A 198,675-nucleotide genomic window follows, 5' to 3' on the forward strand; every position below is an offset into this window, starting at 1 on the left:
GTCGCCACGTTTTTCAACCGTATTTATCGTCAGCCTGTCGGTCGCCACGTCATCCTTATTTGTGATTCAGTGGCTTGTTACTTGACAGGTTACGAAGCGCTGTCAGCTGAGATTAGATCGCAGCTGGGTATTGAGTATGGCCAGACAACTGCTGATGGTCGTTTTACACTATTGCCAATTTGCTGCTTAGGTAACTGTGATAAGGGGCCTGCGGTGCTGATAGACGAAGACACTTACGGCCCTGTTCAGCCCTCCGAGGTCGCGCAATTATTGGAGCTATACGCATGAGATTAACTCTTTCAGAGCAGATCGCTCAACGTAGCCAAGGCAAAGCGCCAAGCCAGCTTAATGAGCAGCGCATTCCAATTTATGGTGATAAAGCCACAGCGACTAGCGAAACCAAGCCGTTAACATGGCGTTTAGCGCATCATGATGCAGTGCTTGATTTGGCCACCTACGAATCTCTAAAAGGTTTCACTGGTTTAAAGCAAGCTTTGAGTCAATCGCCTAAAGAAGTCGGGAATATGATCAAAGCTGCCAACGTCAGAGGTCGCGGTGGTGCAGGTTTTAATGCTGGTTTGAAGTGGACATTTATGTCGCCGCCAGACGGTTTGCCGCGTTATCTTATCTGTAATGCTGATGAGATGGAGCCGGGTACCTTTAAAGACCGTCTATTAATGGAGCGTCTACCACTTCAGCTTATCGAAGGTATGTTGATTACTGCTCATGCTATCGGTGCAACTGACGGTTATATCTTTATCCGCGGTGAGTACATTTTAGCTGCTCAGCGCTTGGTTACTGCTATCGAAGAATGCTTGGCCAATAATCTAATGGGCAAGAATATTTTAGGCTCAGACTTTAGTTTTAATCTGCATGTACATACGGGCGCTGGCCGTTATATATGTGGTGAAGAAACGGCACTGATTAATTGCTTGGAAGGTCGCCGTGCTAACCCACGTACCAAACCACCTTTCCCGCAAATCTCTGGTGCATGGGGTCGTCCAACGGTTGTTAACAACGTTGAGACCTTGTGCAATATGCCAGCCATCCTAAATCATGGCGTCGAATGGTATCAGTCGTTGTCTGACGTTAAAGGCAAAAGTAAAACGCCAGGCACAAAACTGTTTGGTTGTTCAGGCTTGGTCAATGACCCCGGTTTGTGGGAGCTACCATTTGGTTATACCGCTCGTGAAATCATCGAAGATTTGGCGGGTGGTATGAAAGACGGCAAAAAGCTTAAAGCATGGTTGCCGGGCGGCGCATCGACTGACTTTTTAACGGCTGATCATTTAGATGTGGTTGTAGACTTTGACACCATTCAAGAAGCGGGTAGCCGTATGGGTACGGGGCTAATTATGGTCGTCGACGAAGCGCAAGATATGGTGCCGCTATTACGTAATCTCGAGATTTTCTTTCAGCGCGAATCCTGCGGTTGGTGTACACCGTGCCGTGACGGCCTACCGTGGGGCGTCAAACTACTTACTGCTATCAACGATGGCGAAGGGCAAGTAGGCGATGTGGAAAAACTAGAAGGCCTCACGCGTGATTTATGGATTGGTAAAACATTCTGTGCGCATGCGCCAGGTGCGATGGAGCCACTAATGAGTGCGATTAAATATTTCCGTCCAGAGTTTGATCAAAAAATCACTCAGGCGGTTGGTGTCGATGTCATTGATGCTGCAGCCAATCAACAGCCAGTAGTGAAATAAGGAGAGCGGCATGGCAGTCATACATATTGATGGAACCACTGTCGAAGTAGATAGCGCGGATAACTTGCTACAGGCTTGTCTATCCCTCGGCATTGATGTGCCGTATTTTTGTTATCATCCAGCCCTTGGCTCAGTAGGCTCTTGCCGTCAGTGCGCGGTCAAGCAATTTCAAAACAAAGAAGATATGGAAGCAGGTCGCGGTCGTCTCGTGATGTCATGTATGGTCGCCCCTGGCGATGACATGTACATTTCAGTCACTGACGATGAAGCCAAAGCGTTTCGCAAGTCGATGGTTGAGTTACTTATGACCAACCATCCACATGATTGTCCAACCTGTGAAGAGGGCGGACATTGCCATTTGCAAGACATGACGTATATGTCAGGTCATAGCCGTCGTCGCTACCGCTTTACCAAACGCACGCATCACAATCAAGAGCTTGGCCCATTCATAGCACATGAGATGAATCGCTGTATCGCTTGCTATCGCTGTGTACGTTTTTATAAAGACTATGCAGGCGGTGAAGATTTGGGCGTTTATGGCTCAAACAATCGCGTCTATTTTGGTCGTGATAAAGATGGTCAGTTTGAAAGCGAATTCTCAGGCAACTTAACAGAAGTATGCCCAACCGGTGTATTTACTGACAAAACACATTCTGAACGTTATAACCGTAAATGGGACATGCAGTATGCGCCAAGCATCTGTCATGGCTGCTCGGCTGGCTGTAATATCTCACCAGGTGAGCGCTATGGTGAATTGCGCCGTATCGAAAACCGCTATAACGGCGAAGTAAACCGCTATTTCTTGTGTGACCGTGGTCGCTTTGGTTATGGCTATGTCAATCGTGATGATCGTCCAACGCAAGCGCTTGAACGTATCAATGATAAGCATGTCAAAATCAATATCGATTATGCATTAGATGAAACCATCAAACGTATCAAAGATAAAAAAGTCATCGGTATTGGCTCACCACGTGCCAGTTTAGAGACCAACTTTGCGCTAAAAAATCTCGTGGGCTTTGATAACTTCTCAACAGGTTTGAACCATCAGCAGCAAGCACTGGTTAATAAATGCATCGAAGTATTAAGTACCGATGGCATTTATAACCCAAGTATGACGGATATTGAAAGTCATGATGCGGTATTGGTGTTGGGTGAAGATATCACGCAAACTTCATCGCGTGTCGCGCTGTCAGTACGTCAAGCCGCAAAAAATGAAGGCCTGAAAATGGCAGCGGCGCTACAAACGCAACCTTGGCTTGCAGAACCTGTTAAGCGTATTGCTCAAGATGCGCTAAGCCCAGTCTATGTTATTGATGTGACGCAGACTAAGCTAGAAGATATCAGTAAAGTGAGTGTGGTGGCGACACCTGAAGACATCACTAAACTTGGCTTTAAAGTCGCTGACGAAATTGCTAACTTCGCTAATGATTTAGCAGAAATAGCAGATCCACAAGCGGCTGATGCCAGTACTGAGACTGATGGTATGCAAGCATTAGCGAAGCAAATCGCTTATGACTTGATTCAAGCAGATAAGCCACTGGTTATCTCGGGTAGTAGCTTATCGTCTACCGCATTGATAGAAGCAGCGGCGCAGATTACTCAAGCATTAACGCAAAAACGCTTGTCTATCAAAGCGACTGAGCAACAGCAAGTTGAAACTCATAATGCCAAAGTACAGGCAGTCCAAGCAAAAGCTGCCAATGATCAGCCTGAAGAAGACCAAGATTTATCTGCTAAGCCAAATAAACCAGAAACAGGTGTAAATACAGAAACGCAAGATGATGTAGAACGCCCCCCTGCCGAACCGCTCGAATTAAAAGAAGTGAACAACCGCTATCAGGCACAAGCAGGCATCTACTTAACGGTTACCGATGCTAATAGCATGGGTGTTTGCATGCTGGGCGGACAGTCAGTTGAAGAGCTGCTAGCCACTGATTTCGATGTGGTTATCGTCGCTGAAAATCAGCTGACTGATGCCATCGATGCCAATAAATTGACGCAGTTATTATCTGATAAAACCGTCATTGCACTGGATCATCAGCTACTTGATTGGCACAAAGACGTCGATATCGTATTGCCAGCGGCTAGTTTTGCAGAAGCAGACGGCACATTGATATCTGCTGAAGGCCGTGCGCAGCGTTTCTTCCAAGTCTATGATAACGAATATTACCATCCGATGAGTAGTATCAAAGAAGGCTGGCGCTGGTTGCATGCAGTGCATAGCAGCATCGAGGGCCGTGATGTCGATTGGACGCAGCTAGATGATGTCATCAATGCACTGATCGCCACGCATCCTAAGCTTGCTGGGATTAAAGGCGCTGCACCTGATGCTGCTTACCGTATGACTGGTCTGAAAATTGCTCGTCAGCCGCGCCGTTATTCAGGTCGTACCGCCATGCGTGCACCGATATCAGTGCATGAACCGATGCAGCCAAAAGATTTGGACACTGGTTTAACCTTCTCAATGGAAGGCTATAGTGGTAAAGAAACGCCAAGCTCGATGATTCCTTTTGCCAATGCGGCAGGTTGGAACTCACCGCAAGCATGGAACAAATACCAAGACAAAGTCGGTGGTCATCTGAAAAATGGCGATCCAGGTGTACGCTTATTTGATCAGCTAGCACGTTTAGAAACACGCCAATATATTGCGCCAGAAGCGATTTCTGCGACGACGACTGATATGCAGCAAGGGCAAGCGAAGCTAGTGCCTATCTATAATATTTATGCCAGTTCAATGATGGCATCTCGTAGTCCAATCGTCGCTGAGCAACTACCTGTTGCCGCATGGCGTATCGGTATGGATGATGCCAAAGACTGGAATATTGCTGCTGGTGATTACTTGGCGATAGAGATTGATAAGCAACAAATCACTTTGCCAGTACAGATTGTCGGTTACTTAGCAGAAGGTTGTATCGGTTACCCAGTTGGGCAGGTGAGTATCATTCACCCATCGATGCCAGCATCGGTACGTAAAGTAGATGCACCAGTGACGATGATGGGCAGTATGGCTAACGATAGTACTTTGATTAATAATGATGCTGCGCACGTAAATGCAGCGCCGATCACCACACAGGAGGTGTAATATGCAAGTTACCCGTATTATCCCTGATGTGCCAAGCTTTTTGACTGGTAGCCTGAGCTTTGATGCTTGGTCTATCTTATTTCTGGTTGGGCAGTCACTGGTTATCTTCTTAGTCGTGGTATTGGTTGCGGCAATGATGATTATCTATGAGCGCCGTATGTTGGCCTTATGGCAAGATCGTTATGGTCCAAACCGTGTGGGTCCATTTGGTTCACTACAGCTGGTTGCTGATATGCTCAAAATCTTCTTCAAAGAAGATTGGACACCGAACTTTACCGATAAGTTTATGTTTACATTGGCACCTGCGGTCGCGATGTTTACTGCATTGGCCTCATTTGCCATTATTCCTATTTCTCCAACGCTAGGCGTGGTTGATTGGGATATTGGTATTTTGTTCTTCTTTGCCATGGCTGGTATTGCTGTTTATGCAGTAATGTTCGGTGGTTGGGCCTCTGCTAATAAATTCTCGTTACTTGGTGGTTTGCGCTCTGCTGCGCAGACTATTAGTTATGAAGTGTTTTTAGGTTTGTCGCTGATGGGCGTGGTCGCACTGACAGGTTCGTTTAATTTGCGCGCCATTGTCGAAGCGCAAGCGGACGGCTGGTATATCATCCCGCAGTTTTTTGGGTTTTTGACCTTTGTAGTGGCTGGTGTAGCCGTTACGCATAGGCATCCATTTGACCAACCAGAAGCAGAGCAAGAGCTGGCTGAAGGCTATCATGTCGAATATTCTGGTATGAAGTTTGGTATGTTCTTTATCGGCGAGTATGTCAATGTTGTCTTGATTTCTGCGTTGATGACTTGCTTGTTCTTTGGCGGTTGGTTGGCACCTTTTAATTTAGATATTCCATTTATTCCACCAGCTTTTTGGTTCATGATTAAAACGCTGTTCTTTATGACCATGTTTGTTTTGGCTCGAGGCTCACTCATGCGTCCGCGTTATGATCAGGTGATGAATTTTGGCTGGAAAGTATGTCTGCCTGTAACGCTAATCAATTTATTGATTACTGCTGCGGTCATTTTGATCTTTTCCCCAACGTTGTAATCATCACTAGCCATCACTGATGAACTAGGGTAAAGCTGATAAGGATAAGAATCCCATGTTTACTACCATAAAAAAGACCGTCATTGGTATATTTACCATTGTCCGCAGCATGTGGATGGTCAACAGTCATGCACTCAGGCCACGCGACACCATCCTTTATCCTGAAGAGCCGGTACCTGTACCGCCGCGTTTTCGTGGACGTATTGTCCTAACGCGTGATCCCGATGGAGACGAGCGCTGTGTCGCTTGTAACTTGTGTGCGGTGGCATGTCCGGTAGGGTGTATCTCATTACAAAAAGCCGAGCGTGAAGATGGACGCTGGTATCCAGAGTTTTTCCGTATCAATTTCTCACGCTGTATTTTTTGTGGACTGTGTGAAGAAGCCTGTCCAACGACAGCCATTCAAATGACCCCAGATTTTGAGCTGGGTGAATATAAGCGCCAAGATTTGGTCTATGAAAAAGAGCATTTGCTCATTTCAGGACCAGGTAAATACCCTGATTATAACTATTATCGTGTGACAGGTATGGCGGTAGCGGACAAACCAAAAGGCGCAGCACAAAACGAGTCTGCACCTATTGATCTAAGGAGCTTGCTACCATGATGAATATTTTGAACCATCCTGAACTGGCTGGGTTTTATTCACTTGCTGCAGTGGCAATATTTGCCAGTTTGCGCGTAGTGACTCAGGCCAATCCAGTGCATGCTATCTTATCGATGATTGTGTCATTATTGGCAATCGCAGGGATATTTTTTGTACTAGGTGCGCCATTTGCTGGTGCGCTAGAGATCGTTGTCTATGCAGGTGCCATTATGGTGCTATTTGTCTTTGTCATTATGATGCTTAATTTGGGCATGAGTAATGACGAGCGCGAAGAGCGTTGGCTGGATGCAGGCACTTGGGCGATACCGACAGGGTTGACGATAATCATTGCAGTTGTGCTATACGCGATGATTGGTCTCAACCATGATGAAGCGGTTATGATGGGTGGCACGACTATCTCTGCCAAAGCAGTAGGTACGGTGTTATTTACCAAATACATTATGCTGGTCGAAGTAGCAGCGTTGCTATTACTAGCAGCTTTAGTTGCTGCCTATCATCTGGGTAAAGAGTCGATTGATGAAGAGGTCGTCAGTCACGCGAGCCAAGACTTTCAACCAAGCGTGGGTAGTATCAAGCAATACGATAACGATAGCGTCCATACAGAGTATGACGCCGTAAAAATGGCTAAGCCCTACGAATATAAAGATGTTGACCCGCATGACTATGTAGGTATGAAAACAGGTGCGAACCAAGTCACGCGCAAGGAGTCAGACTAATGGTACTAGCAGCAAGCGTGGCACAAGATGTGTCAAACGTGCCGTTTGCCCACGAGGTGGCAGGCTTAGTACAGCCAGTTGCTGAGGCGCAAAATGTACTGGGTATGATACCCATGAGCCATGGACTGATTTTGGCAGGTATTTTATTTGCTATCGGTCTGTGCGGCGTCATGGTACGACGTAACTTCTTATTTATGCTAATGAGTCTTGAGATCATGATGAACGCGGCAGCACTAGCATTTGTAGTGGCAGGTAGTCGTTGGGTCGATCCAGACGGACAGATTATGTTTATCTTTATTTTGACGTTGGCTGCGGCTGAAGCGTCAATTGGTCTGGCAATATTATTGCGGTTTTATCATCAGCGTGGGCATCTCGATGTCGATAGCGCCAATGAGATGAAAGGATGATGTCATGAGTTTATTACCATTAACCTTTATATTCCCGCTCATTGGCTTTTTGATTTTAGCCTTTATGCGCGACAAATTATCAGAGACGGTCGCAGCGATTGTTGGCGTTGGTAGCATGCTGTTATCAGCACTATGCACGCTAGTCGTTAGCTATACTTTTTTGACCACCAATCCAGCAGGGACGGTAGTAGAGATTCCGCTGTGGACATGGTTCCAAGTTGGTGACTTTGCTCCACACTTCGGCTTGAGCTTTGATGGTCTAGCATTGACCATGACTGGTGTCATCACTGGGATTGGCTTTTTGATTCATCTGTTTGCCGCTTGGTACATGAAGGGTGACACTGGCTTTGCCCGTTTCTTTAGCTATATGAACTTGTTCGTGGCCAGTATGTTGTTACTGGTGCTAGCAGATGACTTATTTCTGCTATATCTCGGCTGGGAAGGCGTTGGTATCTGTTCGTATTTATTGATTGGTTATTATTACCATGATAGAGCCAATGGTCGCGCTGCTATGAAAGCCTTTACCGTCACACGTGTCGGTGATGTGTTCTTAGCTTTTGGTTTGTTTTTATTATTCCGCGAATTCGGTACGCTTAATATTCAAGAAATTATTACGCGTGCGCCAGAAGTGTTTGATATCAACAATCCAACGATGATGCTGACGACGATGATGTTGGTCGGCGGCGCGATGGGTAAATCAGCGCAGTTGCCACTACACACATGGCTCGCTGATGCGATGGCAGGTCCAACACCAGTATCAGCCCTTATTCACGCAGCAACGATGGTCACGGCAGGCGTTTATTTGATTGCCCGTTTACATCCATTGTTTGAGCTAACGCCAGGTATCTTATTGTATTGGGTAGGGGGTGTAGGGGCATTGACGTTAGTCGTTGCTGGGTTCTGTGCGCTGGCGCAAACTGATATTAAACGTATTCTTGCCTATTCAACCATGAGCCAAATTGGCTATATGTTCTTAGCGCTCGGCGTGGGTGCTTGGCAAGGGGCGATCTTCCATCTGATGACGCATGCTTTCTTTAAAGCGCTACTGTTCTTATCATCAGGTGCGGTCATCCTTGCAGTACACCATGAGCAAGATATCTTTAAGATGGGCGGCTTACGTAAAAAGATACCATTGGTATTTTGGTGTTATATCGTTGGTGGCGGTGCACTTGCAGCGATACCTTGGGTCACCGTTGGTTTTTATTCTAAAGAAGCGATTCTTTGGGAGACCTATGCAACTGGTCACATGGTCTTATTTTATATGGGTGTATTCGGTGCTTTCTTAACGGCACTTTATACGTTCCGTATGATTTGGATTGTGTTTTTTGGCGAAGAAAAAACGCCTGCGCACAAGTTGTCAGGGATATCTTATTGGTTGCCGCTGACTGTATTGCTGGTGCTATCAACTGCGGTTGGCGCATTGATTACGCCACCATTGCAAGGGGTGCTGCCAGAGAGCGTTGGTCATTTATTAGAAGTTGCTGGTCAAGCGCATGCCAAGCACACCGCAGAGTATATCGCGATGGGTGCAATGGCGGCAGGTTTGATATTGGCGGCACTATTATATGTCGTGGATAAAGGTCGTCTACTCACCAGCTTTAAGCGCTCACGTATTGGTGGGGCGCTATATCACTGGTGCTATCACGGTCTAGGCTTTGACGCGCTATACGATATAATTTTTGTAAAACCCTTTTTGTTCATCGGCCGCTTATTTAAAGCCGATCCTGTTGATAAAACGTGGCTTTTATTACCTAAGCTGGCTTCAGCAGGTAATAAGATATTGTCTGCGACGCAAACAGGGTCACTTCGAGGCTACGCTACAAGCTTTGGCTTGGGTATTGCTGTATTGCTGGTGCTGGTAATGATGACGGTGGTATAAGATGATAGAGTTACAACAAACGTGGATGCTACCAGCATTGATTGCGATTCCGTTTATTGCAGGATTGCTATGTTGGTTGGTAGAGCGAGTTAATAAACGTCTGCCGCGCTGGATTGCTTTAATCGGTATGACGTTGACCTTTGTATTGTCACTGGTACTGTGGCAATACGGTGATTTTGGCGGTATGAGCAAGCAGGTGATTGCACCAGATTCGGCTGTGCCTTGGGTCGCTGAATTTAGTGTGCCGTGGATACCGACTTTTGGTATTAGCTTTCATTTAGCCTTAGATGGCTTGTCGCTCATGATGGTGGCCTTAACTGGTCTACTGGGTATTGCAGCGGTTGCCTGTTCGTGGAATGAGATTCAACGTCGTGTTGGTTTCTTCCATCTGAACTTGCTATGGAGCTTGGGCGGTGTCATCGGTGTTTTCTTAGCCATTGATCTGTTTTTGTTCTTCTTCTTTTGGGAGATGATGCTGGTTCCTATCTATTTCTTGATCGCCATTTGGGGTCATGATGTGGTCGGTGGCAAGACCAAAGAATACGCGGCAACCAAGTTCTTTATCTATACCCAAGCGTCTGGGCTTATCATGCTCATTGGCATATTGGTATTGGTCATTATCAGCTATGCGCAAAAAGGTGTGGTCAGCTTTAATTACAATGATTTGCTCGGTACGTCGCTCGGCGGTTGGGAATACCCCATCATGCTATGCTTCTTTATTGGCTTTGCGGTCAAGCTGCCGATTGTTCCTTTTCACGGCTGGCTACCTGACGCGCATGCGCAGGCACCAACGGCTGGTTCGGTTGATTTGGCAGGGGTACTGATTAAGACGGCTGCTTATGGTTTGATTCGTTTTGTCTTACCGTTATTCCCAGCAGCATCACAAGATTTTGCGCCGATTGCGATGACTTTAGGTACGATTGGCATCTTCTATGGTGCTTGGTTGGCCTTTATGCAAACCGATATGAAGCGTTTGCTGGCTTATACCAGTATCTCGCACATGGGTTTTGTGGTCTTGGCAATCTATGCTGGCAGCTTACTCAGCTTGCAAGGTTTGATGATTCAGATGTTAGCGCACGGCTTAAGTTCGGCAGCATTGTTCATCATGGCAGGGCAGTTATACGAGCGTCTGCATACTCGTGATTTAACCTTGATGGGCGGCATGTGGGGACAATTCCGCTACTATGCACCCATACTGATGTTCTTCTGTGCCGCCTTATTGGGTATACCAGGTACAGGGAACTTCATCGGTGAGTTCATGATTTTATTAGGTGCATTTGCCCAGTATCCCGTGTTTGTGGTATTAGCCACTTTCAGCTTGGTATTGGCAGGATTGTACTCGCTGATCTTGATCCATCGTGCATTATTTGGTACCAATAATATTGAAGCATTGGCCATGCGCGAGACCAAGTCACACGGTTTGCCGAACCGCAAATTAAAAGATTTAGGCAAACGTGAGCTGTCGTTATTACTGATGTTGGCCGCTGGTTTGGTCTGGCTCGGACTGTATCCACAGCCGTTCCTTGATACCTCAAGCCACGCTATGCAGTGGATCAATAATGCTTATATATATAGTCAAGTGACACAAGTAGATGCATCACAGCTGCTTGATGCAATGGAGGCACGTTAAGTCATGAATGAATTTACGATGAATGATTTGATGGGACTGATGCCTTATGCACCGATCATTGCCGTCGTCATTACGGTATTGCTGGTAATGATCGCCATCACCATTAAACGCTCACATATTGTGACGGGTACTATTACGGTCGTCGGCCTAAACATTGCTCTGTTTACTTTAATTGGGCAAATGGCAGGCATAATCACCAGTGGCTCGGAGTTACCAATCGCTGAACAGCTTTTTGTGATTGATAACTTCGCGCAGTTCAATATGGTGGTAATACTGATCTGTGCGCTGGCTTGTTGTACTTTATCTTACGCCTATTTGGCCGATTTTAAAGACAATAAAGATGAGTTGTACTTGCTGATGCTGCTATCGACCACGGGCGCGCTGCTCATGGTGTGTGCTCAGCATATGGCATCGTTCTTTATGAGCTTAGAGCTGCTCTCAGTACCATTGTACGGTCTGCTGTCTTATACTTACATGCGCAACCGCTCGCTGGAGTCAGGACTTAAATATCTGGTACTGTCAGCGACGGCATCGGCCACCTTGCTGATGGGCATGGCTTTTATCTATGCACAAGTTGGCTCATTGGCTTTCAAGCCGATTAGCATCATGCTGGTCGATGTATTTGAGTCGCCATTATTAATACTTGGCGCGGCAATGATGATGTTCGGCATTGCCTTTAAACTGTCAGCAGCACCATTTCATATGTGGACACCCGATGTTTACGAAGGCGCACCTGCACCTATCGCGACTTTTTTAGCCTCAGTATCCAAAGTTGCTATGATGGCATTGGCGGTTCGATTCTTAATCGATACCTCTTTATTGGCGCTGCCGTCGGTGCAAATGCTATTGATGGTCATGGCGACCTTATCGATTTTGGCAGGTAACTTGTTGGCGGTTCGTCAAACCAGCCTCAAACGTCTATTGGGTTATTCTTCAATTGCGCATATGGGTTATGTGCTGATCGTGATCGTCAGTATTGGTTCAGCCGCAGATAGTATCTCTAGCATGTATATGGCGGTTTATGCCTTTACCTCTATCGGTGCCTTTGGTGTCGTGACCTTGATGTCGAGCCCTTATCGCTTGGCTGGTGAAGCGGATGAGCTGACCCACTATCAAGGACTGTTTTGGCGTCGTCCAGTGTTGACTGCTGTCATGACCATTATGATGTTGTCATTGGCTGGTATTCCACTAACGGCAGGCTTTATCACTAAGTTATTTGCCATATTAGCTGCTGTACAAGGAGCCAATTGGTTCTTAGCAGCGATGATTATCTTAGGTAGTGCGATTGGCTTATTCTATTACTTACGTGTCTTACTTACGCTTTTCAAACGTCCTAAGCAATTCATTGAGTTTGATGTTTCTGGACAATGGGGTATTCGCACCGGTGGTATTATGGTGATTGCAGTGACTGCGATGATAGTCTTCTTTGGTATCTTGCCGAACACGCTGATTGAATGGGCAAGTCTGGCGCGTATATGGTAATACCATTATAAATATAAGATAAGTCGCCGTATTTGTATGGTGCTGCTTATCTGCTGTTACGGTTAGAAAACCCAGATGCGCCAGCTTTATGATAAGCTTGGCGCATCTTTTTTTATTGTTTAAATTCTTATAAAAATAAATTTAATAAAGTATAAGTGACGAATGATTATGAGTGACAATATCCAAACCGTAACTGTTCTGAGTAAGACTACTTGGACACCAAATCTGTTTAGCTTTACGGTCAGCCGTCCTGCCAGCTTTAAATTTACAGCGGGGCAATTTGTACGTTTGGGTGTCAACCCGAGTCAATTACATTATTATCAGCAGCAAGATGAGGCCTCTAGCGACGTATCTGATGCTGCATTGAATGAAGATATCTTTCGTGCTTATTCGATTATCTCCTCTCCCTTTGACGAGGTGTTAGAGTTTTTCTCTATCGTCATTCCTGATGGTGCGTTTACTTCGCAGCTGCAACATTTACAAGTGGGCGATGAGCTATTGCTCAATACGATGCCGTTTGGTTTTTTAACCTTAGCGCGTTATCAAAAACCATTGCCCAAAGATTTATGGCTGCTCGCAACAGGTACTGGCCTCGCACCGTTTTTATCCATGCTACAAGACTTGCAAACATGGCAGGATTACGAGCACATTGTATTAGCCTATAGCGCGCGGTCGATAGAAGAGCTGGCTTATGTGGATAAGATAGAAAGTCTACAAGAAGACTTTGGCACGTTAGTAGATAATCCAGCCAAATTAATCTTCATTCCTATTGTTACTCGTGAGCCAGTTGAGGGCGCACTGGCAGAGCGTCTACCAAAACTGCTATTAGACGGTACGTTACAAGAACGGGCAGGTATAGCGTTAGACACTGATAGCACGCATGTCATGCTGTGCGGCAATCCAGACATGGTAGAGGATACCAAAGAGACGCTAAAGTCATTAGGGTTGGTGATGAATCGTCGCGGTGAGGGTAATATTGCGGTAGAAAACTACTGGTAGTCGTCTTATCTCTTTACGCTAATGACAATTGGCTCGATAAAAACAAAAACGCTGACTCTTAAAAGACCTTAGTCTCCAAGAATCAGCGTTTTTTATGAGCTAAAAGTATAGTCAGTGAAAAGTAATATCGATACATCATGCACTGCTGATGTCAATTTTTCTTGCTTGCTGTGCCTGTACAGACAGAGGCGACAAAAAATTGATATCAGCAATACCGTCGCGTTGTTAGGATATTTTGACTATAGTGGGTTCTAAACTTGACTCGGTTCGGTAGCATCATCAATCGGGTTGATTGGACCTTGCATGAGTTCAGGCTCATCATCGTCGCCAATGATGTCCTCGTTGCTGCTTGCTGCCAATAGATCGCGATAATTGATTTGCGTTTTCAAAATCATTTGCTCTTCTTCAATTTCGCCATAATTCACTTGTACCTTATGCAAAGCACTCATGATTTTTTTGTTCTTTTTTAGCCAGCGATTGATATCAAGATAAATAACTTCATCTTTTGCGCGCGCGATATTGATATAAGACAAAATAAAACCTAAAGGATCTTTTTTTAGGATGCGATGGTAGAACCAAATGAACAGCTTGACGCCTTGACGTTTGATAAATGACTCACAGCGTAAGTTAAGCACATCGGTATAAGTTTGTTGCCCAAATACAAAGCGCTGTACATTACGATCAAGTTGCACATGAACCAAACTGAAATTACTGGCGATTTCTACATAAATACCGGCTACGTTGATGGTGCAGTATAAGCGAAACCAATCATCATGCATCTCAACACGCAGCTCTAAAATAGCTTTGACATTGTCGGTCACGAACTTTTGCAGAGCATCATTGACATAGCTCTGAGCGACTGGCAGAGACAGCTCATCTTCAAGTTTATCAGTCGTTCTATCATATAGGTTCTTGATGGTTTGGGTTATGCGATCCCAACCATCGCTGAATGACTCGTCAAAACGATAGCCGATACTATCGAAAAAGTCATCAAAACTGTCTGAATTATTCACGTTATCAAAATCACTCAAACTTATTATCCTTATAAATATAGGGCAGCAACATCAAAGGCGACGCAAAGAATCGTTTATGAAGTATGGATGGTCAATGATGGTTTTTTAGTTGTCAGGCATACTAATAGTAATCAAAAAACACGACGCCATGGAACTTGCTTGGTTACAGCATTTTTTACTAAGCTCGCCGAGTGCTAGGTATTGCCTTAGCAAACACAAATGAAAAAGTCATGCTTGATAGGGTAATATCTAATAGTTGATAATGTTGTCATTAGAAACAGTATATAACAAAACAGAAGCATGCAAAATGAACACATGCGTTTTGTCGGTATTCATTTGATAAGCATACTTAACATCAATGAACCAATCACATAATCTTGTGAGGTTATTTTTGCTATGCGACTAGGGTGTGTTGATAACCTTAGTACCGCGAAATGATGCATAGGTGGCATAAGGTTGGTCAGCCACGGTTATGCTAGCGACATAATTATATGTCATGTTATGATAGCGCCGACATGTGCCACAGATAACGCGCCTTAATTTTATTCAGCGTATTGTCTGCTGCTTTTACACTTATAAGCTCATATCCAGAAGCTGAGACCAATTGTGGCCTATATTAAAGACTCACAAAGCTACCACTTTTCAGCGCAAGCACCCAAGCGTGATATTAGTTTGCCTGTTGCTATTGCCATCGCGGTAGCCGTGCATGCGTTGATTATTTTTGGTATTAGCTTTTCTATGGGCAAAGATCCTGCAGCGATGATGCAAGATGTGGCTAAGGCGCTAGCCGATAATATGCAGCCAAATGAAGATGCCCATTTTATTGCCAATGCTTCACAAGAGGGTGGTGGTACGGTACGTGAGCTTTTGAGGCAAGAGACCGATCAGAGCAGTCCATTGTCTGCTGAGCAAATGAGCGAAACCCAAGACGTGATCAGTTTGCAGCGTCAAGTTCGCCAGCAACGCTATCAAGAGAGCTATCTGCGTACCACGCTAAGCTGGCGACAGGCTACGGTAGAGTCTGATAATGACAGTAAGCAAGTAAAAGATGATCTGATGGCGCAAGAAGAGCGACTGCGTAAGCAAATTGCCACCCTAGAGGCGCAACTGTCTCAGCGTCAGCAGCTCTATGCAACCAAGTCGAAAGTAGTGACGGTCGATAGTAATTCAACGACGCGTGGTGCAGCCGCTGACTATATCAATACTTTTCGTGAACACGTCGAGCGCGTTGGTAATTTACAATATCCTGCTCAAGCGCGTGCGCAAGGTATCACGGGTGAAGTGCGCCTCATGGTCATTATCAGTCATGATGGTAATATTAAAGCCATTCGCCTGCTTGAAAGCTCAGATTCTACGATATTGGACGAAGCTGCTAAGCAGTCAGTACGGCAAGCAGCGCCCTTTGGTAAGTTCACTAAAGACATGCATGATATAGTCGAGTTGCGTTTGATACGTACCTACCGTTATAGTGACAAAGTAGATGTGACTTATTAGGATAACAAGTTAAGATAACAAGAATCAGTTCGAATCCCTAATAGCAGACACCCAAATTCGTAAAATACAGCGATAGAATAAAGAGTCATTATGGAATTTTTAGGTTTTACAATAGATGTGGCCACGCTAACCAGCACTGCAATAGAGTTAGTCATCAAAGTGGCTTTGGCAATACTCATATTCATCATCGGACGCTGGCTGGCCAAAAAGGCGGTCGCTTTCTCTAATCGTCTTATGATGCGTAGCCATCTAGACGAGACAGTCGCCGGCTTTTTGAGCCGTCTGTTGTATGGAGTATTACTGGTCGTGATTACCTTGGCTGCGCTAAGCAAAGTTGGCGTGCAAACCACATCAGTTGTCGCTATCTTGGGTGGTGCCGCCGTTGCCATTGGTCTGTCACTAAAGGATCAGCTATCGAACTTTGCCGCTGGTATTATGATTGTGACTTTTCGCCCGTTTGTACGCGGTGACTATGTCCAGATCAGCAGTTATACCGGCACGGTGACTGAGATTAGCTTGGTCAATACCCATTTAACGACCATTAACAATCACGATATCATCATTCCTAATAGCGATATCACAACGTCAGCCGTTGTCAACTATACCGCGCTACCCAATCGCCGCGTCGATATTACGGTTGGTATTGGCTACGATGCCGATATAAAAACTGCCAAAGAGGTGATGCTAAGCCTCGCAAGAAACAATGCATTGGCGTTTACTGATCCTGAGCCTATCGTACGAGTGACCAATTTGGGTGATAATTCAGTGGATTTAACCTTAAACGTTTGGACGACCAATGCTGACTGGTGGTCGATGCAATGCGAGCTACTAGAGCAGTTCAAACATGCGCTCGATGACGAAAAAATTGAGATTCCATTCCCGCAGCGCAGTGTCCATGTTAAAGGCTTAGATCACATGATTAATCAGATGGGGCAAGCGCAGAAACTGCCATTGGCTAAAGACTAGTTCATAAAGCTCTAGTGAGTAAAAGCGCATACATTTAAATATAGGGATTTGGTAGGTTCAAGCCTGCCAAAATCTCAATCTCAAAGCTTTCCATCTCATCTTGCTCGGCTTGCCCAAGCTCATGATCAAACCCTAATAAGTGCAGTACACCATGTATCAATAGGTGACTAATATGCTGCGCGACGGTTTTGTCTTGCTCGGCGGCCTCACGTACCATGACCTCATGACAAATGATTAACTCACCCAGTGGCAGCATTGGCATCAGCTCAATAATGGCAGCTGGCATATCGCTTGGGTAGGATAAAATATTAGTCGCATAATCTTTGCCACGCGCTTCCAAATTCAATTCGCGTCCTTCTGTCTCATCCGTAATATATATATCGAGTGCTTTTGGCTTCTCTTGCCATTGCTCAGAGTCAATATCTGCAAAGTAAGGCAGAGTCATACCAGTGTTAATACGTTCATCGATATAATTCAAAGTTGCCATTATGACTGGTAACAGATTATCTGCACTATAAAATCGATCAATCAAATTATCATCAATACTGTCAATCGCGCTGACATTGAGATCTACGCTGGTCAGATTATTTGCAGCTGTTTCAGTCATACTATTATCATTAGCTTGGTTCATTTTTCTATCCTTTAAAAAACAACACGCCCTAATAAAAAACCGAACTACTGTCTTTAGTAATTCGGTTTTCATTGTTTTGAAAGCTAATGTTTTGAAACCTAATGTTTTAAAGCTCAACGTTTTAAAGCTTAACGTTTTAAAGCTTAACGTTTTAAAGCTTAACGTTTTAAAGCTTAACGTTTTAAAGCTTAACGTTTCATTACGGCTACAATTTATCAGCTATAGCTTCTCACTTATAACTTAGCAGCCGCGTTGCTGATCGCTTGTCTACGCTCTTGCTCAGCTAAGCGTTCTTGTTTGCGCTTTTCTTCTAGGATCAATTGCTCAGTGTCAAATACTTCATAAGCTTCAACGATTTGTTGTACCAATTGATGGCGTACCACATCTTTTGAATCGAATTTAGTGATATGAATCTCTTCGATACCGCTTAAAATTTCGAGTGCTTGGGTCAGTCCTGATTTGGTACCGCGTGGCAAATCGACCTGAGTAATGTCACCAGTGATGACCGCACGTGAGCCAAAGCCTAAGCGTGTCAAAAACATTTTCATCTGCTCAGGTGTGGTGTTCTGTGCTTCATCCAAAATAACAAACGAGTTGTTCAAGGTACGACCACGCATATAAGCAAGTGGTGCAACTTCAATGATTTGCTTTTCAATCATTTTGCCAACTTTTTCAAAGCCAAGCATCTCGTATAACGCATCGTATAACGGGCGTAAGTAGGGATCGATTTTTTGTGACAAGTCACCCGGTAAAAAGCCTAGCTTTTCGCCTGCTTCTACCGCAGGGCGCACCAATAAAATACGCTCAATCTCATTACGCTCTATCATATCGACCGCACAGGCAACAGCAAGATACGTCTTACCCGTACCCGCAGGCCCAATACCAAACGAGACATCAGAGCTTAAGACGTTTTTCACATAACTTTGTTGATTGCCACCGCGCGGAATGATTTTACCTTTGCGCGTGCGCAAGCTGATCGGGGTAAACTCACTAGCGGTTTCTGAATTTTTCTCATTTTCTTCAGCAGTAGCTTGCTCATCTGCCTCGTTATCTTGATCGCGCGCGATGCTTGACTGGATAATGAGGTGCAGCTCTTCTGCGCTAATATCTTTTGAGTTTTGAGCTTCATCGACCATTTTATAAATGATACGTTCGCCACGCTCAACGCCAGTGATATCACCACTCAAGCAAAAATCCCCTTGGCGTTGGCTGATTTTGATATCGAGGCGTTCTTGGATATATTTCATGTGGTTGTTATATTCACCAAGCACGGTCTTGAGCTGTGCTGGGGTCAATGATTCGAACTTTATACGGCGGCTCATGGAATCAGTCAATCGATTATCCTTATATTGGTAGCCCGATGCTATTGCTATTTATTGATAGAAGCATGGGTGTAATAGATAAAATAGTCAGTAACACTTTTAGAGAGTAGAGACAACAATGACGGTAAAATTATTATGTAGTTTATCGATAGTAACAAGTGAATGGCCTTCCTTTATTATGGTAGATAGATTTTAAAATTCAAGCCATAGATGGCATGGACAGCCTTGTTTTTGTATGGCGATTGCAACCGCTGTGCCAATATTTTGCAAGCACTGCCGTTTAAGCTGATTAACTTTGTGCCTCAAGTAAGCTGGCACTGTTATTTTAGATATTCGATGCTTTTTGTACACGCTGTCTATACCGTCAAGAGCACTGAATGACGGACAATTTGTGGTAATCTATCAGCCATATCATCACTATTTACATCGCTGTCTAAATAGCAAACTTAATACTGAGCTTCACCTCTTAATAGAACGATGGCGTTTGTATATAGAATAATACAACTTCTATAATAATAAAATTTTTGAGAGTTTATCAATAACTCGTTTTTGCTGATGACGGATAGCCAGCCAGCATACCAAACAGATCACAATAGGAATAATCATGATGCAAAATACGGATTCAAACTTATCGAATGCCAAAAACAAATTTGGCAATAAAAAGGCAGTCACTGACCAGAACGTTCTTATCGTTGGCGGTGGGCACGTGGGTTTGTCTTTTGCGTTGCTACTAGCGCATCATGGTATCGCCAGTACTTTGCTCGAAAAGATGGGCTATCCAACCATTAGTCCAAATGATGACAGTAATCGAAGCCATTATTTAGACAGCCGCAATACGGCACTATCACGGCGTACGGTACAGATTTACCAAGAGATAGGTCTATGGGATGAGCTGCAAAGTCATGCTTGTCGCATTGATGCAGTTCAAATCAGTGAACAAGGGAGTTTTGGACGCGCGCAGCTGAATAAAGACGAAGAAAAAGTAGAGTCATTTGGTCAAGTCATGGAAAATGCTTGGCTGGGACGTAAGCTATTGCTTGCCGCTCAGCAAGAGCCGCTCATTGCCTTAATTGATCATGCGAATGTCACGGCAGTTGCGCAGCAAAACGACATGGTGACGTTGAGCTTTAGCTACTATGGTAAAGAGGAGCATGAGCAGCAGTTGCAAGCTAGCGTCTTGGTCGCTTGTGATGGTCGCGACTCTACGGTGCGTCAGCTATTGAATATCGGCACGACGACTTATGATTATCAGCAAACCGCTATCGTCGGCGTGGTAGAGACTGACAAACCACACGGGCATGTCGCGATTGAGCGTTTTAGCCCAGCAGGGCCACTGGCGGTATTACCATTGACAGATCCAGACGGCGATGGCAATGATGAGTATCAAACAGGTTATAGACGCTCGGTGGTTTGGGTCTGCCCAACAGGTGAAGAAACCAAGTATCTAGAGGATGATGCACACTTTTTACAGACCCTACAGCAAGCCTTTGGTGAGCGTGCTGGCACGTTTGTCACGGCTGGTCGTCGCGGTGCTTATCCACTAACACGAGTATTGGCAGACAAACAAGTCGATGGTCGCTGTGTGGTTATGGGCAATGCGGCACATACGTTGCATCCTGTCGCCGGTCAAGGATTTAATCTCTGTATGCGTGATGCCCATGTGCTGGCGCAGATGATGAGTACGCAAGTGCTAAAAGGCGCAGACATTGGCGATACGCAACTGTTAAAACGCTATGAAAAGGCACGTCAAACCGATCAAAAACGCGTCATTCGCTTCTGTGATGCCGTGGTACATGGCTTTACGCATCCTAACCCCGCCATTAAGCTGGCACGCAATGTGGCCTTGGTTGCCTTTGATAAACTGCCCAATATTAAGCCACTAATCGCCAATTATGCGATGGGACTAAAGTCGTAGTTTGTCACATTGCGTTATATCAATGGTCTATACCAATGTTCTATACGATGGCACTTAAATGTAGGAATAACTTATGAAAAATAATCATACGCTGATTATCGGTAGCGGTATTGTTGGGGCGACATTAGCGTTAAAGCTGGCGCAAGCAAAAATGCCCGTGACGTTGATTGATGCACGTCCTGAACGTGATGAGTCAGAGTGGCAAGACATATTGAAGCAACGCGACGCTCGCGTTTATGCACTGAGCGTGGCCAGTATTAACTTGCTCAACGATGTCGGCGCGTGGCAAAAAATTGCTGCCTCTGAGCGTAAAGCGGACTACTCACAAATGCAGGTGTGGCAACTGAACGGTATGGGCGAGCTATTATTTGGCGATAGTGGTGATAATCATTCTAATACTACGCTACCGCAAATGCTTGGCAGCATGGTCGAGCCTGCCGTCATTGAACATGCGTTATGGCAGCGTTTATCTGAGGATGATGTCAGTGACTATCTAACCGTTATCGCTGGACATAAAGTTATCAATATGGATTGGCTGGGTACGCAGCAAGGCTACCGTGTGACGTTAGACGATCATACTGCTATAGCAGCGGCTCTGCTGGTTGGTGCTGATGGTCGTGGCTCATTTGTGCGTCAGCAAGCGGCGATTGGGCTGGATACACTCGATTATAATCAAACCGCGATTTGCTGTGCGATTCACACCGAAAAGCCGCATCAAGCAACCGCCCGTCAGGCGATGCTGCCCACAGGTACGCTGGCACTATTGCCGTTAGCGGATATCACTGATGCAGATAAAGCCAAGCCGCAACACTGGCAGTCGATCGTGTGGACATTGCCGCGCAATCAAGCATTGGCATTGATAGAGGAAGATGCGCGCGTTATTGCTGATAAATTGGCCGCTGCTAGTAACTATGAGCTAGGTGCTATCAGTCAGATTGAGTCAATTGCCAGTTTTCCATTGACTGCGCAACAAGCTAAAAGCTACGTCGCGGACAATTTAGTCTTGATCGGTGATGCCGCACATGGCGTGCATCCGCTGGCAGGTCAAGGGTTGAATTTAGGCATGCTCGATGTACAGACTTTAAGCGAGCAATTGTCACACGACTTTGCCCGTAGTGGTGGAACCAGTTGGGGCGGTAATCAAACGTTGCGTAGCTACGAGCGTTTGCGTCGTCCACATAATAGTTTAATGATGCATAGCTTTTCCGCGCTTAATTGGCTATTCGCAGGGTCGCTTGCACAGATGCGTCCTATTCAACAAATACGTAGCGAAGGTATGTATCGAGTCGGCAAAATTAAGCCGTTGATGAGACTGTTTGCTAAGCAGGCGAGTGGGGTTTGAGGTTTTGACTAAAATTATTAATTGAACTTTTTAACTAAACTAAGGATGGCGTATGAAGACTCAGTCATGGATGGCGATAGCCGTCGTAATAGCTAGTTTTATTTTAGCCTCCTGCCAATCTACACCTAAAAATAATACAATAGATAAAAATGTAGACAACACACCTAAAGTATTGATAGAGCCACTTGCAGATACAGACAATGACAGCGTGCCCGATGAACTTGATAACTGTCCTAATACTGCTGAAGGGGTCAAGGTTGATCCCTATGGTTGTCCAGTGGCGGTCAATTTGATTGGGTCACTAGTAATGGATATTCGAGTCTATTTCACCTCAGATAGCCCTACACTAACCAACGAAGCTTATTTAACTGAAGTACAAAAAGTCGCTGAAAAAACGCGTAACAACCCTAATTTAGTTACCATTTTATCAGGTCATATCTCCAAAGCTGAAAACCGTCAAGCCACTAACGCCACGCCTAATAATAGGCGCTTAGCGAGTAATCGTGTGAAATTAGTCAAAGATTATTTAGTAGAGCAAGGGATTGTTGCTGATAAAATTTTGGCGTTTGATTGCAGGGATAAAATTCAGCTTGGTATTAATAATGAAGGTGCTAATATTGAAACTGAAAAGCATGCTGCTGAAATGTCATTGTTGAATCAAAGAGTTTTTGGGGCGGTAATAGAAGCTGATAAAGCATACTCTAGGAATTACCCTGATGAGCAGCATTCTTTGAAGCATTATAAAGAAGTCTGTCAGCAGCTTTAGAAGAAATAATTTATGAATACGCTATTAAGAAGTACGTTTGTTGTTTTGATCAGCGCTTTAACACTATCCGCGTGTCAAACGGCTTATTTTTCTAAGCAAACAAGTCAAACTATCAACATGCCAACGGTTGTGGTTAATTTGGATAGTGATAGTGATAGTGACAGTGACAGTGATGGCGTGCATGATGATTTAGATCAATGTCCAAATACGACAGAAAACGTAGTAATAGACGAAAGAGGCTGTCCTGAGGTTATAAGTCTTATTGGTATGCCTCCAATGATGGAGTATCGTGCTTTTTTTACCAAGGACAGCAGTGAATTATTGCCACAGTATCATGATGAGCTTGATAGAGTAGCAGAACAGATGAATAACTATGATACAGCTACTATAAAAATTGAAGCTCATGTTTCAGAGGATGAGGTCAGTAAAGCTTCTACCTCAATTTTGCAATCGAACTCGCTGGCTAAGAGTCGAGCGCTCGTTGTTAAAAATTACCTAATTTTAAATCACAAAATTGAGCCTAGTCGTCTGACTACTCTCGATTGCGGTATTAAAGGTTCTATTGCACCTTCTGATACTGAGGAAAACAGATCTATGAATCGTAGAGTTTATAGCTTAGTAACCGATTCAAAAAACCACAAAGCTGATTATTATCAAAATGACCTAGGCTCAAACAGATGTATCGAGTTTTAAAGGTAAAATACAATGAAAATTAAATTAAGAAATACAATTCTAGTTTGGGTAAGCGCTTTGGTATTAACAGGCTGTCAAACCGCGGACTTGTCTAATCAAGCAACTCAAATTATTGATATACCAGTTGTTGAAGCTATTTTAGATAGCGATGGCGACGGATATTCTGATGATATAGACATGTGTCCGGGTACACCAATGAACATAGTAACAGATGAAAGGGGTTGTCCCTTTACTGGCATGGGGATAGGTCTAAAAATGGAATATCGTGCCTTTTTTGCCAAGGGTAGCAGTGAGCTATCGCCAGAGTATCAGCTTGAGCTTGATAAAGTAGCAGCAAAGCTGCAAGAGTACTATACGGCAACTATGCGTATTGAGGGGCATGCTTCAGCAGATGAAGTGGATGAAAAATCAGCTACAGTCTTACAACCAGATTCTTTATCAAGAAATAGGGCGCTTATTGTCAAAAACTATCTGATAATGCAGCATCAAATTGATCCTGATCGCTTGAGCACCGCTAGTTATGGTGCTGAACAACCTATCGCACCCTCTGACACTGAAGAAGGTAAGTCTATGAACCGCCGTGTTTATGGGGTAGCTATTGCAAACTTTGATACCGAAGAAGAGAGATCCATGAATCGCCGCGTTACTGGTATAGCTACGGAACCTCAAGAGTAATTATTTAATGGTCAATCAGCAGATTTTAGTTTAAAACAACTATCCAAAGGCAAACCCCATGCTCATTCCTAAATACTGGGCGCAATACAAACAGCGCTTTGAGTTATCAGAAACGGCTGATAACACGTCTGATACTTTTAATTCTAAACAAGCCACTATTAAACGTTATGGTTGGTCAGATGTCAGTCAAGCAGAAGCGCTAAGCCATGCTAAATCTCGCGTGAGTGAGGCGCATAACTGCTGGCTGGCAGGTGAAGATATCTTACGTCGTGAGCGCAGAGAAGAATATAACGCAAGCAACGGCATTCCCATTCGTGAAGAAATTATTTCAGAGCATGGTTTTTCGGAGAATGGCTTAATAGAAGGCAATTTAGAGAATAGATTGTCTGATACTCAGCTCATTGTGACGCGTAACAGTTACGGCGCACAGGTTGCTAACGTCGATAACATCGCAATCATTGATGTCGATAATAAAGACTTATTAGGTCATTTATATCCCGAACATTACAGCCCTAATGGTTTTATGCCTACTATACCCACTTATCAAAGTAAACCATCAAGCAAATTAAAAATTTGGGTTTTTATCCTTGTGTTTATTCTTATCGCCAGTGTCATCGCTTGGCTAGGATTATCTTGGTTGTGGCTATTGGCAGTTATGTTTGGCGTGACTGCTTATCTATGGCAACAGGCCAGCCAAAGAGACAAAGCCCGCGCACAAAAATATACCGATGATATCGCCTCATTACTGCCTTACATGACGGATTTAATCAAAAAACGTGTTGTCAATCATCCTACCGAACGCTTTCGTTTATATCAAACGCCAGCAGGATTTCGCATTATTGCCACACACGATACTATCGCGCCAAGTGATGAGTTGGTCGCGGAGTGGTTTGAGTATTTCCATGCGGATACCAATTATGTGCGTCTGAGTCAAATACAGCAGTGCTTTCGAGCGCGGCTCACTGCTAAGCCGTGGCGTATGAGTGAGGTTGAGGGTAAAAAACTGACTAAAGATATCCCTGCTAAAAACTTTTGGTTTGGCTCTGACAATATCGATGTAGATAGTAGCATTGAGCAACGTCAAGATGAGTTAAAAGCGCGTAAACAGTGGATTGTTGACTATGATCGTTTTGCCCAAGGCTATCGTGCTTGTCATTATGTCGAGAGTTTTGCTGGCAAGGAAGCCAGTCATCAATTAGAGTCTGTAGCGATAAAGGCTTTTGTCGATTGGCATGATAGAGCTTGTCGAGTGGATAAAGCGTTACCGATGGCTTGATTGAAAATTATGTTTGCCTTTTATAGCTAGACTATCTATTGTTATCTACTTTATTGATTCAGAGTACCTTTCTAAAAACACCTAATAAGCCATCTAACGAGTTATACCATGAGTTCAGAAGTGACTACAGAAAAAACCAATATTTCTCAACTTGAGCAACAGTTTTTAAATGAACTGGACAGCAAGCTATGGAAAGCAGCAGATAAACTACGCAGCAGCCTTGATGCTGCAAACTACAAGCATATCGTGCTAGGCCTTATCTTTATTAAGTACGTTTCAGATGCCTTTGAGATGCGCCGAGATGAGCTAAAAGCGCTATTTGATAATAATGATGAAGATAATATCTATTACCTCGATCCTGAGTTTTATGACAGTGACGCTGAGTATCAGCAGGCGTTAGTCGATGAACTAGAAATTAGAGATTATTATAGTGAGAAAAATGTCTTTTGGGTGCCAAAGATGGCACGTTGGGATTTCATTAAGGAGACTGCTGCACTATCAATAGGCACAGTCCTAAAGTATGAATATCAAGGCGAAGCGGTTACTGAGGAGCAGGCGCAGATAATTCGAACACAACATCAAGCGCAAGCAGCAGATAGCAATGACAAAGATCCTATCAAAGTTATTAAACTAACCTCTGTTACATGGATTATTGACAATGCGATGGATGAGATCGAAAAAGCCAATAAAACACTTAAAAACGTATTAAATCGTATTGATAGATATCAGTTGCATAATGATAAGTTAAAGGGACTGATTGATAGTTTCTCTGATACCAGCTTTAACCAAACTGAGTATCAAGGACATACGCTAAATATCAATAGCAAAGATATATTAGGGCATATCTATGAGTATTTCTTAGGGCAGTTTGCTTTAGCAGAAGGTAAGCAAGGCGGACAGTATTATACGCCCAAAAGCATCGTCACTCTCATCGTTGAGATGCTCCAGCCCTATCAAGGACGTATATACGATCCGGCAATGGGTAGTGGCGGATTTTTTATCTCCAGTGATAAGTTCATCGCTCGTCATGCTGGTGAGAAGCAGTATAACGCCAGTGAGCAGCGCCGTCAGGTGTCCATCTATGGGCAGGAGAGTAATCCGACCACATGGAAGCTAGCAGCGATGAATTTGGCGATTCGCGGTATGGATTATGAGTTTGGTGAGCATGCTGATAGTTTCCTCAATGATCAGCATCCGGATCTGCGTGCGGATTTTGTTATGGCCAATCCACCGTTCAATATCAAGGACTGGTGGCATGAGAAGCTCGCTGATGATGCACGCTGGCAATATGGCACACCGCCTGAAGGCAATGCCAACTTTGCTTGGATTCAGCATATGCTTTATCACCTCGCACCGTCTGGTAGTATGGCGCTGCTATTAGCCAATGGCTCGATGAGTAGCCAAACTAGCGGTGAGGGCGATATTCGTCAAGCGCTCATTGAGGCGGACTTGGTCGAGTGTATCGTGGCGCTGCCGGGTCAGCTGTTTACCAATACTCAAATCCCAGCTTGTATCTGGTTCTTGAGTAAAGATAAAGCCAACGGCTTTGCCTATGACGTTCGTAAGCGTGATCGCCAAGGTGAGGTGCTATTTATCGATGCGCGTGACATCGGCTATATGAAAGATCGGGTATTGCGTGATTTCACCGATGAGGATATTGAGCGTATTACGAGCACTTTTCATAATTGGCAAGAAGGCAAAGCTGCCAAAGATGCTGATAAGGCTACAGACAGTAAAGGCTATAAAGATATCGCTGGATTTTGCTATAGCGCCAACCTTGAGGACATGCAAAAGCACGACTATGTGCTGACGCCGGGGCGTTATGTTGGTTCGCCTGAGGTTGAGGAAGATAGTGAACCGTTTGCGGATAAGATGACGCGCTTAACGGCAACATTGTCAGAGCAATTCGCGCAAAGTAGCGAGCTGGAGCAAGAGATCAAAAAGAATTTGGCGGGGTTGGGTTATGGGGTTTGATTGGACAGATTATACTTTATCCGAATTAGTAGAAATTTCATCAAGCAAAAGAATTAAGAGAGCTGAATATATTGACAAGGGTATTCCTTTTTTCCGTTCTAAAGAGATTATTGAAAGAAGTAAAGGCAATAACATATCAACTGAAATTTTCATAAGTAATGAAAGATTTAAGGAAATCAAAGCTAGACATGGCGCTCCAAACAAAGGTGATATACTTTTAACCTCTGTAGGAACCTTAGGGGTCGCTTATCAGGTAAAGGATAACGAAGTTTTTTACTTCAAAGACGGAAATTTGACTTGGTTTAGACATTTCAAAGATATGCTAAATCAGAACTATTTATATTGGTGGCTAACATCCCCTTTGACTCAACAAAAATTATATGAAGTGTCTATCGGATCTACTCAGAGAGCCTTGACAATATCAGCCTTACAGAAACTAAAAATTAACCTGCCTGATTTAAGCGTGCAGAGAGAAATTGTTAATCATTTGGAGAAAATCCATAACAAAATTCAACTCAACAACCAAATTAATCAAACCCTAGAAGCGATGGCGCAAGCAATCTTTAAAAGTTGGTTTGTGGATTTTGATCTGGTGCGTGCTAAACGTGAGATATTAAACAGCGGGGGCAGTATTGATGATGCCGAACGCGCAGCAATGTGTGTTATCAGTAGTAAAACTGATGAGCAATTAGATGAAATGGTAAAGTCTGAGTTTGCTGAGCTTCAACAAACGGCAAATTTATTTCCTAGTAAGTTAGTCGATAGTGAATTAGGAGAGATTCCAGAGGGGTGGGAAGTTAGTGTCTTATCCGAGATGATTAATATTACTGGTGGTGGTACGCCTAAACGTTCTGAAGAAGGTTATTGGGGTGGCGATATTCCTTGGTTTTCAATCAAAGACATTCCTAAAGAGAGTGATATATTTGTTACGAACACTGAAGAGTGTATTACTGAATTGGGATTAAAAAAGTCTTCTACTAAATTACTTGAGAAAGGTACGACCATTATTACTGCTAGAGGAACTGTAGGTAAGCTAGCCCTAACATCTCGTAAAATGTGTATCAACCAATCTTGTTATGGTATCACTGGAAAAGAAGTAGGAAAATTTTATAACTATTATAATCTAAAACTTGCTACCGATACCTTAAAGAAAAATGTACACGGTGCAGTATTTGATACGATTACCACCAAGACTTTTGATAGTTATAAGACTGTTAATCCTGATAAAGATATAAGCTCAAAATTTGAGATTCAAGTCGAACCGTTAATGCAAAAAATAGAAAGCAATCTTATTAAAAACCAAACTCTCGCTGAACTTCGCGATACGTTATTACCGAAGTTACTATTAGGGGAATTGGATGTGAGTGAGTTTCTGGAGGAGAATGAATGAGTGCAAATGACTTAGAATTCAAATATGCAGAAATTCCATTATGGAAACCTGATGATATTAAACAAAGCTTTGATGTTTTACCAAGTCATAATAGTGGAAGAATACCTGTCACTCGATTGGAGCATTGGCGGGAGTTCGATAAATTACTTGAACACGAATTTTTTAATAGGGCTGATATCGACTTAGTCTATAGAGGACACAGACGCTGTGATTGGAGCTTAATACCTACATTAGCAAGATTTGCCAAAGATGAGATCATCACTGAAGAGCTTGCTACTGCACAGTTATCACTATTTCGGAAAACAATCAGAGGTCGAATAATCGATCATTCATTATTTAACCCTGAAGACCAGTCTGAAATAGATGAGCTATGGTCAATTGGACAACATCATGAACTAATGACACCATTATTGGATTGGAGTTATTCACCTTATGTAGCTCTATTTTTTGCTTTTGCAGAACAGGATCGAAATGATGAAACAGACAACCCCTATAGAGCTATATATGTCCTAAACAAATCGTTTATAGACTATAACTCTGAAACAGATTTGAGAGTGATGGAACCTAGGAAGGATGATCATGGAAGACTGGTGAACCAAGCAGGTCTTTTTACTTTTTCTCCTTACGGTACAACTATAGAGAACAAGCTTACTGAAATTTTAAATAGTGAAGAATTTACAGAAAGTGAGTTGAAAGATGCCAGTACTGAAGAAGAGGCTTGTATCATTGCAAAATATATTTGTAAGATTTATGTCAAAAATGAAGATCAGCAATCGTGTTTGAAGCATCTAAGAAGAATGAATATCCATCATGCTAGTCTTTTCCCTGATCTGATTGGCGCAGCTAAATATTGTAATATAAATACAGCTGAAAAAGAATCTAATAAAAACAGAGTGTCTAAAGAGAGAGTAAACTATACGAATAATGTAGAAATAGAGTCATCAAATACTATTAAAAAAACAACCATTAGTGCTAAGAACGAGATAAGTATCAGTAATGAGCAAACTAAGAGTATCCATGATTTACTTGTGAAGCATTCGGTACGGGAGTTATCTGAAGAAAATATAGAAACACTATCTTTAAAGTTGACACATATACTAAAAGATAACTGGGTTGTAGATTGGCAAGAAAGACAAAGCATTATGGCTAGAATTAGAAATAATGTAAGAGTAGTGCTTCGGCAAAATCAATATAAAGAAACAGTTTCAGATGAGTTCTTAGATGACTTTATAGGTTATGCGCAAGCTTTAAAAGAATAATATCTCTTCTGTATTGTTATTAATTTAAAATTATGGACTTAAAATGACCGAAGACGACCTAGAATCAACCTGTTTAGACTGGTTTGCTGATGTAGGCTGGCAAGTCTTCTATGGCCCTGAGTTGAGTCCTGAATCAAAGCAAAGCCATGCTCGTACCAGTCATAACGAAGTGCTGCTAGTCGATAACTTACAAGCCGCCGCCAAGCGTATCAATGCCCATATACCAGCGAGTGCCTTTGAAGAGTGCTTTGAGCAAGCCTTGCGCCAGTTACGTCAGCAGATGAGCATGGATTTGACGAGTCGCAACCGTAGTATTCATCAGCTATTCTTAGCCGGTATCCCTGTTCAGTATAAAGATGGTGATGATCGTCAGCAGCAGGATAGACTGTTCGTTCTCGACTTTGAAACTGTCAATAACAACCAATTCACTGCGGTCAATCAGCTAACCATCAAAACCGCAAAAGAGGGGCGACTGCGTCGTCCAGATATCATCTGCTATGTTAATGGCTTGCCACTGGCGGTCATTGAGCTAAAAAGCCCTAGCGATGAGATGGTAGATATCACCGACGCTTTTAATCAGTTGCAGACTTATAAGACTGAGCTGCCTGAGCTGTTTATTTATAATGAAGCACTCATTATTAGTGATGGTTACAGTGCTAAGATAGGTTCATTGACTGCTAATGAAGAGCGCTTTATGCCGTGGCGTACCATTGCCAATGAAAACGATAAGCCCGTAGTAGAGTGGCAACTTGAGACCGTGATTAAAGGATTTTTTCGCCGTGACCTGTTTATGGACTATGTTCGCTATTTTGTGATTTTTGAAGACGAGGGCGGGCAGCTGATTAAGAAGCAAGCCGCTTATCATCAATTCCATGCCGTAAGAGAAGCGGTCAAAGCCACAGTAATTGCGTCTAAGGATATCAGTGCAGAGAATTCAGACAAAGTAGCAGAGCCAAGAGCGACTTACGGGAGTGAAGTTGAATCTGGTAGCAAAAAAGCAGGCGTGGTCTGGCATACTCAAGGCAGTGGCAAAAGCATTTCAATGTGTTGCTATGCCAGTAAGCTGTCACAGCATTCCAAGATGGGCAATCCGACTATTGTAGTAGTGACGGATCGTAACGACTTGGACGGTCAGCTATTTGCTACTTTTAGTAGCGCCCATGAGTTACTGCGGCAAAACCCCATTCAAGCAGATGATAGAGACAGTTTGCGCGCGCGTCTAAGTGAGCGTGAGTCAGGCGGTATAATCTTTACCACCGTACAGAAATTTGCGCTACTGGCTGATGAAGAGACGCATCCTATTTTAAATGAGCGCCATAATCTAGTAGTCATCTCTGATGAAGCGCACCGTAGCCAGTATGGTCTTAATGCTCGCTATAATCAAAAGACAGGTCAGTATCAGCACGGCTATGCCAAGCATCTGCGTGATGCGCTACCTAATGCCACCTTTATTGGCTTTACTGGTACGCCTATTGCCACAGAAGACAAAGATACACGGGCAGTATTCGGTGATTATGTTTCGATCTATGATATTCAAGATGCGGTCGATGATGGTGCAACCGTACCAATATATTATGAGTCACGTCTAGCTAAGTTAGATCTCAATCATGCTGATATTGCTGCTCTGTCTGATGAGGTCGAGGAGCTAATCGAAGATGATGAAGACAGTCATCGTGAACAAACCAAAGGGGAATGGACACGTCTTGAGAAGCTAGTGGGTAGTGCGCCGAGGCTTGAGCTGGTTGCCGCTGATTTAGTCAACCATTTTGAGCTACGCAGTGCAGAAATAGACGGTAAAGCGATGATCGTCGGTATGAGCCGTGATATTTGCGTACAGTTGTATCAGGCTATCGTGGAATTACGCCCTGAATGGCACGATGATGATCCAAGCAAAGGGGCGATAAAAGTAGTCATGACAGGCTCTGCATCTGACAAGCCATTATTACAGCCGCATATTCATAGCAAAAAAACTAAGAAAATGCTGGAAACCCGTTTTAAAAATCCAGATGATGCACTAAAGCTGGTGATTGTACGCGATATGTGGTTGACGGGTTTTGATGCGCCTTGTTGCCATACTATGTATATTGACAAACCCATGCGTGGACACAATCTCATGCAAGCGATTGCACGTGTCAATCGCGTCTTTAAAGACAAGCCTGGTGGATTGGTAGTTGATTATATAGGCATTGCTAGTGAGCTTAAACACGCTCTAAAGACCTATACCGAGTCTAAAGGGCGTGGGCAACCAACGCACAATACAGCAGAGGCTCTGCAAATATTCTTAGCCAGAATGAATGCTATCCAAGGTATGTTTGCTAAGACGCCACAGCATGGTGTATTAGATATATCAGAGTTTGAGACCCAAACGACGCAATTATTGCCTATCGCTGCCAACCATATTCTAGGAATTGAAGATGGCAAAAAACGCTTTGCTGATCTGGTACTCCAAGCCAGTAAGGCTTATGCCTTATGTTCGACTTTGGACGCAGCCCAGCCTTATCAGAACCAACTAGCATTTTTTACGGCTATCAAAGCGGCTTTAATCAAATTTGAGCGTAGCCAAAAGCCAGATAGCAACTATAGAAAAAACTCAGCACTTAAGCGTATTGTAGATAATGCAGTGGTCGCAGAAGGAGTTGACGATGTCTTTAAGCTCTGCGGATTAGATAAGCCAAATATTGGTTTGTTATCTGATGAGTTCTTAGATGATGTGCGTAAAATGCCAGAGCAAAACTTAGCGGTCGAGCTATTACAAAAGCTGTTAAAAGATGATATTCATGCTAAGACACGTAATAATATTTTGCAAGAAAAAAAGTTTTCAGAACGCTTGCAAGCTACTTTAACCCGCTATAACAACCGCTCCATTGAGACTGCGCAAGTCATTGAAGAGCTGATTACGATGGCGAAGAGTTTTCAAGAGGAAATGGCTCGGCTTGATGATTTAGGGCTTAACACTGATGAGATCGCCTTCTATGATGCCCTAGCTAACAACGAAAGTGCGGTACGCCGATTAGGTGATGAAACACTCAAAAAGATCGCCATTGAAATTACTGAGCGTTTGCGCAAATCGACGACGGTAGACTGGCAGAAGCGTGAAAGCGTACGTTCGCAGCTACGTATACTCGTAAGGCGTACCTTGCAAAAGTGGAAGTATCCACCTGATAAGGCTGCCGAAGCTATCGCACTGGTTATGCAGCAAGCAGAAGTTCTGGCAGATGGTTGGAGTCAGTCAAGTTAGTTTAACTTGTTCAATCCAGCCTTACCCCAACGACGAAAACACTACCATCAACACAGGCGAGACAATATTAATAATAAAGCCAAAGCTAATCGCTAAAGGCACAACTTTTAGACCGCCAGACTGCTGAATAATTGGTAAGGTAAAGTCCAAGCTCGTCGCGCCGCCAAGTCCAACTGCTGCTGAGGGATATTTACGCATAAACACAGGGATAAATATCAGCGCAAAAAACTCACGTACCAAGTCATTGAATAGCGCGACACTGCCCCACACCGCGCCATAAGCATCGGTCATAACGATTGCTGATAGCGAGTACCAGCCAAATCCTGAGGCCAGTGCCAAGCCCTTCGTCCACGATACCTCACTGAACATCAGCGCAAATAATAAGCCACCAACCAATACCGCTAGCGTGAAAATAATGCTCATCTCAACGCCGCGTTTATTCAGCAGCACTTCTTTTAAAGTAATGCCCGAGCCTTTCAATCCAATACCGACCAGCAAAATTAATATCATCAGCATCACCGTCATGGTGTTTTCAGGCGGCATATAATTGTCTGGCAGGAAGTATCCAATCACCATACCAATCACCACACAAATCACTTGTGCCAAGCTACCACGGATGCTGACGCGATGCTCTTTAGATTTTACGCTGGGTTTTTTGGCATGCCATGGGCGCAAATGATCGAACAACATCAGGGAAAATAAGCCCGTACCAATCGTCAGTATCGATAATATAGTCACATACAGCGCAATCTCGCCTATCTGACTGCCAAGCCCTTCCACTTGCGACAGCTCAATACCAATCAGCGCTAAGATGATAAACACCAAATAAGACAAGCCTTTATCCGCAAGCTTGGTCATTTTAGGATTAGAAGGAATGGCAAAACCAATAAACATTGGCATTAATACCAGAACAAGGGTAATCAGGCTTTGCATGGTGGCAGGCTCGTAGCATTTTTGAAGGTGTTTTTGAGAAGGTATTTCTAAGAAGCTGAGGATTGTAGCATATCAAGCGATTAATACTGACATGAGCGACTAAGATTCCTTATGAAAACTGACTGTTTAACCATTAAATGTTGGCTTATAAGGCAAGCGCCTTTGTAGCGAGACGGTAGGATAGGGTTTTATGCATGATAATCCGGCTAACAGCCATACTTAAGTATTTACCTAATCAACTTTTGTTGCTACATTAAAGGACTGAATATATTTGGCTCGCCTTATGTCGCTCTATCAGCTCAAATCTCAGTTTCAAGATCAATTGCGCCCAATTAGCGATGCGTTGGTCGAGCAAAAGGTTACTGCTAACCAAGTGACGGTATCAGCCATCTTATTGAGCCTTGGTACGGCTTATGTGATTGCCAAGCCCGCAACTGAGAAGCAGGAATTATGGCTTTTATTGCCTTCATCATTGTTTGTACGCATGGCGCTCAATGCTATCGATGGCATGATGGCGCGCGAGCACGGGCAAGCATCAAGGCTTGGTGAAGTGCTCAATGAAGTGGGCGATATCGTGGCTGATACGGCGCTTATCGCAAGTCTTGCTCCGCATGTTGCTAATGGTAATTTGCAAGATTCGGCAGTCAATTTACCCAACAATATATCAATCCATCAGCAACGTATTGTCGGTCTAATCGTGCTCAGTATCGGCACCGAGTTACTAGGTGTCACCAGTAATACGATGTTAGACATTAGAGCGAATCAAGGGCCTTTGGGCAAAAGTGATCGCGCTTTTTTACTGGGTATATTTGGCACTTTTATGGCAATTAAAGCGCCGATCGTGCTATCTCATACCAGAGTAGGACAATTATTTATACTGACAGAGGCGCTTCTACTAAAAACTTGTCTCAATCGACTGCGTTATATGGCAGACTTATATTTGATGCGTAAACCACCTGTGCTGCGCTCAAACCGCTTAGACCGTCTTGAGTCAATAGCAGACGCATTGTATCAACCTATTTCATCTATCGATTGCCAAGCGATTATTGGTCAACCTGATACGCTATTTCCTAATACCCTTTCATCGAACTCTCTCTTATTAAATGCTCCTTCATCAAATTTTCCTTCATTAAATGCCTCTTTATCGAACTCTGCTGCTAAAACGTCCCTTTTGGAGTCCCAGACAATGCCCGCTATTTCTAAAAATTCCCAGTCTACCAATGCCAAAGCTGCCCCAAGGCAGATTAGCGATGACCTTCATCTATCATCGTCTGAAGTTGTTAGCGGTGAAAGTTGCTACAACGCGTATGATGGCACGGCAATCTATTATCGCTATTGGTTGACGATGCCTTTACAGGGTATAAAAAAAGCCGGTCAGCAACACACACAACAGCGCCAAGTCATTCTGCTACACCGTGGTCACGAGCATTCAGGACGCTTAGCAGAACTTGGGGAACAATTTGCAAAAGCTGGCTATCAAGTATTTGCTTGGGATGCGCGTGGTAATGGGCGCTCAGGTGGTATCAAGGATCATGCCGAAAGCGTCACCGAGCTAGAGCGCGATTTAGACGGTTTTGTGCAACTGGTTATCGGGCAAACGGGCATTGCTATTGAGGATACATTAATCGTCGCCAGCAGTATCGGCGCAGTACTCGCAGCAGCATGGGTACATGATTACGCACCCAACATTCGCGGAATGATATTGGGTACGCCAGCGTTGAGTATTCGCTTGTACATGCCGTTTGCTATACCGTCGTTAAAGGTGGCTCGCGCGCTTGGACTGATGTCACGCGTGAGCAGCTACGTCAAAGCGCAAGTCTTAACGCATGATAAAGACGCACAGCAAGCTTATAATGCCGATCCGCTGATATCGAATAGCATCTCGACCGACTTGCTCATCGATACGCACGCCACGGGTCAACGCTTGCTCGATGATGCTAGCGCTATTACTGTACCGACGTTTGTATTATGTGCGGGTAAGGATTACGTGGTCGATAAGCGGGCCGAACGCGATTTTTATGAGGCGATTAATACTACCGATAAACGCTGGCAATTATATCCAGATAGCTATCATGCGATCTTTCATGAGACCAATAAGGCAGACGTCTTCGCAGATTGTATCGAGTTCGCTGAGCAGGTATTCAGTAAGGACGTTAAAGCCCCTGATTTAAGCGCTGCTCATCTCAATAGTGCCAGTAAAGATAAGGTTGACCGTTTAGCCATCAAACCCTTTAACCCAAGCTTTGCCATTACTCGATTTGCCATGCAAAAATTTGGTCATGTCAGCGACGCAATTGCCACAGGACTGGAGCATGGATTTGATTCGGGTCATTCGCTCGATCACGTGTATTATAATCAGCCTAGTGGTCAGAATAAATTTGGTCAGGCGGTTGATAAATTTTACTTAAGCAATATTGGTTGGCAAGGGATTCGTATTCGCCGTGAGCATATATTAGAGCTGGCACGTGAAGCTTTAGCAGATATAAAGTCTGGCAAGCAAAACCAAGCTAGTCAAAACCAAGCTAGTCAAAACCAAGCTAAGCAAAACAGCACTGAGTCATTCCAGCCGAAACTACTCGATATCGCTAGTGGCCACGGCTTTTATGCCTTTGATTTATTGACAGAGTTTGAAAACTTAAATGCTGAGCTACGCGATTATGAGCAGCATAATATCCAAGCATTACAGGCAAAGGCGGCGCAGTTAGAGATTGCTGATCGTGTCCTTACTTGTCAAAAAGATGCGTTTGACCCTGCCAGTTATTCTCATGTACAGAAGGGAAGTGACAATGCTAAAGGTCTTGATGATAAAAAGTTCGATATCGCCATTGCCTCTGGCGTGTTTGAATTGTTTTCTGATAATACGCTACCAGCGACGGCATTGGCGGGTATTTATGACAGTTTAAAATCTGATGGTTATCTACTTTATACCAATCAGCCGTGGCATCCTGAGCAAGAATTTATTAGTAAAACCTTAAACAATCATCGCGGTAGTAGTTGGGTGATGCGCTGTCGCTCGCAAGCAGAAATGGATCAATTGGTTGAGAATGCTGGCTTTAAGAAAGTCGCCATGCGCATCGACCGTTTTGGTATCTTTACCGTGTCATTAGCAATTAAAACAGCACCAAATGCTGAAAAGTCATAGATGAATAATAAAAGCGTCAAGCCTTTGAATAGAAAAAGCAGCAAACCTTATGAGCGCGTCCAGCTTTTCTCCGGAGGTGGCTCGCGTTTTGGTTATTATTTGGGCAGTTATGCGGCATTGGTTGCCCATGATTTGACACCAGATATCATCGTCGGCACTTGCGGTGGTAGTCTGTCGGCTTATTTAGTCAATCTAGCGCCTGATCCAAAGGATTTGCAGGATCTCATGTGCAGTCGTGAGTTGTACCGTGCCATCACTGCAATCAGACATGTCGCGCCAGACGAAGCCAATAGGCGACTAAAAATACGTTATATGACTCAGGCGCTTAAACGCTGGCGCTTGTCACGGCAGCTGTCCAACCGCCAAAAACAGCAACAAGCAGATAACTACGAACGACTATTAGATGAGTTGCAGCAGTTGGCAATGTTTCGGATAGATAACGAGGGGCAATGGCTCGATGAATTGTCTCGTTTTTCTCCCAAGCAGAATAATAATTCGTTTAATACCGCCGTGCCAGAGATAGCCATTATCGCTAGCCGACTGTATCAAACGCCTACTGCTGATAATTCTGTTTACGATGAGTTTAAACTACAAGAGTTGTTATTTGCGCCACCGCGTTTGGCAGTATCAGAGTACTTTGAGCAAATGCTTAGCTCACCTGTGCATACGTTTGCCGATAGGCGTATTCATCGGTTAGTAAATGTCGTAAAGCAGTGGGAATTTCATTCAGCGGTTCGGGCATCCATGGCAGATATGTATTATCTACCGCCAACGCCTATAGACGATTTGGGGTGGTGCTTAGGCGGGGTGATTAATCTCACGCCCGTTGAGCTGGCGTGTCAGTTAGGACAGACTGTATTTGCAGAGACCAAGGCAGGTTATGATTCATGGCTGGCGGCACCAGCGATTCAGCGCGTTTTTGGTTTTGACCCCAATGAGCGTTTGGCACAGGTGCATGGTTATCAGCCAATGGAAACGTCATCACTTGTGAAGTCAGAAAGAAATAGCCATCAATTGCATTGGTTATCCTTTGCAGATAATGGCCAACAGTTGGCAGGACAGCATGTACAAAAGCGTTTTAATATCAGACACATGACTGTTGAGCTCATTCACAGTGACTATGACGGTTTTGTGCAGCAAATGCAGGCGCAATGGCAGTATGGCTATCAGCGTACGACTGACTATATACAGCAGCATGGTCTATGAACTCACAAATGAAAAATATTACACAATCTACTTCAGCTCATAAGCCATCGCATCTTATCGTTTTTGGCGGTACGAGTGGACTTGGCTTGGCGTTGGCGCTGCATCATCAGGCGCTTGACTGGCAAGTGAGCGTGGTTGGTTATAGTATGGAGAAGATAGATAATATCAATAGTCAGTATCCTAATATTGTCACTTATTGCTGCGATTTGACTGATAGTGTGCAAACACAAAGTTTGTTAGAGAGCTTGTCAGATATCAGCTTTCAAAGATTGATTTATAGCGCGGGCAGTTACACCAATGAGCGTGTCCATCGTCTCAATCAAGCGGACAGCGATAAAATGCTCGCGATTAATTTGCAAGCATTTGAGCAGGTTTTTAGGTGGGCAAGTGAGCAGTTAAAGCGCCAAAGTTGTTCATCAGATTTCAACGAAAATAACAGACTAAGTTTGATTTGTATCGCGTCTATCGCCGGTACTATGGATTATCCTTATGCCAGTCTTTACGCCAAAAGCAAACGTGCCATGATTGCGACTGCTAGCGCTTATCGAGCAGCACTTGCGCCTTATAATATCCAAGTCAACTGCATCGCTTCAGGCTATATCGATACCCAAGCCTTACGCGATTTGAATGACGGCGATGCTAGCCATAAGCCCTTTATAATGACGACTCAAACAGCAATTGACCATATCATGCAAGCGATTGATGATGATATTGAGCTGGCAATCTTTCCACGCTCCATGCGCTATATCACTCGCGCGCTCAATCATTTACCAAAGCCTTTGCTTATTTGGATATTGCGCAGTAGATTGGATAAATCTACTGGATATACTAAATAAAAGAAATACAACTATTATAACGTGCTACTGGTATCAATTTTTCTTGCTTGCTGTGCTTACGCCGACAGAGGCTGCGAATAATTCATCCCAGTAGCACTGTATCTTTTAAAAGTGGATCGACTATAGTCATTCCACTATAAAAGTATTACAGCGTTAACCTCGCTTGAAGTATCACATATACATCTACACTCGGTTGCCTTGTACTACTTTTAAATTGAATCGACTATATAACAACTTAGCCGAGCAGCCAATAAAACAAGGTAAATAGCGGCACGCCAATCAGCAAACTATCCACTCTATCTAATACGCCGCCATGTCCAGCGAGCATAGTACCCGTGTCTTTTACCCCGTGCTGACGTTTAAAGGCGGATTCTAATAAATCTCCAGCGATACCACTGACCGCTAAGCCATAAGCAGCTAATAAGCAAATCCACCAACTAAAAGGCGTGAGCCAAATGCCCAATAGCGTTGCCAATAGTGCCGCAAGCATACTACCGAAAAGAGCGCCTTCGATACTTTTATTAGGGCTAATGGTGGGAGCAAGACCACGCTTAAACAGCTTGTGACCAAGCAATCGTCCACATAAATACTGGGCAATATCATTAAATTGACTGGCAAATAAAACAAAAAATAAAACGCCATACTGTTCGCGCTGCCAGATTAATTGTTGTAAGGCAATGAGACTGATAATCAGGGTGATAAAAGCAAAACTAAAGACTAGGTCTAACAGGTTTAAACGTGTGTAAGCTTGAGGAGAATGAGGAAGGGTTTGGCTAAAAGGCTGAGTATTCGCTTGTAAACCGCGCGCTTGGAGCTTGTGAATCAGCACAGCTTTGTTGCGCAGACACCATAAGCGTTTGATCTCATAGCTACCACGCAAACCAATTAAGACGAAAAAGGCGATGAGTAGCCACTGGTATGGGTAGGTAGGAGGCTGTGAGGGCTGGCTATTATCAGTTATCTTAGCGATAACATAACACGCGCAAAGCGCCGCTAACATCAGCCACCACGAGCGTGCAATCAGATAAATTTTTGGCAGGTGCTTACGCAAGCGAGGTAGGGCAAGCATGCCCCACGTCAAACTGACGACCATCATAAGTCCGATCACAAACAGCGTATCAGTAGCCATATTTTTAGCATTTTGAGGTCAATAAAAAACGGTAACTTACCGTTTTGTGATGGTTAGAGTGGCAACCTTCAATCGTTGTTAAACGTTAGCAACGGTATGTGCTGATCCAACCTCTGTGCCATCGATTATAGGCTGAACCAACCAATCAATGCCACCCTCTTTATTACCTGTTTTGTCACCTTCTCTCAGCTTCGATAAGGGCGCAATCACACTGGTTCGAGGTGTGGTTGCTAGATGTGGATAGTCTTGACGATAGTGACCACCGCGACTCTCATAACGCTGATAAGCCGACTGAATAATCAATGTCGCTAATTGTAATTGTCGTGCTAATTGAAAGTGTGCCAATTGAAAGTATGCCAATCCATCATAGGGAATGGTATTGCTCTGACTATTTATATCGAGAGAATCAGACTTTAGGCATCCAAGCTGCTGCTGCCAATTTTCTATTTGTAGCAATGCTTGTGCTAATTGCTCAGCGCTGCGGGTGATACCCATATGAGCAGTCATCAAAACTTTTAGTTTGGCGGTTATCCCAGCTATGTCCGCATCTATATTGACGTTATGATGAGTATTGCTTTCATGGTCAGTAGACGGTGGCAGAGTAATGGGCTGAGTATCTTTAAGCGTTGGGGGCGTCCAAATGCCAAGGGCTGATAAATTTGAGTTATCATAAATGGCAACGGTATCTATATTTTCTAATGCTTTTAAATAGCGCGGTAAGTCAGCAGCAATATTACGTCCAACCACCACACATTCCAAAAGTGAATTACTCGCCAAACGATTAGCCCCATGCAAACCTGTATAGGCAACTTCGCCAGCGGCATAGAGACCTGCCACATCGGTCATACCATTGACAGATGTGACTACACCGCCGCAGCTATAATGAGCGGTAGGCGCGACCGGAATTGGGTCAGTAGTCATATCGATGCCAAGCTCTAATAATGTTTGATAAATTTGCGGGAAGTGCTCTCGTAAAAACTGTTCTGGCAGGTGACTGACATCAAGATTCACGTAGCCAAGTCCATTCGTACTAATCTGCTCAGCAATGGCACGAGCGACGATATCGCGTGGTGCTAGTTCTGCACGCTCGTCAATGTCCAACATAAAGCGCGCACCGGTTTGTGGACAGGTCAGACGGCCACCTTCACCGCGTAGGGCTTCCGATATCAAAAAACTACTGTCATCTAATGCCAAACCAGTCGGATGGAATTGAATGAATTCTAAGTTTGCTAAGCGGCAGCCTGCTTGCCATGCCATCATTACGCCATCACCGACACAGACGTTGGGCGCACTGGCACGCTTAAATAACTGACCCAAGCCACCACTAGCCAGTACGACTGCGCGACTATAAAAAGTCAGTTGTTGTTGACTACTATGATCAAAAACTTGCGCCCCTTGGCACTGATTATCACTGCTTGTTAAAAGGCTCAGCGCTTCATAATAAGGCAAAACAGTGATATTGGCAGCAGATTGAGCCTTTATGGTCAAGGCTTCCATAATGTGTCGACCAGTCGCATCATCCGCATGAGCCACACGGCGACAGCCATGACCACCTTCTTTGGTTAAATGTAAGTTAGCAGTCTGTAGTTCAGTGAAAGATTTTGCATTATCATCTTGCTGTATCTGGGTAAAAGGCACACCTTGCTCGCATAACCATTGCACGGCCTGCTGTCCGGCACTTAAAATGCTACTGGTATTGTCGGCTTCGCATAAGCCTGCGCCTGCGATTAGGGTATCAGCGATATGGTCAGCGACAGAGTCATTTTTATCTAGGCTGGCAGCAATACCACCTTGTGCATAATGGCTTGAGCAAACTTCCAAGTCGGCTTTGCTCAATACGGTAATATTCAGCGATGTTGGTAACGCTAGAGCCGTGCTTAGCCCTGCCAATCCTGCACCGATGATAAGGACATCGGTTTGTACCGCTCCATCAAAATTATCAGCATTTAGTGCTTCCGCTGTAGACACCGCATTCATATTAGGCTGCTCCGACATTGGCGAACAGCTCGCGGTCTTTAACGATGTCACCGCTTGCTGCCACTCGCTGTTTTTGTAATTCAGCAAAATCAAGCATACGTTGCAAGGGCTTTTTAGCCGCAACTGCCAGATCAGGCGTCATCAAAACTTCACCGCTCTGATTGGTTAGGCATTGCTCGATACCTTTTAAGCCGTTCATCGCCATCCATGGACAAAAGGCACAGCTCTTACAGCTTGCGCTTTCACCAGCAGTAGGCGCTGCTAAGAAACGCTTATTTGGCGAGCGCTTTTGCATTTCATGCAAGATACCCAAATCGGTGGCGACGATAAAGGTGTCGGCATCCATCTCATAAGTTGATTGCAACAATTTGCTAGTAGAGCCGACCACATCGGCGAGCGCCACCACGCTATCAGGCGATTCAGGATGCACCAATACTTTGGCGTTTGGATGCTCCTCTTTTAATTGCAGCAGTTCGGTCGCTTTAAATTCATTATGTACGAGGCACGAGCCTTGCCAAAGCAGCATATCTGCGTCAGTCTCTTTGGCGATATATTTACCCAAATGGCGATCAGGGCCCCAAATGATTTTTTCACCATTATTATGCAAATGGCGAATGATATCGATGCCAACGGATGACGTCACCACCCAGTCAGCACGGGCTTTGACGGCAGCGCTAGTATTGGCATAAACCACGACGGTACGCTCAGGATGAGCATCACAAAATGCGGAAAACTCGTCAGCAGGGCAGCCCAAATCAAGCGAACACTCGGCTTCTAGGTCTGGCATCAGTACTGTCTTCTCCATACTCAGTATCTTTGCCGACTCGCCCATAAAGCGTACGCCAGCGACCACCAATGTCTGTGCACTGTGTGCTTGCCCAAAGCGTGCCATTTCTAGTGAATCGCCCACGCAGCCACCAGTCGCTAATGCCAAATCCTGAATAAAAGGGTCGACATAATAATGGGCGACCAATACCGCATTATGCTCTTTTAATAGCTTCTTGATGTTTTCTTCAACCACGATGCGTTCAGCGCGCGGCAAGTCTGCTGGCATTTTAGCTTTGGCATATTCGATGTTCATTTGAGTGGCGATGCGATTGTCCGTACTCATGATAGGTGCGTCGTAAGGATAAGTTTTCATAGAGGCAAACCTTTTATACAGTAGCGACAAGCAATATGCCGCTAAAAATAAGTCAATTGAATATTGCTAATGAATAAGATGTTTTAATTATGCTCATTTTGAGCATAAATACAAGTGTTTTTTTATAACTGTCTCAATGAAAGTACTTATTTTTTTAACTCATCAGACCGTAAAGTCGTTGAATAAACCGCAGTTTTAGTTTTGTAGAATTACAACCGCAGGCTATGATAGTCTGGGATTCACGTTATACTCATCTACAGTATCAAAGCCGCATTTTATGAACTTATTATTCAATGACTACATTTAAAGGATTGTCGCCAAAACTATGACTTTGTCTTATTCACATGCGCATCAACAGGGAAGTGGCACCACTGAAGTGGTCGCGGTGCTAGTCGCCATCACTGACCACACAGCCCGTGTATTAACAGTGGATCAAGGCAAGCTGCTGCCCAATGGTCCTTTGATGCCGTTGCATCGCTCTTTGCAAGCAGGCGTGCGTCAATGGGTGGAGGAGCAAACGCAACAGCCGCTTGGTTATCTAGAGCAGTTATATACCTTTGTTGATACCAATAGACGTAATATCGATGGTCATGCGCTGGTTTATGTGAGCTATTTGGGTTTGGTGCAAGAGACACAGATGCAAGAGCTACAAAGCGAGGCACTGTGGCGAGATTGGTATGATTATTTCCCGTGGGAAAATCATTTAGATGGTATGCCTAGTATCATCACAGACTTTATCGTACCTGTACTATTGGAATGGGCAACTACTGCCGAAGACTTGATTGTGCAACAGCGTCGACGCCAACGTATTGGGTTGTGTTGGGGACTGAGTGAAGCGTTTTTAGCAGGTGGCGAACTGACAGATACAGAATTGGTTGGCGACCATGCTCATGAAAGTAGGGAGTGGATCGCAGAGCACGTACTGCTCCGCTATGAGATGCTGTATGAAGGGGGGCTGATACCCGAAGCGCCCAATTATCCGCCAACTTATCAAGCCGTTGTCTTGCCAGATGACTGGTCACAACGTATAGGCGTACCGATGTATTACGATCATCGACGCGTGATTGCGACGGCTATTTCGAGGCTGCGTGCTAAGATTGAATATCGACCGCTTATTTTTGGTTTAATGCCAGATGTTTTTACTTTGTCGCAGTTGCAGCAAAGCGTCGAGGCCTTATCAGGGGTGCGTCTGCATAAGCAGAATTTTCGCCGTTTGCTTGATTCACAAAACTTAGTGATGGAAACCGGAGAGAGTAGTAGCGCTCAGCGCGGTCGACCTGCCAAGCTCTATCGCTTCCGTCACGATATTGAGCTACAAAGCTTGCTAATGGACAGCAAATTGCCCAAACGAAATAAATAGCTGTCAGATTATTCCTACGATATTTCTGTCATATGCTGTGTTTATAAACGTTGACTAGACACATAAAATACCGACCTATCCTTGCGGGAAGGCTAACTTTACGCTATATTTATGCTCATTTTGAGTTTAAATCAATCGAATTTATATTCATAGCATACTTATATAAGGGTTAAAGATGACAGTTGAACGAGAGCCAGCGTTGGATGAAGTATTGCTTAAGCCCTTGGTTGAGGCTGCCCTCACCGAAGACTTGGGTCGACGCGGAGATGTGACTTCGCAAGCCACCATTCCCGCCGATATGCAGGCGCAGCTCCAGATTAAGGCGCGCCAAGCAGGCGTGGTTTGCGGTATGGATTTGGCGCGTCTGTCTTTTGCTTTGGTTGATGCGCAGATAGAGTTTATCGCTCAGGTCATCGATGGTGAGAAGGTTGATGCAGATACAGTATTGGCTATCGTACGCGGTAATGCACGTCATCTATTAACGGCAGAGCGTACGGCACTGAATTTCATGACGCATTTGAGTGGTATTGCGACGGCGACACAGCAGATTGTCGATACTGTGGCGGATTATCCCGCGCAAATTACCTGTACGCGCAAGACCATTCCCGGTTTACGTATCGTGCAAAAATACGCGGTGCGCTGCGGCGGTGGTCGCAATCATCGTTTGGGTTTAGATGATGCAATTTTGATCAAAGACAATCATATTGCTATTGCAGGTGATATTAAAACAGCTATCAAGCAAGCACAAAATTTCGCGGGTCATCTCATTCCGATTGAAGTGGAAGTCGATACGCTAGCGCAATTAGAGCAGGCTTTGGACGCTGGTGTGAGCTTGGTACTATTAGACAACATGGTGCCTGAAATATTGTTGCAGGCGGTAGCCATGTGTAAAGGTCGCGCCAAGACAGAAGCCTCTGGTGGTATTACCCCTGAGACTGTGCAAGCGGTCGCAAAAACGGGTGTTGATTTTATTGCGATGGGTTATTTGACGCATAGTACCACTGCGCTAGATATCGGTCTGGATTTTAGTGCGTAACGTTTGGCTTTATTATAGTCAGTTCAATATAAAAAAGAGACAGTGTGACTGATATAAATTTTTTGTAGCCTCTGTCTGCGTAGGCACAGCAGGCAAGAAAAATTTGTACCAGTCACGCATTATAATGTCGTGTATCTATTTATTTAGTATCGACTATAACGGGGTAACGAGCCGTTTTTATTGGAATACAACTATTTATCCGTTAAAAGTTGCTGAGCGACCCATGGCAGTCAGCTATTGCCGCTAATGCGCTTATATGAGAATGTTAAGCAAAGTTAATGATTTAATTAGCTTATCTGCCTATGCTACAATGTCACTGCTAACCGCCTATTGGTCATCGTTGCACTCGCACGATGGCCTTATCTTTTTGCCCAAGTTTTACCGATAGATAAGCGAGCGCTCAGTGGATACTGAAATTATTAAAATCATCTTGGCCTTTGTGGTTTTGATTAATCCTTTTGCAGCTTTGACGCTGTTCTTGGACTTGACGCGCGGCTACTCGATGATTGATCGACGTAAAGTAGCACGTATTGCCTGCTTGACTATTTTTATCACCATCAGCTTTTTTACTGTAGCAGGCGAGGTGCTTTTGAAGGCACTTGGTATCTCTATTGGCTCATTCCAGCTGGCAGGCGGTATATTGGTGTTTTTGATTGCCTTGAACATGATGAATGGCGATGGTAACCCAGCTAAGCCTGATCAAGAAAATTTCGATGTTGAATACGATAAGCATGCACTACCAAGTACCGCCTCAGCAGTAGTACCACTGGCTATTCCTATGATGATTGGGCCGGGTGGTATCTCTACGGTTATTATTTATTCTTCTCAAGTTTCAGGCATGTTGCGTGTTTCTGCGGTTATCGTTGCAGGCTTTTTAATCAGTCTTTTTTGCTATTTGGCATTGATGGCAGCAGGTCGTATTAGCCGTTTATTGGGTGATACTGGGCTTAATATCATGAGCCGAATCATGGGTATGTTATTGGCTGCGGTTTCTATTGAAATTATCGTCAATGGATTGCGTACGTTATTTCCTAACTTAATATAGGGCTTGTCCAACAGACCCTAATAGCCTTTCTGAACATAGTTTTTGTGGAGCCTAAAAAAACCCAAACACGTTTATAGAATGTGTGTGGGTTTTTTGATTTTGACTGTACATTTATATGAGTTTGACTGTAGTCGGTTCAATTTAAAAGTGGTACAAGGCAATCAAGTGTAGATGTGTATTTAATACCTCAAGCGAGGTTAACGCTGTAACGCTTTTATAGTGGATTGACTATATAGCTGTTTTCTAACTTTGGTATAGATGCCAAGCCAAATAAAACATCAATATACCTACCAAGGCATCAAGTATATTCCACGCTTTTGGCTTGGCAAACAGAGGTCTGAGCAATCGTGCTCCATAGCCTAGCGCAAAGAAGAAAAAGAATGAGGCACTGACAGCCCCAACTGCAAAGGCTAGCTTGCTACTAGCTCCAGTTGAAACCATGCCAACGAGCACCAAGGTATCTAGATAGACGTGTGGATTGAGCCAAGTAAAGCCAAAGCAGAGCAATAGTGCCTTTTTTAAACTGGTCACAACTTGTCCGTCGACAGTCAGCGCATGGGATAGGCGTACACTGGCATACAAGCTTTGAATGCCATAGCCCAGCAAAAATATGACGCCTGCAATTTTGGCAATGTTGACGACTTGCGGATACTGAGCAGTCACCGCGCCAAAGCCCGCGACGCCTGCGGAGATTAAAAACGCATCGCTGACCGCACAGAAGAGACAGATGAAAAAGATGTGCTCGCGTTTGAGTCCTTGTTTAAGCACAAAGGCATTCTGTGAACCAATCGCGATAATGAGCGATAATCCCAGCAAAAAACCAGAAATATAATCGGGTGTATTCATAACCATTTACTCAATGTTAAAGACCAAAACGTTGACGTTTGCTTACTGGCAGCGTGATAAAAAACTGTTAAGATAAGGGATTGAGTGGTCGAATGCAATCAGTAAATAGGCGAGGGGCAGAGTAGAACATGGTCGTAAGTTTGACAAGAATGTTACAGTCATTTGGGCAAGCTCAAGATGATTTGCCAACGCGAGCTGCCAAACATGTTCAGCAAGGCGCTATCGCTCCTAATGCAGAAGATGATGCCAGCCCTGCTGATAATATTATTCACAATGAAGACAGTGCTGGTGATGAAAACGCCATTAGTGAACGCCTGCCATTGACTCCTCCTGAGCGTGCCGATCGTATTCGTGATGCATTAGCACAAGTGAGTGACATTCGAACACCGACGCCCTTGACCGATCGCTATTTGTCCAATCGTGCGGCAATGCGCCCGACCAACAGACCGCCTTTCGACCCTGATACCCTATGGTATCTCAAACATGGACGCTGTCCGATTATGACTGAGCTTATTGATGTGGTTGATGAGGCCACCCTAAATGCTATGCCTATAGAAGCTGTTGCGATACTAGATCGAATTAACGGCAAACTCAAGCGTTACCGTGAGTGGAGCAGTGAGCTCAACGAGCAGCAACAGCAGCAACATAACGAGCGCCAGTTTGTCATCGACAAGCTGGTGTCAGAGAGCATTCCAGAAGCGCTACATCATTATGAGCAATTGCAACGTTTTAGTCCGCATCGCACCAAAAACACGATGATGCAGGGAAAGATGACCGCAGGCGACATGCTGACTGATTTGTTTTTAGAAGTTGATTATGAGCTTGATGAGTTATTGGACGAGTTGCATCAAACGGTTATGAATCGTCTTGCCTCAACGCACCGTTATGTCAAAAGCCGTACGAAAAGCTAATGGCTGTTAATTATCATCATCAAATTAACATAAGGCAGTGCTGTGATTGAATTGAGGACACGGCTTGAGCACAAGCGACGCAATGCATAACAATATAGGGCTTTAATAAAGCCTTATTTTTTTGTTTAATCTTATAGAGTTAAGCGTTTTAATATTATCTATAACAATAATAACTACGATGAATAATGAGGACAATCCCATGACCCAAGTAACGGCGATGTTAGTGATGTTTGTTTTATACGGGATGCTACCAGCAGCTGGGTTATATCTAGGATATCGTGGTATCAAAAAAGTGACCGCGCCCAAAATGCTTGAATATAAAGCAATGCCGCAGTTAGGTTATATTCCTGAAAAAAGCTTACCCGTCGAAGTCAAAACAGCCCTTGACCAAATTAATCAGAAAGGTGAAAAGCTACGTGTCATTTATGGCGATACCAATAATGATGGCAAGATAGATGATAAAGATACAGTCAACGAAACCTATATTATGATTCAAAACTTGATGGACAGACACATTCCGCTAGCCGTGGCTGACTATCGTCGTCTGCATGACCTAGATATGGGGGGTGGTGCGCTTGCTGATACTACTAAGATTAAGCATTCTAATGTCACCGGAAAAGAGGCGTTGCTAGATGTACTGAGTACCATTAATACTCAGTTTGATGATTTGCTCAATGCCTCATATCACCAAGATGGACAAAAATTGCTCGCAACCAATCGCTATTTGCAACAGCGTTTTGATAATCCAATAGCCAGTACTCAAATTGAGCACTCTAGCAGTCAAGAGATAGGCAATCGCGACAGTGGTGATGCTACCAGCAGTGCGATAGAAAACCCGAGCAATAAAGCTCCTAAAGCTGAAGACATTAAGTTATAAAATATCAAACGATCGATAAAGAACGATCAATGCCAAACCGTCAGCCAGATGATTGAGCGACAAAAAGTAAGTAACAAAGAGTAAATATATATGAGCATACTGATCGGTATTGGGGTTGTAACGACCGTCACGGTCGTTTATTTGGGTAAAAAAGGCTGGCAAGCTTTGCATAAAGCCGTTGGGATTACGCCAGGTGTGCTCATTTATCGGGATTATGATGCGCCGCTATCACTATCTACGTTGTCACTATCTACTATAAAGTGGCAACAGCTTGATCTAAACAACAAGCATCTTCAAAGCTTATCAGAACAACACTTGCGCCAATTAAAACGTATCGATGAAAAAGTAAATCACTATCAACGCTATCAAAAGGCCCTACAAGCGCAACATAAAATGCCCGAACTCACAGAAGCGCAGTTTGTGTTGCATAAAATGCTGCATACGCGTTTGCCCGAAATGCTTGCCAGTCATTACCACCTAGCGAATGTGAATATAAATGCTCACAATGTGAGTAATGACAAGAAAGCAGAAGCGAGTGCGTTATTACAGAGTGTTTTAAATAATATTGAGCAGCGTTTAGATAATCTGTTAGCGCAAATGGACACGCAGCAGTTGCAAGATTTGCGAGTCATGAAAAACTATATTAATAGTCATGATAGCTAAATATTGGGTTAGTAAAATTATTATAAAAAACCCATAAAAAAGCTGCCCATAAATATTCATTATGGGCAGCTTTTTTATGGTCTAATTTAAATCTATTGCAGGTTTAAATTAACGCTTGTCGTTGCGGTCACGGGTATTGCGTGTACCACGACTGGCAGGGCTAGCGCTGCTTTTAGGCTTCGCGCTGCTGTTGCGATTGTCGCTACCACTGCGGCTATCGCTACGACTATCAGTAGTACGACGTGCTTTAAGTGGTTTGTTTCTGATACGCTCTTGCTTCTCTTTCGCCGCGCCATGTAGACCCGTACCATAACGTGGACGTAAGCTCACTAGGTCTGTTAAGGTATTGATGTCTTTTCTGTCAAGCTCTAAGAAACGACCGGTACGCAACTCTTTTGGTAGGGCAATCGTGCCATAGCGCGTACGCAGTAGACGACTCACTTTTAGGCCTTGCGACTCAAATAAGCGACGTACTTCGCGGTTACGACCTTCTTTTAGCTGGACGTGATACCATTTATTGACGCCTTCACCGCCGCCTTCTTTGATATCTTCAAACTTTGCCGTACCATCTTCTAACATCACGCCAGCTGTTAACGCACGCGCGATATCAGACGTCACTTCACCCAATACACGTACTGCGTATTCACGAGTGACTTCACCAGAGGGGTGCATCAAGCGATGCGCCATTTCACCATCATTGGTAAACAATAACAGGCCTGTTGAGTTAATATCCAAGCGTCCGACCATGACCCAGCGGTCATGGGTCAGCTTCGGCAGACGTTCAAAAACCGTTGGACGACCTTCTGGATCATTGGCAGAGCACACTTCACCTTCAGGTTTATAGTAAGCCAATACGCGGCGACGCTTCTCATTCTCAGCAGTATATTTAATCTGACGACCATCAACACGAATCTCATCGCCTGGTTCGACGCGATCACCGATGGTTGCTGGGCCGTTATTGACTGTTACGCGTCCAGATTTAATAACTTCTTCCATTTGACGACGTGAGCCAAGCCCCATGCGGGCGAGGGCTTTCTGTAATTTTTCATCTTTCATAATCATGTCCTTGAGTCGGTGGGTTTACATTTCTCAATGTAAAAAAATTAGACTGACTATTCTACGCTATTTGCGATGGCTATACAGCCCCTAGTCGTTATTAATTATAATAGCTTCTAAATCGTGACGCTTGTTAGTGATGAATGCTTCAAGTGTATTATCAGCAAGGCTATCCATTTGGGCATGCGTTAGGCGGCGATGCTGAGAGTATTGCGGCTGGTGGTTGATTGTGGCTAAATGAGCGTATGACTGTCGACTGAATTGAGGACATGCCCCAATACAGGCTAGGATTTTTAGACGTAGGCAGGTACAATATCAGTATAAATCACACCTTGATTAAGGATAAGACAGGCATGCAAAGTATTTGCGCGCGCTGTCTTTATTTTTTTATATCGTACCCTCTATTGGAGTTCCTATGTCTATCGCGTCTACTGCCCAAGAGTCCGCCACCGTTTTAGATGGCAAAGTACTTGCCAAACAAATAGAACAGCAATTACGCGTACGCGTGGATACGATCAAGGATAAGACGGGACGCATCCCAAGCCTTGCGACGATATTGGTCGGTGATGATCCAGCTTCTGCCACTTATGTCCGTATGAAAGGTAATGCCTGTAAGCGTGTTGGTATGGATTCTATACGTGTTGAGATGCCGAGTATTACAACCACTGAGCAGCTCTTGGCTAAGATAGATGAGCTCAATAATAATCCTGACGTCCACGGCATCTTGCTACAGCATCCAGTTCCTGAGCATATCGATGAGCGTGCTTGCTTTGAGCAGATCGACTTGGCAAAAGACGTCGATGGCGTGACTTGTCTTGGTTTTGGTCGGATGGCGATGCAGCAGTCCGCTTATGGCTCGTGCACACCGCAGGGCATCATGCATTTATTAGAGCATCATGGTATCGAGCTGGCAGGTTTGGAGGCCGTGGTTGTAGGGCGTAGTGCTATCTTAGGTAAGCCAATGGCGATGATGCTATTAAATGCCAACTGTACTGTGACTATCTGCCATTCAAGAACCCAGGACTTAGCAGCACATATCAAACGTGCAGATATCGTTGTTGGTGCTGTAGGTGTGCCTGAATTGATTAAAGCAGAGTGGATCAAAGCTGGCGCAGTAGTTATTGATGCAGGCTTCCATCCAACAGCTGATGGCGGTGTCGGTGATATTGAAATGCAAGGTGTGGAAAATATTGCCAGTGCGTATACGCCAGTGCCAGGCGGCGTTGGCCCAATGACCATCAATACGCTGATTCGCCAAACGGTCGATGCAGCTGAAAAATCAGCCGGATTGAATGTTGGCTAAAAAGATAGTCATACGAATACTGATTGCCGATAGATAAGGGGTCTGAGTCTCCACAGTACAAAGACTCAGGCTAAATCAACCACATCTCAGTTGATAGGACTTAAACATGGCTAAAAAAAACGTAGGTATTCACGAGCGACTGCAAGGTATTGGTAGAGAGTTTGTCGATATCTGTCATTACGTTATTTTATTTTTAATCAGTGTGGTTGTCGTTTGGACCGCCGGTAAAGAGTTCGTTGGTATTATTCAAAAAGGCTCAGCAGATCTAAAAGATATCTTGATGTTATTTATCTATCTTGAGCTGCTCGCTATGATAGGTATTTATTTTAAAACCCATCGTCTGCCAGTACAGTTTTTGATATTTATTGCTATCACCGCTTTATCACGACATTTGGTCGTCGATGTACAGGCCGTCTCAGACTACTTTCATTTGTGGCTACTAGCGACGATTTCTGTCGCCATCATGCTATTGAGTGGCTCTATCGTGGTACTAACGTGGACGGCAAAAACATTCGGTCGTCCAGAGGACAATCTCGATAAACAGCATGCCAATCTAACGGTTAAAGCACTATTGCCTGATAATGCCCAAGCGCCTGATAGTCATACCAAGCACCGCCGTGAATAATTAGATAGCAATATAAAAAAAGAGCGACCAGTGGTTGCTCTTTTTTTTACGGATGGCGTTTGGCATTACAGCCATTTCAATCTTTTGAAATTGTAGTACAAGTAGCTACACAAAGCGATAATAACAGTCATGATAACAAGGTACGAGTACTTCCAATGCAGCTCGGGCATAAAGTCAAAGTTCATCCCATAAATACCAGCGATCGCTGTGGGTACGGCTAAGATACCTGCCCATGCCGCAAGCTTACGTACGACTTCGTTCTGCCCCATATTGACCATGGCCATATAGGTATTCATCACCACACTGAGCATTTCATTGAGACCATTGATGGCATCTAGCGAGTGTAAAAGGTGATCGTTGACATCGCGAAAGTAAGGTTTTGCCGCTTGAGAAAACCCTGAGACCAGCTCACTTTTTTTGTGATTAATAAAAAAGCTACAGATGTCTTGCACGGGCAAAATAATGGCGCGCATATGTACTAGCTGAGATTTGAGCTCGTAAAGATTTTTTAGAGTGCCTTTGTCAAACTCATAGGTAAAGACATAGCGCTCTTGTTCGCGCAAATATCGACCCAACCGATCGGTAATCGGCATATAGTTATCCACGATAAAATCGAGTATGGCATGCAGTACAAATATCGGGCCCATACGCAGCTTTTCAGGGCGACGGTGACAATGCTCGCGGACAGGCGCGTAGGAGTTTGACGGACCATTACGGATGGTAATCAGGTAGTTTTTACCCATGAATATCGCGGTGGTGCCATAACGAATGACATTGTCCTCTAACTTCGCCGTACGCAGTACCACAAACACCATGTCATTGTCGTAGTTTTCAACTTTGGCACGTTGATGATCGGCAAAAGCATCTTCAATCGCCAATTCATGTAGACCAAAGGCTTCTTTTACTTTGACCATGGTCTCTAGACTGGGATCGTAGAGACCGAGCCAAATAAACTGACCATTATTGTTTAGCGCCCGACTGACATCATTGAGCGCTACTGTATCGAGATTTTCCCCAGTTTTACGGGAGTAGGCATAGCAGCTGACCACTTCATCTCCACTTGAGGAGTCAATATCCTCATAGCGTTCAGAGTCGGGATCGTAGACTGTCATGGTCTCAATGGTGTCCTCAGTCGTGGCAGCAGCATCACCATAGATATAGCTATCATCATCGTCTAGATAGAGATGCTTGTCATTCATACTGGCATAGATATGATCCATATTGGAGTCAGGTGCAATATGAGCCGTTTTTTTAATCAATTGATTATTATCATTTTCCATATACTTTCCTGTCATATAATAAAAAACTTCAATAATCCAAATTTGTCGTAAACGCTGCTATCGTTTGCTCACCTTAGCTATAGGGCATAGCTTTTTAGGGTTTCAATATCGACTAAGCTTAATAAGCTTTCGTGACAAGCTTCTAGCTTTATTTGTGGGGCGATATCGAAATCTAACGCTTCGACCCAGCGCAGCGCACAGATACACCAGTAATCACCAGGCTGTAAACCAGCAAAATTGTACTCAGGTAGCGGAGTGATAAGATCGTTGCCACGGCTGGCTGAAAAGTTTAAAAACTCACTGGTCATCTTGGCACAAACGGTATGTTGACCGACATCGTGATTGCCAGTGTGACAAAAGCCATTGCGATAAAAGCCGGTAATAGGATCAAAGCAACAGCTGGCAAGGGCAGTGCCTAAGACGTTGCTTTGGTTAATGGCTGGGTTTGGGTGGTAATCAGATGACATAAGGCTTCCGAGATAAAAATATAGGGTAGTGTACCATGAGTCTGAGTCGAAAACGTGGTTCTAACCATACTGATGACAGTCTTCATTATACCAAGGCGATATTAATATTTTTAGTTGAACCACAACGTATCTAACACGATTATAATCGCCGTGTCTTTGACAGTAATGACCAGCAATTAGATAGTGATTGTGGCGAATTGTCACTAGGCGAACCTTAACTGCTATGCTAAACTAAAGCATTAAAGTGCCTTGGTGATTTATTAAGGTTTACTAGCGCATAAAGATACTCGTCTTATCGTCCTAACTTATACTTATTACTCACCCTTTTGCGGTTACCTAGTTTGTTCATAAATAATTGGGTCAATGATGTTGCGCGTTAAAAATAAAAATGCACAGTGTCAATGCAATTGTAAAGATAACCTTTAAGTACTGCATAAGTACCGCATCAGTACCGCGTTTTTGGTAAGCGATACGCCAAACAAGGATTTATTGTGTCTGTCAGTTCTGATTCTGCAAAACTTGCCCAGTTAAATACGACAAATGAAGCGGTGGCTCAGCCTGCCGAAAACACGGCTACCTCCACTAGCATGCCATATTTGAATAACTTTGCCAGCGACGTTGCCAATAGTTGGTTGTTGCCTGATGGGGTGGTGGATGTGCTGTTTGAAGATGCCCAAAAGCAAGAAGTGCTCAGGCACAAGCTTACGCAGCAGCTGATTACTCACGGCTATCAGTTGGTCAATCCACCAATGATTGAATTCACCGAGTCGCTGCTGAGTGATGCCTCAGAAGATCTAAAGCGCCAAACTTTCAAAATTATCGATCAGCTAACTGGTCGCTTGATGGGCGTGCGCGCTGATATTACCCCGCAGATTTTACGTATCGATGCGCATCACGGTGGCACGGGTATTGCTCGTTATTGCTATGCAGGTGATGTGATTCATACCTTGCCGTCAGGGCTTTTTGGCTCACGGACGCCATTGCAATTGGGTGCTGAGATTTTTGGTTGCGGCGAACTGGCTGCCGATATCGAACTGATAGATGTGTTGTTTAGCATGGTGAATAGCTTGGATATGAGCGCCACCTTGCACATCGATTTGGGTCACGTAGCGATATTTAAGCGTTTGGCCGAATTGGCTGAATTGCCAGCGCACGATACTCAGCAGTTGATGAACTTGTATGCCAATAAGAATTTGCCAGAACTAAAGCGGGTTTGCCAAACACTACCAATGGGTGATGACTTTTATGCATTGGCGCGCTTTGGTCATGATATGGCGCATTTATTGGCAAAACTGTCAGCGACAGCACAGCAGGATACCCAAATCGCAACTGCTGTAGACGAACTACAACGACTAAAGTCTTACTTAGAAGAACAATGGCAGTGCCCAGTAAGTATCGATGTGACAGAGCTATCAGGCTATCATTATCATACAGGTATTGTATTTAACGGTTATATCAATAGCGAAACCCAGCCGTTGGTACGGGGTGGACGTTTTGACGGTATGCAGAGCTATACCCAGCAGCCGCGTGAAGCCACCGGCTTTAGTATGGACGTCAGCCGTTTACTCGCGCATACGCAGCTTGATGCACCAAGCATTGTGCTGGTGGATTATACCGCATTGCACAATGCCGATAAGACCCAGAAGCAGACGTTGCTACAACAAGTGGAAAGTCTACGTCAGCAGGGCTATCGCGTTACCATGCCATTAGATACTCAAGACCATCCAGCAGATGTCACGCATCGCTTAAGTTTCGCAGACAATGAGTGGCAGTTACAGAGCGTGTAAATATAGCTTTGTTAAGCCATACTTAATGTTGCTATCGTGACTGTTATTTTTTGACATTATCAAAATCATTTTAGTTTTTTAAACCGTTATTGCACACACCTCAATACATAAAGGTAAGGATTGATCATGGGTAAGAATGTCGTAGTTTTGGGTAGCCAATGGGGCGATGAAGGTAAAGGTAAGATTGTTGATTTACTAACCGAAAAAGCCTCAGCAGTTGCTCGCTTTCAAGGCGGTCACAACGCAGGTCACACGTTAGTTGTCGATGGCAAAACCACCGTCTTGCATTTAATCCCATCAGGTATCCTGCGTGAAGGCGTCACCTGCTTCATCGGTAACGGCGTGGTGTTAGCACCTGACGCATTGCTAAAAGAGATGAAAGAGCTAGAAGACAATAACGTACCAGTACGTGAGCGTCTGCGCATTTCACCGAACTGCCCACTTATCATGCCTTACCATGTCGCACTTGACCAAGCACGCGAAGCCAAGCGTGGTACTGGTAAAATCGGTACGACGGGTCGCGGTATCGGTCCTGCGTACGAAGACAAAGTTGCGCGCCGTGCCATCAAGCTTGCTGATTTATTCCGTGATGATTTAGAAGAAAAATTACGCAACTTAATCGAATATCATAACTTCCAACTGACGCAGTATTACAAAGTCGAAGCGATTGATTTTGATGAGACATTGAAGCTTTGTAAAGAATGGAAAGAAGAGATTAAAGGCATGGTTACTGATGTGACTGAAGACCTTAATCAATTGCGCCTTGCTGGCAAGAACCTGATGTTTGAAGGTGCGCAGGGTACATTACTTGATATCGATCATGGTACTTATCCGTTTGTGACCAGCTCAAGCGTCACTGCTGGTGGCGTATCGACTGGTACTGGTATCGGTCCATTGTATTTAGACTATGTACTTGGTATTACCAAAGCTTACACCACGCGTGTTGGTAGTGGCCCGTTCCCAACTGAATTGTTTGACGATGTTGGCGCGCATTTAGCCAAAGTCGGTCATGAGTTCGGTGCGACAACTGGTCGTGCGCGTCGCTGTGGTTGGTTCGATGCCGAAGCCTTACGCCGTGCAGTGGTATTGAACTCCCTATCAGGTATTTGCTTGACTAAGCTTGACGTGTTGGATGGCTTAGAAGAGCTGCTTATCGGTGTGGGTTACGACTTGCCTGAGACTGAATGTAAAGGCGCGCACGATGCTGAATTCTATGAGTCAGTTACGCCAAAATACGAAACCTTACAAGGGTGGAGTGAGTCAACCGTTGGTATCACCAATTATGACGACTTGCCAGAAAATGCGAAAAAATACATCAAGCGTATCGAAGCATTGATCGATTGCCCTATCGATATCATCTCAACTGGTCCTGACCGCGAAGAGACCATCGTATTGCGTGATCCGTATGATGCTTAATTCGTAACAGATTTATTGAGCGCAAAAAACCTCCATGACTTCAAAGTCAATGGAGGTTTTTTTTATGATAGTTTATTAGGGCGTGTCCTCATTTTTAGCCCATTTATAGTCAGAGCACTTTTAAACCGCTACGGTGTTACCCGCCCTAGATTTACTCAGTGTACTATCTGCGGCCGGTTGCCTTGTAGCGATTCTAAAATTCCTTGACTATAGATACAATCGCTTGAATTGAGGACACGCCCTAAATATAGTTATAAACTATTATTTAGTTTCTAATTATATTTAACAAAGTTAAACTGTTCAAAAGAGACCTGAAATAATAGGAGCAAAGATATTATTATCTTTGTAAGGTGCCATTTAACATGGTAAAAGGGAATTTTAATAACAGCCAAATAAAAAAGGGAAGTGTTATGAACATTAATATCGTTAAAAATACTATGAGTAAAACATCCTTAGCACTATTAACATCCGCTGCCTTTATGTTTCCCATGATGTCATGGGGTGCTCAAAATTGTGACAAGCCAATCAATGATTTTGACGGTTTATATTGCTTAACCAAAGTATATTTGGAGGCAGATAAAGAGCTTAATAGTTCTTATGCGCAGTTGGCTAAACGCTTAAATACCTCGCAAAAAACCAAATTAAAGCGCGGCCAACTTGCTTGGATGCGTGAGCGTAATGATCAGTGCAGTTATAGCGATGATGAAAATAGTTTTTATGTCAATATGGACTGTGCGACTCGGGTGACGACTGAGCGAGTGAACTTCTTAAACGAGCGTGTGCGTGAATGTAGCGCGGGTAGTTGTCGAGACAGCCGCTTAGCCGAGTAGTTGTTTTTAGTATTGCTTGGAAGCAATCATCTTCATAGTTTCATATTAGCGAAAAAACCCTCAACATATAAGGCTAAGGGTTTTTTCGCTAATAATATTTATATAGCAGTTTTGCTCAGCCAGTCCCATGCTTATAAATGACAAGGCTGGTTAGCGATTAGATAAGTAAGGTAAGTACCTGCTATTGACAAATACTTGCTTTCTCTTAGGATAGACCGCCTTTATAAATTTACTTTTATGCAAGGTACGGTCATAAATTAACCCTATCATTTATAGTCTTAATCATTATAATAGGCAGCAATCCTATGTTGGCGCTCATATTATCGTATTGATAGACAATGAGTTATTTAAGTTTGCCCAAGTCAACATTGTGGCCAAAGATAAAACAAAGCATTGACCATTTTATTTTTATCCAATTTATCATTTATTAGGAGCTTTTCATGGCTAACGAACGTACTTTATCTATCATCAAACCTGACGCAGTTGCTGGCAACCACATCGGTGCTATCTATAGCCGCTTCGAGCAAGCTGGTCTAAAAATTGTTGCAGCAAAAATGATGCAACTTGATGACGAAAAAGCAGGCGGTTTTTACGCTGAGCACGCTGAGCGTCCATTTTACAACGATCTAAAATCTTTCATGATGTCAGGTCCAGTATTGGTATCAGTACTAGAAGGCGAAAACGCTATCGCTCAGCATCGTGAAATCATGGGCGCTACTAACCCAAAAGATGCTGCTGAAGGTACTATCCGTGCTGATTTCGCTAGCAGCATCGATGAAAACGCGGTTCATGGTTCAGATTCAGCTGAATCAGCCGCACGTGAAATCAGCTACTTCTTCAATGAAGAAGAAGTTTGTGCACGTACGCGCTAGTAGCAGCAATTATTAATATCCGTTTATAGTGTTGGTTATTAATAATTAGTTTTGCAAGACGGCTTATATCTTATGGGTATAAGCCGTTTTAGCTATTATAATAATCCTATTATTCATTGAAATCTTTAACGACTTGCCTCATTATTGGTTTTACGTAGCGTTATCAATCCCTTATCAGCATGTTTTTATCAAATGCGCTCATAACGGATTGCTCATGCACTCATATAATATGTATGTATGACAACATTCATATAAACAATTGCAGCGCTTATTTAAGCTTATGCAAAAAGGTTATCTATTATGTCCACTGTTCAATCACCGATCCAACATATCCCTACTAAGCTAACAGATAGTATCAAGCTAGTAGATGAAGCGCAGGCAAAAACCAACCTGCTAGGAATGACGCAAGCCCAACTTGCAGAGTATTTTAAGAGCATTGGCGAAAAGCCATTTCGCTCAACGCAGGTGGTTAGGTGGATATATCAGCAGGGCGTGACCGATTTTGAGCAAATGACCAATTTAAGCAAATCACTGCGCGATAAATTGTCAGCCAATGCTTGCGTCGTTCCGCCAAAAGTCATTCATCGTCAATACAGTGATGACGGCACGCGGAAATGGGTGTTCGAAGTGACTGGTGGCTCACTGGTTGAGACGGTACTGATTCCAGCAGATGACAGTAAGATAAATGGCCGTAAGACTTTATGCGTGTCTTCACAAGTTGGCTGCGCGCTGGATTGTAGTTTCTGTAGTACTGGTAAACAAGGCTTTGAGCGCGATTTAACGGCGGCTGAAATCATCGGACAATTATGGGTAGCTAATGCTTCTTATATGACTGACGAAAATGACAGCTTAGAAAACGTTGATCATAGCTTATGGGAAAATAACGTCACTAATGTGGTGATGATGGGCATGGGTGAGCCACTACTAAACTACAAGCCAGTGGTTGGTTCGATGGAGCTAATGCTTAGCGATCACGCTTATGGTTTGTCAAAACGTCGGGTGACATTATCAACCTCAGGTGTCGTGCCAAAAATGTATCAGTTGGCGCAAGATATCGATGTGGCGTTAGCGATTTCACTGCACGCACCTAATGATGAGCTACGCAACGAGCTAGTGCCTATTAATAAAAAGTATCCGCTAGAAGAGTTGATGGCAGCCGCTCGCAATTATGTTTATGACGTCAATCCGCGCCATAAAAAGCATGTGACGATTGAATATGTGATGCTAGATGGTGTCAATGATAGCAATGAGCATGCTCATCAATTGGTTGCTTTATTGGGTGATTTGCCAAGCAAAATTAATCTTATTCCGTTTAACCCGTTCCCGCATGCAAACTATGACAAATCAAGCAACAATCGCATTCACGCTTTTAGCAATATTTTAAGTGAAGCAGGATTTGTGTGTACGATTCGCCAAACCCGTGGTGATGATATCGATGCGGCCTGTGGTCAATTAGTCGGACAAGTTGCTGATCGTACTAGACGTTCGGCAGCGTGGCAGCAAAGCATCAAAGATCGTGAAAACGTGTAGGATGATGTCGTTTGTGATATTGATGGTTTAGGGCAGCGTTGATAAAAGTGATAAACAACCTATAAAGGTTGGACAATTAGCTGTCTTTTATCCATCACAACGGTAATAAAATTGTAGTCATAACCGCTAATAACCATGAAGGCAGCAATTAATAGTAACTAAATTGTACTTATGGGGGCTAAATCTATTAAACTGATGCTTCTTTGATCCCCTGTACTGAACCACAGTTTTATGATGGCGGCTATGATGACTTCTAAAGATTCTTGTCAGTTCAAATATCAAAAACCATTTCTTTCAGCGTTCAAGCCGTTGATATCAGCGATTGAGTCACTGGCTACGCCAAAGCGTATGCTGCTGGCAAGTGCATTGGCAGGCTTGCTAGTGAGCGGCTGTCAAAGTACAACAACCAACGATCTAACGGGTAGCACCCCTTATCAAACGTCCACGCGACCGACTAGCGATCGCAACTTGGATCAACAAGAGATTGCTCGTGTGCGCACCTCACTTGCCGCGCAATATATCCGCAAAAACGAGCTTGATACCGCGCAGCGTCAGCTAGAAAAAGCCTTTGCTGCGGATAGCCGTTACGCGCCAGCCTATGATATGATGGGCGTTTTGTTGCAGCAAGAAGGCAGCCGCATCAATCTTGAAAAAGCCGACCAGTATTTTAAAAAAGCCATCGCGCTTGATAAAGATTTTGAGCAGGCGCACAATAATTACGGCGTTTATTTGTCGCAGATGAAGCGTTACAAAGAAGCAGCGGCGCAGTTTGAAATCGCCGGTGCAGCATTAGGCTATGAAGGCCGTATTGGGGCGTTAGAAAACTTGGGTCGCACTTACCTGCAACTCGACGATCATCCGGCAGCTGCCAAAGCATTCTTGCGGGCGTTAGATGGCAATCGCAACAGTATTATTGCCCATATTGAATTGGTAGATTTATTGCTTGAGCAGCAGCGTGTGCAACAAGCACAGCGGCTCTATGATGAGACTTTGATACTGGTACAAGGGCAGGGCATTAGCCCGCGCTTACTATTGCAAGGCATCAAAATTGCCGCTGCACAAAATAACAAAACAACGCGCCAGCAATTGGCACAGCAGCTTTTATCCGCTTATCCGTTAAGCGATGAGGCAAAACAACTTAAGACTTGGCTTAATAATCCAGAGGCACCATGGAAATGACCACCCCATCATCAAACACTCAATCTAACCAGCAGGGATCATTTGGTGCTGTATTGCAACAAGCCCGAAAAAATAAGCAAGTCAGCTTAGAAGAGGTGGCAGCTGAGCTATTTATTTTAAAACGACATTTACAAGCGCTAGAGAGTGAGAATTTCTCTGAGCTACCGCAAGCCGCTTTTGCTCGTGGTTTTGCGATTAATTATGCCAAGTTTTTGGGTTTGGATCCGGTAAAAATTGCAAGCAGCTTTGATGCCGCTTATCCCAAAGAGCTCAAAGCTCAATTAGCAAACAATACCGATACGCCTTTGCGTCCAATGGGTACATTGCAGCGTGATACGCATAACCGTATTCGCTTTAACCCTTTGTTAATCATAGGTGTTATCGGGCTAATCATCTTAGCGATATTTCTATTTCGTATGGTGAGCAATGCGAGCAAAGAAAATAACCAAGAACCAACCGTCGCTGTCGAGGACATATCAGCCGTCGAGCAAGCACAAGGTGCAGCGATTAATACGAATGCCAATGGGGTCGGCGCGTCTGGCTCTGCGCTCAATTTAGGCGGTGATGCCAATACCGATGTGGCAGTTTTAGACGTCAAACTGACAGATAACGCCATCATCAGCATTACTGACGCTTCTGGCAGCAACTTGATGAATGGTGCGCAGACCACTGGTGACCATAAATTATCAGGCATGCCACCATTTAATGTACAGATTGATAATGTCGATAATGTTAGCTTAATGCTGAATCAAGAAGCCGTCGCTCTAGATACTTATGCTACGGATAAGCAGGCCAGTTTTGAGTTGGCTCCTTAGTCTTTCTGTTTTTTCGCCTATTGTTTTTTAGTTCTGATTAAAGGATTTATGTATGTCAATGCCATCGCCTATTAACCGTCGTTTGACCAAAAAAATCTATGTCGGTGATGTCGCGATTGGTGGCGATGCACCGATAAGTGTGCAAAGCATGACCAACACGGACACCTGTGATGTGGCCGCAACCGTGGCTCAAATCGAACGCTGCGTCGAAGCTGGTGCCGATCTGATGCGCGTATCAACGCCAACGATGGACACGGTCAAAGCCTTTGGTGAGATTCGAAAGCTGGTTAGCGTACCATTGATTGCCGACGTACATTTTGACCATAAGATTGCGCTAGCGGTTGCCGAAGCGGGTGCAGATTGTCTACGTATCAATCCAGGTAATATCGGTAGCGATGCCAAAGTACGTGAAGTCGTCGCTTGTGCCAAATATCATAACATTCCTATTCGTATCGGCGTCAATGCTGGCTCATTAGAAAAAGACATTCAGCGTAAGTATACAGAGCCGAATGGCGCGGCGATGCTGGAATCGGCGATGCGTCATATCGATATTTTAGAGCGCCTGAACTTTGATCAATACAAAGTCTCGGTCAAAGCCAGTAATGTGTTTTTGACTATGGATGCCTACCGTCTTATCTCTGCCCAAATCGACAATCCGCTGCATTTAGGTGTCACCGAAGCTGGCGTTTATCGTACCGGTTCGGTCAAGTCCGCCATTGCTCTCGGTGGCTTATTATTGGACGGCATTGGCGATACCATTCGTATCTCGTTGGCAGCAGAGCCAGAAGAAGAAATTAAAATTGGCTTTGATATTTTAAAATCGCTCAATATTCGTTCTAATGGCGTGAACTTTATTGCTTGTCCGAGCTGCTCTCGTCAAGAGTTTGATGTGATTAGAGTGATGACCGCATTAGAGTCACGCTTAGAAGATGTGCGCGAACCGATGAATTTGTCAGTGATTGGCTGTAAAGTGAACGGCCCAGGTGAGGCGAAGGAATCTGATATAGGTATTGTTGGCGCTGCACGTAAGTCATTGGTCTATCGTATGGGCGAAAAAAGCCATCTTATCGACACCAATAACTTGGTTGATGAAATAGAAAGTATGGTTCGCGCGCATGCAGAAGAGCTGGCCAAGAAACGTGAGAATGAAATTATTCGGGTAAAATAAGCTGCCGTATTTCAGATTCCGATAGCGCTCGTTGAAGCGTCACAACAATAATAGAATACTTGTTAAAATTTTTAAGGATATGACCGTACCATGATTAAAGCTATTAAAGGGTTTAATGATATTTTGCCTGACCAATCCGCAAAATGGCTGCATCTAGAGGCGATATTGGCTGATGTGCTGGGTAGATACGGTTATGAACATATTCGTCTACCAATTGTAGAACAAACTGATTTGTTTGCCCGTGCTATTGGCGGAGCAACCGACATTGTCGAAAAAGAGATGTATAGCTTTACCGATAAGTCTGAGCCACCAACGCCCTTAGCATTGCGTCCTGAAGGCACAGCTGGCGCGGTACGGGCAGTGATTGAACACAATCTACTGCGCGGCGATACACCAAAATTATGGTATATCGGACCGATGTTCCGCTATGAGCGTCCACAAAAAGGTCGCTATCGCCAGTTTCATCAATTGGGTGTCGAGAGCTTTGGTAGTGCGCTACCGGATGCCGATGCTGAACTGATTGCCATGACGCATCTGATGTGGCAAGAGCTGGGTCTAAAAGATGAGATGCATTTGCAGTTGAATAGCTTGGGCGAGCTGGATGAGCGTCATGCTTATCGCGAGGCGCTAGTTGCTTATTTAACCGACAAACAAGATCAGCTAGACGATGATAGCAAACGCCGCTTGACGACCAATCCATTGCGCATTTTAGACAGTAAAGAGGCGAGCACCCAAGCGGTATTGGCAGACGCGCCAAAGCTTGCTGACTTTTTAGGGGCAGACAGCGTCGCGCATTTTGAACAAGTGCAAGCGTATTTGACCGACCTTGGCATCAGTTTTGAAATTAACCCGCATTTAGTACGTGGTCTTGATTACTATAACAAAACTGTCTTTGAGTGGGTAACCGACAAGCTGGGTAGTCAAGCGACGGTTTGTGCTGGCGGGCGTTACGATGGTTTGATTGGACAGCTAAAGTCTATCGGCGGACGTGATGATAAAGACGACAAAAAACCAGTAAAGTCTGAGCCTGCGGTTGGTTTTGCTATGGGACTTGAGCGTTTATTATTGCTCATGGAAGCTGTCGCTCCGATTGCTGATGTGCCAGCTTGTGATGTCTTTGTCGTGGCTCACCCAGATGTTTATAGCGCGGGTATTGGCTATGCGCAAAACTTACGCTATAGCCGCGCAGACTTACGAGTAAAAATGGCCAGTGCGACGAGTCTGAAAGCGCAAATGAAAAAAGCGGATAAATCTGGTGCAGCGCTGACCGTTATTATTGCGCAGCAAGAGCTGGACGATCATACCATTAGCATCAAAGACATGCAGACAGGCGAGCAAAAGACCGTCATGCAAGACTGGTTGTTAAGTAAAGATAATTTTTCTCGAAAATAATCAGTTTTGGCTTTTTTGGTTTTCAATATCAGTAATTTAATAACAATTATATCAGGTAACTACCTATGGCTCTGACACCCAATTCGCCGAATGCAGACAACTCAATGCAAGCCCTAAAACAGTACGGCAGTTATATTGTCACTGCGATTCTGTTGGCACTGGCTGCTTATTTTGGCTGGACGTATTGGCAGGACAATCATGCCCGTGTGGATACGGTTGCTGCTGATCATTATGCGGACATCCAGCGGTTGAATGAAGAAGTCAGTCTGGCATCACAGAACCCAGATTTAGAAGCAGAGGCGAAAACGGCACTGGCAGAGAGCCGTACGCAGTTAGATAAAGATATTGATACTTTGGTGAGCACGCATGGTGAGTCAGTTTATGCGTGGCAAGCACTGATGATTAAAGCGCGCCAGCAAGTTGATAGTGATGACTTTACAGGGGCAAGCGAGACGCTAAAAAAAGCACTGGCAATCGATTTGGGTGATGCAGGTTTAACAGCAATTACTCGTCTGCGTTATGCCAAAACGCTCTTGGCTGCTGGTGATGCAGATGCAGCCTTAGCCGAAGCCAACAACGATATGCCAAGCTCATTTGAAGCCAGTCAGCAAGAGCTATTGGGCGATGTGTATTTGGCACAAGACAATAAAGACTCAGCGATTAAGTCTTATAACAATGCTTGGGAATTATTACGCAGTCGTCAAGAAACACGTGCGGTATTGGCTTTAAAAATGGAAAGTCTTGGTATCGTGCCTGAGCCTATCGAGTCGCAAGCTAGCCTAATTCAAGAGTCTGCCACTGCTGAGCAGCCATTAGTGATTGAAAATACGACAGCTGCTACTGAGCAACCCTCTTAGTTTTAATGATTTATCTGATAACTCAATTATCGAATGACTAAAACCGTTCTACAAACTAAGTAGCGCAGCAAGTCAGCAGGGTAGTATTCAAAGTTAAGGTCAATATACCGAACTTTTTTATTACGGATCAATTGCTTATTTACTGATGACTAATTTATTAATTGTTAATTTATTTGTAGTGAGAACTTATAATGACTCAATCTATTTGCTCTAGCAACACGTTAAAGGCTAAAACCATCAAGATGACGATCATGCATGTGGCTGTCATCGCAGCGATGGCAACAGCTGTCGCTGGCTGTAATCGCGGTATCAAACCTGTCGTCAACGATCCTGTTAAACTGGTGCAAATTGCGCAGCCTATTAGCGTGCTACAGCCCGTGTTTAGCACTGATGTCGGTAACAAAAAAGCCAGCAAAAAAGATCCACTTGATTTGCAAGTGGGTTACGCCAACTCGCAAATTGTTACTGCTTCGCGCGGTGGTGATTTGACTGGTTTTAATAATGCCGGTCAAGAGCTGTGGTCAGTGAATGTAGGTGATCAAATCACAGGTGGTGTTGCAATAGATGCCTTGAGTCAAACTGCGATTGTCAGTACGCGTGGCGGTCAAATTATGGCCTTTGATAGCACTACTGGCGCAAAACGCTGGCAGCAGCAGTTATCAGGATCGGTATTGTCACCAGCACTTATTACTAATAATCGGGTGATTTTGTCAGCTAATGATGGTTTCTTGCACGGCTTATCACTACAGACTGGCCAGTCAGTATGGCAATTTGCTACCCAAGTACCCGCTATCAGCGTACGTGGTAGTGCGGCACCAACTTTGTTAGATGATAAAACAGCATTATTGGCTACGGCTGATGGGCGTTTACATGCTGTGACTACCGATAGCGGTTTACCGCAGTGGTCAAGACGTGTTGGTGTTGGTGCGGGCAGTAGCGAAGTTGAGCGTATGAGCGATGTCGATGGCAAGCCTGTCGTCAGTAACAATCAGCTGTTTGCCATTAGCTATAGTGGGCAATTATTAGGCATTGATTTAGCGTCACGTCAAGTCATGTTCATTAATGATCTTGCTAGCCTAAAAGCGCTTACAGTAAACAACCAGCAAGTCATTGCCACCAGCTTAGACGGAAAAGTGGTTGCTTATGATCGCAACAGTGGTGAGATGTTGTGGGAAAGTGAAGAGTTGGCTTATCGCCACTTAACCAACCCTGTTATGATTGGAAACTATATTGCAGTGGGTGATTATGATGGGGTCGTGCATTTATTTGACCCTGCCAGCGGAAAAATCGTCAGCCGTGTAGAGACCAAAGGCGCGCTCACCAACTTGCAAGCAGAAGGTAGCCGTTTGCTGACCCAAAGTACCTCTGGTCAAGTGGCTATTTGGCAATTGGCTCGCTAAGATTTTATGGGCAGGCGCTTTATTAATAAGGTTTTTTAAGCCTGTGATTAAGCGTACTGCTCAATGTCGATGCTATGATGAGGCTATGCCGACGTTACGAGGAATAAACGCTGCTTCGTCGGCGTTTCGTGCCTTTTGCAAATGGCTTGTTTAACGCTGAGGTTTCGCGTACTCTATGCGACCGATGCGCTGCCAACATTATCTCTATATAATAGTGGTATGTAGTGTCTGTATAGAATACCTATAAACAGTATTCATAAATAATACTACTAGCTAGGTATGCCCACTATTCACTGTAAAATAGCCAATAATTCATTTTTATTGCTATAGTCAGTTCAATATAATTTAGAGACAAGAAAGGCGAGTGAAAGTACTACAAATAGTAGACTAAGCGAGCCTGACATCGTATTTTATTTATAGAGTATTGACTATATCGTTTTATATTTATCATTCATTTTAGTTTACGGTCAAGCGCAGTATATTTACTCATATCATTAAACGAGTAGCTGTCTTATCCGTCATTGTACCCTTCACTGAGAGTAACCCATGAGTATCAAGCCTGTGGTCGCCTTAATTGGTCGTCCAAACGTCGGTAAATCTACCTTATTTAATCAGTTCACTAAAAGTCGGCAGGCACTGGTTGCTGATTTGTCAGGGCTGACTCGTGACCGTCAATACGGCGATGCGGTATATGAAGGCAAAGCCTTTATTGTCGTCGATACGGGCGGTATTGGTGAAGCTGATGATGGTAGCGGCAACATCGATGATTATATGTCTGAGCAGTCGCATACTGCTATTCACGAAGCGGATATCATCGTATTTGTGGTTGATGCTCGTGCTGGTATGATTGGCGCTGATGCCGAAATCGGTAAGTTCTTGCATACCCTTGGTAAACCCGTTTATGTGGTTGCCAATAAAGTCGATGGTGTACATGACTCCGCGCCTGCAGAGTTTTATGCTTTAGGCTTGGGCGAGCCGTATCCAATGGCTGCCAGTCATGGTCGCGGTGTCGGTAATTTACTAGAAATACTGACCGCCGATATGCCTGAACAAGATGCGATGGTAGAACCAAGAGGCTTAAAGCTTGCCATTATCGGTCGTCCAAACGTTGGTAAATCTACCTTGGTAAACCGCTTATTGGGTGAAGATCGCGTCGTGGTGTTTGACATGCCTGGCACCACACGTGACAGCATTTATATCCCTTATAAGCGCGATGGCAAAGACTACGTATTGATTGATACCGCTGGTGTTCGTCGCCGCGGAAAAATCGATGAAAAAGTAGAGAAATTCTCGGTTATCAAAACCTTGCAAGCGATTGAAGACTCTAACGTCACGGTTATTGTCATCGATGCCCACGAAGGTATCGTTGATCAAGATTTGCATATGATAGGCTATGCACTCGATGCAGGTCGTGCCTTAGTGGTAGCGATCAATAAATGGGATGGTCTGACACAAGATCAAAGAGACTATATCAAAATTGAGATGGATCGCCGTTTTAACTTCATTCCGTATGTAAAAGTGCATCTAATCTCAGCATTACATGGTACTGGTGTGGGTAATTTATATCCATCTATCCTACGCGCTTATCAATCTTCTATGTTTGAAGTGTCAACCAACCGTTTGACCCAAATTTTACAAGATGCAGTGACCGCTAATCCGCCACCGACGGTTGCTGGTCGTCGTATCAAGCTACGTTATGCCCATATTGGTGGTCACAATCCACCCGTGATAGTTATCCATGGTAACCAAACTGGCTCGCTGCCTAAAAGCTATCAGCGCTACCTAGAAAACCAATTCCGTCAGGTGTTCAAGCTCGAAGGCACACCGCTTAACGTAGTCTTTAAGCTGAACGAAAACCCATACGCCAACAAAAGCGATACGCCGACCAAAGCGAAGGCGCAGCAGTTGCGTCAGCGTGAACGCAATCGAGCGCAAAAGTTCACCACCAAAGATAAAAAACCTCGTTAACGCGGTAGACTTATTACCTTTTAGCTCTTTATAAAGCACCAAGGTAGACTCTGCTGCAGCTTTGTTATAACAAGGCTGCAACAGAGTCTACTAATGTTGCTCTTATCATATCTTGCAAATACCTGTAATATAAATAACCAGTCGTCTTAACTCAGTTGAGTGACATGAACAACCAACCGTTGCAAATCCTTCCTAAGTTTATCTGGCGCTCTGTCGTGCAAGCCATCATTTTGGCTGTGCTGGTAGGTATTCTATTGTCTTTTGTCTATGGCTTTGTGCATCACTATCAGCAACAGCATCGCCATATTCAGCAGTTGGCTGCCTTATTGACGAGCAGTGCATCGACGATAGACGGTGCAGATACTGTTGCCAGACAAGTCAGTATTGTGTTGGCGGCAGAACCAAATATCCAAAGTATTTTATTTTATTCAACACCGCAGCCTATTGCAGATATAGATAGGTTCACAGCCTACCAGTCACACGATGATTGGCAAAACGCTTTGTTCGCTGATACGGTCAGCTTCAATTATCCGGTTGTCAGTGACGATATCACTACCGATAGCGCTGCAACGATAGCCGCTACTGAGCAAACAGACAAGTCTTTATCAGATAACATGATCGATCCGCCAGACCTTGAGGCGTTAACTGATGATAGTACCTTGGTTGGCTATATTAATATAACTTTAGACGTAGATAAACTGCGTGCCAACTGGTTGCGCAGTAACTTACTATTATGGCTTATCACCACTATATTGGCTGTCATTTGGATGCTATATATTCTGCGCAAACTCAGCTGGCCTGTCAAAGATATTGCAGCGCTAACCGACGTATGTGAAATCGTTAGCAAGCACCCAGAGCTTGAACAGCTGCCCGTTATTTCGCAGCAGTTTGAGTTTCAAGAACTGCTGCAAATTAAGCAGACTTTTACGGTCTTGTTTGATCGCTTGCAAAAGGCACAACAAGACTATGAGTCACTTGCTGTTTTTGAGCAGCAGTTACATCATAAGGATTTGTCTTTAAATGTACAGTTGCATAATTTTCAAAGCATGATTACCCATGAGTTAAAAACCTCGCTGAATGCTATTGTGGGCGGCTTACAGATATTAGATGATGAGCGACTAAGTGATGAGCAAAAAGACGCGTTAGATATCATTCGTAATGGCAGTGAAAAATTGGTATTGTCACTTGACCAAATCATTCAGTTGAATCAAATACAAAAAGGTCAGATTAGCATCCATTCGAGCGAGTTTAATCCGCTTCAGTTAATTGCTGATCTGTTGGTGGATTTTGAGTCTATTGCTAAACAAAAAGGCTTGACGTTACTCAGCCATGTCTATCATATAGACTATACTCTTGAAGGCGATGTCGACAAAATAAAACAGGTATTATCGATACTCCTTAGTAATGCGATTAAGTTTACCCCAGTAGGGCAAGTGAGTATTACCTCGCAATTGACCCACTTTGACAACAGTAACCGTTGGCAAATCACTATTAAAGATACCGGTATTGGGATCGATAGTGATTATATCGAGGATATTTTCAACCCATTTTTTCAGGTGGATTCATCACAAACCCGTCAATATGAGGGGACGGGTATCGGCTTGCCAGTGGTCAAACAAATCGCTCAGCTAATGAGCGCGACTATCGAGGTTGAGAGTACCTTAGGCGTCGGTACACAGTTCATGTTCACTATTCCTTTGCCCAATAAACACCAAGTTCATCAGCAAAACCTGTTGGCTGGTTTGGTTGTGGTTTATTATTATATTCATGAAACAGGGTTTTTGGTGGATGAGCTACAGCGTTTGGGAGCGGTGGTCATCTGTCATCAGCAGGGGCATCTCGTTATCGATGAGCTAAATACGAGAAAAGTCGATATGGTGATGTTTGCAGAAGACGTACCCTCCAGTAATGCTGAAGTCATAGCCAAGCGTATACGCCAGTTTGAAAGCTACCAGAGTGAGTACCGTGCTTTATTAGTGTATTGGTTCGCCCCAGATCAGTCGCAATATTTAGACAGTTTTGAGCATGGGCTAAAAGCGGCAGGTGTCGATTATTGCCATAGCGCCGCCTATGATGATAAAGCCTTAAGTGATCTGCTAAAAAGTTGGCTAATATGGGCTTAACTCATTATAAAACTTTCTTATTTTAAAGGGATGGCTTTTAAATAAATTATTCTGAAAGTGATTAGCCTAGACAGACTAAGTTTAGAGATAACCTTACATCAAATGAACTGGTTTCAATATAAATTAGCGTAAACCTCAACACGCCTTAACATAGCAATAAAAAAGACGCCCATATTTAAGGCGTCTTTTTTATTAATTGATACTTTTAAAAAGTATTTGTGTTATTACTAGGGCGTGTCCTCATTTTAAAAATGGTGATAAAAATGAGATAAATCGCAGTCAAACAAGGAAAATAGCGCAGATAATATCGAGATATTAGTCAGCTATTTGACGCCATTTGACAAGATTTAGCCATTTTTAACCCATTTAGATAACTATCGATTGAATTGAGGACACGCTCTAAAGCACCAATTTAAAATAAGTTTTGTACCCAGCGTACCGCATGTTGCCACATACGACTCATAAAGCCTGATTGCTCGACATCATTGGTCGCGATGATAGGCACTGATGCGACTGCTTTACCATCAATGACAGCCATCAATTTTCCAACTTCTTGACCCTTTTTGATAGGTGCTTCTAGGCTTTCAGGGATATCAACCACGGTCGTGATTTTATTTTTCTGCGTTTTGCTGGTCAAAATTTGCAGGTTGTCACCAGTGGTTAGCTCTACTTCCTCAGCTTCTCCAAACCATACAGGTATCTTGCTTACGAATTGGCCAGCAGGTGCCTTGGTTACGGTAGTAAAATGACCAAAGCCCCAGTTGAGCAGCTCACGTGATTGATCGGCACGTGCTTGCTGGCTCTCTGTTCCCATAATCACAGAAATCAAGCGCATGCCATCACGATTGCTTGAAGCCGCTAAGCAATAGCCTGCTGCATCAGTGTGGCCAGTTTTTAGACCATCAACGGTTGGATCGGTTGCAAGTAGAGCATTACGGTTACCTTGAGTAATACCGTTATAGGTGAACTCTTTTTCGGCATAAATACCATAATAGTCACCGCTATTTTTGACGATAGCGCGCGCCAACTTGGCCAAATCCAATGCAGAGGCTTCATGACCTTCGTCAGGCATGCCCGTAGAGTTAACGAAGTGGGTGTTCTCCATACCAAGCTTTTGCGCTTGCTCATTCATTAAAATAGCAAATGAGTCTTCGCTGCCAGCAATATGCTCTGCCATCGCTTTTGAGGCATCATTACCTGATTGAATGATAATACCGCGCAGCATATCGATAACGCTGGCCGTCTTGTTCACCGGCACATACATGCAAGATTGACTGCTACTACCGCGACACCAAGCATTTTTGCTCATCAATACTTGTTCGTCTTCTTTGAGATCACCTGATGCTAAGCGCTGCTCAATGATGTAACTGGTCATCATTTTCGTCAGAGACGCTGGTGGAAGAGCTTGATTGGCATTTTTTTGTGCCAAAATTTCACCAGTATTGTAGTCCATTAGCACATAGGCTGTATTTTCCATTTCAGGTGGCTGAATGGCGGCGCTCGCCATCACTGCACTCATAGAAATACTCATGCCAACTACCAGCTGCACCAGCTGTTTTTTTACACGCTTTACTGTCATAGATTGTTACACCGCATCATGGAACCAAATGTATCTGTCGCATCATAGCTGGTAATAAACCTCACACCTTCTATCAAACCGTATGTGCTAAATATAAGGTTTTAAAAGAGTATGTGAATGAGGAAAACCATGCCTGAGCGACGGACATAAAATTAACGCCTTATCTTAGCAAAATGCCAACCGATGGGGAATCGATAAATACAAAAAATAGGACGCAACTAAAAAAGAGAGACAACGCTTATAAAGCGTTTCGATATATCAGGATTTATGCATATTTTTCACGTACCACAAAAAAGCTTGCCGCACCAACTGCAATTGAACAGTCAGGTGACAGCAAGCTTCTTCTAAGAGTAATGAGCTTATTCATTAAGCCCGTTACGCTATCATTCCAGTTATTGAATTTGGTAAGGAAAAAGCAGCAATATCTGTGCTTTTTATGGTTGTTTGTTGCTGATTCAATTCGATTGAATAATAGAGCTGGTTATATAGAGTACTATTCTTAGGTTTAATAATGTCTGCGTTTTAGTGATATAACTAAAAGCATCGTAATTAATATTCAGCATTTGCCAAATCTTCACACAAGGCTTTGTTCTCTTGCTTGGAGAAGCCCATGGTCCAGCTACGGATGCCTTGTAGTATTTGGCGATAATCCTGCTGTGTTGATAGATATTGAATCGCCGCTTTCGGATCTTCTAAAGACGGCATCAATTCATGCAACTGAACAGTATAAGACTTATAAAAACGCTGTTTCTGTTTGCCATTTAGCATCGGTGGACAAATCTCAGACAATACTTGCATCACGGCAATTTCATGCTTGGTGATATTCATACCAGACATATCCAATGGGATAGTGGTTGCTGGATTGGGTGCAGCATTGGTCGCTTGAGACAGCATGGCAACAGACGTTATCAGTCCTGCAAAACCAATTTTTGAGGCGGTCTTTGCTATCACAGAAGCTATAGATAATATCGATTGATTATTCATTCAGTATCACACTCGCTTATCTTTATTTAATGGTCATATGTTAATGGGTAAAAAAACAAAAGTCACATAAAATATTGATTTATGTGTAGATATATTGTGAGCCAAAGGCATTTTGCAGCAACATATCAGTAGCATCAGCTTATAAGTTACGTCAGCATAAAAGTATAAGTTTATATTGTTGTGCGTTGTTGTCTATTGTAACGTGTTACCGACCAGTTTTACTTTCAGATTGCGATTTGACTGCCATGAAAGATCAAGGATGATGTCAAGCAACAGGCAAATTCAGCGCAAAGAGTGGGTTCGTGTCTCTCCACGATTAAGGTATAATCGCCCACAATGTCGTTGCACCTAACACCGTTATAAGGGTAAGGTGCTACCTAATGATGACCATTGCTATAAGAAAACCAAGTGATAACAATCGTTTTTAGCCGTCCGTCAGTGTGAGTTGCGCTAAGCAATAAACCGTCAAATAACGGGTTGAGTATAACAATTTTATCCTTTTAAAGTAGACAAGCAGACAGACGGTCAAACCTAAATATATTGAGTACAAATGAAATTTTTAGTTAGTAATGATGATGGGGTACATGCGCCAGGATTGTTAGCGCTGGCGCAAGCCTTATCAAAGGTTGGCGAGGTGATGGTAGTCGCCCCAAACAATGAGCAGAGCGGCTGTGGTAGCGCCTTGAGCATCTCCCAGCCGTTATATACTCATCACTTACCCTCGGGGTTTATCGCGGTTAATGGATCGCCTGCGGACTGTGTTTATTTGGCGTTACACGAGCTATATCAAGACACGCACTTTGACTGCGTCATTACTGGTATTAATTCAGGAGCCAATTTGGGGCAAGATGTCTTATTTTCGGGCACTTTTGGCGCAGCATTGACCGCACAGCTCTTTGGTTTACCTGCAATTGCAACTTCTCTAGTCGGTGCAAGGATGACAGGCGATGGACAAGATCAAACGAGCCGCTATCAAATGGCCGCCGATGAAATCGTCAAACTGCTAACCGAAACATCTATAGTAGAGGCATTCAAAAGTTTGCCCTATCATGTATTAAACGTTAATATCCCCGATGTAAATGATGCCGATGATATCAAAGGCCGAAAAATTACCTGTCTGGGACATAGCCAAATAGCACGGCCTGTGCACCATATGGTGGATCCGCGCGGGCGAGATGCCTATTGGCTATCGCTACGTAAGCAGCAATACAAGTCGCCATCAGAAATTGAAGACACTCAGTCATCGGCAACTAATATGACGGACGACCAAGCGGTGGCAGCGGGTTATATTAGTCTATCGCCAGTACGCTTGCATCATACGCCAGCAGACACTCTCAATAGGCTGTCGGCGTTAATGCTATAATTTAGCGCTGCCAAAGATTAGAAAAATCATTTATTATCGAGTTGTTGATGATGGTATTTGACAAAAATTAAACGGTATAAAAGTTAGCAAAATGCTTGTGATTAGCACAAGGAGTTTGTGAGTAACATAAAGAATAGGAAATCTTGTATGAAGAAGCTTATTGCTGGATCGCGCTTGGCAACGGTAGCATTGATAGGAACGTTGACAGCAGCATCGTTAGCGATAGTCGGCTGTGCGACGAAGCCTACTTACCAATCAGCTAACCAAGCGGGACCTAAGATTATTACCAATGCTAAAGGCGTTCCTAACTATCATCGCGTGCAGCGTGGCGATACGGTCAGTCAAATCGCTGAGCGCTATCGCTTGAGCTATCGTCAAATTGGGGCGATGAACGGTTTGGATAGTAAATATACCATCTATAGCGGTCAATGGCTGAAGCTATGGGAAGGAGCGCCAGTAACGGCAGCTAGCAACAATCGCTATAACACTTATAATGGTGCTAATACTTCTGCTCCGTCACAGCCGACTTATACCCCTCCTGTCACCAGCATGCCAACGCCAGCATATGAAGTAACGGCCAACGCGACATCAGGCTATGACTATCCAAGTCGTAACCAAGTGGTTCGCAACTTTGATGCGGCAGCGGGTAACATGGGCATGTGGTTTGCTGGTAACGAAGGTGATCCTGTGCTTGCCAGCCAATCTGGTACCGTGCTGTATTCGGGCAGTGGTCTACTAGAGTATGGCAACCTCATCATGATTCGCCACAGCGATAATTACATCACCGCCTATGCTCACAATAGTCAATTACTGGTCAAAGAAGGCGAGCAAGTACAACTTGGCCAGCGTATTGCCAGTATGGGTAGCAGTGGTCAAACCAACCAAGTCGGCCTAGAGTTTCAAGTACGCTTGAATGGCAATCCTATCGATCCACGGGCTGTACTTGGACGTTAAATGCCTTGACGTTAAATGCTTAGACGTTAAATACCTTGACGTTAAATTTGATGAACTGCTGCTAATTGTTGCCGCTAATCGCTAAGTCACTTATTCATAATTGAGAGTTTTTATGATGTTAAAAAAACAGTATATTGCCCTTCTTCCTGCCTTAGTGATGGTAGGTTGTACCAGTCAACAGGCGATGCAAAAGCCTAGCAAGCCTGTGCGTCAAGGTAATGTACAGATTACCCAGACCCAAACCATCCAAGTAAAGCCAACACCAGCACCGGTCATCAAGCCGCAGCCAGTGGCAAAACCAAGCTACAACAGCTTTTCTGATTGGAAGTCTGACTTCTCCATGCGTGCGCTGTCATCAGGCTATGATGCCTCAACGGTTCGACGTCTGATGGATTCTGCTTACTTAAATCAGCAGGTCATCTCGCTTGACTCAGGACAGCCGGAGTTTTCAAAGATGCCGTGGGAATATGTTGATTCTGCGGTATCAGATGGGCGTGTGAGTACGGGTAAGCGTAAGTTTGCTGAGCAACGGGCATTTTTGTCACAATTAGAATCGCAGTATGGGGTAAGTGCCGAAACCATCGCCGCGATTTGGGGCATGGAGTCGTCATACGGTGTGGTGACTGGCAATAGCGATTTGCCAAGCGCACTCTCTAGCCTTGCTTATGATGGTCGTCGCCAAGAGTTCGCCGAAACGCAGTTACTATCATTAGCGACGCTATTACAGCGTGGTGATGTGTCTTGGTCGCAGTTAGAAGGCTCTTGGGCTGGCGGTATGGGACAGACGCAGTTCATCCCAGGTACTTGGTTAGAGCATGGTGTCGATGGCGATAGTAATGGTCATCGCAACCCATGGTCAACGGGTGATGCCTTGGCTTCTACTGCCAATTATCTCAGCAATTCAGGCTGGGTTCGCGGTCTGGCGCCTTTTTATGAAGTAACGGTTCCGGCTTCATTTGATTACTCGGTTGTCGGTAGCAAGCAACCTGCGGCCAGATGGGCAGCGCTTGGCGTTGATACCATAGATGATATTTATCTTGATGCCAATACGCAAATGGAGCTATGGCTACCAGCGGGTAAAGATGGCCCAGTGCTATTGTTAAGCCCAAATTTTGATGTGATCAAAGTCTATAACAACTCATCGAGCTATGCGCTGGGTGTGAGCTTGCTCGGTAAAGCACTGGCTGGGCAAAGTGGTCTACGAAAATCATGGCCGCGCTACGAAAACCCATTATCGACTTCTCAAGTGACCAGATTGCAGCAGCGCTTAACCAGTGCAGGTTATGACACCAAAGGTACAGATGGTATTATCGGTACCAATACCCGCAAAGCATTCCAGCGCTGGCAAGCCGATAATAGCCAAACGCCAGACGGTTTTATCAGTCAGCGTAGTGCTTCTTCATTGACATCATGGTGAAGTTGGTTGCTGGCGTTATTATGCAATAATCAACGCCACCGTTTTTGACGACTGTGTTCATGATTATAAATAATTATGAACACAAAAAAGCACCTTAACCTAGGTGCTTTTTTATGCCCTATCTAAAGGCATTGATTTACAAGTAGCAGCTTACTTGAAATTAAATACTCATTATTCGGGCATGTCATCATTTTAAAAATGGCGATAAAAACGAGATAAAATGAGATAAACGGTAGCCAAACAAGAAAAATAGCGTAGATAATATCGAGATATTGACCAGCTATTTGACACAGTTTGGTAGTATTTAGCCTGTTTAGTCTCTTCCGTTCAGATTGAGGACATGCCCTAATGTCGATTATCTGTTAGTGTTTAACGAGCAGGGCGCTATAGAGACCTATGTTTGTGGTGCTACCGAAAACGTAAGTATGCCTACATTGACGTTATATAAAACCGGCTACAACAAATAGAAAGGATGCAATTGTAGAAGAGATGCAATTAACGCTGATAGCAAAAAATACGGGCTGCAAATGATAAACTGTCAGCAATGCCTCACTATAATGAATAATTATAATGTAATACTAGGGTCTGTTGAACATTCAAATATTAGGACTGCTGATCGCTAAAATCGCATCAAACTAGGCGTAAACCGACGATAATGTCGAGACCTTAGCTAGGTTTATAACAACGTTTGGGGTGATTTTAGCATCAGCCCTTCGGGGCGGGACTATTTTTTGCCAATACATGGCGAAATTGTCTAACCTAGAATGACTAGGCGTCAAAAATTTCACTGCGTATTGTCTAAAAAATAGCCACCGCCAATGCCACATTTGAATGTTCAACAGACCCTAATAACAACCGACAAACTGAGTGTGCCACTATGATTACGATGGAAGCGTTACAGACAGCGATAAAGCTGCGCGTAGATACTTATAATAATAATGACTTTCCACTACCAACAAGGGTGCTCAACACCTGTGAGCTGCTAGACAGTCGTAACCAAATACTGGCGCAAGATATCACCGCAACATTCGATATACCAAGGCAGAATCTATCAGCGATGGATGGTTATGCCATTGCTCATGGCAGCGATATATCAGATACGAGCAACATTCAAATCATTGGCGAATCACAAGCAGGCAGTGCTTATACTGGCGACTTAACAGCAGGACAAGGTGTACGTATCTTTACTGGCGCTGTCGTTCCAGATAGCTGTGACACGGTCATCATGCAAGAGAATACTAACTTTGCTGCTATTAGAGACACAATCGATAAATCAAAACCTTACACGGTGACGCTGTCGCAAACGGCTCAGATCGATAGCAATATTCGCAAACAAGGTGAAGAAATCGAATCGGGCGAGGCCGTATTGAAGGTAGGTAAACGCCTGAATGCCGCTGATATTAGCTTATTGGCTAATTTGGGAGTCAGCCAAGTCAAGGTGTTTCAGCCATTGACCATAGGCCTGTTAGCAACTGGTGATGAGCTGGTCGCTATTGGCAATGAGCTGACAAGCTTGGCGCAAATATATAATTCCAATACGCCTACACTCAAAACCATGCTGGCTGATCTGCCAGTGACCATTCGTGATTACGGCATTATCCCTGACAATCTAGAGCAGACGACTGCCGCTGTTCATAAAGCAATGCAAGACTGCGATGTCCTGATATCAACGGCTGGCGTCTCGGTTGGTGATTATGATTTTTTGACCACCGTGATTGAACAGCTGGGTCAGATTAACCACTATAAAGTCGCGATGAAGCCGGGTAAGCCGTTTGTGTTTGGTGAATTAAATAAAGATATAGCTAAACCCGTGTTATATTTTGGTCTGCCGGGCAATCCATTATCGACGGTCGTTGGGGCACTACAGTTTGTGATACCAGCATTATGGCAAATGTCAGGCGCTGGTCTAACAGAGCGACCTATGCAACTGAGTGTCAAAGCAACGCTCACAAACGATATCAGAAAATCAGCCGGTCGTAAGGACTTTCAGCGCGGCGTTCTCACACAAAACGATGCTGGCAGTTATCAAGTTGAGTGCTTCTCAGGTCAGCAATCACATAGAATCAAACAGCTTAGCCGAGCGAATTGCTTTGTTGTTTTGGACAAAGACAGTGGTAATGTGGCATCAGGTGATAGCGTCATTGTGCAGCCGTTCCCTTGGCTACATGCGTAGTGACAATTTTCTAAATCTCTATAAGATGAATACAAAAAAACTGAAAATAAATCATACAATGGTAGGCCAAACACGAATAATAAAGTAATGCTACCCACAAGCACTACTGATGGTAGGAAAATATGAGTGATGACAACATTAAGATAGGCCATGCACAACTGTATTCGCCTAGTATGTCTACATTAACAGCCACTACGGCTTTTGATAATTATCAAGCCCCGTCTGTAGCAGCACCTACCGAGCAAGATATTGAGCACTCTCAACCGTTAACTGATGGTTTTGCTCGACGTCTCACTTATCTGCGTTTGTCTATTACTGACTTCTGTAACTTTCGCTGTGAATACTGCTTACCCAACGGCTATCAAGGCAAACGCCCTGATGATGAGCTCAGTGTCCCTGAGATTGCCACACTGATACGCGGCTTTGCTCAAGTCGGCACCAAAAAAGTTAGAATCACTGGCGGTGAGCCCTCTATCCGTCGCGATGTCGTCGAGATTATTGAAACCATCAAACAAACTGATGGCATTGAAACGGTGGCGATGACCAGTAATGGTTATAAGCTGGGTAAGCATTTAGCCAGTTGGCAAGCAGCTGGGCTCGACCAGTTAAATATCAGCATGGACAGTTTTGATGCCGCTACTTTTCACAAGATGACAGGCTTTGATAGCTTACCGCAACTACTTGCTGACATGGATACGTTGCTACAAACCACGAATATCAAGCTCAAAATCAACAGTGTATTGATGGCAGAGACCGCCTTTGAAAATCTGATAGATGCCATCGACTACGTCAAAGATAGGCGAGTGACTTATCGATTTATTGAATTCATGCAGACCAGCGACAATAGCGATCTGTTTTTTGCTCAGCATGCCCAGTCCGATATTATCACCGATTATTTATTAGAGCATGGCTGGCAGCCGCATGAGCGTGGCAGTAGCGATGGTCCTGCGGTAGAGTACAGCCATCCTGATTATCTGGGGCGCATTGGTATGATTGCCCCTTATGCTGCACATTTCTGTGACACCTGTAATCGTCTGCGGGTGAGCAGTCAAGGCAAAGTGCATCTGTGCTTATTCGATCAAGGCAACTATGATATTCGTCAGCATTTACAGAACAATAATGTGCAGGGTTTGGTCAATGATCTACATAGTTTTATGCCGATTAAACCTGAGCATCATCATTTGCATGATGCCAATAGTGGCATTATGCACAATCTGTCAATCATTGGCGGTTAAATTAATGAGCACGTTACGCTTTTTCAACCATTAACATCACCTTCTCTAGGAAACTCTATGAGCAAACCCGCTGCAGCATTTACACCGCTTAGTATTGCCGTATTAACCGTCTCCGACAGTCGCACACTCGCAGAAGATACTTCAGGACAATACTTGGCAGACAGCTTAACCGAAGCAGGGCATCACTTGGCAGATCGGCAGCTGATCTCTGATGATATCTATCAGATAAGAGCGGTTATCAGTGGCTGGATTGCAGATCCAAAGGTTCATGCGGTGATTACAACGGGCGGTACAGGATTTTTTATCAGAGACAGTATGCCAGAAGCGGTAAAAGTACTGTTTGATAAGTCGATCGATGGCTTTGGTGAAATGTTTCGTCTCATCTCAAAAGATGAAATTGGCATGTCTACGGTACAATCAAGAGCAGTCGCTGGCATGGCAAATGGCACAGGTATATTTTGCTTACCGGGCTCATCAGGCGCGTGTCGTACTGGCTGGGAAAATATCTTAAAAGAGCAGTTCGATAGTCGTACTCGTCCGTGCAATTTTGTGCCGCACTTTTTGGCACAAAATCCTAGCCATGACTGATATTCAATGATGGCTAATACTGCACCACATCTAAATAGCTTAGCAGGCGTAGTCATCTTAGCGGGTGGCGCGTCCAAGCGTATGGGCGCGCCCAAAGCGGAGCTCATTCTGCCGACAGGTGAGCGGCTGTTAGACTATCATGTGCGTCATGCCCTTGAACTAACAGCGGCTGATTCAAATACCGCTGGTTTCAATATACCGATTATGATTGCAGACAATGAGCGCGGTTTTACGGTTGATTTAGATTTAAGTATTGGTAATCCACAATCTCCAATTATGCATATTACTGATTATAATCCTGTCAATGATGACGAGCAGAGCGATAATGGCGGGGCTTTGGTTGCTATTGAATCAGCTTTGCAGACATTAGCCAAGCTCACTGATGCAACGCCAAACCAAAACTCCGGCTCTTCATGGTTACTCGTTATTAGCTGCGATAGCTTAATACCTGCAACTAATTTGTGGCAAAAATTGCAAGCGGCGATGAGCCAAGCGGCTGATAAAAAAGTTATTTGTCTAACCGATGATAGTCATCTATATCCGTTGTTAGGGCTGTATCAATTAAGTATTGAGGCTGATTTGAAGGCTTATATTGATAGCGGTCAACGCCGTGTCATGTCATTTATTAAGCCTCTGACGCAAGCTGTGCCTTTGACAGGAAATTGGCAGCATTTGACCAACTTTAATACTCCTGAAGATTTCCAACGCGCCTGCGCAGCGTTAAGCGATTTATAAAAAAAGTTTATCAAGAGAAATTAGCAATGAATAGTAATAGTCAAGAAAGCAAGCAATCTAGCTTATCGCATCTAGACGGCAATGGTGATATTACCATGGTCGATGTCAGTGGCAAGATGGCAACGACGCGAGAAGCCAACGCGGTTGGACAAGTGTGTTTTCCAAGCGAGATTTATGCGCAAATCAAAGCTGCTGATGGCATGACCAAAAAGGGCAGTATTACTCAGACGGCGCATATCGCCGGTATCATGGCCGCCAAGCGCACGCACGACTTGATTCCATTGTGTCACCCATTGCCGCTAGACAAGATTGGTCTAGCCTTTGCCTACGATGATGCGCTGCATGCCATTATCGTCAGCGGCACTGTCAAAGTCACGCATAAAACTGGGGTGGAGATGGAAGCCTTAACTGCCGTTAGCATTGCTTGTCTGACGATCTATGATATGACCAAAGCACTATCGCATGATATCGTTATTGATAATATTCATTTGGTGACAAAAACAGGCGGCAAATCAGATTATAGTCATGCTTAAAATCAGGCTTAGATTGATGGGATTTTTTCACGATGAGCATTATTAAATAAGCAGTAATATCAGTATAACGCTCGACAGCTTACACAGAATGGAAGGTTTTTATGAGTACTATTGACGTAGCACCAAACACTGAAGCAAGGATGACTATCAACGTGCTATATTTCGCCAGCTTAGCGGATGAAGCCAACTGCCAAGAGGAAGCGGTCAGCGTTGAGCAATCGACCTCATTAACTGAGCTGTACGAACAACTCAGTCAAAAGCATCGCTTTAGTCGCCCGCAGGCAGAGCTACGCGTGGCGGTAAATGATTACTTTGCTAAATGGACAGACCAGATCCATGATGGTGACAGTGTGGTATTTATCACGCCAGTCGCGGGTGGTTAAATTTTAGTAGACCGCTTCCTATTTAAAAAGACAGCAAATAGAGATATCACATGACAGATAACGTCCATAGCCACTCAATGACCATCAAGCGTAGCATCGACGAAGCCTACCTAATCGCTGAGCGTGATGGCTTTGCGTTATTGGATGTGGTGATTGATGACGGCCGACTCAAAAACACCCTCGACGATGATAGCTGCGGTGCTTTCGTTTGCTTTGAGGGCAGAGTACGCAATCACAATAATGCCACCAGCGTTGAGCGCTTAACCTATTATGGCTATGAAGACTTGGCACTGAATCAAGGTCGCGCAATTATCGAAGAAGCCAAAAAGCGTTTTGAAATCACTCATGCTATTGCCATCCATCGTATCGGTGCTTTAGAGATAGGTGATGTCGCTGTATGGGTTGGTGTGGTTTCTGCCCATCGTTATCCTGCTTTTGATGCTTGCCGCTGGATACTAGATACGATTAAGGCAGACATTCCGGTGTGGAAACAAGAGTATTACGACAATGATGTTTCGAAGTGGCTTAGCAATAACGGTTAAGAACGAGGATGGTTAGTAATGGCTAAGTTGATGGCAGTGACACCTATCTTTGCATTTTTACTACTAGCGTTAAGCGCTTGTACAGCAGAAAATACGGTTGACACGGATTCTGCTAGCCAGACACCTGAGCAAACTCAAACCCTGCGTATCGCTGCTGCTGCCAATTTATCGGATGTGTTGCCTCAAATTATTGACGGTTATCAAACAGATAAAAACTTAGCGGCACAGGATATTGACGTCACTTATGCCTCGTCAGGCAAGTTGTACGCGCAAATAAAAGCAGGGGCACCTTACGATATATTTTTATCTGCCAATCAAGAATTCCCTGCCAAATTGGCGGCTGAAAGAGTCGTAGATAACGCTAAAAATAATGAGAGCTATACACCATTTACTTATACGCAAGGCCAGTTGGCACTATATAGCGTCACTAAGTCATTGGATGGTCTGGAGCCAGCAACGCTGAGTGATTTACTCATAAATGACGCTCATAGTAAGATAGCCATCGCTAATCCTGAGCTTGCTCCTTATGGCGCATCGGCACAAGCCTATCTACAATCGCAAAATTTATATAACACTTTAAATAAGCAAAAACGCCTGATACAAGCAGAAAATATCGGCCAAGCATTTCAATACGCGCATACGGGTAGTGTGGATTATGGTTTTGTTGCACAGTCACAAATCATCGCTATCAAAGCCAAACCTGAACAATTCATCACGTTAGCACCAACCTCTTATCCAGCGATTTTGCAAGATGGTATCGTCATTAGTGATGCACCCATCGCCGCAGATTTCACAGATTATTTGCGCTCAAAAGCAGGACAACACTATTTCTCACAAGCGGGCTATTTAATGGTTAAATAACCAAGCATTATCCTTATACTAAACCCAAAAATACGATTAGCTGTGTCAAAATTGCTTGGCCTACAATGCGTAGTACTTGTACTCTTTTTCCTTGCTTGCTGTGCCTGCGCAGACAGAGGAGACAAAAAACTGATATCAGCAATAGCGTCGCGTTTTTAGGATATTTTGACTATATTACTTGTTACGATCATTAATGGCTAGCAACGACCAAGAAAGAGCAATGACGTTATGATAGCCCAATCTCTTATGACAGACATGCTCAGTCCATTGTGGGTGAGTATTAAGCTCGCTAGTGTTACGACCTTATGCTTATTACTGTTTGCCACGCCTATTGCTTATTGGCTCGCCAAACCCAGCCGTGGCCGAGTACTTAGCCGTTTTAAGGTCTTACTAATGGGCGTTATCGCGTTGCCGTTAGTATTACCGCCTACCGTGATTGGCTTTTATTTATTACTGCTATTAAGCCCCAACGTGGGTATCGGTAGATGGCTCGCTGAGCATGATATTAGCCCATTCATCTTTACCTTTGAAGGGCTTGTCATCGGCTCTATTATTTACTCGTTGCCCTTTTATATTCAGCCTGTCTACGCTCAGTTTTTACGCATTCCAGCCAGCGTCATCGAAGTGGCGCATTTATTGGAGCCAAGTCGTCTGAGGCGCTTTATGAAAGTGGCATTGCCACAAGCGCGCGTTGGTATTATTCTTGGCAGCTTAATTAGCTTTGCCCATACTATTGGCGAGTTTGGAGTGGTATTGATGATAGGTGGGAGTATCTCTGGTGAGACCAAGGTCGTCTCGATTGCTATCTATGAGCAAGTGGAGGCACTGAATTATGAAGCGGCCCATATGATGTCCGGCATTCTTATTATCATTGGTATCATCATGGTCGCCTTGATTGCGACTGTCAATAAGCTAAATCAACGCTGATGCTCAATTAACACCGATAGAAGCGACGCAAACAGCCTTTTTAAAACACTATAATTTCTAGCGATTCTCGTTTGAGCGCTTAATACTGTCTGGACTTGCTTGATAAATAGCATCCAGCTTATCCTCTGTTAGATACTTTTCCACAATAGGATACAGTTCGCGCTCCTCAAAACGAATATGGTCGTATAGTAACGTGGCAAGCTCTCTTATTTGTTTTACCGTTATAGACTGTCTCGCCGTTTTTTGTCCCGCATCTATCAGAGTCTGCAAGCGTTTATGCTGATCAGCAAGCGCCACTAATACCGATTCTACTTCAGGTTGAGACGCTCGATAAGGCTCTAGGGCGTTGGCAATTAAACTGTCTTCAATCTGAAAATGATCTTCAATCTGAAAGTGATATTGCATATCGTCGATATAAGCGGTGAGATTATGCCAGTGCTGGGCAATCTCTGTAGCCGTGTCAGTGCATTCTTTCGCATGACGAGACAAGTTGAGACCAAGGTGATGCTGGCGAGATAATGGCTGTAATTGATTGGCACGTTTCATATTTAAATATAGTCATTCCACTATAAAAGTATTACAGCGTTAACCTCGCTTGAAGTATCAAATATACATCTACACTCGGTTACCTTGTACTACTTTTAAATTGAATCGACTATACCTTGATGAGTCAGGGCGTGTCCTCAATCTGAACGAAAGTGACTAAATGGGTTAAAAACGGCTAAATTTTGCCAAACAGCTAGGGCGTGTCATCAATTAGCACATTGATACATTTAGTGGTCTTAAAATGGCTAAATTTTGCCAAACATCGTCAGCAATCTTGTCAATATGTTCATATTTACGGCAATTTCTTCCTTGTTTGGCTGCAATTTTTCTCATTTTAAGCCTCACAATCTAAATGATGACACGCCCTAGTTAATATCCTGATATTCTCTGCGCTGTCTCTGTCTTGTATTAACCTGATTATAATCATGCTCTAACCACCAAGCATGCTTTTTGACATCCCACTCACTTTTTTAATGTGGGGGTCAAAGTATCAAAATATATAAGCCTTATTTATGGCCTTTTCTATTGATTGGTTTAGACGTCAGGATGGCTATCAAATTCAGCCAGCATAGCGCTAATACGCTGATCTTTTTGATGCCACATTTCCTCTATCCAAGCAAACATTTGCGCCTTGATGGCCTCGTCATTCTCATAACCACCGTTTTTGACCGCATCAAATAGTGCATCAGGTATCTCGACATGTCGCACGTCGACGCCCAAACGCTTAATGTTACCCTTCCACAGATCACTATACGTCGGCACCCCATCAGGATAAACGATGGTCATATCCAAGATGCCATCCATCTCTTTACCCAACGCATTGATCGCCAATGAGAGACCACCCGCGCGAGGCTTAAGCAGATGCTTATAAGGTGACTGCTGTTTGTCATGCTTGTCTTGGGTAAAGCGCGTCCCTTCTAAATAGTTCAATAAGGTAAAGGGTTTGTCTTTGAGGAGGGCGCACGCGCGTTTTGCTTCCTCAATATCCTTACCTTGTAAGGCTGGGTTTTTAGCAATCGCTTCTTTAGAGTGCCGACGCATCATAGGAAAGTCTAAAAAGTAAAAAGCTTGACCAATAACAGGAATATATATCAGCTCAAACTTGGTGAAAAAGCGCGTCAATGGTAAGCGATTTTCACTAATATATTGCACGATACTGGTATCTACCCATGATTGATGATTACTCATCAGTAGGTACTTGCCTTGCATATTGACGTCATCGGGTAGGCTGATACGCCAGTCTTTCTCCGGCAAGATATTATCGATTAAGGCGTTATTACTGTTTATCCAATAATTGGTCACCTTGATCATCGTGTCATCAGCGATCGCCGCACCAGTCACGACTTTGGTGGCACCCATCAGCCATACGGGTAGCGCAACGATTAAACTATTACCAGCAAGCACACCTGTTGCCGTTGCAAGCGAGGCGACTTTGCCCAGTTTAGGGTTGCGTTTGTGCATTTTTTGCATGAATGATGACAGTCGCATGTTAAATCCTTTTATTCTACTAACTGATAATGACTCCAGTTCACTGAACGCCCGTTAACCATAGTCGGTTCAATATAGTTTGGATACAAGGAAGGCAAGTGAAAGTACTACAAATAGTAGACTAAGTGAGCCTGATACCGTATCTGATTTATAGAGGACTGACTATATTTGGTTTTTGTGAGCGTATAAACTGGAATTGAGAAGATTTGACCTATCATTATCCACTTGTTGGCGGTGTTTTCTAGCGTTTTTGAGTAATTTCTAACGCCATTGACTCAGTAAATAAAGCGTAAGTACCATCTGCGTTCTAAAATGCGATGTAAATTTCTATTGCCCTGCCATTTGATGCCGTTCAGAATATAAAAGTGCCATAAGGTGCTGCTAATTTTCGCTTATCTATGCCCTTATCCACGCGCTGAGCTGATAGAAAAAGTATTGTGCTTGTTCTGAGCTATTGTGTCATTAAAGTTTAGGGCGTGTTTGAACATTCGACTATGGCACTGACCGTGCCTATCTATGAATATTCAACACGTCCTAATATTCAATTCGTAATTGGGTACTGCCATTTAGCAGTGTTTCCGACCTCTATTCTGTCCATAATATTATTAGCTATGACACTGACATTAGATTGTAAGTTGTTTTAGATCATAAATGAGTCAGGATAATGCTCAAGGCATCTTTCAGTCAGCCACCACTCAAAGCTCCGGCGCTAGTGCTTACGTCCTGTAAAGTACTTTAACCACATGCCAGCCAAATTTAGTCTTCACTAAATGTGGGGTGAAAAGTTCACCGCTGAAGCAGACTTTGTCAAATGGCGGTACCATGTCACCTTTTTCAAACTCACCTAAGCTGCCGCCTTTTTTACCTGATGGGCAGGTTGAGTGTTTTTTAGCCAGTACATCAAACTTGGCGCCTTTTTTGAGCTTGGCAATAATGTCTTCAGCCTGCTCTTTGTGTTTTACTAAAATATGTAATGCGCTAGCTGTACGAGCCATAATGTAAACCTTTCATAAAATATCGATAATTGGGGCATTATATCACTACTTACCTTGGTTGCTAACCACACTTGTATGCCCTGCATCATCAAAAATCATTGCCTACACAGGCGTGACTATTTAGATGAGAATCTGTGCCTCCTGAATATCGCTGTCAGTACATCACTATAAGATCGTACGCTTGCAACTGTACTTTTAAAAAAAGAAGATACGAGTCTTTATTGGGTTGCCAGTAATGAAACATAGTTTAAATAGTCAGCGGTGAATCGCCACGATCATTGAAGAGTAGGAGTTTTAGAGGTCTATACTTTAATGATTACCTAGGGTCTGTTGAACATTCAAATGTGGCACTGGCAGTGGCTATTTTTTAGACAATATGCAGTGAAATTTTTGACGCCTAGTCATTCTAGGGTAGACAATTTCGCCATGTATTGGCAAAAAATAGTCCCGCCCCGAAGGGCTGATGCTAAAATCGCACCAAACGTTGTTATAAACCTAGCTAAGGTCTCGACATTATCATCAGTTTACGCCTAGTTTGGTGCGATTTTAGCGATCAGCAGTCCGAATATTTGAATGTTCAACAGACCCTAATAACCTAGCCAAAAAACCATCAAGCCCAGCTCATTGAGTATATTCAGATGTACACTAACTCAATATAAAAGCCTATACCCATTGGAATTACGTGGGCTACAGCCAGACATTCAATTCCTCATTAGGGAATTACATTCTTAGAGCGCGCCTGACACCGTATCCAGTTTATAGAGGATTGACTATATTACAAACTCGAAAGCAAAACACTGGTTTCGCTATTCAGAATGCCATCAATTTCTCTTACTTGACGTAGCACTTCATCAAATTCTCTCAAGCTTGTAGTGTGTATCTCTGCGACCAAGTCCCACGCTCCATTGGTCGTATGTAGCTTAATCAGTTGCGGGATACCACGTAACTTCCTAATCACTTGTGATGTAGACTTTCCTGTTACTTCAATCATCATCATCGCTTTGACGGTTTCTTTATCTAGTGCCTCATGCACTCGAATCGTAAATCCTAAAATAGCGCCGTTATGCATCAGTCTATCCAGTCTGTTTTGGACAGTGGCACGAGAGACTTTGAGTTTTTTAGCAAGGTTTGAGATGGTTGCTCGGCCATCTTGTCGAAGTTCAGATATCAGTTCGCTATCTAAAGAGTCATAAGTGTAATACGCCATAAAAACGCTTCCTTCATTGAGTTTTGACATTATGATAAGTAACACTTAACAATATGTCAAAAATATGTCCATATTTAATAACTTATTAACATTTTAACTGACAGTTATAGTTGGTAGGATATTAATTGTCGGTTCAACAAACAATATTCATGAAAAGGAATAGAATTAATGTCGAAATTTATCGTACCACCCAAGGAAGGCGTTCCATTCGTTAGTGTACAAGCGATGGCTAAAATGATTCATGATTATGGCGTTGAGCAATGTATTACAGATCTGGTGGATGCTTTAGAGCAAGATTTTCTTCGTTGGGATCAATTTGAAAAATCTTCTCGCTTTGCTTCGCATTCCAAAGACGGTGTCATCGAGTTGATGCCAGTCAGCGATGGAGAGATGTTTGCTTGCAAATATGTCAATGGCCATCCAATCAATACCAAACGAAATCTACAGACCGTAGCGGCGATGGGTATCTTGTCTGACGTCGAAAATGGCTATCCTATTTTGCTGACAGAGATGTGTATCCTGACGGCATTACGTACGGCTGCCACATCAGCTATGTTGGCCAAACATTGTGCCCCAAAAGGCGTTACAAAACTGGCGTTAATAGGAAACGGCGCTCAGTCTGAATTTCAAGCATTGGGTATGAAAGCCATAATGGGCATCTCAGAAGTTCGTTTGTATGATGTTGATCCAGCGGCCTCGCAAAAAACGGCTGACAACCTTTCAGACTCAGGTTTGAAAGTGATTATTTGTCGCACGTTAGAGGAAGCTGTTTTGGGTGCAGAGATCATTACTACCTGTACGGCTGACAAAACCAATGCCACTATCTTACGCGACGATATAATCACAAAAGGTGTCTATATTAATGCGATTGGTGGTGATTGTCCTGGTAAAACAGAGCTGGATAGCAATATATTAATGCGAGCAGATCATGTGATTGTAGAGTTTGAGCCTCAGACACGCATTGAGGGAGAGATCCAAAATCTATCAAGCGATTTCCCTGTTACTGAATTTCATCGCATCCTCAAAGGTGAAGTGCAAGCTCGCACGTCAGCTGATGATCTAGTCGTGTTTGATGGTGTTGGTTTCGCATCCGAAGATTTTACGGCATTGGTATTTTTACGCGACTTGATCAGAAAGCAGGGAGGGTATGAGATTTTAGATATGATACCTCAGCAAGCTGACCCTAAAAATCTATATTCGGTAGTGAAAGAACATAGCAAAGATCGCAGCATAGTGACGAATGAAGCTGAATCGGTGGCTGCGGCTATGTCGTAAGTGATTAATACAATCGCTATTGATACAACAGTAATTAGTACAAAAAAATGATAAGCACTTCTCATTTTGTGTAGCGTTTAAAATCTGCATCATTTTTTTAAATTTTATCTATGTTTAGCAAGGCTCTTGGACAGTTATAGATATGTTTATTGTTTTAAATCTATCTGCTAATTTTCAAGAGCTTTAATATATAAAAATGAATTTAATTTAAATGATGTAAAAATTATTTTATTTAATAGAGACAAAATCATGACTGATATGATGAAAAATATAAGAATAGTCGAAGTTTATTCAGATATCGCAGGATATAAAAAAGGCGCCTCTTTAGGCATTGATGCACTAAAAGCATCATCGAAAGAGCTTAATGCAGATTATTTTGAAAAATTGCAATTCGACAGTATTGAGGATGATAGCAACAGTGAAGGGGAATCACAATTTGCGCATGCAAAATATGCTGATGTGATTGAACCGATTATCTCTAAGTTAGCACATAAAATAAAAGATATCAGAAATGAGAATAAATTCCCCATCGTTTTAGCTGGAGACCACTCTAGCTGCGCAGGAACGATGCATGGCCTAAAAATGGCGCATCCTGATGCTGAAATTGGTGTGGTCTATATAGACGCACACGCTGATTTTCATTCACCCTATACCAGTGGATCAGGAAACATGCATGGCATGCCTTTGGCGATGGCTTGTGCCATTGACAATCTAGAATGCCAGCGCAATGAGCTTTCTGAAAAAGAAAAAGAGTATTGGGAAAAATTGAAATTTATGGCATCTGATGAACCCTCAATCAAGCCAGAAAATGTGGTTTTTTGTGCCGTTAGAGACTATCAAGAAGAAGAGATGGATTTAATTAGAAGACATAAAATCCCTTTGTATAGCGTTGCTGAAATCACTCAAAAAGGCATCAGCTCCACAGTAGAGGAAATCTTTAAGAAACTAGAATACTGTGATCATATCTATGTCTCATTTGATGTTGATAGCGTTGACCCTTTGTATGTGCCAGGAACCGGTACGCCTGCAATGAATGGCCTGTCATACGAACAAGCCATGCAACTTAACATAGAGTTAATCAAGAATAAGAAAGTATGCTGCTGGGAGATGGCAGAAATTAATCCTTTGTATAACAATTCAAAAGATGACTCAACCAGAATATTTAAAATATTAGAAAAAGTGACGCAGTCCCTTTTAAAGAATTACTAATATTAAATATTAAAATGAGTTAAAGCATCTAGCCTACATATATTTATTACAAATATTTTTTAGGCTAGTTAAAAAATGGACTGCGGGTAACAATAATATGGACGTTATTAAATCTAGTTCTTCAAGTCAAGATGTCAGCAGTATCAGTATCAGACAATTTTTAAAATTCTTCATACCCTCTATAATAGGTTTGATGCTCTTCGTATTTCCAATTCCGTATGTAGATGGTAAATTCGTATCATATGCAGAAGGATTTACCATTCCTATCTCTGTGTTTAAGGATTATATACAAGGTTACATGGGTGACCTTTTGCCATTGTTTGTTGTAATCTCCATTATGATTACACTGTGTTGTACGTTATATACTAAAATCATGAAACCTTCAGTGATTTTAAATAATGCGTTTTTAAATAATTTACTGAACGTGACGACACCTTGGCTTATTATCAGAATGCTTGGTGCATTTTTCGTCGTAGTCACTTATTTTAAATTTGGGTTTGAGGCAATATATTCAGATAATATCGGGGGATTGATATTATATGAATTAATGCCAATACTTTTTATCGTGTTTTTCTTAGCTGGATTATTGCTACCACTACTGCTTGATTTTGGCTTATTAGAGTTTTTTGGTGTTTTATTAAGTAAAGTAATGAGACCTCTATTTGGTTTGCCCGGTAGGTCCTCTGTAGATTGTCTAACATCATGGTTGGGTGATGGCACTATCGGCGTATTATTAACTGATAAACAATTGGAAGGTGGGTTTTATACCAAAAAAGAAGCGGCCGTTATTGCTACCAGCTTTTCAGCAGTTTCGATTACCTTCTGTTTGGTTGTCATCTCTCAAGTTAAACTAGAAACTTACTTTCTCAATATGATTGGGGTGGTTGCTTTATGCGGGATCGTTTGTGCTTTAATAGTACCAAGATTACTGCCTTTATCTAGAATTGAAGATACGTATGTAGTAGAAAATAGTGATAGAGATCATGAAACCATTCCTGAAGGGAAAACGTTATTTACCCATAGTTTACATAAAGCCGTTTACAAAGCAGAAAAGAGTCCAAGCTTTTTTACTTTCTTAAAGGATGGGTTAAAAAACATTTTGGATATGTGGATCGGAATACTGCCGGTCGTTATGGCAATCGGGACGATGGGCTTAATCGTTGCAGAAGAAACGCCTGTATTTGATTATTTAGGTATGCCGTTTATTCCCTTCTTAGAATTATTGAACATACCTTTTGCAGCAGAAATGTCAAAAACCATTATGGTAGGTTTTGCGGATATGTTTTTGCCTGCTATTATCGGTTCTTCAATAGAATCAGAATTAACTCGGTTTGTCATCGCTTGCTTGTCAGTTTCTCAATTGATCTATATGTCGGAAGTAGGCGGATTGATTTTAGGAACAAAGATTCCAGTTAGTTTCTTACAGTTATTAGTGATTTTCCTATTAAGAACCATTATCTCATTACCGATTATTGCACTATGTGCTCATATGATTTTTTAATATGTCTCGTTCTAAAATAGATTGATGGTTTTCAATGAGCCAGATGCCTTATGCATCTGGCTTTTTTGTATAGTCAAGTCTATATAAATCCGCTACATCGTCATCCTCGCTAAGCATACTAATGTATAACTTGCACTCGGTTTCCTTGTATCGAAATTATATTGAACTGACTATATTAAGCTGAACATGAGTAACTCTAATGTATTTCAGCAGGTGTTCTCATATTCAAATTTAAGTACGGTCTTACCTTATTATACGTAGACTCATCAACACTCTTGACCCCTGCCGTCAAATCCGTACAGTTAAACTTGGGAGATTTTAGTTACGCAGCTTGACGATAAAAGTCAAACCACACCTGTCTTGGCGATCGATAGCCCAAACCCTTTTGAATCCTCGTCTCACTGCGAGCACAGCTCTTACCTTGCGTCAGGGCGAAGCAGTGCTTCGCTTTATCCCTCCTCATTTAGTATCTCTCGTTCCTCTTCAGCAACTTTGAGCTGTCGTTTAAGACGCTCGTTTTCTTCGATCACCGCTATGAGTTCAGGATCATATTGAGCTGTTCCTGCAAGTTTGCCTTGATTGGCTTTATTGTGCCAATTAGATAAGGTCTGCATGGCGATACCAAGCTGCTTCGCAGTCGCTGAAATATTGCCATTGTTGTCAGCGATCTTTTTAACGGCTTCAGCCTTAAATTCGTCACTGTAGGTTCTTACTTTCTTGGTCATGATAAACTCCTCATCAAGTCGTTAGTTTACCAAGTTTATCTCTACGGTTTCTTCAGCATAGCTCAATAACGTCAATGACGAACACCCAACCTTATTTATACTCTGCAATTATCTTCTATTATTACTGACATGTAAAAGTCATTTGATTCTAATGCTGGTTATCATTTCTCATAAACAATGTAAAGTAGGCGTTATAGATCAGGTAGTAAGTAACGAGCTGAATCTATAGTGCTAAAAAAACATATGATTTACAGATACTGATCTTTCAGTCAACCTTATTAGGACTAAAATAATGACTCTTTCCGTAAACAAAAACAATGTAGCCTCACTTGCTCAAGAGTCTGGTATCCAACTTATTAAAGCAGGTACTTATAAGCTAAACCAACTCGCTGGCTTACTTGAAGTTAATAACCTAAAAAGTCAAATGGCAGAAGTTAATGTCACCGATAATGCCAATGGCTTAACGGTTGGTTTTTTTGCGATGCAACCTGGTGTTGATTTTGAGTTTACTTATGAATTTGTAGAATACAAAGTAATCACTAAAGGTAAGATTGTGATGCGAGACTTACAAGGCAACAAGTATGTGGCAGAAGTAGGTGATATCTTACTATTCACACCTAACGTGACGGTTATATTTGATGGCGAAAGTGATGGTGAGGCAGTTTATACCGCACATCGCAGTGCTGATAACATGTTTGCACCTAAGTAAAATTTCAGGCTTATTATGAAAAATACATGATGAGCCTGTTAACTGATTTCATGGTTGTTAATAACGATTTGAACAAGTCATCTGCCTTTGATCTATTGAGGAGGGCAGATACATCAAGTACTCACGATTAAGCTTCTAATATTCATGATTGTGATGGCCATAAGCTCACCATTTCCTGCCACACAAAAGCCTGATTGATGATTTTAGCTTTCATGAATCTCACCTCATAATGACAGCAGTCTATTAGTTACTCTGGTTTTCATAACCTACCTTGCGACTAGACTGTCAGTTATTTGAATATGTTATTGTCTAGGACAACGTTATGAACATAATCACACCTAAAATTGTCGTTATTGGCGGCGGTGCTGGTGGTTTAGAGCTTGTAACCCAATTAGGACACAAGTTGGGAAAGAAAAAGCAAGCCGATATATTATTAATAGATAAAAACCGTACCCATATTTGGAAACCGTTACTGCATGAAGTCGCGACAGGCTCTATTGATTCTGATTTAGATGGTGTGGTGTACTCGGCGCATGCTGCTCAGCATAATTACCACTTTCAGCTGGGGGAATTTGATAATATTGATCAAAAAACTAAAACCATCACTCTTGCTGCACTGTATGATGAATCAGGTCATACTATCTTGCCGGAACGCCACGTGCACTACGATCATCTTGTTATTGCCATTGGCAGCATAAGTAACGACTTCAATACCCCTGGGGTGAAGGAAAACTGCTACTTCTTGGATTCAACTCAGCAAGCTCAACGTTTTCAGCATTCATTGCTTGATGGTTTTACGCGTCTTCATCAAGATGATAACCAGCAGCAAGCGCTTAATATCGCCATTGTTGGTGGCGGTGCAACGGGAGTAGAACTTTCAGCTGAGCTGTACCATGTGTCTAATCTATTAAAGCTATACGGCTTGACAAATATGTCGCCGAAACGTTTACACATCCATTTAATTGAAGCGGGACCACGCATTTTACCTGCCTTGCCTGAGCGTATTGCGTCGAGTGCTAAGCGCGAATTATTGAAACTAGGTGTTCATGTGCGTGAACATACACAGGTGAAAGAGGCGACGAAGTACGGCTTTGTTACGAAAGATGATGAGCAGATTGAGGCTGATATCATGGTATGGGCGGCAGGCGTAAAAGCCCCCGATTTTATTAAAGATTTGGGGGTTTTTGAGCTTACTTCTAATAATCAAATTCGGGTAAATAAATTTTTACAAAGCACGGTTGATGACAGTATCTTTGTATTAGGCGATTGCTGCGCCTTCACCCAAACCGATGGTAAACAAGTGCCACCGCGCGCGCAATCTGCACATCAAATGGCAAAATGTGTTGAAAAAAATATAATTGCAACGCTAAGAAAGCAGCCACTACGAGGTTTTACCTATAACGATTATGGGTCACTGGTTAATCTATCACGTTACGGTACTGTGGGAAACTTAATGGGTAATCTCACCAATAACAGCTTTTTCATTGAAGGAAAGATTGCCCGTTTTATGTACATATCGCTCTATTGCATGCATCAAATATCTATTCATGGTGCCTTCAAGACATTTGCTTTATGGATCAGCGAAAAAATACTACGCATAGGTCGTCCAAAGATCAAATTACATTAAGCAAAACGACAGCGATAAACTGATTATCGCTGTCGTTTTTTGCACTGTCATAAGAGGTTTGCGACGGGCACTAGAAGCGCATGAAAGGTGCAGTTCGGCTGGTCTTCGACTCAGCGACTGTTTCAGGTAATCCTTGCGCCACGATAAGGCCACCTGCATCACCTGCACCAGGGCCAATATCAATTACCCAATCACTATTACTAGCAACCTGCATGTCGTGTTCGACCATGATAACGCTGTTACCGGCATCAACAAGTCCATTCAATTGCGCCATCAACATCGAGACATCTTTTGGGTGCAAACCCGTTGTTGGCTCATCTAGGATATACAGCGTATCGCCGCGCTGCGTTCGCTGCAATTCAGTGGCAAGTTTAATACGTTGGGCTTCACCGCCAGATAGCTCAGTTGCTGGTTGGCCAAGTCGTAAGTAGCCAAGCCCGACTTGTAGCAAGGCACTTAATGCTCGCAAGATAGCAGGGTCGTCTGCAAAGAATTCATAAGCTGATTCAACCGTGAGCGCCAGCACATCGGCGATGTTTTTGTCACGATAAGTGATTTCTAGCGTGTCCTCATTGTAGCGCTGTCCGTGACAGGCTTGGCAAGGCGAATAGACGCTAGGAAGAAACAGTAGCTCGACACTCACAAAGCCTAAGCCTTCACAATTAGGACAACGACCTTTAGTCGTGTTGAATGAAAAACGCCCTGCGTTGTAACGACGAGATTTTGCCTCGCTCGTTGACGCGAATAGCTTACGGACATGATCAAACAGTCCGGTATAGGTAGCAAGGTTTGAGCGCGGCGTACGCCCAATAGCTTTTTGATCGACGGTTACCAGTCGTTTGACATCATCCATACCCTCAATGATTTGTCCACCGGTTGGCGTCTCCAACTCTTGCTCAAGTAGATCGGCTTCGCCAGTTGGAGCTTCAACCGTTTGTTTTTGTCCTAGAGCCTCATAAACGAGCTCTACCAAAGCTTGACTCACTAGACTCGACTTGCCTGAACCTGATACACCCGTGACAGTAGTCATCACACCCAATGGAAAACCGACATCCAGCTCTTGTAAGTTATTACGCGTAATCCCTGTAAGTTTAAGCCACGCTGTCGGCTCTCTTGGTGTGCGTTTTACGATAGCGTCAGTGCTGAACAGATAGCGGCTGGTATGCGAGTGAGTCACGTCGCGCAATCCCTCTACAGGACCACTATAAATCACCTCGCCGCCATGAGTACCCGCATTGGGGCCAACGTCTATGATCCAATCAGCGTGTCTGATGACGCTCACATCATGCTCGACGACAAACACTGAGTTACCAGCGGCAATGAGCTCATCTAAGGCACTTAGTAATGCTTGGGTATCTGCCGGATGAAGACCAGCGGAGGGTTCATCTAGTACATAAACCACCCCAAAAAGTTGTGAGCGAATTTGAGTGGCTAGGCGTAAGCGTTGTAGCTCACCAGGAGATAGTGTCGGTGTGGTGCGCTCAAGTGATAAGTACCCCAAACCCAATAGGGTCAGTGCTTTTACCCGAGATAAAATATCACTGGCAATGCGCTGAGCGACGATAGCCTTTTCACGATTTGCCATATTGTCAGTTGGGACTTTATTGGCCGCAGTCTCAAGCTTGCGCGCCAGTTCGATAAAGGTCAGTTGCGACAGCTCCCCAATATCGAGTCCTGCGAACGTAACGGATAGTGATTCTTTTTTCAGTTTTTTACCATCACATTCCGGACATACAGAGATTTGCATAAACTGAGAAACGCGCTTTTTTGTCAATGGGCTCTGAGTAGTGGCAAAAGAATGCAGTATGAAGCGCTTTGCACTCGAAAACGTGCCCATATAGTTGGGCTTTTCGCCGCTCTCAATCGCTTTTCTTACTTGCTCAAGGCTGTATTCAGGGTAGACAGGAACGGTTGGGGTTTCATCTGTAAACAAGATCCAATCGCGGGTTTCTTTTGGCAGTTTATGCCAAGGCGTGTCAATATCGTAGCCGAGTGACACCAGTATGCGGCTTAGGTTTTTGCCTTGCCACGCTGGTGGCCATGCTGCGATAGCACGCTCTCGAATGGTTTTGGTGTTATCAGGTACTAGTAACTCTTCGGTGACTTCAAACACGCGGCCAATACCAGAACAAGTAGGACAGGCACCCTCAGGTGTATTTGGCGAAAACGCATCGCCATACAATATCTCTTGACCGGTAGGATAATCTCCAGCTCGTGAATAGAGCATGCGTAGCCCGTTTGAGATAGAAGTAACACTGCCTACTGATGAGCGCACTGAGGGCGTACCTCGTTGTTGTTGTAGAGCAACTGCTGGCGGCAGACCTTCTACCATATCAACATCAGGCTCATCAACCTGATCTATCAATCGACGCGCATAAGGGGATACTGAATCTAAATAACGACGTTGTGACTCAGCAAATAAAGTGCCAAAAGCAAGTGATGACTTACCTGATCCTGATATACCGGTAAAAACAACCAGTGCATCACGAGGTAAATCTACATCGATATTCTTTAAGTTGTGAACGCGAGCTCCCCTGACTCGAACACTGTGGTCAGTGTCACAGAGAATGTCTTTATTGATATGTTTATTGTTATTGGTGGCCATAAACAGGCGACTCCTATTGAATTGTATTTCTTGATTTTAAATATATTTGGATTTTGCTCATTGACGTTTGCAGTCATGGATAAGTGTTATTTATCTATTGATATTCTTTATAAAAGGTTGAAGGTAATAAGAAAGATCTTAATGTTTTTTTGCTATTGCAGAGCCTATGTTTAACGTACACAGTACGCGGACTCACATAAATAAACAAAATATCAAGTGTCACAAAATTGATTTTAATGACAAAAGGGTCCTGCAAAATTTGCAGGACCCTTTTTACGGTAGTATTGATACTAATATTAGTGGGTACGAACGAGTGGTCCGTAATACTACTATAGTCAATCCACTATAAAAGCGTTACAGCGTTAACCTCGCTTGAGGTATTAAATATACATCTACACTCGGTTGCCTTGTACCACTTTTAAATTGAACCGACTATATTATGCTTCTTTGAAGCAATAAACGGCAAGCTTATTACCATCCAGGTCACGAACATAAGCCGCGTAAGCGTTAGGTGCCCAATCGCGTGTACCAGGTTGGCCTTCATCTTGAGCACCAGCGCTCAATGCTGCTGCATGAAATGCGTCAATAGCAGCGCGACTTGGTGCTTCAAAGCTCACCATATTGCCATTACCAACACTAGCTGGCTTACCGTTATTAGGTTTCATAACAAATAACGATGGTGCGTCTACGCCCCATATTGAACCATTATCACCTAGGTCAGCAATGCGTTTAAGCCCTAGAATCTCTAAAACGTTGTCATAGAATGTACGTGCTTGATTAACATCGTTAGTGCCAAGGGTAACGTGAGTAAAAATGCTCATGTGTTGTTCTCCAGTTGTGGATGATTTTTTATCAATAGTTTTTCTATCGAGTTGCAACAAGTTTGCCGCGTTGTCTGTCGATGGAAACCATCATACGTTATTCCATATAAAAGATAATGGGTCTAAAAAGAAAATAACTTTTACCATAAGGTAATAATTATTTTCTTTTTAGAAGCGCGTATATCCACTCATGTTTGAGCAATGCCATTATTTGTTCTGTCACCATCAATACTGTTTATATAACTACTCAGCCAGAGACTTAAGGCTAACTGCTTACGCAAAATAATTTACTGTAAGTAGCCATTTTTAGGTTGTATATCAGGTGGCAGCTCAGTTTCTTCCAGAGCTTCTAATAGATTTATCTCTACGGTACGCGACATGGCACTCAGTGGTAGATTGTTAGCGGCTAAGCCAAAAGGCGATTCCAACTCCTCACTAAGAGCATCTAGACCAAAAAAAGTATAGGCGATCACTGCACAGACAAACGGGGTAGCCCATCCTAGAGAAGAGACCAAACCAAAAGGCAACATAAAGCAATATAAATAGGTCGTACGATGCACCAACAGGGTATAGGCAAATGGTAATGGCGTATTCTGAATGCGTTCACAGGCAGACAATACCACAGTCATAGATGTCAGCCTTTCGTCCATGCTTTGCACTAAAAACTCTGATAATAATCGCTCACGACGACTGTAACCGACCTTTTTACCCATCAGCCGCAGCAGGTACTCGGGCAGGTTTTTTGCCTGACGCATGCTGACGTGGTGCTCAGGTTCTACAAAGCGATCAACGTCCTGCCAAGGTACAGTGTCACGCAGTCGATGGCGCAGAGCATGAGTAAAGGCGATGGTTAGGTGAATCATACGGCGCTGGGTTTGCCGTCCAGTCTCCGTTTCCTCATCCATAAACGAAATCACTTGGCGGGCTAAGCTGCGAGCATCCACTATCAATTGACCCCATTGGCCCCTAGCTTCCCACCAGCGTTGATAGCTGGCATTGTTACGAAAGCCGAGGAACAATGATAAAGCAACCCCTAGCAAGGTGAAGGGAGCTGTACTATAAGAAGAGAAGAAGCCTGGAAACCAGTACTGGACGCCTGCTATCAAAGTGCTAAGCAAGGTGGTGAGAAAAATCTGAGGATAAATTTTTGGTAGGATAGAGCCGCGCAAGGTAAAAAACAGCTTGAGTGCGTTCGGTTTTTGCTTGACGATCATGTCAGCCTCCTAATGATCGAGTTGGTTAGAGTAGTGTGCAAGACCTACAAGTAATTAGATGATTTATCTTTCGAGGTGCGAGGCCTTAAAGTATGGGTAGTTCTTACTATCACCCAGTTAGGGTTTAGATAAATGTGCTGCTAAATAATCTAGTAGCAGCCTAATTTTTGGCGACAAATGGCGATTATGAGGATAAACGGCCCAAATACCTTCTTCAGGTTCTCTAAAGTTATCCAATAAGCTGACAAGCTCCCCCGACTCTAAGTGCTTTTGTACGTAATAATCAGGTAGCTGCACAATACCCAAGCCCTTTATAGCCGCATCGACTAAACTATAACCGCTGTTATAGCGCACTCTACCTGCCACTCGAATATTTTTCTCTTTACCCGATTCTTTAAAGTGCCAGTAGTCTAGCGTACCCAACAAACAGTTATGTTGACCAAGCTCGGTTAGAGAATGCGGTATGCCGTATTTTTCAATATAAGAGGGCGACGCGCAGACAAAATTAGTGCGACTACTGAGCTTTTTTGCCATCATGGTCGAATCACGAAGCTTTCCGATGCGAATGGCCAAATCATAGCTGTCTTCAACCAAATCAAGCTGTTGATTACTCAGAAGGGCAGTTACTTCAATATCATCATATTGCACCATAAAGTCATTCACCAATGGTATTAATTGTCGCTCTCCATAAGTGACAGGAGCTGTCAGTTTAATCATGCCTTGCGGTTTTGATTGCAAGTGAGTCACTGCTTGCTCCGCGGCATCCAGACCATCAAGTACCCCACGGCAGTGCTGATAAAAAACATTACCTTCTTCTGTTAATGAGACCTTACGAGTCGTTCGATAGAGCAATTTAATATTGAGACGTTGCTCTAAGGCGCTTACCTGTCGACTCACTTGGGCGGTCGAGATGCCTATTTTTTTTGCAGCTTTCGTAAAACTCTCGTATTCAGCCACGTAAACGAACTCACTGATACCATCCCATTTCATCATTATTACCTATATGTAAAAGATACTTTCGAATATAGCATATTATCATCTAATCAGAAATAGATATAATACAAGCACAAATTCAAAAGAGCTCCAGTTCATTGTAACTAAGCTTGCTAATATAAGAGGTGAAAGATGAGTTGGATGTTTCTTTTTTTTGGAGTAGTCGCAGAAGCTTTGTCTCATGTTGCATTAAAGGAGACAGATGGCTTCACTAAGCCGTTAGCAAGTATGTTAGTTCTATTAGGACATCTGGCTGCCTTTGTTTTTTTAGGACAGGCAATGAAAGGAATGCCGGTTGGTATTGTTCATGCATTGTGGGCAGGACTTGCAATAGTGACAGTAACGGCATTATCGTCTGTTATCTACCGACAACATCTCGATTTGAGCACTTGGATCGGCATGGGGTTGGTTGCAGTAGGCGTTGCTACCATTAGCCTATCACAAGGGCATAGCCATTGATTTAGAGTGGCAACGCGTGGCCCTAAATCTTTCTAATTAGCTCTATTAGCTGAGGCTAGAAGATAATAGAAAGTCAGTAGAATACCCTTATCACAAAGTGATAAAGTAAATAGAGATCAAATTTTTCGCTCAGCTCAACATGGTGTTCTAGAAATATGTCTGAGTTGAACAGGGACAACAATCAACTAACCAAAAAGAGAGACTCTTATGTCAGATAAATTTATTAAATCGAAAGCCGCCATTGCTTGGGGGCCAAATCAGCCGCTATCTATCGAAGAAGTGGATGTCATGCTGCCGCGCAAAGGCGAAGTATTGGTAAAAATCATCGCTAGCGGCGTTTGTCATACCGATGCCTTTACCTTATCTGGTGAAGACCCAGAAGGCGTATTCCCAGCGATTTTGGGTCATGAAGGTGGTGGTATCGTTGAGCAAATTGGTGAAGGCGTGACCAGCGTCCAAGTTGGTGACCATGTTATTCCGCTATACACCGCAGAATGTGGTGAATGTAAAATGTGTACCTCAGGCAAAACCAATTTGTGTTCAGCCGTGCGCGAGACCCAAGGTAAAGGTCTGATGCCAGACGGTACCACGCGTTTTTATAAAGATGGTCAGCCAATTTACCATTATATGGGTTGCTCAACTTTTTCTGAATATACTGTCTTGCCAGAGATTTCATTGGCTAAAGTCAATAAAGAAGCCCCATTAGAAGAAGTTTGCTTGCTAGGTTGTGGCGTCACGACTGGTATGGGTGCGGTCATGAACACTGCAAAAGTCGAAGAAGGTGCTACGGTCGCTATCTTTGGCATGGGCGGTATTGGGCTGTCAGCGGTCATTGGTGCTGCAATGGCAAAAGCCAGCCGCATCATTGTGATTGATATCAATGAAAGCAAGTTTGAGTTAGCCAAAAAACTGGGCGCAACTGACTGCATTAATCCAAAAGATTATGACAAACCAATTCAGGAAGTCATCGTTGAGCTAACCGATGGCGGCGTTGATTATTCGTTTGAATGTATCGGTAACGTCGATGTGATGCGTTCGGCGCTAGAGTGCTGCCATAAAGGCTGGGGCGAGTCGGTTATTATCGGCGTGGCTGGTGCAGGTAAAGAAATCTCAACCCGTCCATTCCAGTTAGTGACTGGTCGTGTCTGGAAAGGTTCAGCATTTGGCGGCGTGAAAGGTCGTACGGAATTGCCAGGTTATGTTGAGCGCTATCTAGCGGGCGAAATCCCATTACAGGATTTCATTACTCATACGATGGGTCTTGATGACATCAACGAAGCCTTTGACTTGATGCATAAAGGCGAAAGTATTCGTACGGTTATTCATTTTTAAGAATGAATCATCATGATCTTTTTTAACAAATGATCGGTCATTTATAGGTGATTAACATTAAGTAGTTATGTTGTCATGATAACAGTGCTGTCTCTTTGCGGGGGCAGCATTTAATGTTTTAACAGAGGTGTTTTAGTATGTCCATAGAGAATATTAGTGTCAATAAAAGTTTTGGTGGCTGGCATAAGCAGTATAGCCATCATTCAAAATCATTAAATTGTAGTATGCAGTTTGCTATTTACTTGCCGCCTCAGATGGGCAGTGGTACAAAAGTCCCTGTCCTTTATTGGTTGTCAGGCTTGACCTGCACAGATGAGAACGTCATGCAGAAGTCTGGGATACAGCGTATTGCTGCAGAATTGGGTATCGCTATTGTCGCCCCAGATACTAGCCCTCGTGGTGAAGATGTTGCTGATGATGCAGCCTACGATTTAGGTCAAGGGGCAGGATTCTACATTAACGCCACTGAGATGCCTTGGAGCAAGCATTATCAGATGTACGATTATGTAGTCAACGAGTTGCCTGAATTGATTGAAGCGTCGTTCCCTGTATCAGACAGGAGAGCGATTGCCGGTCATTCAATGGGCGGTCTTGGTGCGTTAAACATTGGCATGCTGAATCCAGAGCGCTATAGTTCAATATCCGCTTTTAGTCCTATCAGTAACCCTGTGAATTCTCCATGGGGACAAAAAGCCTTTACTGCTTACCTAGGTAAAGAGAAAGCCAGTTGGCTGAAATATGATCCTAGTGAGCTCATAAAAAAAGCAACCCACTGTATCCCTATTAAAGTGGATCAAGGTGCGTCTGATAACTTCCTTGTAGAGCAGCTCAAGCCAAAAGTTCTACTGGCGGCGGCAGAATCAAATGATTACCCTTTAATGTATCAATTGCATGAAGGCTATGACCATAGTTACTACTTTATCGCCAGCTTTATTGAAGAACATTTGCGCTTTCATGCCAAGCATTTGAATCAGTAAATTGCAAAACTGATTAAATATTTTTAGCTAACCGTAACACTATTACTGATAGTGTTACGGGACTTATTTCGAGTATGGTAGCTATACCATTACACCGTATAGGCAAGGCATATTGTTTTCAAAGGGTTTGCGTTATAACTGTAGATCATATGCCTTCAAAGGAAACTCTAATCATCATGCATTTACTCCAAAACAAGATTAAAATTTTTAGCACACTAGGGCGTGTCCTCAATTCAATTGATCCTATCTAAACGGGCTAAAAATGGCTAAATTTTGCCAAACATCGTTAAATAGCTGGTTAATATCCTGATATTATCTGCGCTATTTTCCTCGTCTGACTGCAATTTATCTCATTTTTATCTTCATTTTTAAAATGAGGACATGTCGTTATTTATTTCGCTCGATTAGACAAAATGACACCAATTGTGCTTAACACTATGCCACATATCATTGTGATTGACAGAAGTTCATTGAGGATTAACGCTGCGAGTAATGCGGTTAATCCGGGAGAAAGCGAGCCAAGCAATAAAGAGCGAATAGAACCAAGTTTATTGACCGCATAAGAAAATCCAATGGTTGAGATAACACCGACGCCAACGCCTTGTACTAAGATAAAAGGTAGAGCGTCGTCAAAAGAAATCACCCCTAGATTTGTCTTCAAAATACCAGATAGTACCATCACCAATGTCACAAAAAATGACGTATAAGAAAGTACGATAGCAACAGCTATTGGACTCAATTTCGTGTTTTTTAAGCCTAAGGTGTAACCCGCCCAAACCAGACTCGCTATCAGTAAAAAGGCTGCACCATGTAGAAGACTGTCAGGTATTGACCTTGCATTCCCGACAATCATAGTGGCTATGCCAAAGAGAATAAGAAGAAATGCCAAAAATTTACTTAACGAGATCCGTTGGCGATAAAAAATAAAGGACAAGAGTGCGGCAAAGAATACTGGCGTCCCTGTCAAAATAGTGCCAACGTAAGCTGCAGGAGCAGTGCTCGCGCCAAAAGTGGCTAGCAAGAGAAAAGGAACACCGCCAAGCATAATAAACGTGATATCAGACCATCTAATATTTTTGATTTCATTCAAACTAGACAATACCCATGGCGTCAATAAAAGTAGGGGCACGCTAAATCGAATTAACATGACATCAGCAATGCTTAACGACGACGCACCAACAGCTCGAACAGTTAATGCAAAGCCTGACCAGATAAATAACACAATAATCATAGCCACATAGCCTTTCATTAGCGGCGACATTATGAATAAGGGTTTTTTACGTGGTGAGGACTGAAATACTGTATTCATATTGATTACTTATGCTTATATTTAAAAACCAATTATCAACCAAAAGCCACGCCTTTATCTCTGTTTATTGATTGCAATTTCACAGTTATTTGATGGATAATGCTAAATAACTGTGAAATTTTGGCTGAAAACGCTAGAGAGATAATCTATGGATAAAATTGATCGTCATATTTTGGAAGTGCTTCAAAAAGAAGGCCGCTTATCAACGGCTGAATTAGCTGAGCGAATAGGGTTGTCACCCTCACCTTGTGCCAGACGCTTGAAACGTTTAGAAGATGAGTTTTATATAGAGGGCTATCAGGCGAACGTAAACAAAGCTAAAGTTGGTATTACGATGAGCTTTTTTGTAGAAGTTAGTCTGAGTAACCATCAAGAAGAATCAATTACAGCCTTTGAAAAAGCGTTATCTGAGATGGATGAGGTGATTAATGGACATGTTGTTTCGGGCTCTTACGATTATTTATTAGAGGTGGTAAGCCCAGACCTCAACGGTTATGAAGAATTTACTCGTAAGTTACATAAGCTTACTAGCGTTAAAGACATACATACCCACTTATCAGTTAGACAAGTGATCCATAAAACGACATTGCCTACTTTTATGTGATTTTTTTTGAGTGCAATCCAGTTCGCTAAACTATATGTCAATTGAGCTATTCTGAAGAAATTGTAGAAACTAACATGGGAGGTTTTAATCAGACAGCTCGATCATAATGACCCATGCTGTCGATGAACGAATATACCACTTTGAAAATGGGTTTAGAGACTGAATGGAGATCAGTCCTAAAAAGGCAGCAGCCTGAGACGCTTTAGTAAAGTTTTTATCGTGCATGAGAGACAACATCTGTCTTGAGACAATAATACCGATGCCGTTACTCGTTTGTAGCAGATCTTGGTCTTGCTTATTCTTGGATACGCAACATGGCATGACTAATGTGTCCTTGATCCGTTGAACGAAGACCTTGATCCGCAGGGTGAAGAACGTGAAGAGCGCGAAACCGATTGAGCAAGACCACTGCCGCACCCCTCCTGTTATGGCGGCGGTCAGTGTCTTAATCGCAGGCCCTCATGCCTAGGGTCAGGATCCTAAGCTTGTCTGCTCACGGATACCGATTGGCTGACCAATTCTATGGATCCGAACGAGGTTAAGAACGCGACGCTGGATGCATCAGATCCAACACCGATGCGGGCCATCGTATCGGCATCTGCCATGCCCGTCGGATCAATGAGGTGCCAGCTTCCCCCGAGATAGACTTCGGCCACGGCATGGAAGTCCTGTGGCGTCACATCAGGCGCATAAACACTCGCGAACCTAGCTGGTATCGACGACGCACGCGCTAGTGTCACGAGAACATGCGCGAAGTCACGGCAGACGCCCTGACGTTGAACAAAGCTGTCGAGCGCGGTGGTTTGTGCGTGGCTCGATCCGGGCACATAGCTAAACGCCGACTCGATCCAATCGCGCATCGCGGCAATCCGTGCGCCGCTGGCGAGATCGCCAAACTCGGCGTCCACGAAGGCTTGGAACTCGTCTGACGGGCAATAGCGAGATGGCATCAAATGTTTGATCGTCTCTCCGGGCAAAAGGTGGAGTGGCGTTTGGGGCAGTGCCGATATGTCCAAGATAGGACGGTCAACGGCAATTTCTGCGATGTAAGTGCAGCTAAAATCCCCTTCGGCGCGGATCCAAATCCGCTCTCCTATGCCATCATCGGCGGCGACCCGTGAAAAATGCGCAACGTCTGATGTCCAAATCTCGGTCGAACGCACCCGCTGATCCGCAAGATCGGCGGCTTCGATCTGAAGTAAAAGGTCCATTGGCGCGGAGAGTCGATAATGGAGTTTGACGTTAAGTTTCAGGATCATGTTCGAACTCCCTAAGGGTGGTGATCTGGCGGACTATATTAGAGACTGGTTTACTTAAGTCAATCAGCAATGCCTGACAGGGTTAAATTATCATAATACCGCTTTTCAAACTCAAAAGGCGAAACATAATCAACTGCACTATGCAGTCGGGCTTTATTAGACCTGAGAAACGTTAAAAATAGATTAGTTATCGATTTAGCTTTGCAAGACGAGAGCTATGCTCGAAGTACTATCCATTCAAGGGCTGCCAGTTCAACATCGTTCACCGCATGTTACTGTTCTTTTAGGTACTTAATCACCTCAGACTTATATAGCCCGTTGATGATTTCAGCCAAGGCATTGTCGTATGAATCGCCTATTGTGCCACTTGAGAGTGTTTTAAATAATTTAGGGTAGAGGTCGAAAGTGCTACTCTGAAAGATAGGCGAAATAGAAAGCAGGCACAACTTAGGCACACCTGTTTTTTAATGACGTTCGATGAGAGTGCCGAAAAAGAAAATTTGAATCTACGTATAGTTTCCTTTCCCGCTACAGCCCATATTTCACGGACAAAAAAAGCCCCAATCGTTAGACTGGGGCTTTCTAAATTTGGTAGGCATAAGCAGACTCGAACTGCTGACATCCTCTACCATGTCAAGGTAGCTCGACCAACTGACTTCAACAGACCCTAATGTAAATTAATATTTAACTCGTAATTAGGCACTGCCATTTGGCAGTATTTTTGACTGCTACTCTGTCCATAATATCTTAGGTGATAGTTGGTTTTTAGCCATTTATAACGGTCAACTATCTTATTTTAAGGCAAAAGTATTTTTTGCTAGTCGTATATTATTGTCTAATTCATATTTATGTAACGCCGCTAAAAACCAAGTTAACCAGATTGGATGCTGAGCTTGAACAATTGCGAGATCCTGCTCAAGTTTTGCAAGAGAAGCATCTGATGGCACTGACAGAAGGGGAAGTTCAAAGTTAAATCTTAGATACCGTTAGAAACATACAGCGGTATCTTCTATATCTCTACCAAGTTGTTCTGTTTATCTTTCATAAATCATATAGCCTCACATGGTTCAATATGCGCTTCTATAACGCTACTTCTCATAGCGGCCAAGAATTCAATATATCAAGATTACAATCCACGCTCCAGTATGTACTTCCACTTCTCTGTGTCCATCTTCTTAACCTTTATCTTTTCTAGTCCTTTTATCAATAATTGAGAGCATCTATCTTATGAAGCCACATTAGATTCAAGATGTTGATATTTGGCATAAAAATACAATAAAAAAACTATACACTTATGTAAACAATTGTTAGTATAAGTTGCTGATTATCTCTGAAATACTACCGTTTATGCGAAAATTAATTAATTTCTCAAATAAAAAACTAGTCATGAGTTCACTAATGAAGATTGTTATATCGATTTTACCTACCTGTGGTAAGTCTCTTTAATCTATGCAGGTATTGCTGAACTTGGATTACAAGGGTAAGGGTTGAAAACCAAACCAAAATCATGCAAACATTTTTAGATGCTGTAAAAACACAAGAGAGTTTGGGCAAAGACGCCTTAATTACCACTACAGGACATAGTCTAGAAAATTAACAGCTGTTTTGTACCGTAACCAATATTCACTTCTCAATTTATTCAGGTATTCAATGTTTATTCAAAAATTAAGTAAGGTAATCATTATGGTCATGGCTTCTACACTCGCTACCTCCTGTAGCGATGTGTTTTCTGCAAACTATGTTGGTGATTTAGGCGGTGTCCCCGTTGATTTACCCAAAAATATCGTAAGTCTGGTTGAGTATGACGGCGATCCTGCATGGGGTAAAAAACGAGAAGGTTCAAAACCCACACGCAGCTATGACTCAAAGATCAATAGCTTTGTCTTTTACGTGCGCTATACCGATAATGCCATACTCAATAAAGGTAATAACGAACTTAAACAAGCTTATAAAAAAGAACAGTATTTACCGAATGATCCTTGGGTCTCAGTCAATGTCTCCTCTGGAAATAAATATCATGGAGTAGGTGCTATTCACCGTATCGGTGATGGAACGCTTAATCCTAGTAAGGAAGCAGGGCCTGTACATGAATATGAACAGCTTGATAATGAGCAATTTGGATTGGAAGTTTACGCACCGCCGGGTATAGACCCGAAAACTGATAGCCCCTATCGTGAAAACCGATACGCAGAAGATGTGTTTATCCAGAGAGATGAAACGGGGCAGATTACAACCTATATAAAGTGCAGTAATAGAGATGTGCCAAGGCCACCTTGTAGTCACCAATTCGATCTAGAGCCACAGATGGGTTTATATGTCAATGTGCAATATTCTCGCCATAATCTGGCTGATTGGCAACAGATTGAGCAGGTAGTCAGACAACAGATTTTAAACTTTCGTAAGACGTCGTAAGTGTTGCTATAAAACTTAACTTAGGAGCTCATCATGACTACCACTCGCACATCGTCAGGTTCACCAACCGCTTATACCACCCAGCAGCTTGAATCCATGCGTAATGCAGTAGAAGCTGGCGGTGTCGATGCCGCCGTTGCTGCTTATACAGAGCTGCAAGACAACGGATATACCTACGCAGGTTGGGCAAAAGGTGTTGCCACCAATCAAACCGCGACTGGTCAAGCGGCTAATGGTTTTATGGATAACACATCAGCTCAAAATTTTTCAGCTGAGCAAGTGAATCAGATTAAAACGGATATGGCAGTAAATTATTTAAACACACTGATAGAGAATTCAGGAGAGACCGGTGGCATAATTACAACAGATGTCGATTTTGCAGATACCAGAGATTTTCATGAAAAGACTTTTGAAGCACATGGCTTGACGTTAGATAATTGGACGTTAAAGACCCCAATGGACATCGTGGGCGAAGCATTCGGCCCCTATGGAGCCCAAGTACAGGAAGCGGTATGGGAGCAGATTAGAGATACTGAAGGTGAAGGATTTGATGCATTGACTGCCAGTATGATGTTGACGGCACTGGTGGCTAGTGAGGCAAAACCTGATGTATACGATCTCTTAACCGGAGATACGAGAGCACTAGAGTGGTTATTAGCGACGGGACAATCGTTACCTGAAGTTGTACCAACAGCCGCAAATGAGCTCTTGATGGAAGCTGCAGAAGCAGCATTAGCACTTACAAAAGCTCTAGATATACAACCGATGAAACCACCAAGCGATAACACTTACAAAATTGAATACTATGACCCTATTGCCCTTGACTTAGATGGTGATGGAGTCATAGAGACCATTACTGATAATGATTACGACGGGGCAATGTTCGACCATAATAGTGATGGCTTCCGCACAGCGACAGGTTGGATATCTGCTGATGATGGCTTGCTCGTACGTGATATTAATGATAATGGCATCATTGATACAGGAGCAGAGTTGTTTGGTGACAACACACTACTAGCAGATGGTACAACTGCTAATAGTGGTATGCAAGCCTTAGCTGACTTAGACAGTGATGGCAATGGAATTATTAACAGTCAAGATGAGCACTTTAACGAATTGAAAGTCTGGCAAGACAAGAATACCGATGGAATCAGTGATGCTAGCGAACTATTTAGTCTTACAGATATTGGTATTAGTAGTATTGACTTGACAGAAAAACAAACGGTTAACCAACGTGTTGAAGGCGGCTTTATTAAAGAATCTGCTATTTTTACCAAAGCCGATGGTTCGACTGGTGATATCGCTGACATTAATTTTAATAGTGATGCCGTCTACTCTGATTATAAAAATACTGTCACAGTGAGTGACGATATTGCAGACTTACCCTATATCAGTGGCATGGGACGCTTGGCAGATATTCATCAAGCAGCAATGAAATCTGAAGTACTGGCGCAGTTACTCAATGATTATAGTCAGTTGACATCTCGTGACGCTCAAAAGAACATCATTGATGACATCATGATGGCATGGGCATTGACTGATCCACGGTATATTGATAATGATATAGAGATTGTCACTCTACAGACTCAACCTTGGGTACAGTCTGATGATTCTGATAATGTCATTCGGGTACGTCGAGGAGAGCCAGTTCCAGAATATTTAATTACACCAAATCCAAAAGAATATGCTGATGATGAGGTGGAAGCCCAAATTAAGTTTTCTGAAGCATTTTTAGGTGTTAATGTTAGAACGATATATCATCAACTTGGTAATTTTGACGACGTCACGCCAATGATTATCAACTATAGCAATATCAAAAAAATTATTTATGAATCTTTCCTAACACAAACCACTCTCAAACCTTATATAGATGAACTGAATGCATCAACTGGTGAATTTAGCGAATTAAATAGCTTGTTTGAAAGCCACTATGAGCAAGACATGCTGGGTACACTCGAAGACCTAAAGGACTTGTTGCAAATACATTCTATCAAGATAAATGCTGTCGGCTGGGAGCACGGGTTTATTCTATTACAGACATGGCGAGATGAATTATCGACGATGTCAGATGAAATGAAAACGGCTGTTGATGATATATTTTTGGACATTGATGCGCTAACACTAAATGGTACGGCAAAAAATGATTTTGTCATATTGGATAATAATGAGTTAGCAAGTTACTCTGCTCAAGCTGGTAATGACACTATTATTATTCATACTGATTCAAGTCAAACTGTCGAAGCGGGACTAGGTAATGATATTATTGTGTCAGGTAAAGGGAATGATTATCTTAGCGGTGGTGAGGGCATCAATACCTATATCTTTTCTAAAGGATCTGGCGAAGATTTTGTAAGTTACGATAATAAAAGTTTTTTCTTTGATAAATTAGTTTTTGATAGAGTTGCTATTGAAGAAGTAATATTTTACCAGCAAGGTAAAAATTTAGTTATTAGTTTTGGTGAGGATAAAGTTACTGTTCTTGGTGCATTGGATGAAGCTTCTATCAAAGGCTTGATGTTTGAATTTGCAAATACTACAGTGCCTCTCAAGGAACTGCTTGCAATGCCGCTAGAGAACCTAACTATTACTGCCACTGATGAATACATCAATGGTTGGCGTGGTATAGATATATTAAGTGGTAATGAGACTGACAACCAAATATATGCGTATGCTGGTGATGACGAAATTATAGGTGGTAAAGGTAATGACATATTAATAGGTGGCGTAGGACAAGATACTTATCACTTCTCATCAGGTGATGGTATAGATACGATTCAAGAAAGTAATTATGCTAGTGAAGCAAGTTATATTAAGTTCACTGATATCAACGCATCAGATGTCCAATCAATAACTTTTGACGGTGATGATCTTCTTATCCAATACAGCTCCACTGATAAACTCGTATTAAAAGGTTATATTTCCAACTCATTAGACTCTACATTAAGCGTGCAATTTGCCGATGGAACGCAATGGTTAAACCAAGACTTAATGGCGCAAGCAACCTTTGAAGGTAGCGAGAGTGGTGATGTTATCACTGGTACACTAAATGATCGTACCAATATTATAAATGCTTATGATGGTGATGATACCGTACACGGCAATCAAACTGCCCAAAATAACATCGATGGTGGCGCTGGTTGGGATGAGCTACATGGTGGTGACAATATCGACACCGTTTTAGGTGGCACAGGTGAGGACTTTATTTATGGTAACGCAGGTGCAGATAGTATATATGGTGAAGACGGTCACGATACCTTATTTGGCGGCGCTGGTAATGATTATATTGAAGGTGGCAAAGGCAATGATTGGCTACAAGGAGATGAGGGCGTAGATACTTTAGTCGGTGGCTTAGGGGATGACACATATGATGTCGATGATCTTGATACTTTTATTGAGAATGCTAACGAAGGTTATGATGCAATTTTCATTGAAGACAGTTTTAATCTTGAAGGCACTAACCTTGAAGAAATTCACTTAAAAGGCAGTGGTAACTTTAATATTACTGGTGATACCAATGACAATGGTTTATACGGCAATTCAGGCAATAATATTTTAGATGGTAGGAGTGGCGCGGATATTATGTCAGGGGGTGCTGGAGATGACTACTATGTTGTCGATCAGTATGAAACACTTATCAATGATGACGACAGGATTACTTTAAAACATGGAGACCAAGTCGTAGAAGGAAGGCTCAGCCGTGATGGATTTGTCCATGGAGATTCGGGGGGTAACGATACTGTAGAACAATGGGATGATCATCGATTCTATCGCCAAGATGATATGGGCAACTGGTCAAATACTGGTAGCTACCATCATCTGCAAAATAACGTCGAAAACCTCATTCTAAAAGGTGACGCTAAAACAGCGTTCGGCAACGAGCTTGATAATGTTATTACGCTTAACGAACAGAGTAACTTCGTGAATGGTTTAGGCGGTAATGACACCATTATTTATCAAAAAGGTGGTGGTCAAGACACTATTAGTGTGACTGATAATGTAGAAGCAATTGATACTCTGGTCATTCAAGGTTACTCTCAACAGCAATCGTCGTTCACACGAGAGCAAGACAGCTTAATGATTCGCTTTGCCGGTAGTAACGAGCACATCTGGCTAGCTGACTACTTCAAAGAGGCTGTAGCCGATACGCAATTGAATCAGACTGACGTTGACTTTTTACCCGTAAACGATGTTGATAGTGTCTCTCTTGGTGATGACGCATTAGTATTGCTATCTAATTCTCCTAATGGAGAAGGCAACTTAGATAGTGAGATACCATTAGGTGAATCATCATCAGACGACCTGCTCATCGATGACCAACCCATACCCATGATCGACAACAAAATCGACCGCATCATCTTCGACAATAACGGAGAACAAGTGGTTCTCACACAACAAGACATTGATAATGCCATTATTGATCGAGCAGACAATCATGCGCCTACTGTCAATAAACACGCACAGGCTATTACCATCAATGATGACGAAGCTTTAAGCGTTCAGTTTGATGCGGATACCATTGTTGATGCAGATGTTTGGGACTCAAGCCTTAACTACCGCATCACTTTAGACACTCAAAATGCTGATGGCAGTTATCAAGATATTCCTGACTGGTTAAAATTCGATGCTGATACTCGTACGCTTACGGGTAGCCCAACTGTCGATAGTATTGGCAGCTACTCCTTCATATTATGGGCGGGCGACCTATTTGGTACTAGTGCAGGCACTTACCTCACCCTTACCGTCAATTCAAGCCAACCCGTTGATGTGCCCGTAGAGACCAGCCCTGATAATGTCGTAGAAGGCACAGATAGCAGTGAGCAGCTACTGGGTACGAATGGTAATGACCTTATTAACGGCTATTTAGGTGATGACCAGCTGTTTGGGTTTACTGGTAATGATACCTTGAATGGTGGTGCAGGTGACGACTACCTAGCAGGCGGTAACGGCTCAGGTAGCAACTCAGGTAATGATATTCTCAACGGCGGCACAGGCAATGACACCTTATCTGGTGAAGACGGTAACGACACCTTATCTGGTGGCGCAGGTAATGACAGCTACATCTACAAAGCCAATCAAGGGATCGATATCATTGACAACGCTGGTGGTGGTAATGACGGCATCTTCTTTCAAGGTATAGATAAGAGCCAACTCAGCTACCATAAAGAAGGAGATGATCTCATTATCCTAGTCGATGGGGACTTGAATCAGCAAGTCAAAGTTGAAGGACATTTTAGTAGTAATGATAAAGCCATCGACTATATTGTTCCAAGCAGTAATATGGTTATCTCTGCTCAGAGTATCGCTAGTCAATTGACAGCATTACCTGGATCTGGCAGTGGTGATACAGATAATGGTGGCAATGACGACACCACCACACCAACCGATCCTGAAGTACCTACTGATAATACAGATCTATCGGGTGATAATACTATCGTAGACACGGCAGGTAACGACCAGTTGAAAGGTGGCAGAGGTAACGATACATATATCTACACAGCTGGCATAGATACTATTATTGATACGCATGGTGCAGACGAAATTATCTTTAGTAACGGTATCACTTATAATCAGGTTGGATCAGGGTTGATGAGCTCTGGTAATGATCTTATCCTGCGAGTCAATGGCGATGCCAATAATCAAGTCACGATCAAAGACTACTTTAGTAATGGCGATAGCATCATTGAAACTATTAGCTTTGAGACTGGCGGTAGTATTTCACACGAGCAAATCTTTGGGCTATTTGGTAAAGCGATACCAGAGTCCATGTCTGAACCAGAAGTCACACCTGATGACAATACGACACCAGACGTACCTGATACTGGTGATAGCGCCGCTGATATCGTAGGCACAGATGCCAATGATCAGCTCAATGGCACGGATGTGAATAATCGCTTGCAAGGGCTGGGCGGGGACGATCAGTTAGAGGGTGGGCTGGGTAATGATATTCTCATTGGCGGCGCTGGACACGATACGTTAAAAGGCGGCGTAGGCGACGATCTCTATTACTTCGAAGCAGGATTTGGACAAGATATCATAGACAATACGGGCGGCGGCATTGATAACATCTATTTTGATGGTGTTGGATTTAATGACGTAGCCAGTGGACTCATGCGCAGCAATGACGATCTGATTCTCAAAGTGAGTGGCACTACTGATCAATTAACAATCGCTGATTTCTTTGAAGGTGGCGAGTCAGCAGTTGGTAATATCAGCTTTGCCTCCGGTGGTAATATCAGCGCTGATCAGATATTTGGTGCTTATGGCATTAGCAACCCAAACCCTAGTAATGCCTCTAGCTCTCAGCATCAAAGCACGCTGGGTACTATGCTAAATGTGATGCAGCAGTTCGATGAGAATAGTATGAATAATGGGTATGGTGACGTTATCTAAGTCGATTGATTTACCTTTTTACTCTTCACTCTAAAATAATTTAGAGCCTTATGAAAAGCCAAATACTGCAAGTATCTGGCTTTTTATTTTGCTAATCGCTCCTCATGTAGTACAGCTCGATATAGCCGATGATATCATTGATCGCTGTAAACCTTGTTTTATAGTTCTGGTGATACACAAGCTCATTCTTCAATGTACCCAGAAGCTTTCTATCGGAGCGTTATCAAAGCAGTTGCCCTTACCACTCAAGGAGCCTGTAAATTGAGGCTGTTTGATAATCTTGTGGTAGGCATGACTGCAATACTGGCTGCCCCTGTCAGAGTGGATTATTAGCCCTTGGTCTGGTCTCTTGTTCTTGATTGCCATATTCAATGCACGGCAAACTAAATCAGCGGTCATGCGCTTACTTATAGCGTAGCCGACGAGCTCTTTGGTATATAAGTCTTTAACACCAGCCAAGTACAGCCAGCCCTCATTCGTCCAGATATAAGTTATGTCACTGACCCAAGATTCATTAGGTCGACTGGCGTCAAACTTTTGATCCAGCACGTTTGGATAAACTAGCTTGTTATGATTTGAGTCAGTGGTGATGTTAAATATCTACTGATTGTCTTTAATAAAGGCGTACCTTACTAGCTGTCACCTACGTCTTGCGTCACTAAAACAGTCTACTAGACTGTTTCTTAACGTTCCTTTTCGGCAACTTTAAGTTGTTGCTTGAGCTGCTTTATTTCTTGAAGAGCCGTCATAAGTTCAGGATCATATTGTTCTATGCCGACAAGCTTGCCTTGGTTGGCTTTACTGTGCCAGTAGAGAAGGTTTGCATGGCTATGCCAAGCTGTTTTGCAGTCGCTGAAATATTGCCGTTGTTGTCTGCTGTCCTTTTAACAGCTTCAGCTTTAAATTCGTCACTGTAGGTTCTTAATTTCTTGGTCATGGTGAACTCCGATTAATACGCTTAGTTTACCAAGTTTAGGTGTACGGTTTCTTCAGCATAGCTCATTCACGGTAAAGGTCAAAAAGAGGATTTTAATTTTAATGATTTCTAAGGGTTGTTCACGTTTTGGTCACCGTCGCTTTTTCAATTGATTTGAAGCTGATTAAATAACCATAACTATGAGTTGATATAAGCAAGGATTTCCCCCTACAGCCTATATTTTACAGACAAAAAAAAGCCCCGATCGTGAGATCGGGGCTTTCTAAATTTGGTAGGCATAAGCAGACTCGAACTGCTGACCTCTACCATGTCAAGGTAGCGCTCTAACCAACTGAGCTATACGCCTATTTAGGTTGAGCATTTTAGCAAGTTTCTCAAACTTTGCAAGCCTTTTTTATCATAATCTTGCCTTATTATTATTATATTTAGAATTGAAGCTTATATTAGGCACTACAAAATATTTTTTTGTGTATATTTACTAAATATATCATTTGATTAGTTTAGTTTTTATTGTTAATTATAATGAATAAGAGCCTATAACTGGTATGATATCTCTAACTGAAGTGAGAGTCATAATGGTAATGACTTAAAGTCAGTCATGCTTAACAGTATTAAATGACAATTAGAAATAGTCGGAGAATAATATGGGCTTATTGGTAGACGGGCAATGGCAAGACAAATGGTACGAGACAAAAGCCAATGGTGGACGTTTTGAGCGTGAAGATGCAGGCTTTAGAAGCTGGGTCACGGTAGACGGCAGGGCAGGACCAACAGGTATTGAGGGCTTTAAAGCCGAACCTGACCGTTACCATCTATATGTGTCGCTTGCGTGTCCTTGGGCGCATCGCACTTTGATTTATCGTAAGCTCAAAGGTTTAGAAGACCTCATCCCAATATCCGTGGTTAATCCCTATATGGGTGAGCACGGTTGGACATTTGCAGATGGTGCAGGCGTCGTTGCTGACCCAGTTATCCATGCAGACTATGCGTATGAGCTTTATACCAAAGCAAAGCCAGATTATACAGGCCGTGTCACAGTGCCGATTTTATGGGATAAGAAGACCAATACGATCGTGAGTAATGAATCATCTGAAATCATTCGCATGTTTAATTCAGCTTTCGACGAAGTTGGTGCTGTAGCAGGTAATTTTTTGCCAGCAGATCTGTTGAGCGAAATCGATGATATCAATACGTTTGTTTATTCTACGATTAATAATGGGGTGTATAAAACTGGGTTTTCGACCACGCAGGAGGCCTATGAAGAGGCAGTGATTGAGCTGTTTGCGGCACTAGATACACTTGAGGCGCGCTTAGCAGGTCAGCGCTACCTCACAGGGAGCACCATAACCGAAGCCGATTGGCGACTGTTTACCACTTTGGTTCGTTTCGACGCCGTTTATGTTGGGCATTTTAAGTGTAATCTGCATCGCATCGTTGATTATCCAAATCTGTGGGGCTATCTGCGTGATTTATATCAGGTGCCAGGTATTGCAGAGACGGTGAATATGACTCACATCAAGCAGCATTATTACACCAGTCACGCCAATATCAATCCCACTCGTATCATACCTGTTGGTCCTGCTATTGATTTTACGACAGCGCATAATCGTGAGCAGCTGTAGATACTCATAGTTAGTACACGCAATAAATCTTTTTATTTTAATAGAGTGTCAGTATAAAAAAAGCCCCAGCTACTAATAAGCAGTTGGGGCTTTTTTACGACATGAAAAGTAGCTCAATACTAAGCGTTGTTTAGCTGACGGGCAGCTTCTAATGCAAAGTACGTCAAGATACCATCAGCCCCAGCACGGCGGAAACCAATCAAAGATTCTAAGATGACCGCATCACTCAACCAGCCGTTTTGGATAGCAGCCATATGCATGGCATATTCGCCAGAGACCTGATAAGCAAAGGTTGGTACGCCAAAGGTATCTTTAACTTCACGAATCAAATCTAAGTATGGCTGACCAGGTTTTATCATGACCATATCAGCACCTTCATTAATGTCCATGGCGACTTCATGCAGTGCTTCAGCACGATTGCCAAAGTCCATCTGATATTGTTTCTTATGCCCACCTTTTAGATTGCCAGCACTGCCGACCGCATCACGGAATGGACCATAATATGCAGAGGCATACTTGGCTGAGTAGGCCATAATCGCGGTATTCACAAAACCTTCTTCTTCAAACGCATCACGCATGGCTTTGATACGACCATCCATCATGTCACTAGGCGAGATGATATCAGCACCCGCGCGAGCATGGACGAGCGCTTGCTTGACCAATACTTCGATGGTTGCATCGTTGATGACGTAACCGCTGTCATCGAGCAGGCCATCTTGACCGTGTGAGGTATAAGGGTCTAGCGCCACATCAGTCATGACGACCATTTCTGGCACAGCGTCTTTGACCGCCTTTATCGTACGTGCAGTCAGGGCATTTTCATCATAGGCTGCTTTGCCATCAGGCGTTTTTAAGGCATTATCAATGACAGGGAAGATGTCGATAGTGGTGACACCTTCTGCTAATAATTCCTTGGCATAATCAATCAGCAAATCAATTGATAGACGTTCAACACCCGGCATACTAGCGATGGTTTCACGCTGGTTGTTGCCTTCTAAGACAAATACGGGGGCGATGAAATGCTTAGGATGCAGCTCTACTTCACGAATCATAGCCCGTACATTATCGTTATAACGTAGGCGGCGCAGGCGAGTGGCAGGGTATTGGCGGTTAAAGGTATAGGTCATAATCATTCCTTACGATCGTTTTAATGGTTATCGCTTCATGTCATTGGAGCATAGGTACTGATATAGTCAGTTCAATATAAAAAAGAGACATTGTGATTGATATAAATTTTTTTTAGTCTCTGTCTGCGTAGGCATAGCAAGCAAGAAAAATTTATACCAGTTTCGCGTTATTAAATAACGTATCCATTTTATTTAGTATTAACTATAGTATCGACTATAGATTTAATATTTGAAAATGGGCGCTAACAAAATAGCCGTTAGCCTAGGGCGTGTCTTCAATTCACTCGATAGTCATCTGAATGGGCTAAAAATGGCTAAATCTTGCCAAACATCGTCAAATAGCTGGTTAATATCCCGATATTATCTGCACTATTTTTCTTGTTTGACGGCAATTTATCTCATTTTTATCACCATTTTTGAAATGAAGACACGCCCTAGTGATTCTACTATAACCAAAGACAACTGATAAAAGCAAAAAGCCCTACCAAGTCGGCAGGGCTAATGGTACTTATCAACTGTCAATACAAGGATACTGTGATGTCACGATTTTAAGATTGAACCATTTAAGGCTCAACAATCTGCGTGACCGGCACTTGCTCAACACTATTTTCATTGAAACGCGTCTCTTCGGTAATCACACCCACTGCAGCATCTGTTTTACCATCGCTATTGACATCGACGATAGCAGTCGGCTCAAAGGTAGTGGTTTCTAGCGGCTGCGCTTGTTTGATTGCGATGGCTTCTTGTAAAGAAGCCACACGTGCTGAGCTCGCCGCATCAATCGCGTTAGCCGCTTTTACCTTGTTGCTATAGGCAGGTAGATTGACGACTTGAACCAAGTTGGTATATTGCGGCACAGGGATGACCGTTGGCACATCAAGGTTAGCACCGCCACCGAGCGCTTGGTACAATTCAATTTGGCTGACAAGTTTTTGTAGTTCTAAATCCAAAATTCCCTGCTGGGTTGAGAATAACGAACGCTGGGCATCGAGGACATCTAGATAGTTGGAGACACCCGCTTTAAAGCGTGCATCGGCAATTTGATAGGTTTGCTCAAAGTTATCTTGTAGGCGATACTGGGATTCTAACTGCTCACCCAAGGTGGCGCGTGTCGCTAGCACATCCGACACTTCGCGGAATGCGGTTTGGATAGAGCGCTCATAATTCGAAAGCGTCTGCTCACGCTCGATTTTGGCCACATTGTATTCAGCATCCAAACGACCTGCGTCAAAGATTGGGACACTAATACTTGGGCCAAAAGACCAGCCGACTGCCCCGCTTTTGAACAGATCATCTAAGCTACCGCTACTGACACCAACACTACTTGCTAAGCTAATAGAAGGGAAGTAAGACGCACGTGCCACTTCGATATTGGCACCCGCAGCTTTTAAGTTGTATTCCGCTTGTAGGACATCAGGGCGATAGCGTAACAACTCACTTGGTAAGCCGGCATTAAAGAGTTGCTGGCTAGTAATATTGCTGACTGCCGGTGTTGGAATCAACTCGTTTGGAATAGAGGCGCCAATCAAATATTGCAAGGCATTACGTGAGGTCAAGATACTGCTTTGTGCCCGTAATACGGCAAGCCTAGCATTTTCTAAAGAAGCACTGGCTTGCAATGAAGGCAGTTTAGGATCAATGCCTGCCTCAAAACGTTTGCTCGCAATAAACAATGATCTGTCACGACTCTCAACAGTAGCTTCTGCCAGCTTAAGCTGTGCCAAGCTATAGCTTAAATTGGCATAGCTTTGGGCAATATTACTGATTAGACTAATTTGAGTCGAATCCTTCGCGGCTGTAGTCGCCAAAAAATTCTGCAACGCTTGATCTTTTAGGCTAGAAATCTTACCCCAAAAATCCAGCTCGTAGTTGGCCAATCCTAGGTTGACGTTATAACTACTGTTAGGGTTTTTGTCAGTTCTATTCTGTGCTTGGCGCGTGTAGCCGCCACTACCATTGATGGTTGGCAGGTCGTTAATATCGGTGATTTGATATTGCGCTCGTGCTTTTTCAATGGCTAAACGGGCACTTTCAAAGTCTTTATTATTCTCAAGTCCTAAAGCAATCAGCCCTTTTAGACGCTCATCGCTATAGAAATTTTGCCAGCGTTGACCCGCAATACTTGGCTGTGACGCGTTACTAGCCGTTTCCTTGTCGAACGCCCCGTAGGCTTGTTCAATAGAGATATTGGGCTCAGCAAGTACAGGGCGGGTATCGGCTTTTGGAATGGTATTACAAGCCGCCATACTCATCGCTAAAGCAGTCAAGCCTATTAAACGACCGCTGTTCTTGCGCATGCGTGATAGAACTGGGCGCGCAAGGGTAGCAGAGGCTACCACCGCTGTAGTATTGGTTGTACATGTTTTTTGAGCACTCATTATGTATTGTCTCCAAGGCTTGCAGGCTGATAACTCTCTGAGGGAGTTGGGTTCTGAGGAGCAGGCGTACCATTATCGCCATCGCCTTTATCATTTGGCTTGTTGTTGTCATACTTGTGAGGGAACACACTGCGTACCCAAATGTAGAACATCGGGATAAAGAAGATGCCTAAGAGGGTCGCCGTTACGACGCCGCCAACCACACTGGTACCAATGGCATTCTGACTGCCTGAACCTGGACCACTCGCCAAGAATAATGGCACAACACCTAGACCAAAGGCAAGTGAGGTCATGACAATTGGGCGCAGACGTTGGCGTGCTGCTGTCATAACTGCCTCTTTTAGACTATAGCCTTCCTCTTGATGCTCTTTTGCAAACTCAATGATCAAGATGGCGTTTTTGGCCGATAGACCAACCACCGTCAGTAGACCTACTTGCAGGTAAATATCGTTGGCGAAACCTCGTAGCCACGTAAATATGACTGCCCCTAATACCCCAAGTGGAATGACCAGTAGAACAGAGAAGGGGATAGACCAGCTTTCATAGAGGGCTGCCAAACATAAGAAAACGACTAAGATTGAAAGCGCGTAGAGCATCGGTGCTTGAGCGCCTGACTTTTGCTCTTCTAGTGACATACCTGTCCACTCGTAACTGATACCTTCAGGTAGCTTCTCAATCATGGCTTCCATCGAGCTCATGGCTTCACCAGTACTTAGACCGGGCGCAGCACTACCTTGGATGTTCATAGACGGTAAGCTGTTGTAGCGGGTCAGACGTGGTGAGCCTGATTGCCATTCACTGGTCGAAAAAGCATTAAATGAGATCATATCGCCCATTTCATTTCGCACATACCATTTACCAATATCATCAGGATTGGTACGGCTACTCGCTTCACCTTGAACAAAGACGCGTTTAATACGGCCACGATCAATAAAGTCATTAACGTAGCTTGAACCCCAAGCGGTGGAGATAACGCTATTGATATTACCTAGTGACAAGCCATAAGCGGCGGCTTGCTCTTGATTGATATTCACCTTGAGCTGCGGTGAGTCTTCCTGACCGTTAGGACGTACACCAGCGACTTGATCGTTTTGCGCTGCCATGCCTAGCAGCATGTTTCGTGCTTCAAGTAGCCCTTCGTGACCAAGATTACCATTATCTTGGAGCATCAAATCAAAACCACTGGCGTTACCAAGTTCGGTAATGGCTGGCGGTACAATCGCAAAAACTTGCGCTTCATTTAATTGAGTAAAGAAGTAACCCATTGCTCGACCAGCAACAGCCTGAGCAGTGTTCTCATCACCCGAACGCGCTTCCCAATCTGACAAGCGAACGAATGCCAGTCCCATATTTTGCCCTTGACCTGCAAAGCTAAAACCTGCAATGGTAAAGACGGAGGCAATGTTATCGGTTTCTTGAGTGTCGTAATAGTTTCTTACTTTATCGAGCACTTCTTGTGTTTCATCTAATGTCGAACCGGCAGGAAGCTGAACCAAGGTAAACATAATACCTTGATCTTCTTCTGGTAAAAATGAGCCGGGAATACGTAAGAATACCACCACCATGACGCCAATAATGGCCGCATAACCAATCAAATATAACCATTTGAAGCGAAAGCTTTTACCGACAAAGCCTTCGTATGAACGACTAAGCTTAAAGAATGAGCGGTTAAACCAGCCAAAGAAGCCTTTTTGCTTTTCTTCGTTGCCTTTTTCATGGCTCTTGCCACGTTTTAATAAGGTCACGCATAGCGCAGGGGTGAAAACAAGGGCGACAATGGCTGATAACACCATAGCAGTAATCAAAGTAATGGAGAACTGACGGTAAATTACGCCCGTTGAACCACCGAAGAAGGCCATCGGTACAAATACTGCTGATAGAATCAAAGCAATACCGATAACAATCTTACTAATCTCACCCATCGATTGAATGGTCGCGTCTTTAATAGAAATATGGGGGTCTTCTTCTAAGATACGTTCAACGTTCTCTACCACAACGATCGCATCATCGACCAGTAGACCGATGGACAGTACCATCGCAAACATGGTCAGCACGTTGATACTAAAGCCCGCTACATAAAGCACTGCGAACGTGCCCAGTAAAACGACAGGTACGGCAAGCGTCGGAATAATAGTTGCACGCCAGTTCTGTAAGAAAATGAACATGACGATAAATACCAACACAATTGCCTCAATGAGGGTCATGACGACTTGTTCGATAGACAAGCGTACGAACGGCGTGGTGTCATAAGGAACGACTGAGACTAGACCAATTGGGAAGTTTTTTTCTAGCTCCGCCATACGTGCGCCAACGGCTTCACGAGTCTCAAGCGCGTTAGCACCACCTGCGAGTGAAATACCTAGAGCGGCAGCTTCTTGACCATTGTATAGCGATATTACACTATAGTCTGCACTACCGATTTCGACATCTGCCACATCGCCTAAGCGCACTTGTGCGCCTGAGGTATCTGTTTTTAGTAGAATGTTTCGGAATTCTTCAGGCGTTTGAAGATAGCTTTGCACTGTAACGGTGGCATTGATAACCTGTTGGTCGGTATCAGCAGGTGCTTGACCTAACTGACCGGCAGATACTTGCGCGTTCTGCGCTCGTATCGCATTGACCACATCAGAGGGCACCATGTTATAGCTACGTAGGCGTGAAGGGTCAAGCCATACACGCATCGCATAGGTAGAGCCAAAGACTTGAACTTCACCCACACCCTCTACACGACTGATCGAATCGACGACATTGGAGTTAATATAATCGGCAATATCTGCCCGATCCATGGTGCCATCTTCAGAAATAAATGCTTGCACCATCAAAAAGCTGCTAGACGATTTATTGACGTTGACGCCCTGACGCTGAACTGACTCAGGCAAGGAGCTCATCGCTGCTTGCAGTTTGTTCTGTACTTGTACTTGTGCGGTATCAGAATCAGTACCATTCTCAAAGGTAAGCGTCACTGAGGCGCTACCATTTGACGAGCTCGATGACGACATATACATCAGACCATCAAGACCCTTCATACGTTGTTCAATGATCTGTATGACTGAGTTCTCGACAGTTTGTGCATTAGCACCAGGATAGCTGGCACTGACTGAGATGGTCGGTGGTGCAATACGTGGATACTGTTCGATCGGTAGGTTAATGACCGATATCACCCCGATGAGCATGACCAAAATAGCCATAACCCATGCAAAAATAGGGCGATTAATAAAAAAACGTGACATAGTATATCCCTAAGTCTTCCTATCTTTGAATAGAATTAGTTAGCAGTGGTTTCTGTAGGTTTCTTAGCAGAAGTTCCGTTACCAGCTGGCTTATCCACCGTTTTTGCAGCTTGCTGAGGCGTTTTGGCGTTTGGCGTACCTTGTCCTTTTGCAGATGGTGCTGGATTGGTGCTTTCTAATGGCTTAGCGACTACCTCTTGATCAGGTTTGACTTTTGAGCCACCAATAATCACGACCTTATCACCTGCTTTTAGACCGTCAGTAACTACCCATTGTCCGTTATAAGTACCATTAATAGTGACTGGACGTACTTGGATTTTGTTGTTTTCATCGACGATATAGACTTGCGTCTCACTCTTAGGCGTACGTGACACTGCGCTTTGCGGCACTAGCGCAGCATTGGTAATGACGCTTTGGGTCAAGCGTGCAGTGACATACATACCCGGCAGCAAGATATTATTACTGTTCGGGAAGATGGCACGTAAGGTCACAGCGCCTGTTGACGCATCAACTTTGGCTTCAGACAATGCAAGCTTGCCACGTACAGGATAGACTGAGCCATCTTCTAGGACCAATTCAACCGAGTTCATACCGGGTTGTGCTTTGCCTTCAGATATTTGCTGGCGTAATTTGAGCAGCTCAGACGATGATTGACTGATATCTACATAGATAGGGTCTAGACGCGAAATCGTCACCAACGGATTGGCTTGACTGGCGCTGACTAAAGTACCCGCAGTCACATTCGAGCGCTCTGTGCGCCCTGAGATCGGTGCCCGTACAATCGTACGGTTAAGATCTAACGTGCTGGACTCCAATCCTGCTTGAGCCGTTTGAATACCTGCCTTCGCGCTTTCGATACCTGCTTGTGTTTGACCGATAGCAGCATTGGCGCTTTGGACAGCTGCTTGTGCAGTACGCACAGCGGTTTGTGCTTGATCGTATTGTTGTTTAGAGATAGCGTCAATCTCTACAAGACCTTGTAGTCGCTGAAAATCATTGACCGCTTGGGCTAATAAAGCTTGGCGACTGCCCAATTCAGCTTTGGCATTGGCGTTATTGGCCAGTGCAGTCTGATAATTGGCTTGAGACTGAGCAACTGCTGCTTCACCGCTGGTGATAGAAGTGGCATAGTTATCAGTATTGATACGATAGAGTGGCTGGTCTTTTTTGACGTTACCGCCCTCACGGAACAGTACCTCGTCAATGACGCCATTAACCTGTGGACGAACGTCAGCAGTTTGATAGGCCGCAGTGCGTCCAGAGAATGTTTGTACTTGGGGTACGGTATCGAGAGTGACAGTCTGAACGTTGACAACCGCAGGCGGCATCTGCTGCTGTGCGGCATCTGCGCCAGCGGCGTCCTCGTTTTTGTCACAGCCAATCAGTACAGCTCCAGATAGTACAGATGCTATTACAAGCGCAAGAGTAGAGTGCTTCATCAATGTCCTCGGCAATAGGTATAAAATAAATAGTGACAGTATAAAAAATTTATAAGTAAATAAATCTTAACGTATGAAATTTTAAAGGTATTAAATGTAGGGGCAGTCTTAACGCTAAGTACACGCCATATCTTGCTCAGATCACTTTCGATAACATCAGTTTTAATAGAACCAATTTTAATATCACGTAATGACTAGAATGCCCAGTTCTTATGTTTGTATGATGAATTATGAGGCAAGGTTTTGAGCATCATAGATGTAGGCAAGCCACAGAGTTGATTAGTAAACTTAATCAGTTATTATAAACTAATGGGGTTACCCCACAGTCAAGTACTTTAGGAGAGGGAAGGCGGCAAAAAACGGCAATACTACGTTTTATGAATAACTGAGGTGCCGCTATAGTAAGTCTCACCTCAGTTAACCGCCAATAGGGCGATATACAACCTACTATCAAAACATATTGTAAACTTTTGTTATAATTATAAAACACATAATCATTGAGGCTTTTAAACGATGAGAATTTTGGTTTGTAAGCAAAATAACAAATTTATCAAGTACTAATTATGACCATAAAAATAACACTCAACAGTCTCTACTGTGCATAGATCAGTATCACAATAGAAACGTGAATCGAGACTGATAACCGTTAAAAAACGATGCTGCTACACTAGCTACACTAAACGTGCGCTAGCAAGCTCGGTCAGTTGATATAAACCTTGACGATAGCGATTGTCTGGTAGCGTGCTCAGTGCTTGTTGCGCCAGTTTGGTTTCTTCCAAAGCACGCTGTTTGCAATAATCTAATGAGCCTGAGCGGCGCACCAAATCAATAAGCTGTTCAGCGTTAGGCGTTTTCCCAGTTTGTACGGCAATGCGGAGCTGCTCATAGCCTTCTGTATCGCTGTTTTTTAGCAACTCAAGTGCTTTGATCGTTGGTAAAGTAGGTTTGCCTTCAGCAAGGTCGTCGCCTAGGTTTTTGCCCATCACTTCACTATCGCCACTATAATCAAGCACATCATCGATAATTTGAAAGGCATTGCCAAAGTGCTGTCCGAAATCACCCAATGCCGTCATATATTCTGTCTTGTCTTGCAAGATAGCGGCACCTTGGGTCGCCATCATAAACAGACGTGAGGTTTTGCCATCGATAATGCGTAGGTAGTCTTCTTCTGTCGCGGCAGGGTTATGCTGATGCTGTAGCTGCAACACTTCACCTTCAGCAATATCACAAGTACCATCCGAGAACACTTGCAACAATGGTAGGCTTTGAAAACCGACCAAAAGATTGAAGGCGCGGGCAATGAGGTAATCACCGACCAATACTGCGGTGGCATTATCCCATGTGGCATTCGCCGTTGGCTTACCGCGGCGCTGTCCTGACTCATCAATGACATCATCGTGGACGAGGGTAGCAGTATGCAGCATCTCAGTGATGGCAGCTAAATGCATGGCTTTTTCTGATGGATTGTCATTGAACATGCGGGCACATAATAAGGTAATCAGTGGACGCATACGTTTGCCACCAGCATTGATTACATGCTGCGAGACGCTCATGACGAGCTGTACTTTTGAGTTGAGACTACCAAATACTTGCTTGTCCATCACCTCAAAATCATCAGCGACGATACTTTGAATATCAGCATAGCTAGGCATGGATTGAGTCATAGAAGAGGTATTAGTTGAAGAGGTAATAGTCATAATAAATAGTCATATTAATAAGAATAAAGAGAGTTTTTATAACCTTGACTTTATCTATCTATAGGTAAGGTATCGTTTTGCTTATAATAGCATAGCTGTACGTTTAAATTGTGGGTTAAAGTATAAAGCAGAAGTAGATCAAAAGTGTTTTATACACGCTTTACTGCGCGGGTTAAGAAGAATAAAAACTGCAAAAACCTTTTATATTTTGGATATATGTTCTCTAGCTTATTTAAAATTTTTTAATCACATAAATGACTCATAAAAGGCTGTAAGTAACTGATTGCATAAGTTATAATAACCGCTGTTGGGCTTAATCCATCATTCGTCATTATTGTTTTGTATGCTCATATTAGAATTGTTGTCTATGACGCTCTTATAATAAGCAGTAGATATAGCAGGATGAGTGATTGTCATTAGTGTAACCACCTTACAAAAACAAGAGGCGCGGCTTGCTTTTATGAGCAAAAAGCCGTAAAATCTTGCCTTTAATTTTTCCCTGTCGTGTTCGTCGTAAAAGCGTTGGTATAACATCAGCCACGGCACACGGGTTAAACGGAGTCATACAATGTACGCAGTAATCAAAACTGGTGGTAAACAGCACCGTGTAGTCGTCGATGAATTGCTTAAAGTTGAACTACTAAAAGCAGAAACTGGCGCTACAATCAAATTTGAAGACGTATTGATGATTGTTGACGGTGAAACTGTCAAAATCGGTCAGCCTATCGTTGAAGGTGCTAGCGTTGAAGTTGAAGTTGTTGAGCATGGTCGCGGCGAAAAAATTCGTATCGTCAAGCACAACCGTCGTAAGCATTATCACAAAGAGCAAGGTCACCGCCAATGGTATACCTTGTTAAAAATCAAAGCCATTAATGCCTAATTACCCATTTAGCAATTATTGCTAAACAGCGCACTAAATGCTTAAGAGTTGTCGCATTAGCGATAAGTCACATTAACAAGGAGATTTTCTCATGGCACATAAAAAAGCTGCCGGCTCGTCACGTAACGGTCGTGATTCAAACCCAAAAATGCTCGGCGTAAAAATCTTTGGCGGTCAAGCCATCGTCGCTGGTAACATCATCGTTCGTCAACGTGGTACAGAATTCCACGCAGGCGAAGGCGTTGGCATGGGTCGTGATCACACTTTATTTGCACTGAATGACGGTGTTGTAAAGTTTGCGACCAAAGGTAAATTCAACCGTCGTTATGTTATGGTTGAAAGTGCATAATTGCCCATCTGAATTGTTTTATTCTCTGTGAATAAAATAATCTGATGACTAGAAAAGCCTCTATTACCGTATGGTAGTGGAGGCTTTTTTATATCCATACTTTATAGTAGGTTTGCGTTCGTGAGCCATCACAGCCTTTAAAACCCTATCGAAAAACCTTGATGTACTGTGTAACAGAGTTGGTTACAAGCGTGTATGGCAGGCGTAGTAATGATTGCAAATCATGACTAGGCGCGTAATGAAAAAACTGGCACACTGTGCGCATTGCTTAATGACACTGGTTTTATCTGGTGAGTTAAACATTATCGAAAACAAAAAATTTAATAAGAACATTTATTTTTTAGCGATTACGCACTTTAAGAGAGAATTGATAATGACTTTACTAAACAAACAAACGATTGAACAGACAACTACTCTAAAACAAAAAATAATGAGCGGTGCTTTAGCGGGCGTATTAATGACTTCGCTTGGTGTTGCAGCTCCAATGATGGCATTGACTCAGTCTGCTACCGCCGCGCCGGCTGACAATTTAACAGCAGCCACGCGTCTGAATAAACTGTTAACAAACACAAAAAGCATGACAGCTAACTTTAGCCAAACGACAAAAGGCGCTAGCAGTGGTACTTTTTCTGGCTCTATGAGTGTGCAGCGTCCAAACAATTTTCGCTGGGAGACAAAATCACCCTCACAGCAGCTGATCATTGCTAATGGTAGCTCTATGTGGGTCTATGATAAAGATTTAGAGCAAGCGACCAAACAAAACGTCGATAGCCAAGTGGGCAACACCCCAGCACTGTTATTGTCAGGTGATCCAAGTAAAATTGATCAAAGCTTTAAAATCACCCAGCCGTACGATAATAAAAACTATTATGTGCTGTATCCAAAGTCAGATAGTGCCAGTTTTAAGAGTTTATCAATGAGTTTTAGCGGTGGTAAACCAGTGATGATGGTATTAAACGATACCCTGGGTCAAACCACTTCTATCAAATTCAGCGGTATCAAGCTAAACCCAAGCATTAGCAGCAGTCAGTTCAAATTTACTCCGCCAAAGGGTGTTGATATTATTAATCAGTAATCAGTAATCAGTAATCAGTAATCAGTAATCAGTAATCAGTAATCAGTACTGCTAATTGATGACACACTCAAGCTGTATTGGTTTACACCAATCAGCTTCGAAAAAAGGACAGACCTAATGAGGTCTGTCCTTTTTTTCGAAGCCATATAAACATTAGGCCATGGTCTTGATGGCTGCCATATCTGGCATTGGCGGTAACTCATCTAAATCACTCAGTCCAAATGCATCTAAGAATTGCGCAGTGGTATGTAGCAATGCTGGTCGACCCAAAGTCTCTTTATAGCCCTTCTCTTCAATCCAACCTTTATCAAACAATTGGCGCAATATATTGCTCGATAGTGTGACACCGCGCACGTGCTCGATATCACTGCGGGTCACTGGTTGTTTATAAGCAACCACACTTAAGGTCTCAAGTAGGGCTTGGCTCAGTCGCTCTTGGCGTTGCGGGAACACGCGTTGGATTAAGAGGCTGTAGCTATCTGTGATTTGCAAGCGATAACCACTGGCAGTTTCATGTAGGCTAAGGACGCCCGTGTCTAAGCGTTGTCTTAGTAGTTCTAAGGCTTGTTTTAGCTCTTTACTTGACAACGACAGGTGCTTCTTTAAGGCATTGGCAGGGAGTGGTGCTTCAGATGCATGCAACAGCACTTCGATATGCTTGCTTATCTCTTCAAGATGTTGACACTGAATATCTGTCATTAGGAAAGCTCTCTTTTGAAAATCATTAAGCCAACCACTGTAAGGTCAACGGTCCCATTTGCTCGTTTATAGCAGATTGATTCGTATCCATTGAAGTCTTATCACCGTCAGAAGCAGAACTTACCACAACACCAACTAGTTGCCGCTTCATCAGCTCGAGCACGGCGACAAAGCTAACCACTACACCTATTTTACCTTGCGCTTTGTCTAGTAGCTCATAAAAGGAGCATGCACCATCCGTGCTTAATTGTCGACTAATACTGGCAATGCGATCGGAAAGTGGAACGGTATCGACCTTGATAGAATGCATTTGATAGTCTGGCTGTAGCTGCATTTTGAACAAGCTATCAATCAATAAATTCGGTGAGTAGTTCGGCAGCTCGGCATTCATGATGTCTTGACTGGGCATACTGACCATCGCCAAGAACACATCACGCTCAAGCCGTACCAGACTATCCAAGCGCTGACTGGCTACTTTAATTTGTGCATACTCCTCGAGGCGCTCAATCAGCTCAGCTTTTGGGTCGCGCTCATCGGTAGGCGTTTCGGGCTTAGGTAGTAACAGCTCAGTTTTAATCGCAATCAACGTTGATGCCATCAATAGATAATCACCGGCCAACTCAAAGTGCTCGGTATCTAATTCGCTGATGTAAGCCAAGTATTGCTCAGTGATAGGCAGTATTGGCATTTGCGTCAGATCAACGTTGTTTTTTTTGACCAGATATAATAAAAAATCTAACGGTCCAGCAAACTGCTCTAACCAAATAGCAAATGCTTGTGGTGGCACGTAAAGATCTTCTGGTAGATGCTGTACTGGCGTTTGGTAAATGCGAATAGCAGTAGTATCAAATATATCCATAATGCTTAAGGTTCCTGACGTACTGCCATAAATAATCCCGCACCAATATCTAAAGTATGACAAATATAACGAGGATTATTGATAAATTCTGCTAGGAACTCACAGACCTCGTCACTATGAGAGAGGACATTATCTACAATAAGAACACTGCCAACACTTAATACTTTATGTAGACGTTCGGTATAATTGGAATAAAACTGACGCTCTGCATCTAGAAATACCAAGTCAAAAACATCTTCAGTCTTGCTCAGAAAAACAAAGGCGTCTTGCACGATGAACCTAACCAAAGACGATAACCCAACATTTTGTAAATGCTGCTTAGCGGTGTTGCTGCGGCTTTTGTCTATATCCAATGATATAAAATCAACATTAGACTGGTGGCGTAGACCATAAGCAAGCCATAATGTAGAAAACCCAGTTGAAGTACCAATCTCCAGCACTTTATGGGGCTCTCTTATCATGGCAATACTGGCTAGAAATTTAGCAGAATCTGGTTCTACATGACGATGACGATTAAGTCTATTTGCTTGCTCAGAGTCATACGCTTTGTCAGTATCATATAAAGACTGACAATAAGACAAAAAATAAGTACGTTCAAAACCTTTATGCATCGACATTAATAATATCTACCAATACTTTATTTATTACTTAAGTTTGGCAAGTGGACGAATGCCAATGGCGCGGCGAGTCTTGTCTAACTGTTTACGGCTATGGCGACGGGCTTTTTCTGCCCCCATTTGCAGAATTTCTTCTAACTCTTTCGGATTGGCCATGAGTTCTTCGTAACGCGCGCGAAATGGGGCAACTTCTGCATTGATTTTATCAAATAATGCTTGCTTGGCATCACCCCAGCCAATACCAGCAGCAAACTGTGCACGCATGTCGGTGATTTCTTGCGGCGTAGCAAAGGCTTTATAAATCTCAAAAATAGCAGAATCGTCAGGATCTTTCGGCTCTTCAGGCAGCTGCGAGTTAGTGACGATCTTCATGATGGCTTTGTGCATCTGCTTTTCAGCGCTGACTTGTGGATTAGACTCACCAAATAGCGGAATGGTATTGCCATAGCTTTTGCTCATTTTGCGACCATCAAGCCCTGTTAATAGGGGCATCTCATCATCGACGACGGCTGAAGGTAGCGTAAATAGCGGCTTATATTTATGATTAAAAGTTCCGGCAATATCACGCGCCATTTCAATATGTTGAATTTGATCACGTCCTACTGGTACGTGAGTAGCATTAAACATTAAAATATCCGCAGCCATTAATACCGGATAGCCAAACAGACCCATCGTGATACCTTGATCGGGATCAACGTCAGTTTTTTCGTTATTAATATCGACAGATGCCTTATAAGCATGGGCACGGTTCATAAGACCCTTGGCACATGAACAGTTGAGTACCCACGCCAGCTCCGGTATCTCTGGCACATCTGATTGACGATAAAACGTCACACGCTCAGGATCAAGGCCACAAGCAAGCCAAGTTGCAGCAATCGCTTTAGTGGACTCATGAATGGCAGCAGGATCATGGCATTTAATGATGCCATGATAGTCTGCTAAGAAAAAAAATGCTTCATCATCACTATTCTGGATAGATGCTATCGCTGGTCGAATTGCGCCAACGTAATTACCTAAATGGGGGATACCAGTAGTGGTGATACCGGTTAAAATGCGTTTGGCTTGCGTTGAGCTATCAGAGATTTGGCTATCAAAGGTCTGATTATCAGAAGTACGGTTGTTACTCATGGGAAATCCATTATTTGGTTTATCAAATTATTATAAATTTAGGGTTAGTTTTGCACAGTTAATGGCAAAAATATTAGCCTCAAAGTATAGCAAATTTTACTCATATTTTTGGGAATAAAGTCTACTTATAGATATTTGTGCGACCTGTCGGCCCATGTTTAAAGCGCCGATGAAACCACATCCACTGGGTGGGATCGATACGAATGAGTCCCTCTAAGACTTCATTCACCTGAGTGGCGTCAGCAACCTCGTCATTACTTGGATAATTATGCAGCTCAGGCGTAATCGTCAGATGATAATGCGGGCGTTTGCCACTCGGCAAGTTATCTGGCGTTTGCCGATAGGTATGCAATGCCATGACAGCAGGCGGATGCGCCTTACTGCCCAATTTTGCCATACGTCTTGAGGCAGTGATAGTGGCTGCTGACACCCCGAAAAACGGTGCCATGACACCTTGCTTAAGACCATAGTCTTGGTCAGGAGAATACCAAATAACATGCCCAGCTTTAATTGAACTCACCAAGCTACGCATATCACGACTGGAGATTTGCTTACCGAAGATATTGGTGCGACCGTTATAAATGAACCAATCAAGTAGCGGGTTATTCTGTGTACGATACATACAGTCTAAGGCAAAAAATTGCGCGCAAAACAATCCACCCAAATCAAGCATCGTATAATGTGCACCTAGTAAAATGACCGGACGATTTTCGTTTTGAGCATTAACTAAATGCTGTAGTCCTGAAATAGAAACGGTGCGAGTAAAGACATTCGGGCGGAACCAAGCACACAAGGTTTCAAATATACCAATACCTTGATTGACAAAGACCTGCTTTGCCATCAGCTCACGTTCAACTTCCGGCTTTTCTGGAAAGGCCAGTTTTAAATTAATGAGCGTATCACGTCGCCGCGAGCCTACAACTTTGTAAAACAAGATACCCACTTTACGCCCTAGCCAAAACTGCCATCGTAGCGGTAGATAAATCATGGGTAACATCACCAAGAACAATAGCCAAATTGCCCAATATTTAGGCGATAAGAACTGCCATTGAAAGGGCTTTTTATCTGCTCGTGCCGTACGTTTATGAGTTTGGGTAATCGTTGGCGTGCCGACAGGAATGGCGGGTGACTTATCCGACCGCTGCATACTCAGTGGTGGTATGCTGTTTTTTGCTGGCGGTTTGCTGGGGTCGTATTGTTCGGGCGCTTTCATAATGTCCTTTTGTAGCACTGTTTATAACGTCGGAGCTAATGACAAAAAGTTATTATAATGATGGGGTAGTCGCTACTGGTTTGCAAGCTGGTTTTCGACACTTAATGAGCAGCCATAAAAAAACCTCATAAACTGTGACCAGCTTATGAGGTTTTGCAAATCTATTCTTTTGCTTAATAGTGTTAAATCGACTCTGAGAAAAAGGCGATAACCACAAAAAGCAAAGAAGTAGCTTTGATTAACGTTTCGAGAATTGTGGACGTTTACGTGCTTTACGTAGGCCCAATTTCTTACGTTCAACTTGACGTGAGTCACGAGTCACAAAACCAGCTGCTTTTAGAGCAGGTTTGTTGGCTTCGTCAAGCTCAATCAATGCACGCGTGATGCCGTGACGGATTGCGCCAGCTTGACCACTAATACCGCCGCCTTTTACAGTGATGTAAAGGTCATAAGCAGTAGGGGTGTCAAGTAATTCTAAAGGCTGACGAACAACCATGCGCGACGTTTCGCGACTGAAATACTCATCAAGTGGTTTGCCGTTAACAACAATGCTACCAGTACCTTTCGCTAAAAAGACACGAGCGGTAGAAGTTTTGCGGCGACCAGTTCCGTAATTGCGTTCCATAAGTATATCCTTAGATGTCTAGTGCTTTAGGTTGCTGTGCTTCATGTGGATGTTCAGTACCCGCATAAAGTTTCAGCTTCTTGATCATCGCATAGCCAAGAGGACCTTTTGGAAGCATACCCTTAACCGCTTTGTGTAGAACATCTTCAGGCTTATGTGCAAGCAGTTTACTGAAGTTGGTTTCTTTGATACCACCTGGGTAGCCACTGTGACGATAGTACTTTTTATCTTGCGCTTTTTTACCCGTTACCGTGATTTTGTCAGCATTGATGACAACAATAAAGTCACCAGTGTCAACGTGCGGCGTAAAAGATGGCTTATGCTTGCCACGTAAGCGAGTAGCGATTTGAGTGGCTAAGCGACCAAGGGTTTTGCCGTCAGCATCTACGACATACCAGTCATGGGTCACTTCAGCTGGTTTTGCACTAAGTGTTTTCATGATAAAACCTTAAAATTAGAATTCGTTGAGAGTTTAGCTGGGAAAACGGGGCTCTCAAAAAACAGACTGCACATTATAAGCAGTAGCGCCTACGCTTGCAAGCTGCATTGGGGTTTATTTTCGCCTTATATACATTAAACTGCAGCGTTGGCCAGTTTTTTAGCGGTTTTAAACATTTTTAAAATTTATTAACGGCTTTCATTAACCCGACAATTATGACGATGATAGGCGAAAAAGTCCAGCAACAACTTGTCCAACTTTGGTTTGTTTTAAGCATTCAAAGTTAATTGGTTGCTGAATAACAGATGGTTGAGTCACCATACTATTATTAATAGTCTCTTCTAACTGCTCCAATTGTGTCGCTAAGTCTCTATCCGCTTCTAAATAAATAAGCGTCTCGGTGCTGATTAATGCTTGGGTAATAAGCGTTGCTAGAATAGGCTGCCATAAATCCTCAGCATAAGGCGGATCGATAAATACGACATCGAAAGGGCGCGGGACGATATGACTTTGCATCAATACTTGCTCTGCTGTGCCATTGATAATTTGATAGGTGTCAGCGTTGAGCCGCAACTGCTCAGCACTTTGGCCTAGCATTTGACTTTGCCCACGATTCATCTCAATAAAGGTGCAGTGTGCTGCACCACGAGACAGCGCTTCAAAGCCTAAGACGCCGCTACCAGCACAGCTATCAAGTACGTATGCACCATGGATGTCGGCAAGTAGCCAATTGAATAGGGTCTCCCGCAGGCGATCTGGTGTTGGGCGCAGACCTTCAGCATCAATGAAACTGACGCTGCGACGTTTAAATTGCCCACCGATAATACGTACCTGACCGGCCGACGATGATTTTTCCTGATGAGATGTTTTCTGTTTGGTATTACGCGATGCTGCTGTTTTTTTCATGGCCACTATTCTTTTTCTGTATTGGTTTTTATTCGGTCGCTGTCGTGGTTTCGGCTTGTGCAGCTACCTGTTCTGCTAGTGCCTCTTCTTTATCGCGCAGGGTGTCACGCATGATTTTTTCAAAGGCTTTTTGACGTTTGATGATTTTTAGCTCATCAGCAGAGGGTGGCAGAATAGGATCGTTTTTGCGTTGTAATACCCAATAGTCAAACAGCGCGCGACCAATAGGTGCTGCCACGGCACTACCACCGCCGCCGTTTTCGACCAACACGGCAAGGGCGATTTGTGGGTCTTCTACCGGCGCAAAACCATTGAACCACGCATGATCCCAGTGGCGTTTGTCTATCGCAGACTTATCATAACGTTTGCCTTGAGCGATGGATTTTACCTGTGCTGTACCAGTCTTGCCCGCGATACGATAGCGCGGGGTATAGATACCGCGTCCCGTGCCATCTTTAACCACACTTTCCATCGCATCGTGCATACGCAGCCAATCAGAGGGTTTGCCGTTATAGTCAATTTTGCCATCGGGTTTGGTGATGACATTGACCGCTGCTGCACCATCGCTGCTTTTTAACAGATGCGGGGTGATGTGATAGCCTTTGCTCGCTGTCATCGCCGTCGCATTAGCGATCTGTAGCGGCGTTGCCAAGAAATACCCTTGACCGATACTGACTGAGATGGTTTCACCAGGTAACCAGCCTTTATCGTAAGTATCTTTTTTCCACTTAGGCGAAGGCATAATGCCTGACTTTTCATTGGGCAAGTCAATGCCTGTCTCTTTGCCAAAGCCAAAGCGTACCATCCAATCATGCAGACGCTGAATGCCCATCTCGTAGGCCAGTTTATAATAGTAGGTATCGACTGACATGACGATAGATTTCTTTAAATCTACCGAGCCATGACCGCCACGTTTCCAATCACGAAAACGATGCGAGTCACCAGGTAAGCTAAAATAACCGGGATCATAAATAGTCGTATTCCAATCTCGCAATCCATAGTGTAGCGCACCTAAACCTTCAAATGGTTTAATGGTAGAGGCAGGCGGGTACATACCTTGTAGGGCGCGATTATAGAGGGGCTGATCAAGATCATCTTGTAGCGCCCCATAATCTTTAAAGGAAATGCCGGAAATAAAAGGGTTGGGATCGTAACTTGGATTGCTCACGAATGCGAGTACGTCACCGTTTTTTGGATCTATCGCTACAATGGCACCGCGGCGACCGTCAAGCTGCTGCTGAGCAATAGTTTGTAAACCATAGTCCAAGCTCAAGGTAATGTCATTCCCTGCAATTGGTGGCTTGGTGTCTAGTTGGCGGATGATGTTGCCGTGGGCATCTGTTTCTACCGATTGGTAGCCCGGTTGCCCAAGTAAAATATCTTCATAAAAATCTTCGATGCCGATTTTGCCAATGAGATCCGTACCCGCATAGCGGTCTTTGTCAATGCGCTTGGTTTCTTTATCATTGATACGACCGACATAACCGATGACATGGGCAAACAGCTCGTCATAAGGATATGAGCGTGTCAGCTTACTCTGGATAGTAACGCCACGAAAGAAAGGTTTGCGCTCGCTAAACTGAGCCAATTGTGCTTCGGTTAAGTCGATTTTGACGGTTACCGGATCGTTTTTGCTTTTGCTCAAACGTGCCAAAATATCCGTGATGTCTTTATCAGTAAGCTCAAAAATAGGCGCGAGCAAATTTAAAGTACGTTCTGGGTCTTCCGCTTCATCAGGGCTTAGCATGGCAGTAAATACGGGCTGATTGTCTGCCAAAATCACGCCATTACGATCATAAATATAACCACGGCTTGGCGGCGCAGATATTAGCTTAATGCGATTATTGTCTGCCTGTGTGGTGTATTTATCATGAGCATAAACTTGCAAATAACCATAGCGTATTAGCAAACCACTCAGACCCAAAAATATTAGTAGCCCAAAGATAATAATTCGGTGCGCAAAAATACGGTTGACCTGTTCGGCGTCGGAAGCTAGCGGTTTATTCATAGAAAATCAGTACTCAGGCGGTCAGAGAAGCATTGGAAATGGAATAAAAGGGCAGGGAAGTAAGCCAAAACGCGATGAATATAAAAGAGAAGATAAAGGATTTCAATCACATACAGTATTATGAGTAAGCATTGGATTGCAAGCGGTGGTATGCTAGGTTTCGCTGCAAATTAAGCACAAATTATAACAGAACAAACGCGAGGGCGCAGTACTCAGCCATTTATTTTGTTGTGATAATACGCCACACAAGCGATAGACCATATTAATGTTTTTTCTACCATCAAAATCACATAAAATATGTCATCTTTAGTCACAACTTGCTTCTGGTCTACGTGTGCTAATAAACGGCAAGTATGCTAAAATCAGGCGATTTATTTTATAGTAGTTATTTAGGCGGAACGTCTTTTTAAGCGTTCTCAACTTGCTAAGCATATTTCATTAGCAACGACAACCATCACGTCAGGGACACAGAAAGTCATGGACGCAACTTCATTGTGGCAGACGATAGCTGAGCACCCAGAGTTTTTTGCCATGCTGACCATTCCACCAGTGACGGCATTCGTCACTTGGATACACGTATGGATGGCGCTCAAAATGCTGTTTTATCCGGTCAAGTTTTGGGGTATTCGTATTCCGAACTTTCCATTTTTTGGTCTACCGGGTATCGGTTGGCAAGGTATCGTTCCGCGAAAAGCGGGCAAGATATCTGGGGTGATTGTAGATCAGACGCTCTCCAAATTGGGTTCGCTTAATGAGTTTTTTAAGGCGATGGAACCTGAGCAGATGGCAGTATTCATCACTGATACGGTGGATAAAAACCTTGAGCCACTGATTGATGAGATTATGCTGGATCACTCGCCAGCACTATGGGGCAATTTGCCTTATGCGTTAAAGCGTCGCGTCTATGCCCAAGCGCACAAAGAGCTGCCCAGTATCATGCAGTCGCTCGTGACGGATTTGACTTATCATGTCGAAGACTTGGTCGATATGCGTAAAATGATCGTTAATACGATGGAAAATGATCGGCGCTTAATGGTCGATATGTTTTTGAAGGTAGGCCAAAAAGAGATTAACTTTATTTGGCATATCAGTGCGTTGATTGGACTGGTTTTCGGTATTATCCAAATGTTTATATTTTTGGTGGTGCCGCAGCATTGGACGGTGCCTTTCTTTGCCGCTATTTGGGGATTTCTCACCAACTGGATTGCCATTTGGATGGTGTTTAATCCAGTGCAGCCACACTTTATCCCTTACGTGAAGTTTTTTGCGCTGCAAAGTCGCTTCCCGTTTATTAGGCCGCAGCTGCCACATATTGGTCAGTATCGTTTTCAGGGTGGTTTCATGAAACGGCAAGAGGAAGTCTCTGAAGTTTTTGCTGAGATTGTGGTAAAGGATTTGGTCACGCTTGAGAACATCATGAATGAGATGATGTATGGGGATCGTGCTGTGCAAACGCGTGAACTTATGAAGTCGCACCTATATGAAGTGCTAGAATCTCCTGTCATTAGCACAACCTTGCGCGTAGGGCTTGGTCGCCGTGAGTATGGACAGTTAAAAAACACTATCATTGACAAATCTATCGTTGCTACTATGGTGCCACTGCGAGATCCTGAGCTGAATGAAAGCCGCGCTAGTAAGATATTTGGGCTATTTCGGGATCGTATTCGTGCGCTATCGCCAGATGAGTTTCAGAATTTATTACGTCCGGCGTTTCGTGAAGATGAGATGACACTTATCGTCTTGGGCGGATTGACTGGATTTTTGGCAGGTTGGTTGCATTTGGTATTGGTGTTTTTCCCAGCGATGCAGTAGTAGAGCAATGAGTCAAAACTTTTAAAAGCTTTCTAAAAAAATATAATTAACAATATTAGGGCATGTTGAACATTCACAAAGCATTCATAAATAGTCACTGCTATTGCCAGTGCTATGGTTGAGTGCTCGACACGCCCTAGGGCGTGTCATCAATTAGCACATGGATACATTTAGTGGTCTTAAAATGGCTAAATTTTGCCAAACATCGTCAGAAATCTTGTCAATATGTTCATATTTACGGCAATTTCTTCCTTGTTTGGCTGCAATTTTCCTCATTTTAAGCCTCACAATCTAAATGATGACACACCCTAGTTTAAGCCAGCTTCTTTGTATTAATAATTCGTATTAATACATCACGATAATAGTAGCGAGTTTTAAGGGTTTCTATAGCCACTAAAACCTCAGTTTTCAACCGTAAACCATGACCAAATAAAGGATTATTTAGTGTTTTCCAGTGGCTAACCATGCCATCGGTGAACCTTTAATTGTATCCAAGGTAAACAAGGTTAGACCGTATGTTAATCACAGAATTGGGTTATTTTGCCTTGCTGATCGCTTTTATGTTGGCGATTTTGCAAGTAGTATTACCAACCATTGGCGTTATGCGTGATCACGTTGCTTGGCAGCGTTTGGCGCCAAGTTTGGCGTGGGCACAGTTTGCCGCAATGATTATCTCGTTTGGCGCTTTGATGGCAGGCTTTTATTATAATGATTTTAGCCTAGTCTACGTCAGCCAGCACTCTAATACCTTGTTGCCTTGGTACTATAAGCTATCAGCGACATGGGGCGGGCATGAAGGGTCATTGTTGCTTTGGATGACCATCATGGCCACTTGGTGTGCCTTGGTATCTTACTTTAGCCGTGGTCTGCCGCTATCTATGCGCGCGCGCGTACTGGTGATCTTGGCTGGCGTACAGATGATGATGCTGGCGATGCTGATTTTTACCTCATCGCCGTTTGATCGTACCTTGCCTAACTTGCCTGTTGATGGTGCCGATTTAAACCCGGTTCTACAAGATTTCGGTCTGATTATTCATCCACCTATGCTGTATATGGGTTATGTGGGTATGGTGGTGCCGTTTGCTTTTTGTATGGCTGCACTGTGGGAAGGGCGCTTGGATGCCGTTTGGACACGTTGGTCGCGTCCATGGGCATTGGCTGCGTGGGGTTTTTTGACCATTGGTATCGCGCTAGGCTCTTGGTGGGCTTATTATGAGCTTGGCTGGGGTGGTTGGTGGTTCTGGGATCCGGTAGAGAACGCCTCACTGATGCCATGGCTTGCTGGTCTTGCTTTATTACATTCGCTAGCAGTCACAGAAAAGCGTGGTGTTTTTAAGGCTTGGACGATTATGCTGGCAATTTTTGCCTTTGCGCTCAGTCTGCTCGGTACTTTCTTAGTTCGCTCTGGGGTCATTACGTCGGTGCATTCGTTCGCAGCTGATCCAACACGTGGTCTGGTTATTTTGGTTATTTTGGGTGTGATCGTTGGCGGTGGTTTACTGATGTTTGCTATCCGCGGCTGGAGCTTGACGGTTGAGAGTCAGTACCAGCTCATCTCGCGTGAGTCATTCTTAGTCATCAATAACGTCATAATTTTGATTTCGACCTTGGTGGTGCTGCTTGGCACGCTATATCCTATCATTGCTGATGCCTTTAATTTAGGTCAAGTGTCCGTTGGTCCTCCTTACTTCAATGCGCTATTTGTGCCTTTAACGTGGTTGTTGTTAATTGCAATGGGTATGGGCTCTAACATCCGTTGGAAAAAAGACAAGCGTCCATTACTAGGCGTTGGTATGGTCATTGCGGTTAGTAGTCTGGTGCTTGCGGCCATTATTACCTACTTTGTCCATCCCTCTTCTATGCTCAATATTGGCGTTACTTTGGCCGTTAGCTTTTGGGTGTTGTTCTGGATGGTGGTCGACTTCAAAGACAAAACCAAAAATGCACCGAGCCTTTTAAAAGGCTTAAGTCAATTACGTTTGAGCTACTGGGGTCAGCAAACGGCACACATTGGCGTCTTAATAGCAGTTATCGGTATTGCCTTTACTAGCAGTCTGAGTATCGAGCGTGACGTGGCGCTGGGACCAAACGATAGCGTCCACGTGCAAGGCTATGACTTTACCGTAAAAGGCTTTAGCGAAGTCAAAGGCAGTAACTTTGATGCGACACAAGCCGAGGTATTAGTAAGCAAGGACGGTCAAGATGTGACTACCTTGTACCCTGAAAAGCGTAACTATATCATTAGTATGATGCCGATGACTGAAGCGGCGATTGATGCCAGCCTCATGCGTGATGTCTATGTGGCACTTGGCGAACCGATTGCTAAAGACAGCAACCAATGGGCGGTACGCATCTATGTGAAGCCGTTGATTCGTTGGATATGGCTTGGTGCTATTATTATGGCTCTAGGTGGGTTGCTAAGTATGTTAGATAAGCGCTATCGAATTAAAAAGCCTAAGACTGTCAGCCAAAATGTGATTAATGCTGCAGGTTTTGCAACAGTAGCAGATGTAGAAGTACCAGCAGCAAAGATGGGGGACAAATAGTATGACTAGGTCAAATAATACCTCTAATCAAAACGGCAACAAGACCATAAATAAAAAGCAGCTAAAGATATGGTTTGTCATTCCGCTCATCGTCTTTGCAGGCTTTGTGGTTATGCTCTACATGCGCTTGGGTCAGCCGACTGAGATCGTTACCAATACCGCGCTTGAGCGTCCAGTACCTGCTTTTGAGCTGCCATTGTTATCCGATACTAGCCGAATTATGACCAATGACAATCTGCCTGATCAACCGTTTTTGCTGAATATTTGGGGTTCTTGGTGTCCCACTTGTATTATCGAGCATCCTTTTTTAATGCAGTTAGAAGAGCGCGGTGTCAATTTGGTTGGCGTCAACTATAAAGATGAGATTGGTGATGCCCTCAGCTACCTCAACCGTGGTGGTGATCCATTCTCGATGTCTATTCAGGATTTATCGGGACAGTTTGCTCTAGACTTAGGTTTGACGGGTGCGCCTGAGACTTTCATCGTCGATGGTGAAGGGGTGATTCGTCAGCATATCATCGGTGAGATTAATGAGAGCAATTGGCAAAGTCGTATCACGCCTTGTCTCATGGTACTCAACGAAGCCAATAAGCGTAATGTCAGTCCTGACGCTACTCAGGTCAAGGAGGCGTGCAAATGATGACGATGTCTATAACGACTATGCTTATAAAGCACATGAAGACTCTGAGCACGACATTCGCCAGCTTTATATCTGCCTGTTTGTTAAGTATAAGTCTTGCTATGGGCGTAAGCATGACCGCTTATGCCGCCATTGACGTTTACGACTTTGACTCTATACAACAAGAAGCCCAGTATCGTGGTCTCATCGAAGAGCTGCGCTGTCCCAAATGCCAAAATCAAAACCTCGCAGGTTCTGATGCGCCAATTGCTCAAGACCTAAAGCAAAAAACCTACGATATGGTCAAAGATGGTCGTAGTGATACCGAGATTCGCAGTTATATGCAGGAGCGCTATGGTGACTTTATTAGCTATAAGCCACCTGTCCGTCCTTCGACGTGGATACTATGGTTTTTCCCGCCGTTATTACTGGTGTTTTTAATTGTTGGTTGGTTTTGGCAGAGTAAGCGCCATCAGCGTATTGCCAGTGGTCAAAGTGGAGTGACGATGGACAGTAGCGCGGCTGCGTTGACGGCAGCAGAAAAAGCTGAACTTGATCGCCTGTTATCACGCGCCGATAGCAATAATAGCGTCAATAGAACGGATCATGACACCACCAGCCTCGAGGACAAAAAATGACCCTATTTTCTACCGTTGGCTTATTCATTGCTCTAAGCTTATTTATCGCTTTGATCCTTGGTGTTATCGCCATCATGCCGTGGTTAAGAGCCTCACGCGCACCAGATAAACCCGTGGACAATCAGCTACTCGATATCAATATCGCTGTCTTTCGGGCGCGCCTAGCAGAACTAAAATCGGATAAGGATGCTGGCACGATTGATGATAGCCATTATCAAACCCAAAAGCTTGAGCTTGAACGTCAGCTTTTAGATGCACAGCGCGTTGTAGCACCGATGGTCGTACCGGGTATCAAAAGCCGATTAATTATTATAGTTTGGGTGCCGGTCTTGGCGGTCATGGCATATCTGATGATCGGTGATCGCACGCCTGTTTTTGAGTTGTGGGCTGCCGAGGATAAAGTTGGTCAAGTTGCTGATGATTTACTCACAGGTAAGATTGACCAGCCGCCAGCATGGGCCATTGAAGATGGGCAGCAGCTGATTAGCGCTATGCAAACCAATGTCTATCGCCACGCTGATGACTACAATCGCTGGATGCGCTTATCAGAGTTGTTCTTATCGTTAGAGGCGACGGACTCGGCACTAGAAGCATTGTCGCGCGCCTATCGATTGTCGCCAGATAACGAAGAGATTGCGACGACGTACGCACAGATTAGCTTCTTTGCCAATAAAGGGCAGTTGGATGATAATAGTCGTCGTGTTTTGGAGGCGGTTTTAGCCAAAAATCCACAGCATGAGGGTGCGCAAATGCTCATGGCAATGGGTGAGGCACGCAGTAGTAACTTTGATCAAGCACAAGGCTGGATTAAGCGTTTGCGCGCTAGTATTGCGGGCAAGCCTGGGGATCATACACAAGCGCTGGCCAGTTTGGACGAGTTGAGTGCTAATGTGACGACTCAGCAACAACAAGCCTCTGAAGGTATCGACGTCACAATAACGATCAACGCCAGTTTGTTACCGCTGGTCAAAGGCGATGATGTTTTGTTTGTAGCGATACGCGATGTCAAAGGTGGTCCGCCGTTTGCTGCTAAGCGTTTGCCAATTAGCGTGATTAAGCAAGGTGAGGTCAATATCAGTTTAAGCGATCTTGATGCCATGATGCCGACAAGAACGCTAAAATCTGCCCGTGCAGGCAAAATACAGTTGGCCGTCATTGCCCGCATTAGCCATAGCGGCAATGCCAGTGCAGAGTCAGGTGATTTATCGGGTAATCCTGTGGTGATTAGCGCTGAGCAAAATCAGGTCAACGTTGATATCAATCAACAGGTTCCTTGATATAATCCCCTCACACCATCAGTTTTTAATACCACTGCTGTTGCCCGTCGGAGTCACGCGCAATAGCATTATATGAACAGATAAGTCATGGCAACTTATCACAGTAATAATGAAAATACTTGAGCTTTGTAAAGCCACAAGGTAAGGTAGCTTTGCAATCAACCAATCCCTGATTTTTATTTGTCCCAAAATCCCATTTATTAAGGAGAGTCGTGTAATGATGCGTATTATTTTGCTAGGTCCACCAGGCGCCGGTAAAGGTACCCAAGCCCAGTTTATCTCTAAAGAATATGATATTCCGCAGATCTCAACGGGTGATATGCTGCGTGCAGCAATCAAAGAAGGTAGCGAGCTTGGCAAACAAGCCAAAGACATTATGAATGCTGGTGGTTTGGTTTCTGACGATCTCATCATCAACCTAGTGAAAGAACGTATCGCTAAGCCTGATTGCGCGAATGGTTGTATCTTGGATGGTTTTCCACGTACGATTCCGCAAGCTCAAGCACTTGCTGATGCAGACGTTGCGATTGATCATGTGATTGAAATCAGTGTGCCTGATGATGAAATCGTCAATCGCCTATCTGGTCGTCGCCAGCATCCAGGCTCAGGTCGAGTTTATCATGTGGATCATAATCCACCGAAGCAAGAAGGCCTTGATGATGTGACTGGCGAAGCGCTTATCCAGCGTGAAGACGATAAAGAGTCTACCATTCGCGACCGTCTGTCTACTTATCATGAGCAAACATCAGCGCTCGTTGGTTTTTATCAAGACAAAGCCAAAGAAGGCGGCGATGTTGGTAATGCAGCGCCTAACTATGACAAGTTTGATGGTACTCAAGGCATCGATGAGGTTAAGCAACAAATCTTATCCGCTCTAAAAGGCTAGCTATCGATTGTAAATGATAGATGTAGTCAGTAAAAACCCTGTTCATTAGCAGGGTTTTTTTATGTCCAAAAATTGATAGTTATAAAACTGCCTTAATATTATGGAAACCAATCCATAAAAAAAGCCGCTCACTCATCATGAGTAAACGGCTTTTTTATCAAAATATACGACTTATAAAGTCAGTACACTTCTGATTTAAAACTTATGCGTTACCTTCAGCATCTACTTGCGCTTGTTGCTGGCTTTGTGCGTAAGCTTGATCAAAGTTAACAGGTGCTAGCAATAACTGCGGGAAGCTACCACGCGTCACGATGTCGCTGATGACTTCGCGAGCGTATGGGAATAGCACGTTAGGGCAGTATGCACCTAAAATTTGACCAATTTGATCTTCTGGAATATCTTTTAATAAGAAAATACCGGCTTGATGCACTTCAGCGATAAACGCCGCTTCATCTGCGTTTTTAGCCGTGACGCTTACCGTCAAAATTACTTGATAATGATCGTCGTCAAGTTTTTCAGCGTTACTTGATAAGTTGATATCTAGCTCAGGGTTCCACTCTTTGGTGAATACGCCAGCGCCTGGTACTTCAAGTGACATGTCTTTGACATAAATGCGTTCTAGTGCCAATTGTGGTTGTGCTTGTTCTTCAGCCATGATAATTCCTCTAAAAGTTAATCAAATGAGTGGGCAAATAATAATTGTAATATAAATCGAGACTATGTTTCGATATTATTTAGACATTATCTCGATATTTTTTTTACCAATTTTTTATTCTTGCCGTTGTTGATATTCGAATATCAAATCTTTACAAACGCAAAGATAGCACAGGTAAAGAGTGACAGTCAGCAAAGTTAACAGATTAACCTGCTAGTAGCTCATCAAGTTTACCCTGTTGGTTCATTTGATTGAGCTCATCAAAACCACCAACGAAAGTCTCACCGACGAAAATTTGTGGTACGGTGCGATAGTTATTGGTTTTTTGCATCAAAGCACGGCGCTCATCGCTGCTCATGTCATGCATGCCGATTTCTTCATAGTCAACGCCTTTAGATTTTAGCAGTTGTTTGGCGTTTGAGCAGTAAGGGCAGATAGGAGTGGTGTAAACTTTAACAGATACAGTCATGGTAAATCCTTATTTATCAGTTTATGCGGCAACAGTTTTATTATAAACACTCATGTTATAAAAAATATTATAATCCGTCACCAACGAGTAAATTACAAATGTAATTGGTTATGCTCATTATAAAGTGGGGATGGGTAGCATAAATTCAAGCTGGCTAAGCCCAAAAGGTGTGACAGTAGCGTAAATGCCACACAAAAAAAGACACCCAATGAAGAAGTGTCTTTTTTCTAACTTTGCGCTGCTAGCAGTGAGAACGAGCGTGTAGCCTGAGCAAGCTATTTGATTAAGTAGGTTTACGCAAGCTACTTATGCAAGCTCGGTTTTGCCTTACCTTTATTCTTAGATTTGGCATCTTTTACACCGACCAACGGCATGCCAGCACTTTGCCAACCGCCAACACCGCCTTCTAAGCGGTAAACACTGTCTTTGCCAATCATTTGGATGGCTGCGCCTGCTTGCACGCCCATATCGCAAATGATGATGACTGGATGCTCAATCGCACGAATCTCTTCGATGCGGTCTTTGAGATCAGTAAAAGGTATGTTGCGGCTGCCTTGGATATAACCGGTCTCAAACTTCTTTTTGGCTCGAATATCGATAAGCTGCGCGTTTTGCGAGTTCACCATCATCCCAAGGGTATTGGGCGATATTTTCTTACCGCTACGTTTGTTTTCGATGGCAAAGAACAGTACGGCAAGTACGGCTAATATGCCAAATAAAAACGGGTGGTTACCCACAAATTCTAGCGCACGATCCAAAACATACCTCCAAAAATGAGTGTTCTGTTAAGCTGAGAAGACAGCCTAACGATATTGAACAAGGCGCTATTATACCGATAAGGTCATCTATAGTAAACGTGTGATGCTCAACCTAACGTTTAACAGTTAATAAGGCAACGGTTAATAAGGTTTGGTGTCAGCTTCTTCTCTTAGCGTCACCAAATTTTCAACGCGGCGTTGCAGCACTTCACCGTCAGCAACCGCTTGCCATAACGCGCAGCCTTTGCTGTTATGAGTGTGGCGACAATCACGGAATTGACAGTCACCTGACAGTGGTGCAAGCTCAACGAAGCCTGAGATGATGTCATCCGGCGTCAAATGCCAAATACCATATTCGCGAATACCCGGCGTATCAACGATACCGCCTTGGGTTAAATCATCAGGGTTGAAGGGTAACAGACGGCTGGTGGTGGTGGTATGTTGACCAAGCTTTGAGTTCTCAGAGATGATATTGACGATCTGCCCAGAGTCTGGCAATAGCGCATTGATTAAACTGCTTTTACCAACGCCCGATTGTCCAGCAAAAATAACCAGCTTTTTATCGATGTAGCGCTTGAGCTCATCCAGTCCTTCTTGCTCATCGCTATCTGCGACGTTTTCTGGGCAATCAACTGAGGTTAATACGCTCTCATAACCAAGGGCAGCATACTGTGCCAACAGCTCACTGGTATCGACGCCGTTTTCTGCTGCTAGTAAATCGGCTTTATTCAGCACCAATAGCGGCTTTACACCAGCATGATGACAGACGACCAAATAGCGATCGATTAAGGTTGGTGCAGCAGCAGGCAGCGGTGCAAACACAATGGCAAGGATATCGACATTGGCAGCAACCGGTTTGAGCTTATGATAGCGATCAGGGCGTGAGACAAGAGACGTGCGCGGCTTGACTGATTCGATACGTCCAAAGCCCGTATTAGAATCGGCGCTCCAGCGTACTTGGTCACCAGCGGCCAGCATCGGCAAATTGGTACGTACATGACAGCGCCAAATATCACCCAATTCAAGCGTTTGCCAAAACGGCTCAGGATCATCAGGGGCAACTTCTGGCTGCGCTGGGATGACCGCTGGCAAGCTGGTGACTTGTACTTCTAATTGCTTACCATAGTGCGCCATGACCACGCCATCCATCAAGCTCTCATCGATGCTGTCTTGACTGACCAGCTGTTGTTTGTCGATGCGCCGAATCTGTTGTTTGGTCAGCTTGCGTTGCCGGATTAATGCCATGAGAGTGTGACCTATTAAAAAAATATTGCTAAGTGTAGCGTGAAAATTTGCTAACATACAGCCTAAAGCGCCTGTGCCAGACAGTGGTTTTGTAATGTTTAAGTTTTTTTGGACGTTATGAACTACCAAGCGCACAGCAATGCCATCTGCGCGTTGCCAGCTGGCGATGATTTATGTAAGTAATACTGCGCCAAAGTTGTTCCAAACTTTTTTGACTATAGGACAAAATATGAGTACCGATGACCATCCCAATAAGATTAAAATCAGAAACCAAGGCAAAAAAGGGCTGGTATGGATTGACCTAGAAATGACCGGACTTGATACCATCAACGATGAGATTATCGAGATTGCTACCGTGGTGACGGATGAGGATCTCAATGTCCTTGCTGAAGGACCTGTATTCGCTATCAAAGTGTCTGACCGTATTTTAAACGGCATGGATGATTGGAATACCAAGCAGCATGGGCAGTCAGGGTTGGTGGATCGTGTGCGCCGTAGTACCGTGACATTGGCAGAAGCTGAAGCCGAGACGATTAAGTTCCTCAATAAATGGGTCGATAGCGGCAAGTCACCCATGTGTGGCAACTCCATCTGTCAAGATCGCCGCTTTATGGCGCGCCAAATGCCGGAGCTTGAGCGATTCTTCCATTATCGCAACCTCGATGTGTCATCGATTAAAGAGCTGTGTTTCCGCTGGCGTCCTGATATTCTCAGAAACTTTGAAAAAGGTGGCAGTCATTTAGCATTGGATGATATTCGCGATTCTATCCGTGAACTAAAGCATTATCGTCAGCATTTCTTTAAACTCATGCCTTAGTATAATGGTTAGCAGAATGTGAAAGGGTATAAAAAAGGGTCTGTTACTTATGCAATAGACCCTTTTTCTTTTAAATGAAAGGTACTTAATGAGGCGCACCCTACACTAAATAGCTAAACTCAACCAAGCTAAACTCAGCATTATTATGCTCTAAGTGTTCTTCAGATATAACCGCACCAATCACCGCACTAACTTTGGATTGGCGTTTTTCTTCATCGAGCAAGCGCCAGTCGCCAAGGACATAACGTATCTTATCATTCTCCCTTTGATGAATGGCAGGGCGATGAGTATGTCCATGTAATAGCGCGTCATTGTTATTCACTGCGGCTGCCACAGCTTTGTCATTAACATCCATAATATGTGCGGCTTTATTAGCATTGTTCTTTTGACTTTTTTTACGCATGTTATCGGCGATAGCCAGACGTTTTTTTAGCGGTTTGTTCAGCAAATACCATTGGGTCATAGGATTGCGCATTACTTTGCGAAAAAACTGATACTTTTTATCATCAGTACACAAGGCATCGCCGTGTTCTAAGCGGTAGTTTTGTTTACCGACTTTTAAGGCGTAAGGCTCAAAAATAAGTTCGCCACCGAATATATTACAAAAAGGCTGCCCCAATAAAAAATCACGGTTGCCATGCATGACTAAAATCTCGCAGCCAGCTACCCGTAGTTTTTTCAACTTAGTAATAAGTGGGGTAAGCCAATGACTTTGTCGCCCCTCTTCTGATAAGGACAAATACACATCATCGCCTAGCCAAACTTCGAACCAATCGCCCAAGATGAATAGGCGCTTAAGCGCAGGCAAGGCAAGGCAATCATCTAGTAGCGCCAAAAAAGCCTGCACTAAGGCAGGCTCTTCAGGCGATAAATGCAAATCGCTAATCAATACTTGCCGCACCTCATGAGGGCGGGTGGTAATTAGATGGTCAAAACTTTGCATTTATCCTTATCCTCGTGACTTGTCATAAGCTTCTATCAATAATGCTTATATCTTAACTATCACTTAATAACTGTTACTGAGAAGCCATTCTTTAATAACTATTACTGAGTAATGATGGTCGCTGAGTTGATAACGACTGGCTCTTTTGGTACGTCAGCATGCATGCCGAAACGACCAGTAGGAACGCCGCGCATTTTTTCGATCACATCCATACCGCTTGTTACTTTACCAAATACAGTGTAGCCCCAACCTTGCATGTTTTTGCCAGAGTGGTTTAGGAAATCGTTGTCTTTTACGTTAACGAAAAACTGACTGGTTGCTGAATGCGGATCTTGCGTACGCGCCATCGCAATCGTACCAGCATCATTTTTTAGACCATTGTCTGCTTCGTTTTCAACTGGGGCATTGGTTGCTTTTTCATTCATTTCAGCGTCCATTCCACCGCCTTGAATCATAAAGCCATCAATGATGCGATGAAAAATCGTGCCGTCATAATGACCAGATTTTACATAGTTTAAAAAGTTTTCTACGGTTTTTGGCGCTTTTTCTTCATTGAGTTCGATAACGATCGCACCCATATTGGTTTCAAGCTCTACTACTGGTGGCATGTCTACCATAAGATATTCCTTTTTGATTGCAGCGCCTAAAATGACGCTGTTAAGTGGTGGATAAAAAGTTGGTGGTTAAAAGTTATGGCTAGTCTAACGGCTTTTTTATCCCGTGTCATGTATCTGGCTGTTAATGCGTTTGCAAAAGCTGATAGAATAACGCAACTTTCCATTTTTAATGATTTTTGAACGCTGATTTTGACAGCGCCAATTTTAACAATTGGGTTTATGATCATCCATTTTTAGTAACTTAGTTTTAGTAAATTAGTTTTAATAGTCCGATTTTAATAGCTTGGTTTAAGTTTTCATGAGGCGTGATGGCACGCTGCATGAATGGACAATTTGCGTTAGGAGCAATGCCCGATGAGTGAGCACTCAAGCAACAATGCACAAAAAGATGAACAAAAAAACGACTTTATTCGTAATATCATTCGTGATGATGTCAATGCGCAAAAATACCAGCAGATTGTGACCCGTTTTCCGCCTGAGCCAAATGGCTACTTGCATTTGGGTCACGTAAAGTCCATTTGCCTGAACTTTGGCGTCGCTAAAGAGTTTGGTGGTATCTGTCATTTGCGCTATGACGACACCAACCCAACGGCTGAAAAGCAAGATTACATCGATAATATCAAAAACGATGTACAGTGGTTGGGTTTTGACTGGGCAGGCGACGCGCTGCATGCTTCTAGCTACTTCGACCAGCTATATGTTTGGGCGGTGCAGTTGATCGAGCAAGGCGATGCATACGTTGACCTACAAACCCCTGAGCAAATCAAAGAAAATCGTGGCTCATTCAATGAAGCAGGCAAGGCATCACCGCAGCGTGATGCAAGCGTCGCAGACAATTTAGCATTGTTTGAAGACATGAAAAACGGCAAATATGCAGACGGCACTGCCGTATTACGTGCCAAAATTGACATGACTGATGCCAATATGAATATGCGCGACCCAATTATCTACCGTGTGATGCATCAAGAACATCATCAGACCGGTGATAAATGGTGCATCTATCCTATGTATGATTTTGCCCATCCGTTGTCAGATGCCTTAGAAGGCATTACTCATTCGCTATGTACCCTTGAATTTGAAGACCATCGTCCGTTTTATGATTGGATTGTCAATAAAATCGGCTTCGAGCAACCGCCGCATCAGTATGAGTTCTCACGCCTCAATGTTGACCATACGTTGACCAGTAAGCGTAAGCTCAAGCAATTGGTCGATGAAGCTATCGTCGATGGCTGGGATGATCCACGCATGCCAACCGTCGCTGGTATGCGTCGTCGCGGCTATACGCCTGAAGGCTTGCGTGATTTCTGTGATCGCGTTGGTGTCTCTAAAGCGGATGGTGTGACTGATATGCGTTTGCTAGAATTTAGTATTCGTCAGTCGTTAGACAATACGACAGCACGTGGCATGGCAGTGCTTAAGCCGTTAAAAGTCACCATTACCAACTTCAGCGATGCGGTCAGCCAGTGGGAAGCGCTAAAAGCGGATAGCGTCAATGCGCGCTTTGACGCTGAGGCACAAACCTTATGGTTGACGCAGCCAAATCATCCTAATATCGATATGGGCGAGCGTGAGATTCCGTTTACCGAGACTCTTTATATCGATAAAGGCGATTATGAGATTGAACCGCCAGCAGGCTATAAGCGTCTATCACCTGAAAAGCCAGAAATTCGTTTGCGTAATACTTACGTATTGGCCGTGACCGAGCATATTACCGATGATAGCGGCAACGTCGTGGAGCTAAAAGCGACGATTGATCCGACGACCTTGGGTCAAAATCCTGAAGGCCGCAAGGTTAAAGGCGTGATTCATTGGGTATCGGCGAGCCAAGGGATTCCAGCCACCGTGCGTCTATACGAGCCGCTATTCAGTGTTGAAGATCCGAGTAATGTCAGTGACGTCCATCAAGCATTGAACCCTAACTCACTGACCGAGCTGAATGCCGTGGTTGAGCCATCATTGGTCAATGCTGATGCTGGCACGCGCTTCCAGTTTGAGCGTGAGGGCTACTTTATCTCTGATAGCGAAGAGCACAGTAGTGACAAGCCTGTGTTTAATCAAATTGTCAGCTTGCGTGACAGTTATAAACCTGCTTGATTTATTGCGATTAGCGCTACTAACGTTTATCTGAGACGATACTAAACAAAAGTAGTTTGCAAGCTGGCCCATTTCTAGTACGCTAGGGATGGGTTTTTTTGTGAAAAATGATAAATCTACAGACAGTGCCTATTTGTTTTGTTGTGAATTATCAAACACGCCCTAAACTTAACCTTAAAAGAGGATGTTATGAGTTTATATTGCTATAAATGTACCAACCAAACCTTATCACCGACTAAGCTTGATGATACCCTGTCAGCTTTGGTGTGCGAAGCCTGCGAAGGGACTTACCTCGATTTACTAAGCTATCGTACTTGGCTTGAGAATCATCCTGCTGTCAATAATGCGAATGAGACCTTAGACTCTTTTAGTGCAGATGAATTAGACAACACAGATAATGCGCTCATCTGTCAACGTTGTCGCAAGTTTATGCTGAAATATCGCATTAACAATGAGCATAAAAACACCATTAACGTTTGCCACACTTGTGATGATGTTTGGTTAGACCGAGGTGAATGGTCATTACTCAAATATCTAAACATGCAGGATAAACTCACCGCGGTAATGAGTGAGCCGTGGCAACAGCAACTAAGAAATCAAGATCGCGATCAGTCTTTTAAAAAACTTTATCAGCAGAAATTAGGCACAGATTTTGATAAAGTTGAAGATTTTGCGACGTGGTTGAGTGATCATCCACAAAAAAGTGATATTCAGCATTATTTGTCACAACATAAACCTTAACAGGGCTATTATAGAACTGACCCAGACTCTACGTTCTCCGATAGTTTAGAGTAGAATAACCACATTACAATCCGTCACAAGACATTGATAATCAGTTTGTTAAGATAAAGTAAGTTTTTCCTGACGTGTAGCCAGTCCTTTCTTATAGGGGCGCGCGTCAATGATAATAATAGAGCGCGTGATTTTCTTTATATGCTAATGCTTAAACATTGGCTTTTAGAGACCAGCGCTCATGACTAACAATAGCTAAGGAATTAAGCATGGCACATTTACGTTTAGGTGATAGCGCACCGAATTTTGACGCCACTACGACAGACGGCGACATCAATTTTTATGATTGGGCAGGGGATAGCTGGGTGGTTTTCTTTTCACATCCTGCAGACTATACGCCAGTATGTACGACTGAGCTTGGTCGTACCGCGGCATTAGGCGGCGAGTTTCAAAAGCGCAATGTGAAGCCAATCGCTTTATCAGTTGATGGCTTAGAAGATCACAAAGGCTGGGTTGGCGATATTGAAGAGACTCAAGGAACTGCTGTCAACTTTCCAATCATTGCTGACTCTGAGCGCACCGTGGCCAATCTTTATGACATGATTCATCCCAATGCGGATAATACAGCGACGGTTAGAAGTGTCTTTATTATTGATCCTAACAAAAAAGTACGTTTGACCTTAACGTATCCAGCCAGCTGTGGTCGCAATTTCGATGAGATTATTCGCGTTATTGACGCTATGCAATTGTCGGACAAATATAACGTCGCCACGCCCGTCGACTGGAAAGACGGCGATGATGTCATCATTCCACCAAGCGTAAAAAATGAAGACATTGCTGCCAATTATCCTAAAGGTCATACAGAAATTAAGCCTTATTTGCGCACCACGCCAGCGCCTAACAAATAAAGTGCGCGTTTTTGTAATTGCTTAAAAAATAAAAACCCTATAACTTACTGTTATGGGGTTTTTTAGTATTCATATCACAAGCAGCGACAAGGTTTTGCTATGATAAAAAAACCAATAGTCACTGTGCTAAGCGAGCAATAATAAACTTCTGTGCTTTGATAATATAACGGTCATCATAAAAATTTACCGTTATCGTTATCGTTATCGTTATCGTTATTGTTCTTTTCGGAAATAATACTTAAAAGGAATTTGCCATGAAAAAACTATATATAACCCGTACTGCACCCAACCCTCGTAAAGCTCTTATTTTGCTTGCATCGAAAGGCATTGATGTCGATGATATGGATGACATTGACGTGATAGACATTGATTTTTCTGCTAACGAGCAGATGTCAGAGGCTTTCACTCAAATGAATCCGATGCAGACGGTACCTGTTTTAACGTTAGATGATGGTACGGTGCTCAATGATTCGCAGGCGGTTTGTGAGTATCTTGATCGCGTTTATGGTGAGCGCTCAGTGATGGGTAACGATGTCATACAACGCGCGCAAGTGTGCTCTATGCGCCGCATCGCGGAGTTTGAAATACTGTACAACTTGATGCTGGCATTTCAGCACAGTCATCCGTTAAAGGCACAACGTGTTGACCAAGTACCAGAATTTGTAGCACCGTCCATTGCGCGCGCTGTCAAAGCCTTGGCATATTTCGAAACAAGCTTAGAAGGTCACGAGTATCTAGTCGGGGATCAACTGAGCTTTGCAGACATCGTGCTATATCTTGGCTTGGACTTTGGCAAGGCATTAAAAGTAGACCCCAAGGCTCATGGCGCGAATCTTGCGCGGTTTTATGAAAAAATGCATGAGCGTTTTAGTATTAAAAAACTGGCAAAAGCAGAACCTAAAGCGACCAATGAGTAGTGGACAGTAATTAAATCTGACTTTTTCCGTGCAATTAGAACCGGTTACATCGTCAATCGTGCTTTAGGTTTTAGTGATTTGAAGTGCTAACTATCAACTGTGTAAATAGCTGTATTGAACACCCAAATAGGGATGGTTAACTAGAACTGTTAGCCATCCCTGTTTTTTCGAAAACTCGCTATGTTTATTTATTAAAAAATTTTTAATAAAATGAAACGTTTCATTACATATGATAATAGGATCGAGGTTATAGTAGTCAAATTGTATCGGATTGCTGCTATTGGTTTTATTTTATGAATAGCTATAAAAATCCTTATAAGTTAATACAGTCATAGCAGGCATCAGATAAGCTTAGTAAGAGAGGCGTAGTATGGTAGACATAAAAAGGCAACCAATCACAAAACTACTGTTATTACCCAGCGTATTGGCAGTCAGTCTGACACTAGGTGCTTGTCAAAAAAACGCCCCATCTACGGAGAGCGAAGGGACAGATGCTACGGCAAGTGCAGAGATGAGGGCTACGCTAGCAAACACAGAAGTTGAGCCTGATGCCAATGAGACAGTGGCGGTATCTGAAGTAACTGAGCTCAGCGTCGAACAACAGATGATTGCTAATCTTGCGCGCCATCGTTGGACACTGATGACTGCCAAAGGTGTGAGCGATCAACCATTAGCACCGCTGATAAATATTAAGGATCAGGTGACGCTATTATTTAATCAAGGTCAAGATACCTTAAGTTATAGCGTTGGCTGCAATACGATGAGCGCTGCCTATGAATTACAAGCTCAAAGATTAACGATAGAAGATAGTATGAGCACTAAGATGTCGTGTGGCAATCTTGATAGCGCAGAGAGTCTCTTGAATACGCTCATGCAAGGTAGTAGCGAGTTAACTGTCACTGAAGGTGAGAGGCCACTATTGACGCAAGTGACTAATGATTCGATGACCTTGATTTGGGCAGGTAGGCTCACTTCACAAGCCAAATATAATAGCAAAGGCGAGACCGTCTTTTGGGCAGTGAGTAGTGAAAAAATCGCTTGTGGCGATGCTGACTCTAGGATGTGTCTGCAAGTCAAGCCTGTCACTTACGATGATCAAGGCCTGAAAACCAGCGAAGGCGAGTGGGCAGCATTCAAGGGTGACATTGATGGCTACCAACACGACGGCATGCATGAAGAAGTATTACGTCTACAACGCTATCAGATCGACAATAACGAGAGTGCAGAAGGCGAAGAATATGCTTATGTGTTAGATGCGGTGATTGAGAGTGCCGTCGCAGAGTAGACGAGTGAAGCTATTTTATTATAGTTAAATGATTTGAATCATTTAGATGGTTGAAACAAAAAACACGCGCCATTTGATCGCGTGTTTTTTTTATGGTTGTTTGCTGTATTTTGGCTTCTTATCTTATCGTAAATTACCTAAATCTTCTTCCGTCAAACGCCAGCGACCTTTTTTCTTAGACGCACCGCGTCCACGCATGGCGCTATTTAGGAGCAACTTGTTCATTGAATGGCTTGAATGCGCATGACAAATAGCGCAGGCAAGACCATCAGCAGCATCTTGTTGTGGTACGACATCTAAAGACAGTATGCGGCAGACCATTTCTTGTACTTGCTCTTTGGCTGCGGCACCATAACCGCACACAGCTTGCTTGATCTGGCGTGCGGTATATTCTGATACTTCCAAATCCAGTGCCACCATCGCTGCAATGGCTGCGCCTCGTGCTTGTCCAAGTTTCAGCGCAGAATCTGGGTTCTCTGCCATAAACACCTGCTCAATTGCGGTATAGATAGGCTCTTCTGCATATTTTAGATGATGTTGAGTAATACGCGTCAAGCCATTAAAAATGCGCTTTAGGCGTTCAGGCATCTCTTTAGTATCCGTACGAATGGTACCTGCGTCAATATAGGTCAGCTTATCGCCCGTTTGTTGCACGATACCATAACCCGTCATACGTGAGCCTGGGTCAATCCCGATAATAATTGCCATAGTATTCCGTCTTACTTACATTTTGTTTTATATTCAATCCTATATAAATCAGATACGGTGTCAGACTCGCTCAGCCTACTACTCGTAGTACTTTTACTCATCTTCCTTGTATCCAAATTATATTGCCCCGACTATATGGCTTAAAAATACGCCTTAAGTTTGATAGTATAGCAATCAATCCCCATATACATCATATGTTAGCCATCTTAATTTGTATGGCGCTCAATTTATTGGTTTTTATTTTATAGGACGACACTTTATGGGTCAGATAGTTGGTATTGCCATCGTTTGGTTTATTATCGAGATGCTACTGTGGTATTTAATTGCCCAGTTTATGAGTGGTTGGTGGGTATTCATGTGGTTTATTATCGCCGCAGTTATCGGTATCACCCTTATTCGTAAAGGTATGGCAGCGCTCAATCCGATGGCTCAGCAAATGAAAGCGGGTGGCATGATGAACCCAGCGATGCGCCCACAAGAGTCGACCATGCTTAAAAGTGTGGCCATGGCAGCGGCTGGTATTTTGCTACTTATTCCAGGTGTGCTTAGCGATTTACTCGCGTTATTGGTGGTATTACCACCCGTGCAAAAGAAGCTTAAAGACTTTGCTAATAATTACGTCATGAACAACCAGCAAAAAATGATGGAGATGATGGCCAAACAGATGGGTGGCGGTCAAAACCCATTCGGCGGCGCTAGCGGTATGGGTGGTCAAAACCCATTTGGTGGCGCTGGCGGTGGTATCAATGGCCAAAATCCATTTGGTCAACAACAACAAAACCCATTTGGGGATGTGTTCAAGCAGCATACAACCGTTGACGGGACTGCCAAAAATATTCCTAAAGATGTCAAAAAGATTACCAAATCTGCTAATGATGAATAAAAAATAGCGAAAAATTGACATAAAAAAAGCCCCTTACGTCATTGACGAGAGGGGCTTTTTGTTAGTTATTATGAATCTCTTATAAACTTATGGGTTATTAATAAACCTAGTGAATATAAATAGAGACATGACTAACCGAATATAACAACCGAAGTGCCGCCGTAAGATGGTGACCCATGAACCGTGAAGTTCAGGGCGGATGCGTCACTGCCTCTGCAGGTTTCCTGATACACCGCAAGCGGTGCAGGCATACACAATGAAGCAATAGGTACCACATCCTGGTAAAGCATTATCGGCTCAGGGAATAAACATCTACTAGCCAACACTTCAGAATAGATTTATCTTAACTAATGGCATAGCTGATTGCAAGCTCGGTTTACAGATTAATACGTCTTTTTAGAAAAGCACCGCAATAATAGCAACCATTTCCATAAAATAAATAGCAGAAAAAAAGGGTCGAAAGCATTGAAATAGCAGGATAAACGCGCAGTTTTTCAGCAATTTCAAGATGTATGCTAATATAGACAACTTTCGATATCCTAATATAGCAGTATAGGCGTTCATTCACTTGAGGAGCGGTAATCTATGACCAGTACCCAGCAACAATCTGAATCTATTGACGACAATCAGGCGCAGCTTGATAGCAAGCAAGATAGCGCACAGCATAAAAAAACACCGCATGTCTTAATGATATTGGACGGCTTTGGTCATCGTGAAGAAGACAAGGATAACGCCATTGCTGCGGCTAATATGCCGAATCTAGATAAGATCTATCAGAAATATCCGCATGGATTGATTTCTGCGTCGGGTGAAGATGTTGGTTTGCCAGATGGTCAGTTTGGTAATTCTGAAGTGGGACATATGAACCTAGGTGCTGGTCGTGTGCTATATCAAGACTCAACCCGTATCTCAAGTGAGCTTGCCAATCGCGAGTTCTATAAAAACGAAGCCTTGGTCGATGCTGTCAAAGCGGCTAACGAAAAAGGGGGTAATGTTCATATTATGGGCTTGCTCTCTGATGGTGGCGTGCATTCGCATCAAGACCATATCGAAGGAATGTGTCATTCGGCATTGGTTCACGGTGCCAAAAACGTGTTTGTTCATTGTTTTTTAGATGGTCGTGATACGCCGCCTAAATCTGCTGATAAGTATATCAATCGTTTGCGTGAATACTTGAACAAGCTTAACGCCCATTATGAAGGTCGCGTACAGATTGCCAGTATCATCGGTCGCTATTATGCGATGGATCGTGACAATCGCTGGGATCGAGTACAGAAAGCTTATGAGCTTATTACGGAAGGCAAAGCCGATCGTCTATCTACCCGTGCTGATGGTGCTGTCCAAGCCGCCTACAAAGCCCGCGAAACTGATGAATTTATCAATCCGACTACCGTGATTGAGAGCGGCGACACGCCCTATACCGTCGATGATAATGATGCACTTATCTTTATGAATTTCCGTGCCGATCGCGCTCGTGAGCTAGCGCAAGCATTTGTGCTGCCAGATCATGAGTTTTCAGGTTTTGCCCGTCATAAACAGCCAAAACTGGCCGCGTTTGTCATGTTGACCAAGTACTCAGACATTTTAGCGGATAGCCCGAAGACCAGTATTGCTTATTACCCAACGTCTCTGACCAATACGCTGGGTGAGCATTTGCAAGCGCAAGGTAAAACGCAACTGCGTATTGCCGAAACTGAAAAATACGCGCACGTGACGTTTTTCTTTAGTGGTGGCCGCGAAGCAGAGTATAAAGGTGAGACACGTATTCTTGTGCCGTCGCCAGATGTCGCCACTTATGACTTGCAGCCAGAAATGAGCGCTCCTGAAGTGACCGATAAGTTGGTGGCTGCTATTGAATCGGGCAAATATGATGTGCTAATCGTCAATTATGCCAACGGTGATATGGTAGGGCATACCGGTATCTTTGAAGCAGCCGTGCAAGCGGTAGAGGCTTTAGATGTCTGTGTTGGCCGCATTGAATCGGCAGTACGAGCAGCTGGCGGCGATATGCTCATTACCGCTGATCATGGCAATGTTGAGCAAATGCAAGACTACGAAAGCGGACAGGTACATACCCAACATACGACCGAGCATGTGCCTCTGATTTATATTGGTGAGCAAAAAGTACAAGTGCGTAGTGGCGGTAAGCTTAGCGATATCGCACCGACCATCTTGTCATTGATGAATATCACTGCGCCAGTAGAAATGACGGGTGAAAACCTATTGATTCCAGTATCGTGATTCAGTCATTCTGACACTTTCGCATGCTGGCTATTATAATGCCTATGATAATGCCATAAGTACAGCTGAAGCAGCCAGCGAATGAAAGAAAAAGATAAAGGGAAGGGTATCTATGCTCCTTCCCTTTTTTAGGATAGGTTTTTAACTTATACCATTCACAAAAATTAGAGCAGCAAGGAAAACGAGTATAAGTGCTACGCATTGTAGACTAAACGAGTTTGACACAGCCAATCGTACTTGTTGAGTTTGGTATCACTTGCAATACTACCCTAGTCTTGGCTGTGATCTTGATGCTACCTTACAAGATATCATTCATTAATTATCCGATAACAATAACTTTGCATGTTTTCTTTTTATCTAGGTGAGTTTTTATGCATCCCATCTGTCTTATACGTTCGTCGGCGTCTAAACGACTAGAAAAGCCATCAATGATGACCGCATTGATAACGTCGACCGTCTTTAAACCCGTACTCATGGCCAGTCTCATAGGGTTGAATGTTGTTGGCATGCAAGCACAGGCTGCGACAAATAATGAAAGCAGCCCGACGGCCAGCCTGCAGCTTATCAGTCTTGATGCTGATGAGATATCAGCAGAAAACGGTGCAGATAATTTGTCTGATATCGCTGATATGTTGGATGCTGCTGACGCGTCTGATGATGCGATAGACAGTGTTGCAGATGAAAGCGCTTTGACCGATGAGGCAGACGATATCAATACGGATATCCCTGCTGAAGTAGGCCAAGTGTCACTGAATGCTATTTCCCCTGAAACTCTAAAAACGTTTGTTGCGGTCGTGGACTTGGTACGCCGTGAATATGTGGACACGGTCAATGACGAAGAGTTATTTAACAATGCGATGAGTGGCATGTTGACCAAGCTCGATAGCCACGCTGAATTTTTGGATGCTGAGGCCTACGAAAACCTGCGGGCTTTTACCGAAGGGGATGTCGGCGATATTGGTATCAAGGTGGTCTATCGACCAAAGGCTGGCTATTGGGTCGTCACAGAAGTTCTTAATGACTCACCCGCAGATAAAAAAGGCATCGCAGTCGGTGATTATCTGCATCAAGTTGATGAATTCAAATTAGATGACGACAGACAAAGCAATGATGTAGAACAACTTTTAACCGGTATTGCAGGCACACAAGTGGATATTGTGACTTCTAAAGCGGGTCGCCGTAAACATACCACGACTTTACAGCGTAACAATAACCACCCGCAAGTCATTGAGACACGGCTTGTTGATGGTATGGCGGTGATGAAATTGCCCGCTTTTCAAAACAACAGTCGTGAAAAGCTGCTGCAAGGTCTTATTAGCCTAGAAGCACCGATATCTGGTATTTTGTTAGACATGCGTGATAATCCAGGTGGTGTTTTAACCTCAGCGGTGAGTGTGGCTAGTTTGTTTATGGCGGACACTGATGTGGTACAAGTGAAAGGTCGGAAAGACGACTCTCGTGTGTTATCGACCCAAGGCGCTGCGATACTCAAGCCATTACCCATAGTGGTATTGCAAAACCGTTATTCTGCCTCAGCCGCCGAAGTATTAGCAAGCAGCTTGCAAGCGCAAAAACGCGCCACTATCGTCGGTGAGGTGAGCTATGGCAAAGGCTCGGTGCAGTCGGTGATACCTGTAAATGACGAGCAGGCTGTTAAGCTAACTGTTGCCAATTATGTGACGGCGGCTGGCAATAAGATAGATGGTATCGGGGTTGAGCCTGATGTGGCTCTACTGGGGAATGAGAATACATGGGAGCAGCAGGCACTTGATTTACTCAGGGCAAAAGCGCTCGCTTCGGGTATTCGCTTTGTAAGACATTCAGCTGTAGAGGATAATATGCTCGAAAATCGGACAGACGAAAAGTAGGTAGACGAAAAGTAAATAGGTAAGGATAGCCCTAAGCGTACTCTAATTGCCCAGCACCATTATTATGCTTAAAATCAATCGGACTGATCTTCAGAAATATCGAGTTTTTTCATGCGATAGCGTAAAGAGCGAAACGTCGTTCCTAACAGTTCAGCAGCTTGGGTTTTGTTCCAGCCTGTTTGTTTAAGTGCAGTAATAATCAGATTTTTTTCTTGCTCTTGCAGATAGTGTTCTAGACCTTTGGCAGGCAACAACTGGCTTTGAAAGTCCTCTTTTGACCCTGTTTGCTCGTCATGACTGGTTGTTAATTCCTGCTCTATAGAAGAAATGGGGCTACGATCAGGCTCGACGCTATCGGCCATCGACCGCTGAATCGTGGAAGGGTAGTGCTGCGTAATTGTACGATATGGATGTAGATTGGTCGTTGCTTGCTCAGATTGCTTCACCGTCGAGGTTTGACCAATTTCTTCTTTGTTAATCACGGATGTGATTGCTGTTTGGTCGTCTTCTTTATAATTAGATGGGTTGGGAGTGGGCGCTTTATGACTGGTTGCATCGGTATTTTGACTTTGTTGAGTATTAATCTCTTGATGAGTATCAAGCTCTGCTAGACCCAGATGACTGACGTCAATGGTGTACGTTTCCGCCAATGTCACGGCACGTTCGAGTAAGTTGCGCAGCTCACGAACATTACCAGCAAAATCATGATGCTGCAAGCGCTGGCAAGCCGCTGCTGTCAATGAGGGCGGGGTGTCCAACTGCCACTCTTTTGCGATCAGTGCTAAAAAATGCTTGGCTAAGACAGGAATATCATCACGCCGAGCATTAAGCGTGGGCAGTTTTAGTTCAATCACATTGATACGGTAATACAAATCTTGCCGAAACATGCCGCTTTGTACCAGCTGGTTCAAGTCTTTATGGGTCGCGGATAAGATACGGATATCGACAGGCAGCTCTTTGGTATCACCGATAGCACGCACGGTTTTTTCTTGAATGGCGCGTAGTAATTTGACTTGCATTGCCAAGGGCAAATCTGCCACTTCATCCAAAAACAAAGTCCCACCGTTGGCTTGTTGGAACAGACCTTGCTTATCAGCGACCGCTCCCGTAAAGCTGCCTTTTTTATGACCAAAAAATTCCGACTCCATCAGCTCGGAAGGGATTGCTCCGCAGTTCACCGGTACAAAACTGCCATCTCGACGTGGGCTTAAATCATGAATCAGCTTGGCAACCACCTCTTTACCTGTTCCGGACGCACCCGATAAAAAAACTGGCGCTTGTGAGCGTGCCAATTTTAAAATGGTGTTTTTAAGGGGATGCATGACGGCAGAATCACCGATTAAACGGCTATCCAACATCTGTTGCTCGGGTGAACATTCAGGCGCGGCTTCTGCTTCGTTATTTTGGTGAATAACCTTGAGCGCATTTTCAACCAACTGGCGTAAGCGTGGCAGCTCAAGCGGTTTATTAACGAAGTCAAAAGCACCCAGCTTTAACGCTTCAATAGCCAAATCCATACTACCATGGGCAGTAATCACGGCGATCGGTGTACTGGAGCTGTTACTGATGTCCTTGACCAGCTCTAGACCTGAGCCATCGGGTAACTTAAGATCCGTCAGACAAAAGTCATAGTCGTTTTGCTGCCAGTAGGCGCGTGCTTGCGATAATGTATAAGCCACATCGCTTTTGATGCCCATCTTGGTTAGGGTGATTTGCATCAAGCGGCACAAATCTACTTCATCATCAACGACTAGCGCGGTTACTGTCATACGTTATCTCATTGTGTTCGATGGCTAAAAATTTAAAAATAGGGTTCAATCTGTCTTATCTAGGGCGTGTCATCATTTAGATTGTGAGGCTTAAAATGAGGAAAATTGCAGCCAAACAAGGAAGAAATTGCCGTAAATATGAACATATTGACAAGATTTCTGACGATGTTTGGCTAAATTTAGCCATTTTAAGACCACTAAATGTATCCATGTACTAATTGATGACACGCCCTAGTAAGGGTGATAATCAACGTGTTTTTATCAAACAACCCTTCTCTTTTATAGAAGCTACTGGTCTTGAGTAAGCCGTTTATCAGCATCGTGACCATCGGTGTCGATAGCAGGGGCAATCAAGCGAAAGCAAGTCTTTTGGTGTTCAGGAATATAGAGTAAACGGGCTTGATTGGCTTCACAGAACGCCTGCGATAAATACAATCCTAAACCCGTTCCAGCTTCGTCAGTGGTAAAGAATGGATTGAATAAATGCTGTAAATCATTGCCACTAACGCCCAATCCATCATCTAAAATATCAATTATAACATCGTTATCAGCACAGTAAATCTCGATTTCCACAAAAGCATGAGGGTGAGCGTAGCTACTATGACGCAGACCGTTATTGATCAAATTGATTAATACTTGTTCCAATTGATGCATGTCGAACGAGATGGTGGGATTGGTGTATACACGCAAAAAAATGTCATGGTCTCGAAAATAATTGTCCAAAAACAGTGGTAGCCAATCAGCCAATAGAATTGATTGCTGACGGGCTACCTGCTGGCGCGACAGTTTTAAGATATCTTCAATAATACGGTTTACGCGTTTGGTTTGCGAAAATATCATTTCATACAGTTCGTGATTGCCCGTCATATAAGTATTTGCAGGCTCTGTCATCGCTGTTGTGTGGTCGGTAGTAGAACTGATAGTACTATGCTCTGCTGCCTTGTTTCTCTCACTTTCTACGGCATCTTCCATCAATAGTTGACTGGCCTGTGAGATAGTGGCAAGCGGATTTCTGATTTCATGGGCAATACTGGCGGTCAATTGCCCAAGCGATGCCAGCTTTAACTGTTGAGCGCTGGCTTGCTCACGGCGCAAATCTTCTAGCATGATCAGCTTGCTATTATCTTTTAGGGGGATGATTTGTACCCGTAGCTTACCGACGACAGAGGCATTTGCTACCGCAGGTAATTCATAAACAAAGCTGCGTGACAGCCCTTCAGAGACGGACAAGCAAGCATCAATAAGTTGTAGATGTTGTTCTTTGAGCTGCTGTTGAAAGTCGGCGAGGAGGGTAGCTTCGAGGTTGTTTTGCTCATATCTTAAATGACTGGACGCATCAATCATGGACGCTAGCGGAGGGTGAGGGATACTGAGTAGCTGATGAGCCGCTAGGTTTGCCAGCACAATATACTGTCTGTCAATCACGATGACCCCATTGACCATTTGGGTAATGACTTCTTGATTGATCACGTTCAGTCGTTCGACTTCTTTGGCCTGATTTTCAGCGACTTGCTCGACTTGTACTAAGCGCTGGGAAATGGACCAGCTCAAAACCCCTACCGCCAAAAAGCTTGCTGACATCAGCAGGGCATCGCCTAAATTGGCCAAACTCATGCTATTGGCAATGGCATAAAAAAACTGCTGATAGATCACGAAAATAATAGCAAGCAAAGTGATAATAAGTGCTTGCGAGCCGTACAGTAGCATGAAGCTGGCCGCGACGACGACCATATAAAGCATGGTGAGCTGTAAGTCAGGCGCACCATTGGTATAAAGCAAAAGGCTCAAGATAATGACGTCTAATGCCAATCCACAAGCCAGCTGCCGCCGCAGATTCTTAGTCACCACATAAAACAAGCCAAGCAAAATTAAACTGATAATGACGTAGAAACTAAGCGCTGTTTGCTGCAATAAGCTTGGTAATAATGAGCCACTATCAGATTTGACGGTCACATACACCATCAACATAAAGAATACGCTAACGATAAATCGATAACTGCTATAGATCAGTCCCAATCTCCGTAACTGTGGTAGAGGCAGCGTCTCATCTTGCTGTAGGTAATTGGTGATGGCAGAGACGGCTCTGAGCGCAAGTTTCATAAATTGACCGTAATAAAAAAGGTATGAAGGGGGTTACGGTTGAATGAGACCATGACGGATAGCCAGATGAGTCAATTTCACGTCACTATCGACGCCGACTTTTTCATAAATGCGATAGCGATAAGTATTGATGGTTTTGACACTCACGAACAATTGATCAGCGATTTGCTGCGGGCTTTGGCAGTTGACCACCATCATGGCTACTTGCTTTTCGCGGTCACTTAATAAGTCAAAAGGTGAGTTGGCGTTATCTGACAAGAGAACATCAGCCAACTGCTCAGCGACATCTTGGCTAAAGTAACGACCGCCTTGATAGATTTTTTTGACCGCTCGTATCATCTCATCAAGCGGCGTACCTTTAGTAATATAACCATTGACGCCCGCTTTGATCAGCATGGATGGATACGGTTGCGCCGACATGCTACTGACGGCCAAGATTTTGATACCCAGATCGAGCTGAATCAAGCGCTTGGTTGCTTCAAGCCCGCCGATATTGGGCATATTAACGTCCAGTAAAATCACATCAGGGCGCAGCTGTTTGGCCAGTTTAATCGCCATGTCGCCGCTGTCAGCTTCACCGATGACTTCGATATCAGCACTGTCTGCCAACATACGGCTGATACCCATCCGCACCAAATCATGATCATCTACTACCAATACTCGAATCATAGTTGTACTCTTTGCTGTCTATCAAAATGAAGGTTGCATTATGAACGTTAAACTATCTGAACCAATCTGTATATCTATTAACCACAACAATGATTTTTATTATTTTACAATAGAATGATATCGCACTGATGTGATGACTACTACTCTCATCATATATTGCTATAGTGTTAATTAATATTGCTAAAATCTAATTTAAATGTAGCAAAATTTGAAGCAGGTTAAAAAATACTCATCTAACTGATTTAGTACATTAAACTTAAATGCAAACCATGATACACTAAAAATACAAAAACTCTATGTGAGTACCTACAAACACAACCACAAACGCTACGTACGTTGTTGCTATTAATTAGTATGTAACTGATTCGCTAATTAACAGCATCGCGACAGCAGGGGGAAGAATGAAGCACTTACCATTAACCAAACAGCAGTTAGTTGCTGCCATGATTTCATTGAGTTTAGGCAGTATTGCACAAGCTGCACTTACAATTAATGGTAGCGCTGATGCTGGATCGAGTGCTCGTATGAGTTGGGGCGGTGCTGATAGCTTGTCCGAAGCGCGCAATATCATGTACAAGTCTAACGGCTCGGCCATCAAAAAAGTCGATAATGGGTATGGCACTACCAATATTACCAACAGCAACACCAGTAGTTTTGGTAGTAGTAATAACAGCTTCAATAACACCAACAGCTATAACACTACTTATCGTGGGAGCTTTGGCAGCAGTAGTATGATTCCGATCAGCACCGACTCTCGTAGTGTGGCGGTGATCGATGCCGAAACTGGTGAATCTATTTACGAGAAAAACGCTGATGTTGCCCGTCCTATGGCGAGTATTACTAAGGTAATGACGGCAATGGTGGTGTTGGATGCAGGTCTCGATATGAGAGAAGAGATCACCCTCGATCCTGAAGATTTCGTCGGTCCTAAGCGTGCAAGTTCGCGGTTAAAATCAGGCGATCGTTTGAACCGTGCTGAAATGCTGTTAATGGCATTAATGAAATCTGAAAACCCTGCTGCCAAAAGCCTAGCGCGTAACTATCCAGGTGGCTATGATGCCTTTATACGAGCGATGAACCGTAAGTCACAAGAGCTTGGTATGACGACAGCTTATTTCGGTGATCCAACGGGTCTCGATAAACGTAACGTTGCTTCATCAAATGACTTGGTAAAAATGGTTCGTGCTGCTGGTAACTACGATGTGATTCGTCGTTTCTCCACGACTAAGAGCTATGACTTTTACGTGGCCAATTATTCAGCCGGTAACCGTACCTATAAAGCCAACAACACCAGCAGTCTAGTACGTTCAGGCGATTATCCAATCGGCATCTCAAAAACCGGTTTTATTAATGAAGCAGGTCGTTGTGTGGTAATGGAAACACGTGTGAATAACCGTCCTGCGATCATTGTCATCTTAGGGGCGAACAGCTCAGCCACGCGTTGGGGTGATGCTAAGAACATTTTAAACAGTTTGGCAACTCGCCGTACAGTGTAAGCGGATGGGTTTAGTAGGTATAAAAAGGCTGTTATGTAATATAACGGCTTTTTTATTGTGTTGAATTTTTGTCTCCATTATTTTTAAAATAAGAACACGCCCTAGGAAAAACCATATGACTCAAGCATCGACTACTACACTAGCCCCAAAGTTATATTTGCTGACCAATGATGATGAATTCGCGCTGCTATACCGCAAATTAGAGACCGCGTTTGCCACAGGGTGTATTGCCTTATTGCAAATCCGCCGTAAGCAAACATTGACGTTAAGCAATGGCGCATCCAAGCTCTATGACGAAGCTCTACAAATAATTCGCTTGGCAAAGACATACAATGTCCCAGTTGTCATCAATGATGATATTCAGCTGGCCGCAAAGCTTGGTGTTGGGGTTCATTTGGGGCAAGAAGATGGTGATATCAGAGAGGCCAAGCAATGTCTATTATCGAATCAGATTATTGGCCGCACTTGTCATGGTGATGTGGCGCTGGTAAAAGAAGCGCAGGATGATGGTGCCAGTTATGCCGCGATGGGCGCAGTATTTGCGTCTACAACCAAGCCTAATGCGGATGTCATCTCGCGCCGAGAGCTTGTCGATGGGTGTCAGCAAGGTATTGAGTTATGTGTGATAGGCGGTCTAACGGCAGAAAACGTTATTGAGCTGGCAGGTTTGCCGATTGCTTATGTGGCAGTAGTTGGGGATATTATGGATTTGCCAGAATACCAAATAGCCGAGCGCTGTGAGCAATGGCAGCAGGCGCTTGGTACGTGGCAGACGCCTGCTTTATAACTGATTTCTAAATTTGAAATCGATGTTTCAAAATAAAATCGATATTTCAAAATATAAGTGCATTGTATAAATGAATCGTTATTCTGCATGTTCCATACATAAGGTGGCGTAGGGCAGTGCTTCCAAGCGTTTTTCTTCAATCAGTTTGCCACATACCTCACATTCACCATAAGTCCCATTTTCAATACGGCTCAACGCATTCTCAACATAGCTTAGGCTTTGTCGTGCTTCACCCATGAGGTTTTTACGCATATCATTTTGACGATAAGAGATGGCTTGATCTTCCCAATGCTCATTGAGGTCATCTTGTGGGTTTTGAATATGATCTTCGGTTTTATCGATTCGAGTTTCATACTCGTCTTTTAGCTTTAATAAAGTCTGTTTGGCAGTGGCTAGATCGATACTCATAGTATTCTCCTAATGGGTTATTTTTATTGTTGAACTTAATTATTATCATTGATAGGCGCTGTATCGTAAATAGGCGCTATACCGCAAAAGCTTATGTTTATCATAAGTACCAATGCCATCATAAACAGCCTGATTGTTGAGTACCACCACGAAATGTTACTGATTTTTATAAAAATTAAGTAAGTTTGCCTTATTTTTAACCTGCTTAGTAAAATTTAATCATAGGTTCTTTATGAGCGCTTGCTAGAAAACTGCTAGAATACACCGCCTCAGATTCTTGCTAGATCAGTCTCATGAGACCATTAGTAAGAATAATTGGTTAAATAGTTTGATAACTGTCATTCAGTGATATTTAGCATTGAGTGATATTTAGTAAAAAGCCACACCGTAGATTAACAATAGATGATGCATAGGAGCAGGTAATGAATTTTTTGCGTATGAGTGAGCTAAACTTAACGGACAAAGTGGTATTGATTCGAGAAGACTTGAATGTACCTATTAGAGACGGTAAGGTCACGAGTGATGCGCGCCTGCAGGCCAGCTTGCCTACCATCAAAATGGCACTAGAGAAAGGCGCTGCCGTTATTGTGTGTTCACACTTGGGACGTCCAACTGAAGGCAATCCTGAGGCCATATATTCTCTAGCACCTGTCGCTGACTATTTAAGCGACAAATTGGCAGCTACAGTTAGTTTAAACAATGACTATCTGACTGAAGGCGTTGCAATTAAAGCAGGTGAAGTGGTACTACTAGAAAACGTGCGCTTTAATACGGGTGAGAAGAAAAATAATGCAGATTTAGCACAGAAATATGCATCGCTATGTGATGTGTTTGTGATGGATGCTTTTGGCACTGCGCACCGTGCGCAAGCCTCAACTGAGGGTGTCACTCAGGCCATGCGTCAAGCAGATAAAACAGTGTGTGCAGGGCCACTATTAGCCGCTGAGCTTGATGCCTTGAGCCTAGCGCTTGAAACCCCAGCGCAGCCAATGCTCGCTATTGTTGGTGGCTCAAAAGTCTCTACAAAATTACAAGTTTTGCACAGCTTGGCAGAAGTATGCACGCAAATAATCGTTGGTGGCGGTATCGCGAATACCTTCCTAGCCGCGCAAGGTCACAGTGTCGGTGCTTCGCTATATGAAGCGGACTTGGTTGAGACCGCTCGTGAGATTATGACTAAAACTGAGATTTTACTGCCTGAGTATGTGGTGGTTGCCGATAAAAATGAGATCGATTTCGCTGACTTTACAGGCTCCTTACAAAAAGCCACTGCGACTACGAAGTCGGTTGATGCGATTGGTGATAATGACATGATATTGGACATCGCTCCAGAAAGCGCCAAGCAACTGGCTGATGCTATTACCAATGCAAAGACTATTTTGTGGAATGGGCCAGTGGGTGTTTTTGAAGTCGATGCTTTCGGCCAAGGCACTCAAATCGTGGCAAATGCGGTCAAAAACAGTCAAGGTTTTTCGATTGCTGGTGGCGGCGATACTTTAGCAGCGATCGATAAATATCAAGTTGCAGATGGCGTGAGCTACATGTCAACAGGTGGCGGTGCATTTTTAGAGTTTGTAGAAGGCAAAGTGCTGCCAGCTGTTGCCGCACTGCAAATAGAAGCGCGATAATTTAACCAACTTTCAGCAGTTCAGTAACATTAGGCGTACAACTTACCGCAATCATCTAAGGTAGGCTATAAAAATAATATGGTGACTGGCTCTCTTACCTTGTTAATTTGACAGCTATGAGTGCAATTGGTCATCAATTATTATCAAGTAGTAATTATTTGTTTTTATACTGAAAATTATTATTGCATGTCTTATTTACTGCCTATAGAATAGCGCAACCATGTATTTTGACATGCTTTATTTACGAGAGGTTTATTATGTTAAAACGTCATTTGTTACTTGCTAGCGTACTTGCTGGTACTTTTGCAATCACTGCATGTAGCCAAGAAACACAAGATAAAACAGAAGCTGCTGCTGATTCTGCTGCTGAAGACACTGCTGCTAACGCTGACGCTGCTGCTGCTGAAACAGAAGCTGCTGCTGCTGAAGCTGAAGTTGCCGCACAAAATGCTGGTACCGAAGTTGCTGAAGGCGCTGACACTGCTGGTGTTGCCGCTGCAAATGCACTAGAAAACACGGGTGAAGCGGTTGTGGTCGGCGCAAATGAAGCCGTTGCCAATACTGCTGAAGTGGTTGCCGATGGCGCATCTGCTGTTGAAAATAAAGCCAGTGAAAACGCAGTAGAAGCAGAGCAACAGTACTAAGAATCGTACTGAGCAAGTCAGTTATTGATTCGGTGACGTGCTATCGATTGATAGAACGAGGCACTGAATGAGTAGCGAGCATTGATAATTGCTTTAATTGATAGTTGCTTTATAAGCCCTCAAAATACTAGAAAAGCCTTGGTGATTACCAAGGCTTTTTGCGTTGTGTGTCAGTGTTATAGTTGATAATAATTAAACTCACGTGAAGAGACGTGTAGACTGACAAATAGTCGGGCAACTGCTACGAAGACGGAACAATTTTTGCTATAATCACCGCGTAGCGTTCATACCCAAAATATTTTGGGCGTTTATTACTTTCTATGCCGTTAGTATGGTCTTCTGCACATTGGGATGATCGTTATAAAGCTTTTTTAAATACTATTCAAAATCTAATCAGAGAGCGTCTTATGGCCCTAATATCCTTACGTCAACTTCTAGATCATGCCGCTGAACACAGCTATGGTGTTCCTGCCTATAACGTCAATAATTTAGAGCAAATGCGTGCAATCATGATGGCTGCGGATGCTTGTGACTCACCTGTCATCGTACAAGCCAGCGCAGGCGCACGTAACTATGCAGGGTCAGCATTTTTGCGTCATTTGATCATTGCCGCCATCGAAGAATGGCCACATATTCCAGTAGTAATGCATCAAGATCATGGTATGTCACCAGCGATTTGCCAACGTTCAATTCAGCTGGGTTTTTCATCAGTGATGATGGACGGCTCGCTTGGCGAAGATGGCAAAACGCCAATGGACTACGATTACAATGCTAGCGTGACTCGTGAAGTGGTCAAAATGGCACATGCTTGCGGTGTTTCTGTAGAAGGCGAAATCGGTTGTTTAGGTAGTCTTGAGACTGGTATGGCAGGCGAAGAAGATGGCTCTGGTGCTGAAGGCGTATTGGATCATGAGCAACTATTGACTAGTGCTGACGAAGCCGAGCAATTTGTGAAAGACACCAATGTTGACGCGCTAGCCATTGCTATTGGTACTAGCCATGGCGCTTATAAATTTACGCGTCCACCTACAGGTGACATCTTATCTATTGAGCGCGTAAAAGAGATTCATGCTCGTATTCCTAACACGCATTTGGTGATGCATGGTTCATCATCAGTGCCACAAGAATGGCTAAAAATCATCAATGAGAATGGTGGTGATATCGGCGAAACTTATGGTGTGCCAGTTGAGCAGATCGTCGAAGCGATCAAGCACGGGGTACGTAAAGTCAATATCGATACCGATTTACGCTTGGCCTCAACAGGTGCTATCCGCAAATTTCTTGCAGAAAATCCGAGCGAGTTTGATCCACGTAAATACTTCAAAGCATCTATGGTCGCAATGTCAGACATCTGCACCAATCGTTTTGAAGCTTTTGGTTCTGCTGGTCAAGCACATAAAATTCGTCCAACGAGCCTTGAAGGTATGGTGAATTTTTACCAGTAAGGCTATTTTTTTGAACAAGCGTCGCAGACAGAAAATGGTAGCTGATGTTATTTATATAATAGCCCATATAAGAGGTAGTAAGTGATGATTGGATTGATTACCGGACAAGTGCAATACTTAATGGCACCAACCGCCTGTATCATGACGACCTCTGGTGTGGGTTATGATATTGAGCTGCCATTGCCTTCATTTTGTCAGCTACATCTCAATGAGCAGGCAAGCATTTGGACGCATTTCCATGTGCGTGAAGATGCGCAGCTGCTCTATGGTTTCATTGACCGTAAAGAGCGTGATGTCTTTCGTCAGTTGATTAAAATCAACGGTGTTGGGGCAAAAATGGCACTAGCGATGCTGTCTGCAATGTCAGCAGCTGAGCTAAAAATGCACGTCGAGCAAGACTCTGAAACCGCATTAACTCGTATTCCAGGTATTGGAAAAAAGACTGCGCAACGGTTATTAATTGAGCTAAAAGATAAGCTAAAAAATATCGAAGTGGATAATAGTAATTTAGAGTTTGCTATGCAGCCAGCTGAGATTTCTGCCGAAGACAATATCATCGCCGAAGTAGAAGGCGCTCTGATTAGTTTGGGTTATAAAGAAAAAGAAGCTCAGCAAGCCATCAAAGCTGCCAAAAGTAACGGTGACATTTTTGCAGATACACAAGGATTGTTAAAAGCCACATTACAGCAGCTATCAACGTTTAAGTAGTTTTTACTCCTACTGCTATTAATGGTTACATCAGTCAGTATCAAACAAATAAGCGACATTAATTGTCGCTTATTTTCGTTTTGGTATATAACTGTTGATGTTTTGCATGACTTATAGGTGGCGTTTGGTTATGCTATTTATTACCTAATTTTTTAATATAATGATAAAAACTATGATGCAAGATCGTTTGATTAATCCGTTAGAAGGCGCAGGGGATGCGCCTGATTCCAATATTCGACCAGCACTGTTGGCTGAATATATCGGTCAGCCGGTGGTGCGTGAGCAGATGGAAGTATTTATTGGCGCGGCACGCGGTCGTGGCGAGCCATTGGATCATACGCTCATTTTTGGTCCACCAGGGTTGGGTAAAACAACGCTTGCCAATATCATTGCTCGTGAAATGGGCGGTAACTTACGCTCGACCTCAGGGCCTGTCCTCGAGCGTCCAGGTGATTTGGCAGCCATGCTGACCAATTTGGAGGAGGGTGACGTACTATTTATTGATGAGATTCACCGTCTGAGTTCAGTCATTGAAGAAATACTTTACCCAGCCATGGAAGATTTTCAGCTAGATATTATGATCGGTGAAGGGCCAGCTGCACGTTCTATCAAGCTTGATTTACCACCGTTTACCTTGGTTGCGGCAACGACCAGAGCAGGATTATTGACCTCACCACTACGTGATCGCTTTGGCATTGTACAGCGGCTAGAGTTTTACAATATCGCTGATCTGACCACGATTGTTAGCCGTGCCGCCCGCTTGATGCGTGTGCCTATGAGTGAGGATGGTGCGGTGGAGATTGCACGCCGTGCCCGAGGCACACCAAGGATTGCCAATCGGTTACTACGCCGTGTACGCGATTATGCGGAGGTCAGAGGCGATGGCAGTATCAATGGTGCGATTGCGGGTAGTGCGCTAGATATGCTGGCAGTGGATAGACGTGGTCTCGATCATTTAGACAGACGGTATATTGAAATATTGCATGAGCGTTTTGATGGTGGTCCTGCAGGTGTTGAGGCGGTAGCAGCAGCTATGGCAGAGGATCGCGGTACACTTGAGGACGTGATTGAGCCATACTTAATTCAGCAAGGCTATGTGTTGCGTACGGCACGTGGTCGTGTATTGACTCAAATGGCGATTGACCAAATGTTATAGTAATCAGTATTTAGCATAAAAAATGCGCCTGCTTTTAATGAGAAGCAGGCGCATTTTTTTGTTTAAGTCTCGAGTTGCGGGGCTTTTTCTGAACTAAGAAAGTAAAAGATAAAGTTGGTCTCTAAGCTAAAATTCGCCAAACAACTACCAAAATAGCCAGTATATAAAATATAGGTGATAGCCAACCAATGACTTGCGTTGCAATGGCAATGAAAATAGCAAAGCCTGCAAGTGCTAGCCAATCACGGCGGCGATCATTAAGCATGTCCGCGCGAATTTGCTGTATTTCACGTAGTTGGCTGTCTTGACGTGAGCCTTGCGAGGCAAGACTTTGTAAGCCTTGATCTAGTAACTTGGGAATATCAGTGGTAGACAGTAACATCTCAGGCAATTGCTGGCGTAGCTGCTGTAAGTTACGCATCGGGTCTAGCTGCTCTTTGATCCAACTGCTTAAAATGGGCTTGGCAAGTGACCAAATATCAAGATCAGGATATAAATCGCGACCGAGGCCTTCAACGTGTACTAATGTCTTCAGCAATAGCATCAGCTGCGGCGGGATACTCATATGATGGCGACGTGCGATATCCAAAATCTGCATCAATACGCCAGCAAAGTCGATGTCATTAATGGATTTTTGTAGCATAGGGCCGACGGTACGTTTCATATCACGCATCAACGCATGCTTATCTGCATTTGGTGGTATCCAACCAGCTCGGCTGACGATATCAACCATTGCCGTAAAGTTGTCATTCATGACTGCCAATAACATCCTCGCGACAATGAGCTGATCGTCTTTTGATAAGGTGCCCATGATGGCGCAATCAAGTCCGATATAACGTGGCTCATGACCCAAGTCGACCGCTGCCATACCTGCATGTAGTGTTTGCACAGGCGGGGTCTCTACGAATACATTGCCTGGATGCATATCAGCATGAAAAAAATTGTCACGAAAGACTTGGGTGAAAAATATCGTTAGACCTTTTTTTGCCAGTGCTGCACGGTCATAGCCAAGCTGATCGAACATCTCAACTTGCGAGATAGGAACGCCTTGAATGCGCTCCATCACCATCACATTCTTGGCAGCATCATAGACTTCAGGCACATACATTAATGCTGAACCCAAGAAGTTATTGCGCATTTGGGTGGTATTGTCTGCCTCTAACGTCAAATCTAGCTCGTTAAGCATGACTTGCCGATAATCCTCGACAATATCGATAATATGTACGGCACGCGCCGCTTCAATACGAGCGGATGCCCAGCTTGCCAATTCACGTAGTAGCTCAAAGTCAGAAACAATCGTGGTGCGGATATCGGGACGAACCACCTTTATGACGACTTCACGACCATCATGCAGGGCGGCAGTGTGTACTTGGGCGATAGAGGCGGCCGCTAGCGGTTTGACATCAAAGCGTGCGAATAATGTGCCAATAGACTGCCCAAGGCCATGCTTAGGGTCTTGGATTTGGGTAATGGCCACATCAGAGTTAAATGGTTTAACCTTGTCTTGTAGCTGAACCAGTTGAGCAATAATCTCAGGCGGTACCAAATCACGACGTGTTGACAGTAGTTGGCCTAATTTTAAAAACAGCGTACCCATGTCCTCAAGCGCGTATTTAATCGCGTTTGGCTGATGTTTTTTACCCCAAGCGGCTGGATGCAAGCGAATTAAACGTGCTAAAGGTTGCAGCTGTGGCGCCTCTTCAATAGAAAAATGCGTATCAATGCGATATATTGCGGCGATACGCCAAAGCTCAAGTAAACGGGCGCGATGGGATAATAGCATGAGGTATAGGTACTCTAGGAAAAGTCAAAAATAAGGTAGGCGCTGTGCTTATCTATAGATAATGTGATCAATAACCCGTTTAATTAATAATGTTTGCTTGTTATTAATTAAACGGGTTATTGATGGAACGAGTTATTGATAAAACGTGCCTGCTCCTCTTTGATAGCAGCAAGTTTGGCCTCTTCACGTTCGACATCAGCACGCAGCTTTAACAGTTGCTGCTTAAGATCATTTACCTCTTCCAGCTCAACGGGGTCAGGGACACTATTGCCCGCCACATCATTGGCCCAGTCGCTGACATCATTAAAAGCACGTTTGGCACTATGACGCCAACTGCCTTTCAGTTGTGATATGAGCAGATGCAACTGACTCGCCATGGGTTTGCCGATGAAGGGTTCTAACTGGCCAGCGACATCTGGGTCAAAACCTGCCACCAACTGTTTCAGCTGCATCAGCACTTTATAGTCACCAGCGATAGGCAAGTTACCTTCAGTGCCTCGCATTAGATTGAGCAGCTGGGCTGGATTGTCTACGGTAATGATACAATCGGGTCGACTGTGACCGATACGCGCGCGCTCCATACTCGCTTTTTGGCGTTCACTCATGCGGCCACTTGGCTCAAACACACTGTCAGTCGTGACGGGCTCAAAACGCAAACGTTCATGGGTGAATAACACATCCAAATCAATCTCAGGCGACTTCATATTCAGCCGTAACACTTTGCCAGCCAATGGTGCTAGACCTGATTTGGTGATTTCATCGCTAGCAATGGCAAGGTTAATCAGCTTTTCGGCACCAGCCAAAAGTAACACAGTCAGCATAAGGCTCTCGCATATTTAATTGAGCGCCTCTAGAAAAGCGCATGGTTTGTCAGGGTCAGTGGTTACGACTATAGGGTGTTAGTATTTTTCTTTTATCGTTATGCTTTAAAGCCACGATGCACGGCGACGATACCAGCAGTAAGGTTATGATAATCACAATTTTCAAAGCCCGCTTGTTGCATCATTTGCTTCAGCGTTTGCTGATCAGGATGCATACGAATCGATTCAGCCAAATATTGGTAACTTTCAGCATCATTAGCAATCAGCTTACCCATAATAGGTAAGGCGGTAAATGAATATAAATCGTAGGCTTTCGATAATGGCTCAAACACGGGTTTTGAGAATTCCAAAATCAATAAGCGACCACCTGGTTTCAGCACGCGATACATAGATTTTAGGGCAGCATCTTTGTCCGTGACATTACGCAGACCAAAGCTAATGGTAAGCAAATCAAAGCTATTGTCATCAAATGGTGCTAATGTTTCCGCATTGGCAAGTACAAAATCGACATTATTGCAGCCAGCATTAATCAAGCGCTCACGACCAACTTCTAACATTGCCGCATTGATATCAGATAACACGACTTTACCGTTGCGACCGACTTCACGGCTAAAGACTTTGGCCAAGTCTCCCGTACCGCCAGCGATATCAAGCACATGCTGACCCGCACGTACGCCTGATAAGCTAATGGCATAACGCTTCCATAAGCGATGAATACCAAAAGACATCAAGTCATTCATAATGTCGTATTTTTTGGCGACTGAGGTAAAAACGTCGGCAACACGTGCTTGTTTTTCTGCTTTGTTGACTGTTTTATAACCGAAATGCGTTTGCTCATTACCGTCAGTGTCGAGTGTGTGCGGGTTATTAATGTCATCACGCTGGTTAAAAAGCGTTTGCTTAGCGGTCTGCTCTTGTGCAGCGGCGCTATTGTTTGTAGGGTTGTTTGACATAGTGGTTTGTTGGCCTTGTGGCGTTCCAGTTGGCAAGTCTTGGACTTGCGTAAAATCATTACTTTTTTTGACGCTAGCATCAATACCAGTATCAGTCGTCGCATTAGGCACAGGACTTTGACGCGCTTTTACTTGTGCAGTGATATTTTGACTGTGAGTGATACTGTCTCTGACCAATTTATCTTGTAAATGACCATTAGTTGTGGTGTTGGTCGGTAGCTTTTGGTCAGAGTGGGCAGTGTTATTATTGGTATCATCGGTCATTGCATTATCCTATTGTTCACTTTTATGATTATTTATTTGAGATATTTTTTGAGTATATATTGCGTTCGTTAACGAGTTTTTGCCAGTTAACTCAGTCTCTCTTCAATCCTATGATACATCAAATGACAAGGGCTTACTGCCATTATCCGTGTCATGAACTTCGTCAATAATCTCAAGCTCACGTTCACAAAACGGCTCGATAAAATTGCTCACACTTTTGAGGGGTTTCATGGCCTTAAAACCAGTATCGATGAAGTCATACAGTGGTTGAAAGTTATAGCGATAGGCGGTGCCTTTTGCTAAGGCAAACGCTTTTTTGAGCATAAATGAGTTCAAATGTTTGTCAGTGCGGTAGCAAACGTCTTTAAGAGTACCGATCTGGACACGGCGTTCATCCTCTTCATCGATAATACGATAGGCGGCTAGCATATTGTCTTCGGTGACTGGTAAGTCTTGAGCAAGTAGCCATTGGGCCAAATGCAAGTCTAGCTCAATCGCTAGAATAGCTGCTTGGATGCCCATGCTGCCAGCTTCTAAAGCGGACTCTTTAGCAAGACGCTCAAGCTTTTTTGCTTTTGGCAAAATGCGTTCTAACTGTTCGGCCAATAACTTGAATTCATCGCCACCATATAACTGTGTCAGAAAATAGTCTGCCATCAGCTGATTTTTTGGCTGTTCAAACAGCTCACTATGCGTACGTTGGAGTCGCGCTTGTTGCCATGCTTGCACTTCGTTGAGTTTGGTATTTAATTCGGCATCTTGATGATGTGGTAGTGCCCAAAAATGTGTCAAGTGCTGTTGTAAGTCGGTTAAAGCAGACATGGCGTAAAATCCTATATAAAAATAAAGATCATGATTAAGTTGAGAATAAAGTGGTCAAAGTGATGCTGTTTTTGGTGCTTATTATAATTTTAAGACTCTTTTAAAACATGCTCTCAAGATTGTGTTCACCTTAAAAGAAAATAAAGCAGAATACAAATGTCAAACTGTTACACAGCAGCGTTATTTACTGAATTGGTCGAATGCTATGATTAAGCTGACACGCTTTCAATCATAGGACGATACCAGTTATGAGCAAAAATAATAATACGACTGAACTTACAGCACCACAAGCGGTCAGTGCGCAATTTAGTGAGCAAGTGATCGAGGAGCGCTTAACGCCCAATCCACTGAGTCAGTTTTCGATGGATAAAGATGACCTTAGATTGGCATTGGTCACCGCCCAATATGCTCTGCGCGCGACACGGCAACAAACGCCGCCACCTGCCAATCAGCCAACTGGGCTGTTGGTGCTGGTCAATGGTATGGAGCAGGCGGGCAAGGGGACTGCTGTCAAACAGTTGCGCCAGTGGGTAGATCCTCGGCTGCTTAAGGTGGAGGCAACTATTGGTTATTGTCCCTTAGCGTATCAGCCGATGTGGCAAGCACACACTAAAGCGCTGCCACGTCATGGTGATGTCATGGTTTATTTTGGCAACTGGTATGCTGATTTGCTTTACAACGTCATGCGTATGGCAGCAGACAACAAAAACGATGATAAGTCGTCAAAAAATAGTCAATCAGAAGACAAAAAATTCGATAACGACAAAGTGCTACCGATTGCGAAATGGCAAGCGTATCTACAACAGCAACTTATTAAACTGCAAGCGTTTGAGCAAGACCTCGTTGCCAATCAAACCAGACTACTAAAATGCTGGTTTCATGTTGATATCGAAACGTTGCAAGAGCGATTAAATGACGATGAAGCCGATCCGCAGTTTTTGTATCAAATTGATTGGAATAATGCAGAGATTGTCGCTCAGTTCAACGAGGTTGCCGTGACATTGTTACGGCAACAGGATGATTGGGTCATCATCGATGGTGAGGATAAATCACAAGCTGCCGATCATTTTTGCCATGAAGTATTGCATGCGATGCAAACTGCACTTGTAAGTAGTCGAACAGACAGTAACGAAACGACAAAAATTCAGTCCGAGTCCAAGACGCAAAAACTTGAGTCAAAAGTCGATCAGGAACCGTTTGAACCTGTAAAAATACCCAAGTTACTAACCGATATCGACGACTCAGACGTCAGTAAGGCTGACTATCAAGAGGCATTGGCAGAAAAACAAGCTCGTCTTGCCGAATTGCTACGTGCGCGCAAAGGTCGTCATATTGTTTTTGCTTTTGAAGGAATGGACGCTGCTGGCAAAGGCGGGGCTATCAAAAGACTGGTGGCAGCGCTCGATCCGCGTGAATACCAAATTTATAATATTGGTGCGCCGATGCTATACGAGTCGCAGCATCCTTATCTCTGGCGTTTTTGGACAAGGCTGCCTGACGAGCAGGCAAATCGCATGAGCCGTATAGCCATCTTTGATCGTACTTGGTATGGGCGCGTGTTGGTTGAGCGTATTGAGCAGTTTGCGACTGATGCTGCATGGCAACGTGCTTATGATGAAATCAACCGCTTCGAGGCGGATTTGAGCGAGGCAGGGACGTTGGTTATTAAATACTGGCTGGCGATTGATAAGAAAGAACAGCTCAAGCGTTTTGAAGCGCGCGAAGAAACACCTCACAAGCAGTTTAAGCTCACTGATGACGATTGGCGTAACCGTGATAAGTGGTCAGATTACGTACAATCCGCCGCTGATATGCTGGCACGTACTGATACTGAATACGCACCATGGTGTGTCATAGCCACCAATGAGAAACGCCAGGCGCGTTTGGATGTTTTAGACCATGCTATTAAACAGTTGTCAGTAGCATCTAAAAACCAGTAGCTCTTTATTAAAATCGAGGGTTAATGGCGGTCTATATTGTCAGCCGTCTTTTCCAAGTGAAGTTTAGTGAAACATACTCAATCTAATCTGTCACTGATAAAGGGTGATATTGAAAGTACACAATCACAGTTACAAATCTTGCAATATCATTATGCATTATGTGATTATATTTAATATAATAGGGGCATAATTGTCTCTGCTATGTCATATATTGCCTTAATAAGTGTGTACTGTATGATTTGTATAGATATTTAAAAGACATTGTTGCCGTATCAGATATCGGTGAAAACAGTAACATCGCCACAAATATAAGCCGCAAGATGCTGTAATCAGATGATTTAGCAATACCACTTGCGGCTTTGTGACATGTGGAGTGATGGGTTTTTGATAATGTATTAATAATTTGAATCAAACGTCAAACAGCAACAATCGATTCTAAGATACGGCAGCAAAATAAACGTAAAGAGTTCATTGTTTAGAGAGCACGTTGCGCCTTTATATAATGCTATTTTAGTGCGGGATATAAAAACCTGCCTGTATAGCTGCGCAATATTACTAATCGCATATAATTCCAATCAGCTTACGCAGGACGCATCAACGTATGGGTATTAGCAACAGTTCTACAGAGTCAGCTAAATCAGTTGGCTCCATGAGAATAAATCTATTTTTTGCCATTTTATTGGTTGCGATGACCAGCTACTTTTTGTGGTGGGGTCTAGATTACACGATGCGTCAGCAAACGACGCTATTTATTGTGGCGACCGCTTTTGGTGTCTTTATGGCATTCAATATCGGTGGTAACGATGTCGCCAACTCCTTTGGTACTTCAGTAGGTGCAGGGACGTTGACTATCCCGCAAGCATTGGGTATCGCAGCGATATTTGAAGTGTCAGGCGCTGTGCTGGCAGGTGGTGAAGTAACCGATACTATCCGAAGCGGTATTGTCGATCTAGATGGCCTCGCAGTCGAACCCAACCAGTTTATTTATGTCATGCTTTCAGCGCTCATTGCTGCCGCCTTTTGGCTGTTATTTGCCACCAAAAAAGGCTTACCTGTTTCGACCACACATGCGATTATTGGCGGCGTGGTTGGTAGCTCCATCGTATTAGGTATCACGTTAGGTGGTACCGAGATGGCATTATCAACCGTGAATTGGGGCAAGATTGGTACTATCGCCATCTCTTGGGTGCTATCACCGCTACTAGGCGGGGTTTTGTCTTATTTATTATATGGGCAAATTAAGAAAAATATCATCGAGTATAATGATAAAACAGAGGCACATATTGGCGAGTTAAAAGCTGATAAAAAAATCTTAAAACAAAACCATAAAGAATTTTTGGACGGTCTAACAGAATCAGAACAGCTGGCTTATACCTCAGCGATGCTACGTGACCAAGAAATCTACAAAGATGATGATTGCGTCGTTGAAGATTTAGAGACCGATTATTACAAACAGCTTTATGAGATTGAAAACGAGCGCAGCAACCTCGATACCCTAAAGGCACTAAAGCAATGGGTGCCTATGATTGCGGCTATGGGCGGTGCAGTCATGGCCTCGCTAGTTGTCTTTAAAGGTCTGAAAAACGTCAATAGTGGTATGACGACGCTGCAAGGCTTTTTGATCATGGGGATGATCTCAGCGCTAGTATGGCTTGCGACCTATATTTATACCAAGAGTATCCGTGGTAAGCATAAAGAAGATCTGACCAAAGCCACATTCATTATGTTCAGCTGGATGCAGGTCTTTACTGCCTCTGCATTTGCCTTTAGTCATGGTTCAAACGATATTGCCAATGCAGTTGGTCCTTTTGCGGCGATTATGGATGTCATCCGTACCAACAGCATCTCTACCGAAGCGGCTGTACCCCCTGCTGTAATGCTAACCTTTGGTGTTGCTCTTATCGTTGGTCTTTGGTTTATTGGTAAAGAAGTGATTCAGACCGTCGGTACCAATCTAGCGAAGATGCATCCAGCTTCTGGATTCTCAGCTGAATTGGCTGCTGCTGCCGTTGTGATGGGCGCATCGACGATGGGTCTGCCAGTCTCAAGTACACATACCTTGGTCGGTGCAGTACTTGGCATTGGTATCGTCAATAGAGACACTAACTGGAAGCTTATGAAACCAATTGGTTTGGCATGGGTGATTACCCTTCCGGCTGCAGCTTCAATGTCTGCTATTAGTTATCTCATATTGATAAATATCTTTTAAAAAGTAATGCTATAAAGCCCATTAATAAGGCTTGCATTAGAACCAAAAAATGCTTATCAGCGTGATGCTGATAAGCATTTTTTTATGTTGGATGCAGATTTACTCAGTGCCAAACTGCTGGCGTTTTTTGGCAAAAAAGCGATCCAAGCGATCCATCGCATTTTCTAAATCAAGCAAGTTTGGCAAGAACACCAAGCGAAAATGATCTGGTTTGTCCCAGTTGAATCCTGTGCCTTGCACCATCAATACGTTTTCTTCGACGAGTAAGTCCATCATAAAATCCATATCATCTTCGATAGGGTAAACCTCAGGATCCATCTTTGGAAAACAATAAAACGCGCCTTTGGGCATGGTACAAGAAATACCTTTAATCGCATTGAGACGTGAGACGGCCATGTCGCGCTGCTTATATAGACGACCAGTCTTAGAGGTTAAGTCCTTCATACTTTGGTGACCGCCCATGGCTGTCTGAATCGCATACTGTCCTTGGACGTTAGAGCAAAGGCGCATGGATGCGAGCATATCCAAGCCTTCGATAAAGTCCGCTGCATGTTGCTTGCGACCGGATACCATCATCCAACCTGAGCGAAACCCTGCAATGCGATGCGACTTCGATAAGCCATTGTATGAAAGAACCAAAACGTCGTCAGTTAAAGTGCTCATCGGGGTATGCACATTATCATCATAGAGAATGCGATCGTAAATCTCATCGGCCATGATGATTAGGTCATGCTCCTTAGCGACTGCAATGATTTGCTTTAGTAGTTCATCACTATAAAGGGAACCTGTTGGATTATTGGGGTTAATAACCACAATGCCTTTGGTTTTGCTGGTGATTTTAGATTTGATGTCCTCAATATCAGGGTGCCAGTTGTCTTCTTCATTGCAGCGATAGTGCACGGCAGTACCGCCAGCGAGGTTAGCCGCAGCCGTCCATAATGGGTAGTCTGGCATGGGAATAAGTACTTCATCACCATCGTTCATCAACGCCTGCATGGTCATGACAATCAGCTCAGAAACCCCGTTACCCAGATATACGTCACGGACATCAACTGCCGAGAGCAGACCTTTAGACTGGTAATACTGCAAAATGGCTTTACGCGCTGAAAAAATCCCTTGTGAGTCCGAATATCCCGTGGCTTCAGATAGATTCATCGCGACGTCGCGTAAAATCTCATGAGGGGCTTCTAGGCCGAACGGCGCTGGATTGCCCACATTTAACTTCAATATACGTTTGCCTTCTGCTTCCATTTTATTGGCAGTCTGTAATAGGGGACCACGAATGTCATAGCAAACGTTTTGTAATTTATCGGATTTTTTTATCGGATTCATAGCATGACCATTTGTCAGATTGTTTGGTGAGTTTTTACTAGTATCAATGAAAGCAGTTGATGGCGTCTTGGTCTGATTTCTTTGTGTTTTCTGTGGTGTTATTGCGTCTTGCATTTTTTCATCTTGAGGTGGGCTATTACTGTTAGGCGATGTGTCATCAGAGTTTTCATTTTGAAGCTCACCACGTAATAGATACCCTTCGCTACAGCCCAAAATACGTGCGAGGGTAGGGAGCTTGGATGAGACGATACCATTAGTACCACGCTCCCAGTTCGAGATAGCACCACGACTCACCTTGGCACCAGCAGCGGTCATCGCTTGTGCTAGCTGCTCAGCGGTGAATCCTTTCTTACGGCGTAATTGTACCAATCGTGCTGCTTGGGTGATGTTGTCATCCGACATGGTTGTTTAGGCCTTTATTAACTGGTAGTTTTTCAATAAGTAGATGGATTGAGGATTTTAATTAGACGCCAATGCAAGATATTATTGCATTGTTAGTCTTAATGCAAGAGGTTTTCAAATCACTTACACTTGTAAATGCAAGCTTTACTTGCATTACTCCTTTTATGTATGACGCGCTCGACGATGACAGTCAACTAAATACATGTTTACCTATCAAAATTACATCTTTACTCACTCTAGTTTTAAAGTAATTTGATATATTTTAAACTGGATAAAATTCTACTTAGCGACATACTTATTCCAAAATACAGGTATTACGACTCTAATATTCACCTTGAATAGTGAGTCGATAAGCAACAGATAGGGCACATCGTTTTCATAATAATATGGCGATAAAATAGTGACAGAGATTAGATAACAAATACTCTAATAAGGACAAATCATGCAAGATAATCAATTAAGTAAAGAAGAAATTAGCCAATTGACTGAAGCTGACTGGAAAGAGCGTCTGAGTGCTGACGAATATCATGTACTGCGTGAGAAAGGCACAGAGCGTCCATTTACTGGTGTTTATAATGACGCGACTGATGACGGTGTTTATCGCTGTAAAGGCTGCGGTGCCAGCTTATTTGATTCAACCAATAAGTTTGATGCAAGCTGCGGTTGGCCAAGTTTTGATCAAGGCATCGATAATAGCGCAATTGAAGAACATGTTGATAATTCGCTAGGTATGACTCGTACAGAAGTAACTTGTAGCAACTGCGGCGCACATTTGGGTCATGTATTCCCTGATGGGCCGAGTGAGACGACTGGCATGCGCTATTGCATCAACTCAGTATCTATCGATTTAGATAAGTCTGAGAAGTAAGTATTTAGATAGTAGCAGTAATAGTAATGTGGAAGGGAAGTACAGAGTGCTTCCTTTTCAATAATACTTGCTGCTTATATGACTGATAAAGTAAAAGTGTCAAATGAATACCCAAAACAACAAAAACCTCAATTTAAGGATAAATAATGAGTACTATTTATGATTTTACGGCTGAGCGCATGGATGGTAGCCCGCAAGCGTTTTCTGATTATCAAGACAAGGTGTTGCTAATCGTTAATACCGCGAGTAAATGTGGCTTTACGCCCCAGTTTGAAGGGTTAGAGGCGCTATATGAGCAATACAAAGATCAAGGGTTGGTCGTCGTTGGCTTTCCTTGTAATCAATTCGGTAGCCAAGATCCAGGCAGTAATGATGAAATTGGCGCGTTTTGTCAAAAGAATTATGGCGTCAGCTTTCCGATGATGGCAAAGATTGATGTCAACGGAGCAGAGGCTCATCCCATTTATGCATGGCTCAAAGAGCAAAAGGGCGGATTGCTTACCGATGGTATTAAATGGAATTTCACCAAATTTTTAATCGATAGTAAGGGTCAAGTGATTGATCGTTATGCACCAACGACCAAGCCTGACGCGATAAAAAGCGATATCGAGCAAGCACTAGCTAATAAATAAGTATCAAGTCTGAAAATATTGAGCATTTATAAAAATATAAAATCAATAAAAACATATGCTTGTCATAATAGTGAATAAAATATCTAAAAAAGTGGTAAATACTGTTTGACACGCACATGTAAATCTATATAATACACACCCACAGCAGCAGAGCTTAGTGACAAACTAAAGAGCTCGGTTGATGTTGAATAAATTGCATTGCAATTGTTCGATGGGTGATTAGCTCAGTTGGTAGAGCGTCTGCCTTACACGCAGAATGTCGGCGGTTCGAATCCGTCATCACCCACCACTTATTTAGCGAAGTGGGCCTCTTCATAAAGGTAAAATGCTAAAGAGACCTAAGCAGCGGTAGTTCAGTTGGTTAGAATGCCGGCCTGTCACGCCGGAGGTCGCGGGTTCGAGTCCCGTCCGCTGCGCCATATTTAAAACGAATTTAAACTGTAAAGTTTAAGCAAGTTTCGCCTCAAGTATTAGTTTACTTGAGGTTTTTTTGTGTCTAAATTTTAGTTCAAGCTCTTTAATAATATGGACTTGTCACTTTCTCATTCCAGTAGCAATAGCTAGCTCTTTATTAATGAACCAGATATGAATTTGCATGCAGGCATTGTGTTTTTCTAAATCGCTAACTATCTGCTCGGTGACCAAACAATGACCTTTTCCTCAATGGCATCCTCGCTTGGCAAAATAAGCTTCTCAATAGCATTAACGACAAATCTGCTGGGTCAAGACGTCTTAATCGCCTGTATAGACGATTTAAAGGGTCTCTCTGATGTTATGGGTATTCTATATCCTAAAACACAGATCCAGCAGTGTATGGTGCACACAGTGTATTGCTCAATAAAATTTTTGCCATCGATGAATACTTAGTTTAACAAGTTTGGTTCTACAGTTTCCTCATCATAGCTCAGTTGTTTTTGTTGTTGCATTTGATCGATTTTTTGCTGATTGCGCTTTTTAACTTCACTAATAGCAGCACTCAGTTGATTGTTTATTTTTTCTACTTCAGATTTTTTTTCCTCATAACTCTCATCTCCTCTCATCTCAGTCTTTTGTGTCGGGATATCTATATCCAGTAGACCAGAATCGTTTTCAAAATCTTCTAAATTTTCTCTCTCTATAGTGCGTAAAGGTGTCACTTTCCTAACCTGCTCATTTTCTAAGACTTCATTAATTTTTTGTGCATTTTCATTAGATGCAATACTTGGCTCTATAGGATATGAATTATTATTTTCATTACGTTGTTGAGAGTTACTTCTCTGCTTTTCACTCTCTTGAGGAGTAGGTTTTTCCGAGACAGTGACGTGCTTTCTCTGATTACTATCAATTTTAGGACGTGTTTCAGCTTTATCTAAGGTGAGGGTATAGGCCGATGTTTTAAGTGGGGAATCGCTATTATCTGCGTGAGTCACAGTGATGTGATCCGAACTATTTTTCTTGTTATTAGCAAGGTCATCTAAACTGTGTTTGCTTGAGTTTATATAAAAGATAAAGAATATCGTTAAATGCAGAAATATTGCAAACACTAAGGCTGCTGACCATTTTTCACGAAATTTATTCATTATAAAAAGCTACCTTTCTTTATCAGTAGAACACAGTATTAGTGTGAGCCTAAATTGGTATTGATTATATTATCTAACAGGTTTTTTTCTTATATTAGACCTCTTGCAGCAGTACCGTTTCATTGACCTCCGCTAACGAATTATAAAGGGCTAGCAATGACTTATGTAAGAGATTTATTATAGATTTTTAAATAAAAAAATAGAAATAAATAGAAGTTTTCGTTTTCTATGTTTATCAGTAGCTTTTGTGTGTTATTACTTATAATAATTTACATCATTATGTAATAGTTTATTATGGTTATGGTAGTTAATTATTATTATGGATGGTAATGAAGCTACTACGTTTAATAAAAAATACATGGTTGCATTATGAGTAAATGCGGATATAATAAAATTAATAGTACAGTAATACTTGGTTGATTATTGTGTTCTTTAAAGTCACGTTTTTATTATTAAGGAAGTCCAGCTGATCCTAAAAAAATGGGTCTATATAATGATAGGAGAGATGTTTATATACTGGATATTCCATTGACTGGGATCAGACACTATGGACAGAAGAAACGTATCGTTATCGACTACATTGTTTTTAGAAATTGGACTTGTAGGCTGCCAGACTGTAAAAAGTGATCAGATGTTATCTACTGCTGATGGTAGCCACAATATTAAGCAGGCTACTTGGAAAACAAAAGGCGAGATATTTGATCTGCCCGATAATAGTATTCTGACATCTAAAGAAAGTCGAATCGTTTTTGTTCATGAGTTAAACGACAATGATTCAAATATCATTAATATAGGCATTGGTGCTGATAATGAATTTCAAACCTGTCTACAGGACGGAAGTTATTCAGATATCGTTATTTGTAGCGGTTCTCAACTCATCAATGTAGAAAAATTAAATAAAGACAGTAAGGAAGTTCTTTCTTACTCTAAAAAATATCAATTTATCCCTCAAACAACGAATTATTTAAAAGTTGGTTTATCAATAGCTGGCAATCTTGTTATACAGCAGATACCAGCTAATGAAGCCCTGCTATTATTGAATCAAAGTACTCGTCAAACTCATCAGATTAGTCGCGTTTTATCGGACTGTACAGTAGAAAACCCATCTGCAGCTCTTATACAAGAACCTATCGCGGTTTCTACAATAAAGAATTCAGTGGAAATCACAAGTTCTACACAGTTTAGTGTGCTTGTTGATTTTGATAGTACAGGCATTAAAAATAATCAATCCATAATATCAGATAGTATGGCCAATTTTATTAAATCCTATCCGAAGATGGCAGTTACTTTAGGAGGCCATACAGATAACAAGGGTGCTGAACGCTATAACCTAAAGCTATCTCAGTCTCGTGCAAGCATCGTTAAAGATATTTTAGTAAATCACTATGGTATACAAGCTATACGCCTGAGCAGCGTAGGGTACGGCGAGTCTATGCCCATCGATACCAATAACACTGGACGGGATCGTCAAAATAACCGTCGAGTTGTCGCTAGCTACTTATTAACCAGGACAACCAATCAAGTTAACTCATGATTCTAAATTGATATTTATTTCATTTAGAATTAATTAATCAAGGATGATTTTATGAGCACTATAACTGTCAAAGTAAATACCCAAACTGGAACGGTCGCTGAACATCAAGTCGTTACAAAGGACGGCATACCTACCACAATAAAAGCCACCGATAAAATTAATTATGAGCTTTTTGATAAAGCAACTGTCAGAGCTCCGAACCATATTGTTACTAAACGAATAGATAAAGATCTTCATATTTCTTTTGAAAATGATAGTTCAGACCCTGATCTCATTATTGAAGGGTTCTACGATGATATTGATAGTGCGCTCATTGGCGTTGCTGAAGATGGTAGTTATTATTACTATATTCCTGATACGGGAGAGGTAGCAGACTATGTCACTGAGCTCCAGTTAGGTGAGATACAAGGTCAAGCATTGGGAGGGAATCCACAGGTAGCTCCTTGGTGGGCCGGTGTTGCAGATTCTGAAGCTTTTAATGCATTGCCATGGTTAGCTGTTCTTGCGGGAGTAGGCGTATTAGGGGCAGCTTTGGGTGGTGGTAATAATGATGACGATGATAAACCAGTGGACACCACTGCGCCTGATGCACCAACCAGCATAGTGGTTGGTAATAACGATGGTTTTATCAATGATGCTGAGATTGATGAGAATGGTATGGTTGATGTCGTCGTTGGACTGCCTGCCAATGCTGTCATTGGTGATACCGTCATTGCCAACGGTGTTGAGAAAGTCTTAACGGCAGATGACATCACCGCAAAACAAGTCACCGTAAAAGTACCTGCTCCTGCAGAGGGTGACACGCTTGATGTCACAGTGACTATCAAAGATAAAGCTGGTAATGAATCAGACCCATTGACTGAAACAGTTGGCGTGGTTGACACCACTGCGCCTGATGCGCCAGTCATTGAAATCAACGAAGACGGCACTGAAATCACAGGTACAGGTGAGCCTGGTGCCACGATTGAAGTAGACACTGATAGCGATGGAGAACCTGAATACAGCACAACAGTTGATGAAAATGGCGACTACGTCATTGACACTAGTGCTGACCCATTAGTGAATGGCGAAACCATCACAGCTACGGCAACTGATGAAGCTGGTAATGAAAGTGATCCTGCGACGACTATTGCAACTGATATAGATGATGGCAACGCTGACGCTGACGCTGACGCTGACGCTGACGCTGACGCTGACGCTGACGCTGACGCTGACGCTGACGCTGACGCTGACGCTGACGCTGACGCCGATGCTGACACCGATGCTGACGCCGATGCTGACGCCGATGCTGACGCCGATGCTGACGCCGATGCTGACGCCGATGCTGACGCCGATGCTGACGCCGATGCTGACGCCGATGCTGACGCCGATGCAGATGCCGATGCAGATGCCGATGCAGACGCTGATGCTGATGCTGATGCTGATGCTGATGCTGATGCTGATGCTGATGCAGACGCTGATGCTGATGCTGATGCTGATGCTGATGCTGATGCAGACGCTGATGCTGATGCAGACGCTGATGCTGATGCTGATGCTGATGCTGATGCAGACGCTGATGCTGATGCTGATGCTGATGCTGACGCTGACGCTGACGCTGACGCTGACGCTGACGCTGACGCTGACGCTGATGCTGACGCTGACGCTGACGCTGATGCTGATGCTGATGCTGATGCTGATGCTGATGCCGATGCTGATGCCGATGCCGATGCTGATGCTGATGCCGATGCCGATGCTGACGCCGACGCTGACGCCGATGCCGATGCCGACGCTGATGCTCTAGCAATTGATATCCCAATAGCAGGCGACGACATCGTAAATGCAGCAGAAGCGGACGATGGTTTTACTATCACTGGTACTGGTGTGGCTGGTGATACCATCACCTTGACCAATGCAGCAGGCACAGTGATCGGTACTACCGTAGTGGTTGCTGGAAATATGTGGAGCATTGGCATAGATCAAGCAGACGTTGATCTTATGGGTCAGGGTCCTGAACGTTTAACTGCCACAGCGACTAACCCTGTTAGTAATGTAAGTAGTTTTGTAACTACAGAGATTAGCGTAGATACTATTGCGCCTACCGCCCCAATCGTCGTGATTGGTGATGGTGATGCTACCGTCAATGGTTTTGACTTGGATGCCAATGGTGAGGTGCAAGTAACTGTGAGTCTGCCTATTGATGCCGCCGTGGATGACACCCTCACCATCAATGGGGTTGACGTCACTGTGACCGCTGCGATGTTGACGGACGGTTATGATACGACCGTCCCTGCACCAGCAGAAGGTGAGGTGTTGACCGTGACCGCCACCGTGACCGATCAAGCAGGCAATCGCTCAGCGCCTGTCAGCGTCACTGCCACCGTTGGTGATATTACAGCGCCTACCGCCCCAATCGTCGTGATTGGTGATGGTGATGCTACCGTCAATGGTTTTGACTTGGATGCCAATGGTGAGGTGCAAGTAACTGTGAGTCTGCCTATTGATGCCGCCGTGGATGACACCCTCACCATCAATGGGGTTGACGTCACTGTGACCGCTGCGATGTTGACGGACGGTTATGATACGACCGTCCCTGCACCAGCAGAAGGTGAGGTGTTGACCGTGACCGCCACCGTGACCGATCAAGCAGGCAATCGCTCAGCGCCTGTCAGCGTCACTGCCACCGTTGGTGATATTACAGCGCCTACCGCCCCAATCGTCGTGATTGGTGATGGTGATGCTACCGTCAATGGTTTTGACTTGGATGCCAATGGTGAGGTGCAAGTAACTGTGAGTCTGCCTATTGATGCCGCCGTGGATGACACCCTCACCATCAATGGGGTTGACGTCACTGTGACCGCTGCGATGTTGACGGACGGTTATGATACGACCGTCCCTGCACCAGCAGAAGGTGAGGTGTTGACCGTGACCGCCACCGTGACCGATCAAGCAGGCAATCGCTCAGCGCCTGTCAGCGTCACTGCCACCGTTGGTGATATTACAGCGCCTACCGCCCCAATCGTCGTGATTGGTGATGGTGATGCTACCGTCAATGGTTTTGACTTGGATGCCAATGGTGAGGTGCAAGTAACTGTGAGTCTGCCTATTGATGCCGCCGTGGATGACACCCTCACCATCAATGGGGTTGACGTCACTGTGACCGCTGCGATGTTGACGGACGGTTATGATACGACCGTCCCTGCACCAGCAGAAGGTGAGGTGTTGACCGTGACCGCCACCGTGACCGATCAAGCAGGCAATCGCTCTAGCGCCTGTCAGCGTCACCTGCCACCTTGGTGATATTACTAGCGCCTACCGCCCCAATCGTCGTGATTGGTGATGGTGATGCTACCGTCAATGGTTTTGACTTGGATGCCAATGGTGAGGTGCAAGTAACTGTGAGTCTGCCTATTGATGCCGCCGTGGATGACACCCTCACCATCAATGGGGTTGACGTCACTGTGACCGCTGCGATGTTGACGGACGGTTATGATACGACCGTCCCTGCACCAGCAGAAGGTGAGGTGTTGACCGTGACCCGCACCGTGACCGATCAAGCAGGCAATCGCTCAGCGCCTGTCAGCGTCACTGCCACCGTTGGTGATATTACAGCGCCTACCGCCCCAATCGTCGTGATTGGTGATGGTGATGCTACCGTCAATGGTCTGACCTGCCAAAGGCACACAGGGGGATAGGTTGGCAAGTAACTGTGAGTCTGCCTATTGATGCCGCCGTGGATGACACCCTCACCATCAATGGGGTTGACGTCACTGTGACCGCTGCGATGTTAACGGACGGTTATGATACGACCGTCCCTGCACCAGCAGAAGGTGAGGTGTTGACCGTGACCGCCACCGTGACCGATCAAGCAGGCAATCGCTCAGCGCCTGTCAGCGTCACTGCCACCGTTGGTGATATTACAGCGCCTACCGCCCCAATCGTCGTGATTGGTGATGGTGATGCTACCGTCAATGGTTTTGACTTGGATGCCAATGGTGAGGTGCAAGTAACTGTGA

At 43.6% G+C, this 198,675-nt stretch carries 160 protein-coding genes, 4 tRNA genes, 1 other RNA gene and 3 pseudogenes (1 of these 168 cut by a window edge); 107 read left to right on the forward strand and 61 right to left on the reverse strand.

Annotated features, from left to right (window positions below; genetic code table 11):
* From nuoE to RH96_RS06710, 11 genes are all read left to right on the forward strand, one after another.
* Positions 1–288, forward strand: the 3' portion of a protein-coding gene (gene nuoE, locus RH96_RS06660) for an NADH-quinone oxidoreductase subunit NuoE (RefSeq protein WP_010198898.1). It extends 222 nt beyond the left edge of the window; 288 of the gene's 510 nt are visible here — the last part of the coding sequence; its start codon lies off the left edge, out of view; the stop codon is at positions 286–288.
* Positions 285–1,709, forward strand: a complete 1,425-nt coding sequence (gene nuoF / locus RH96_RS06665; RefSeq protein ID WP_010198899.1) for an NADH-quinone oxidoreductase subunit NuoF — start codon at positions 285–287, stop codon at positions 1,707–1,709. The genes nuoE and nuoF overlap by 4 nt, the downstream gene beginning before the upstream one ends.
* Positions 1,710–1,719: 10 nt before the next feature.
* The gene (gene nuoG / locus RH96_RS06670) at positions 1,720–4,791 is read left to right on the forward strand and encodes an NADH-quinone oxidoreductase subunit NuoG (protein ID WP_010198900.1); all 3,072 of its coding nucleotides are present in this window, start codon (positions 1,720–1,722) and stop codon (positions 4,789–4,791) included.
* 1 nt (position 4,792) lies between these two features.
* Positions 4,793–5,836: an NADH-quinone oxidoreductase subunit NuoH gene (gene nuoH, locus RH96_RS06675; RefSeq protein WP_010198901.1), complete on the forward strand. Its 1,044-nt coding sequence runs from the start codon at positions 4,793–4,795 to the stop codon at positions 5,834–5,836.
* Between the two features lie 55 nt (positions 5,837–5,891).
* Positions 5,892–6,440 carry an NADH-quinone oxidoreductase subunit NuoI gene (gene nuoI, locus RH96_RS06680; RefSeq protein WP_010198902.1) on the forward strand — a complete coding sequence of 183 codons (549 nt, stop codon included), beginning with the start codon at positions 5,892–5,894 and terminating at the stop codon, positions 6,438–6,440.
* A complete protein-coding gene (gene nuoJ / locus RH96_RS06685; RefSeq protein WP_010198905.1) occupies positions 6,437–7,156 on the forward strand; it encodes an NADH-quinone oxidoreductase subunit J in 720 nt (239 codons plus the stop codon). The genes nuoI and nuoJ overlap by 4 nt, the downstream gene beginning before the upstream one ends.
* A 98-nt stretch (positions 7,157–7,254) precedes the next feature.
* Positions 7,255–7,563: an NADH-quinone oxidoreductase subunit NuoK gene (nuoK, locus tag RH96_RS06690; RefSeq protein WP_025653102.1), complete on the forward strand. Its 309-nt coding sequence runs from the start codon at positions 7,255–7,257 to the stop codon at positions 7,561–7,563.
* Between the two features lie 4 nt (positions 7,564–7,567).
* The gene (gene nuoL / locus RH96_RS06695) at positions 7,568–9,442 is read left to right on the forward strand and encodes an NADH-quinone oxidoreductase subunit L (RefSeq protein ID WP_010198911.1); all 1,875 of its coding nucleotides are present in this window, start codon (positions 7,568–7,570) and stop codon (positions 9,440–9,442) included.
* 1 nt (position 9,443) lies between these two features.
* Positions 9,444–11,072, forward strand: coding sequence for an NADH-quinone oxidoreductase subunit M (nuoM, locus tag RH96_RS06700; RefSeq protein WP_010198913.1), 1,629 nt, complete (start codon positions 9,444–9,446; stop codon positions 11,070–11,072).
* A 3-nt stretch (positions 11,073–11,075) separates the two neighbouring features.
* Positions 11,076–12,554: an NADH-quinone oxidoreductase subunit N gene (locus tag RH96_RS06705; protein ID WP_010198916.1), complete on the forward strand. Its 1,479-nt coding sequence runs from the start codon at positions 11,076–11,078 to the stop codon at positions 12,552–12,554.
* 165 nt (positions 12,555–12,719) lie between these two features.
* The gene (locus tag RH96_RS06710; RefSeq protein WP_413540222.1) at positions 12,720–13,553 is read left to right on the forward strand and encodes a ferredoxin--NADP reductase; all 834 of its coding nucleotides are present in this window, start codon (positions 12,720–12,722) and stop codon (positions 13,551–13,553) included.
* Between the two features lie 251 nt (positions 13,554–13,804).
* Here the strand turns inward: RH96_RS06710 and RH96_RS06715 are convergent, their stop codons facing one another.
* Positions 13,805–14,584 carry a hypothetical protein gene (locus RH96_RS06715; RefSeq protein WP_010198924.1) on the reverse strand — a complete coding sequence of 260 codons (780 nt, stop codon included), beginning with the start codon at positions 14,582–14,584 and terminating at the stop codon, positions 13,805–13,807.
* Between the two features lie 588 nt (positions 14,585–15,172).
* Between RH96_RS06715 and RH96_RS06720 the strand changes: the two genes are divergently transcribed.
* Together RH96_RS06720 and RH96_RS06725 are read left to right on the forward strand one after the other, a co-directional pair.
* A complete protein-coding gene (locus RH96_RS06720) occupies positions 15,173–16,060 on the forward strand; it encodes an energy transducer TonB (RefSeq protein ID WP_010198926.1) in 888 nt (295 codons plus the stop codon).
* 90 nt (positions 16,061–16,150) lie between these two features.
* Complete coding sequence (locus tag RH96_RS06725) at positions 16,151–17,026, forward strand: mechanosensitive ion channel family protein (protein WP_010198929.1); 876 nt, start codon at positions 16,151–16,153, stop codon at positions 17,024–17,026.
* A 34-nt stretch (positions 17,027–17,060) separates the two neighbouring features.
* Here the strand turns inward: RH96_RS06725 and ybeY are convergent, their stop codons facing one another.
* Positions 17,061–17,657 carry an rRNA maturation RNase YbeY gene (ybeY, locus tag RH96_RS06730; protein ID WP_010198932.1) on the reverse strand — a complete coding sequence of 199 codons (597 nt, stop codon included), beginning with the start codon at positions 17,655–17,657 and terminating at the stop codon, positions 17,061–17,063.
* Between the two features lie 233 nt (positions 17,658–17,890).
* The gene (locus tag RH96_RS06735; protein ID WP_010198934.1) at positions 17,891–18,979 is read right to left on the reverse strand and encodes a PhoH family protein; all 1,089 of its coding nucleotides are present in this window, start codon (positions 18,977–18,979) and stop codon (positions 17,891–17,893) included.
* 604 nt (positions 18,980–19,583) lie between these two features.
* Between RH96_RS06735 and RH96_RS06740 the strand changes: the two genes are divergently transcribed.
* The 10 genes from RH96_RS06740 (at position 19,584) to RH96_RS06785 (ending at position 33,507) form a co-directional block, all read left to right on the forward strand.
* A complete protein-coding gene (locus RH96_RS06740) occupies positions 19,584–20,894 on the forward strand; it encodes an FAD-dependent monooxygenase (RefSeq protein WP_081501578.1) in 1,311 nt (436 codons plus the stop codon).
* Positions 20,895–20,967: 73 nt separating this feature from the next.
* On the forward strand, positions 20,968–22,236 hold the full coding sequence (locus RH96_RS06745) for an FAD-dependent monooxygenase (protein WP_010198952.1): 1,269 nt from the start codon (positions 20,968–20,970) through the stop codon (positions 22,234–22,236).
* Between the two features lie 70 nt (positions 22,237–22,306).
* A complete protein-coding gene (locus tag RH96_RS06750) occupies positions 22,307–23,002 on the forward strand; it encodes an OmpA family protein (protein ID WP_227500949.1) in 696 nt (231 codons plus the stop codon).
* Between the two features lie 12 nt (positions 23,003–23,014).
* The gene (locus tag RH96_RS06755; RefSeq protein WP_010198956.1) at positions 23,015–23,695 is read left to right on the forward strand and encodes an OmpA family protein; all 681 of its coding nucleotides are present in this window, start codon (positions 23,015–23,017) and stop codon (positions 23,693–23,695) included.
* A 12-nt stretch (positions 23,696–23,707) separates the two neighbouring features.
* Positions 23,708–24,370: an OmpA family protein gene (locus tag RH96_RS06760; protein WP_010198957.1), complete on the forward strand. Its 663-nt coding sequence runs from the start codon at positions 23,708–23,710 to the stop codon at positions 24,368–24,370.
* A 58-nt stretch (positions 24,371–24,428) separates the two neighbouring features.
* Positions 24,429–25,646: a hypothetical protein gene (locus RH96_RS06765; RefSeq protein WP_010198958.1), complete on the forward strand. Its 1,218-nt coding sequence runs from the start codon at positions 24,429–24,431 to the stop codon at positions 25,644–25,646.
* A gap of 141 nt (positions 25,647–25,787) precedes the next feature.
* Positions 25,788–27,620 (forward strand): type I restriction-modification system subunit M, encoded by a 1,833-nt coding sequence (locus RH96_RS06770; protein ID WP_026037189.1) that lies wholly within the window; start codon positions 25,788–25,790, stop codon positions 27,618–27,620.
* Positions 27,610–29,010, forward strand: a complete 1,401-nt coding sequence (locus RH96_RS06775; protein WP_010198960.1) for a restriction endonuclease subunit S — start codon at positions 27,610–27,612, stop codon at positions 29,008–29,010. The genes RH96_RS06770 and RH96_RS06775 overlap by 11 nt, the downstream gene beginning before the upstream one ends.
* Positions 29,007–30,269: an FRG domain-containing protein gene (locus RH96_RS06780; RefSeq protein ID WP_010198961.1), complete on the forward strand. Its 1,263-nt coding sequence runs from the start codon at positions 29,007–29,009 to the stop codon at positions 30,267–30,269. The genes RH96_RS06775 and RH96_RS06780 overlap by 4 nt, the downstream gene beginning before the upstream one ends.
* A 43-nt stretch (positions 30,270–30,312) precedes the next feature.
* Positions 30,313–33,507 (forward strand): type I restriction endonuclease subunit R, encoded by a 3,195-nt coding sequence (locus RH96_RS06785; RefSeq protein ID WP_010198962.1) that lies wholly within the window; start codon positions 30,313–30,315, stop codon positions 33,505–33,507.
* A gap of 21 nt (positions 33,508–33,528) precedes the next feature.
* On the opposite strand, the gene RH96_RS06790 is transcribed toward RH96_RS06785, so the two are convergent.
* Positions 33,529–34,440, reverse strand: coding sequence for a lysine exporter LysO family protein (locus tag RH96_RS06790; protein WP_010198964.1), 912 nt, complete (start codon positions 34,438–34,440; stop codon positions 33,529–33,531).
* Between the two features lie 271 nt (positions 34,441–34,711).
* Here RH96_RS06790 and RH96_RS06795 point away from each other — a divergent pair, with 271 nt between their 5' ends.
* Genes RH96_RS06795 through RH96_RS06805 form a run of 3 tightly spaced genes read left to right on the forward strand, consistent with a single transcriptional unit; the run spans position 34,712 to position 39,624 of the window.
* The gene (locus RH96_RS06795) at positions 34,712–37,582 is read left to right on the forward strand and encodes an alpha/beta fold hydrolase (protein WP_141629706.1); all 2,871 of its coding nucleotides are present in this window, start codon (positions 34,712–34,714) and stop codon (positions 37,580–37,582) included.
* On the forward strand, positions 37,583–38,788 hold the full coding sequence (locus tag RH96_RS06800) for a patatin-like phospholipase family protein (protein ID WP_010198968.1): 1,206 nt from the start codon (positions 37,583–37,585) through the stop codon (positions 38,786–38,788).
* Between the two features lie 8 nt (positions 38,789–38,796).
* Positions 38,797–39,624 (forward strand): SDR family NAD(P)-dependent oxidoreductase, encoded by an 828-nt coding sequence (locus RH96_RS06805; protein ID WP_026037191.1) that lies wholly within the window; start codon positions 38,797–38,799, stop codon positions 39,622–39,624.
* 235 nt (positions 39,625–39,859) lie between these two features.
* Here RH96_RS06805 and RH96_RS14555 read toward each other — a convergent pair whose 3' ends face one another.
* The 3 genes from RH96_RS14555 to nadA all read right to left on the reverse strand — a co-directional run bounded on the left by RH96_RS14555 (position 39,860) and on the right by nadA (position 43,871).
* Entirely contained in the window at positions 39,860–40,753 is an 894-nt protein-coding gene (locus RH96_RS14555; protein WP_010198972.1) for a phosphatidate cytidylyltransferase, read from the reverse strand.
* Between the two features lie 78 nt (positions 40,754–40,831).
* Positions 40,832–42,730: an L-aspartate oxidase gene (gene nadB, locus RH96_RS06815; RefSeq protein WP_010198973.1), complete on the reverse strand. Its 1,899-nt coding sequence runs from the start codon at positions 42,728–42,730 to the stop codon at positions 40,832–40,834.
* A 1-nt stretch (position 42,731) separates the two neighbouring features.
* Positions 42,732–43,871 carry a quinolinate synthase NadA gene (gene nadA / locus RH96_RS06820; protein WP_010198976.1) on the reverse strand — a complete coding sequence of 380 codons (1,140 nt, stop codon included), beginning with the start codon at positions 43,869–43,871 and terminating at the stop codon, positions 42,732–42,734.
* Positions 43,872–44,196: 325 nt separating this feature from the next.
* On the opposite strand from nadA, the gene RH96_RS06825 reads away from it, so the two are divergent.
* From RH96_RS06825 to RH96_RS06835, 3 genes are all read left to right on the forward strand, one after another.
* Positions 44,197–45,231 carry an NUDIX hydrolase gene (locus RH96_RS06825; protein WP_010198979.1) on the forward strand — a complete coding sequence of 345 codons (1,035 nt, stop codon included), beginning with the start codon at positions 44,197–44,199 and terminating at the stop codon, positions 45,229–45,231.
* 175 nt (positions 45,232–45,406) lie between these two features.
* Positions 45,407–46,267, forward strand: a complete 861-nt coding sequence (gene nadC / locus RH96_RS06830; protein WP_010198982.1) for a carboxylating nicotinate-nucleotide diphosphorylase — start codon at positions 45,407–45,409, stop codon at positions 46,265–46,267.
* A 403-nt stretch (positions 46,268–46,670) separates the two neighbouring features.
* Complete coding sequence (locus RH96_RS06835) at positions 46,671–47,312, forward strand: MarC family protein (RefSeq protein WP_010198985.1); 642 nt, start codon at positions 46,671–46,673, stop codon at positions 47,310–47,312.
* Positions 47,313–47,555: 243 nt separating this feature from the next.
* On the opposite strand, the gene RH96_RS06840 is transcribed toward RH96_RS06835, so the two are convergent.
* Complete coding sequence (locus RH96_RS06840) at positions 47,556–48,158, reverse strand: LysE/ArgO family amino acid transporter (protein WP_010198988.1); 603 nt, start codon at positions 48,156–48,158, stop codon at positions 47,556–47,558.
* Positions 48,159–48,307: 149 nt separating this feature from the next.
* Between RH96_RS06840 and RH96_RS06845 the strand changes: the two genes are divergently transcribed.
* The 3 genes from RH96_RS06845 (at position 48,308) to RH96_RS06855 (ending at position 50,609) form a co-directional block, all read left to right on the forward strand.
* A complete protein-coding gene (locus RH96_RS06845) occupies positions 48,308–49,069 on the forward strand; it encodes a hypothetical protein (RefSeq protein ID WP_010198992.1) in 762 nt (253 codons plus the stop codon).
* A gap of 199 nt (positions 49,070–49,268) precedes the next feature.
* On the forward strand, positions 49,269–49,946 hold the full coding sequence (locus tag RH96_RS06850; protein WP_010198994.1) for a hypothetical protein: 678 nt from the start codon (positions 49,269–49,271) through the stop codon (positions 49,944–49,946).
* 90 nt (positions 49,947–50,036) lie between these two features.
* The gene (locus RH96_RS06855; protein WP_010198996.1) at positions 50,037–50,609 is read left to right on the forward strand and encodes a hypothetical protein; all 573 of its coding nucleotides are present in this window, start codon (positions 50,037–50,039) and stop codon (positions 50,607–50,609) included.
* A gap of 108 nt (positions 50,610–50,717) precedes the next feature.
* Here the strand turns inward: RH96_RS06855 and rluB are convergent, their stop codons facing one another.
* A complete protein-coding gene (gene rluB / locus RH96_RS06860; protein WP_010198997.1) occupies positions 50,718–51,665 on the reverse strand; it encodes a 23S rRNA pseudouridine(2605) synthase RluB in 948 nt (315 codons plus the stop codon).
* A gap of 415 nt (positions 51,666–52,080) precedes the next feature.
* On the opposite strand from rluB, the gene folD reads away from it, so the two are divergent.
* Positions 52,081–52,968, forward strand: coding sequence for a bifunctional methylenetetrahydrofolate dehydrogenase/methenyltetrahydrofolate cyclohydrolase FolD (gene folD / locus RH96_RS06865; RefSeq protein WP_010199000.1), 888 nt, complete (start codon positions 52,081–52,083; stop codon positions 52,966–52,968).
* 106 nt (positions 52,969–53,074) lie between these two features.
* Positions 53,075–53,593 carry a phosphate-starvation-inducible protein PsiE gene (locus RH96_RS06870; protein WP_010199010.1) on the forward strand — a complete coding sequence of 173 codons (519 nt, stop codon included), beginning with the start codon at positions 53,075–53,077 and terminating at the stop codon, positions 53,591–53,593.
* 65 nt (positions 53,594–53,658) lie between these two features.
* Here the strand turns inward: RH96_RS06870 and corA are convergent, their stop codons facing one another.
* Positions 53,659–54,813: a magnesium/cobalt transporter CorA gene (corA, locus tag RH96_RS06875; RefSeq protein ID WP_413540223.1), complete on the reverse strand. Its 1,155-nt coding sequence runs from the start codon at positions 54,811–54,813 to the stop codon at positions 53,659–53,661.
* Between the two features lie 137 nt (positions 54,814–54,950).
* Entirely contained in the window at positions 54,951–55,340 is a 390-nt protein-coding gene (locus RH96_RS06880; protein WP_010199013.1) for a DUF2237 family protein, read from the reverse strand.
* 491 nt (positions 55,341–55,831) lie between these two features.
* Between RH96_RS06880 and RH96_RS06885 the strand changes: the two genes are divergently transcribed.
* From RH96_RS06885 to RH96_RS06945, 13 genes are all read left to right on the forward strand, one after another.
* Positions 55,832–57,127 carry an ATP phosphoribosyltransferase regulatory subunit gene (locus tag RH96_RS06885; RefSeq protein WP_010199017.1) on the forward strand — a complete coding sequence of 432 codons (1,296 nt, stop codon included), beginning with the start codon at positions 55,832–55,834 and terminating at the stop codon, positions 57,125–57,127.
* A 126-nt stretch (positions 57,128–57,253) separates the two neighbouring features.
* The gene (locus RH96_RS06890) at positions 57,254–58,543 is read left to right on the forward strand and encodes an adenylosuccinate synthase (protein WP_010199020.1); all 1,290 of its coding nucleotides are present in this window, start codon (positions 57,254–57,256) and stop codon (positions 58,541–58,543) included.
* Positions 58,544–58,953: 410 nt separating this feature from the next.
* A complete protein-coding gene (locus RH96_RS06895) occupies positions 58,954–59,373 on the forward strand; it encodes a lysozyme inhibitor LprI family protein (protein WP_010199023.1) in 420 nt (139 codons plus the stop codon).
* A 440-nt stretch (positions 59,374–59,813) separates the two neighbouring features.
* The gene (gene ndk / locus RH96_RS06900) at positions 59,814–60,245 is read left to right on the forward strand and encodes a nucleoside-diphosphate kinase (RefSeq protein WP_010199026.1); all 432 of its coding nucleotides are present in this window, start codon (positions 59,814–59,816) and stop codon (positions 60,243–60,245) included.
* A gap of 300 nt (positions 60,246–60,545) precedes the next feature.
* On the forward strand, positions 60,546–61,775 hold the full coding sequence (gene rlmN / locus RH96_RS06905) for a 23S rRNA (adenine(2503)-C(2))-methyltransferase RlmN (protein ID WP_010199027.1): 1,230 nt from the start codon (positions 60,546–60,548) through the stop codon (positions 61,773–61,775).
* A gap of 243 nt (positions 61,776–62,018) precedes the next feature.
* Positions 62,019–62,954: a type IV pilus biogenesis/stability protein PilW gene (gene pilW, locus RH96_RS06910; protein WP_010199028.1), complete on the forward strand. Its 936-nt coding sequence runs from the start codon at positions 62,019–62,021 to the stop codon at positions 62,952–62,954.
* Complete coding sequence (locus RH96_RS06915; protein ID WP_010199029.1) at positions 62,951–63,769, forward strand: RodZ domain-containing protein; 819 nt, start codon at positions 62,951–62,953, stop codon at positions 63,767–63,769. Before pilW ends, RH96_RS06915 begins: the two co-directional genes overlap by 4 nt.
* Positions 63,770–63,821: 52 nt before the next feature.
* Complete coding sequence (gene ispG, locus RH96_RS06920) at positions 63,822–64,937, forward strand: flavodoxin-dependent (E)-4-hydroxy-3-methylbut-2-enyl-diphosphate synthase (protein ID WP_010199030.1); 1,116 nt, start codon at positions 63,822–63,824, stop codon at positions 64,935–64,937.
* 90 nt (positions 64,938–65,027) lie between these two features.
* Positions 65,028–66,329, forward strand: a complete 1,302-nt coding sequence (gene hisS / locus RH96_RS06925) for a histidine--tRNA ligase (RefSeq protein ID WP_010199031.1) — start codon at positions 65,028–65,030, stop codon at positions 66,327–66,329.
* A gap of 65 nt (positions 66,330–66,394) precedes the next feature.
* Entirely contained in the window at positions 66,395–67,186 is a 792-nt protein-coding gene (locus RH96_RS06930) for a YfgM family protein (RefSeq protein WP_010199032.1), read from the forward strand.
* Between the two features lie 191 nt (positions 67,187–67,377).
* Complete coding sequence (bamB, locus tag RH96_RS06935; protein WP_010199033.1) at positions 67,378–68,586, forward strand: outer membrane protein assembly factor BamB; 1,209 nt, start codon at positions 67,378–67,380, stop codon at positions 68,584–68,586.
* 546 nt (positions 68,587–69,132) lie between these two features.
* Positions 69,133–70,554: a ribosome biogenesis GTPase Der gene (gene der / locus RH96_RS06940; RefSeq protein WP_010199034.1), complete on the forward strand. Its 1,422-nt coding sequence runs from the start codon at positions 69,133–69,135 to the stop codon at positions 70,552–70,554.
* Positions 70,555–70,718: 164 nt separating this feature from the next.
* Positions 70,719–72,677, forward strand: coding sequence for a sensor histidine kinase (locus RH96_RS06945; protein WP_010199036.1), 1,959 nt, complete (start codon positions 70,719–70,721; stop codon positions 72,675–72,677).
* A gap of 412 nt (positions 72,678–73,089) precedes the next feature.
* On the opposite strand, the gene RH96_RS06950 is transcribed toward RH96_RS06945, so the two are convergent.
* On the reverse strand, positions 73,090–74,256 hold the full coding sequence (locus RH96_RS06950) for a D-alanyl-D-alanine carboxypeptidase family protein (RefSeq protein WP_010199038.1): 1,167 nt from the start codon (positions 74,254–74,256) through the stop codon (positions 73,090–73,092).
* Between the two features lie 549 nt (positions 74,257–74,805).
* Positions 74,806–75,240, reverse strand: coding sequence for an MCR_0457 family protein (locus tag RH96_RS06960; protein ID WP_010199041.1), 435 nt, complete (start codon positions 75,238–75,240; stop codon positions 74,806–74,808).
* 550 nt (positions 75,241–75,790) lie between these two features.
* Between RH96_RS06960 and surE the strand changes: the two genes are divergently transcribed.
* The 12 genes from surE (at position 75,791) to modB (ending at position 86,951) form a co-directional block, all read left to right on the forward strand.
* Positions 75,791–76,603: a 5'/3'-nucleotidase SurE gene (gene surE / locus RH96_RS06965; RefSeq protein ID WP_010199045.1), complete on the forward strand. Its 813-nt coding sequence runs from the start codon at positions 75,791–75,793 to the stop codon at positions 76,601–76,603.
* A gap of 147 nt (positions 76,604–76,750) precedes the next feature.
* Positions 76,751–77,557 carry a peptidoglycan DD-metalloendopeptidase family protein gene (locus tag RH96_RS06970; protein WP_010199048.1) on the forward strand — a complete coding sequence of 269 codons (807 nt, stop codon included), beginning with the start codon at positions 76,751–76,753 and terminating at the stop codon, positions 77,555–77,557.
* 112 nt (positions 77,558–77,669) lie between these two features.
* Positions 77,670–78,974 carry a lytic murein transglycosylase gene (locus RH96_RS06975; RefSeq protein ID WP_010199050.1) on the forward strand — a complete coding sequence of 435 codons (1,305 nt, stop codon included), beginning with the start codon at positions 77,670–77,672 and terminating at the stop codon, positions 78,972–78,974.
* Positions 78,975–79,851: 877 nt separating this feature from the next.
* The gene (gene glp / locus RH96_RS06980) at positions 79,852–81,147 is read left to right on the forward strand and encodes a gephyrin-like molybdotransferase Glp (protein WP_026037197.1); all 1,296 of its coding nucleotides are present in this window, start codon (positions 79,852–79,854) and stop codon (positions 81,145–81,147) included.
* Positions 81,148–81,269: 122 nt separating this feature from the next.
* Positions 81,270–82,382: a GTP 3',8-cyclase MoaA gene (moaA, locus tag RH96_RS06985; RefSeq protein WP_010199054.1), complete on the forward strand. Its 1,113-nt coding sequence runs from the start codon at positions 81,270–81,272 to the stop codon at positions 82,380–82,382.
* A gap of 57 nt (positions 82,383–82,439) precedes the next feature.
* Positions 82,440–82,970: a molybdenum cofactor biosynthesis protein B gene (moaB, locus tag RH96_RS06990; RefSeq protein WP_010199056.1), complete on the forward strand. Its 531-nt coding sequence runs from the start codon at positions 82,440–82,442 to the stop codon at positions 82,968–82,970.
* A 6-nt stretch (positions 82,971–82,976) separates the two neighbouring features.
* Positions 82,977–83,705, forward strand: coding sequence for a molybdenum cofactor guanylyltransferase (locus tag RH96_RS06995; protein WP_010199058.1), 729 nt, complete (start codon positions 82,977–82,979; stop codon positions 83,703–83,705).
* 26 nt (positions 83,706–83,731) lie between these two features.
* Positions 83,732–84,238, forward strand: coding sequence for a cyclic pyranopterin monophosphate synthase MoaC (moaC, locus tag RH96_RS07000; protein ID WP_010199061.1), 507 nt, complete (start codon positions 83,732–83,734; stop codon positions 84,236–84,238).
* A gap of 101 nt (positions 84,239–84,339) precedes the next feature.
* Positions 84,340–84,621 (forward strand): MoaD/ThiS family protein, encoded by a 282-nt coding sequence (locus RH96_RS07005; RefSeq protein WP_010199064.1) that lies wholly within the window; start codon positions 84,340–84,342, stop codon positions 84,619–84,621.
* A 50-nt stretch (positions 84,622–84,671) separates the two neighbouring features.
* On the forward strand, positions 84,672–85,163 hold the full coding sequence (locus RH96_RS07010; protein ID WP_010199066.1) for a molybdenum cofactor biosynthesis protein MoaE: 492 nt from the start codon (positions 84,672–84,674) through the stop codon (positions 85,161–85,163).
* Between the two features lie 18 nt (positions 85,164–85,181).
* Complete coding sequence (modA, locus tag RH96_RS07015; protein ID WP_010199069.1) at positions 85,182–86,024, forward strand: molybdate ABC transporter substrate-binding protein; 843 nt, start codon at positions 85,182–85,184, stop codon at positions 86,022–86,024.
* A gap of 228 nt (positions 86,025–86,252) precedes the next feature.
* On the forward strand, positions 86,253–86,951 hold the full coding sequence (modB, locus tag RH96_RS07020) for a molybdate ABC transporter permease subunit (RefSeq protein ID WP_010199072.1): 699 nt from the start codon (positions 86,253–86,255) through the stop codon (positions 86,949–86,951).
* Between the two features lie 57 nt (positions 86,952–87,008).
* Here the strand turns inward: modB and RH96_RS07025 are convergent, their stop codons facing one another.
* The 4 genes from RH96_RS07025 to RH96_RS07040 all read right to left on the reverse strand — a co-directional run bounded on the left by RH96_RS07025 (position 87,009) and on the right by RH96_RS07040 (position 91,187).
* Positions 87,009–87,497: a hemerythrin domain-containing protein gene (locus RH96_RS07025; RefSeq protein ID WP_010199074.1), complete on the reverse strand. Its 489-nt coding sequence runs from the start codon at positions 87,495–87,497 to the stop codon at positions 87,009–87,011.
* Between the two features lie 534 nt (positions 87,498–88,031).
* Positions 88,032–88,985: an acyltransferase gene (locus RH96_RS07030; RefSeq protein WP_010199077.1), complete on the reverse strand. Its 954-nt coding sequence runs from the start codon at positions 88,983–88,985 to the stop codon at positions 88,032–88,034.
* 716 nt (positions 88,986–89,701) lie between these two features.
* Positions 89,702–89,980 carry a peptidylprolyl isomerase gene (locus tag RH96_RS07035; protein ID WP_010199082.1) on the reverse strand — a complete coding sequence of 93 codons (279 nt, stop codon included), beginning with the start codon at positions 89,978–89,980 and terminating at the stop codon, positions 89,702–89,704.
* Positions 89,981–90,755: 775 nt separating this feature from the next.
* On the reverse strand, positions 90,756–91,187 hold the full coding sequence (locus RH96_RS07040; RefSeq protein ID WP_010199089.1) for an Lrp/AsnC family transcriptional regulator: 432 nt from the start codon (positions 91,185–91,187) through the stop codon (positions 90,756–90,758).
* 168 nt (positions 91,188–91,355) lie between these two features.
* On the opposite strand from RH96_RS07040, the gene RH96_RS07045 reads away from it, so the two are divergent.
* The 3 genes from RH96_RS07045 to RH96_RS07055 all read left to right on the forward strand — a co-directional run bounded on the left by RH96_RS07045 (position 91,356) and on the right by RH96_RS07055 (position 95,172).
* Positions 91,356–92,462 carry an ornithine cyclodeaminase gene (locus tag RH96_RS07045; RefSeq protein WP_010199092.1) on the forward strand — a complete coding sequence of 369 codons (1,107 nt, stop codon included), beginning with the start codon at positions 91,356–91,358 and terminating at the stop codon, positions 92,460–92,462.
* Between the two features lie 249 nt (positions 92,463–92,711).
* Positions 92,712–93,671 carry an arginase gene (locus RH96_RS07050; protein WP_010199096.1) on the forward strand — a complete coding sequence of 320 codons (960 nt, stop codon included), beginning with the start codon at positions 92,712–92,714 and terminating at the stop codon, positions 93,669–93,671.
* A gap of 97 nt (positions 93,672–93,768) precedes the next feature.
* On the forward strand, positions 93,769–95,172 hold the full coding sequence (locus tag RH96_RS07055; protein WP_010199097.1) for a YjiH family protein: 1,404 nt from the start codon (positions 93,769–93,771) through the stop codon (positions 95,170–95,172).
* A gap of 458 nt (positions 95,173–95,630) precedes the next feature.
* Here the strand turns inward: RH96_RS07055 and RH96_RS07060 are convergent.
* Positions 95,631–95,897, reverse strand: a pseudogene (locus RH96_RS07060) (transposase); the annotation flags it as partial.
* 292 nt (positions 95,898–96,189) lie between these two features.
* Here RH96_RS07060 and RH96_RS07065 point away from each other — a divergent pair.
* Positions 96,190–96,606, forward strand: coding sequence for a hypothetical protein (locus RH96_RS07065; protein WP_010199104.1), 417 nt, complete (start codon positions 96,190–96,192; stop codon positions 96,604–96,606).
* Positions 96,607–96,928: 322 nt separating this feature from the next.
* Entirely contained in the window at positions 96,929–98,233 is a 1,305-nt protein-coding gene (locus RH96_RS07070; protein WP_010199107.1) for an NAD(P)/FAD-dependent oxidoreductase, read from the forward strand.
* 70 nt (positions 98,234–98,303) lie between these two features.
* Here RH96_RS07070 and uvrA read toward each other — a convergent pair whose 3' ends face one another.
* From uvrA to RH96_RS07090, 4 genes are all read right to left on the reverse strand, one after another.
* Complete coding sequence (uvrA, locus tag RH96_RS07075) at positions 98,304–100,838, reverse strand: excinuclease ABC subunit UvrA (RefSeq protein ID WP_010199109.1); 2,535 nt, start codon at positions 100,836–100,838, stop codon at positions 98,304–98,306.
* 437 nt (positions 100,839–101,275) lie between these two features.
* Positions 101,276–101,659 (reverse strand): VOC family protein, encoded by a 384-nt coding sequence (locus RH96_RS07080; protein ID WP_010199110.1) that lies wholly within the window; start codon positions 101,657–101,659, stop codon positions 101,276–101,278.
* 287 nt (positions 101,660–101,946) lie between these two features.
* Positions 101,947–102,873, reverse strand: coding sequence for a bestrophin family protein (locus RH96_RS07085; protein ID WP_010199112.1), 927 nt, complete (start codon positions 102,871–102,873; stop codon positions 101,947–101,949).
* Between the two features lie 117 nt (positions 102,874–102,990).
* A complete protein-coding gene (locus tag RH96_RS07090; protein WP_026037200.1) occupies positions 102,991–103,863 on the reverse strand; it encodes a LysR family transcriptional regulator in 873 nt (290 codons plus the stop codon).
* Between the two features lie 144 nt (positions 103,864–104,007).
* On the opposite strand from RH96_RS07090, the gene RH96_RS07095 reads away from it, so the two are divergent.
* From RH96_RS07095 to fghA, 3 genes are all read left to right on the forward strand, one after another.
* Entirely contained in the window at positions 104,008–104,325 is a 318-nt protein-coding gene (locus tag RH96_RS07095) for a DMT family transporter (protein WP_264623041.1), read from the forward strand.
* A 207-nt stretch (positions 104,326–104,532) separates the two neighbouring features.
* Positions 104,533–105,657, forward strand: a complete 1,125-nt coding sequence (locus RH96_RS07100) for an S-(hydroxymethyl)glutathione dehydrogenase/class III alcohol dehydrogenase (protein WP_010199121.1) — start codon at positions 104,533–104,535, stop codon at positions 105,655–105,657.
* A 143-nt stretch (positions 105,658–105,800) separates the two neighbouring features.
* A complete protein-coding gene (gene fghA, locus RH96_RS07105; RefSeq protein WP_192811744.1) occupies positions 105,801–106,634 on the forward strand; it encodes an S-formylglutathione hydrolase in 834 nt (277 codons plus the stop codon).
* A gap of 391 nt (positions 106,635–107,025) precedes the next feature.
* Here the strand turns inward: fghA and RH96_RS07110 are convergent, their stop codons facing one another.
* Positions 107,026–107,943, reverse strand: a complete 918-nt coding sequence (locus RH96_RS07110; protein ID WP_141629709.1) for a DMT family transporter — start codon at positions 107,941–107,943, stop codon at positions 107,026–107,028.
* A gap of 148 nt (positions 107,944–108,091) precedes the next feature.
* Here RH96_RS07110 and RH96_RS07115 point away from each other — a divergent pair, with 148 nt between their 5' ends.
* Positions 108,092–108,547 (forward strand): Lrp/AsnC family transcriptional regulator, encoded by a 456-nt coding sequence (locus RH96_RS07115; protein WP_010199142.1) that lies wholly within the window; start codon positions 108,092–108,094, stop codon positions 108,545–108,547.
* Between the two features lie 84 nt (positions 108,548–108,631).
* Here RH96_RS07115 and RH96_RS07120 read toward each other — a convergent pair whose 3' ends face one another.
* The 4 genes and pseudogenes from RH96_RS07120 to RH96_RS07130 form a co-directional block, all read right to left on the reverse strand.
* Positions 108,632–108,868 carry a transposase gene (locus tag RH96_RS07120; RefSeq protein ID WP_010199145.1) on the reverse strand — a complete coding sequence of 79 codons (237 nt, stop codon included), beginning with the start codon at positions 108,866–108,868 and terminating at the stop codon, positions 108,632–108,634.
* Between the two features lie 158 nt (positions 108,869–109,026).
* Positions 109,027–109,806 (reverse strand): transglutaminase-like domain-containing protein, encoded by a 780-nt coding sequence (locus RH96_RS07125; RefSeq protein WP_010199156.1) that lies wholly within the window; start codon positions 109,804–109,806, stop codon positions 109,027–109,029.
* Between the two features lie 59 nt (positions 109,807–109,865).
* Positions 109,866–110,177 (reverse strand): annotated as a pseudogene (locus RH96_RS15200) (hypothetical protein); the annotation flags it as partial.
* Between the two features lie 218 nt (positions 110,178–110,395).
* Positions 110,396–110,474, reverse strand: a tRNA-Ser gene (locus tag RH96_RS07130).
* Positions 110,475–111,489: 1,015 nt separating this feature from the next.
* Here RH96_RS07130 and RH96_RS07135 point away from each other — a divergent pair.
* Entirely contained in the window at positions 111,490–112,218 is a 729-nt protein-coding gene (locus RH96_RS07135; RefSeq protein ID WP_010199165.1) for a hypothetical protein, read from the forward strand.
* Between the two features lie 33 nt (positions 112,219–112,251).
* On the forward strand, positions 112,252–118,608 hold the full coding sequence (locus RH96_RS14560) for a calcium-binding protein (RefSeq protein WP_010199167.1): 6,357 nt from the start codon (positions 112,252–112,254) through the stop codon (positions 118,606–118,608).
* 106 nt (positions 118,609–118,714) lie between these two features.
* Here RH96_RS14560 and RH96_RS14965 read toward each other — a convergent pair.
* A pseudogene (locus RH96_RS14965) lies at positions 118,715–119,545 on the reverse strand (IS3 family transposase); the annotation flags it as partial.
* A gap of 269 nt (positions 119,546–119,814) precedes the next feature.
* A tRNA-Val gene (locus RH96_RS07155) sits at positions 119,815–119,891 on the reverse strand.
* Between the two features lie 298 nt (positions 119,892–120,189).
* On the opposite strand from RH96_RS07155, the gene RH96_RS07160 reads away from it, so the two are divergent.
* A complete protein-coding gene (locus RH96_RS07160; protein ID WP_010199173.1) occupies positions 120,190–121,167 on the forward strand; it encodes a glutathione S-transferase family protein in 978 nt (325 codons plus the stop codon).
* 119 nt (positions 121,168–121,286) lie between these two features.
* Here the strand turns inward: RH96_RS07160 and hemB are convergent, their stop codons facing one another.
* The 5 genes from hemB to RH96_RS07185 all read right to left on the reverse strand — a co-directional run bounded on the left by hemB (position 121,287) and on the right by RH96_RS07185 (position 131,038).
* The gene (gene hemB / locus RH96_RS07165; RefSeq protein WP_010199175.1) at positions 121,287–122,294 is read right to left on the reverse strand and encodes a porphobilinogen synthase; all 1,008 of its coding nucleotides are present in this window, start codon (positions 122,292–122,294) and stop codon (positions 121,287–121,289) included.
* A gap of 563 nt (positions 122,295–122,857) precedes the next feature.
* The gene (locus tag RH96_RS07170) at positions 122,858–124,672 is read right to left on the reverse strand and encodes an efflux transporter outer membrane subunit (RefSeq protein WP_010199177.1); all 1,815 of its coding nucleotides are present in this window, start codon (positions 124,670–124,672) and stop codon (positions 122,858–122,860) included.
* Positions 124,672–127,902: an efflux RND transporter permease subunit gene (locus tag RH96_RS07175; RefSeq protein WP_010199179.1), complete on the reverse strand. Its 3,231-nt coding sequence runs from the start codon at positions 127,900–127,902 to the stop codon at positions 124,672–124,674. The genes RH96_RS07170 and RH96_RS07175 overlap by 1 nt, the downstream gene beginning before the upstream one ends.
* A gap of 35 nt (positions 127,903–127,937) precedes the next feature.
* Entirely contained in the window at positions 127,938–129,341 is a 1,404-nt protein-coding gene (locus tag RH96_RS07180) for an efflux RND transporter periplasmic adaptor subunit (protein WP_010199181.1), read from the reverse strand.
* A 671-nt stretch (positions 129,342–130,012) separates the two neighbouring features.
* A complete protein-coding gene (locus RH96_RS07185; protein ID WP_026037201.1) occupies positions 130,013–131,038 on the reverse strand; it encodes a polyprenyl synthetase family protein in 1,026 nt (341 codons plus the stop codon).
* Positions 131,039–131,606: 568 nt separating this feature from the next.
* Between RH96_RS07185 and rplU the strand changes: the two genes are divergently transcribed.
* From rplU to lolA, 3 genes are all read left to right on the forward strand, one after another.
* Positions 131,607–131,918, forward strand: a complete 312-nt coding sequence (gene rplU, locus RH96_RS07190) for a 50S ribosomal protein L21 (protein ID WP_010199185.1) — start codon at positions 131,607–131,609, stop codon at positions 131,916–131,918.
* A 91-nt stretch (positions 131,919–132,009) separates the two neighbouring features.
* On the forward strand, positions 132,010–132,267 hold the full coding sequence (gene rpmA / locus RH96_RS07195; RefSeq protein ID WP_010199200.1) for a 50S ribosomal protein L27: 258 nt from the start codon (positions 132,010–132,012) through the stop codon (positions 132,265–132,267).
* Between the two features lie 373 nt (positions 132,268–132,640).
* Positions 132,641–133,342, forward strand: coding sequence for an outer membrane lipoprotein chaperone LolA (gene lolA, locus RH96_RS07200; RefSeq protein ID WP_026037202.1), 702 nt, complete (start codon positions 132,641–132,643; stop codon positions 133,340–133,342).
* A 153-nt stretch (positions 133,343–133,495) separates the two neighbouring features.
* Here the strand turns inward: lolA and scpB are convergent, their stop codons facing one another.
* The 9 genes from scpB to mrdA form a co-directional block, all read right to left on the reverse strand.
* Positions 133,496–134,041, reverse strand: coding sequence for an SMC-Scp complex subunit ScpB (gene scpB / locus RH96_RS07205; protein ID WP_010199206.1), 546 nt, complete (start codon positions 134,039–134,041; stop codon positions 133,496–133,498).
* Positions 134,042–134,066: 25 nt separating this feature from the next.
* Positions 134,067–134,900: a segregation and condensation protein A gene (locus RH96_RS07210; protein ID WP_010199209.1), complete on the reverse strand. Its 834-nt coding sequence runs from the start codon at positions 134,898–134,900 to the stop codon at positions 134,067–134,069.
* A gap of 5 nt (positions 134,901–134,905) precedes the next feature.
* Complete coding sequence (locus RH96_RS07215) at positions 134,906–135,517, reverse strand: O-methyltransferase (protein ID WP_010199212.1); 612 nt, start codon at positions 135,515–135,517, stop codon at positions 134,906–134,908.
* Between the two features lie 27 nt (positions 135,518–135,544).
* Positions 135,545–136,645 carry a tryptophan--tRNA ligase gene (trpS, locus tag RH96_RS07220; RefSeq protein WP_010199215.1) on the reverse strand — a complete coding sequence of 367 codons (1,101 nt, stop codon included), beginning with the start codon at positions 136,643–136,645 and terminating at the stop codon, positions 135,545–135,547.
* A gap of 121 nt (positions 136,646–136,766) precedes the next feature.
* Positions 136,767–137,858 carry a lysophospholipid acyltransferase family protein gene (locus tag RH96_RS07225; RefSeq protein WP_010199218.1) on the reverse strand — a complete coding sequence of 364 codons (1,092 nt, stop codon included), beginning with the start codon at positions 137,856–137,858 and terminating at the stop codon, positions 136,767–136,769.
* Between the two features lie 238 nt (positions 137,859–138,096).
* A complete protein-coding gene (gene rpsI / locus RH96_RS07230; protein ID WP_010199221.1) occupies positions 138,097–138,483 on the reverse strand; it encodes a 30S ribosomal protein S9 in 387 nt (128 codons plus the stop codon).
* Between the two features lie 10 nt (positions 138,484–138,493).
* Complete coding sequence (gene rplM / locus RH96_RS07235; protein WP_010199223.1) at positions 138,494–138,922, reverse strand: 50S ribosomal protein L13; 429 nt, start codon at positions 138,920–138,922, stop codon at positions 138,494–138,496.
* 213 nt (positions 138,923–139,135) lie between these two features.
* The gene (rsmD, locus tag RH96_RS07240) at positions 139,136–139,828 is read right to left on the reverse strand and encodes a 16S rRNA (guanine(966)-N(2))-methyltransferase RsmD (RefSeq protein WP_010199224.1); all 693 of its coding nucleotides are present in this window, start codon (positions 139,826–139,828) and stop codon (positions 139,136–139,138) included.
* A gap of 28 nt (positions 139,829–139,856) precedes the next feature.
* Complete coding sequence (gene mrdA / locus RH96_RS07245; protein WP_010199225.1) at positions 139,857–141,836, reverse strand: penicillin-binding protein 2; 1,980 nt, start codon at positions 141,834–141,836, stop codon at positions 139,857–139,859.
* A 477-nt stretch (positions 141,837–142,313) separates the two neighbouring features.
* Here mrdA and RH96_RS07250 point away from each other — a divergent pair, with 477 nt between their 5' ends.
* The 6 genes from RH96_RS07250 to adk all read left to right on the forward strand — a co-directional run bounded on the left by RH96_RS07250 (position 142,314) and on the right by adk (position 149,614).
* Positions 142,314–143,648 carry a membrane protein gene (locus RH96_RS07250; protein ID WP_010199226.1) on the forward strand — a complete coding sequence of 445 codons (1,335 nt, stop codon included), beginning with the start codon at positions 142,314–142,316 and terminating at the stop codon, positions 143,646–143,648.
* Positions 143,649–144,163: 515 nt separating this feature from the next.
* Positions 144,164–146,194 (forward strand): heme lyase CcmF/NrfE family subunit, encoded by a 2,031-nt coding sequence (locus RH96_RS07255; RefSeq protein ID WP_010199227.1) that lies wholly within the window; start codon positions 144,164–144,166, stop codon positions 146,192–146,194.
* 1 nt (position 146,195) lies between these two features.
* Positions 146,196–146,834: a DsbE family thiol:disulfide interchange protein gene (locus RH96_RS07260; RefSeq protein ID WP_010199230.1), complete on the forward strand. Its 639-nt coding sequence runs from the start codon at positions 146,196–146,198 to the stop codon at positions 146,832–146,834.
* 35 nt (positions 146,835–146,869) lie between these two features.
* Complete coding sequence (locus RH96_RS07265; RefSeq protein ID WP_413540224.1) at positions 146,870–147,451, forward strand: cytochrome c-type biogenesis protein; 582 nt, start codon at positions 146,870–146,872, stop codon at positions 147,449–147,451.
* Positions 147,448–148,728 (forward strand): c-type cytochrome biogenesis protein CcmI, encoded by a 1,281-nt coding sequence (ccmI, locus tag RH96_RS07270; protein WP_010199234.1) that lies wholly within the window; start codon positions 147,448–147,450, stop codon positions 148,726–148,728. The genes RH96_RS07265 and ccmI overlap by 4 nt, the downstream gene beginning before the upstream one ends.
* Positions 148,729–148,945: 217 nt before the next feature.
* Entirely contained in the window at positions 148,946–149,614 is a 669-nt protein-coding gene (gene adk, locus RH96_RS07275) for an adenylate kinase (protein ID WP_026037207.1), read from the forward strand.
* 202 nt (positions 149,615–149,816) lie between these two features.
* On the opposite strand, the gene secB is transcribed toward adk, so the two are convergent.
* The 4 genes from secB to rsgA form a co-directional block, all read right to left on the reverse strand.
* A complete protein-coding gene (gene secB, locus RH96_RS07280) occupies positions 149,817–150,269 on the reverse strand; it encodes a protein-export chaperone SecB (RefSeq protein ID WP_010199239.1) in 453 nt (150 codons plus the stop codon).
* Positions 150,270–150,474: 205 nt separating this feature from the next.
* Positions 150,475–150,738, reverse strand: coding sequence for a glutaredoxin 3 (grxC, locus tag RH96_RS07285; protein WP_010199242.1), 264 nt, complete (start codon positions 150,736–150,738; stop codon positions 150,475–150,477).
* Positions 150,739–151,040: 302 nt separating this feature from the next.
* Entirely contained in the window at positions 151,041–151,496 is a 456-nt protein-coding gene (locus RH96_RS07290) for a rhodanese-like domain-containing protein (RefSeq protein ID WP_010199245.1), read from the reverse strand.
* Positions 151,497–151,637: 141 nt separating this feature from the next.
* Positions 151,638–152,741 (reverse strand): ribosome small subunit-dependent GTPase A, encoded by a 1,104-nt coding sequence (gene rsgA, locus RH96_RS07295; RefSeq protein ID WP_010199247.1) that lies wholly within the window; start codon positions 152,739–152,741, stop codon positions 151,638–151,640.
* Positions 152,742–152,970: 229 nt separating this feature from the next.
* On the opposite strand from rsgA, the gene orn reads away from it, so the two are divergent.
* Positions 152,971–153,558, forward strand: a complete 588-nt coding sequence (orn, locus tag RH96_RS07300; RefSeq protein WP_037033272.1) for an oligoribonuclease — start codon at positions 152,971–152,973, stop codon at positions 153,556–153,558.
* A 100-nt stretch (positions 153,559–153,658) separates the two neighbouring features.
* On the opposite strand, the gene RH96_RS07305 is transcribed toward orn, so the two are convergent.
* Together RH96_RS07305 and RH96_RS07310 are read right to left on the reverse strand one after the other, a co-directional pair.
* A complete protein-coding gene (locus tag RH96_RS07305; RefSeq protein ID WP_010199250.1) occupies positions 153,659–154,501 on the reverse strand; it encodes a UDP-2,3-diacylglucosamine diphosphatase in 843 nt (280 codons plus the stop codon).
* A gap of 101 nt (positions 154,502–154,602) precedes the next feature.
* On the reverse strand, positions 154,603–155,118 hold the full coding sequence (locus RH96_RS07310) for a peptidylprolyl isomerase (RefSeq protein ID WP_010199251.1): 516 nt from the start codon (positions 155,116–155,118) through the stop codon (positions 154,603–154,605).
* A 354-nt stretch (positions 155,119–155,472) separates the two neighbouring features.
* Between RH96_RS07310 and RH96_RS07315 the strand changes: the two genes are divergently transcribed.
* The 5 genes from RH96_RS07315 (at position 155,473) to RH96_RS07335 (ending at position 161,054) form a co-directional block, all read left to right on the forward strand.
* Complete coding sequence (locus tag RH96_RS07315; protein ID WP_010199252.1) at positions 155,473–157,212, forward strand: glutamine--tRNA ligase/YqeY domain fusion protein; 1,740 nt, start codon at positions 155,473–155,475, stop codon at positions 157,210–157,212.
* A 189-nt stretch (positions 157,213–157,401) separates the two neighbouring features.
* Complete coding sequence (locus RH96_RS07320) at positions 157,402–157,953, forward strand: zf-TFIIB domain-containing protein (protein ID WP_010199254.1); 552 nt, start codon at positions 157,402–157,404, stop codon at positions 157,951–157,953.
* A gap of 260 nt (positions 157,954–158,213) precedes the next feature.
* The gene (locus RH96_RS07325; protein WP_010199256.1) at positions 158,214–158,852 is read left to right on the forward strand and encodes a peroxiredoxin; all 639 of its coding nucleotides are present in this window, start codon (positions 158,214–158,216) and stop codon (positions 158,850–158,852) included.
* A gap of 254 nt (positions 158,853–159,106) precedes the next feature.
* Positions 159,107–159,769: a glutathione S-transferase family protein gene (locus RH96_RS07330; RefSeq protein WP_010199257.1), complete on the forward strand. Its 663-nt coding sequence runs from the start codon at positions 159,107–159,109 to the stop codon at positions 159,767–159,769.
* Positions 159,770–160,139: 370 nt separating this feature from the next.
* A complete protein-coding gene (locus RH96_RS07335) occupies positions 160,140–161,054 on the forward strand; it encodes an META domain-containing protein (protein WP_010199261.1) in 915 nt (304 codons plus the stop codon).
* A 123-nt stretch (positions 161,055–161,177) separates the two neighbouring features.
* Here the strand turns inward: RH96_RS07335 and ruvC are convergent, their stop codons facing one another.
* Positions 161,178–161,762, reverse strand: a complete 585-nt coding sequence (gene ruvC / locus RH96_RS07340; protein WP_010199263.1) for a crossover junction endodeoxyribonuclease RuvC — start codon at positions 161,760–161,762, stop codon at positions 161,178–161,180.
* Positions 161,763–162,021: 259 nt separating this feature from the next.
* Between ruvC and RH96_RS07345 the strand changes: the two genes are divergently transcribed.
* Positions 162,022–162,645, forward strand: a complete 624-nt coding sequence (locus RH96_RS07345; RefSeq protein WP_010199266.1) for an FxsA family protein — start codon at positions 162,022–162,024, stop codon at positions 162,643–162,645.
* 141 nt (positions 162,646–162,786) lie between these two features.
* On the opposite strand, the gene ssrS is transcribed toward RH96_RS07345, so the two are convergent.
* A non-coding RNA gene (gene ssrS / locus RH96_RS14750) (6S RNA) lies at positions 162,787–162,982 on the reverse strand.
* 248 nt (positions 162,983–163,230) lie between these two features.
* Here ssrS and gpmI point away from each other — a divergent pair.
* Both gpmI and RH96_RS07355 read left to right on the forward strand, forming a co-directional pair.
* A complete protein-coding gene (gene gpmI / locus RH96_RS07350; RefSeq protein WP_010199268.1) occupies positions 163,231–164,886 on the forward strand; it encodes a 2,3-bisphosphoglycerate-independent phosphoglycerate mutase in 1,656 nt (551 codons plus the stop codon).
* Between the two features lie 431 nt (positions 164,887–165,317).
* Positions 165,318–166,754 carry a S41 family peptidase gene (locus RH96_RS07355; protein WP_227500951.1) on the forward strand — a complete coding sequence of 479 codons (1,437 nt, stop codon included), beginning with the start codon at positions 165,318–165,320 and terminating at the stop codon, positions 166,752–166,754.
* 74 nt (positions 166,755–166,828) lie between these two features.
* Here the strand turns inward: RH96_RS07355 and RH96_RS07360 are convergent, their stop codons facing one another.
* The 3 genes from RH96_RS07360 to RH96_RS07370 all read right to left on the reverse strand — a co-directional run bounded on the left by RH96_RS07360 (position 166,829) and on the right by RH96_RS07370 (position 171,292).
* Positions 166,829–168,523 carry a sigma-54-dependent transcriptional regulator gene (locus tag RH96_RS07360; protein WP_010199280.1) on the reverse strand — a complete coding sequence of 565 codons (1,695 nt, stop codon included), beginning with the start codon at positions 168,521–168,523 and terminating at the stop codon, positions 166,829–166,831.
* 288 nt (positions 168,524–168,811) lie between these two features.
* The gene (locus RH96_RS07365) at positions 168,812–170,623 is read right to left on the reverse strand and encodes a sensor histidine kinase (RefSeq protein WP_010199281.1); all 1,812 of its coding nucleotides are present in this window, start codon (positions 170,621–170,623) and stop codon (positions 168,812–168,814) included.
* Positions 170,624–170,656: 33 nt separating this feature from the next.
* Positions 170,657–171,292, reverse strand: coding sequence for a response regulator (locus tag RH96_RS07370; RefSeq protein ID WP_010199282.1), 636 nt, complete (start codon positions 171,290–171,292; stop codon positions 170,657–170,659).
* 401 nt (positions 171,293–171,693) lie between these two features.
* Here RH96_RS07370 and RH96_RS07375 point away from each other — a divergent pair, with 401 nt between their 5' ends.
* Positions 171,694–172,788 (forward strand): serine hydrolase, encoded by a 1,095-nt coding sequence (locus RH96_RS07375; protein ID WP_010199283.1) that lies wholly within the window; start codon positions 171,694–171,696, stop codon positions 172,786–172,788.
* A gap of 115 nt (positions 172,789–172,903) precedes the next feature.
* Positions 172,904–173,575, forward strand: a complete 672-nt coding sequence (locus tag RH96_RS07380) for a thiamine phosphate synthase (protein ID WP_010199284.1) — start codon at positions 172,904–172,906, stop codon at positions 173,573–173,575.
* 78 nt (positions 173,576–173,653) lie between these two features.
* Here the strand turns inward: RH96_RS07380 and RH96_RS07385 are convergent, their stop codons facing one another.
* Positions 173,654–173,983 (reverse strand): TraR/DksA family transcriptional regulator, encoded by a 330-nt coding sequence (locus tag RH96_RS07385; protein WP_010199286.1) that lies wholly within the window; start codon positions 173,981–173,983, stop codon positions 173,654–173,656.
* A gap of 422 nt (positions 173,984–174,405) precedes the next feature.
* Here RH96_RS07385 and RH96_RS07390 point away from each other — a divergent pair, with 422 nt between their 5' ends.
* The 5 genes from RH96_RS07390 (at position 174,406) to ruvB (ending at position 179,564) form a co-directional block, all read left to right on the forward strand.
* Positions 174,406–175,611 carry a phosphoglycerate kinase gene (locus tag RH96_RS07390; RefSeq protein ID WP_010199289.1) on the forward strand — a complete coding sequence of 402 codons (1,206 nt, stop codon included), beginning with the start codon at positions 174,406–174,408 and terminating at the stop codon, positions 175,609–175,611.
* A gap of 257 nt (positions 175,612–175,868) precedes the next feature.
* On the forward strand, positions 175,869–176,255 hold the full coding sequence (locus tag RH96_RS07395; RefSeq protein WP_010199292.1) for a hypothetical protein: 387 nt from the start codon (positions 175,869–175,871) through the stop codon (positions 176,253–176,255).
* A gap of 407 nt (positions 176,256–176,662) precedes the next feature.
* Positions 176,663–177,700, forward strand: coding sequence for a class II fructose-bisphosphate aldolase (fba, locus tag RH96_RS07400; protein WP_010199294.1), 1,038 nt, complete (start codon positions 176,663–176,665; stop codon positions 177,698–177,700).
* 84 nt (positions 177,701–177,784) lie between these two features.
* A complete protein-coding gene (ruvA, locus tag RH96_RS07405; RefSeq protein ID WP_010199297.1) occupies positions 177,785–178,408 on the forward strand; it encodes a Holliday junction branch migration protein RuvA in 624 nt (207 codons plus the stop codon).
* A gap of 175 nt (positions 178,409–178,583) precedes the next feature.
* Entirely contained in the window at positions 178,584–179,564 is a 981-nt protein-coding gene (gene ruvB / locus RH96_RS07410; RefSeq protein WP_026037210.1) for a Holliday junction branch migration DNA helicase RuvB, read from the forward strand.
* A 121-nt stretch (positions 179,565–179,685) separates the two neighbouring features.
* Here the strand turns inward: ruvB and RH96_RS07415 are convergent, their stop codons facing one another.
* The 4 genes from RH96_RS07415 to RH96_RS07430 all read right to left on the reverse strand — a co-directional run bounded on the left by RH96_RS07415 (position 179,686) and on the right by RH96_RS07430 (position 184,207).
* Positions 179,686–181,347, reverse strand: a complete 1,662-nt coding sequence (locus tag RH96_RS07415) for an ABC1 kinase family protein (RefSeq protein WP_010199302.1) — start codon at positions 181,345–181,347, stop codon at positions 179,686–179,688.
* 116 nt (positions 181,348–181,463) lie between these two features.
* Complete coding sequence (locus RH96_RS07420) at positions 181,464–182,168, reverse strand: SCP2 domain-containing protein (RefSeq protein ID WP_010199305.1); 705 nt, start codon at positions 182,166–182,168, stop codon at positions 181,464–181,466.
* A gap of 98 nt (positions 182,169–182,266) precedes the next feature.
* On the reverse strand, positions 182,267–183,385 hold the full coding sequence (gene ubiE, locus RH96_RS07425) for a bifunctional demethylmenaquinone methyltransferase/2-methoxy-6-polyprenyl-1,4-benzoquinol methylase UbiE (protein WP_010199307.1): 1,119 nt from the start codon (positions 183,383–183,385) through the stop codon (positions 182,267–182,269).
* Positions 183,386–183,493: 108 nt separating this feature from the next.
* Positions 183,494–184,207 (reverse strand): FFLEELY motif protein, encoded by a 714-nt coding sequence (locus RH96_RS07430; RefSeq protein WP_010199308.1) that lies wholly within the window; start codon positions 184,205–184,207, stop codon positions 183,494–183,496.
* Between the two features lie 248 nt (positions 184,208–184,455).
* Between RH96_RS07430 and RH96_RS07435 the strand changes: the two genes are divergently transcribed.
* Both RH96_RS07435 and RH96_RS07440 read left to right on the forward strand, forming a co-directional pair.
* Positions 184,456–186,147, forward strand: a complete 1,692-nt coding sequence (locus tag RH96_RS07435; protein WP_010199310.1) for an ATPase — start codon at positions 184,456–184,458, stop codon at positions 186,145–186,147.
* 601 nt (positions 186,148–186,748) lie between these two features.
* A complete protein-coding gene (locus RH96_RS07440) occupies positions 186,749–188,356 on the forward strand; it encodes an inorganic phosphate transporter (protein ID WP_010199312.1) in 1,608 nt (535 codons plus the stop codon).
* 99 nt (positions 188,357–188,455) lie between these two features.
* Here the strand turns inward: RH96_RS07440 and RH96_RS07445 are convergent, their stop codons facing one another.
* Positions 188,456–190,090, reverse strand: coding sequence for an aminotransferase class I/II-fold pyridoxal phosphate-dependent enzyme (locus tag RH96_RS07445; protein WP_026037211.1), 1,635 nt, complete (start codon positions 190,088–190,090; stop codon positions 188,456–188,458).
* Positions 190,091–190,532: 442 nt separating this feature from the next.
* On the opposite strand from RH96_RS07445, the gene msrB reads away from it, so the two are divergent.
* The 5 genes from msrB (at position 190,533) to RH96_RS15370 (ending at position 192,457) form a co-directional block, all read left to right on the forward strand.
* Positions 190,533–190,958, forward strand: coding sequence for a peptide-methionine (R)-S-oxide reductase MsrB (msrB, locus tag RH96_RS07450; protein WP_010199314.1), 426 nt, complete (start codon positions 190,533–190,535; stop codon positions 190,956–190,958).
* A gap of 146 nt (positions 190,959–191,104) precedes the next feature.
* Positions 191,105–191,590 carry a glutathione peroxidase gene (locus RH96_RS07455; RefSeq protein ID WP_010199315.1) on the forward strand — a complete coding sequence of 162 codons (486 nt, stop codon included), beginning with the start codon at positions 191,105–191,107 and terminating at the stop codon, positions 191,588–191,590.
* Positions 191,591–191,803: 213 nt separating this feature from the next.
* Positions 191,804–191,879: transfer RNA gene (locus RH96_RS07460), tRNA-Val, on the forward strand.
* A gap of 53 nt (positions 191,880–191,932) precedes the next feature.
* Positions 191,933–192,009, forward strand: a tRNA-Asp gene (locus RH96_RS07465).
* A gap of 244 nt (positions 192,010–192,253) precedes the next feature.
* Positions 192,254–192,457, forward strand: a complete 204-nt coding sequence (locus tag RH96_RS15370) for a transposase (protein WP_413540225.1) — start codon at positions 192,254–192,256, stop codon at positions 192,455–192,457.
* On the opposite strand, the gene RH96_RS07470 is transcribed toward RH96_RS15370, so the two are convergent.
* A complete protein-coding gene (locus RH96_RS07470; protein ID WP_010199316.1) occupies positions 192,454–193,149 on the reverse strand; it encodes a hypothetical protein in 696 nt (231 codons plus the stop codon). The two genes, RH96_RS15370 and RH96_RS07470, sit on opposite strands and share 4 nt — an antisense overlap.
* Positions 193,150–193,696: 547 nt before the next feature.
* On the opposite strand from RH96_RS07470, the gene RH96_RS07475 reads away from it, so the two are divergent.
* From RH96_RS07475 to RH96_RS07490, 4 genes are all read left to right on the forward strand, one after another.
* A complete protein-coding gene (locus RH96_RS07475) occupies positions 193,697–194,683 on the forward strand; it encodes an OmpA family protein (RefSeq protein WP_010199317.1) in 987 nt (328 codons plus the stop codon).
* 51 nt (positions 194,684–194,734) lie between these two features.
* Positions 194,735–197,959: an Ig-like domain-containing protein gene (locus RH96_RS14975; RefSeq protein WP_010199318.1), complete on the forward strand. Its 3,225-nt coding sequence runs from the start codon at positions 194,735–194,737 to the stop codon at positions 197,957–197,959.
* Positions 197,953–198,354, forward strand: coding sequence for a hypothetical protein (locus tag RH96_RS07485; RefSeq protein ID WP_010199319.1), 402 nt, complete (start codon positions 197,953–197,955; stop codon positions 198,352–198,354). The genes RH96_RS14975 and RH96_RS07485 overlap by 7 nt, the downstream gene beginning before the upstream one ends.
* A 14-nt stretch (positions 198,355–198,368) precedes the next feature.
* Positions 198,369–198,675, forward strand: a 307-nt coding sequence (locus RH96_RS07490) for a hypothetical protein (RefSeq protein WP_010199321.1), incomplete at its 3' end; no start/stop codon positions are given.

It is taken from the genome of Psychrobacter sp. PAMC 21119 (genome assembly GCF_000247495.1).
Lineage (GTDB): Bacteria > Pseudomonadota > Gammaproteobacteria > Pseudomonadales > Moraxellaceae > Psychrobacter > Psychrobacter glaciei.

Coding starts and splice junctions, on each gene's coding strand:
- nuoF (WP_010198899.1), top strand. CDS start 285: ATGAGATTAACTCTTTCAGAGCAGATCGCTCAACGTAGCCAAGGCAAA.
- nuoG (WP_010198900.1), top strand. CDS start 1,720: ATGGCAGTCATACATATTGATGGAACCACTGTCGAAGTAGATAGCGCG.
- nuoH (WP_010198901.1), top strand. CDS start 4,793: ATGCAAGTTACCCGTATTATCCCTGATGTGCCAAGCTTTTTGACTGGT.
- nuoI (WP_010198902.1), top strand. CDS start 5,892: ATGTTTACTACCATAAAAAAGACCGTCATTGGTATATTTACCATTGTC.
- nuoJ (WP_010198905.1), top strand. CDS start 6,437: ATGATGAATATTTTGAACCATCCTGAACTGGCTGGGTTTTATTCACTT.
- nuoL (WP_010198911.1), top strand. CDS start 7,568: ATGAGTTTATTACCATTAACCTTTATATTCCCGCTCATTGGCTTTTTG.
- nuoM (WP_010198913.1), top strand. CDS start 9,444: ATGATAGAGTTACAACAAACGTGGATGCTACCAGCATTGATTGCGATT.
- RH96_RS06705 (WP_010198916.1), top strand. CDS start 11,076: ATGAATGAATTTACGATGAATGATTTGATGGGACTGATGCCTTATGCA.
- RH96_RS06725 (WP_010198929.1), top strand. CDS start 16,151: ATGGAATTTTTAGGTTTTACAATAGATGTGGCCACGCTAACCAGCACT.
- ybeY (WP_010198932.1), bottom strand. CDS start 17,657: ATGAACCAAGCTAATGATAATAGTATGACTGAAACAGCTGCAAATAAT.
- RH96_RS06735 (WP_010198934.1), bottom strand. CDS start 18,979: ATGAGCCGCCGTATAAAGTTCGAATCATTGACCCCAGCACAGCTCAAG.
- RH96_RS06740 (WP_081501578.1), top strand. CDS start 19,584: ATGATGCAAAATACGGATTCAAACTTATCGAATGCCAAAAACAAATTT.
- RH96_RS06745 (WP_010198952.1), top strand. CDS start 20,968: ATGAAAAATAATCATACGCTGATTATCGGTAGCGGTATTGTTGGGGCG.
- RH96_RS06750 (WP_227500949.1), top strand. CDS start 22,307: ATGGCGATAGCCGTCGTAATAGCTAGTTTTATTTTAGCCTCCTGCCAA.
- RH96_RS06755 (WP_010198956.1), top strand. CDS start 23,015: ATGAATACGCTATTAAGAAGTACGTTTGTTGTTTTGATCAGCGCTTTA.
- RH96_RS06760 (WP_010198957.1), top strand. CDS start 23,708: ATGAAAATTAAATTAAGAAATACAATTCTAGTTTGGGTAAGCGCTTTG.
- RH96_RS06765 (WP_010198958.1), top strand. CDS start 24,429: ATGCTCATTCCTAAATACTGGGCGCAATACAAACAGCGCTTTGAGTTA.
- RH96_RS06775 (WP_010198960.1), top strand. CDS start 27,610: ATGGGGTTTGATTGGACAGATTATACTTTATCCGAATTAGTAGAAATT.
- RH96_RS06780 (WP_010198961.1), top strand. CDS start 29,007: ATGAGTGCAAATGACTTAGAATTCAAATATGCAGAAATTCCATTATGG.
- RH96_RS06785 (WP_010198962.1), top strand. CDS start 30,313: ATGACCGAAGACGACCTAGAATCAACCTGTTTAGACTGGTTTGCTGAT.
- RH96_RS06790 (WP_010198964.1), bottom strand. CDS start 34,440: ATGCAAAGCCTGATTACCCTTGTTCTGGTATTAATGCCAATGTTTATT.
- RH96_RS06800 (WP_010198968.1), top strand. CDS start 37,583: ATGAATAATAAAAGCGTCAAGCCTTTGAATAGAAAAAGCAGCAAACCT.
- RH96_RS06805 (WP_026037191.1), top strand. CDS start 38,797: ATGAAAAATATTACACAATCTACTTCAGCTCATAAGCCATCGCATCTT.
- RH96_RS14555 (WP_010198972.1), bottom strand. CDS start 40,753: ATGGCTACTGATACGCTGTTTGTGATCGGACTTATGATGGTCGTCAGT.
- nadB (WP_010198973.1), bottom strand. CDS start 42,730: ATGAATGCGGTGTCTACAGCGGAAGCACTAAATGCTGATAATTTTGAT.
- nadA (WP_010198976.1), bottom strand. CDS start 43,871: ATGAAAACTTATCCTTACGACGCACCTATCATGAGTACGGACAATCGC.
- RH96_RS06825 (WP_010198979.1), top strand. CDS start 44,197: ATGACTTTGTCTTATTCACATGCGCATCAACAGGGAAGTGGCACCACT.
- nadC (WP_010198982.1), top strand. CDS start 45,407: ATGACAGTTGAACGAGAGCCAGCGTTGGATGAAGTATTGCTTAAGCCC.
- RH96_RS06840 (WP_010198988.1), bottom strand. CDS start 48,158: ATGAATACACCCGATTATATTTCTGGTTTTTTGCTGGGATTATCGCTC.
- RH96_RS06845 (WP_010198992.1), top strand. CDS start 48,308: ATGTTACAGTCATTTGGGCAAGCTCAAGATGATTTGCCAACGCGAGCT.
- RH96_RS06850 (WP_010198994.1), top strand. CDS start 49,269: ATGACCCAAGTAACGGCGATGTTAGTGATGTTTGTTTTATACGGGATG.
- RH96_RS06855 (WP_010198996.1), top strand. CDS start 50,037: ATGAGCATACTGATCGGTATTGGGGTTGTAACGACCGTCACGGTCGTT.
- rluB (WP_010198997.1), bottom strand. CDS start 51,665: ATGAAAGATGAAAAATTACAGAAAGCCCTCGCCCGCATGGGGCTTGGC.
- folD (WP_010199000.1), top strand. CDS start 52,081: ATGTCTATCGCGTCTACTGCCCAAGAGTCCGCCACCGTTTTAGATGGC.
- RH96_RS06870 (WP_010199010.1), top strand. CDS start 53,075: ATGGCTAAAAAAAACGTAGGTATTCACGAGCGACTGCAAGGTATTGGT.
- corA (WP_413540223.1), bottom strand. CDS start 54,813: ATGGATCATATCTATGCCAGTATGAATGACAAGCATCTCTATCTAGAC.
- RH96_RS06880 (WP_010199013.1), bottom strand. CDS start 55,340: ATGTCATCTGATTACCACCCAAACCCAGCCATTAACCAAAGCAACGTC.
- RH96_RS06890 (WP_010199020.1), top strand. CDS start 57,254: ATGGGTAAGAATGTCGTAGTTTTGGGTAGCCAATGGGGCGATGAAGGT.
- RH96_RS06895 (WP_010199023.1), top strand. CDS start 58,954: ATGAACATTAATATCGTTAAAAATACTATGAGTAAAACATCCTTAGCA.
- ndk (WP_010199026.1), top strand. CDS start 59,814: ATGGCTAACGAACGTACTTTATCTATCATCAAACCTGACGCAGTTGCT.
- rlmN (WP_010199027.1), top strand. CDS start 60,546: ATGTCCACTGTTCAATCACCGATCCAACATATCCCTACTAAGCTAACA.
- pilW (WP_010199028.1), top strand. CDS start 62,019: ATGATGACTTCTAAAGATTCTTGTCAGTTCAAATATCAAAAACCATTT.
- RH96_RS06915 (WP_010199029.1), top strand. CDS start 62,951: ATGACCACCCCATCATCAAACACTCAATCTAACCAGCAGGGATCATTT.
- ispG (WP_010199030.1), top strand. CDS start 63,822: ATGTCAATGCCATCGCCTATTAACCGTCGTTTGACCAAAAAAATCTAT.
- hisS (WP_010199031.1), top strand. CDS start 65,028: ATGATTAAAGCTATTAAAGGGTTTAATGATATTTTGCCTGACCAATCC.
- RH96_RS06930 (WP_010199032.1), top strand. CDS start 66,395: ATGGCTCTGACACCCAATTCGCCGAATGCAGACAACTCAATGCAAGCC.
- bamB (WP_010199033.1), top strand. CDS start 67,378: ATGACTCAATCTATTTGCTCTAGCAACACGTTAAAGGCTAAAACCATC.
- der (WP_010199034.1), top strand. CDS start 69,133: ATGAGTATCAAGCCTGTGGTCGCCTTAATTGGTCGTCCAAACGTCGGT.
- RH96_RS06945 (WP_010199036.1), top strand. CDS start 70,719: ATGAACAACCAACCGTTGCAAATCCTTCCTAAGTTTATCTGGCGCTCT.
- RH96_RS06950 (WP_010199038.1), bottom strand. CDS start 74,256: ATGACAGTAAAGCGTGTAAAAAAACAGCTGGTGCAGCTGGTAGTTGGC.
- RH96_RS06960 (WP_010199041.1), bottom strand. CDS start 75,240: ATGAATAATCAATCGATATTATCTATAGCTTCTGTGATAGCAAAGACC.
- surE (WP_010199045.1), top strand. CDS start 75,791: ATGAAATTTTTAGTTAGTAATGATGATGGGGTACATGCGCCAGGATTG.
- RH96_RS06970 (WP_010199048.1), top strand. CDS start 76,751: ATGAAGAAGCTTATTGCTGGATCGCGCTTGGCAACGGTAGCATTGATA.
- RH96_RS06975 (WP_010199050.1), top strand. CDS start 77,670: ATGATGTTAAAAAAACAGTATATTGCCCTTCTTCCTGCCTTAGTGATG.
- glp (WP_026037197.1), top strand. CDS start 79,852: ATGATTACGATGGAAGCGTTACAGACAGCGATAAAGCTGCGCGTAGAT.
- moaA (WP_010199054.1), top strand. CDS start 81,270: ATGAGTGATGACAACATTAAGATAGGCCATGCACAACTGTATTCGCCT.
- moaB (WP_010199056.1), top strand. CDS start 82,440: ATGAGCAAACCCGCTGCAGCATTTACACCGCTTAGTATTGCCGTATTA.
- RH96_RS06995 (WP_010199058.1), top strand. CDS start 82,977: ATGATGGCTAATACTGCACCACATCTAAATAGCTTAGCAGGCGTAGTC.
- moaC (WP_010199061.1), top strand. CDS start 83,732: ATGAATAGTAATAGTCAAGAAAGCAAGCAATCTAGCTTATCGCATCTA.
- RH96_RS07005 (WP_010199064.1), top strand. CDS start 84,340: ATGAGTACTATTGACGTAGCACCAAACACTGAAGCAAGGATGACTATC.
- RH96_RS07010 (WP_010199066.1), top strand. CDS start 84,672: ATGACAGATAACGTCCATAGCCACTCAATGACCATCAAGCGTAGCATC.
- modA (WP_010199069.1), top strand. CDS start 85,182: ATGGCTAAGTTGATGGCAGTGACACCTATCTTTGCATTTTTACTACTA.
- modB (WP_010199072.1), top strand. CDS start 86,253: ATGATAGCCCAATCTCTTATGACAGACATGCTCAGTCCATTGTGGGTG.
- RH96_RS07025 (WP_010199074.1), bottom strand. CDS start 87,497: ATGAAACGTGCCAATCAATTACAGCCATTATCTCGCCAGCATCACCTT.
- RH96_RS07030 (WP_010199077.1), bottom strand. CDS start 88,985: ATGCGACTGTCATCATTCATGCAAAAAATGCACAAACGCAACCCTAAA.
- RH96_RS07035 (WP_010199082.1), bottom strand. CDS start 89,980: ATGGCTCGTACAGCTAGCGCATTACATATTTTAGTAAAACACAAAGAG.
- RH96_RS07040 (WP_010199089.1), bottom strand. CDS start 91,187: ATGGCGTATTACACTTATGACTCTTTAGATAGCGAACTGATATCTGAA.
- RH96_RS07045 (WP_010199092.1), top strand. CDS start 91,356: ATGTCGAAATTTATCGTACCACCCAAGGAAGGCGTTCCATTCGTTAGT.
- RH96_RS07050 (WP_010199096.1), top strand. CDS start 92,712: ATGACTGATATGATGAAAAATATAAGAATAGTCGAAGTTTATTCAGAT.
- RH96_RS07055 (WP_010199097.1), top strand. CDS start 93,769: ATGGACGTTATTAAATCTAGTTCTTCAAGTCAAGATGTCAGCAGTATC.
- RH96_RS07065 (WP_010199104.1), top strand. CDS start 96,190: ATGACTCTTTCCGTAAACAAAAACAATGTAGCCTCACTTGCTCAAGAG.
- RH96_RS07070 (WP_010199107.1), top strand. CDS start 96,929: ATGAACATAATCACACCTAAAATTGTCGTTATTGGCGGCGGTGCTGGT.
- uvrA (WP_010199109.1), bottom strand. CDS start 100,838: ATGGCCACCAATAACAATAAACATATCAATAAAGACATTCTCTGTGAC.
- RH96_RS07080 (WP_010199110.1), bottom strand. CDS start 101,659: ATGAGCATTTTTACTCACGTTACCCTTGGCACTAACGATGTTAATCAA.
- RH96_RS07085 (WP_010199112.1), bottom strand. CDS start 102,873: ATGATCGTCAAGCAAAAACCGAACGCACTCAAGCTGTTTTTTACCTTG.
- RH96_RS07090 (WP_026037200.1), bottom strand. CDS start 103,863: ATGAAATGGGATGGTATCAGTGAGTTCGTTTACGTGGCTGAATACGAG.
- RH96_RS07095 (WP_264623041.1), top strand. CDS start 104,008: ATGTTTCTTTTTTTTGGAGTAGTCGCAGAAGCTTTGTCTCATGTTGCA.
- RH96_RS07100 (WP_010199121.1), top strand. CDS start 104,533: ATGTCAGATAAATTTATTAAATCGAAAGCCGCCATTGCTTGGGGGCCA.
- RH96_RS07110 (WP_141629709.1), bottom strand. CDS start 107,943: ATGAATACAGTATTTCAGTCCTCACCACGTAAAAAACCCTTATTCATA.
- RH96_RS07115 (WP_010199142.1), top strand. CDS start 108,092: ATGGATAAAATTGATCGTCATATTTTGGAAGTGCTTCAAAAAGAAGGC.
- RH96_RS07120 (WP_010199145.1), bottom strand. CDS start 108,868: ATGCCATGTTGCGTATCCAAGAATAAGCAAGACCAAGATCTGCTACAA.
- RH96_RS07125 (WP_010199156.1), bottom strand. CDS start 109,806: ATGATCCTGAAACTTAACGTCAAACTCCATTATCGACTCTCCGCGCCA.
- RH96_RS07135 (WP_010199165.1), top strand. CDS start 111,490: ATGGTCATGGCTTCTACACTCGCTACCTCCTGTAGCGATGTGTTTTCT.
- RH96_RS14560 (WP_010199167.1), top strand. CDS start 112,252: ATGACTACCACTCGCACATCGTCAGGTTCACCAACCGCTTATACCACC.
- RH96_RS07160 (WP_010199173.1), top strand. CDS start 120,190: ATGGGCTTATTGGTAGACGGGCAATGGCAAGACAAATGGTACGAGACA.
- hemB (WP_010199175.1), bottom strand. CDS start 122,294: ATGACCTATACCTTTAACCGCCAATACCCTGCCACTCGCCTGCGCCGC.
- RH96_RS07170 (WP_010199177.1), bottom strand. CDS start 124,672: ATGAGTGCTCAAAAAACATGTACAACCAATACTACAGCGGTGGTAGCC.
- RH96_RS07175 (WP_010199179.1), bottom strand. CDS start 127,902: ATGTCACGTTTTTTTATTAATCGCCCTATTTTTGCATGGGTTATGGCT.
- RH96_RS07180 (WP_010199181.1), bottom strand. CDS start 129,341: ATGAAGCACTCTACTCTTGCGCTTGTAATAGCATCTGTACTATCTGGA.
- RH96_RS07185 (WP_026037201.1), bottom strand. CDS start 131,038: ATGACTATTACCTCTTCAACTAATACCTCTTCTATGACTCAATCCATG.
- rplU (WP_010199185.1), top strand. CDS start 131,607: ATGTACGCAGTAATCAAAACTGGTGGTAAACAGCACCGTGTAGTCGTC.
- rpmA (WP_010199200.1), top strand. CDS start 132,010: ATGGCACATAAAAAAGCTGCCGGCTCGTCACGTAACGGTCGTGATTCA.
- lolA (WP_026037202.1), top strand. CDS start 132,641: ATGACTTTACTAAACAAACAAACGATTGAACAGACAACTACTCTAAAA.
- scpB (WP_010199206.1), bottom strand. CDS start 134,041: ATGACAGATATTCAGTGTCAACATCTTGAAGAGATAAGCAAGCATATC.
- RH96_RS07210 (WP_010199209.1), bottom strand. CDS start 134,900: ATGGATATATTTGATACTACTGCTATTCGCATTTACCAAACGCCAGTA.
- RH96_RS07215 (WP_010199212.1), bottom strand. CDS start 135,517: ATGTCGATGCATAAAGGTTTTGAACGTACTTATTTTTTGTCTTATTGT.
- trpS (WP_010199215.1), bottom strand. CDS start 136,645: ATGAGTAACAACCGTACTTCTGATAATCAGACCTTTGATAGCCAAATC.
- RH96_RS07225 (WP_010199218.1), bottom strand. CDS start 137,858: ATGAAAGCGCCCGAACAATACGACCCCAGCAAACCGCCAGCAAAAAAC.
- rpsI (WP_010199221.1), bottom strand. CDS start 138,483: ATGGAACGCAATTACGGAACTGGTCGCCGCAAAACTTCTACCGCTCGT.
- rplM (WP_010199223.1), bottom strand. CDS start 138,922: ATGAAAACACTTAGTGCAAAACCAGCTGAAGTGACCCATGACTGGTAT.
- rsmD (WP_010199224.1), bottom strand. CDS start 139,828: ATGAAAAAAACAGCAGCATCGCGTAATACCAAACAGAAAACATCTCAT.
- mrdA (WP_010199225.1), bottom strand. CDS start 141,836: ATGAATAAACCGCTAGCTTCCGACGCCGAACAGGTCAACCGTATTTTT.
- RH96_RS07250 (WP_010199226.1), top strand. CDS start 142,314: ATGGACGCAACTTCATTGTGGCAGACGATAGCTGAGCACCCAGAGTTT.
- RH96_RS07255 (WP_010199227.1), top strand. CDS start 144,164: ATGTTAATCACAGAATTGGGTTATTTTGCCTTGCTGATCGCTTTTATG.
- RH96_RS07260 (WP_010199230.1), top strand. CDS start 146,196: ATGACTAGGTCAAATAATACCTCTAATCAAAACGGCAACAAGACCATA.
- RH96_RS07265 (WP_413540224.1), top strand. CDS start 146,870: ATGAAGACTCTGAGCACGACATTCGCCAGCTTTATATCTGCCTGTTTG.
- ccmI (WP_010199234.1), top strand. CDS start 147,448: ATGACCCTATTTTCTACCGTTGGCTTATTCATTGCTCTAAGCTTATTT.
- adk (WP_026037207.1), top strand. CDS start 148,946: ATGATGCGTATTATTTTGCTAGGTCCACCAGGCGCCGGTAAAGGTACC.
- secB (WP_010199239.1), bottom strand. CDS start 150,269: ATGGCTGAAGAACAAGCACAACCACAATTGGCACTAGAACGCATTTAT.
- grxC (WP_010199242.1), bottom strand. CDS start 150,738: ATGACTGTATCTGTTAAAGTTTACACCACTCCTATCTGCCCTTACTGC.
- rsgA (WP_010199247.1), bottom strand. CDS start 152,741: ATGGCATTAATCCGGCAACGCAAGCTGACCAAACAACAGATTCGGCGC.
- orn (WP_037033272.1), top strand. CDS start 152,971: ATGAGTACCGATGACCATCCCAATAAGATTAAAATCAGAAACCAAGGC.
- RH96_RS07305 (WP_010199250.1), bottom strand. CDS start 154,501: ATGCAAAGTTTTGACCATCTAATTACCACCCGCCCTCATGAGGTGCGG.
- RH96_RS07310 (WP_010199251.1), bottom strand. CDS start 155,118: ATGGTAGACATGCCACCAGTAGTAGAGCTTGAAACCAATATGGGTGCG.
- RH96_RS07315 (WP_010199252.1), top strand. CDS start 155,473: ATGAGTGAGCACTCAAGCAACAATGCACAAAAAGATGAACAAAAAAAC.
- RH96_RS07320 (WP_010199254.1), top strand. CDS start 157,402: ATGAGTTTATATTGCTATAAATGTACCAACCAAACCTTATCACCGACT.
- RH96_RS07325 (WP_010199256.1), top strand. CDS start 158,214: ATGGCACATTTACGTTTAGGTGATAGCGCACCGAATTTTGACGCCACT.
- RH96_RS07330 (WP_010199257.1), top strand. CDS start 159,107: ATGAAAAAACTATATATAACCCGTACTGCACCCAACCCTCGTAAAGCT.
- RH96_RS07335 (WP_010199261.1), top strand. CDS start 160,140: ATGGTAGACATAAAAAGGCAACCAATCACAAAACTACTGTTATTACCC.
- ruvC (WP_010199263.1), bottom strand. CDS start 161,762: ATGGCAATTATTATCGGGATTGACCCAGGCTCACGTATGACGGGTTAT.
- RH96_RS07345 (WP_010199266.1), top strand. CDS start 162,022: ATGGGTCAGATAGTTGGTATTGCCATCGTTTGGTTTATTATCGAGATG.
- gpmI (WP_010199268.1), top strand. CDS start 163,231: ATGACCAGTACCCAGCAACAATCTGAATCTATTGACGACAATCAGGCG.
- RH96_RS07355 (WP_227500951.1), top strand. CDS start 165,318: ATGACCGCATTGATAACGTCGACCGTCTTTAAACCCGTACTCATGGCC.
- RH96_RS07360 (WP_010199280.1), bottom strand. CDS start 168,523: ATGACAGTAACCGCGCTAGTCGTTGATGATGAAGTAGATTTGTGCCGC.
- RH96_RS07365 (WP_010199281.1), bottom strand. CDS start 170,623: ATGAAACTTGCGCTCAGAGCCGTCTCTGCCATCACCAATTACCTACAG.
- RH96_RS07370 (WP_010199282.1), bottom strand. CDS start 171,292: ATGATTCGAGTATTGGTAGTAGATGATCATGATTTGGTGCGGATGGGT.
- RH96_RS07375 (WP_010199283.1), top strand. CDS start 171,694: ATGAAGCACTTACCATTAACCAAACAGCAGTTAGTTGCTGCCATGATT.
- RH96_RS07380 (WP_010199284.1), top strand. CDS start 172,904: ATGACTCAAGCATCGACTACTACACTAGCCCCAAAGTTATATTTGCTG.
- RH96_RS07385 (WP_010199286.1), bottom strand. CDS start 173,983: ATGAGTATCGATCTAGCCACTGCCAAACAGACTTTATTAAAGCTAAAA.
- RH96_RS07390 (WP_010199289.1), top strand. CDS start 174,406: ATGAATTTTTTGCGTATGAGTGAGCTAAACTTAACGGACAAAGTGGTA.
- RH96_RS07395 (WP_010199292.1), top strand. CDS start 175,869: ATGTTAAAACGTCATTTGTTACTTGCTAGCGTACTTGCTGGTACTTTT.
- fba (WP_010199294.1), top strand. CDS start 176,663: ATGGCCCTAATATCCTTACGTCAACTTCTAGATCATGCCGCTGAACAC.
- ruvA (WP_010199297.1), top strand. CDS start 177,785: ATGATTGGATTGATTACCGGACAAGTGCAATACTTAATGGCACCAACC.
- ruvB (WP_026037210.1), top strand. CDS start 178,584: ATGCAAGATCGTTTGATTAATCCGTTAGAAGGCGCAGGGGATGCGCCT.
- RH96_RS07415 (WP_010199302.1), bottom strand. CDS start 181,347: ATGCTATTATCCCATCGCGCCCGTTTACTTGAGCTTTGGCGTATCGCC.
- RH96_RS07420 (WP_010199305.1), bottom strand. CDS start 182,168: ATGCTGACTGTGTTACTTTTGGCTGGTGCCGAAAAGCTGATTAACCTT.
- ubiE (WP_010199307.1), bottom strand. CDS start 183,385: ATGACCGATGATACCAATAATAACACTGCCCACTCTGACCAAAAGCTA.
- RH96_RS07430 (WP_010199308.1), bottom strand. CDS start 184,207: ATGTCTGCTTTAACCGACTTACAACAGCACTTGACACATTTTTGGGCA.
- RH96_RS07435 (WP_010199310.1), top strand. CDS start 184,456: ATGAGCAAAAATAATAATACGACTGAACTTACAGCACCACAAGCGGTC.
- RH96_RS07440 (WP_010199312.1), top strand. CDS start 186,749: ATGGGTATTAGCAACAGTTCTACAGAGTCAGCTAAATCAGTTGGCTCC.
- RH96_RS07445 (WP_026037211.1), bottom strand. CDS start 190,090: ATGTCGGATGACAACATCACCCAAGCAGCACGATTGGTACAATTACGC.
- msrB (WP_010199314.1), top strand. CDS start 190,533: ATGCAAGATAATCAATTAAGTAAAGAAGAAATTAGCCAATTGACTGAA.
- RH96_RS07455 (WP_010199315.1), top strand. CDS start 191,105: ATGAGTACTATTTATGATTTTACGGCTGAGCGCATGGATGGTAGCCCG.
- RH96_RS15370 (WP_413540225.1), top strand. CDS start 192,254: ATGGCATCCTCGCTTGGCAAAATAAGCTTCTCAATAGCATTAACGACA.
- RH96_RS07470 (WP_010199316.1), bottom strand. CDS start 193,149: ATGAATAAATTTCGTGAAAAATGGTCAGCAGCCTTAGTGTTTGCAATA.
- RH96_RS07475 (WP_010199317.1), top strand. CDS start 193,697: ATGGACAGAAGAAACGTATCGTTATCGACTACATTGTTTTTAGAAATT.
- RH96_RS14975 (WP_010199318.1), top strand. CDS start 194,735: ATGAGCACTATAACTGTCAAAGTAAATACCCAAACTGGAACGGTCGCT.